The sequence below is a fragment of the Caproiciproducens galactitolivorans genome (genome assembly GCF_004768785.1).
Lineage (GTDB): Bacteria > Bacillota > Clostridia > Oscillospirales > Acutalibacteraceae > Caproiciproducens > Caproiciproducens galactitolivorans.
In genome coordinates this window covers 114068-344753 of record NZ_SRMQ01000002.1, presented here as the reverse complement: position 1 = coordinate 344753, position 230686 = coordinate 114068, and the positions used below count along the sequence as shown (strand labels likewise).

227 protein-coding genes, 1 tRNA gene, 1 other RNA gene, 3 pseudogenes, 3 riboswitches and 2 other annotated features (2 of these 237 cut by a window edge) are annotated in these 230686 nt (G+C 49.0%); of the genes and pseudogenes, 65 read left to right on the top strand and 167 right to left on the bottom strand.

What is annotated here, in order from left to right; all coding sequences use genetic code 11:
- Positions 1 to 614, top strand: partial view of a 2,3-bisphosphoglycerate-independent phosphoglycerate mutase gene (gene gpmI, locus CAGA_RS04235; protein ID WP_135658066.1) — the end only. It extends 898 nt beyond the left edge of the window; the window shows 614 of its 1512 coding nt (coding positions 899-1512); the start codon falls outside the window, past its left edge; the stop codon is at positions 612 to 614.
- Between the two features lie 312 nt (positions 615 to 926).
- Here gpmI and CAGA_RS04230 read toward each other — a convergent pair whose 3' ends face one another.
- From CAGA_RS04230 to CAGA_RS04215, 4 genes are all read right to left on the bottom strand, one after another.
- Positions 927 to 1700 (bottom strand): TatD family hydrolase, encoded by a 774-nt coding sequence (locus tag CAGA_RS04230; RefSeq protein ID WP_135658231.1) that lies wholly within the window; start codon positions 1698 to 1700, stop codon positions 927 to 929.
- 5 nt (positions 1701 to 1705) lie between these two features.
- The gene (gene metG, locus CAGA_RS04225) at positions 1706 to 3649 is read right to left on the bottom strand and encodes a methionine--tRNA ligase (protein WP_135658064.1); all 1944 of its coding nucleotides are present in this window, start codon (positions 3647 to 3649) and stop codon (positions 1706 to 1708) included.
- A 142-nt stretch (positions 3650 to 3791) separates the two neighbouring features.
- Complete coding sequence (locus CAGA_RS04220) at positions 3792 to 4937, bottom strand: LCP family protein (RefSeq protein WP_135658062.1); 1146 nt, start codon at positions 4935 to 4937, stop codon at positions 3792 to 3794.
- 139 nt (positions 4938 to 5076) lie between these two features.
- Positions 5077 to 5337 (bottom strand): hypothetical protein, encoded by a 261-nt coding sequence (locus CAGA_RS04215; protein WP_135658060.1) that lies wholly within the window; start codon positions 5335 to 5337, stop codon positions 5077 to 5079.
- Positions 5338 to 5621: 284 nt separating this feature from the next.
- Here CAGA_RS04215 and CAGA_RS12910 point away from each other — a divergent pair, with 284 nt between their 5' ends.
- The 5 genes from CAGA_RS12910 (at position 5622) to CAGA_RS04195 (ending at position 10106) form a co-directional block, all read left to right on the top strand.
- Positions 5622 to 5744 carry a hypothetical protein gene (locus tag CAGA_RS12910; protein WP_277668909.1) on the top strand — a complete coding sequence of 41 codons (123 nt, stop codon included), beginning with the start codon at positions 5622 to 5624 and terminating at the stop codon, positions 5742 to 5744.
- 246 nt (positions 5745 to 5990) lie between these two features.
- Complete coding sequence (iorA, locus tag CAGA_RS04210; protein ID WP_135658058.1) at positions 5991 to 7733, top strand: indolepyruvate ferredoxin oxidoreductase subunit alpha; 1743 nt, start codon at positions 5991 to 5993, stop codon at positions 7731 to 7733.
- A complete protein-coding gene (locus CAGA_RS04205) occupies positions 7730 to 8314 on the top strand; it encodes an indolepyruvate oxidoreductase subunit beta (RefSeq protein ID WP_135658056.1) in 585 nt (194 codons plus the stop codon). The genes iorA and CAGA_RS04205 overlap by 4 nt, the downstream gene beginning before the upstream one ends.
- Positions 8315 to 8329: 15 nt before the next feature.
- Positions 8330 to 9634 carry a phenylacetate--CoA ligase family protein gene (locus CAGA_RS04200; RefSeq protein ID WP_135658054.1) on the top strand — a complete coding sequence of 435 codons (1305 nt, stop codon included), beginning with the start codon at positions 8330 to 8332 and terminating at the stop codon, positions 9632 to 9634.
- Between the two features lie 40 nt (positions 9635 to 9674).
- Positions 9675 to 10106 (top strand): ACT domain-containing protein, encoded by a 432-nt coding sequence (locus CAGA_RS04195; RefSeq protein ID WP_135658052.1) that lies wholly within the window; start codon positions 9675 to 9677, stop codon positions 10104 to 10106.
- A gap of 60 nt (positions 10107 to 10166) precedes the next feature.
- Here CAGA_RS04195 and CAGA_RS04190 read toward each other — a convergent pair whose 3' ends face one another.
- Complete coding sequence (locus CAGA_RS04190) at positions 10167 to 11783, bottom strand: peptide ABC transporter substrate-binding protein (protein WP_135658050.1); 1617 nt, start codon at positions 11781 to 11783, stop codon at positions 10167 to 10169.
- 211 nt (positions 11784 to 11994) lie between these two features.
- On the opposite strand from CAGA_RS04190, the gene CAGA_RS04185 reads away from it, so the two are divergent.
- Entirely contained in the window at positions 11995 to 12375 is a 381-nt protein-coding gene (locus CAGA_RS04185) for a desulfoferrodoxin family protein (protein ID WP_135658048.1), read from the top strand.
- Positions 12376 to 12439: 64 nt separating this feature from the next.
- On the opposite strand, the gene CAGA_RS04180 is transcribed toward CAGA_RS04185, so the two are convergent.
- Together CAGA_RS04180 and CAGA_RS04175 are read right to left on the bottom strand one after the other, a co-directional pair.
- Positions 12440 to 13108: a YjgB family protein gene (locus tag CAGA_RS04180; RefSeq protein ID WP_135658045.1), complete on the bottom strand. Its 669-nt coding sequence runs from the start codon at positions 13106 to 13108 to the stop codon at positions 12440 to 12442.
- A gap of 176 nt (positions 13109 to 13284) precedes the next feature.
- On the bottom strand, positions 13285 to 15618 hold the full coding sequence (locus CAGA_RS04175; protein ID WP_135658043.1) for a SpoIIE family protein phosphatase: 2334 nt from the start codon (positions 15616 to 15618) through the stop codon (positions 13285 to 13287).
- 213 nt (positions 15619 to 15831) lie between these two features.
- Between CAGA_RS04175 and CAGA_RS04170 the strand changes: the two genes are divergently transcribed.
- The 3 genes from CAGA_RS04170 to CAGA_RS04160 all read left to right on the top strand — a co-directional run bounded on the left by CAGA_RS04170 (position 15832) and on the right by CAGA_RS04160 (position 19749).
- Entirely contained in the window at positions 15832 to 17025 is a 1194-nt protein-coding gene (locus CAGA_RS04170; protein WP_135658042.1) for an aminotransferase-like domain-containing protein, read from the top strand.
- A gap of 15 nt (positions 17026 to 17040) precedes the next feature.
- Positions 17041 to 18057 (top strand): tryptophan--tRNA ligase, encoded by a 1017-nt coding sequence (gene trpS / locus CAGA_RS04165; protein ID WP_135658040.1) that lies wholly within the window; start codon positions 17041 to 17043, stop codon positions 18055 to 18057.
- 171 nt (positions 18058 to 18228) lie between these two features.
- Positions 18229 to 19749 (top strand): lipopolysaccharide biosynthesis protein, encoded by a 1521-nt coding sequence (locus tag CAGA_RS04160; protein WP_135658037.1) that lies wholly within the window; start codon positions 18229 to 18231, stop codon positions 19747 to 19749.
- Between the two features lie 178 nt (positions 19750 to 19927).
- On the opposite strand, the gene alr is transcribed toward CAGA_RS04160, so the two are convergent.
- Entirely contained in the window at positions 19928 to 21115 is a 1188-nt protein-coding gene (gene alr / locus CAGA_RS04155) for an alanine racemase (protein WP_135658035.1), read from the bottom strand.
- 17 nt (positions 21116 to 21132) lie between these two features.
- Complete coding sequence (locus CAGA_RS04150; protein ID WP_135658033.1) at positions 21133 to 24900, bottom strand: phosphoribosylformylglycinamidine synthase; 3768 nt, start codon at positions 24898 to 24900, stop codon at positions 21133 to 21135.
- 379 nt (positions 24901 to 25279) lie between these two features.
- Here CAGA_RS04150 and CAGA_RS04145 point away from each other — a divergent pair, with 379 nt between their 5' ends.
- Together CAGA_RS04145 and CAGA_RS04140 are read left to right on the top strand one after the other, a co-directional pair.
- Positions 25280 to 26536, top strand: coding sequence for an amidase domain-containing protein (locus CAGA_RS04145; RefSeq protein ID WP_135658031.1), 1257 nt, complete (start codon positions 25280 to 25282; stop codon positions 26534 to 26536).
- A 27-nt stretch (positions 26537 to 26563) separates the two neighbouring features.
- On the top strand, positions 26564 to 27175 hold the full coding sequence (locus CAGA_RS04140; RefSeq protein ID WP_135658029.1) for a hypothetical protein: 612 nt from the start codon (positions 26564 to 26566) through the stop codon (positions 27173 to 27175).
- 114 nt (positions 27176 to 27289) lie between these two features.
- On the opposite strand, the gene CAGA_RS04135 is transcribed toward CAGA_RS04140, so the two are convergent.
- From CAGA_RS04135 to CAGA_RS04115, 5 genes are all read right to left on the bottom strand, one after another.
- Positions 27290 to 28513, bottom strand: a complete 1224-nt coding sequence (locus tag CAGA_RS04135; protein ID WP_135658027.1) for a DUF1015 domain-containing protein — start codon at positions 28511 to 28513, stop codon at positions 27290 to 27292.
- Between the two features lie 85 nt (positions 28514 to 28598).
- Positions 28599 to 29444: a metal ABC transporter permease gene (locus tag CAGA_RS04130; protein WP_135658025.1), complete on the bottom strand. Its 846-nt coding sequence runs from the start codon at positions 29442 to 29444 to the stop codon at positions 28599 to 28601.
- The gene (locus CAGA_RS04125) at positions 29441 to 30184 is read right to left on the bottom strand and encodes a metal ABC transporter ATP-binding protein (RefSeq protein WP_135658023.1); all 744 of its coding nucleotides are present in this window, start codon (positions 30182 to 30184) and stop codon (positions 29441 to 29443) included. The genes CAGA_RS04130 and CAGA_RS04125 overlap by 4 nt, the downstream gene beginning before the upstream one ends.
- A 10-nt stretch (positions 30185 to 30194) precedes the next feature.
- Complete coding sequence (locus CAGA_RS04120) at positions 30195 to 31073, bottom strand: metal ABC transporter substrate-binding protein (protein ID WP_135658021.1); 879 nt, start codon at positions 31071 to 31073, stop codon at positions 30195 to 30197.
- 86 nt (positions 31074 to 31159) lie between these two features.
- Positions 31160 to 32035 (bottom strand): patatin-like phospholipase family protein, encoded by an 876-nt coding sequence (locus tag CAGA_RS04115; protein ID WP_135658019.1) that lies wholly within the window; start codon positions 32033 to 32035, stop codon positions 31160 to 31162.
- A 158-nt stretch (positions 32036 to 32193) separates the two neighbouring features.
- Between CAGA_RS04115 and CAGA_RS04110 the strand changes: the two genes are divergently transcribed.
- Positions 32194 to 32269, top strand: a tRNA-Val gene (locus CAGA_RS04110).
- Between the two features lie 1066 nt (positions 32270 to 33335).
- Here CAGA_RS04110 and CAGA_RS04105 read toward each other — a convergent pair.
- The 14 genes from CAGA_RS04105 to ku form a co-directional block, all read right to left on the bottom strand.
- Complete coding sequence (locus tag CAGA_RS04105; RefSeq protein ID WP_135658017.1) at positions 33336 to 33995, bottom strand: hypothetical protein; 660 nt, start codon at positions 33993 to 33995, stop codon at positions 33336 to 33338.
- A complete protein-coding gene (locus CAGA_RS04100; RefSeq protein ID WP_135658015.1) occupies positions 33992 to 34324 on the bottom strand; it encodes an AbrB/MazE/SpoVT family DNA-binding domain-containing protein in 333 nt (110 codons plus the stop codon). Before CAGA_RS04100 ends, CAGA_RS04105 begins: the two co-directional genes overlap by 4 nt.
- Positions 34325 to 34396: 72 nt before the next feature.
- Positions 34397 to 35320 carry a helix-turn-helix domain-containing protein gene (locus tag CAGA_RS04095; RefSeq protein WP_135658013.1) on the bottom strand — a complete coding sequence of 308 codons (924 nt, stop codon included), beginning with the start codon at positions 35318 to 35320 and terminating at the stop codon, positions 34397 to 34399.
- A gap of 67 nt (positions 35321 to 35387) precedes the next feature.
- The gene (locus CAGA_RS12595) at positions 35388 to 35636 is read right to left on the bottom strand and encodes a hypothetical protein (protein ID WP_167875150.1); all 249 of its coding nucleotides are present in this window, start codon (positions 35634 to 35636) and stop codon (positions 35388 to 35390) included.
- On the bottom strand, positions 35623 to 36243 hold the full coding sequence (locus tag CAGA_RS12905) for a type IV secretory system conjugative DNA transfer family protein (protein ID WP_279221989.1): 621 nt from the start codon (positions 36241 to 36243) through the stop codon (positions 35623 to 35625). Before CAGA_RS12905 ends, CAGA_RS12595 begins: the two co-directional genes overlap by 14 nt.
- Positions 36244 to 36284: 41 nt before the next feature.
- Positions 36285 to 36794 (bottom strand): type IV secretory system conjugative DNA transfer family protein, encoded by a 510-nt coding sequence (locus CAGA_RS12900; protein ID WP_413814392.1) that lies wholly within the window; start codon positions 36792 to 36794, stop codon positions 36285 to 36287.
- A 59-nt stretch (positions 36795 to 36853) separates the two neighbouring features.
- A complete protein-coding gene (locus CAGA_RS04080; protein WP_135658007.1) occupies positions 36854 to 37042 on the bottom strand; it encodes a hypothetical protein in 189 nt (62 codons plus the stop codon).
- A gap of 29 nt (positions 37043 to 37071) precedes the next feature.
- Entirely contained in the window at positions 37072 to 37998 is a 927-nt protein-coding gene (locus tag CAGA_RS04075; protein ID WP_135658005.1) for a DUF3991 and TOPRIM domain-containing protein, read from the bottom strand.
- A gap of 12 nt (positions 37999 to 38010) precedes the next feature.
- Positions 38011 to 39747: a tetratricopeptide repeat protein gene (locus CAGA_RS04070; protein WP_135658003.1), complete on the bottom strand. Its 1737-nt coding sequence runs from the start codon at positions 39745 to 39747 to the stop codon at positions 38011 to 38013.
- A 33-nt stretch (positions 39748 to 39780) separates the two neighbouring features.
- Positions 39781 to 40725, bottom strand: a complete 945-nt coding sequence (gene mobP3, locus CAGA_RS04065; RefSeq protein ID WP_135658002.1) for a MobP3 family relaxase — start codon at positions 40723 to 40725, stop codon at positions 39781 to 39783.
- Positions 40726 to 40785: 60 nt separating this feature from the next.
- The gene (locus CAGA_RS04060; protein WP_135658000.1) at positions 40786 to 41322 is read right to left on the bottom strand and encodes a hypothetical protein; all 537 of its coding nucleotides are present in this window, start codon (positions 41320 to 41322) and stop codon (positions 40786 to 40788) included.
- Positions 41323 to 41449: 127 nt separating this feature from the next.
- Positions 41450 to 42247, bottom strand: a complete 798-nt coding sequence (locus CAGA_RS04055) for a hypothetical protein (protein WP_135657998.1) — start codon at positions 42245 to 42247, stop codon at positions 41450 to 41452.
- Between the two features lie 350 nt (positions 42248 to 42597).
- The gene (locus CAGA_RS04050) at positions 42598 to 42948 is read right to left on the bottom strand and encodes a hypothetical protein (RefSeq protein WP_135657996.1); all 351 of its coding nucleotides are present in this window, start codon (positions 42946 to 42948) and stop codon (positions 42598 to 42600) included.
- A 347-nt stretch (positions 42949 to 43295) separates the two neighbouring features.
- Complete coding sequence (gene ku, locus CAGA_RS04045; protein ID WP_135657994.1) at positions 43296 to 44105, bottom strand: non-homologous end joining protein Ku; 810 nt, start codon at positions 44103 to 44105, stop codon at positions 43296 to 43298.
- Between the two features lie 196 nt (positions 44106 to 44301).
- On the opposite strand from ku, the gene ligD reads away from it, so the two are divergent.
- The 7 genes from ligD to crcB all read left to right on the top strand — a co-directional run bounded on the left by ligD (position 44302) and on the right by crcB (position 53976).
- Positions 44302 to 46740, top strand: a complete 2439-nt coding sequence (ligD, locus tag CAGA_RS04040) for a DNA ligase D (protein ID WP_135657993.1) — start codon at positions 44302 to 44304, stop codon at positions 46738 to 46740.
- Between the two features lie 388 nt (positions 46741 to 47128).
- Positions 47129 to 47629: an RNA polymerase sigma factor gene (locus CAGA_RS04035; RefSeq protein WP_135657992.1), complete on the top strand. Its 501-nt coding sequence runs from the start codon at positions 47129 to 47131 to the stop codon at positions 47627 to 47629.
- A complete protein-coding gene (locus tag CAGA_RS04030; protein ID WP_135657991.1) occupies positions 47610 to 48668 on the top strand; it encodes an anti-sigma-I factor RsgI family protein in 1059 nt (352 codons plus the stop codon). The genes CAGA_RS04035 and CAGA_RS04030 overlap by 20 nt, the downstream gene beginning before the upstream one ends.
- Before the next feature lie 133 nt (positions 48669 to 48801).
- On the top strand, positions 48802 to 51786 hold the full coding sequence (locus tag CAGA_RS04025) for a hypothetical protein (protein ID WP_135657989.1): 2985 nt from the start codon (positions 48802 to 48804) through the stop codon (positions 51784 to 51786).
- A gap of 356 nt (positions 51787 to 52142) precedes the next feature.
- Complete coding sequence (locus CAGA_RS04020; protein ID WP_135658229.1) at positions 52143 to 52556, top strand: EamA family transporter; 414 nt, start codon at positions 52143 to 52145, stop codon at positions 52554 to 52556.
- A 128-nt stretch (positions 52557 to 52684) separates the two neighbouring features.
- Positions 52685 to 53263, top strand: coding sequence for a GNAT family N-acetyltransferase (locus CAGA_RS04015; RefSeq protein ID WP_135657987.1), 579 nt, complete (start codon positions 52685 to 52687; stop codon positions 53261 to 53263).
- A 238-nt stretch (positions 53264 to 53501) separates the two neighbouring features.
- Positions 53502 to 53562: riboswitch (Fluoride riboswitch) on the top strand.
- A gap of 42 nt (positions 53563 to 53604) precedes the next feature.
- Positions 53605 to 53976, top strand: a complete 372-nt coding sequence (gene crcB / locus CAGA_RS04010) for a fluoride efflux transporter CrcB (RefSeq protein WP_135657985.1) — start codon at positions 53605 to 53607, stop codon at positions 53974 to 53976.
- Positions 53977 to 54156: 180 nt separating this feature from the next.
- On the opposite strand, the gene CAGA_RS04005 is transcribed toward crcB, so the two are convergent.
- The gene (locus CAGA_RS04005; RefSeq protein WP_135657983.1) at positions 54157 to 55284 is read right to left on the bottom strand and encodes a DUF4317 domain-containing protein; all 1128 of its coding nucleotides are present in this window, start codon (positions 55282 to 55284) and stop codon (positions 54157 to 54159) included.
- Positions 55285 to 55576: 292 nt separating this feature from the next.
- Between CAGA_RS04005 and CAGA_RS04000 the strand changes: the two genes are divergently transcribed.
- The 6 genes from CAGA_RS04000 (at position 55577) to tlp (ending at position 64570) form a co-directional block, all read left to right on the top strand.
- The gene (locus CAGA_RS04000; RefSeq protein ID WP_413814391.1) at positions 55577 to 56869 is read left to right on the top strand and encodes an MATE family efflux transporter; all 1293 of its coding nucleotides are present in this window, start codon (positions 55577 to 55579) and stop codon (positions 56867 to 56869) included.
- Positions 56870 to 57051: 182 nt separating this feature from the next.
- Positions 57052 to 57882, top strand: coding sequence for an undecaprenyl-diphosphate phosphatase (locus CAGA_RS03995; protein WP_135657979.1), 831 nt, complete (start codon positions 57052 to 57054; stop codon positions 57880 to 57882).
- 43 nt (positions 57883 to 57925) lie between these two features.
- Positions 57926 to 58945, top strand: coding sequence for a M42 family metallopeptidase (locus tag CAGA_RS03990; protein WP_135657977.1), 1020 nt, complete (start codon positions 57926 to 57928; stop codon positions 58943 to 58945).
- A gap of 269 nt (positions 58946 to 59214) precedes the next feature.
- The gene (locus CAGA_RS03985) at positions 59215 to 61854 is read left to right on the top strand and encodes a YhgE/Pip domain-containing protein (protein ID WP_135657974.1); all 2640 of its coding nucleotides are present in this window, start codon (positions 59215 to 59217) and stop codon (positions 61852 to 61854) included.
- A 2-nt stretch (positions 61855 to 61856) separates the two neighbouring features.
- Positions 61857 to 64079 (top strand): YhgE/Pip domain-containing protein, encoded by a 2223-nt coding sequence (locus CAGA_RS03980; protein WP_135657972.1) that lies wholly within the window; start codon positions 61857 to 61859, stop codon positions 64077 to 64079.
- Between the two features lie 260 nt (positions 64080 to 64339).
- Positions 64340 to 64570: a small acid-soluble spore protein Tlp gene (gene tlp, locus CAGA_RS03975; RefSeq protein ID WP_135657970.1), complete on the top strand. Its 231-nt coding sequence runs from the start codon at positions 64340 to 64342 to the stop codon at positions 64568 to 64570.
- Positions 64571 to 64650: 80 nt separating this feature from the next.
- Here tlp and CAGA_RS03970 read toward each other — a convergent pair whose 3' ends face one another.
- The 4 genes from CAGA_RS03970 to CAGA_RS03955 form a co-directional block, all read right to left on the bottom strand.
- Complete coding sequence (locus CAGA_RS03970; protein WP_135657968.1) at positions 64651 to 64944, bottom strand: hypothetical protein; 294 nt, start codon at positions 64942 to 64944, stop codon at positions 64651 to 64653.
- Between the two features lie 109 nt (positions 64945 to 65053).
- A complete protein-coding gene (locus CAGA_RS03965; RefSeq protein ID WP_135657966.1) occupies positions 65054 to 66580 on the bottom strand; it encodes an AAA family ATPase in 1527 nt (508 codons plus the stop codon).
- Positions 66570 to 67937, bottom strand: a complete 1368-nt coding sequence (locus tag CAGA_RS03960; protein WP_135657964.1) for a vWA domain-containing protein — start codon at positions 67935 to 67937, stop codon at positions 66570 to 66572. Before CAGA_RS03960 ends, CAGA_RS03965 begins: the two co-directional genes overlap by 11 nt.
- Positions 67938 to 67965: 28 nt before the next feature.
- Positions 67966 to 68928: a leucine-rich repeat protein gene (locus CAGA_RS03955; protein WP_167875149.1), complete on the bottom strand. Its 963-nt coding sequence runs from the start codon at positions 68926 to 68928 to the stop codon at positions 67966 to 67968.
- A 356-nt stretch (positions 68929 to 69284) separates the two neighbouring features.
- Here CAGA_RS03955 and CAGA_RS03950 point away from each other — a divergent pair, with 356 nt between their 5' ends.
- Positions 69285 to 70736 carry an MDR family MFS transporter gene (locus CAGA_RS03950; RefSeq protein WP_135657959.1) on the top strand — a complete coding sequence of 484 codons (1452 nt, stop codon included), beginning with the start codon at positions 69285 to 69287 and terminating at the stop codon, positions 70734 to 70736.
- 119 nt (positions 70737 to 70855) lie between these two features.
- Here CAGA_RS03950 and ade read toward each other — a convergent pair whose 3' ends face one another.
- From ade to CAGA_RS03935, 3 genes are all read right to left on the bottom strand, one after another.
- Positions 70856 to 72652 carry an adenine deaminase gene (ade, locus tag CAGA_RS03945; protein WP_135657957.1) on the bottom strand — a complete coding sequence of 599 codons (1797 nt, stop codon included), beginning with the start codon at positions 72650 to 72652 and terminating at the stop codon, positions 70856 to 70858.
- Positions 72653 to 72963: 311 nt separating this feature from the next.
- Positions 72964 to 74025 carry an NAD(P)-dependent alcohol dehydrogenase gene (locus CAGA_RS03940; RefSeq protein ID WP_135657955.1) on the bottom strand — a complete coding sequence of 354 codons (1062 nt, stop codon included), beginning with the start codon at positions 74023 to 74025 and terminating at the stop codon, positions 72964 to 72966.
- 199 nt (positions 74026 to 74224) lie between these two features.
- Positions 74225 to 75700: a glycosyltransferase family protein gene (locus CAGA_RS03935; RefSeq protein WP_135657952.1), complete on the bottom strand. Its 1476-nt coding sequence runs from the start codon at positions 75698 to 75700 to the stop codon at positions 74225 to 74227.
- A 288-nt stretch (positions 75701 to 75988) separates the two neighbouring features.
- Here CAGA_RS03935 and CAGA_RS03930 point away from each other — a divergent pair, with 288 nt between their 5' ends.
- From CAGA_RS03930 to cphA, 8 genes are all read left to right on the top strand, one after another.
- Positions 75989 to 76357 carry a 6-carboxytetrahydropterin synthase gene (locus CAGA_RS03930; protein WP_135657950.1) on the top strand — a complete coding sequence of 123 codons (369 nt, stop codon included), beginning with the start codon at positions 75989 to 75991 and terminating at the stop codon, positions 76355 to 76357.
- 40 nt (positions 76358 to 76397) lie between these two features.
- On the top strand, positions 76398 to 77180 hold the full coding sequence (locus CAGA_RS03925; protein ID WP_135657948.1) for a Firmicu-CTERM sorting domain-containing protein: 783 nt from the start codon (positions 76398 to 76400) through the stop codon (positions 77178 to 77180).
- A complete protein-coding gene (gene xrtG, locus CAGA_RS03920; protein WP_135657946.1) occupies positions 77177 to 77773 on the top strand; it encodes an exosortase family protein XrtG in 597 nt (198 codons plus the stop codon). The genes CAGA_RS03925 and xrtG overlap by 4 nt, the downstream gene beginning before the upstream one ends.
- Positions 77757 to 79154, top strand: a complete 1398-nt coding sequence (locus CAGA_RS03915; protein WP_135657944.1) for a TIGR03111 family XrtG-associated glycosyltransferase — start codon at positions 77757 to 77759, stop codon at positions 79152 to 79154. Before xrtG ends, CAGA_RS03915 begins: the two co-directional genes overlap by 17 nt.
- Positions 79144 to 79623 (top strand): 6-carboxytetrahydropterin synthase, encoded by a 480-nt coding sequence (locus tag CAGA_RS03910; RefSeq protein ID WP_135657942.1) that lies wholly within the window; start codon positions 79144 to 79146, stop codon positions 79621 to 79623. The genes CAGA_RS03915 and CAGA_RS03910 overlap by 11 nt, the downstream gene beginning before the upstream one ends.
- 144 nt (positions 79624 to 79767) lie before the next feature.
- Positions 79768 to 80922, top strand: a complete 1155-nt coding sequence (gene iadA / locus CAGA_RS03905) for a beta-aspartyl-peptidase (protein ID WP_135657940.1) — start codon at positions 79768 to 79770, stop codon at positions 80920 to 80922.
- Positions 80876 to 81685, top strand: a complete 810-nt coding sequence (locus CAGA_RS03900; protein WP_135657938.1) for a cyanophycinase — start codon at positions 80876 to 80878, stop codon at positions 81683 to 81685. Before iadA ends, CAGA_RS03900 begins: the two co-directional genes overlap by 47 nt.
- A complete protein-coding gene (gene cphA / locus CAGA_RS03895) occupies positions 81675 to 84278 on the top strand; it encodes a cyanophycin synthetase (protein WP_135657935.1) in 2604 nt (867 codons plus the stop codon). The genes CAGA_RS03900 and cphA overlap by 11 nt, the downstream gene beginning before the upstream one ends.
- Positions 84279 to 84757: 479 nt before the next feature.
- Here the strand turns inward: cphA and CAGA_RS03890 are convergent, their stop codons facing one another.
- Positions 84758 to 84937: a hypothetical protein gene (locus CAGA_RS03890; protein ID WP_135657933.1), complete on the bottom strand. Its 180-nt coding sequence runs from the start codon at positions 84935 to 84937 to the stop codon at positions 84758 to 84760.
- 74 nt (positions 84938 to 85011) lie between these two features.
- Here CAGA_RS03890 and CAGA_RS03885 point away from each other — a divergent pair, with 74 nt between their 5' ends.
- Both CAGA_RS03885 and CAGA_RS03880 read left to right on the top strand, forming a co-directional pair.
- Entirely contained in the window at positions 85012 to 86592 is a 1581-nt protein-coding gene (locus tag CAGA_RS03885; RefSeq protein WP_167875148.1) for a recombinase family protein, read from the top strand.
- Between the two features lie 18 nt (positions 86593 to 86610).
- Positions 86611 to 87018 (top strand): manganese catalase family protein, encoded by a 408-nt coding sequence (locus CAGA_RS03880; RefSeq protein ID WP_407932260.1) that lies wholly within the window; start codon positions 86611 to 86613, stop codon positions 87016 to 87018.
- Positions 87019 to 87203: 185 nt separating this feature from the next.
- Here CAGA_RS03880 and CAGA_RS03875 read toward each other — a convergent pair whose 3' ends face one another.
- The 16 genes and pseudogenes from CAGA_RS03875 to CAGA_RS03800 all read right to left on the bottom strand — a co-directional run bounded on the left by CAGA_RS03875 (position 87204) and on the right by CAGA_RS03800 (position 100589).
- Positions 87204 to 87410: a helix-turn-helix domain-containing protein gene (locus CAGA_RS03875; protein ID WP_135657928.1), complete on the bottom strand. Its 207-nt coding sequence runs from the start codon at positions 87408 to 87410 to the stop codon at positions 87204 to 87206.
- 258 nt (positions 87411 to 87668) lie between these two features.
- On the bottom strand, positions 87669 to 88205 hold the full coding sequence (locus tag CAGA_RS03870; protein WP_135657926.1) for a hypothetical protein: 537 nt from the start codon (positions 88203 to 88205) through the stop codon (positions 87669 to 87671).
- Between the two features lie 59 nt (positions 88206 to 88264).
- Positions 88265 to 89815, bottom strand: coding sequence for a coiled-coil domain-containing protein (locus tag CAGA_RS03865; protein WP_135657919.1), 1551 nt, complete (start codon positions 89813 to 89815; stop codon positions 88265 to 88267).
- Between the two features lie 45 nt (positions 89816 to 89860).
- Positions 89861 to 90193, bottom strand: a complete 333-nt coding sequence (locus tag CAGA_RS03860; protein ID WP_135657916.1) for a DUF192 domain-containing protein — start codon at positions 90191 to 90193, stop codon at positions 89861 to 89863.
- A 3-nt stretch (positions 90194 to 90196) separates the two neighbouring features.
- Positions 90197 to 91111, bottom strand: coding sequence for a type II secretion system F family protein (locus CAGA_RS03855; protein ID WP_135657914.1), 915 nt, complete (start codon positions 91109 to 91111; stop codon positions 90197 to 90199).
- Between the two features lie 10 nt (positions 91112 to 91121).
- Complete coding sequence (locus tag CAGA_RS03850; protein WP_135657911.1) at positions 91122 to 92051, bottom strand: type II secretion system F family protein; 930 nt, start codon at positions 92049 to 92051, stop codon at positions 91122 to 91124.
- 24 nt (positions 92052 to 92075) lie between these two features.
- Positions 92076 to 93425, bottom strand: a complete 1350-nt coding sequence (locus tag CAGA_RS03845) for a CpaF family protein (RefSeq protein WP_135657908.1) — start codon at positions 93423 to 93425, stop codon at positions 92076 to 92078.
- 6 nt (positions 93426 to 93431) lie between these two features.
- Entirely contained in the window at positions 93432 to 94622 is a 1191-nt protein-coding gene (locus tag CAGA_RS03840; RefSeq protein ID WP_135657905.1) for an AAA family ATPase, read from the bottom strand.
- A gap of 13 nt (positions 94623 to 94635) precedes the next feature.
- Positions 94636 to 95337 (bottom strand): Flp pilus assembly protein CpaB, encoded by a 702-nt coding sequence (gene cpaB, locus CAGA_RS03835; protein WP_135657903.1) that lies wholly within the window; start codon positions 95335 to 95337, stop codon positions 94636 to 94638.
- Between the two features lie 61 nt (positions 95338 to 95398).
- Positions 95399 to 95854, bottom strand: a complete 456-nt coding sequence (locus CAGA_RS03830; protein WP_135657900.1) for a TadE/TadG family type IV pilus assembly protein — start codon at positions 95852 to 95854, stop codon at positions 95399 to 95401.
- A 43-nt stretch (positions 95855 to 95897) separates the two neighbouring features.
- Positions 95898 to 96416 (bottom strand): TadE family protein, encoded by a 519-nt coding sequence (locus CAGA_RS03825; RefSeq protein WP_135657897.1) that lies wholly within the window; start codon positions 96414 to 96416, stop codon positions 95898 to 95900.
- Positions 96417 to 96431: 15 nt separating this feature from the next.
- Complete coding sequence (locus tag CAGA_RS03820; protein WP_167875147.1) at positions 96432 to 96920, bottom strand: TadE/TadG family type IV pilus assembly protein; 489 nt, start codon at positions 96918 to 96920, stop codon at positions 96432 to 96434.
- A 171-nt stretch (positions 96921 to 97091) separates the two neighbouring features.
- Complete coding sequence (locus CAGA_RS03815) at positions 97092 to 97274, bottom strand: Flp family type IVb pilin (RefSeq protein ID WP_207669542.1); 183 nt, start codon at positions 97272 to 97274, stop codon at positions 97092 to 97094.
- Positions 97275 to 97557: 283 nt separating this feature from the next.
- Positions 97558 to 98220, bottom strand: a complete 663-nt coding sequence (locus CAGA_RS03810; protein WP_167875146.1) for a prepilin peptidase — start codon at positions 98218 to 98220, stop codon at positions 97558 to 97560.
- A 94-nt stretch (positions 98221 to 98314) separates the two neighbouring features.
- Positions 98315 to 98400, bottom strand: a riboswitch (cyclic di-GMP riboswitch).
- Positions 98401 to 98455: 55 nt separating this feature from the next.
- Positions 98456 to 98542: riboswitch (cyclic di-GMP riboswitch) on the bottom strand.
- Between the two features lie 250 nt (positions 98543 to 98792).
- Positions 98793 to 99048, bottom strand: a pseudogene (locus CAGA_RS12795) (hypothetical protein); the annotation flags it as partial.
- Positions 99049 to 99194: 146 nt separating this feature from the next.
- Positions 99195 to 100589, bottom strand: a complete 1395-nt coding sequence (locus CAGA_RS03800) for an MATE family efflux transporter (protein ID WP_135657891.1) — start codon at positions 100587 to 100589, stop codon at positions 99195 to 99197.
- A gap of 880 nt (positions 100590 to 101469) precedes the next feature.
- Between CAGA_RS03800 and CAGA_RS03795 the strand changes: the two genes are divergently transcribed.
- The 3 genes from CAGA_RS03795 (at position 101470) to CAGA_RS03785 (ending at position 103132) form a co-directional block, all read left to right on the top strand.
- Positions 101470 to 101784 carry a DUF1292 domain-containing protein gene (locus CAGA_RS03795; protein WP_413814390.1) on the top strand — a complete coding sequence of 105 codons (315 nt, stop codon included), beginning with the start codon at positions 101470 to 101472 and terminating at the stop codon, positions 101782 to 101784.
- A gap of 11 nt (positions 101785 to 101795) precedes the next feature.
- Positions 101796 to 101986, top strand: a non-coding RNA gene (gene ssrS / locus CAGA_RS03790) — 6S RNA.
- A 270-nt stretch (positions 101987 to 102256) separates the two neighbouring features.
- Positions 102257 to 103132 carry a DegV family protein gene (locus tag CAGA_RS03785; RefSeq protein WP_135657885.1) on the top strand — a complete coding sequence of 292 codons (876 nt, stop codon included), beginning with the start codon at positions 102257 to 102259 and terminating at the stop codon, positions 103130 to 103132.
- 113 nt (positions 103133 to 103245) lie between these two features.
- On the opposite strand, the gene ruvX is transcribed toward CAGA_RS03785, so the two are convergent.
- The 17 genes from ruvX to CAGA_RS03700 all read right to left on the bottom strand — a co-directional run bounded on the left by ruvX (position 103246) and on the right by CAGA_RS03700 (position 117736).
- The gene (gene ruvX / locus CAGA_RS03780) at positions 103246 to 103671 is read right to left on the bottom strand and encodes a Holliday junction resolvase RuvX (RefSeq protein WP_135657883.1); all 426 of its coding nucleotides are present in this window, start codon (positions 103669 to 103671) and stop codon (positions 103246 to 103248) included.
- Positions 103668 to 104357 carry a histidine phosphatase family protein gene (locus tag CAGA_RS03775; RefSeq protein ID WP_135657881.1) on the bottom strand — a complete coding sequence of 230 codons (690 nt, stop codon included), beginning with the start codon at positions 104355 to 104357 and terminating at the stop codon, positions 103668 to 103670. Before CAGA_RS03775 ends, ruvX begins: the two co-directional genes overlap by 4 nt.
- Positions 104358 to 104409: 52 nt before the next feature.
- Complete coding sequence (locus tag CAGA_RS03770) at positions 104410 to 105321, bottom strand: dihydroorotate dehydrogenase (RefSeq protein ID WP_135657878.1); 912 nt, start codon at positions 105319 to 105321, stop codon at positions 104410 to 104412.
- 2 nt (positions 105322 to 105323) lie between these two features.
- Entirely contained in the window at positions 105324 to 106088 is a 765-nt protein-coding gene (locus tag CAGA_RS03765; protein WP_135657876.1) for a dihydroorotate dehydrogenase electron transfer subunit, read from the bottom strand.
- Between the two features lie 30 nt (positions 106089 to 106118).
- Positions 106119 to 107054 carry an orotidine-5'-phosphate decarboxylase gene (gene pyrF, locus CAGA_RS03760; protein WP_135657874.1) on the bottom strand — a complete coding sequence of 312 codons (936 nt, stop codon included), beginning with the start codon at positions 107052 to 107054 and terminating at the stop codon, positions 106119 to 106121.
- A gap of 69 nt (positions 107055 to 107123) precedes the next feature.
- Complete coding sequence (locus tag CAGA_RS03755; RefSeq protein WP_135657871.1) at positions 107124 to 108395, bottom strand: dihydroorotase; 1272 nt, start codon at positions 108393 to 108395, stop codon at positions 107124 to 107126.
- A gap of 164 nt (positions 108396 to 108559) precedes the next feature.
- Positions 108560 to 109327: a YdcF family protein gene (locus CAGA_RS03750; RefSeq protein ID WP_167875145.1), complete on the bottom strand. Its 768-nt coding sequence runs from the start codon at positions 109325 to 109327 to the stop codon at positions 108560 to 108562.
- A 91-nt stretch (positions 109328 to 109418) separates the two neighbouring features.
- Positions 109419 to 111167, bottom strand: coding sequence for an NADH-dependent [FeFe] hydrogenase, group A6 (locus tag CAGA_RS03745; protein ID WP_135657866.1), 1749 nt, complete (start codon positions 111165 to 111167; stop codon positions 109419 to 109421).
- 17 nt (positions 111168 to 111184) lie between these two features.
- Complete coding sequence (nuoF, locus tag CAGA_RS03740; protein ID WP_135657863.1) at positions 111185 to 112975, bottom strand: NADH-quinone oxidoreductase subunit NuoF; 1791 nt, start codon at positions 112973 to 112975, stop codon at positions 111185 to 111187.
- A 16-nt stretch (positions 112976 to 112991) separates the two neighbouring features.
- Positions 112992 to 113360, bottom strand: a complete 369-nt coding sequence (locus tag CAGA_RS03735) for a (2Fe-2S) ferredoxin domain-containing protein (protein ID WP_135657861.1) — start codon at positions 113358 to 113360, stop codon at positions 112992 to 112994.
- Complete coding sequence (locus CAGA_RS03730) at positions 113323 to 113913, bottom strand: ATP-binding protein (RefSeq protein ID WP_135657859.1); 591 nt, start codon at positions 113911 to 113913, stop codon at positions 113323 to 113325. The genes CAGA_RS03735 and CAGA_RS03730 overlap by 38 nt, the downstream gene beginning before the upstream one ends.
- A 1-nt stretch (position 113914) precedes the next feature.
- Positions 113915 to 114409, bottom strand: a complete 495-nt coding sequence (locus CAGA_RS03725; protein ID WP_135657856.1) for an NADH-quinone oxidoreductase subunit NuoE family protein — start codon at positions 114407 to 114409, stop codon at positions 113915 to 113917.
- Between the two features lie 176 nt (positions 114410 to 114585).
- On the bottom strand, positions 114586 to 115320 hold the full coding sequence (locus tag CAGA_RS03720) for a PHP domain-containing protein (protein ID WP_135657854.1): 735 nt from the start codon (positions 115318 to 115320) through the stop codon (positions 114586 to 114588).
- Positions 115320 to 115652 carry a DRTGG domain-containing protein gene (locus CAGA_RS03715; protein ID WP_135657851.1) on the bottom strand — a complete coding sequence of 111 codons (333 nt, stop codon included), beginning with the start codon at positions 115650 to 115652 and terminating at the stop codon, positions 115320 to 115322. Before CAGA_RS03715 ends, CAGA_RS03720 begins: the two co-directional genes overlap by 1 nt.
- On the bottom strand, positions 115649 to 116959 hold the full coding sequence (locus CAGA_RS03710; RefSeq protein ID WP_135657848.1) for a [Fe-Fe] hydrogenase large subunit C-terminal domain-containing protein: 1311 nt from the start codon (positions 116957 to 116959) through the stop codon (positions 115649 to 115651). The genes CAGA_RS03715 and CAGA_RS03710 overlap by 4 nt, the downstream gene beginning before the upstream one ends.
- 4 nt (positions 116960 to 116963) lie before the next feature.
- Positions 116964 to 117392, bottom strand: coding sequence for an ATP-binding protein (locus CAGA_RS03705; RefSeq protein ID WP_135657846.1), 429 nt, complete (start codon positions 117390 to 117392; stop codon positions 116964 to 116966).
- The gene (locus CAGA_RS03700; protein WP_135657844.1) at positions 117389 to 117736 is read right to left on the bottom strand and encodes a DRTGG domain-containing protein; all 348 of its coding nucleotides are present in this window, start codon (positions 117734 to 117736) and stop codon (positions 117389 to 117391) included. The genes CAGA_RS03705 and CAGA_RS03700 overlap by 4 nt, the downstream gene beginning before the upstream one ends.
- A gap of 240 nt (positions 117737 to 117976) precedes the next feature.
- On the opposite strand from CAGA_RS03700, the gene serC reads away from it, so the two are divergent.
- Together serC and CAGA_RS03690 are read left to right on the top strand one after the other, a co-directional pair.
- Positions 117977 to 119062: a 3-phosphoserine/phosphohydroxythreonine transaminase gene (gene serC, locus CAGA_RS03695; protein WP_135657841.1), complete on the top strand. Its 1086-nt coding sequence runs from the start codon at positions 117977 to 117979 to the stop codon at positions 119060 to 119062.
- Positions 119063 to 119099: 37 nt separating this feature from the next.
- Entirely contained in the window at positions 119100 to 120263 is a 1164-nt protein-coding gene (locus CAGA_RS03690) for a phosphoglycerate dehydrogenase (RefSeq protein WP_135657839.1), read from the top strand.
- A 74-nt stretch (positions 120264 to 120337) separates the two neighbouring features.
- Here the strand turns inward: CAGA_RS03690 and nagA are convergent, their stop codons facing one another.
- From nagA to acpP, 41 genes are all read right to left on the bottom strand, one after another.
- Positions 120338 to 121477, bottom strand: a complete 1140-nt coding sequence (gene nagA, locus CAGA_RS03685) for an N-acetylglucosamine-6-phosphate deacetylase (protein WP_135657837.1) — start codon at positions 121475 to 121477, stop codon at positions 120338 to 120340.
- Positions 121478 to 121772: 295 nt separating this feature from the next.
- Positions 121773 to 124016 carry a hypothetical protein gene (locus CAGA_RS03680; RefSeq protein WP_135657835.1) on the bottom strand — a complete coding sequence of 748 codons (2244 nt, stop codon included), beginning with the start codon at positions 124014 to 124016 and terminating at the stop codon, positions 121773 to 121775.
- A 303-nt stretch (positions 124017 to 124319) separates the two neighbouring features.
- Positions 124320 to 124769: a 2-thiouracil desulfurase family protein gene (locus tag CAGA_RS03675; RefSeq protein WP_135657833.1), complete on the bottom strand. Its 450-nt coding sequence runs from the start codon at positions 124767 to 124769 to the stop codon at positions 124320 to 124322.
- 77 nt (positions 124770 to 124846) lie between these two features.
- Positions 124847 to 125188 carry a 50S ribosomal protein L17 gene (gene rplQ / locus CAGA_RS03670; RefSeq protein WP_135657831.1) on the bottom strand — a complete coding sequence of 114 codons (342 nt, stop codon included), beginning with the start codon at positions 125186 to 125188 and terminating at the stop codon, positions 124847 to 124849.
- A gap of 38 nt (positions 125189 to 125226) precedes the next feature.
- Positions 125227 to 126180, bottom strand: a complete 954-nt coding sequence (locus tag CAGA_RS03665; RefSeq protein ID WP_135657829.1) for a DNA-directed RNA polymerase subunit alpha — start codon at positions 126178 to 126180, stop codon at positions 125227 to 125229.
- A 72-nt stretch (positions 126181 to 126252) separates the two neighbouring features.
- The gene (rpsD, locus tag CAGA_RS03660) at positions 126253 to 126879 is read right to left on the bottom strand and encodes a 30S ribosomal protein S4 (RefSeq protein ID WP_135657827.1); all 627 of its coding nucleotides are present in this window, start codon (positions 126877 to 126879) and stop codon (positions 126253 to 126255) included.
- 32 nt (positions 126880 to 126911) lie between these two features.
- Positions 126912 to 127322: a 30S ribosomal protein S11 gene (gene rpsK, locus CAGA_RS03655; RefSeq protein ID WP_135657825.1), complete on the bottom strand. Its 411-nt coding sequence runs from the start codon at positions 127320 to 127322 to the stop codon at positions 126912 to 126914.
- Between the two features lie 18 nt (positions 127323 to 127340).
- Positions 127341 to 127709 carry a 30S ribosomal protein S13 gene (rpsM, locus tag CAGA_RS03650; RefSeq protein ID WP_135657823.1) on the bottom strand — a complete coding sequence of 123 codons (369 nt, stop codon included), beginning with the start codon at positions 127707 to 127709 and terminating at the stop codon, positions 127341 to 127343.
- A 40-nt stretch (positions 127710 to 127749) separates the two neighbouring features.
- Complete coding sequence (rpmJ, locus tag CAGA_RS03645) at positions 127750 to 127863, bottom strand: 50S ribosomal protein L36 (RefSeq protein ID WP_022174947.1); 114 nt, start codon at positions 127861 to 127863, stop codon at positions 127750 to 127752.
- Between the two features lie 30 nt (positions 127864 to 127893).
- Positions 127894 to 128112, bottom strand: a complete 219-nt coding sequence (gene infA, locus CAGA_RS03640; protein WP_135657821.1) for a translation initiation factor IF-1 — start codon at positions 128110 to 128112, stop codon at positions 127894 to 127896.
- A 5-nt stretch (positions 128113 to 128117) separates the two neighbouring features.
- Entirely contained in the window at positions 128118 to 128384 is a 267-nt protein-coding gene (locus CAGA_RS03635) for a KOW domain-containing RNA-binding protein (RefSeq protein ID WP_243112929.1), read from the bottom strand.
- A 13-nt stretch (positions 128385 to 128397) separates the two neighbouring features.
- Complete coding sequence (gene map, locus CAGA_RS03630) at positions 128398 to 129150, bottom strand: type I methionyl aminopeptidase (RefSeq protein ID WP_135657819.1); 753 nt, start codon at positions 129148 to 129150, stop codon at positions 128398 to 128400.
- A 2-nt stretch (positions 129151 to 129152) separates the two neighbouring features.
- Positions 129153 to 129785, bottom strand: a complete 633-nt coding sequence (locus CAGA_RS03625) for an adenylate kinase (protein ID WP_135657817.1) — start codon at positions 129783 to 129785, stop codon at positions 129153 to 129155.
- 16 nt (positions 129786 to 129801) lie between these two features.
- A complete protein-coding gene (gene secY / locus CAGA_RS03620; RefSeq protein WP_135657816.1) occupies positions 129802 to 131136 on the bottom strand; it encodes a preprotein translocase subunit SecY in 1335 nt (444 codons plus the stop codon).
- Between the two features lies 1 nt (position 131137).
- Positions 131138 to 131578 carry a 50S ribosomal protein L15 gene (gene rplO / locus CAGA_RS03615; protein ID WP_135657814.1) on the bottom strand — a complete coding sequence of 147 codons (441 nt, stop codon included), beginning with the start codon at positions 131576 to 131578 and terminating at the stop codon, positions 131138 to 131140.
- 14 nt (positions 131579 to 131592) lie between these two features.
- Positions 131593 to 131772: a 50S ribosomal protein L30 gene (gene rpmD / locus CAGA_RS03610; protein WP_135657812.1), complete on the bottom strand. Its 180-nt coding sequence runs from the start codon at positions 131770 to 131772 to the stop codon at positions 131593 to 131595.
- 15 nt (positions 131773 to 131787) lie between these two features.
- The gene (rpsE, locus tag CAGA_RS03605) at positions 131788 to 132285 is read right to left on the bottom strand and encodes a 30S ribosomal protein S5 (protein WP_135657810.1); all 498 of its coding nucleotides are present in this window, start codon (positions 132283 to 132285) and stop codon (positions 131788 to 131790) included.
- A gap of 15 nt (positions 132286 to 132300) precedes the next feature.
- Positions 132301 to 132660, bottom strand: a complete 360-nt coding sequence (rplR, locus tag CAGA_RS03600) for a 50S ribosomal protein L18 (RefSeq protein ID WP_135657808.1) — start codon at positions 132658 to 132660, stop codon at positions 132301 to 132303.
- Positions 132661 to 132678: 18 nt separating this feature from the next.
- Positions 132679 to 133227, bottom strand: a complete 549-nt coding sequence (gene rplF, locus CAGA_RS03595) for a 50S ribosomal protein L6 (RefSeq protein WP_135657806.1) — start codon at positions 133225 to 133227, stop codon at positions 132679 to 132681.
- Between the two features lie 15 nt (positions 133228 to 133242).
- On the bottom strand, positions 133243 to 133641 hold the full coding sequence (gene rpsH / locus CAGA_RS03590; RefSeq protein WP_135657805.1) for a 30S ribosomal protein S8: 399 nt from the start codon (positions 133639 to 133641) through the stop codon (positions 133243 to 133245).
- A gap of 23 nt (positions 133642 to 133664) precedes the next feature.
- A complete protein-coding gene (locus CAGA_RS03585; RefSeq protein WP_135657803.1) occupies positions 133665 to 133850 on the bottom strand; it encodes a type Z 30S ribosomal protein S14 in 186 nt (61 codons plus the stop codon).
- 12 nt (positions 133851 to 133862) lie between these two features.
- Positions 133863 to 134402 (bottom strand): 50S ribosomal protein L5, encoded by a 540-nt coding sequence (rplE, locus tag CAGA_RS03580; protein ID WP_135657801.1) that lies wholly within the window; start codon positions 134400 to 134402, stop codon positions 133863 to 133865.
- 16 nt (positions 134403 to 134418) lie between these two features.
- On the bottom strand, positions 134419 to 134739 hold the full coding sequence (rplX, locus tag CAGA_RS03575; RefSeq protein ID WP_135657799.1) for a 50S ribosomal protein L24: 321 nt from the start codon (positions 134737 to 134739) through the stop codon (positions 134419 to 134421).
- A gap of 16 nt (positions 134740 to 134755) precedes the next feature.
- On the bottom strand, positions 134756 to 135124 hold the full coding sequence (gene rplN / locus CAGA_RS03570) for a 50S ribosomal protein L14 (RefSeq protein WP_135657797.1): 369 nt from the start codon (positions 135122 to 135124) through the stop codon (positions 134756 to 134758).
- 30 nt (positions 135125 to 135154) lie between these two features.
- On the bottom strand, positions 135155 to 135412 hold the full coding sequence (rpsQ, locus tag CAGA_RS03565) for a 30S ribosomal protein S17 (protein WP_135657795.1): 258 nt from the start codon (positions 135410 to 135412) through the stop codon (positions 135155 to 135157).
- A gap of 19 nt (positions 135413 to 135431) precedes the next feature.
- Positions 135432 to 135638 carry a 50S ribosomal protein L29 gene (rpmC, locus tag CAGA_RS03560; protein WP_135657793.1) on the bottom strand — a complete coding sequence of 69 codons (207 nt, stop codon included), beginning with the start codon at positions 135636 to 135638 and terminating at the stop codon, positions 135432 to 135434.
- Positions 135638 to 136063: a 50S ribosomal protein L16 gene (gene rplP / locus CAGA_RS03555; RefSeq protein WP_135657791.1), complete on the bottom strand. Its 426-nt coding sequence runs from the start codon at positions 136061 to 136063 to the stop codon at positions 135638 to 135640. Before rplP ends, rpmC begins: the two co-directional genes overlap by 1 nt.
- Complete coding sequence (gene rpsC / locus CAGA_RS03550; RefSeq protein WP_135657789.1) at positions 136063 to 136728, bottom strand: 30S ribosomal protein S3; 666 nt, start codon at positions 136726 to 136728, stop codon at positions 136063 to 136065. Before rpsC ends, rplP begins: the two co-directional genes overlap by 1 nt.
- 20 nt (positions 136729 to 136748) lie before the next feature.
- Complete coding sequence (rplV, locus tag CAGA_RS03545; protein ID WP_135657787.1) at positions 136749 to 137084, bottom strand: 50S ribosomal protein L22; 336 nt, start codon at positions 137082 to 137084, stop codon at positions 136749 to 136751.
- Between the two features lie 21 nt (positions 137085 to 137105).
- The gene (gene rpsS, locus CAGA_RS03540) at positions 137106 to 137387 is read right to left on the bottom strand and encodes a 30S ribosomal protein S19 (RefSeq protein ID WP_135657785.1); all 282 of its coding nucleotides are present in this window, start codon (positions 137385 to 137387) and stop codon (positions 137106 to 137108) included.
- A 26-nt stretch (positions 137388 to 137413) separates the two neighbouring features.
- The gene (gene rplB, locus CAGA_RS03535; protein ID WP_135657783.1) at positions 137414 to 138247 is read right to left on the bottom strand and encodes a 50S ribosomal protein L2; all 834 of its coding nucleotides are present in this window, start codon (positions 138245 to 138247) and stop codon (positions 137414 to 137416) included.
- A gap of 79 nt (positions 138248 to 138326) precedes the next feature.
- Complete coding sequence (rplW, locus tag CAGA_RS03530) at positions 138327 to 138617, bottom strand: 50S ribosomal protein L23 (RefSeq protein WP_135657781.1); 291 nt, start codon at positions 138615 to 138617, stop codon at positions 138327 to 138329.
- Complete coding sequence (gene rplD, locus CAGA_RS03525) at positions 138617 to 139240, bottom strand: 50S ribosomal protein L4 (RefSeq protein ID WP_135657779.1); 624 nt, start codon at positions 139238 to 139240, stop codon at positions 138617 to 138619. Before rplD ends, rplW begins: the two co-directional genes overlap by 1 nt.
- Positions 139241 to 139257: 17 nt before the next feature.
- On the bottom strand, positions 139258 to 139890 hold the full coding sequence (rplC, locus tag CAGA_RS03520) for a 50S ribosomal protein L3 (protein ID WP_135657777.1): 633 nt from the start codon (positions 139888 to 139890) through the stop codon (positions 139258 to 139260).
- Positions 139891 to 139958: 68 nt separating this feature from the next.
- The gene (gene rpsJ / locus CAGA_RS03515; protein WP_135657775.1) at positions 139959 to 140270 is read right to left on the bottom strand and encodes a 30S ribosomal protein S10; all 312 of its coding nucleotides are present in this window, start codon (positions 140268 to 140270) and stop codon (positions 139959 to 139961) included.
- A gap of 363 nt (positions 140271 to 140633) precedes the next feature.
- On the bottom strand, positions 140634 to 140918 hold the full coding sequence (locus tag CAGA_RS03510; protein WP_135657773.1) for a hypothetical protein: 285 nt from the start codon (positions 140916 to 140918) through the stop codon (positions 140634 to 140636).
- Positions 140919 to 141270: 352 nt separating this feature from the next.
- The gene (locus tag CAGA_RS03505; RefSeq protein ID WP_135657771.1) at positions 141271 to 142137 is read right to left on the bottom strand and encodes a polysaccharide deacetylase family protein; all 867 of its coding nucleotides are present in this window, start codon (positions 142135 to 142137) and stop codon (positions 141271 to 141273) included.
- Between the two features lie 462 nt (positions 142138 to 142599).
- Entirely contained in the window at positions 142600 to 144036 is a 1437-nt protein-coding gene (gene proS / locus CAGA_RS03500; protein ID WP_135657769.1) for a proline--tRNA ligase, read from the bottom strand.
- Between the two features lie 35 nt (positions 144037 to 144071).
- Positions 144072 to 144257, bottom strand: a complete 186-nt coding sequence (locus tag CAGA_RS03495) for a hypothetical protein (RefSeq protein WP_135657767.1) — start codon at positions 144255 to 144257, stop codon at positions 144072 to 144074.
- Entirely contained in the window at positions 144258 to 145340 is a 1083-nt protein-coding gene (locus tag CAGA_RS03490) for a sodium ion-translocating decarboxylase subunit beta (protein ID WP_135658220.1), read from the bottom strand.
- A 290-nt stretch (positions 145341 to 145630) separates the two neighbouring features.
- Complete coding sequence (gene acpP / locus CAGA_RS03485; RefSeq protein WP_135657765.1) at positions 145631 to 145858, bottom strand: acyl carrier protein; 228 nt, start codon at positions 145856 to 145858, stop codon at positions 145631 to 145633.
- Positions 145859 to 146080: 222 nt separating this feature from the next.
- Here acpP and aroE point away from each other — a divergent pair, with 222 nt between their 5' ends.
- Positions 146081 to 147439 carry a shikimate dehydrogenase gene (gene aroE, locus CAGA_RS03480; RefSeq protein ID WP_135657763.1) on the top strand — a complete coding sequence of 453 codons (1359 nt, stop codon included), beginning with the start codon at positions 146081 to 146083 and terminating at the stop codon, positions 147437 to 147439.
- 18 nt (positions 147440 to 147457) lie between these two features.
- Here the strand turns inward: aroE and CAGA_RS03475 are convergent, their stop codons facing one another.
- The gene (locus CAGA_RS03475; protein WP_135657761.1) at positions 147458 to 148792 is read right to left on the bottom strand and encodes a sensor domain-containing diguanylate cyclase; all 1335 of its coding nucleotides are present in this window, start codon (positions 148790 to 148792) and stop codon (positions 147458 to 147460) included.
- Positions 148793 to 149226: 434 nt separating this feature from the next.
- Here CAGA_RS03475 and aroF point away from each other — a divergent pair, with 434 nt between their 5' ends.
- Genes aroF through pheA form a run of 6 tightly spaced genes read left to right on the top strand, consistent with a single transcriptional unit; the run spans position 149227 to position 155633 of the window.
- Positions 149227 to 150252, top strand: coding sequence for a 3-deoxy-7-phosphoheptulonate synthase (gene aroF / locus CAGA_RS03470; RefSeq protein ID WP_135657759.1), 1026 nt, complete (start codon positions 149227 to 149229; stop codon positions 150250 to 150252).
- A 54-nt stretch (positions 150253 to 150306) separates the two neighbouring features.
- Entirely contained in the window at positions 150307 to 151143 is an 837-nt protein-coding gene (locus CAGA_RS03465) for a prephenate dehydrogenase (protein WP_135657757.1), read from the top strand.
- A complete protein-coding gene (gene aroB, locus CAGA_RS03460; RefSeq protein ID WP_135657755.1) occupies positions 151140 to 152198 on the top strand; it encodes a 3-dehydroquinate synthase in 1059 nt (352 codons plus the stop codon). Before CAGA_RS03465 ends, aroB begins: the two co-directional genes overlap by 4 nt.
- Complete coding sequence (aroA, locus tag CAGA_RS03455; RefSeq protein WP_135657753.1) at positions 152195 to 153436, top strand: 3-phosphoshikimate 1-carboxyvinyltransferase; 1242 nt, start codon at positions 152195 to 152197, stop codon at positions 153434 to 153436. The genes aroB and aroA overlap by 4 nt, the downstream gene beginning before the upstream one ends.
- Positions 153417 to 154493, top strand: a complete 1077-nt coding sequence (gene aroC, locus CAGA_RS03450) for a chorismate synthase (protein ID WP_135657751.1) — start codon at positions 153417 to 153419, stop codon at positions 154491 to 154493. The genes aroA and aroC overlap by 20 nt, the downstream gene beginning before the upstream one ends.
- Before the next feature lie 15 nt (positions 154494 to 154508).
- Positions 154509 to 155633: a prephenate dehydratase gene (gene pheA, locus CAGA_RS03445; protein ID WP_135657749.1), complete on the top strand. Its 1125-nt coding sequence runs from the start codon at positions 154509 to 154511 to the stop codon at positions 155631 to 155633.
- A gap of 20 nt (positions 155634 to 155653) precedes the next feature.
- On the opposite strand, the gene CAGA_RS03440 is transcribed toward pheA, so the two are convergent.
- Together CAGA_RS03440 and prmA are read right to left on the bottom strand one after the other, a co-directional pair.
- Entirely contained in the window at positions 155654 to 155851 is a 198-nt protein-coding gene (locus CAGA_RS03440; protein ID WP_135657747.1) for a hypothetical protein, read from the bottom strand.
- A 107-nt stretch (positions 155852 to 155958) separates the two neighbouring features.
- The gene (gene prmA / locus CAGA_RS03435; RefSeq protein WP_135657745.1) at positions 155959 to 156879 is read right to left on the bottom strand and encodes a 50S ribosomal protein L11 methyltransferase; all 921 of its coding nucleotides are present in this window, start codon (positions 156877 to 156879) and stop codon (positions 155959 to 155961) included.
- A gap of 188 nt (positions 156880 to 157067) precedes the next feature.
- Between prmA and CAGA_RS03430 the strand changes: the two genes are divergently transcribed.
- Together CAGA_RS03430 and CAGA_RS03425 are read left to right on the top strand one after the other, a co-directional pair.
- Positions 157068 to 158441, top strand: a complete 1374-nt coding sequence (locus CAGA_RS03430; protein WP_135657743.1) for an oligosaccharide flippase family protein — start codon at positions 157068 to 157070, stop codon at positions 158439 to 158441.
- A gap of 66 nt (positions 158442 to 158507) precedes the next feature.
- Complete coding sequence (locus CAGA_RS03425) at positions 158508 to 159326, top strand: putative ABC transporter permease (RefSeq protein WP_135657741.1); 819 nt, start codon at positions 158508 to 158510, stop codon at positions 159324 to 159326.
- Positions 159327 to 159380: 54 nt separating this feature from the next.
- Here CAGA_RS03425 and CAGA_RS03420 read toward each other — a convergent pair whose 3' ends face one another.
- The 36 genes from CAGA_RS03420 to CAGA_RS03245 form a co-directional block, all read right to left on the bottom strand.
- Positions 159381 to 159755, bottom strand: coding sequence for a RidA family protein (locus CAGA_RS03420; protein ID WP_135657739.1), 375 nt, complete (start codon positions 159753 to 159755; stop codon positions 159381 to 159383).
- Between the two features lie 49 nt (positions 159756 to 159804).
- Positions 159805 to 161007: a threonine ammonia-lyase gene (gene ilvA, locus CAGA_RS03415; RefSeq protein ID WP_135657737.1), complete on the bottom strand. Its 1203-nt coding sequence runs from the start codon at positions 161005 to 161007 to the stop codon at positions 159805 to 159807.
- 32 nt (positions 161008 to 161039) lie between these two features.
- Positions 161040 to 161528: an acetolactate synthase small subunit gene (gene ilvN / locus CAGA_RS03410; protein ID WP_135657735.1), complete on the bottom strand. Its 489-nt coding sequence runs from the start codon at positions 161526 to 161528 to the stop codon at positions 161040 to 161042.
- 12 nt (positions 161529 to 161540) lie between these two features.
- Entirely contained in the window at positions 161541 to 163211 is a 1671-nt protein-coding gene (ilvB, locus tag CAGA_RS03405) for a biosynthetic-type acetolactate synthase large subunit (RefSeq protein WP_135657733.1), read from the bottom strand.
- A gap of 59 nt (positions 163212 to 163270) precedes the next feature.
- Positions 163271 to 163504: a binding site (T-box leader), on the bottom strand.
- 77 nt (positions 163505 to 163581) lie between these two features.
- Positions 163582 to 163881 carry a DUF2087 domain-containing protein gene (locus CAGA_RS03400; protein WP_135657731.1) on the bottom strand — a complete coding sequence of 100 codons (300 nt, stop codon included), beginning with the start codon at positions 163879 to 163881 and terminating at the stop codon, positions 163582 to 163584.
- Positions 163882 to 164131: 250 nt separating this feature from the next.
- Positions 164132 to 164395: a hypothetical protein gene (locus CAGA_RS03395; RefSeq protein WP_135657729.1), complete on the bottom strand. Its 264-nt coding sequence runs from the start codon at positions 164393 to 164395 to the stop codon at positions 164132 to 164134.
- A 253-nt stretch (positions 164396 to 164648) separates the two neighbouring features.
- Positions 164649 to 165029: a dihydroxyacetone kinase phosphoryl donor subunit DhaM gene (gene dhaM, locus CAGA_RS03390; protein ID WP_135657727.1), complete on the bottom strand. Its 381-nt coding sequence runs from the start codon at positions 165027 to 165029 to the stop codon at positions 164649 to 164651.
- A gap of 19 nt (positions 165030 to 165048) precedes the next feature.
- Positions 165049 to 165672, bottom strand: coding sequence for a dihydroxyacetone kinase subunit DhaL (gene dhaL, locus CAGA_RS03385; protein WP_135657725.1), 624 nt, complete (start codon positions 165670 to 165672; stop codon positions 165049 to 165051).
- A 113-nt stretch (positions 165673 to 165785) separates the two neighbouring features.
- Positions 165786 to 166775 carry a dihydroxyacetone kinase subunit DhaK gene (gene dhaK / locus CAGA_RS03380; protein WP_135657723.1) on the bottom strand — a complete coding sequence of 330 codons (990 nt, stop codon included), beginning with the start codon at positions 166773 to 166775 and terminating at the stop codon, positions 165786 to 165788.
- 55 nt (positions 166776 to 166830) lie between these two features.
- The gene (locus tag CAGA_RS03375) at positions 166831 to 167184 is read right to left on the bottom strand and encodes a DUF1667 domain-containing protein (RefSeq protein WP_135657721.1); all 354 of its coding nucleotides are present in this window, start codon (positions 167182 to 167184) and stop codon (positions 166831 to 166833) included.
- On the bottom strand, positions 167181 to 168449 hold the full coding sequence (locus CAGA_RS03370) for an NAD(P)/FAD-dependent oxidoreductase (protein WP_135657719.1): 1269 nt from the start codon (positions 168447 to 168449) through the stop codon (positions 167181 to 167183). Before CAGA_RS03370 ends, CAGA_RS03375 begins: the two co-directional genes overlap by 4 nt.
- Positions 168442 to 169893 (bottom strand): NAD(P)/FAD-dependent oxidoreductase, encoded by a 1452-nt coding sequence (locus CAGA_RS03365; protein WP_135657717.1) that lies wholly within the window; start codon positions 169891 to 169893, stop codon positions 168442 to 168444. The genes CAGA_RS03370 and CAGA_RS03365 overlap by 8 nt, the downstream gene beginning before the upstream one ends.
- Positions 169894 to 170040: 147 nt before the next feature.
- Positions 170041 to 170757 carry an MIP/aquaporin family protein gene (locus CAGA_RS03360; protein ID WP_135657715.1) on the bottom strand — a complete coding sequence of 239 codons (717 nt, stop codon included), beginning with the start codon at positions 170755 to 170757 and terminating at the stop codon, positions 170041 to 170043.
- Between the two features lie 106 nt (positions 170758 to 170863).
- Positions 170864 to 172360 carry a glycerol kinase GlpK gene (gene glpK, locus CAGA_RS03355; RefSeq protein ID WP_135657713.1) on the bottom strand — a complete coding sequence of 499 codons (1497 nt, stop codon included), beginning with the start codon at positions 172358 to 172360 and terminating at the stop codon, positions 170864 to 170866.
- A gap of 339 nt (positions 172361 to 172699) precedes the next feature.
- Positions 172700 to 173263 carry a TetR/AcrR family transcriptional regulator C-terminal domain-containing protein gene (locus tag CAGA_RS03350; protein ID WP_135657712.1) on the bottom strand — a complete coding sequence of 188 codons (564 nt, stop codon included), beginning with the start codon at positions 173261 to 173263 and terminating at the stop codon, positions 172700 to 172702.
- 121 nt (positions 173264 to 173384) lie between these two features.
- On the bottom strand, positions 173385 to 173948 hold the full coding sequence (locus CAGA_RS03345; protein ID WP_135657710.1) for a DUF5317 domain-containing protein: 564 nt from the start codon (positions 173946 to 173948) through the stop codon (positions 173385 to 173387).
- Positions 173945 to 175255 carry an HD-GYP domain-containing protein gene (locus CAGA_RS03340; protein ID WP_135657708.1) on the bottom strand — a complete coding sequence of 437 codons (1311 nt, stop codon included), beginning with the start codon at positions 175253 to 175255 and terminating at the stop codon, positions 173945 to 173947. The genes CAGA_RS03345 and CAGA_RS03340 overlap by 4 nt, the downstream gene beginning before the upstream one ends.
- Before the next feature lie 240 nt (positions 175256 to 175495).
- Entirely contained in the window at positions 175496 to 176113 is a 618-nt protein-coding gene (locus tag CAGA_RS03335; protein ID WP_167875144.1) for a hypothetical protein, read from the bottom strand.
- 243 nt (positions 176114 to 176356) lie between these two features.
- A complete protein-coding gene (locus tag CAGA_RS03330; protein WP_135657704.1) occupies positions 176357 to 176749 on the bottom strand; it encodes a hypothetical protein in 393 nt (130 codons plus the stop codon).
- Between the two features lie 103 nt (positions 176750 to 176852).
- The gene (locus CAGA_RS03325) at positions 176853 to 177884 is read right to left on the bottom strand and encodes a hypothetical protein (RefSeq protein WP_135657702.1); all 1032 of its coding nucleotides are present in this window, start codon (positions 177882 to 177884) and stop codon (positions 176853 to 176855) included.
- A gap of 167 nt (positions 177885 to 178051) precedes the next feature.
- On the bottom strand, positions 178052 to 178531 hold the full coding sequence (ybaK, locus tag CAGA_RS03320) for a Cys-tRNA(Pro) deacylase (protein ID WP_135657700.1): 480 nt from the start codon (positions 178529 to 178531) through the stop codon (positions 178052 to 178054).
- A gap of 29 nt (positions 178532 to 178560) precedes the next feature.
- On the bottom strand, positions 178561 to 179967 hold the full coding sequence (gene cysS / locus CAGA_RS03315; protein WP_135657698.1) for a cysteine--tRNA ligase: 1407 nt from the start codon (positions 179965 to 179967) through the stop codon (positions 178561 to 178563).
- On the bottom strand, positions 179954 to 180616 hold the full coding sequence (gene cysE, locus CAGA_RS03310; RefSeq protein WP_135657696.1) for a serine O-acetyltransferase: 663 nt from the start codon (positions 180614 to 180616) through the stop codon (positions 179954 to 179956). Before cysE ends, cysS begins: the two co-directional genes overlap by 14 nt.
- A gap of 40 nt (positions 180617 to 180656) precedes the next feature.
- Positions 180657 to 180860: a binding site (T-box leader), on the bottom strand.
- Positions 180861 to 180967: 107 nt separating this feature from the next.
- Complete coding sequence (gene pgsA, locus CAGA_RS03305; RefSeq protein ID WP_135657694.1) at positions 180968 to 181567, bottom strand: CDP-diacylglycerol--glycerol-3-phosphate 3-phosphatidyltransferase; 600 nt, start codon at positions 181565 to 181567, stop codon at positions 180968 to 180970.
- Positions 181568 to 181578: 11 nt separating this feature from the next.
- Positions 181579 to 182910: a 30S ribosomal protein S12 methylthiotransferase RimO gene (gene rimO / locus CAGA_RS03300; protein ID WP_135657692.1), complete on the bottom strand. Its 1332-nt coding sequence runs from the start codon at positions 182908 to 182910 to the stop codon at positions 181579 to 181581.
- Complete coding sequence (locus CAGA_RS03295) at positions 182911 to 183525, bottom strand: regulatory protein RecX (protein WP_243112928.1); 615 nt, start codon at positions 183523 to 183525, stop codon at positions 182911 to 182913.
- Complete coding sequence (gene recA / locus CAGA_RS03290; RefSeq protein WP_135657690.1) at positions 183522 to 184634, bottom strand: recombinase RecA; 1113 nt, start codon at positions 184632 to 184634, stop codon at positions 183522 to 183524. The genes CAGA_RS03295 and recA overlap by 4 nt, the downstream gene beginning before the upstream one ends.
- Before the next feature lie 132 nt (positions 184635 to 184766).
- On the bottom strand, positions 184767 to 185612 hold the full coding sequence (prmC, locus tag CAGA_RS03285) for a peptide chain release factor N(5)-glutamine methyltransferase (RefSeq protein WP_243112927.1): 846 nt from the start codon (positions 185610 to 185612) through the stop codon (positions 184767 to 184769).
- A 20-nt stretch (positions 185613 to 185632) separates the two neighbouring features.
- Positions 185633 to 186589 carry a DUF1385 domain-containing protein gene (locus tag CAGA_RS03280; RefSeq protein ID WP_135657686.1) on the bottom strand — a complete coding sequence of 319 codons (957 nt, stop codon included), beginning with the start codon at positions 186587 to 186589 and terminating at the stop codon, positions 185633 to 185635.
- Positions 186582 to 188048, bottom strand: a complete 1467-nt coding sequence (locus tag CAGA_RS03275) for a sensor histidine kinase (protein ID WP_135657684.1) — start codon at positions 188046 to 188048, stop codon at positions 186582 to 186584. Before CAGA_RS03275 ends, CAGA_RS03280 begins: the two co-directional genes overlap by 8 nt.
- Positions 188049 to 188086: 38 nt before the next feature.
- The gene (locus CAGA_RS03270) at positions 188087 to 188791 is read right to left on the bottom strand and encodes a response regulator transcription factor (protein WP_135657682.1); all 705 of its coding nucleotides are present in this window, start codon (positions 188789 to 188791) and stop codon (positions 188087 to 188089) included.
- Between the two features lie 25 nt (positions 188792 to 188816).
- Positions 188817 to 190157 (bottom strand): FG-GAP repeat domain-containing protein, encoded by a 1341-nt coding sequence (locus CAGA_RS03265; RefSeq protein ID WP_135657680.1) that lies wholly within the window; start codon positions 190155 to 190157, stop codon positions 188817 to 188819.
- 230 nt (positions 190158 to 190387) lie between these two features.
- On the bottom strand, positions 190388 to 192421 hold the full coding sequence (locus CAGA_RS03260) for a DUF5107 domain-containing protein (protein ID WP_167875143.1): 2034 nt from the start codon (positions 192419 to 192421) through the stop codon (positions 190388 to 190390).
- A 31-nt stretch (positions 192422 to 192452) separates the two neighbouring features.
- A complete protein-coding gene (locus CAGA_RS03255) occupies positions 192453 to 193319 on the bottom strand; it encodes a carbohydrate ABC transporter permease (RefSeq protein ID WP_135657676.1) in 867 nt (288 codons plus the stop codon).
- Between the two features lie 14 nt (positions 193320 to 193333).
- The gene (locus tag CAGA_RS03250; RefSeq protein ID WP_135657674.1) at positions 193334 to 194245 is read right to left on the bottom strand and encodes a carbohydrate ABC transporter permease; all 912 of its coding nucleotides are present in this window, start codon (positions 194243 to 194245) and stop codon (positions 193334 to 193336) included.
- Between the two features lie 76 nt (positions 194246 to 194321).
- Entirely contained in the window at positions 194322 to 195611 is a 1290-nt protein-coding gene (locus tag CAGA_RS03245; RefSeq protein WP_135657672.1) for an ABC transporter substrate-binding protein, read from the bottom strand.
- A 514-nt stretch (positions 195612 to 196125) separates the two neighbouring features.
- On the opposite strand from CAGA_RS03245, the gene CAGA_RS03240 reads away from it, so the two are divergent.
- The 6 genes from CAGA_RS03240 (at position 196126) to CAGA_RS12895 (ending at position 200558) form a co-directional block, all read left to right on the top strand.
- The gene (locus CAGA_RS03240) at positions 196126 to 197040 is read left to right on the top strand and encodes an AraC family transcriptional regulator (protein WP_135657670.1); all 915 of its coding nucleotides are present in this window, start codon (positions 196126 to 196128) and stop codon (positions 197038 to 197040) included.
- A gap of 272 nt (positions 197041 to 197312) precedes the next feature.
- Positions 197313 to 198242 carry a sugar phosphate nucleotidyltransferase gene (locus tag CAGA_RS03235; protein ID WP_135657668.1) on the top strand — a complete coding sequence of 310 codons (930 nt, stop codon included), beginning with the start codon at positions 197313 to 197315 and terminating at the stop codon, positions 198240 to 198242.
- Positions 198239 to 199354 carry a phosphotransferase enzyme family protein gene (locus tag CAGA_RS03230; protein WP_135657666.1) on the top strand — a complete coding sequence of 372 codons (1116 nt, stop codon included), beginning with the start codon at positions 198239 to 198241 and terminating at the stop codon, positions 199352 to 199354. Before CAGA_RS03235 ends, CAGA_RS03230 begins: the two co-directional genes overlap by 4 nt.
- A gap of 38 nt (positions 199355 to 199392) precedes the next feature.
- Entirely contained in the window at positions 199393 to 200022 is a 630-nt protein-coding gene (locus tag CAGA_RS03225) for an SGNH/GDSL hydrolase family protein (protein WP_243112937.1), read from the top strand.
- Between the two features lie 134 nt (positions 200023 to 200156).
- Positions 200157 to 200411, top strand: coding sequence for a helix-turn-helix domain-containing protein (locus CAGA_RS03220; RefSeq protein WP_243112926.1), 255 nt, complete (start codon positions 200157 to 200159; stop codon positions 200409 to 200411).
- A gap of 18 nt (positions 200412 to 200429) precedes the next feature.
- The gene (locus tag CAGA_RS12895) at positions 200430 to 200558 is read left to right on the top strand and encodes a hypothetical protein (RefSeq protein ID WP_279221988.1); all 129 of its coding nucleotides are present in this window, start codon (positions 200430 to 200432) and stop codon (positions 200556 to 200558) included.
- Here the strand turns inward: CAGA_RS12895 and CAGA_RS03215 are convergent.
- The 10 genes and pseudogenes from CAGA_RS03215 to CAGA_RS03170 form a co-directional block, all read right to left on the bottom strand.
- Positions 200553 to 201722 (bottom strand): ROK family protein, encoded by a 1170-nt coding sequence (locus CAGA_RS03215; RefSeq protein WP_243112925.1) that lies wholly within the window; start codon positions 201720 to 201722, stop codon positions 200553 to 200555. The two genes, CAGA_RS12895 and CAGA_RS03215, sit on opposite strands and share 6 nt — an antisense overlap.
- Before the next feature lie 26 nt (positions 201723 to 201748).
- Positions 201749 to 203161, bottom strand: a complete 1413-nt coding sequence (locus tag CAGA_RS03210) for a leucyl aminopeptidase (protein ID WP_167875142.1) — start codon at positions 203159 to 203161, stop codon at positions 201749 to 201751.
- 31 nt (positions 203162 to 203192) lie between these two features.
- Positions 203193 to 204155, bottom strand: a complete 963-nt coding sequence (locus tag CAGA_RS03205; RefSeq protein WP_135657659.1) for an ABC transporter ATP-binding protein — start codon at positions 204153 to 204155, stop codon at positions 203193 to 203195.
- The gene (locus tag CAGA_RS03200) at positions 204152 to 205150 is read right to left on the bottom strand and encodes an ABC transporter ATP-binding protein (RefSeq protein WP_135657657.1); all 999 of its coding nucleotides are present in this window, start codon (positions 205148 to 205150) and stop codon (positions 204152 to 204154) included. Before CAGA_RS03200 ends, CAGA_RS03205 begins: the two co-directional genes overlap by 4 nt.
- Before the next feature lie 12 nt (positions 205151 to 205162).
- The gene (locus CAGA_RS03195) at positions 205163 to 206059 is read right to left on the bottom strand and encodes an ABC transporter permease subunit (RefSeq protein WP_135657655.1); all 897 of its coding nucleotides are present in this window, start codon (positions 206057 to 206059) and stop codon (positions 205163 to 205165) included.
- A gap of 13 nt (positions 206060 to 206072) precedes the next feature.
- Positions 206073 to 206996 (bottom strand): ABC transporter permease, encoded by a 924-nt coding sequence (locus tag CAGA_RS03190; protein ID WP_135657653.1) that lies wholly within the window; start codon positions 206994 to 206996, stop codon positions 206073 to 206075.
- Positions 206997 to 207349: 353 nt separating this feature from the next.
- Positions 207350 to 208402: pseudogene (locus tag CAGA_RS03185) on the bottom strand (ABC transporter substrate-binding protein); the annotation flags it as partial.
- Positions 208403 to 209019: 617 nt separating this feature from the next.
- Complete coding sequence (locus CAGA_RS03180) at positions 209020 to 210288, bottom strand: alpha-L-fucosidase (RefSeq protein WP_135657649.1); 1269 nt, start codon at positions 210286 to 210288, stop codon at positions 209020 to 209022.
- A 165-nt stretch (positions 210289 to 210453) separates the two neighbouring features.
- Positions 210454 to 211377 carry a ribokinase gene (locus CAGA_RS03175; RefSeq protein ID WP_135657647.1) on the bottom strand — a complete coding sequence of 308 codons (924 nt, stop codon included), beginning with the start codon at positions 211375 to 211377 and terminating at the stop codon, positions 210454 to 210456.
- A 13-nt stretch (positions 211378 to 211390) separates the two neighbouring features.
- Positions 211391 to 212434 carry a LacI family DNA-binding transcriptional regulator gene (locus CAGA_RS03170; RefSeq protein WP_135657645.1) on the bottom strand — a complete coding sequence of 348 codons (1044 nt, stop codon included), beginning with the start codon at positions 212432 to 212434 and terminating at the stop codon, positions 211391 to 211393.
- Between the two features lie 298 nt (positions 212435 to 212732).
- Between CAGA_RS03170 and CAGA_RS03165 the strand changes: the two genes are divergently transcribed.
- The 7 genes from CAGA_RS03165 (at position 212733) to CAGA_RS03135 (ending at position 220940) form a co-directional block, all read left to right on the top strand.
- Positions 212733 to 214301 carry an ABC transporter ATP-binding protein gene (locus tag CAGA_RS03165; RefSeq protein ID WP_135657643.1) on the top strand — a complete coding sequence of 523 codons (1569 nt, stop codon included), beginning with the start codon at positions 212733 to 212735 and terminating at the stop codon, positions 214299 to 214301.
- Entirely contained in the window at positions 214291 to 215379 is a 1089-nt protein-coding gene (locus CAGA_RS03160; RefSeq protein WP_135657641.1) for an ABC transporter permease, read from the top strand. Before CAGA_RS03165 ends, CAGA_RS03160 begins: the two co-directional genes overlap by 11 nt.
- A 1-nt stretch (position 215380) precedes the next feature.
- The gene (locus tag CAGA_RS03155) at positions 215381 to 216310 is read left to right on the top strand and encodes an ABC transporter permease (protein ID WP_135657639.1); all 930 of its coding nucleotides are present in this window, start codon (positions 215381 to 215383) and stop codon (positions 216308 to 216310) included.
- A 110-nt stretch (positions 216311 to 216420) separates the two neighbouring features.
- Positions 216421 to 217545, top strand: a complete 1125-nt coding sequence (locus tag CAGA_RS03150) for a BMP family lipoprotein (RefSeq protein ID WP_207669540.1) — start codon at positions 216421 to 216423, stop codon at positions 217543 to 217545.
- A gap of 76 nt (positions 217546 to 217621) precedes the next feature.
- Complete coding sequence (locus tag CAGA_RS03145; RefSeq protein WP_135657637.1) at positions 217622 to 218551, top strand: nucleoside hydrolase; 930 nt, start codon at positions 217622 to 217624, stop codon at positions 218549 to 218551.
- A 15-nt stretch (positions 218552 to 218566) separates the two neighbouring features.
- Entirely contained in the window at positions 218567 to 219505 is a 939-nt protein-coding gene (locus CAGA_RS03140; protein ID WP_135657635.1) for a nucleoside hydrolase, read from the top strand.
- Between the two features lie 31 nt (positions 219506 to 219536).
- On the top strand, positions 219537 to 220940 hold the full coding sequence (locus CAGA_RS03135; protein ID WP_135657634.1) for an ADP-ribosylglycohydrolase family protein: 1404 nt from the start codon (positions 219537 to 219539) through the stop codon (positions 220938 to 220940).
- Positions 220941 to 221086: 146 nt separating this feature from the next.
- Here the strand turns inward: CAGA_RS03135 and CAGA_RS03130 are convergent, their stop codons facing one another.
- The 7 genes and pseudogenes from CAGA_RS03130 to CAGA_RS03100 form a co-directional block, all read right to left on the bottom strand.
- Positions 221087 to 221509 carry a histidine biosynthesis protein HisIE gene (locus CAGA_RS03130; protein WP_135657632.1) on the bottom strand — a complete coding sequence of 141 codons (423 nt, stop codon included), beginning with the start codon at positions 221507 to 221509 and terminating at the stop codon, positions 221087 to 221089.
- 374 nt (positions 221510 to 221883) lie between these two features.
- The gene (locus CAGA_RS03125) at positions 221884 to 222225 is read right to left on the bottom strand and encodes a P-II family nitrogen regulator (protein WP_135657630.1); all 342 of its coding nucleotides are present in this window, start codon (positions 222223 to 222225) and stop codon (positions 221884 to 221886) included.
- A gap of 19 nt (positions 222226 to 222244) precedes the next feature.
- Positions 222245 to 223504 carry an ammonium transporter gene (locus CAGA_RS03120; protein ID WP_135657628.1) on the bottom strand — a complete coding sequence of 420 codons (1260 nt, stop codon included), beginning with the start codon at positions 223502 to 223504 and terminating at the stop codon, positions 222245 to 222247.
- A gap of 445 nt (positions 223505 to 223949) precedes the next feature.
- Positions 223950 to 225162, bottom strand: a pseudogene (locus CAGA_RS03115) (FprA family A-type flavoprotein).
- A gap of 38 nt (positions 225163 to 225200) precedes the next feature.
- Positions 225201 to 227102 (bottom strand): acyl-CoA dehydrogenase family protein, encoded by a 1902-nt coding sequence (locus CAGA_RS03110; RefSeq protein ID WP_135657626.1) that lies wholly within the window; start codon positions 227100 to 227102, stop codon positions 225201 to 225203.
- Positions 227103 to 227252: 150 nt separating this feature from the next.
- Positions 227253 to 227732 carry an RrF2 family transcriptional regulator gene (locus tag CAGA_RS03105; RefSeq protein WP_243112924.1) on the bottom strand — a complete coding sequence of 160 codons (480 nt, stop codon included), beginning with the start codon at positions 227730 to 227732 and terminating at the stop codon, positions 227253 to 227255.
- Between the two features lie 213 nt (positions 227733 to 227945).
- A complete protein-coding gene (locus tag CAGA_RS03100) occupies positions 227946 to 229340 on the bottom strand; it encodes an undecaprenyl-phosphate glucose phosphotransferase (RefSeq protein ID WP_135657624.1) in 1395 nt (464 codons plus the stop codon).
- Between the two features lie 176 nt (positions 229341 to 229516).
- Here CAGA_RS03100 and CAGA_RS03095 point away from each other — a divergent pair, with 176 nt between their 5' ends.
- Positions 229517 to 230686: the 5' portion of an EpsG family protein gene (locus tag CAGA_RS03095; protein WP_135657622.1), read on the top strand. 27 nt of this gene lie beyond the right edge of the window; the window shows 1170 of its 1197 coding nt (coding positions 1-1170); the start codon lies at positions 229517 to 229519; its stop codon lies beyond the right edge, outside the window.

The following is a 230686-nucleotide window of genomic DNA, read 5'->3' as shown; positions in this document are numbered from 1 at the left end:
CGTTTAAACCCCAGTCGCTGAAAAACACGTTCGGCGAATATATTTCGGAGAAGGGCCTTACCCAGCTTCGGATTGCCGAAACGGAAAAATACGCCCATGTTACATTTTTCTTCAACGGCGGTGTTGAAACACAATATCCCGGCGAGGATCGCGTATTGATCCACTCCCCGAAGGTAGCGACCTATGACCTTCAGCCCGAAATGAGCGCCTATGAAGTTACGGACGCTTTAATGGAACGCATTAAGAGCGGGAAATACGACGTGATTATTTTGAACTTTGCAAACTGCGATATGGTTGGCCACACAGGCGTTTTCAGCGCCGCGAAAGCCGCTGTGGAGGCAGTTGACAAGTGCGTCGGAAGAATTGTTCACGCCATTACGGAAATGGGCGGCGTTGCTTTGATTACAGCAGACCACGGCAACGCGGACAAGATGTACGAGGAGGACGGTTCTCCGTTCACCGCGCATACGACGAATCTGGTTCCGTTCTGCGTTGTCGGTTATCCCTGCAAACTCCGCTCCGGCGGGCGCCTTGCAGACATCGCGCCAACCATGCTTAAAATTATGGGGCTTCCCCAGCCGCCTGAAATGACCGGTGTAAGCATAATTGAATAACAATAATACTGAGACTGCCTTGTTCGAAGGCAGTCTCTTTGTATTTCCCACCGTTTGTTTATTATAGAAAAAGTTCGGGGAAATTTCCCGGACTCCGACTGTGAAGCGAGTATAATCATCCTCGCCCCCGGCGGGCTTCCTTCAACCCGTCCTGGGGATTGGTTCCGTGCCTCCGTGAGAAAAAGCAAAGGAAACTGGGACTCTAACTGCAAAACTCCGCAGGTTTTTAAAATGCCCGGTGAAAGCTCTCACCCAGCTTTACGTCATATGATTCGAAAAATGAAAGGCCGGGAGATACCTCCCGGCCTTTCATTAGCCATTAATAGAAAACAATGTCTCCGCATTGCGGCGCGAAAACTTTAGAATTTCCTCGGCGGTTGTGCCGCGGATTTCTGCAATCCTGGCGGCCGTATACACGATCAGCGTGGAATCGTTCCGTCTCCCGCGGAACGGAACCGGTGCCATATAGGGGCAGTCCGTTTCCATCAGCATACGATCCAAAGGAATGGCCTCCGCAACCTCAACCGGCACACGCGCGTTCTTGAACGTTACCGCGCCGCCAAGACCGATATACATACCGAGCCGGATACATTCCTCCGCCATTTCCACGCTACCGGAAAAACAATGCACCACACCCTTCGGCTTCCATTTGCGCAAAAGCTCCATGGTATCGCCATGTGCATCGCGGTCATGCACAATAATCGGGAGCCCAACCTTATGCGCCAATGAAACCTGTTCTTCAAAGACGGCTTTCTGAACCTCTTTTGGCGCGTTCTCCTTGAAATGGTAATCAAGGCCGATCTCTCCAACAGCAACAACCTTTTCCTTGGTAACCAATTCCTCCAACTGCTTTATATAGTCCGGGGGAGCATCCTTCACGCATTCCGGATGAATCCCCACCGCGGCGTAGATATACGGATACTTCACCGCCAGCTCAACGGAAGCGCGCGAGGAGTTTAAATCCGACCCGCAGTTAATTACGTTACAGATGCCCCGGTTCGGCAGCTCTGCCAAAAGTGTGTCGCGGTCGGAGTCAAACGACTCATCATCGAAATGTGCATGTGAATCAAAAATAGAACCTGTCATTTCCATCAGCAAACCTTGCTCCCGGACGGGATCCCGTCAACAAAAATAACCTTGACGTCTTCCCCCGAATCGGCGGAAAGAACCATGCCCTGGCTCTCCACGCCGCAAAGGGTCGCGGGTTTCAAATTGGCAACGAAAATAATGCTGTGCCCTGTTAAATCTTCCGGCTTGTACCATTTCGCAATACCGGACACAATCGTCCTTTCCCCCACTCCGTCCTCAATGGTCAGCTTTAAAAGCTTCTTGGCGCGCTTAACCGGTTCGCACGCCTTGACTTTTCCAACGCGAAGCTCCACTTTATTAAAATCGTCGATGCCGATCTGCGCAAGGCCTTCGATCTTCGCAGCGGCTGTTTTTTCCTCGCTCGATTCCGCGGGATTCGGAATCAGCTTATTAAGCTCCTCAATCTCCTTATCCACATCAATGCGCGGATACAGGGTTTCTCCCTTGGTAATGACCGCGTCATTGGAGAGGACACCCCATTTTGCAGCGGAATCGTAGGTCAGTTCCTCCGGCTTCGCGCCGATCTGCGCCTGAATCTTCGGAGCGGTCTCCGGCAGGAACGACGTAAGCAGAACGGAGACGATCCGCAGGCTTTCGCAGAGATTATAAATAACCGTCGCCAGGCGGGCGCGCTTGGACTCGTCCTTGCCCAGCACCCAAGGCATAGTTTCATCAATATATTTATTCGTGCGGGCAATCAGCTTCCAGATTTCCGCCAGCGCGTTGCTGAACTGATACCCTTCGATGGCATCGTCGCATTTCTGGCGAAGCTCCAAGGCCATTTGAATCAGCTCGTCGTCGACAGGCGCGCTTTCCCGCTCCGCCGGAATCTTCCCGCCGAAGTATTTCTGCGCCATTGCAGTGCTGCGGGAGAGAAGGTTGCCTAAATCATTCGCAAGGTCGGAATTAATGCGGTTAATCAGCGCTTCATTTGTAAACACGCCGTCCGCGCCGAAGGGAATTTCACGGAGAAGGAAGTAGCGGATCGCGTCCACGCCGTAGCGGCTGCACAGGATGACCGGATCCACCACGTTTCCCTTTGATTTACTCATCTTGGTTCCGTCGCCGAACAGGAGCCAGCCGTGACCGTAAACCTGCTTTGGAAGCGGAAGATCCAGCGCCATCAGCATGGCGGGCCAGATGATGGTGTGGAAGCGTACAATCTCTTTGCCGACAAAATGCACGTCCGCCGGCCAGTATTTTTTATAATCGGAATCATCGTCAGAACCGTAGCCCATTGCGGTAATATAGTTCGTAAGCGCATCAAGCCAGACGTAGACAACATGCTTCGGGTCAAAGTCGACCGGAATGCCCCAAGTAAAGCTTGTCCGCGAAACGCAGAGGTCGTTCAGCCCCTGCTTGATAAAATTGATCATCTCGTTTTTCCGGCTGTCCGGCTGGATGAAATCGGGCTGATCCTCATAGAGCTTCAGGAGCCTGTCTGCATATTTGGAAAGGCGGAAAAAATAGGCTTCTTCGTTCGCCATTTTCACCTCGCGCCCACAGTCCGGGCATTTCCCGTCTTTGAGCTGTGTCTCCGTCCAGAAGGCTTCACAGGGGGTACAGTACCAGCCTTCATATTTGCCCTTGTAGATTTCCCCTTTGTCATATAAGGTTTTAAATATTTTCTGTACGGCCTTTACATGGTAATCATCCGTCGTCCGGATAAAGCGGTCGTTGGAAATGTTTAAAAGCTTCCACAGATCCTGGAACCCTGCAACGATTTTATCGACATATTCCTTGGGGGTTACCCCTTCTTTTTCGGCGTTGATCTCGATCTTCTGACCGTGCTCATCCGTACCGGTGAGGAACATGACGTCGTAGCCCTGCATTCGTTTATAGCGGGCGATGGCGTCGCTGGCGACGGTGCAGTAGCTGTGGCCGATATGCGCCTTGCCGGAAGGGTAATAAATTGGCGTGGTAATGTAGAAAGTTTTTTTGTCCATTGTTCAACCTCCAAGAGAATGAAATCTCTAATAAAGTGTTTAATTAAAATATTATACCATTTTTTTCACGAATAGTGAACAGAGAACGCGAAGTTACAGAAAAACCGCCCCGAATTACTTCGGGACGGGAGATTTTAAGAATTTATTCGAAATCCAAAGAAGAAACGCCGGCGCTTTCATGATAAAGGAGTTCTCTCAACAAGCGGCAGTTTTCCGGCAAATCCGGGTCTAACACCGCGCCGATCCTCTTGATGTTTACATCCCTGTAGGTGTTCGGGTTTGGCACATGCATGGTTTTAATCGGGTAATGCGAAACCGAATTTGCAATAGAAGCAAGGTAAATCAATTCCGAATCGCTAAGATTCGTTTTTACAAGAGGAAGAAAATCATTCATCATCGCATTGATCTGCAGAGGGTTCATGCTTTTCATCTTTTCGATCATCAGCTCCAGAACCTCGCGCTGGCGGCCGGTCCGGCCAAAGTCGCTATCCGTTTCACGAATACGCGCGTAATAAACGGCAAGACGCCCGTCCAGATGATTGACGCCGGGCTTTAAATGGCTCCCCATGTTGCGGTTTTCCGCATCGCACAGCTTTTTATCCATCTTGATATCCAATCCACCCATTTTGTCGATGATGGTGGCGAAATTTTCAAAGTCAACCGATATATAATGATCAATATTGATACGGAAATTATTTTCCAGTGCCTGCATGGTAAGCGCCGCGCCGCCCTTCGCATAGGCCGCGTTCAGCTTCTGCTTCTTCATTGTTGGGATTTCAACATATAAATCGCGCAAGAAAGACACCAAATGAAGCTCTTTTCGATCGTTATCAATGGAAACCAGCATCGTGGTATCGCTTCGGCTGCTGTTTCCGTCATCCCCTTTGTCCGTCCCAATCAGCAAAATATTCATTACCTTTTGATCGGACATAACATCCCACGCCGGCGCAGCGCTGGGCTGTTCAATATATTTCGAAGTATCGATTTTCTCCGAGCGATCCAGGCGGTTAAACATATATTTCCCGTATGCGAAAACACCCGCAAATAGAGCAAGAAGAATAAAAAACACAGTAAGAAAAAACTTTTTCAAACCTCCGCCCCGCTTTTTTCTTCTTCCGTTGCGTGAGCTTCTTCTGGAGGCTGAACGGCTGCTGCTGTAAATATCCCGGTCAACATAATTGTAGCGGTCAAATTCCTCAGTATCGTAGTTCATCCTCCGAACCGCGCCCTGCGGCCTAGAGCCTGTACTTCTTCTCTGAGGCCGGAAGCCACGGCTTTGTTTATTCATATTTCACCTCAATATTTTAATACAGAAAACAGTCTTATTTTATTGCAATTTCCAGTTGATGTCAATAGTTATGTAAACCTAATTTGCGCTTTTGCGCTGTTTGAGGGAAATACCGAGAATCCTCGGGAAGCCTCCAGCATTATTCCTCGTTTTCCGCTTCTGCGTCGGCAAACTTCATTAACCTTTCAATATAATAATTTTTGGCATCCTCCGGTGTATCAAAATGCAGGGACTTCATAAAAATATAGGACAGGCTAGTACTCCAATCTTCTGAAGAAAACAGGTTGGGGTTTAAACGGCTGACAACAGGTAAAATAGTGGCGCTGCTTTTGGACAGGCGAATATCGGAAATATACAAATTGCATGCTTTCGCAAGATATTCCACCATCTTTTCGCTCATACTAATCCACCTTTCTTAATGACTGGTTAATATGCCTATTCCAATTTTCCTAATAATTAATTATAGTTACATTATCCGACATAGTCAACAGAATATTGAGTATTTTGTCTAATTCTGTTACTGTGCGTAAAAAGAGGATGGAAAAATTTTCTAATTTGTATATGTTCTATACAGGGACCAAATTGTTCGTTTAACTCGACAAGAAAACTGGTAAAATTCATAATGTATTCACGGTTTTCTTTATAAATATTTGATATAATAGAATGGTTACAGGAGGAATGAAAATGAAAGAACAGAAGATGGTAAGCCATGGAGTGAATTATCGCAAACTGATTATCCGCATTGTTGCATTGCTCTGCGCTGTGCTGATTCTCGGTTCTGCATTTGCAGCCGCGTTTTTTAGCTGAGGTAAACCAATTTTAATATGGTACAAAACCAGGCGGAGATGGCTTCTGCCTGATTTTTTATACGGATTCTGCATTTTTTATTTCAGCCGGTTGCATATGGGATAAAAATGAGTTAAAATGGAGATGAACTTAATCGATTTAAACTGATAAAATAATACAGTATGGTATGAACCGCATCAGGATCTTCCTCTGATGCGGTGCGTTTTAATTTCATGGTTTCAAAAATAATCTTAGGAGGAAACACATATGAAAGAACTTCTGCTGGGCAACGAAGCGGTCGCTCAGGGGCTTTACGAAGCCGGCGTGAAGGTGGTTTCAAGCTACCCGGGCACGCCGAGCACAGAAATCACCGAGGCTGCCTCAAAATTTGATGAAATATTCTGCGAATGGGCGCCAAACGAAAAAGTGGCGGCCGAGGTCGCCGCGGGCGCTTCCTTCGGCGGTGCGCGCTCTTTCTGCGGCATGAAGCATGTCGGGCTGAATGTCGCGGCCGACCCCCTCTTTACAATGTCTTACATAGGGGTAAACGGCGGCATGGTTTTCGGCGTTGCCGACGATCCGGGGCTTCATTCCTCGCAGAACGAACAGGATTCCCGCAACTATGCCATCGCCGCAAAGCTGCCGATGCTGGAACCCTCCGACTCCGGCGAATGCCGTGATTTCACCAAGCTGGCCTATTCCCTTTCCGAGGAATTCGACACACCGGTCATCCTTCGCCTTACCACCCGCGTTGCGCATTCCCGCAGCGTTGTGGAACTTGGGAGCAGGCAGGAATTGGAGTTAAAGCCTTACATAAAAAATCCGGCCAAAAACGTAATGCTCCCCGCTTTTGCAAAGCCAAAGCATGTAAGCGTTGAAGAGCGCACCAAAAAACTCGCCGCCTGGGCGGAAACCTGCGCGATCAACCGGATCGAAGACAACCACTCCAAAACCGGCGTTATCTGTGCCGGAATTGTTTACCAATACGCGAAGGAAGCGTTGGGGGACACCGTTTCCTACCTGAAATTGGGTATGGTCCATCCCCTTCCGGCGGAGCTGATTAAAAAATTTGCGGCAACCGTGGACAAGTTATACGTCATCGAAGAGCTCGACGATGTAATTGAAAGCTTCTGCCGCAAAAACGGCATTGCGGTAACGGGAAAGGACGTATTCCCCCGCTGCGGTGAATTTTCGCAGAACCTTATCCGCAAGTGCATCCTGGGCAAGGAGCCGGCGGTGCTGTCCGTGAAAGAAGACATCCCCGTCCGCCCTCCCGTTATGTGCTGCGGCTGCCCGCACCGCGGACTGTTCTATGCTCTAAAAAGAGCCAAAGTCTTTGTCAGCGGCGATATCGGTTGTTACACGCTGGGTGCTTCCGCTCCGCTGAGCGCGATCGACACATGCGTCTGCATGGGCGCTTCCGTTTCGGGGCTGCACGGCTTTAACAAAGCGCGCGGCGCGGAATCGGAAAAGAAGAGCGTGGCCGTCATCGGCGATTCCACCTTTATCCATTCCGGCATAACCGGACTGATTGACATTGCCTACAACCGGAGCAATTCCGTTGTGATTATTCTGGACAACTCCATCACCGGAATGACCGGGCACCAGCAGAATCCGTCTACCGGCTATACCATTAAGGGCGACCCGACCAGCGCCGTTGACTTGGAGGCGCTGTGCAAATCCGTCGGGATTCCGCGCGTTCGTGTCTGCGATCCCTATAATCTTCAGGATGTACAGAGCGCATTGAAGGAAGAACTGGAAGCGGACGGCCCGTCGGTTATTATCAGCCGCAGGCCCTGCGCCCTTTTGAAATATGTCAAGCATAAGCCACCACTCGCCATTAGAGAGGAAAAATGTATCGGATGCCGCGCATGCCTGTCCATCGGCTGTCCCGCGATCAGCATGAAAAACGGCAAGGCAGCCATTGACCGCACACAGTGCGTCGGCTGCGGCGTCTGCACAAGCCTTTGTGCCAAGAGTGCGATAACATCAGAGGAGGCGAAAGCATGAGTCAGGTAAAAAGCGTAATGATTGTCGGCGTGGGCGGCCAGGGCACCCTGCTCGCCAGCCGCGTTCTCGGAAGCGCCATGCTGCACTGCGGAGCAGATGTAAAGGTTTCGGAAGTACACGGAATGAGCCAGCGCGGCGGTTCGGTTGTTACCTATGTCCGCTATGGGGATAAAGTCTATTCCCCGGTGATTGATAAAGGGGAAGCAGACGTCCTGATGGCGTTTGAAGCGCTTGAAGCGGCACGTTTTCTGCCGTGGCTGAAAACAGACGGCACCATTGTTGTAAATACGCAGCAGATCGACCCCATGCCCGTTGTCACCGGATCGGCCGCCTACCCCGAAAACATCATCGGTTCCGTAAAAGCGGAAGGGGCAAAGGTCGTGGCATTTGACGCGCTGAAGCTTGCCGAACAGGCGGGTTCCGTCAGGGCAGTCAACATTGTTCTGATCGGCGCCGTTGCCAAACGGCTCTCGATTGACAAGCAGGTCTGGATCGACACGATCAAGGAAACTGTACCCGCGAAATTTATGGACATGAATCTGAAAGCGTTCGAACTGGGCTATAACGCACAGGAAATCTAATGGGGGATTGAAAAAATGCAAGGAAACTATTTTGAGCCGGAGCTGGAATGCGCTTCACGCGAAGTGCTGCATTATATTCAGTCAAAAAAGCTGGTAAAGATGGTGGAGCGCTGCTACAAGCACGTTCCAACCTATAAAAAGCGCTTCGATGAAATGGGGCTTTTGCCGGGGGATATCCGTTCGATTGACGACATCCGCAAGCTCCCGTTTACTTATAAAACCGACCTGCGCGACACCTATCCCTTCGGTATGTTTGCCGTACCAAAGGAAGAGCTCGTGCGCGTACACGCTTCTTCCGGCACCACCGGAAAGCAGACGGTCGTCGGCTACACAAAAGGCGATATCGACGTCTGGGCGCGCTGTGCCGCCCGCTGTATCACCGCAGCAGGCGGTACGAAGTCCGACTACATCCATATTTCCTATGGATACGGGCTTTTCACCGGCGGAATGGGCATTCATTACGGCGCGGAAAAGCTCGGCGCGACCGCTATTCCGGTATCCACCGGCAATACGAAGCGCCAGATCATGATTATGCAAGATTTCGGCTCCGACATTCTTTGCTGCACCCCCTCTTACGCCATGTATATCGGTGAAACCATGCGCGATATGGGAGTGGACCCCAAAAGCTTGAAGCTTCGCGCGGGCATTTTCGGCGCGGAGCCGTGGACGGAAAATATGCGCAAGGAAATCGAGCGCCTTCTCTCCATTAAGGCATACGATATTTACGGACTTTCGGAAATTGCCGGTCCGGGCGTTGCAAGCGAATGTGTAATGCAGCATGGAATGCATATTAACGAGGATATGTTCTACCCCGAAGTGATCGACCCCGAAACAGGCAAACCGCTTCCGGACGGCGAATACGGCGAACTGGTATTCACCTGCATCGGCAAGGAAGCGCTGCCGCTCCTGCGCTACCGCACAAAAGACATCTGCTGCCTGAATCACACCGCCTGCGAGTGCGGGCGCACCTTTGTGCGTATGGAAAAACCGCGCGGAAGAACGGACGACATGCTGATTATCCGCGGCATAAACGTATTCCCCTCCCAGATTGAAAGCGTTCTCCTAAGCCTCGGCATGGCCCCGAATTACCAGCTTGTCATTGACCGCGTCAATAATCTTGACACATTGGAAGTACAGGTTGAAATAAACGAGGATATGTTCTCCGATACGGTTCGAGACCTTGAGGATATGAGCCGCAAGATTTCGAACGCATTGCAATCCACGCTCAACGTGGTCGCAAAAGTGCGGCTGCTGGAGCCTAAGTCCATCCCCCGCACCGACGGCAAGGCGAAAAGGGTCATTGATAACCGGAAAGTTTGAGGCTTATAATAGAATAAAGAAACAATAGGGAGGAATTGCCATGCAAATTCAGCAGCTTTCCATATTTGTCGAGAATAAATCGGGCCGCCTTGCAGAAATCACCGAGGTTCTTGCGGCGGCACGCATTGATATCCGCGCGATATCGGTTGCGGACACCAGTGATTTTGGGATTCTGCGCCTGATTGTAAATAAACCCGACGAAGCGGTTGCCGCGCTGAAAAAGGCGGGGCTTACCGTTTCCCTCACCAATGTGATTGCGATGGGCATAGACGATGTTCCGGGCGCATTTTCCAAAGCCATGCGGATTCTCGCGGACATCGGGATTGACGTGGAATATATGTATGCCTTTATCAGCCGCAAAAGCGGCAAAGCGTATGTTATCCTTCGCGTAAAAGACAGTAAAAAAGCGGTGAATGCCCTTTCTTCAAACGGAATCCAAATTTTAACCGCCGAAGAGTTTTACGGCATGTAATCTCAAACAGATAAAAGGAAGCTCCAGCCCACGGACTGAAGCTTCTTTTTTATTTGTTTTTTATTTTTTCCCCGCACGGATAAAATCCACACCGGTGTTATACGGATGGAAAACAATACCGGAAACGCCCTTTGCAGATGCATAGTAGTGTTTCTGATAATATAAAGGATAAAAGACGCCGAGCTCGTTCAAGTACTTCTCAGCGGCTGCAAAAGCGGCGGCGGAAGCGCTTCCCCCGCTTTTTTCCGCATCCGCAAGCATCGCATCGTAAGTCGAATCGCTTAAGCCAGCCGGGTTCTCTTTGGCGCCGCTCTTAAATATGGACAGTACCGCCAGCGGACCCTCGCTGCTCGGGCAGATCGGGCACAACGCAATCTGATAGTTGCCGGACGCGATCCGCGCCGCAAGCTGCGCTTCGTCAAGCGGTTCCATATTAAAATAGTTGTTGAATTTTGCGTTCCACGCAGCGATCATATCATTCAGCATTAATTTGACATTCGGATCATTCGGACAAAGAATGCTGATACTCTTTACATCCGGTTTGGAAAGCTGGCTGATGCCTGTGTTCCACAACGACGCAGCGTTGCTGCTTTGCTTCAGATAGAAAGAACCACTCCCGGCCAGACTGCGGTAATTTTTTCCCAGCAAGGTGGTAGACGGGGCAATGATATCTTCGGCGGGATTTGTGTTCTGCGGAAGATGCTTTAAAATCTTGCTCCGGTCAAACGCTTGCAAAAACGCGTAGCGGATATTCTTATTTTTCATAATATCCGATTGCATATTAAAGCATAGACCCCAAGTTGTGTCCTCAAAGGATGTAATGGTACAGCCGGCCGCCTTGGCCGCCTCCACCTGAGAGGAAGTAATGGCAATCGCATCCACCGTGCCGTCTTTTAATGCGGCAACCGGGTCGGAAATGGTATTCTCTTTATTGGAAATTGTAAACTTTATGTTGGATGGCAGCGGTTTTATACTCCCCGTATAACTGCTGGAGCGAATCAAATTCAGATAATTCCCGTGATCCCAGCCGTATTTCCCATCGATTTCAAACGGCCCGTTCCCGAGCAGATACCGGTTCTCCAACCCATAGCGGCCGGATGTGCTTTGAAAAAACTTCTGATTACAGGGCATAAAAACGGCGAAGGCGGTAAGCGCCGGAAAATTCGGATAAGAATAGTTCAGCCGCACAACCAGTGTGTGGTCGTCCGCCGCCGTCACGCCAAGGCGGTCCGGCGAAAGCGTTCCGTCATTGACTTCCTTAGCATTTTGAATACAAAACATCCGGGAACAGGTAGTGGAACCTGTCTGCGGTGAAAGCGCGCGCTGAAACGCATATACAAAATCATGGGCGGTCACAGGCGTTTTTCCGTCCGACCATTTTGCGTTGCTGCGCAAAGTGAACGTAAAAACGGTGTCATTGTTACTGCTCACCCATTTTTGGGCAACGCCGGGATAGGGCTGGTTGTTCTCATCAAGGCGCACAAGCCCCTCGAACAGCGCTTCCACCGCAATGATGGACGAGTTGTCCGCGGCAATCTGCGGGTCGAGCGTTCTTGGCTCCGCCGACAGGAAATAGTTAATCTTTTTATTCGCGTTTTTGGGCGATTTCCCGCCGCACGCGGAAAAAGAAAACAGTATAAAAAGGCAGAGAAACCCTGCTGTTAATCGTTTTAGCATTTCATATTCACCCTCTAGGTTTTTCGGGATAGAATTATCTTATCATTTTTCCGCACCCAATGCAATGAGGTTAACATAATTGTTATTTATTCCTTTTTTAATATTAAAACACTAAATTCCACAATTATTGTAAAAAATGTTTAAAATCTGTATTCAAAATTATAAAGTTGTGTTATAATGTAGGAAAAATCAGGATAAAGGAGATTGTATTATGGCTATGAAATTTTATCTCTGCAAACACTGCGGGAATTTCGTCAGCATGATTCGCAGCAGCGGCGTCAAAATGATCTGCTGCGGGGATCCGATGACGGAAGTTGTTCCGAACACAGTAGAAGCCGCGCACGAGAAGCACATTCCCGTCGTAAGTGTCTCTGGCAATACCGTAACCGTTAAAGTTGGTAGTGTTGAGCACCCGATGGTGAACGAGCACTACATTGAATGGATTTATCTTGAGACCAAAAACGGCGGCCAGCGCAAAGTCCTTCATCCGGGGGACAAGCCGGAAGCAACCTTTATTCTGGAACAAGATGAACCCGTTACAGCGTATTCGTATTGCAATCTCCACGGACTTTGGGCAGCGGACATTTCTTAACCGGCAGCAGAAAAGCCCTTTCCCGTTTGGGAAAGGGCTTTTCTCTTTTATATCCCTGTTATTTTTACCATTGCCTGCCCGGGTCGCCCGCCATGGAATTGATCGTGCCCTGCGGATACAGAACCGAATAATGGTCTAGCTTCGGGTCATCCCCGTCTTTCGGGAATACCATTAAAATTTTATAATCCTTGCTGGCAACATAACCAATAATGTGATCCTTTCCGGACGTTACATCGTAGTCCGGTTTGCCAAGGACTGCTTTGACCTTAGACAGCGTAAGTTCCTTCCATTTTCCGTCAAGCGTGCGAACCTCAAAAATCTGTTCGCCTTTGTTGAAGGCAAAAACCGCGTTGTGTTTGGAATAGGTATTGTAGATTCCCTTCGCGGACGCAATATATTCGGATTTGTCTTCTTTTCCCCATTTCTCCTGAACATCTTCAATAACGTTCGTATTTACGGAAAATGGGATATCGATTACCTTTCCCTCTTTGGCCGCTTTCTGTATGTCCTGCAGTAAGGCGGTCTGCTCATCCACCTGTGAAGAATCCTGCGGGGCCGACGAAACGTCTGACGTAACGGTGGAATCAGCCGAAACAGAAGAAGCTGGCGTGGAACCCGTTGAAACCGGATTCTGGCTTCCGGTTGCCTGCGAGTGCGTGCAGCCGGCGAAAGAAGCGGACAACAACGCCAAGGCTGTCAAGGATGCAAGCATTTTTTTGAATTGAGTAGTCATATAGCACCTCCCGTAGTTTAAAAGGGATAAACCTTTCCCCCTTCTCCCGGTTACCAGGAAAAGGGTTTGAAAGTAGCACTATCTTACACTAGTATGGTAGAATAATCAAGTATTCTATCAATTTTTTAATTTATTTCAGTTTCGATCCGCCCTGCGTCCTACTGTATTTTTGGGGCTCAAAACGAGCTGTCACTTTCCTTCACCTTCATAACTAGAACAGTAATATCGTCGTCATGGCCGTCGGCGCGGCGAGCGATTGCCTGTGTTACGATTTCTTCGGCAAGCTCCTGCGGAACCTGTCCTTTCCATTTTTCCACCGTATCACAAATCCAATCGTCGCCGGCTGCAAGTGCACCATCAGAAAGGAGCACCAGCAGGTCGCCGTCGCCAAGGCTATCGGAGGACTTGGTAAAGTTAATATCATTCAAAATGCCGATCGGCAGACTGGGGGCATCAATCACAACCGCACGACCGGATTTTCGCAAAATACTGATCGGCGCTCCCGCTTTCATAAACTCAAGATTGCCGTTGAAAAGGTCGAGCGCGGCCAAATCAATCGTGGCAAGCGACTCGTCGCCCGATTTCACCATCAATGCGGAATTTACAATTTTCAGCGCGGCATCAAACCCAATTCCCGCTTTGATAAGGCGGGATAAAATGCCGGTGGCCATCGCGCCGTCCACCGCCGCGCGTCCGCCCGTTCCCATACCGTCGCTGATCAACAAAATTTGGCGGCCGTTCCCGTCGGGAAAGCAATCCCAGCTGTCGCCGCAGACCTGTTTATTGGCACACGTATGCTGCGCGCAGCCCGTCTGCACGCGGAAGAACGGACGCTCCGCCATCTGCAGGCGGCATTTCCCCTTCACCACGCTGACGCAGGGGTGTTGGAACACACGTCCGCAGACACGGGAAATTTCATCGGTCAGTTCCGCCTTGTTCATGCGCACGCTCTCCGCCTGCGCGGCGATAATTTCAATCGACATGCGGTCAAAACGATCTACGCGGCAGCTAATATCAATCGGCAGGATGCCTGCCCCGCGCAAAACTTCACCAACCTTCTGCGCGGCGTTAAAATCAAACTGCTCGTAAAGCTCCAACTCAGCGGCCATATCCTCCAGCAGGTTGCTGGTCGTTGCAAACTGGTCGGCAACCATACTTCGCACCTGCTGCGCGCGGCTTTCTGCCGCATCCTTAATGGAAAACTCGCGGTAATGGCTGTTTACGGAATCGGCTATGGCAGCAAGCCGGCTGCAATGGGACGCAAATTGCGCGTTAAAATCGTTCCGGTCCACTTCCCCCTTGCTGCGCAGCTTTTCCGTAAGATCATTAAAGGAATTCATGCTGTCATTATAATTCCGTTCCCAGCAATAGACCTTCAGCCCGCAGTTGCTGCATACGTCGTCAATGGTACGCTTGTACACGCCATTGATGTCGGGCGCACAGGTGGAATACAGCTTTTTCGAAACTTCTTCCACCGAATCCGAAACGCTACCCAGCGCCTTTGCTGCGTAGTCCAGCTTCATAATCACGGACCGGCGCAACCCGTCCATCCGAGAGGTATCGTCCGGGCAGGAGAAAAGGCCAATCATCGGGGCGCCGGCCTTCTGCGGAATCAGCATATAAAGGACGGTCGCCACCATAACCTCGTACAGCCCCCCGATCACCTTCTCCTGATTGCCGACCTGCAGGGAAGCCACCGCATTGGAGATGATGAATGCGACAACCGAAGCGAGCCGCCCAACCGGTGAAAACACGCCAGCCATCAGTCCGCCCAGCGCATAGGCGCCGGAAAGATAATTCAGCCCGGAGGTGGAAAGGCTGAAAACAATGCCTGCGGCAATCCCTGTCACGCTTCCGCCGGAAACCCCGCCGTAATACGCGGCAAACAGGACGGCAATCACCGCCAGAACCCTGCCGAGGGAAACCGGGCCGATGGCAAGATTGGAAAGCGGCAGCAGCAGGGCGCCCACCGACAGCGCCGCGCAGGTAATTTCCTGCGCATTCATTTCGTCCGCGCTCCTGCCGGCAATGATCACTTCCGACGTTCGGGTAAAAAAATAGGCTACGCCGCCCGCAAGAAAAGCTTCCGCAATATACATGGCAACGGCTTCCGAACCGGAACCGTTTACAAAGATAATCGCCATTGCCGTTGCAAGCATGGGCAGAAAGGCGACCATCGGCGCGAAAATCGCGTGCATTTTCAGCTTCATCATGTCATTGAGCGTCCAGCGAATCGCCGCGGCGGCCAATACCGCGGCCAAATAATGTACCGGTACGTTTACCGAGGAAGGCAAAAGGTACCCCGCCGCGCTTCCCAGCACAGCGCTCCACAGCCCTGCATAAGGAAACGCCGCAACCGCCGCTACCCCAAACGGCGCATAATGGCCGAACACAAGCCCGCGGGAACAGAGCAGTGCCGCCGTAAAATAAACAAGCTGCCTGGCAACTGCTTTTGTAGGATCCGCAGCAACCGCCGGGAAGCTGATCCGCTCCGTCTTTGCTTTTATCATTTTTATCACCGCCATACAATATTTGGAAGCATGTCCATTTTTTGCTAAAAATCATTATACTATATGTATTTAGATGCTATTGTCATAACTTGCCGTAATATTTTGACGTATAAAATCAGATTATAAGTATTTTTATAAATTAGAAGGGTTTTTATAGTCATTGCCGCACTTCTGTGATAAAATAATAAAGAATATATACTAGAGGGTGATATAATGGAATTCCAATTTTCCAACCGCGTTTTAAAGCTGAAACCGTCCGCCATACGGGAAATCTTTAAATACGCTAGTGATCCGAGCGTCATCTCGCTCTCCGCAGGGAACCCCGCTCCGGAAGCTTTCCCGTCAAAGGAAATTGCTGAGATATCCGAAAGGATTCTGGCGCAGCGCCCGATCGACGCGCTCCAGTACAGCATTACGGAAGGCTACGAGCCTCTGCGCGAATACCTGACAGATTACATGAAAAAAATGCACGGCATCGGCCGTGATTTCGATAATATTCTGATTACAAGCGGCGCGCAGCAAGTCATGGATCTAGCGGCGAAATCGCTGTGCAACGAGGGCGACGTGGTTATCTGCGAAGCTCCGAGCTTTATCGGTTCGCTGAATACCTTCCGCTCCTACAACACGCGCCTGCGCGGGATCCCGATGGACAGCGACGGCATGAACATGGAGGAGCTGGAAAAGGCTCTGAAAGAAGAATCGAATGTAAAATTCATCTACACCATACCCAATTTTCAGAATCCGTCCGGAATAACGATGAGCTGGGCAAAGCGCAAGCAATTGTATGCGCTCGCCAAGAAATACCATGTTCTGATTTTGGAGGACAACCCCTACGGCGACCTGCGCTTCCACGGCGAACATATTGAAGCGGTCAAATCGCTGGACGACGCGGGCCTTGTCCTTTACGCCGGCACCTTCTCCAAGATCATCTCCCCCGGCATGCGCGTAGGGTACGCGATCGGCCCGAAGGAGCTGCTGCAAAAAATGATTGTTTGCAAGCAGGGGCAGGATGTTCACACGAATATCTGGTCGCAAATGGTCTGCCACGAATTCATGACCCGCTATAATTTTGACGAGCACCTGAAAAAGCTGCAGGAAATCTATTTAAAAAAGTCCGCAATTGCAACCGGCGCTCTTGACAAATATCTGATTCCGAAGGTTACTTACAATCCGATCGAGGGTGGGCTGTTCCTCTGGTGCACCCTGCCAGACGGCGTGGATATGCTGGATTTCTGCAAGCAGGCCGTACTACGCAAAGTATGCGTGGTTCCCGGCAATGCCTTTCTGACGGACGACAGCGCCCCCAGCCAGTCCTTCCGCATCAACTTCTCCACGCCAACCGACGGCCAGCTTCTGAAGGGCATTCAAATTCTGGGCACGCTCGCAAATGAAATGATCACAAATTAACTGGAGGAAAACAATATGGAAACAGCGAATACCGAGCGCAAAAAGGTAATTTTCAGCGCCATTCAGCCAAGCGGGACGATTACCCTCGGCAATTATCTGGGAGCGCTCAAGAACTGGATCAGTTTACAAGACGAATACAACTGCATTTATGCCCTGGCGGATCTGCACACCATTACCGTGCGCCAGGATCCGGCAAAGTTCCGTCATAATACGCTCGAGGCCTACGCGCTTCTTTTGGCCTGCGGCCTAGACCCCGAAAAAAGCCCGTTCTTTATTCAGAGCCAGGTTTGCACGCACGCCCAGCTTGCCTGGATTTTAAACTGCTACACCCAGTTTGGCGAATTACAGCGCATGACGCAGTTTAAAGATAAAGCCGCAAAGCATGCCGACAACGTCAACGCGGGCCTGTTCACTTACCCGAGCCTGATGGCGGCGGACATCCTGCTGTACCAGGCGGACCTCGTTCCCGTGGGCGCTGACCAGAAGCAGCATCTGGAGCTTGCCCGCAACATTGCGGAACGTTTTAACGGTATTTACAGCCCCACCTTTACTGTGCCAGACGGCTATATCCCGAAGAAGGGTGCACGCATCATGTCCCTGCAGGATCCGTCCAAGAAGATGAGCAAATCCGATGAAAACGTAAACGGCTACGTTGCCGTGCTGGATAAACCCGAGGTTATCCTGCGGAAATTCAAGCGCGCCGTCACCGACAGCGACGCCTGCGTCCGTTACGCCGAGGGCAAGGACGGCATAAACAATCTGATGGGCATTTACTCCGTCGTGACCGGCCTTTCCTATGAGCAGATTGAGAAGGACTTTGAAGGCAAGGGCTACGGCGATTTCAAGGCCGCCGTCGGTGAAGCCGTCGTGGAGCACCTGCGCCCGATTCAGGAGCGTTATGCCGACTACATTAAAAATAAGGATTACCTTGAGAAATGCTATACGGAAGGTGCGCAGAAAGCGCTTGCCATTTCAAGCCGCACCCTCAATAAAGTAATGAAAAAAGTCGGATTTGTCTCAAAAGCATTTTAATTAAAAACAGAACACGGGGAGGCTCTAAAGATGCAGGAGCCTCCCCTTTCCTGTTTACCAAACCAATTTATGGCTCCAATTTTTCGGGGCCGTTTTTGTTTTTAATCCAATAGACGAAGCCTGTGAAATATGCTATGATTGCATATATTGTTCTTGAAAGGCAGTAGATACATGCGCAGTAAAAATTCAATCCGAAATGTAATTGTAAATATCGGCAGCCAGCTTCTGTATATTTTCCTCTCCTTCCTTTGCCGGCTTGTCTTTATTCGTTTTCTAAACGAAGCCTATCTGGGTGTAAGCGGTTTATTCAGCAATATCTTTACGATTTTCTCCCTCGCCGAACTGGGAGTCGGTACCGCCATTACGTTCAGTATGTATAAGCCGCTAGCCGAAAACAATTATAAAAAGCTTGGCGCACTAATGGGGCTTTATAAGCGGGCATACCACACTATCGGAATTGTCATTGCCGTTGTGGGCTTGGCTTTTGTTCCGTTCTATCAATATTTTATTAAAGAGGTTCCAGATATCCCGAACCTAACCTTAATTTATTTATTATTCCTTTTCAATTCGGTTGTCACATATTTTTACTCCTACAAGCAGCAGATTATTATCGCCGACCAAAAAGTGTATATCTGTTCGCTGTTCCAATACGGATTCGCAATTGCTCAGAATGTCGTCCAAGTCTTTATTCTCATCCTGACGCAAAACTTCATCTGCTATTTATGCACACAGATTTTATTCAGCTTTTTCACAAATTATTTTCTCGCACGGAAAGCGGTGAAAATGTACCCCTTCCTGAAAAAATATGAAAAGGAAAGGCTGAGTGAGGAAGACAGGGCCGCCATTGTAAAAAATATAAAAGCAATGTTCATGCACCGGATCGGGAGTGTTGTGGTAAACGGCACCGATACCCTGGTTCTTTCCAAGTTTGTCGGCATTGTCAGCGTGGGAATTTACTCGAACTATTACCTGATTACGAATACCCTTATGAATGTAACGAAACAGATTTTCAGCGGAATTACGGCGAGCGTCGGAAACCTTGGCGCGGTGGAGGAGCAGAAAAAATCCTACGAGGTCTATCTGGCAATCAATTTCGCCTGTTTCTGGATTTTCAGCTTCTGCGCCATCTCCCTGTTCAGCCTGTTTAACCCTTTCATGCTGCTTTTTACAGGCAAGCAAAACCTTTTGTTTTCCCTGCCCATTGTTTTTGTCATTGTCTTGAATTTTTACACCTCCGGAATGCGGCAGGCAACCCTGACGTTCCGGGACGCGTTCGGGCTGTTCTGGTACGACCGGTACAAGGCGGTTTTCGAGGCTGCTGTAAATCTGATCGCTTCCGTTCTGCTTGTGCAGCATTTAGGCGTTGCCGGCGTTTTTATCGGCACCTTGATCAGCACCATGACCATCGACTTCTGGGTCGAACCACTAGTTCTGTTCCGGCATGGCTTCCAACGTTCCGTAAGCGCTTATTTTCGCCGGTATGCACTTTATGCCGCAATGACCTTTGCCGTTGGTTTTCTGACCTATTCCTGCTGCACCTTTGTTCCGGGCAAGGGCTTTTTCAGCTTTATAGCCAAATGTTTTATTTGCCTACTGCTGCCAAACACAGCTTACCTTCTTGTGTTTTGGAACACAAAGGAATTCCAGTATCTGAAAGGATTTGTAAAGATCCCGGCGCTTCACAGGACTTAATCGTTTCCTATTTGTACAATTAACTGCTAACATATCGGATTGTATAAAATTTGCTTCCTGAATAGAAAAACTCCCGGTTTTCCGGGAGTTTCTGTTTTATTCATAAAAATATATTTAATTTTGCCGCACGTGGAATTCCCTGCAAAAACAGTCCGCCGAACGGTTTCGCGCGCGAAAATTATTTACAGATATAATTCAGTTCGCCGACTTCTTTGCCGCCCTTATAGTAAATACGCGGCACGCGCTTTGAAATCATGCAGGCGAGCTCATAATTGATGGTCTGGTTATAGCTGGCCAGCTCGTCAAGCGTAATACAAGCATCCCCGTCGCGGCCGAACACCGTAACAACGTCGCCCTCCTTCACATCCGGAACAGAGGTTACGTCCAGCATGAGCTGATCCATGCAGACGCGGCCGATAATCTTTGCCTTCCGGCCGCGCACAAGCATACTCCCCTGCACATACAAATGCCGGACATAGCCGTCGGCATATCCGATCGGCACCGTAGCGATCTTTGTAGGCGCGGTCGTGGTAAATTCCCTTCCGTAGCTGACACTAGTCTTGGCCTCAACGGTTTTGACAAGCGACACAATGCTCTTCAGCTCCATGGCGGGAATAAGGTTCATTACATGTTGTATTTTCCCGGACGGCTTCAGCCCGTAAAGGACTACGCCGGGGCGCACCATGTCCAACTGCGTCTCCGGGTAATCGAAGATTGCCGCAGAATTCGCGCAGTGGCGGATACGGAATGTAATGCCGCGTTTCCGAAGCAGTTCCACCGCCTTCATCAGGTTTCCATACTGCGTCATCGTGAAATCGCGTCCGTCTTCGCCTTCGTCCGCAACAGCAAAATGGGTAAAGATCCCCTCGGCGTCAAGCGCAGGGAGCCTGCAAACCCGTTCCATGTCATCGATTTCCCCGGCGTCGCGCACCGGATCCTGATACATAAACCCAATACGGCTCATACCGGTATCGACCTTGATATGCACCTTCACCGTAACGCCTGCTTTTTGCGCTTCCTGCGAAAGGGATTCGCCATAGCCCGCAGAAAGCACCGTCTGCGAGATATTCAGCTCACTTAGCTGGGCGGCCATGCAGGGCGGCGTGTAGCCCAAAATCAAAATGGGTAGCTTCACGCCCGCATTGCGGATCTGCATAGCCTCTTCCAAGTTGGAAACGGCAACCCAGTCCGCGCCCAGCTTTTCATATTCCCGCGCTAGGGTCTCCGCACCATGGCCGTAAGCGTCCGCTTTGATTACACAGCAGATCATCGTCCCCGTCTTCACCTGATCCCGGATCACTTTAAAATTATAGTCGATTGCATCCAAGCTGACCTCGGCCCAAGTCCGTCTGAAAAATTCACTCATTCTATTTTTCACCTGAATTATTTGAAGTATTTTACTCCCGATTCAAAAATCTTCTGGTCCTTTTCGCCAGGAACGTTCTTGTACAGATTTACACCCATGCGTTCTGAGTGCGCCATTTTTCCAAGGATACGCCCGTCCGGACTGGTAATGCCCTCAATTGCGCAGACGGAACCGTTCGGGTTCCACTCGATTCTGCCGCTCGGCTTGCCGTCCGGAGTGGTGTACTGGGTTGCGACCTGACCGTTTGCAATCAGCTTCTCCAGAACCGCATTGCTTGCCACAAAGCGGCCTTCTCCGTGGGAGACAGGCACCGCGAATACATCTCCCACGTCCACCCCGGCAAACCACGGGGATTTCACAGAGGTTACCCGGGTGTATACCATGCGGGAAACATGGCGTCCCAGCGTATTGAAGGTCAGCGTCGGCGCCTTTTCATCCGGGTGCATAATTTCGCCGTAGGGCACAAGCCCCAGCTTAATCAGGGCCTGGAACCCGTTGCAGATTCCAAGCATCAGCCCGTCGCGGTTTTTCAGAAGATCATTTACCGCCTCTGCAATTTTGGGATTGCGGAAGGTGGTCGCAATAAACTTGCCGGAGCCGTCCGGTTCGTCACCGCCGGAGAATCCGCCCGGAAGCATAATTATCTGCGACGCGCGGATTGCTTTTTCCATACGCTCAATCGTCACTTCAATATCGGAAGGGGTCAGATTGCGTACAACAAGGACTTCCGGCTGCGCACCCGCCCTCTCAAAGGCGCGCGCGCTGTCGTATTCACAGTTTGTACCTGGGAACACCGGAATAAAGACGCGCGGTTTCGCGGCCTTTACCGCCGGAGCCTTTTCAAAACGCTGGCTATAGAACGGAATATCTCGCGCAACCGGTTGTTCTTCCGCCTGATTCGGGAAGATTTTTTCCAACGTACCGTTCCATGCGGAAATCAGCGCATCGAGGTCCAGTCTTTCCCTGCCAAGAACAACCTGCGGCATGACGGACACCTTGCCCAGTTCAACCGCGGGGAACCCGTCCGGAACTTCCACGCCATACGCAAGTTCGGCAAGAATGGAACCGGAAGCCGGCGCAAAGAGGGTCTTTTCATCCAGAACCGATGGCTCAAAAATGAAGCCGAGCCGATTGCCGAAACACATCTTCGCAACCGCGGCCGCCGCGCCGCCTTCTTTTACAACAGAAGCAGAGAGAATGGTGCCGCTCTGTATCATATTATGAATGCTGCTGTAATATTCTTCCAGCTTTTCCCAGTCGGGCAGCAGGGTCTCCGGATTCTCTGGCAGCGGGAACAAAACCACTTTTGCCCCGGGCTTTTTAAACGCCGCGGAAATCGTCGTGCTTGCTTTCGTCATTGCGACAGCAAAGCTGACCAATGTCGGCGGAACGTCAAGCTCTTCAAAGCTTCCACTCATACTGTCCTTGCCGCCGATCGCCGGCAGGCCTAAGCCAAGCTGTGCGCTCAGCGCGCCCAAAAGCGCGGCAGTCGGTTTTCCCCAACGCTTCGGGTCTTTTTTCAGCCTTCCAAAATACTCCTGAAACGTCAGCCTTGCTTTCATCGGGTTCGCGCCGACGGCGGCAAGCTTGGAAAGGCTTTCCACAACGGCGTAAGCAGCCCCGTGGAACGGGCTGAAACGGGCAATTCCCGGAATATAACCGTAGGACATTGCGGTCGCGTCGTCGGTTTCACCGCGAACAGCCGGGATTTTGGCCACCATTGCCTCTTCCGGCGTAAGCTGATAGGTACCAGCAAACGGCATCAGCACCGTCGCGGCGCCGATGCTGGAGTCAAAGCGCTCGGAAAGCCCTTTCTGCCCGCAGACCTCCAGCCGGGACAGGTTTTCCTGGAACGCTTTTTCCACCGGTTTCCCCTTCAAACAATCCGGAACGAGTTTCCGGTAGTCGCGTTCGGAATCTACTGCTTCGATGACAACATTGTTTTTCTGTATGACGCCGTTCGTATCCAAAAATGCACGGCTGATGTCGACAATAATGTCCTTGCGCCATTTCATGCGCAGGCGCGGTTCGCCCGTGACCACAGCGACAACCTGCGCGTTGAGGTTTTCCTGGTTCGCCGCCGCGATAAAGGAATCTACATCCTGCGGGGAAAGCACAACCGCCATTCGTTCCTGCGACTCTGAAATCGCAAGCTCCGTTCCGTCAAGCCCCTCGTATTTTTTCGGCACCTTATTCAAATCAATTTTCAGCCCGTCGGCAAGCTCGCCGATGGCTACGCACACGCCGCCCGCGCCGAAGTCGTTGCAACGTTTAATAAGCTTTGCAACCTCCGGTTTGCGGAACAACCGCTGTATCTTCCGCTCGGTAGGCGGATTTCCCTTCTGTACCTCCGCGCCGCAGACTTCGATGGACTGCTCGGTATGCGCCTTGCTCGAGCCAGTCGCCCCGCCGCAGCCGTCGCGCCCGGTGCTGCCGCCGAGAAGCACGATCAAGTCGCCCTCCTCCGGCGTTAAACGGGCAACATTCTCCTTCGGGGACGCGCCGATAACCGCGCCGATCTCCATACGCTTCGCAACATAACCGGGATCGTAAAGCTCGGTAACCTGCCCGGTGGCAAGGCCGATCTGGTTGCCGTAGGAACTGTAGCCCTGTGCCGCACCGGTGGTAATTTTACGGGTCGGCAGCTTGCCCGGAAGGGTTTCCTCGAACGGAACGCGCGGGTCGCCTGAACCGGTTACACGCATAGCTTGATAGACATACGCCCTGCCGGAAAGCGGGTCGCGGATTGCGCCGCCGAGGCAGGTTGCCGCGCCGCCGAACGGCTCGATTTCCGTTGGGTGGTTGTGGGTTTCATTCTTAAACTGCACCAGCCATCTTTCTTCTTTTCCGTCCACAGTAACGGGTACTTCAATGGAGCAGGCGTTAATCTCCTCGCTTAAATCCAAATCCGGGATTTTCCCTCTTTTGCGCAGAAGCTTCATACCGATCACCGCCATGTCCATTAAGGAAACCGGGCGGTCGGTTTCGCCGTACACTTCGGCGCGCGCGTCGTAATATGCTTTGAGAGCGTCTTCGATCACACCGCTGAGAGCGGATTTTTCAATCTCAATCTTTTCCAGACGGGTTGAGAACGTGGTGTGGCGGCAGTGGTCGCTCCAGTAGGTGTCGATCACGCGTAGCTCCGTCACGCTCGGGTCGCGCTTTTCCGATTTCCGGAAATAGTCGCGGCAGAATACCAGATCTTCAAAGCTCATGGCAAAGCCCATGGATTCATAATACCCCCGAAGCTCCTGTTCGCTCCAATCGATAAAGCCCGACACACGAGCGACATCGGGAGGCGTCTCCGCCGCCGTGTCGAGAGTTTCGGGCTTTTCCATAGAAGCAAGGCGGCTCTCCACAGGGTTCACCATATAATTCTTGATTTTATTCAGTTCTTCTTCCGTTACATTGCCCTTAACGGCAATTACGCGGGCGGTCGCTACCTGCGGGCGCTCCCCCTGCGTCAAAAGCTGGACGCACTGCGCGGCGGAATCGGCGCGCTGGTCATACTGACCGGGCAGATACTCCATGGCAAATGCGGTGTAACCTTCCGGAAAAGGGTACACTTCGTCATATACGTTGTCCACATTCGGTTCTGAAAAAATGGTGTCCCGTGCCGCGGCAAACTGTTCTTTTGTCAGCCCGGAAACATCGTAGCGGTTGATCAGCCGGATTTCCTCAACGGAGGTCAACCCTAGATTTTCGACAAGGTCCGACCGGATGTGCTGTGCTTCCACATCAAAGCCGGGTTTCTTTTCTACAAATACTCTGATTACGTCAGACATATTTCCCCCGTTCCGCCGCCTAAAGCAGCCGTTTGAACATGATTTCTTTAATAGTATCACAATTCCGCCCCATTATAAAGCGCTTCGTAAAACATTGACACTTTCGATAAAAAATTATTCAATATAGTAAAATAAACCGTCGGAGTCATCCGGCGGTCGTTATAAACTTGAAGTCTATTCTTATTTTTAAATATTGGTAATTCTTGAAATTTTTCCCATTATTTTTGTTGACATTTTAATAATTCGAAAATATAATTTTAAATAAGAAAAGTTTTGAGAAGATGATACCGTTGCACATTTATAATTGTTTCTAAAAATGTAAAACAATGCTTATTAATTTAGGAGGAATAAAAATGAAACTCATACATCAAAAATTGATTTGCTCATTTTAGCTCTATCTTTTTTCGTATCTGTGCCTTTAGCTGCGTCAGCTAATCAAGATCCAAACTTCAACGATAAAAAAGACTCAGCCGTTCATGATTCTTCAATGAATGATGAGAATGAAGATCAAAATTCGATTGCTCTATTAAAAGAAGGAAAATACTGCACCACCCAGCCTATTCAGGTAATTGAAGCCCATAAGAAAGCTGATGCAAATTACAATCTATTAAGTGGCTTCGGAGATATATTATATCAAAAATCCATTGTAATCAACGGTGTTGAAAATTCACTGTTATTTGCTTTTGAAAATCCGAATGAATCTTTAAAACTCGCAAAAACAAAGTGCGATACCATTCTAAAGATTTTAGCAAAAAAGTATAGTCTTGATGAGCTCAATAACGATAATTGGAAAGAGTATCGAACTGCAATTGATTATTATATGAGTGACCCCGATTCAAATAAAATGTATGATGAACAGGGTAGCTTATTAAAACAGTTTCAAAGTTTAGAAGCCTTTTTAGATACTTATGAAAACAGTATTTTAAATAATGAGGTAATAGACTTTGTGTCTCTTGCAAACACAAAACTACGGAATCATACTATCTCAAAAATCGTGTTGGATGATATGATAGGACATTTACCCGACACGGATTCACTTGTTAAAAAAAAGCAAAATTCTTTAACTTCCACCCGGACAAATGAACCAGGAAAAATTTCTCCTAACCAGATCTCAGGATTGACGAATATTACAGCCGCAAACGAATACGCCCTACAGTATGCGGAATCGCCCAACTCCGAGTACATTTATTACAACCGTGGAGATTGTACAAATTTTGTCTCACAAATTTGTAAAGAAGGCGGCGTGCCCCAGGATGGTTATTGGCATAGTAATTACTTTTATACCGGAGCCATACCGACAAAAGCATGGACTGTCGCTTCTGAATTTGCAAAATATTGGAAGCCAAGATGGTATACTGGTTTAACAAAAGAGCATTTTTTAGATTTTTCAAAGCAACTTTATACAAAAGGTGGGAGTGTTATCGGTATGGATACATCTGGTAATAAAGTATATCATCACCTTGCTTATGTAACTCAACGGGCAAATAACCAAAAAACCAGATATGGAAGAACTTTTTATGATTTTTTCATAACACAACACTCCGATGATTATGCATGTTGGGCCTCAGATAACAGCGGACGAGCAAAAGGTTGGTTAAGCCAACCGGATGGTACCATATATGCAATCTTTTCATGACAATTTTATAAAAAAGAAGGGTAGTATATGAAAAAAACACAAAAACTATTAATTGCAGTCGCAATCATCGCAGTCGTTGCTCTGGTCCCTGTCGTCTGTTTTCCGGTGGTAAGCTTGCAAGGAAAAATCACCACTTCCGAACCCATCGAAGTGCTGTCCGTAAATTTGAAAACTTCTGTTAGCTCCAATATGCAAAATCTGAATCCGGTGGTAGTCAAAAATGTTCTGGTGATAAACGGTAAGAAAAACCCATTAGTCTGCACCTTTCAGGATGAGGAAAAAGCCATGCAATCGCTAAAAAAACGAGACGCTGAATTCTTGAAGTTAATGAAGAAAAAGTGGAGTTTGGATGACTTAAATGCTACTAACTGGAAAATTTACAAACAACATTTGGTGCAATACACTATGGGCAAATTACCGGATGACTTGGGCGGGGATAAATATGAAGGACAACGACAGGAAGTTGAGGAATTTTTAGAATTCTGTGAATGTGAGGAGGGAAATCAGGAGACATTAAAGTATATAAATTCTGCAAATCATCTGCTTAAAGCAAAACTTGTCCAGCGTGTTTCACTGGATCCAATTATTGGTAATTTACCCTTTGATGACCCTCTGGTGCAGGAAGCTTCTCCATCATAGTCTGAATAAAATTTTTAAGTTATTAAGGGAGCTTTCACGCGAGTGAGAACTCCCTTTCTTGTTTATGCGGATTTATTTCTCAATAAAGCCGCCACAATGAGCGGCTTTTAAGATTTATTTAATTTTTCTGCACTCCATATAAAACCGCTTATCACAGGCGTGACCCATGGAGAAAGTCTTGCGCGGCAGCGCGCCATCAAGGGCTACGGTTTCAAATAAACTGCTTTTTTCCATATTGGGAAGAAGAAAGCCAACCGCGTCCGCGTTTTCAGCGCAGAGCTTTTCAACAACATCTTCCCCGTGTATGTAATCGACTTTTCCACCTACCGATGAAAGGCGCGTGTCAAGGAATTTCTGCAATGTACCCACCTCAAGATTGGACGGCGGATTTTTCACCCAGATATCCTTTTTCTCTTTTCCGGTAATACAAGTAATTCGGTGTCCTTTGCAGGGAACTTCGGAAATTTCATAATACTCTGAAAGCTCGCGCAGAAGCTCCTCGGGCTTTGTCAGGAAAACTACGCGGTGAATCGGCTCAAACCGAAGGGAATCGTCGTAAAGGTTCACGACCTCCACAAGCGCCCAGCGCGCGGGATGACACGCGGCCTCTTCTGGTGCCAGCGTCTTTTTCAGTTCTTCAAAGCAGGCCTTCGCGGTCGCCAGGGAATGGTTCCCATCCCCGACGGCGAAAAGCAGATTATCCCTGACCGGAAGGTTATCCAGCGCATTTTCCAGCCGCTCGGCCGCCCTTTTGTTTAGGCGGAAACCGCGGATGCTTCCGCTGTTCTGCATCAGCTTTCCTTCGTATTCCAGCGCTAAATCCTGCGGCTCGATCGACTCGATCACGCTGCGCTGTTTGTCGTCAATCAAAATCATGATATGGGGAAGCTCCAGCGGAGCGCCGCGCCGGATTTCCATACGGGGAGGGATCCGTTCCAGAACCGTTCCCTCGGTTGCGCGAATCGGCGTTTTGCTCCCCGCTTCATAGCGGTACTGTTCCAGATCCAGAGCCATTATGACCCCGCGGCGCACCCTGCCGTCCGCCAGGGTGCGTTCGACAAGAAGGTAGCTGTCCTTCAGCTCCCGGAACACGCCCTCCTTCAAATAGCGCTTCATTGTGGAATTGATTCCGGCGGCATATGCTTCGGTGTCGGTCGTTTCAAGATAACATTCCGGATAGATCAGATAATATGTGGATGTATCCCCCGCCGCTTTTTTCACTTCCTGCCAGTACTCGGGCTGGGAAGTGTACTGGTCGCAGGCCACCACGCACCATTTTTCGGTCGGCACGTTCTTCGGCAGCAGGATATCCGCTGGCTTAAAATACGGATGCTTCATATTCAATCTCCTGTTCCGTTTATCCAGTTTACGGATTTACTTTGTTAAAATAGTACCACAAATCCTTATCCCCATGCAACCCGAATCAGGACTTTGCGCGCGCCTGGTTCAAAAAATACGTAATAAAGAAGATGACGGCGGCTACCAGAACAATAGTCCCACCCGCCGCAGTTCCGGCGTAATAGGAGATGATCAGCCCGCTCACGCCGGAAAACAGGGAAATCCCGATGGCGGTAAAATGATAGGAACGCATGCTTTTCGCAAGGTTGCGGGCCGAGGCCGCAGGAAGCACCAGCAGGGAATTGATAATCAGCACGCCGACCCACTTAATGGAAACGGTAACAATCACCGCAACCAGAATCACAAAGAATTTTTCCACCAGCCGGACGCGGATTCCCTTGCTCGCGGCAAGATCGGTATTCATGCTGACCAGCATCAGCTTGTTGAAAAAGAAGCCCCAAAGAAGGACAACGGCTGCCAGAATCAATGCAAGCATGCGGATTTCTTCCGGCTGCACCGTTAAAATATCCCCGATTAAATAGCCGGAATATTTTGCGAACCCCCCGGACGCCGACAGCAGCACAATGCCCAGGGCAAGCCCGGTGGAAGAAAACACCCCGATAATCGTGTCCGCAGAGGAGGTTTCGGACTTCATAACCGCCGAAATGCAAAGCGCAAAAAGCAGCGAAAAGCCCATCATCGAAACAAGATAGTTGTCAACGCCCATCAAAACGCCGATTGCAATGCCCGTCAGCGCCGAATGGCCAAGCGCGTCGGAGAAAAATGACATTTTGTTGTTCACGATCATCACGCCGACCAGCCCGAACAGCGGCGTAATGAGCAGAACCGCCAGCAGCGCGTTTTTCATATAGGAAAATTCTGTCCATTCAAATGGCAGAAGCAGACCGATTAAGGAATAAATCACACTCATTTCCTCACCCCTCCGGTCAATTTCAGTCCGAAGGCTTCCCTGACTTCCGGAGTTTTCATAACCTCATTCACAGTTCCGCTTACAACAATGGTACCGTCCAGCAAGGCGGCCCGGGTTGCGTATTTTTCCACATGGTTTAAGTCATGGGAAACGAGAATGATCGGCATTTGATGCTCCGCACGCATCGAGGTGACAAGATCGTAAAAGGCCCCGATTCCCTTTCGATCCACCGCAGAAACCGGTTCATCCAAAAGGAGCAGATCCGGCTTCGGTTCCAGCGCAAAAACGAGCAGCACGCGCTGCAGCTCACCGCCGGACAAACTGCCGATGCGCTTTTTCAACAGGGAAGGGCTTCCGCCAACCTGTGCGAGCAGGCGTTCCGCCCGTGCTATTTGTTCCTTGTTATGCCCCAGCCAAACAGGGAAACCGCCCATATTCGCGCAAAGCAGATCGCCCACCGTAACCGGCGTGGAACGGTCAAAAACCAAGTTTTGCGGCACATACCCGATGCGCGGTTTCTCAATCTTCTCCCCCCGCGCGTTCGAAAAAACCACGCTGCCCGTGTAGGGGATGCGCCCCAGAAGCGCCTTCAAAAGCGTTGTCTTGCCCGCGCCGTTCCGACCGATTAGTGCCAGGATTTCTCCGTGGTGAACATCGAGCGATACGTTATGCAGAATCACTCCATCGTGTTTTTTTACCGTTAAATTGCGTATTTGCGTACTGCACCTGCAAGTTTCCATGTGTGCCCCCCTACTTTAAAGCCTTTTTTAGAACCGTAAGATTGTTTTCCATTGCGGTTAGATAAGCGTCTTTCTTGTTTTCACCCGTTACCGCCGGGTCAAGCGAATAAACTGCCGCACCGCTTTCCTTTGCGATAATATTCGCCGCTGACTCCGGATACTGCGGCTCCGCAAAAATCGTTTTGATGCCGCTTGCACGGACAAGGCGGATCGTCTCGGCAAGTTCGCGTGCGCTCGGCTGGCTGTCGGGTTCCCGGTTGACCACCCTCACAATATTCAATCCGAACTCTTCGGCGAAATACGGGAACGCCTCGTGAAAAGTGATAATATCCCGGTTCGAAATACTGCTCAGTTCCTCATGCATCTTTTTACGCAGGAGGCTCAGCTTTGCTTCATATTCCTCCGCATTTTTCCGGTAAACAGCGGTGTTTGCGGGGTCGGCTTCCGCAAGGCCTTCCGCAATATTGGACACCTGCCGGATGGCATTCGTAATGGAAACCCAGGTGTGCGGATTTTCCTCCCCGCTTTCGTCTTTTACCAGCGTTATCCCCTTGCTGGAATCGATTACGCGCAGCTTGGGAAGCTGGGCCGTTACCTTATCCATGAAATTTTCCATTCCCGCGCCGTTAATAACAAACACGTCGGCCTGTTCGATATTTTTCATATCCTGCGACCGCAGCTGATAATCATGCAGGCAGCCGGCTTGCTGCCCCGCCATATTGTCAACCTGTACATCGGAAACGCCGTCGGTAATATTGAGCGCCATAATATACAGGGGATAAAACGAGGTCACCACCCGAAAACGAATCGGTTTCTCCGTTCGGTGTGCGCACCCTGCCGTACAGAAAAAAATAACAGCCGCCAAAACTACGGCAGTAAGTTTTTTCATTTGCGTGCCTCCTCAAATGCAAATCATTTGCATATAAAATATAATAAGCCGCTCTTTTCACATTGTCAAGAAAAAAAGGACGGATTTTAACCGTCCTTTTTTTCTCCGATATCAGCGTCCATAAATGCATGCAATTCTTTCAACTTGTTTCGACAGTCGTTCATGCCCATCTCATAAATCGCTTTGAGAACCTCGGGATTTTTTTCATAACGTCCGGCCTCAATCGGCCTGCTGGGCCGTATGATAACGGCTTTTCCCGCTGCCTCCTGTCGGCGGCAGATTTCCAGTTCGTCATTGTAAACCTCCGCTCGAATAAGCATGGCATTCACAAAATTCGGATAATCGCCGTATTTTACCCGAAGCACCGCGCGGGGGAATTCCGGGCGCAAACTTTTACGATATGTGCGGTCACGTGTCAAGACAATCACATTTCGCTCATTCCCGTCAAAAATCGAACGCTCAATCGGGATCGGCGCAACACAGCCGCCGTCCAGCAGTTCATACCCGCGGTAAGAAACTATATTGGAAATAAACGGCAGTGAGCTTGACGCCTTAACGGCGGTAAAATCCTCATCCAGATCCGCTTTGTCAAAATAGACTGCCTCACCTGTTTTCAGATCCGTCGCGCCTACCTTCAATCCAACCGGGGAATCGAAGAAGGTTTGGTAATCAAATGGAAGGAGCTTGTGAAAAAGCTCACCGAAAATAAAATCAAACCCGAACAGCGATCCAGTTTGATTTAAATTTTCCACACTAATGTATCGCTTATCCGCAATATAGTTATAAAAAATATCGAAGTTCCGTTTTTTCTGCTTGGATATATAGCTTAGTGCATTGCAGGCACCGGCAGAGATGCCGTATACTGTTGGAAACTCGATATTCTCTTCCAATAAAACCTCCAACACGCCGCTTGTATATGCCCCGCGCATACCGCCGCCTTCCAAAACCAAACCGATCGACATAGCTAGCACCTCACATTCTATTCAGCTTCTTATTCTAAATTATTATAGCCGAAGAGAACTTTGAATACAAGCAAATTGATAAGGATACGGAATTTTTTAAAATTAAGGCTTGATTTTTCCACGAATATGCGCTATAATAGTCGAGCGTTAAAAAATATGGACGTTTAGCTCAGCTGGTAGAGCATTCGCTTGACGTGCGAAAGGTCATAGATTCGAGTTCTATAACGTCCACCACATTATGATCAAGGGTAAAAGCGAAAGCTTTTGCCCTTGTTGTTTTTTGCCCTTGTTATCAAATAGATTTTTATGTATCACAAAGGATTGTTGGCATAATCGCATAGGAATAAAGATTCCTCTTCCGGGTTCTCTGGAAGCTGCCCCCAATACAGTAACGTTGGCCGGACAGAAGTATCATTATAACTTTGCCGGGATTATCGCACATCCAATTGCCAGTTGGATATCAGCATGCAGTTGATCGCAAACGCGGTTATGCCGGCTTCGCGGTATCCAAGTTTCCGGCTCCGACAAAGAAAGTCTTTGTGTTACACTATGATTTCATCAATCGCTGGTGCCGATTGATTGAAATATTTCTCAAAGGGCGCCAACCTCACGCCGCGAATGTTACATTCGGATTATGAGGTACACAATGCAAACCGCATTGTGGAGTGTTGTGGAAAAACAAAAGTCTGCACCCTCACTAGCCAATAAGGGTACAGACCTTGACATGTAACCGAAATGCGTGCTTTTAATTCGACTTCCAAAAGGTTAGAAAGAAGTGGTTGCTGCATTTGCGAAAAATGTAAGAGAAAAAAGTCTTAACGCATATGTGGTTGATCTGATTAATTCTGACATGAACAAAGAAAATAACCCGTAGGTAACGTGGAGCAGAGCAAAACTGCTTCACGTTTTTTGTTGTTTCCTATTTTGTAAGAACCAGTATTCCCTCTGTTGTTCCCAGCAAGAACAGGATATCCCCATGTTTCAGCCGGTGTTCTCTAACCCACGAAATAGGTAAAGTAACCAGTCCCCCAATAATGGAGCAAGACTTGTATGGATTGCTTCTTTTCTGCAAAGATAAGATGGCTGATAAAACAGTTGTCGATCTGATGTTTTAAAGAACAACTCATCATTGATTTCCGATATTCCATAAAAGTGTAAATATTCTTTAGGAATGTAGATGCGGTTGTTAACGAACAACTTTGTTGGGTAGCTAATAATTTTGCCAATGTATTTCATGATTATCAAACCTCTCTATAAAAAGGCGGAGCAGGAAATTCTGCTCCGCTTCGTTCTGTTATTTTTATTCGATCTTCTGTGTAAAATTCTCAGTTTCCTCCTGCTCGAAGCCTTGTAAAAGATACTCATATTTCTTTTGCAACTCATCGCGTTCCATTTGGAGAATGAGGTAGTTATGCTCTAGATCTTTATGTTCTTTTAGAAGAGCTTCGTATTTTTCGGTAATCTGCTGCTTTTCAAGTTGCAGGATAGGTAATTGCTCATTTAATGCATAAATAGCGTTAATTTGATCATGCAGATTACGCTGGTTGGAAGTCATGGAATTTATTAGTTCCTCTCTTCTGGCTTCTTCTACAGCTAATTGTTTATCAATTGACGAAACTGCCGCATGTATTTCAGATGTTGTCTGCGAAATGCGTCCTTGTCCCTCTCTGATGAGAGTTTGGCTCGCGTCGATTTTATCACTTAGTCGCTCATGGTCCTTAATAAGCAGATTCCTATTCTTGTCGTCATTATCCTGAATCCTTGTGTGTTCTGACTGAGAATCATTTCTATCCTTAAAGGTTCTCCAGATCTCGAAACCCAATTCTAACGCTACAATAATTAGGGAGCCTAGTACTGCATAATCCAAAGAATTACCCCATTTTATGCCCTTGTTTTCATATTCTATTTTAGCAAAATAGAGTAGTAAAATCAACATGGTAATTATCCCACTATAATTCATAATTGGCCCTCCTGAGAAAAAGTTGAAAATTTGATGGATGGACAGACGAGAATACAATCCTCCGCTGCAATCAAAAAGACGTAGTCACCAACCTCTACGCCGTTTGCCCGAACCCACTCCATCGGCAGATTAAACCTGCCTGCACTAATATCTTTTCGGACTCCTCCCTTTAGTTCAACGACGTCTGGAAATACCTGCAAACGGTTCCGGTTAATGATAACCTGTACGGACCCGGTTTCCGGAATATTCAGCAAATCCCGAAAGCTCCGGTTGATCACAATCCGGTGCCGCTCCGAAACAAGAACCGGAAGTCCAATAATTTCGTTCATGTTGTCCTCTCCAATCTCATTTTTCGCAAAGATGTTCTAAAGCAGGGAAAAAAGAATTGCCCAGCTGTGATATTATCCGGAGTCACTGAATTTTCGTTGCCTTCCGGTTAACTGGTTTTTCCATGACGATTTCGGATAAATATTCGCTGTATAGCACTTAGCTAATAGAGAGATAAAATACTCTTTTCTCTGCTTTAACGTAACCTTTGTTCTGGATATAGTTCTATGGGGTGTCACCGGTGACATGGGGGAGGGTGTCAAACGGATGAAAAAAAGATAAAACAGCACTTTCCAAAGGCTTGGGAAATGCTTTCTGGAATGTTTTTTCCGATCCGTTGAAGCATTCAGTATGTACAGATTTACACTGGTTCCATTGTTTCCATAACGTTCCATCCGCGTCTGCGGGACAATGGATATTAAGCCTGCGCTTTTCAGTTTCCGAATAGCCCTGGTAACCGTGTCCACACTCATACTGCAGTCGGAGGCGATCCGTTTCTTCGATGGTTTGCATTGACCGGACCGGCCGGCATGAAAAAACAGACAGGAATACACTTTCATTTCAGATGGCGATAGCTTTACCTGAAATCCGGCAGGGCTACATTTGAATAGGCAAAGTTTTGTCTGAACGCCGTTCTGAGCCTTTTTTGTGTAATTATCGCAGTTAAATTTAGGCTGCGTTTGATTGGCCTGAGAAGCCACAATATCGTTTGTTGTGAGCTGGGGATTGTCGATCAGAATATAGTCATTGGAAGTCTGCTGACCTTTTTCTAAAAATCTGCGTTTCACTTCCAACAATCCTTTCCCACACAGTTCCCGAACCGCACGGTTCACCGTTGATACGCTCATATGGCAATGCATCGCGATGCTGCTCCGTTTGTAGAAGCTGGAACGGGTGCGATTGTGTGCACTCATGGCAAGAAAAGAGTAAACCTTAAACGCTGATTTTGAGAGGTTGGCCTGCAGGGCGGCACTGTTGCACAGGTAAAAGTTTTCCACGGCATATTCTCCTTATATAAAATTAGAGGGAACCGGTTCAGTCGGTTCCCTCTTTTATCAATTCAGGTTATATCAATTCATCCGAAATGTGCGTCTTCCGCACAACGGGAGGTTCCTCTGGAAGTGGAATTTCTTCCGGTTCCGGTTCTCGTTTCTGCGGATATTGGGCAAGTACTGCGGCCCATAGTTCATCTTTGCTGGCGTAGCGCACAGGGCGTGCCGCGAATTCCGGCATTTCATAGGGACAGTTTAGTTCAATTCCCCATTCGTTATAGCGCTTTAGAGTCGTTATAAACGGGTGGTTATGTGTTTTCAAATATCCATTGATTTTTAGGCAGTGTTTTAAGTTTGTTTGCGCTAATCAATGGTTTTGATACCATATGATAATTTTGGGATGAACTTGTCTGAAGCAGCCCGTTTCCGTTGTAGGAAACGCCTCCCGCCTGAACCGTCATCTTTCCCAGCATATCGGAAAAATCGCTTGCACTTTTTGATAGTGGAGCCTGTCCGCCAACTAAGGCATTCTGGCAGGCTTCCAAAATGATGTTTGTTCCATCGCGGCCGTATTTTTTATCAAACTGCGCGACCGATTGCAGCATAGGAAAGAAAAGGATGTTTCTGGACCGCCCGGCCATAAACATCTGATCCAGATTATCAAATTTCGGCATGGTCCCAATTTCGTCCAGATAAAAAAGGATACGCCGGTCCAATTTATTTTTTCCATTCTGGTTCGCGATGGTCAGACATTCGTTGTAAAGTTCAGAAACAAACAAATTGACGAGAAAAAACTTCGTGGGGTCTTCTTCCGGAAATACAATGAAAACAGCCACTTTATCGTTGCAGAACTGCTCTGCATCCACATAGGAATCAAAGCAAAGGATTTGCTCTAATTCGCTGTCAATGAAGGAAAGCAACCGACTCATTGCCGTACTCATGACACTATGCATACTGGATTCCGCGGTGTTCAGAGCAGCTCCATGAGTTTTTGATACTCATTCTTGGGCTTAACACTTTTATCTGCCTTTGACTTTACTGCCTTCGTCTGCAGCAACTCCTGAATGATTTTGAATACGCTGACAATATGGCGCTCGCCTTTTGCACAAAATTCGGAAACGAGCAGTATGGTGGACGCAATCAGCCCTTCGGCGGCTTCGTAGAAAAAGGCATTCTGTCCGCCGCCGTCGAACCCGTCCATATGTACAATGGTGTGCGCGGTAATCTTCGCATAGCGCTCCGCGCGCGCCTTGTCTTTTAAAGAGCCAGATGCTTTGTATTTGTCCATGTACTTGTTGACTAAATGCAGCAGATTAAAGCCGTTGCTGCGGGTTGGATTTCGCAGATCAATGACATAGGGGCGATAGTGATAATATTTCTGAGCGATTCCGGCGTAATCGCGAAAAGCGTCCCCTTTCGTATCCGTTACCAAAAAACTCATCCCGGAAGCACAAGCCAACTCCAAATTTGGATAAAGGATGCAGGTTGTTTTTCCTGCGCCCGGCGGACTGATAAGAATGGTGTTGCTGTCCGATGTATCTATTCTTGCACTGGTATGTTTTCTGGTTCCAATTCTTTCTGTGTCGCTAGACGCGCGTCACCATACTGGCCGTCGCCAACGGTCTTAGATTTGATATTTAGTGAACCTTGTTTCGCTTGCAAAATCATAATAATAACGATAAAAATTACCGCCACCATGGAAATAATGAAAGCGATGTTTCTTGGCATATCGATTCCTCCTCGATTTGATTCATATCTCACTGTTGACTCCTGCTTTTCTGGACTTCATTCCAATCTTTCAGATCTGGAACCATTACGCAGGTGTCATATCTTTTTTGTCCATAATCATGACAAAATTGCCTTGCAGCCACCTGTCCGTGATTTGGGGCAGGAGAACCGTCCTTGTTTTTCGCGTTTGCGTCGTTGTCCAAACAGAATACAATCTTTCGGATATTAGAATATTCAGACAAAAAGCGGGCCAGAGCACGGTCGCTCAGCCCGCCTAAAGCTAGGTAGTTGTGTTTTTTCCAGTTCTTATCCTTATGCAGACAGATAAAAGACATCAGATCAATCGGCGCTTCAAAAACGAACAGCCATTCCGAACCGCCGGAATAGTTGAAAAAATAGTCATTCGATGAACCTGGTACGTCACGCCGATACGGTCGGTCAGAAAGTGTCCCCTTTTCGTGTGCCGACCGGGCCTTTCCCATCCTGTCATACCCGACGAATACGGCATTGTGAGTATTACTGCTTTCATACAGGCTTCGCTGGTGGACAAAGAAGGAAATGATATCTGGGTCGATTTTTCGTTCCTGCATCAGATACGCATAGAGCCGTTTCATATTCCGGCTTTCCTGCGGCAGTTTGAACGGTTTCCGCTCCGGTGGCGGAGCCGTGTTTCGGCGTAACCTTACTCCGTTATAATCTTCCCCCAGCAGGGTTAGGACCGCGTCCGGAAACCGGCAGTTGTAGAAGGCACAGAGAAAATCAATGGCGGTTCCGCCTTCACCGGTGGCGTGTTCACAAAAAACATGGCCGCGAATCTTCACACTTGGATTTGCGGCCCACATCCACTCACTTCCGCTCCGCAGAACCTTTTCGCCCTTTGCTTCCAGAAATGACTTGATATCCGTGTGGGCAGCGCGGTCAATTTCCTCCTGGGTAAACTCCACATACTTTGACATTTCAATCCTCCTCTACATAGCCTGCTCCTGGTCATCGTATTTGTGTCCATGTTCTATCTTCCGCTCACGCTGTTTTTGCAGCAGCTTGCGGTCCTGCCGATACTTGTGTGTTGTGCTGTCTTTAATGCTGTCACCCATGCTTTGGCTGAGTGCCCGAAACAGACTCAGCACAGAGTTGACCGCCATGCCGGTTTCCATGGCATGGATCTGATTCAACCGCTCCGCTGCGGATTCATTTCCTGAATCCGCAGCCATTCGATACCACTCTTTGGCTGCGGTAACGTCGCGTTTTACACCCAGCCCGAATTCCAGCATGATTCCGATTTTATACTGTAACGCGTCATCCGGTTCTTCGTGATTAAGTTTTACAAAGGCTTGAAAAGCCTTCGTGTAAAATTCACCGGCTCGGTTTTCATTCTTCATGACGCCATCGCCGGTTTGCAACATCCGCGCAAGCTGATACTGTGCGTGCGGGTCTTCCTTTTCCGCGCACAGCTCCAGCCATTTCGCCGCTTCCTTGGGATTAACATCTACACCTAACCCATGCAGATACATCCCAGCAATTCGTAATTCATCAGCGGCATTCGGCTGCCGCTTCTCCTGCTCTAAAAATTCTTCCAGTGCTTTGCGGTAGAGAATACCGGATAACTCCGTATCTCGTTCCATGCCCTGTCCGGCTGCACACATCTGCGCCAAACGGTAATCGGCATAGGAAACATTTTCTTTTGACGCCAATGTAAACCAGCTTGCAGCTGCAGAGCGGTTCTGTTCCACGCCGGTGCCGGTGTCAAACATTCTTCCGAGCGCATAATAGGCGTACCGGTCTTTACCTTCTGCGGCTGCTTTGTAGCAGTGCAGCGCTTCAGAGTAATCCTGTGGAACGCCCTCACCACCGTAATACATTTGTGCCATACAGTAATTGGAATGGATATGACTACCCTGTGCTGCCAACCGGTACCACCGGAATGCCTTCTCGTAATTCTGGTCGATACCCTCCCCGGAGTGTTCCATCCGACCCAAACAATACAGAAGGTAGGCTACGTCCTTACAACCGGAGTAACCTTCCTCAAACACTGTTCCATCTTCCACGTATTGTCCAATATCCAGCCCGTATGCCTTTTCCACGGAGCGCCGAAAATCCCAGTATGCTTCCAGGCAGTATTCCTTTCCCAGTTCTGGGTCTTTTTCAATACCGATTCCGTAAAGATACATTTTCCCAAGCTCATATTTAGCAAAGGAATGACCGCTTTCGGCAGCAAGGCCGTACCACATCATGGCCTGTCCATAGTCCTGTTCTACGCCTTTTCCATAAAAATACATCCGGGCCAGCTCATACCGGGCTTTCGCCAGTTCATATCCGGATTTTGCTGCACCATTCACTACTTTGTTCCAACAATCGCGGAATCGTTGCTCGGCAGAGCTGCATTGTTCTACCGGTTCAAAGTCGTCCTGGACATCCCAGTTTGCTGACTGTTCATAATCCGCCGGCAAACAATCCAGTTTTTCAGATGGCAGGGGGGCACAGAGAGATTCGTAAGAAAGCGGGGAAGAAAGGGACGATTCGTGCGCTCGGGCCAAGTTCACAGCTTCACGAATAATCTTGTTTCGAATAACCTGAAATTCGGATTGTCTTTCAAGAGGACCAATATCCTTTGGATTATTTCGATACATTCCCTGCAGCTCTTTGTGGTCCTCGCAGTAAAGACGGTAAAGTTCTTGAATCGCCGGTGTCTTTCCTAAATCAGCCATGATGTCATTAATCTGGCGGCGGAGCTGAAAATCTTAGATCCAGCCGTATTGTAGTTTCCCAGGGCGGTTCTTCAGAACATTCCCCAACTGCAACAGCTTATTACAGAGCGTGTCCATTTCTTTGTCACTAAACTGCCTTTCGGCATTTCGCGTAATCTCGGAAAGAATTTCATCCACTTGTTTTTTAATTCCCTCGCGCATTTCATCTTTATGTTCATAGATGTGATGGCGCTCATCCGCGAAGATCACTTCGGAAAATTCGGATTTCATTTGATTGATTCCCTCCCGGGTAAGTTTCCCGGATTTGGGATTGTCTGAAAATACAAGCAGATGAATGTGGGGATGGTGTGTAGTGTTGTGCATCCCGGCGTACCAGTACAGTTCCGATACCGGAATGTTGGAAGCCTTTGCGATGATGTCAATCTTTTGCATTATGAGATCGCGCCACGGCTTCTGAGTATCATACCCAAGTGCATCTGCATCCTCCCGACGTAGCGAAATGACATGCGTCCAAATGTTACCCTTACAGTTCGCAATTTCTTCTTGAGCCTTTTTAATATCCACTTCCGGAGCAGAAGAAAAAAGACCATGTTCTCCAACACGGTCAACTCCTGGACACTTTCCAACATACTCTACTAAGTTTTTTGCCTTACCTAAGTCAACTGCAAACCCCAGTCCAAACTCTGCAGCGTGGGAGATTAGTTCCGTCGCGTTGCCGATGGTTGGGTTTGCTTCAGCACCACGCTTTCCCGCGTGCCAACATAATTGACCAGGCCCATCGCTGCGTCCTTTGTCATGACATGTTTTCCGTCTGCCTTTTCTCCCACTTTGGCAATATGGAAATACCGGGAATTTAGTACAATTCTTGCGCCAGGCAATTTGATTCCTCCTAACTATAAAATAGAGCACAAATGGAATCCATTTGTGCTCGGAATCATATTTACTCTTTTGCTTATTTTCAACAAGTTTCTTGCTCATTCTGTCTTAACTTCAAGTGAACCAATTGAAAAAGTTCGTACAAGAGACAACTTCTACTATTTATGATGCATCAATTGTTCTTTCCCAGGTTGAATTACCCTCAAGCTGATGAAACAAATCGGTGATTTTACTATAAAACGCTTTCGTCTTTTCGGTTCCAAATCGTCCGATTCCACTAGGGTGAAGATGTTCTCCAGAATCTGATGTTTGCATGTATCCATACTCATATATAAGATAGTTATATATTCCGGGCTTGCCGTTCCCGTTTTTATACCCCAATGAAATCCATATCATATGTGTGTCTGAATAATGGGAAGAATTTGATGGCGAAGTAGCGAAAAGTCTTCTGCTGTATGGATATTGATTCATTAAATTAATCACTTTTTTTATTTCGGTTACATTCTGTGTTTGAATAGTCGTTGCAGCAATTCCATCTTTTGTAATAGTTTTGTATGAAATTACGGCATTTGTTACTTTCCTGTCCTGCATTGCTCTGTCCACTGTTACTGGTTCTGTAAACCACGCCCATGCTGCTGTGACTATAGCCAAAATCAATGAAATACATAATATAATTATTTTTTTTCGTTTTATTCTCAATTGGTGATCATCCCCTCTTAAGTTGGCCATCAGCATTGAAAAGCTAAGAGAGCGCCATATTACTATAACGGCGCTCATGTATAACTTAGGAAGCCACTGAGTTAATTAAAATTGTCGCTTGGTGATATCAGGAGGAATATGCAGAGTTAAAAGTCGCTTGACCATACTGGTAAGATTCAATTCTTTCAACCCAACCACCGCTTACATAGCCATAATAGGCTCTTTTATCGGCAGATGAATAGTTTTGGGTTTGAATATTTGAAATTTTAGAGTCCGATCCTCGTTTGTTTCCACCGGACACACCCGGGATTGAAATAAAGTTTTCGAACTTTCCCGAAGCTTTTTCTGTCAATGACCCAAAAAGGTATTGACCATCCTCCACAACATAAGTGTGTTTTGTAGTCTTTGATTCAAACAGTTGAGCATAATGAGTTACTTCAGTAGTGCCTGGTACTGAACTAGGTACAGCTGAAGCAAAAATACTCGCTATAGAATATGAATTATACGTCACTTTATCAACTGCTTCACCTATAAGATATTCTACGATTCCTTTAATGACACTATTCTTATAAGTACCCCAAGGGGATTGATTAACATCTGCTGGTTCGCTATGATAATTGGTTGCAACTGTTTCTTCAAAATACGTTTTATTTCCATATCCCTTATAAGTCCTCCTGGAATTTGTTGCTTGTGGCAAATATACTTGAATACTGTCTATATGATTATGATTTTTCTTAGCATTAGCTATAACATCAAGAATATAATTAGCAGTTTCCTTTTGAATGTTTTGTTCCTTAATCACACCATTAGTGGCTTGGATATTTTCCAGCGGAATAGCTACCTTTTTCACAGGAATAAATAAATCATCTTTCACTTTAGAGAACAGATTTCCATTCTCATCTTGATAAATGCCATCCTTGCTCATTGTTACCTTGACTCCTGCCGAAGTCCCAAGGTTATTTACCTTATAATTACCGTCACTCTGTTTAATGATAATGCTTTCAGGATTATGTGTAGTCGCGGCAAGCCCGGGCATAGAAATGGTAGTGGACATTGCAAGCACAAGAACTAAACTGATAGCCTTTTTAATAGTAATTCTTCATTTTACACACTCCTTTAGTTTTTTAATAATTATATGTAGACGACCGAAACGGAACAAACCTGATTTTGCAATTAGTTCAATGGACTCACCCTTTAATTATAATATAGAATTAATTTCACCTTAATTATAATTCCATTTTTTCCCAATGTCAATATGCTAATTATCTAAAGACCCTATATTTCACTTTCTGATTCATTAACCGCTTCCAGAATATCAATGGATCCGTTTGTCGTTTTTACATCATGAATAGATTTTACACGCAGTTTTTCGTATCCGCACTTGTCGATATGAAAAGTAGCAGCCAGCATACGAGTATGCATATTCATTTCAACGGCTGTGCGAAAGTTACCTTTTGAAATTCGCGTAGCTAGGTTATTAACCAGTCCTTCCATCTTTGAACCAAAAGCGCCGCATAAATAATCTTGATTTAGTTGAGAAGTAATGTATCCAAAATAAAAATCAACAGCTTTTTCGATTGCATCATTTCTCGAAGTGCAGCCAGCAAGATTAATAAGGCTATCCACTTTGCGTAGCATCCTCTTTTTAGATAGACTGTGCATTTAAACTTCTTATCTGAATCAATTGAACTGTCTTTTACAATCTCTGTATTTATAAAGTCAGGCATGATTTTCCTCCCAAATGTTGGTGGCAAAACTGGTGGTAATAAAACAGTAAGTGCTTTAGCGCCTTTATAAACACAATTTCAATATTTTTATTCCTGTTTTGCCACCAAATAAAAAATTTTGCCACCAATGATTCGTAGCGCTATCCTATAATAAAAGGGCAGAAGCGAAAGCTTTTGCCCTTATTTTGGTCCTTCAGCAAAGAAAAGGTATGAATCTAATGAGCACAATAAAACGGCAATTTCATCCTACGCTCCCTGCTTTTTATTCTTCTTTTTCGCCGGAGGCGTTTTTCCCTCGTTCTGCTTTTCTATGCTGGCCTTCAGCGCATCCATAAGGTCTATCACTTTCCCGTCCGTTTTTTCCGGACTGGCGGCGACAACTTCCTTCCCAGCAATTTTTGTTTCAATAAGCTCCCTGAGCCTTTCCTGATACTCATCCTTATACTGGGACGGATCGAACGGCGTATCCATCGAGTTAATCAACAGCTGGGCCATTTTCAGCTCCTGCTCGGTCGGCTTCGGAATATCATAAGATTTTTGCAACTCCTTAATGTCATCCTGATAAAACATGGTTGATATCAGCACCCCGTTTTCACGCGGGATAATCGCCATCAGCGTATCTTTTGTCCCCAGGACGGTCTTCCCGATAGCTATCTTCTGCTCCCGCATCAGCGCGGACCGCAGAAGCTCGAAAGCCTTTTCCCCTCCCTTTTCCGGGACCGCCTGATATGTTTTATCGTAATAAACCGGGGATATCTGATTCAATTGCGCGAAGTGCAGGATCTGAATCGATTTTTCCTTTTCCGTCTTAATTTTTTCGATTTCCTCGTCTGAAACGACCACATAGCGATCCTTATCATATTCATAGCCTTTAATGATGTCCTCGCTTTTCAGCTCCTTCCCGCAATGGGCACACGTTTTTTTATACCGCACACGGCTCTGATCCTCCTTGTGCAGTTGATTAAAATGGATATCGTTATCCTGGGTAGCTGTGTACATCGACACAGGGATGGATACAAGCCCGAATGAAATTACCGTATGATGTGCTGCCGGCATAAACGCCACCTCCATGGTTTAGTTTAACCAACGCACCGCCAAATACAAATAAATTTGGAGACGTTCCGCATTTCATCAAATAAGAATAAACCGCAAGGAAGCAGCGGATAATAAAGCTTACAATTTCCCGCAAAAAGCCCTCAATTTTCAGGTTTAGTCTAATAGAAGTGGTATGTTATCAAAAAGGTGAGTATGAATGGCCAAGCTTGAAGAATACAACCGAAAGAGGAATTTTGAAAAGACCCGTGAACCGGAGAGCATATCGGAAACGCCGGAAGAACAGTTGAAGTTTGTTGTTCAACATCATATAGCCCGCCGGGACCATTTCGATTTCCGCCTGGAATGGGACGGCGTACTTTTAAGCTGGGCGGTACCGAAGGGGCCTTCCTATAATATCCGTGACAAGAGGCTTGCCGTACAAGTGGAGGACCACCCCTTGGAATACCGGAACTTTGAAGGGCTGATTCCCAAGGGCGAATACGGCGGCGGCGCTGTCATGCTTTGGGATGAAGGAATCTGGGAACCCCTGTCGGACGTGGCCGAAGGGCTGCGTACAGGTTCGCTTAAATTCGTTCTGAAAGGAAGAAGGCTTAAGGGAAAATGGGCATTGATCCGAATGAAAGCAAAAGCGGGGGAAGCGGAAAAGAACTGGCTCCTGCTAAAGGAAAAGGACGAGTATGCCAGGGTCTCCGACGGGATTTCCGAATTCACCACCAGCGTCAGAACCGGACGTACCATGAAAGAAATTGAAGCGGGAACGGAGCAGAAATTTACGCGGAACCCGTTCACCCAAACCGATGTACAGCTTGCCCAACTGGTGGACACAGCCCCCGAAGGCGACGAATGGCTCTATGAGGTGAAATATGACGGTTACCGGATTTTGGCGTTTCTGGAGGGCAACCGCGTCCGGCTTATGACCAGAAACGGCCAAAATTATACGGATCGGTTTCCGGGCATTGCTTCTTCCCTCCTTGATTGGGCTGCGGGAAGGGCGATGGTCCTTGATGGAGAGATGGCCATCACAGACACCCAAGGAAAGACGGATTTCCAGGCTCTTCAAAATTATATGCGGCAGCCGATGGGCAAAAACCTCACCTATATCATCTTCGACCTTCTGGCTCTGGACGGAGAAGACCTTCGAGGATGCCGCCTGATCGACCGGAAAGAAACGCTGGAAGTCCTTATGGAAAATAGCCCAAAAGAACTCCATTACAGCCAGCATATCCGGGGAAACGGAAAGGAGAATTTCCTTGCGGCCTGCCGGGCGGATCTGGAAGGGATTGTCGGCAAAAAAGCCGACTCCGTGTACAGCGGGACAAGAAACGGGGATTGGATCAAACTGAAGTGTGATAAAAGGCAGGAATTTGTCATTGGGGGATATACGCTATCCGATAAAAAAACAAGCGGGATCAGTTCGCTCCTGCTTGGCGTGTACGAGGGGGAAGAACTTGTCTATGCCGGGCGTGCCGGAACCGGCCTGAGCGCCCGCAGCGTAACCGAGCTTGAAAAGCATTTTAAAGATCTGAAAAGGGATGCTTCCCCTTTCAAACACGCGCCGCAGGCGAAAAACAACGAAAGAATCACATGGCTCGATCCCCAATTGGTGGCGGAAATCAAGTTTGCGCAATGGACGCAAGAGAATCTGCTGCGGCAAGCAAGTTTTAAAGGTCTGCGAACGGATAAGGATCCGAAGAAGGTGAGAAAGGAAAAAGCGGATGAGGAAGTACAGCGTCAGGCATCCGCTGTGGACAATAAAAAAACAATGCAAGAAAGCGGCAATGAACTAATCATACAGGGGATTAAAATTACCCATCCGGATAAAGTCATGTTCGACGACCCTGAAATAACCAAGGCGGACGTAATCCGATATTACGAAAAGGTTGCGGCGCATATGCTGCCCTATGTATCCCACCGGATTTTAAGCATCGTGCGCTGTCCGAAAGGAATATCCCAGACCTGCTTCTTTAAAAAACACCCGGGTACGGACAATCAAGGAATCGTCTCCGTTTCGATCCCCGCGAACGACGGGGAAATGGAAAATTACTTTTATATTGAGGACGCGGCCGGGTTGATAGCGGAAGCGCAGATGGGCACGCTGGAATTTCACACATGGGGCAGCCGTGTGGAAAAGCTTGAAACCCCTGACATAATGGTCTTTGACCTTGACCCGGACGAGGGGATGGAGCTTGATAAGGTGCGCCAAGGCGTAATGGATCTGAAAAGCATTCTTGCCGAGCTTTCGATCAACGCGTATCTTAAGACCAGCGGCGGCAAAGGGTACCACGTTGTCGTCCCTTTTAAACCCACCGTTTCGTGGGACGTGTTCCATGATTTTGCAAAACGCGTTGCCGAAGTAATGGAACAGAAATGGCCCGGCCGTTATACCAGCAATATCCGAAAAGACAAGCGAAAAAACAAGATTTTTATTGACTGGATCCGAAACGGAAGGGGCGCTACCAGTATTGCTCCCTATTCCATAAGGGCGCGGAAGGGAGCCAAAGTATCCATGCCAATCGCCTGGGATGAACTTGAAACCGTCGCCCCGGACGGCATTACAATGGCGGACGCACTCCAGCGGATCGGCAGGAGTGACCCGTGGAAGGATTTCTTCCAAAATAAGCAGGCGTTAAAATAGCGGTTTGCTCCAGACAAGACGCGACCGCTCGCCGGACGGCGGGCCTGTTTGAAAAAGGCCTGTATTCCAGTATTATTTTATAAAAATATTGAAATTTGACCTATACTGGAATTTACGTTAGAATAGTATTGAGCCGCCGCGGGTGATGAGCAGCAGGCGCATTTCCGAAAAATATAATACCGATTGAGGAAGATGTGTTGCAAACACCTCTTCCTCTTTTTTCAGTTCATCCGGCTGCCGGGGCCTTCGTCCCAGCTTCAAACAAGCGAGCCTCAAAGCGGTTTTATTATGCGCTCTCTATACCTGGAAAAAAATTTTATAAAATTTTGCCGAATTTTGAAAGTATTTACCGTTTTCAATCGTATCTATATTGAAGGGAGGAAAGAAAATGGAAAAAACATCGTCCGGTACCAACGATGTTGTAACCGAAGCTCTCGACAAATATTCCGATATGGTTCGAAGAATATGCTTTATGTATCTTAAAAGTGAAGCGGATGTGGAAGATATCTTTCAAAACGTCTTCTTAAAGCTATTACAGCATAAAGAGCCGTTTGAAAGCGACGCGCACGAAAAGGCATGGCTCTGCAGAGTTACCATAAATGAATGCAAGGATTTCCACAAAAGCTTCTTTCGAAAAAATACCTGTTCCATCGATAACTTAGAAATTCCCATAGAGGATAAAGCCGAAGAGGGTGTATTGCGCGAGGTGTTATCCCTTCCACAGAAATACAGAAATGTTATATATCTCTTCTATTTTGAGGACTATACGGTCCCTGAAATTGCAACGATTCTCGGAAGGAATCAAAATACCATTCACACACATCTGAGAAGGGCAAAAGCAATTTTAAAGAAGAAATTGAGAGGTTTTGATGATGGGAACTATTTTTAAGGCTGCTATGAACCATATCCGTGCCGAAGATGACCTAAAGAGGAAAACAAAGGATTTCCTAATTGCTAATTTAAACACGGCGCCCGCTGCGACGCAGACCCGGTCCGGACGTTTCGTAAGGCACAGGGCCGCTATAGCGGTCTGCACCGTTGTCCTTGTGTGTGCAATATCCGCTGCCGCAGCCATATACTATCAAACTCCATCTTCCTATATAAGCCTTGACATCAACCCCAGCGTTGAGCTGGGCGTGAACGGGTTTGGAAAGGTTGTGTCCGCAACGGCTTATGACAGCGGCGGCGCAACGCTCCTGAACGGGCAAAACATCATGGACGCGGATGTCAAAAGCGCCGTCCATACCTTGGTTCGGGCAGCCGCAAAGAAGGGCTTTGTTGCACAGGACGGTTCAACGGTCATTTCCGTAACATCTGAAACCGACAATACCAAGGCCGCGATCGAACTGGAAAACTCCGCGGCGCAGGGCGCGGAAGCGGCAATAAAATCAGAAGGTAAAACCGCAAGAATCAGCAAGGATCACATTTCCATGGATAAGCGGGACGAAGCCAAAAGGCTGGCCATCACCCCGGGGAAGCTGCGCCTGATCCAAGAGCTGCAGGAGCTCGATCCTTCCGCTACCATCAGCGAATACAAGGACGCTCAAATAAAGGATATTATAAAAAGGATTGATGAGTTGAAAGAATCCGCGAACCCGGACGGCGACGATACCAAGGATATTTCCGTTCCGGCGGACAACAATGCCCCGGACGAAACGGCGGGCAAAGACACTCCGGATTCATCCAGCGCAACCAGCGACACAATGCCGCAGGAAACGGACAACGAGGATTCCCCGGTTTCCTCCGATGAATCCGGCAAAGGCAACACTTCCGTTTCATCCAGCACCCCTGGAAAGGAAATTTCGAGCACAGCTTCCAGCAAAAAAGGAACAACATCCTCTCAGGCGCAAAGCCTCTCCGGCAGCACAAGCAGCACAAAGACCGGAAGCCGTTCCCCTTCCTCCCTTTTAAATCAGCAAAACCGATAAGGGATCCCATATGGACGAATCCATAAGCTGACGCATGGAATACGGCTGCGGCAGCAAGCCTGCTGTTAGAAAAAACATCACCGCACTTTCATCACAAATTTGCAAAACACCATTCGGTCAGGAGGATTGCAGAATGAAAAAATTTGCAGCAAAAGTTCTTTCTTTCGTACTTTCGTCTGCCTTGATTCTGAGCAGCTTTCCCGTCGTTGGTGCTTCGGCGGCTGTAAAATCATTAACCGGCGTAATCAGCAGCACCAATCAGGACAGCATTTATCTTGTCAACGGCGGTGCTTCAAACACCGCCGACCTTACGGATTTCCTGCTTAACAGCGGCAGCGACTTCCTGTTTGAAACCAAGGACCACCAGATGGTCAGCGACGAAAAAATAAAGGAAATCGCCCATGTTTCCGGCGACAGGCTTGTTTCGTTAAAGGTGAACAAATCCAACGATACGGCGTCGCTGAAGCTGAAAAGCAGCTCGGCTTCCGGTAAAGAAGTGATTTCGGTTCTTTACGAAGGCAGCTACACCGACGACGACGGACAGGATTACACCGTAACGGCAAGAGAGAACCTTACCGTATATGTTTACGACAAGGATCAGATCGTCTTCGGCGAATACGAGGCAGACTTTGCTTCCAAAAAGCCCGGTACCGGCTTTTCTGATTTTGAAACCTTTGCCCAAACCGCCAACTATACAAAGACTTTGGGTATTTACAAGGCAAAACCGAGCGCCGATTCCGCGCTGGCGGTTTATGAACCCGCCGACCTAACCGCGGCGACCTCCGGTATTACGGATAAAAACGCCTACAGCTTCAGCGTGACGGGCAATGACGTACATATTCCGGTCGCGGACACGGCTTCGGCGTTCACCCGCTTCCCGACCGCCACCGTCGGCAGGGCTTTCTCTTCCGAAACCAACCGGTACACACAGGACGCGTCCACCATGAACGTGTCCATCACAGTAAAAAAGCTGGTTGCAGACGGTTCCACCTATAAGGCGTCGACCAGCTCAAGCGACGCTTACACCTTGAAAACAAAAATTGAAAAAAAGACGGACGCAGCGACCTTATTCCCGGACAGCAAAGTTTTTACGATTAAGAAGACGGACGGAAAAACCATGCTGACCGGCAACGCAAATTCCGGAACAAGCAATGTTACGGATAGTGAAGTGATATTCCCCAAGGGCACCACAAGCGTGTATGTCGAAGAGAAAACCAATGTGAAGAAAATTTCCGGCCATGTCGGGAACCTCCAGATCAACGGCGGGAAGGTCGGTTCCATCGATATAGAAAGCGGCACCGTTGAAGTTACGGACGGCACCGTCGGCGACATTAAAACGAGCGGAGCCACGGCCACGTCCGGCGGAGAATCAGTTCTTGTAAGCGGCGGCAAGACCGGAAATATCGATGTTACGGATGTAACCTTAGATTCGGACAGCAACGTAACCGTAAACGCGGGCACAACCGGAGCAATCGACGCGGGCGGTACGGTTACCGTCCGCGCGAATGAATCGGACACCCCTGTTGTAATGGGTAAAATTACCGCGCAGGAGATCTTTCTGTCCTCTAAGGAATCCAAAATCACCTGCGCCGGCCTGAAATCGGACGCGGACGGTTCCATCACCTTATCCGGCGACAGCATCGGCATAAACGCCATCGACCTCGATTTCCGCGAAACAAGTGTGTATCTCGGCGATGACAGCGATGCCTTCATCGGAAAAATCCCCGCTCCCGCCAACGCGAAAAACGGGACGATTTACACCCAGCATGAAGACACAAGCGCAACCGTCGGCGGTTCCGTTACGGTTGACACTATTTCCTTAGATACCGATACCACGCTTGCATTTGACGGCATGGTTACGGCAGATACAATCAGCGGCGACGGCACAATGAAGATTGCAGCCGGAAACCTTTATGTAACCGGCAGCGCCTCCGGTGTCACGCTGAAGCTGACCGACAAAACCTTTGCGGCCGGCACCACCGTCTTCAAGGCTGCTGCAAATGCGGTTGACGCGGACGATTTCAACACCTTCGGTTATACGCTTGCAAAAACAGCCGGCGCGGCAACCGATACGTTTAAAATTGCCTCCCTTTCTTTTGCAGGCCTTGCGATTAATAAAGACACTTCAAGCATTGCGAAGGGCTGTTCAGAGACATTCACCGCTGCCGCTTACCCGGCCGGGACCTCTCTCCCCGACGGGGGCAGGATTGTCTGGGACATCGACGGCAGCAACGACATATTTGAGCTCACCTCCTCCGGCGCTTCCGCAACCGTAAAGGTAACCGGTTTTGACCCGGTTTTCGCGTCGGAAAACAAGGCGACTCTGACCGCAACGCTCTATGACGCGGACGGCTACGAAATGGATGACTACGGTACGGCGCAATGCACGATTACCGCTCTTGCTGAACCGACCGCTGTTTCCGACACAAACGCCGACCTCTCGGTCGAAAAGGGCTCCAGCTACATTATGAAAGTGACCTCATCGTCCGTACCTTCCGTTGTAGCCGGCACAGGCGGCGTATTCACCGTAGCGCTGTATGCCAAAAACGGCAACGAATACTTCTACAAGCTTACCGCAGTCGGCCCCATTGGCGCCGCAACGGGCATATACCTGAATGGCAACAAGCTCTTTGTCGCTACGGTAAAAGGCTATTCCTTCACAAGCGACACCACCATGGATTTAGAAGTAAACGGATCCTATATGTTCAAGATTACCTCGGCGGCGGCTCCAACCGTTACCGTCGGTACTCCGTGCTTCAAGCTCGCTTTTGTTTCCAAATCCGGCAATGATTATTTCTACAGAATCACTTCCGCCGGTGCGTCGGGCTCCGCAGCCGGAATCTATGTGAACGGCACAAGAATTTTTGTTGCCACCGTAAAAGGCAACACTTTCACAAGTGATACGACAATGGATTTGACGGTGCATGGCGCCTATACCTTCAAGATTACCTCCGCCACAGCCCCATCCGTTACCGTTGGAACTCCGTGCTTCAAGCTCGCTTTTGTTTCCAAATCCGGCAATGATTATTACTACAAAATTACTTCCGCCGGCGCGGCGGACTCTGCAGCCGGAATTTATGTAAACGGCACAAGAATTTTTGTTGCCACAGTAGGATAAAAGTTTCCATGCTATATTCTTCATAATAATTCTATTTGCGAGGCATCGGTTTATCTTCCCCACGAACCGATGCCTCTCTTTTTATGTACCGTCCCGGGATCGCGCAGGATACCCGTATGTTTATGACAATCTCCTACGGTTCAGCTCGGCCGAAGCGCTGAAATTTCTGATGCGCCGCCGATTCGGCAGGATTGATTTTCGGTCCCCTGTGCGGTATAACATGAGTATAATTACAGATACTATTGCAAAATGGCTTTCTATAATGAAAAAGTGGCAACAGATAAATGTCACAAGCACTTATTAAAAAAAGAACGGGAGTGAATGGCACGATCGAAAAGTTAAAAAACGGAAATTCCATGTGGATTATTTATGCGTTATTGTCCGCAGTATTTGCAGCGTCTACGTCCATACTGGCCAAGATTGGAATTGAGGATATAAACTCTAACTTAGCTACTGCAATACGCACCGCAGTCGTTTTAATCATGGCGTGGGGAATCGTTTTTATCACCGGAACACAGTTCCAAATTGCGAATATTACTCAAAAAAGCTGGATATTCCTTATTCTGTCCGGGATTGCAACCGGCCTTTCATGGCTATTCTATTATAAGGCACTTCAAATCGGCGAAGCCTCAAAAGTAATCCCAATCGATAAATTCAGCGTGGTCATTGCCATGGTTCTTGCTTTTGTGGCGCTGAAGGAAACGGTAACAGTGAAAAGCATCCTCGGCGGCATACTAATTACCCTTGGTACGTTTGTCATGATTTTGTGACATAAGGCTGCTATTGTTTTTTATGGTTTCGGTTATCCGCATAGGGGACAAGCCGGTCATATGAAAGAATATGATTCCCATCACCTCTACAATGGGAATTACATTTATGAAAGAAAGAAGGTCGTAAAATGGAGCAGGGAACCCTGATCCGGATGGCAACAAAAAAGGACGCAGAAGAACTTTTGGATATTTATTCCCCCTATGTTCGGAATACGTCCATTACTTTTGAGTATGACGTACCGTCCGTAGCTGAGTTTTCAAGGCGAATCAAAGACACTTTACAAATGTATCCCTACATTGTCGCTGTGGATGAGGGACGCATTGTCGGCTATGCATATGCATCGGCATTTAAAAAGCGTGCGGCTTACAATTGGGCGGTTGAAACCAGCATATACATAAAACAGGATTGCCGAAGGAAAGGCTTGGGAAAAAAACTGTATCTTGCTCTGGAGGAGCTTCTGAAACGCCAGAACATTATTAACCTGAACGCCTGCATTGCCTATACACCGGTTGAGGATGCGCACCTTAACAATGCCAGTATGGCTTTCCACGAGCATTTGGGGTATGCAAAAGCGGCTCACTTTACAAAATGCGGCTATAAGTTCGGCACATGGTACGATATGATCTGGATGGAAAAGATGATCGGAGAGCATCCGGAAGTACCAAAAAAAGTCATTCCCATAACGGAAATCAGCTATGACTTTTAGTTTATAATCTGGAAATTGTACAATTTGTTTATTACATACTGGCTGGTCCGAACACTCTTATTCTTGAAACTGAAAAATTTTCTTTTCGGGAATAAGAGTGTATTTTATTCTGGCTATGCGGGCGGCATCGCTGCAATAAGGGATTGTACAAAAAACACGAAATCGAGCAAGGAGAATCCGATTCTTTATGTTTTCTATGTATTTACAAACCAACGGATATCCTTTATCCTGTTATATAGTTCAATATGGTGATGAGGCTCACCAAAATGCATCTTTATGCTGATGGCTTCTACTTTACACTTAAAGTAGAAGCTTTTATTTTTTGTAAGGTGGTATAGGGAATGATTAAAGTATTAATTGTTGGTTTCGGCGGATTTTTGGGTACCATGTTAAGATACATAATTTCGTGCTCTACCTCAAAGTTTTTCGGCAACTTCCCCCTGGGGACTTTCCTTGTGAATGTACTTGGCGGGTTTATCATGGGCTTTATCATGGAATCCAGTACAAGCCTATTCCCTATGTCCCCAAACCTTCGGATATTCCTGACAACCGGATTTTTGGGAGGGCTTACAACATTTTCTACTTTCAGCTTTGAAACGGTTTCCTTTATCTCCGAAGGCGCATATTTAATGGGCGGGCTAAACGCCTGTCTGAATCTGTTTCTTGCCCTTTCCGCATGCTGGACGGGCAAATTCGTTGCGCAGCTATTGTAGGAAACCGCCTTCACCCTAGCATAAAAAAGCGCTCCGATTTTTTCGGAGCGCTTTTTTCAAGACATCTTTTTATAGCCGCGAATTTTATCGCGCAACATCTTTGCCAGTCTGCTGATATATGGTAAAATTATTCACATAACCGTTCTGCGGGGAAATCTTTTTTTAGGTTCCTAAGAACTGTTACGAAATATGAATGTTCACACCGTTTACCTCCACGCCTTCATCAGCACGGATTAAAATATACTTCACCCCATTGATGACCCGCGTGTCGACCAGGTCGCTGCATTCCGGGTTCACACGGATTGTCACATCGGGGGTACGCAGCTCAAATTGCTTGGTATCAATGATATTACGCGGACTGATTTCCATATCGGCGCCAAAAGCGTCGTCATATTTTTCTTCAAACGCTGTGACTCGGGTTTCCGGAACACCACAGGATTTCAAAACACCTTTCACCGTTTCCTTTGAAATCACCAACGGCTCTTTCTCTTTATTGGTTTTGTGTTCTTCAATCAGCCCGGACAATTCGCTGTGAACCGTTTGCACAACATCCAGATTGCAGTCATCTGCAATGGTTTCGCTCAAAATGGATTGGAATGTTTCTTTTTGTTCGGCGGCCGGCATTGGGATTTCGGTTTTGAATATGGCGTCCACGAATTCCGCGTGGTTCTCCGCAAGATTGCGGGAATAGTACAGGGCGTTATAAATGTTGGCGCTCCGGTCGTCAAAAGCCGGGAAAAGGAAGCCAAGCTCCGGCGCCGACACAATCCAGTCGGACGCAATATTCCGGAACGTGTTTTCACTGGCATAATAACCGAGCGCCGGCTTTGTCAGTTTCACAGGACAGATACTGCACAAAAAGTACGAAAACACTTCCGAGGAATCTTCCTGCTTTTCTCCGTCCTCTGCGTAGTAAGGAACATCATATTTGTCGCAGGCCAAAAGAATAAGGTATTTCCCCTCCAAGTTAAGCGCCTGAATCACGCGCCCATAGAATTCCCGAACGGCATCATCGTCCTCCAGCGAGGAATCTCGAAGTGCCATCAGCAACTTATGTTCCTCCCCTTCGAGGACCTGTCGAGTGGCAAACTCAATGTCGATCAGGTTTTTCCCAATTGTGCCAGACAGCGTCTTTTTTAGGATTGCCAGAAGCTCTTCGGCTTCTTCCTGCTGCATCAGCCCCAGCGACTGGCTGAATTGCGTAACAATTTCTCTCTGCTCGTTCACGTAGCAGCCGCGAATCCGGGTAATATTGCTCTTATCCGGACGAAAGCGGCGGCGAATTTCTGAAATTTCTTTTTCGTTCATAATATCCTTCATTCTGTATGTAATTTCATTTTGAATCCCGTATTCCCTATTATATTATGAAAAAAAATTTTTGTCATCCCGGCAAACGCCTTTTCGGCTGATCATTTTCTATTGCCGGCTTTGGAAACACCGGATGTTCCGGTCCGCAAAATTAGATTTACCAATATACTGATCATAAAAATCAAAACTGGTTTTGGAAAACCGGAAAGGAATGCTTGTGAAACACAATACGATCATTGACAGAAACGAAGCAAAAGCCTTTTACAAAACGGCCTTCTCTTTGATACTGCCCATGGCGCTTCAAAATTTAATCAACGTCGGGATTTCTTCCATCGACGTCCTTCTGCTCGGAAGGGTGAGCGAAACGGTGCTTTCCGCCGCCTCGCTTGCCAACCAAGTGCAATTCATCCTGACGTTAATTTTCTTCGGATTAACCTCCGGCGCCGCCGTTTTAACAGCCCAGTACTGGGGAAAGAAAGACACCGACAGCATCCTCAAAATCACGGCAATCAGTATGCGGTTCTCGTTGAGCGTTGCCGCCTTATTTACCCTAACCGTGCTGGTCTTCCCAGAGCAAATCATGAATATATTTACGAATGAGCGGCCGGTTATAGCGGAAGGGGTAAAATATCTTCGAATCATTTCCTTCTCATATATACTCATGTCGATCACGGTAATTTATCTGAATATCATGCGGAGCGTGGAGCGCGTCGTAATCTCCAGCGTGGTGTACCTGATTTCCCTGCTGTCGAACGTTACAATTGCTTCCCTGCTAATCTTCGGCTTGTTTGGCTGCCCAAAGCTTGGCATCCGGGGTTCCGCCATCGCAACACTTACTTCCAGAGGCATCGAGCTGCTGGTTGTCATAATCTATGCGGCAAAGTTCAACCATGTCCTGCGATTTAAGCCTTCGTCCCTGCTTTTGCGGGACAAATACCTGTTCCGGGACTTTCTGTACTATTCCGTCCCGGTTACAATAAACGAACTGATGTGGGGCTGCGGCGTGGCGATGAACGCCGTTGTGATCGGCCACCTTGGAAGCTCTGTTGTGTCGGCGAATTCCGTTGCGCAGATCACCCGGCAGCTTGCCCTGGTAATCGCCTTTGGGCTTGCAAACGCAACCGCAATCACCATCGGCAAGGCCATCGGGGAAAACCATCTGCAAAACGCCAAAATCTACGCCAGGCGTTTCATTAAGCTGAGCATTATCGCGGGCGGAGCCGGCGCGATCCTGATTCTGGCTGCAAGGCCGATGATCATATCCGCGTTAAATCTGGCGCCGACTACGCAGAATCATTTATCATTCATGCTGTTTGTGATGTCGTATTTTTCCTTTGCACAGGCAATCAACACAACGCTCATCGTCGGCGTTTTCCGGGGCGGCGGCGATACCCGGTTCGGGTTGGTCCTTGACACAACCACCATGTGGGGCGGCTCCATTCTAATGGGCGCCCTGGCGGCTTTCTTATTTAAATGGAGCGTTCCGGTCATCTATATGATCCTGATGAGCGATGAAATTATCAAAATCCCATTTTCGGTGCTGCGATACAAAAGCTTCAAATGGCTGAATAATGTGACCCGATAAGGAAATGTTTCAGATGGAAGGCGGCGGACAACAGTATCTTCGATTTTCAATATTCCGTTGCAGTTATCTCTGTTTTGGAATATAATCAATATTGTCTGAATAAACGCACGGAAATCTTCCAGACTTCCTATGGCTGAAAACAAGCTAAATCCAAGCTATGCAAACACGAAATGGAGAGAAATATGGGAATCGTAGAAATTTTAAAAGCAATCCTGTTTGGAATCGTTGAAGGAATTACGGAATGGCTGCCGATCAGCAGTACGGGGCATATGATCCTGCTTGACGACTTTGTAAAGCTGAATACCAGCGCCACTTTTAAGGCGATGTTCCTCGTTGTGATTCAATTCGGCGCTATTTTAGCGGTTATCGTGATTTATTGGAAGAATCTGATGCCCTTTGGTTTTCAAAAAAGATTGACGGTAAAGACCGACATTCTGAGTATGTGGGGAAAAATTATTGTGGCCTGTATTCCGGCCGCTATTGTCGGTTTACTGTGGGATGAGGAAATCGAGGCTTTCTTTTATAATTATCGAACGGTTTCAATCATGTTGATTTTATTCGGTATTTTGTTTATTATAATTGAAAACTACAATCGGAATAAACAGCCGAAGATCTCCGCAATTTCCCAAATAAGCTATAAAACAGCTTTGATCATCGGGCTTTTCCAGCTGATCGCCGCAATATTCCCCGGTACCTCCCGTTCCGGCGCAACCATCGTCGGCGCTCTTCTGATCGGGGTTGCAAGAACAACGGCGGCTGAATTTACATTTTATCTCGCTGTCCCGGTAATGTTTGGGGCAAGCGTACTGAAACTGGCGAAATTCGGTTTCCACTATACGGGTGTGGAGGTTTCCATTTTGCTCACCGGTATGGTCGTTGCCTTTGTTGTCTCCGTCCTCATCATAAAATTCCTGATGAACTATATTAAAAAGCACGACTTTAAAGTATTCGGATGGTACCGGATTGCCCTGGGTTCCATCATTTTACTCTATTTTGCCGTGAAATCCTTTTAAATACCGTTAGAGTAAACACGATAAATTTGTGGGAGTGTATAAAATGAATTATATAATCGACCAGTTAAAAGCGCTGACTGCGATCGACAGCCCAAGCGGGTTTACCGAAGATGTTACGCGCTATACAATGGAGCAGTTTGAAAGCCTTGGTTATCATCCGTATCGGACAAAGAAGGGTTGCGTGGTGTGTGATCTTGGCGGGGAAGGCAGCCCGCTGATCCTCTCCGCCCATATTGACACATTGGGCGGCATGGTAGCTGAAATCAAGAAAAACGGCAGGTTGCGCATTACGAACATCGGCGGCTTAAACGCCAACAACTGTGAAACCGAAAATTGCAGAATCCGCACCCGCTCCGGCAAAGTATTTGAAGGTACGCTCCAGATGAACGACCCCTCTGTCCACGTCAACGACGAATACTCCAAGCAGAACAGAACCTTTGCGGACATGGAAATTGTCATCGATGAAGATGTAAAAGAAAAGAAGGATACCGAGACGCTGGGCATCTGTAACGGGGACTTCGTCTGCTTCGACCCGCGCACAACCATCACGAAAAGCGGGTATATCAAGAGCCGCTTTCTGGATGATAAGCTTTCCGTTGCGATCCTTCTGGGACTTGCAAGGGATCTTCAGAAGAAAAAGCTGAAGCTCAAACGAAAGGTCTATGTCTTTATTACGGTGTATGAGGAGGTCGGCCACGGGGCCTGCGGTGCCCTTCCGGCGGACGCGGAGGAAATCATCAGCGTAGACATGGGCTGCATCGGCGAGGGGCTGGCCTGCACCGAGCGGATGGTCAGCATTTGTGCCAAGGATTCCCACGGCCCCTATGATTATGAAGTGACCACGAACTTGATCCGCTGTGCGCAGGAGGGCAAACTTGATTTTGCCGTGGACGTGTACCCCTACTATGGGTCGGACGCAGACGCCGCGCTTGCCGCCGGTTATGATTTGAAGCACGGCCTGATCGGCGCCGGCGTATATGCTTCGCACGGGTACGAACGGTCCCATATCGACGGCGTAAAAAATACGTTAAAGCTCCTGGAATTGTACATAAAAAAGAAATAAGCGTTTCCCGAAAGCCTCCATGCTTTCACCCGCACTACTGTGTTTCTTCGTTTTATCCATTATTGCCTGTTCTGGGTATAACCCAATTTACACAAAACATAAAATACGGCAGAAAAGTTTCTGTAAATAGAAACCTCTCTGCCGCTACTTTTTATTCTTGTGTTGTTCTGTGATATGCAAGGTATATTAATCTATTTTAATATTATACACGCCTAAAAATCCTATATAATTCTAAATGTAAGATTATTTTTAATTAATGGGGAATCAAAATGAACTTTCGAAATATTAAAAAAGTATATCGGCAGGATTGGAAACGAATCTCAAAAAATCCTGTTGCAATCGTTATTTTGGCCGGGCTTTGTGTTTTGCCGTCTTTATATGCGTGGGTAAACATAAAGGCTTGCTGGAACGTGTATGAAAACACAGAGGAAATTTCCGTCGCCGTCGTGAACAACGACAAAGGCGACATCTATAAAGATGAGGAAATAAACGTGGGCGATGAAATTGTAGAGGAGTTAAAGCAAAACAATAAAATCAAATGGATTTTTACTAATTCCAATGACGCGAATTTGGGTCTGATCGACAGCACCTATTACGCCATGATCGAGATTCCGCCCGATTTTTCATCCAAGTTTCTTACCGTACTGACGGATACCCCACAGAAGCCCCAAATCATCTATAAAGTAGATACAAAAGCCAACCCTGTCGCGGGGAAAATTACGGCAACTGCAAGCAACACGCTGGTTGAGAAAGTATCAGCGGAATTCATATCCAGTGTAAACGAATCCGCCTTCACTACATTGAACAGGATCGGCGAAAGCGCAGATGACAACAAAGAAACGGTTCTTAAGGTGAAAGATTATATAATCCAATTAAACCGTTATATGGACGTGATAACAAACTCGCTAGACAACATCGGGACCAACTCGGATAACTTGAACGTGTTCCTCAAAAGCATCGGCGATACAATGCCGGCCATACAGAGCAGCCTGGATGCCATCGGCACCAACAATTCCGACAAGCAGAAAATCATTCAGTCCATGCAGACAGCAGTAAACACCGCGATTGAAAACGTGGATTTGAACCTGAAGCATACGCAGACCTCAAATACAAAAGTAAAGGAGCTGTTTGCCAGCCTGAACGAGTCGGTTTCCAGCGCAAACGCGTCGAAAATCAATACGACTTTGCCGATGATCAGCGCGCAGCTTGACTCCATGGACGACTCCATCGACGCAACCATCCGCTATTTAAACCAATGCAGCTCCTACGATTACGACACCGGCATAGATAGTGCCATCACTTCCTTAACGAAGCTGCAAGCCTCTTTGAAAAACCTGCGGAAATCGCTGGCGGATCTGCAAGACCAATTAAAAAAGGCTTCCGGCTCTGTGGATATGATCCTTAAGATTTTGGACGCGAAAATCTTGCAACTTGAAAAGGACCTGGACGCCGTTGATGCGGCGCTGCGCGTTGTAATTATCCAATTGGAAAATCTGAACCAGACGCTCCAGAACCCGTACCTTGCTCAAGCAATCAACGCGATGAAAGCGATTCAGCAATCCGGTTTAAAGGAAGCGCTTAAAGCCATTTTGGAAGATCTAAGAACCTCGGAGAAAACCGTCCAGGTCGCGCTGAAGGAATTAAATGAAGTCCTTACACGCGCGCAGCAGCAAATTGACTACGCAAACACTAAAATCGGCACCGCCGTTACATACTTAAACTCTGTGATATCCTCAAACGAAAAGAAAAAAGATCAGATGGAGAGAATGGTAAAACATTTACGGGCGGTCAAGTCGTACATAACAGATCAGCAAAATCAAATTTCCAATGTTCAAAGCCAATTAAATTCGGCAAACAGTATTGCGAAAAAAACGGCGGACCTTCTGAACGACGATTGCAACCGGATTTCTTCGCAGCTAAACAGCGCGCTCAGCCTGTATAATTCCGGCATAAAAAACGACTTAAAGAGCATCGGCGACAATGCAATTGTCGCGTTAAAGGACTCTTCCGCACTAATTGAAAACGCACAGGATTTAAGCCGGCTGATCACCAGTATGGTAAAAACGGCCGAGGAAGGCAGCAGCCTCTCCTCCGAATTTTCTTCCAAAATCAACGACAAGCTTGACGAATTCAAGGATATCATCAGCACGCTCGGTAGCAAATTCGAGCAGGTAAACAATGACGATATTATAGAAATCATCAGCATTCTTCAAAACGATCCGCAGCTTATGGGCAATTATATTTCCGAGCCTTTTGAGATTAAGGAAGAACAGATCTATTCGATTCCGAACTATGGCACCGGCATGGCGCCCATCTACACCACCCTAGCGCTTTGGGTGGGATGCCTGGTGCTGAACTCAATCCTGAGAACAGAGGTGGCCCCCTTTGACGGAATCGAACGGCTTTCTCTTCGTGAAAAGCACTTTGGAAAAATGCTGCTTTTTGTAAATTTAGCCGCGGTGCAGGGCTTGATTATTTCTCTGGGGGATATTTTCCTTCTGAAAATCCAAGTTGTGAATCCCACGCTTTTTGTAACCTTCTGTGTCTTCTCTTCCATCGTTTTTGCGATTATTACTTTCACGCTGGCTTCCACCCTTGGCAACGTTGGGAAGGCGCTGTCCATCATCTATTTGATTTTACAGGTAGCCGGCAGCGGCGGCTCGTATCCCATTCAGGTTGACCCACTTATCTTCCGCATACTGCAGCCCCTTTTCCCCTTCACTTATACATTAGGGGGGATTCGGGAAGCGATCGCCGGCCCTCTGCCCAGCAGCGTGATTACGAACTTTGCGCTGCTGACCATATTTGCTGCCGTTTTCTTGATTGGCGGATACCTTACTGTCGAGCCGCTGAACAATACGTTCCATCAGTTTGAATGCGATTTTAAAAAATCCGGTCTTGGAGAGTAGATATGAAGAAACGATTGCATATATTTGAAAAAATCCAAAATACCGTCTGCCGATTTCTTATGTTTGGCATAAGGCCGGTATTTCTGGTTTTTATCCGTGATTTGAAAACCATTGCCAGAAGCATTTCCGTAATCATTATCATGGTCGGTTTGTGCTTGCTGCCATCCCTTTACGCCTGGATCAACATTTACGCATGCTGGGACCCATACTCAAATACCGGCAACCTGCCCGTAGCGGTTGTGAACAAAGACCAGGGCACCGTATACAACGGCAAGGTAATCAATGTGGGCAAAAGCGTGATTGAAGAGTTGGAAAAAAACGAATCCATCGGCTGGGATTTTGTCAGCGAATGGCAGGGAAATTACGGGCTGAACGAGGGCAAATACTATGCTCTTATTGAAATCCCGGATGATTTTTCATCCAAGCTGGTTACTTTGGCCACCTCCACCCCGCAGAAGCCCGCGATTTCTTATCGCGTCAATATGAAATTAAACTCCATTGCCACGAAAATAACGGATGCAGCCAAAAACAAACTGATCAGCACCATCAAAACCAGTTTTGTAAAAACCGTAACGGAAGAAGCCCTCAACGAGCTGAAATCCGAAATAAACAGTTCCAATCTAAAAACTTCACGGATTCGGGAACTGAAAAATACACTCACACAGACAAACAGCGACATTGCAAGATTAAAGAAACACATATCGGCCGCAAATGAGGACTCCGAAAAACTCCAGCAGTATTTAAACCAGTGCATAACCACGCTTCCAAAAGTTACGGAACAGCTAAACAGCCTGCAAAATATAACGGATGCGAACAAATCGCTGACCCAGCAGACAAAGCAGACGATCCAGACGATTTCCTCCGATTTAAATGCGGACATCCAGAATCTGACCGAGCTGAATAACCGAAACCAGCAAATGATTTCCACGCTGCAGCAGATCAACAGCAACAGCATCAACAAGGATGTAATCGGCGTTATGGAACAATGCAGCAGCCTTTGCAATTCTGTGCACATCATGTTAAAAGCCGACGCCGAGCAAATTCGCACCCTGAACGCAAACTATAAATTAACCACGCTCAGCCTTTTGGAAAGCAGCCTGAAGTATGCGGACCGCCTGGTCGTGAGCGAAAGGGACGCGCTCGACAAACAAATTCCCCTCCTGCGCGCCGACACGTCGAAGGCTTCCATCAACGCGGCTCTGAACAGCCTGTCCGAAATCAGCAATGAGATTACAAAGCAGACGCAGGATGTTTCGAATAATATCCAAGTAAACGGCAGGCCGCTTCTGAACAGTCTTGTGGATAGCCTGAACGCGAAGCTGGACGACGCCAACAACCTTGCCGAACTGGGGAAAGCCATACAGCCCCAGTTAAACGCACTAGCTGTTTTCGGCGGAGCCAGCAGCAGGCTTTCCGTAAGCCAAGCAAATAGGCTGAACGACAACCTTACCACCCTGCAGAATGATCTAGATCGGTTAAACTCCAAAATTGACGATGTGACAATCGAAGACATTGACCAATTAATTGATCTCACCGAAAATAACCCTTCGGAAATTTCCGACTTTCTGTCCTCCCCCATTGAGGTGAAAGAAGAAACGGTTTACAATACGGATACGTTCGGGGCGGGCCTTACTCCGTTTTATACCGTTTTGGCAATTTGGGTCGGCGCGCTTTTAAGCTGCGCGCTGCTTACGGTGGAATGTGAGAATACCGTTGGGGGAATAAAATTAAATCTAAAGCAAAAGCATTTCGGAAAAATGCTGCTGTTCCTGTCTTTATCGCTGATTCAGTCAACCATCGTCACTTTGGGCGATGTCTTTCTTCTGGGCGTAAATCCCGCGGATTTTGGCCTGCTTATGGGCATAAGCGTTTTAACTTCCATTACGTTCACCGTAATGATCTTTACGCTGGTTTCCCTTTTCGGGAACGTTGGCAAGGCAATTGCCATGGTTATGATGGTATTCCAAATTGCGGGCGCCGGCGGAATTTATCCAATCCAGACAAATCCGGAAATTTTCGGAAAACTGCAACCGCTGTGGCCGTTCACCTATGCGATCAACTGTTACCGCGAAGCGATCGCCGGGCCGGTCTGGAGCAGCGTGCAATACAATATCCGCGCCCTGCTGATCTTTTTGGGAACATTTTTAATCCTTGCCGTCTTGAAGAAGCCGTTCCATAAGCTGAATACAAGGATGGAGGAAATCTATCAAAGAGCCCAAATTTAACGGGCTCTTTTTTATAAAGTATTTCGGAACTTGATAATAAATTTTTCTATTCTTCCGGCTTGGACAAAAGCTTCAAAGACACCAGCCGCCCCTTTTGCTTATTTTTTTAAATTAATTTATTTAAAGATCCCGCATGCAAACCTGTAGCAATCCTGTACCCGCAATGGAATCGTACGAATAACTGGAATCAATTTCTACTTATAATTAAAGCGTGGCTCAAAATAATAAAATCAGTAGTGACTGTGAAAGGAGAGAAGAAAATGAAACCAAAACCGGATGACCGCAGCGACAATGTGGAACGCATTCAGGAAAATATTAACCATACCATTGAAAATATGCGCAAGGCGGAGGAAATGATTGAAGAAACTTCCGACGAAACCATGCGGAGAAACCTCATAGCGAAAAATGAGAACCGTGAGGAAGCGCTTAAGGGAATGCGCAAGGAAATCCGCGAGGAAGCCATCGCCCGTAAAAACGGATATAAAGCATAACAATCGGTTCTTAATAAACGTATAAAAAGGAGCGCAGCCGTTTCGCTGCGCTCCTTTTTTCTGTACGATTCAAAAGGCTCTTACGCGGATTCCCTGCCCTGCTTGGATTCTGTTAACTTCCTGATCACTTCTTCCGGCGACAGCTTCGATTTTTCCAGCAAGCCGGCAAGCTCAGCGAGTTGGGATTGTTTTTTCTCATTCAATAACGATTGTTTTTTCGCCTCTAAATCTTTTATTTTCAATTGAATATTTTTTTGGCGTCTACTCAGTTCTTCCATTTCTTTATCAATACCAGCGATTCTTTCCTCTATGGATTTTTGAACTCCACGCGGCATAAAAACAACTCCTTTATGTTTAATACTGTTTACCCACATTATAGTCGGTCCCAAAAGCAATTATGCATTTGTGTATTAAAAACAAAAGGAAAATCCAGAAAACCATCGTAAAATGGGACGGCAGTATGAATCGCAGGAAAACAAAAATTTAGAGTTCGTCGCTGTTCTGGGCGGCACGCAGGTTGTCGATTTCTTTTAAAATGCCCTGCTGCCGCTCACTAAACAGAAGCCCTTTATTATAAACATAATAGGAGTCGCAACCGTTTTCCAGAATGAACCGCGAGCTGTAAAAGTTTACCGTAAGCTCCGTAACAAAGATCACTATTTCTTGGCTTTCGCCGAACGCCGCCTCCATAAAACGGAACGCATGTTCCAGCGCGTCGGAAACCGAAGCGATTTCTTCCTTGCGCTTCGCGATTTCTTCCCCGAAGCGCTCCTTTACGAACGCAAACGCGGCGTCCGCATCGCGCAGGCCTGCCATTTTCAGCGCTTCAGCATAGCCTTCCAGCGTCCGGACGCAGCGGCGGGTAACTGTTTCTTCCTCACCACCCGCCTGCCCATTTTCCTTGCGCCGGGCAAGCGCATCCTCGGCGCCCTGCGCCAGCTGCCGCAGCGAAGCGTCCGGCGTGCCGCCGGCCAGAAGGGCTTTCCATTCCTTCAGCTGCGCAAACAAATCTTCCGTATACCGGTCGGTCAGGTAAGCCTGCCGGCAGAATTCGTTCAGCTTGCTTAACAACAGCCCGATGACGCTCAGCTTTTCATCGAACGGCGCTAAACGCAGTTTTGTAACCGCTTCATCCGAAAAATGGCCGTTGAGGATTTCGGCCACACGGTAATCGTCGCGGTATTTATTGTAAAGCTCATAATAATTGGCGAAGTCCTTCGCAATGGTGGGGTTTTGGATATACTGGAGCACCAATTCCTGCCCGATCGGAAGCGAAAGCGTTTCGTATACGCCGATGATTTCAGAGAGATCCTCCCAGCCGCGCGCCGTTGCAAACAGGATCCCGTCGGGCGTGGTTTCCATCCGGTAAAAGTTTTCTTTCCGGATTTCCAGGTACGTGAGGATCGCACCATGGATGGACTGCCGGTAGGCGTATTCCTTCCAGACGGCGAAATCCGGCTCAATCTCTATCTTCCGCACCCTGTCCAGCGTGACAATGTCAAATTCCCGCACCGAACGGTTGTATTCAGGCGGGTTTCCCGCCGCCACGATCACCCAGCCCTCCGGCACTTTCTGGTTCCCGAAGGTTTTGCCCTGAAGGAACTGGAGCATGGTCGGGGCCAGCGTTTCGGAAACGCAGTTGATCTCATCGATAAACAAGATGCCTTCCTTTAAGCCTGTGCTCTCCATTTTATCGTAAACCGAAGCGATGATTTCGCTCATGGTATACTCCGTTACCGAACGCTCCTGCGCGCCGTATGTTTTCTGGACAATGAACGGCAGGCCCACGGCGCTTTGCCTTGTGTGGTGGGTAATGGTATAGGCCACCAGCGCAACCCCACATTCCCTGGCAACCTGCTCGATAATCTGCGTTTTGCCCACACCGGGAGGACCCATCAAAAGCAGCGGGCGCTGGCGGATGGGCGGGATGCGGTAATTCCCGTTTTCATCCCTTTGCAGATAGGCTCGCACCGTATTTTTAATTTCCTCTTTTGCATATTTAATATTCATAATGAGGCAGTTCCTCCCAATCATCAATTTGGCTGTCCGCCGTGGGTCCCGGAAGCTCCCCGAAATCCCCCGGCTCCAGAATCAGCTTCATGGCCCACGGCGGAACGTCGGCGTCGGTGTAGTCCTCCCGCATGAATACAAACGCAACGTCGTAGGGCGGGCGGCGCTGCGGAAAAACGCCCCGGCCGTCCGTAAAATAAATCAAGCCTTTCAGGCGGCGGAATGCTTTTTTCGCAAGCAATTCGTCCACATAGCGGAATACCGGGCGGAAATCGGTGCCGCCGTTCCCGATCAGTTCAAAATGCTCCATGTAATCCCGCAGTTCCGCTTCATTGGTGATTTTCCGGTCAGAACGCACGGCTTCGTCGCACTGGATAATATAAATATTGACCTTCCGGAAAAAGCTCTCCGTATCCCTTAACACCGAATAGGTCTGCTTCAAAAAGGCTTTGACCAGCCGGCCCGAACAGGACATGGAGGTGTCAACCGCGATAACAAAGTCTTCGATTTTCCGGGATTCCCGCGTCTCCTGCGGCTCAATCAGCGGCATATTCCCGTACAGGCGCATCCCATAGGAATAAAACCCCGGGTCAAACGAATCCAAGTCCAAATGGGGCTCCTCACGAAGGACGGCAAACTTCTGCAGGAAACGTCGGTAGTCGTACCGCTCCCGGTTTTCCACCCGCACCTGCTGCAGCAAAGCCTCGGACTGCTGCGCCGGGTCGCGCGAAAGGGTTTCCATATCCGTCTGCATTTTCCGGCTGATATCGTCCCAATTCTGCCGGGGAGAGGGCGCGCCGGCGGGCGGTTTTTCGTCCGGGTCCGGCCAGAAGGAATGGTCGTCGATGCGGAATTCGCGTTCCAATTGTTCGCGCTGCCGCGCCGGCAGGCGCATTTCCTCCAACATGATGTAAATTCCTTCCGCTGTGGGCACTTTGAGCCTTGCGCGAAGGGTATCGTAAAAATTCTGCCGGAAGCTTGTGGAGGGAAGCCGGACACTGCGGTACGGAAGGCCGTCCAGCACAAATTCCATCGCAATGTCACAGGCAAGATCCCAGAGCGCCCGATCTTCCCGCCGGGGTTTCCAAAGGTGCCGGAACACGCAGTGAAGCACCAAGTGAAGATACCCGCGATTTACAAGAGCGCGGTTCCTGCGATAACGGTCGATCAGCTTGTCCGGATCGTAATAAAGAGCGGTTCCGTCCGTACCCATAAACGCGATGGAAGGCCGCATCTCGTAAGTAAAGACGCTAAGCGCAATATCCAGAAAGCGCATATGAAGGTAGAGTTCCGCGCGCGACGACGTGAGAATCTCATTTCCGATTTTTCGAACCCTCTCTTTCATTTCTGCCTGCATGGCTTTGCCTCCCTTCTTTTCCTGTTTGCTACAGGTCAAACACTTTTTCCTTCGGGGCAAAACGGGCGTGCTGTTCGTTGAGTAAAACGCTCAGGCATTCCGCGCGCTCCTTGCGCGCCGCTTCTTCCGCCGCCGCGCCGATGCTCTCCCGCGTCAATATCCCGTTTTCGGCCAAAAATACAAGCCCCTCCGGGTCGTCGTCCGTAATCAAAAGACCCGCCGCGGCAACGGCGTTTTCTGTTAAATGGGACCGGTACTGTTTTTCGGCAGCCTCGGATAGATGAAAAGGATGCCGCAGGCGTTCCAGCGCGATGCGTAGCGCCGCCGCGGGCTCGGCCTCAATCTTTGCCATGGGAAACTGCTGATCGTAATTAACCGCGTCCACCCGGTTTCCTTGAAAGCACTGCCGGTAACGGTAACCCGCGCCATGGATGAAATGCTCAAAGATATGCGCGGGAGCGTTTTCCACGGACTCCTCAAAATATTCGGGAAAAATCCAAACAGCGGTTTCTCCGCCGCCATGGAACTCAACACGCACCTCCTGCTGTGTTTCCGTTAAAAGGCCGGGCAGGCAGGTCTGCTCGTCCGGGGAAGCGAAAAAGCGGATTTCCTTCAGCGCGCCACAGTTCATAAAGGCGCCGTTGCCGATGCGTGCCGCGCCCGCGCTAAGGCAGAGGCGTTCCAGCGCGGTGCAGTTATAAAACGCGTACTCCCCGATAACCTGTACCCCGGGAGGCAGTTGCACTTCCCGCAGAGAAGCGCCGCCTAGGAACGTTTCTCCGATTCCCGGCACGGGGGCGCTTACCCGTGCAGAGCGGATTTCCGCCTTGGGAGGCAAGCGTCTGGCGGCGGCCGGAGCGGAAAAAGCGTACGCGCAGATTTCCCGAACCGGCAGGCCGTCAACGCATTCCGGAATGGAAACTACGGAGCCGGCGCCCTCGCATGAAAGAACCGCCGCTCCGTTTGGAACGGATATATATTGTATCTTCAAACCGAAGCATCCCTTCTGTTGCACAAATTCGTATTTCACGACCCATACAAAAAGGGGGCGCAAACCCGGTGGGTTCGGCTCCCAAATGCTTAAAAATTTTGGAACTCGCTGCGCCGCTTTCTTTTTGATTATTATACTACAAACCTACGTAAAATTTAAGCTTTTTCAAAGAAACTTCTACTGTTTTATTCTTATAACCGCAAATTCTCTGAAACATAGCAGTTTTCCTTGCTAATAACCCATAAATCATGTAAGATAAAAAGTACTTTGCTTTTCGTGAATAATTAAGAATCGGTAGGTCAAACCGACCGCATTTGCTTTACTCGCAAACAGATAACGGATAAGGATGATAAGGTATGAATACGAAAAAGAGAAGTTTAATGATCGCGCTTATGACGGCGATGTTTCTAGGCGCTGTGGAAGGAACAGTCGTAACGACCGCGATTCCGACAATTGTGAAGGATTTGCAGGGATTCCAGATGATCAGCTTCGTCTTTTCGGTTTACTTACTGGCATCCGCAATTACCACGCCGATTTACGGGAAGCTCTCCGACCTTTACGGCAGAAAAAACACTCTCTCCATTGGAATATTCATCTTTATAACCGGAAGCTTCCTGTGCGGATTATCCCAGAACATGTATATGCTGATCGGGTTCCGCGTCCTTCAAGGGCTGGGTGCCGGTTCGATTTTTACGGTTACATACACCATCGTGGGGGACGTTTTTACGCTGGAAGAGAGGCCAAAGGTACAGGGAATGCTCGGAACGGTCTGGGGAATTGCCAGCCTGGCGGGACCGTTTCTCGGCGGTATCATCATTGAAACGCTGACCTGGCACTGGATTTTCTTCATCAATATTCCTTTTGGCATTCTTTCGGTAATTCTTCTCCAAAGGAATATCAAGGAAAGCTTCGAAAAGAAAAAGCAGCCCTTTGATTTTGCCGGAATTATTACTTTGTCCGCGGCAATGCTGATCTTTTTAAATATGTTTTTATCAATGAATACGGGAAATACAAACCAGAAACCATATTTCATCGCGTCGATAACATTGACGCTTTTTCTGCTGCTCCTGTTTTACAAAATTGAGAAAAAAGCTAAGGAGCCGATTTTCCCCTTTGATATATTTACAAAAGAAAGCACGCTTGCGAATATCATTTGCTTTCTGGCCTCCACGATTATGATTGGCATGGATTGCTATATGCCGATCTACCTGCAAAACGTACTCGGCCTCAGCGCGAAAATTTCCGGATTAAGCATGGCACCGATGTCGATTTCGTGGCTCATCGCATCGGTCGTCCTAGGAAGGTGCATGGTGCGGCGTGGCGGAAAGGCAGCGAACCTGATTTCCAACGGCATTCTTCTGGTCAGCACCCTGTGCCTTCCGACTTTAGGAACAAAATCCCCCTTGATCCTCGTTTTGCTCTACGTATTTATAATGGGGTTTGGCCTTGGGGGCACTTTTACGATTTTGACAATCATGATACAGCAATCCGTAGAATACAATAAAAGAGGCGCCGCAACCGCCGCGAATTCCCTGGTAAAGACATTGGGGGAAACCATCGGGATCAGCATTTTCGGAAGCGTTTTCAATTTATTTCTTACAAAATTCTTTGTGGAACGGGGCATTCATGGGGTGAATCCCGGGAATTTATACAAGTCCTCTACAACCCATCCCGCCGTCACCGGCGAGCTGACAAAGGAAGCCTTAAACAGTTCCCTCCATATCCTGCTTATCCTGTTTCTCATTATATCCATCCTGTGCATGATTTTATCTGTCTGCATACCGGATAAAAACAAGGCTTCGGATTAACGTATTTATAGAGAATATAATCACCCGGTGAAACCCGCATGCTGCGGATATTCCGGGTGATTTTTGGGCATATTGCCAGCAGGGAATACTGATACGGCTCCCCCCTGCCTAAAAACCGATCAATCGGGAAGAAAAAGCGGGACGAACTGGAAGGTGGTGCAGTCCACCAACCCGCGGTTCGTTAAGCGAAGCTCCGGAAGGCAGGCAAGCGGAATCAATGCCATCGTCATAAACGGCGAAACGATACTGCACCCGATCTGTTTCCATGCGGCGCTCAAATTCTCCACAATCCTGCTCATTTCTTCCAGAGGCTTGTCGTTCATCAGGCCCGCGATTGGGAGCGGAACTGTCCCCAGCACCTTGCCGTTCTGCACGGCGGTCATGCCGCCTCCGCAAGCAATCAGCGTGTTTGCCGCCAGCGCCATATCTTCGTCGTTGGTTCCGATCACCAGCAGGTTATGCGCGTCATGCGCAACGGTGGAGGCCATCGCGCCGCACCGGATACCAAAGCCCTTTACAAAGCCGAACCCGACTTTCCCGGTTTCATGGTGGCGTTCGAAAACCGCGGTTTTCAGAACATCCTGCGTTGTGTCGGACGAAACCTGACCGTCCTGTACCCTCAATTTTATATGGCGCTCAAAGGTGCCGACCCGCTCCGGTATAATTTCAATCACGCGCGCGGTTACCTCCTGCCCTTCGGCAGGAATCCGGAAGGACTCCGGCGTGATCGTGCCGCGGACACGCATGGATTTTGTCGCCCATTCCGGATAGCGGTATTCCCCAAGCTCCTCCGTCAGCTTTCCGTTTTTCGCCGCGGTTTTGCCGTCGATCAGAACCCTTGTAATTTCCAGCTTCTCCAGATCGTTAATAAATACGATATCCGCGCATTTTCCGGGCGCGATGGAGCCGAGATCGTGGTCCATCTGGTAGCACTGGGCGCAGTTGATTGTTACCATCTGTATTGCCGTAACAACGTCGATGCCCTCCTGCACCGCGCGGCGCACAATGTGGTCAAGGTGCCCCTGGCTTAAGAGCGTGTACGGGTGCGTGTCATCGGATATGAGCACCGCGAAGCGGGTGTCAATCTTATGCTGGGTAATACTTTTCGCCACTTCATGCAAGTCGTGCCATGCGGATCCTTCACGGAACATAGCATACATACCGAGGCGCATTTTTTGAAGCGCGTCTTCCTCGCGGGTGGACTCGTGGCAACAGCGCACGCCGGAAGCAATATAGGCGTTCAGGCCCTGTCCGGTTTCCGCCATGGAATAATGGCCGGTTATGATTTTATTCGCTTTCAGGGTTTCCGCTAGTTCTCCGTGCGCATGTTCGCTGGAAGACAGGACGCCTGGGAAATTCATCATTTCGCCAAGACCGACCACGCTGTCCCATTTCATCGTCTCCGCCACTTCCTTCGGACCGATAAAACAGCCGGTGTCCTCAAAGCCCGGAACCGCCGGGACACAGGACGGCGTAGTCACCATGGTTTTCAGCGGCGTCCGCTTGGCGTCTTCAATCATGCATTGAACCCCGTCAAGCCCCAGCACATTGCAGATTTCATGGGGATCCATATAAATGCCGGTTGTTCCGTGCGGCACAACCGCGCGCGCGTATTCCCCCACGCTCATCATGGAGGATTCCACATGAATATGCCCGTCCAGGAAGCCAGGGGCGATGTACTGCCCCTGCGCGTCGATTACCGCTGTGCTTTCGCCGATACAATGCTCCGCATTGCCCACCAGCGCAATTCTTCCGCTGGCAATCGCAACATCCGTATCCGGAAGGATTTCGCCCGTACAAACATTTATTAGCTTTGCGTTGCGAATGACTGTTTCGGCGGGTTTTCTTCCCTGTGCAACTGCGGCAAGGGTTTGGCTGCATTCCCAGAGCGGGGAAGCGCAAAATTTGTTTATCATCTGTAGACCTCCAGTACTTTTTGACGTATTTATGTATGCTGCTTTTGCCGATGGAATCGGCCGCCCTTTTGACCGTACAATGGGGTTTCGCCTTCAAGTTATACGCTATCTTCCGGTTCACACGAAGCAAAAGGGCCGACAAAGGATATTGCTATTATAAATCAGAAAACAGTACTTGTAAAATCTTAACAGAAACCTTTCTGAAATTGCAGCGATAATACAGCCGGAAAATCAGCCGCCCCGGCGCAATTGGATAGGATATAAGAAAAGCCGCCCGTTGAAAAGACGGACGGCTTTAAAAGTATATTTTCTTACCACTTGATGGTTACAACCGGCTTGATCAAATCCTTCGGTTTATCTTTCATCAACATGAGTGCCTCTTCAACCTTATCAAGGCCTTCAAAGCGATGGGTAACCAGTTTGCTGGTATCGAGCCTGCCGGATACCATAAGGGAAGCCAGTTTTTCCATGCGGAGCCTGCCGCCCGGCATTAAGCCGCCGGCAATCGCCTTGTGACCCATGCCGCAGCCCCATTCAACACGCGGGATCTTAATATAATCGCCTTCGCCAAGATAGTTGACGTTGCCAATTTTTCCGCCCGGCTTCAGCATTTTAATCGCCTGTGCAAACGTGTCAACATCGCCGCCCGCAATGATAACGCGGTCAACGCCCTTACCGTTCGTCTTTTCCATAACCTGCTCTACAATATCGCCTTCGCGGTAATTAATAATATCCGTAGCACCGTAGGCTTTCGCCGCATTGATGCAATTGGTGCGGGAACCAACAGCAAACAGACGGGAAGCACCGCGGAGAGCCGCACCGGCTACAGACATCAAGCCTACCGGTCCGATACCGACAACGACCACACTATCGCCAAACTGAATATCGGCAAGCTCCACGCCGTGAAAGCCGGTAGGCACCATATCGGCCAGCATACAGGCGGCCGCAGGGTCCATTCCTTCCGGAAGATGCGCCAAATTGCCGTCGGCATCGTTTACATGGAAAAATTCCGCAAACACGCCGTCTTTAAAGTTCGAAAATTTCCATCCTGAAAGCATCCCGCCGGAATGCATCTGGTAACCGGCCTGTGCTTCAAGGGAATTCCAATCAGGAGTAATCGCGGGGACAATAACTTTATCGCCCGGCTTAAAGTCTTTTACAAGGCTGCCTACTTCAACAACCTCACCGATCGCTTCATGGCCGAGGATCATGTCTTTGCGCTCTCCAAGCGCACCTTCCCAAACCGTATGAATATCCGATGTGCAGGGTGCCAAGGCAATTGGGCGGCAAATTGCGTCCATGGGGCCGCAGGCGGGACGGTCTTTTTCAATCCAACCTGTTTTTCCGATTCCTAACATTGCAAATCCTTTCATTTTCTTACTCCTTCCTCTTATTTGTTAACTGTTAATCAAAAGATTAACAAACTATTATTATTTATTATAATCTCCAATTTTTTAACAGTCAATCGTTTTCCAGTTTAATAAATTTTATTAAATATGCCGATATTGCACCTCTGTAAAAAACAAGGGGCCGGATTAAGAAAAGAAGCCCGCGAACCGCAGCGGGCTTCTTTTATTCGGGAATCTTAAAATCCGACTCCTCGTAGCTGGACAAATTTTTATGAAAGTAGGAAAATCCGCAGACTGCGAGAAGGACAAAAACCGGAAGGGCCGAAATAATATAACGCGGCCGGGCCTCAAACAAAAGCTGGTACAGTAGAAATCCAAGGCCCGCGATTCGCAGGATATTCATCAGGGGCATTTTATAATCGTCGCTGTTGTTCAGCAAAGGGCAGATCAGCAAAAAGAGAAGCACAATCCAGACAGCCTGCACCAGATTTGCAAACCGAGGGTAATTCGCCCCGTAAAAACGCAAATAACTTTGCATCCATTTGCTGAAGGGCGCGGTCGATACGCTCGGCTGGTCCACATCGTAGCCTTCCCCCTCCACCCAGAAGGTTCCGTCGCTAAACACCCAGTTCGCCTTATTATATAAAAACCGGGCGTATCCCTTGGGGGTGTACGCCGCTATGCGCCTTTTTGCCTCTGCGAGTGTTCCGGCTTTCTTTTCTTCCGGCGTTTTCAGCGTGTATGCAAACAAATTGTCCTCGCCGCTGTACGCGCCATACAGCGGCTTTCCCGTACTCCCCGACACCTTTGTATTTAACCCCATCATAAAAAAATAGGACATCGGCAGGGCTTGGGAATAGTCCAGAACCTCTGCATACGGTTCCTTCACAGTTACGTTATAAGCCGCACCGCAACTTGCCGCGCCGGCGAAAATTAGAACGAAAGAAAGAAGGCATAACCCAAGCTGTTTCAAGCGGTTCAGGTTTTGGATAAACAAATAAATAACGATTGAAAACAAGGCGATCAATGTATAGGGTTTGATATAATACCCGACCATCGACAAAAAACCGATTAGGAACAGAAGCGCGCCTTTCCATACAATCCGTTTCTCCTCCCGCCATTTCAGAAACAGCAGAAAAATAAGCGGGAAGAACAGCATGGAAAACGTATCGGAGTACGGCACTACCAGCCACGGCGAAAAACCGAAAAGCATGACAAACAGAAGAAGGGACACAAACCCGCAGGTGGTTCCAAACTGCTTCCTGCAAATCAGAAACACCAGAAAAATTGCTATGTCCACAACAAGGACATTCACGACCGCCAAAAACAGCCAGTAATCTGTGCCGCCGAAGGCAAAAAAGGCTTTCAGCAGATATTTCAGCAGGCAGAACATTAGTAGGTTGTTCGGGTAGGTCGAGAAATAAAAACGCTGGGAGGACAAATCCCCCTTTGCAGCGGATTCCACAATGGTGCTGCAATCCCAACCGATCGGGCGGTAAATCGCCTGTACCATTACCATCTGAAGGGCAAACAGCACCAACAGGCCGGCGGCGGCCCACGGAACAGGATGCCTGCGGATAAAGGAAAAGAACGCAGAACAACTTTTGGAAATCCCCCTCGCTTTATAGAGCAATAAAAAAAGAACAACCAGAAGGACACCCGCCATAGTAATGGAAAACGGCATATCAAACTGAAACATACTGCTGGCATTCAAAAAGCAAACATTCAAGAAAATACAGGTAAAAGTAACCAAAAAAACACACCGCAGCAGGAAAAATAGCCACTCCGGAAAAGAGGAGGGCTTTTCATAAAACAAATGAAAAATCCGATTTTTTCTGGAACTTGCAAGGTATCCGCGCAAAGATCCGCACTCCTTTTTTTCAATAATCTATGGTATTCTAGCATTTATTTTTATTTTCTTGATTACAGATTAAAGAAACTGTGATAAAATAGAAAAAAAGAGAAATTTGTCGATTTGAGGAAACACATGTGGAACAAAGCCTACAAATACACATTCAAACTGCATATTTCGCATAACCCGGTTTCTGTATCAAAGCAGTCGGCTCATTTTCACACAATAAAAATCATTCTATATTTACAAAATTTTAACAATAAATTCAGTAAATATGATGTAATCGAAAAAATTATACAGAATTATTTTAAAATTTATGAAGGGGCATATCTGAACGAAACCGCTTCCTTCTATGAGCTGGATCCCACCATTGAAAATATCGGAAGAGTTTTTTACAGCCATTTGAAATCCATCGTCCGGGAAAACGGATTCGAATTATTAACGCTGGAAATCAGCGAAACCCCTACCCGGATTTTTAGTATATCAGAAAAAGAAATTTTTTAATTCTGCCTACTATAATAACCAAGAAAGGATGCGTGTACAAATGAAGCAACATCGTTTTTTTATACTGCTGGTTCTTTCCGCGCTTATGGCGATTTGCTCCCCGGCATATGCTTTTGCAAGCGGAATCCCATCGAGCTCCGGCAATTCCGTTATTCAGATTGACGGGAATTTCGACGACTGGAAAGACGTTCCGTATTCCTATGAATATAACTGGAACAACCCCTATATCCTGTATAACCAATGGAACCCTGCCACGCAAAAAAACGAAACAGTTACCTACACCGATGAAAATGGAAAGCCCTACAACACAACAATCCGGCATAAGATGTCGCTTTACAGGGACGACCAATACGTTTACTTACATATTATTATGGCAAAAAACTACTACCACAGCATCATCGGCGACGATTATGAATTCTGGTGCGACGGGAAACGGGTTATGTTTCAGGTCGTAATGCCCGGAGGACGCACGATTACAAGTTCTTCGTTCGGTCCCGGAATCCACCCGGTAGAGGTAAGGCACGGGGATTCCGGCATTGCTTGGAGCATTGCAAAAGGTTCAAAGGCCATACTGAAAAGGAATCCGGGCGGCGTGAACGACGAACTGGAAATGAAAATCCCGTTTTCGGAATTGAAACGCCAGAGACCCAGCATTGACCCGGACGATATCCGCGTTCTGGAATTCTTTACCCCCAACCTCATGTACCGGCATATCGCGTGCGCCGGTACGGATACTGCTCCCTATATCGGCATTGCGGTCTGTGCCGCTTTCGCCGTTGCTGGATATTTACTTTACAGAAAGAAAGGTAAACAGTTGGTATGACGGCAGTTTCCATCCTGTGTTTTATCATATGGCTTTATATTCTTAGGGTCGGATACCGTTCCAAACTGGATTTCTTTACCTTTGTCTGGGGTAGTGTGGGCGTTTTTGTCTTTATGATGATATGGGTCAGCCCTTCCCTGTCCGTTCCTTTCTCCAAACTAATATCCTACGTTTCGGGGCTGGTGGGACAGGCAACGCATATGTACGAAGCCTCCACGCAACTGGGAATCTTATTTGTTCCCAACGCGAAATCCTCCGTCATTTCCCTGTATATTGACCTGGAATGTTCCGGGATTATTGAAATTATGGCGTTTCTCTGCATGCTTTGCTTTTTCCCCGTTTTCAGCGTCAAGGAAAAGCTGATGATCGGAGTGGGGGCGGTTGTCTGGATATTTGCCGCAAACATCCTGCGCGTATTCCTAATCTGTATGATGGTTTACTACCGCGGTTTGAGCGCTTTCTATCTGGCGCATTCCATAGTGGGGCGCATGGTGTTCTACATCCTTTCCATCGCCCTCTATTTCCTTGTGTTTACAAAAGCCCAGATCAGAAGGCAGAAAGTCGGAGGCTTCCGTTATGCTGGAAATCATTAAATTTTTATCCAGCCAGTTCATTTTCTGGCTGGCATGGATCTTTATCCCGCTTGTAATGGAAGGCGTGCCTTCCGTAATCAGCTTTTTCCTGCTTCTGAAAAAGGGGGTTCGCCAAAAAAAGGAAAAGAACCCGATCCTTTTGCCCGAAATCTCCCTGATTATCCCGGTTTACAATTCCAGCGACACGCTGGAAGCGTGCCTTGAATCCGTTTATCATTCCAATTACCCTTTGGATTTAATCGATATCCTGTTGGTGAATAACAAAAGCACCGATGACAGTTTCCTTGTCTATCAAATGGCACAAGCGAAATTCCCGAAACTGTCCATGCAGTGGCTGAACGCAAAGCAGGGTAAATCCAAGGCGCTGAATATGGCGCTGTATAACAGCGAAGGAAAATACATAATCCATATCGACAGCGACGGAAAGCTGCACCCCGACGCGCTGAAGAACATCGTCGTGCGGTTTGAAAACAACCTGAACATCCATTGTATGACGGGAAGCATTTTGACCGACCCGGATTTAATTAATCAGACGAAGGGTCCCTTAAAGCGCCTGTTCCGCAAACTGGAATTCATGGAATACTGCCAGGCGTTTCTGGTCGGCAGGAATTTCGAAGCGGAGCTGAACAGTATTTTTACCCTGTCTGGCGCGTTTTCCGCCTTCCGGAAATCCACTATTTTGAAAACGCAGCTCTACAACACCGACACCGTCAGCGAAGACACCCACGTAACCTTTCAGGTGCGCAAGCTGCTGAAGCAAAAGGTGTATATCTGTGAAAACGCGTTTTTTCTGGTGGACCCGATCGAAGACTTCAACAAGCTGTATGTGCAGCGCCAGCGTTGGCAGCGCGGCGAGCTGGAAGTCGCCCACATGTTCCATATGGAAAAATTCTCACTGCTGCCCGGCTTCTTTTCGAACTTTATGGTGCGTCTCCTGCTGTTTGACCATACGTTTGTCTTTCCCCGGATGATCTGGTACTTTGCGCTTATCTTCCTTGCGTTCTGGGGTTCCCAGGTACAGCATATTGTCACATCCGTTCTGATTTTATACTGTATGTATGTTTTAACAACATTTTTATTCTATCTGAACGTCAATATCTACTTTTCGAATTTCCCGGAATACAAAAGCTTCTACCGGTCTAAGTTCTATCTGATATTTCTGCTGCCGCTCTACAATTTTATTGTTTTCTGGATCCGTGTTGCGGGGATCATCAACAGCATAAAAGGGCACAATAGTTGGCGTACCAGCAATATTACGGAGGAATTTTCGAAATTCCGCAAGGTTGTCCGGTCCGATCTTTTTGTTTTTTCCTGCTTCTTCATACATAAACAAAAACGCGTGCGGACAATGCGTAAAGGGGAAATGAAAATTGGGATTTGAACAGTACAAGTTTAAATTTTATCTGAACGCAAACCATGCGATTCAAATTAACGGCCGAACCGGCGAAGTACATCCGCACACCTGGGAAATCAGCATTATAGCCGTTAAGAGGAACGATCGCTTTGTGCGTTTCAACGATATGGAAGCGGTTATTGACGCGATGTTCGACAAGTATCAGGACAAGCTGATCAACGAAGTGGAACCTTTTAACGAAATAAATCCCACTCTGGAAAATATATGTGAAGTCTTTCGGGACAAAATTGACCGGATACTCAAAAACGAGGGCTGGGAGCTGAAAAGGATTGAAGTCAGCGAAACGCCCGCGCGGTCCTATGTTATGACTTACGCGGATGATACGTCCAGTCTGGAAAAACCGGCTTTATCCGGATTGGATAAGGACGCGCAGGAACAGTACATTACCAATATCATCAACGAATATCTTCACCCGGAAAACGGCGCTCTGTCGTAAACACGGGGCATGAAAAAGGACGGCTCTGCATGGGCCGTTCTTTTTTTATCGAAATTCGAACAAATCATCATGGGAAGAAAGCATAAAAAACAAAATAGTATCCCATAATAAAACTTAAAACCGGAATGTTAGGAATCTGGCAAAATGATTGTTCTTTTAAAGGGCCTTGAATGTTACACCCCAAAACACATCGGAAAAAATGATATTTTGATAAGCGGGGGAAAAATTGAAAAGATACGGCCCGAAATCCACCTAAACAGCGAATATGTACACATTTACGATTGCGGCGGCCTAATCGCCTTGCCGGGCCTGATTGACCAGCACGTCCATATTCTGGGCGGCGGCGGCGAAGGAGGCTTTATAAGCCGCATTGGGGAAATCGAGGCCAACGAAATTCTGGAAACCGGCGTTACCACCCTTGTGGGATTGCTGGGCGCGGACAGCTGTACCCGAAGCCTAGACGCCCTTTACGCAAAAGCAAAAGCATTGGAGGAGGCGGGAATCACAACCTATCTTTATTCCGGTGCATATTCCATGCCGCCCGTCACCTTTACCGGAAGCATCGTGCGCGATTTGGCATTTATTGATAAGGTAATCGGAATCGGCGAAATTGCCGTTTCAGACCACCGTTCCTCCCACTGCGGGCTGCATGAGATGCTGAAAATGGCGTCGGACACCCACTTAGGAGGACTCCTTGGAAAAAAAGCCGGCGTTCTGCACCTGCATATGGGCAGCGGGAAACAGGGGCTGGCTCCTGTTCTGCAGATGCTGGAGCACAGCGAACTGCCTATGGAAGAATTTGTCCCCACCCATGTGAACCGCGACAGGGAATTATTTGGACAGGCGGTGGAATACTGCAAGTCTGGGGGTTGCATTGACCTTACAACCGGCGAAACCGACGGGATTTCCGTCCCGGACGCAGTAGAACGGCTGATCCGATCCGGATGCAGTTTGAAAAACGTTACAGTCAGTTCTGATGCAAACGGAAGTAATCCAAACGGTACTGTCAGCCGCATTCATACTTTGTGGGAGGACATTCTCCGCTGTATTACTTATAAAAAAATCGACCCGGAAACCGCATTTAGCCTGGTGACGCAGAATGTGGCAAAAGTATTGAAGCTATACCCCCGAAAAGGAGCGCTTCTGGAAGGAAGCGATGCGGACATTCTGGTCATCAGCCGAAATTACGAAATAAAAAAACTTTTCAGCGCAGGGAAACTGTTGAAAGAATATGAAAACACAGGTGAAAAGAATGCAAAAAAGAGGTTACCTTATCATTATCGGAGGCGCAGAAGATAAGAACGGCGAAAGCGTAATCCTGAAGCAAGCGCCCGAAATGCTCTCCGATAATGATATTCTTACGGTCTTAACTACGGCGACGGAAAACCCGGAAAAGGTCGGGGCAAATTATCACGAGGTATTCGAACGGCTTGGCGTAACCAATATCGAAATCTTAAATATCAACACGCGCGAGAACGCGGAAAATGAGCATTACTGCGAAATGATCCGAAAATCCAAATGCATTTTTATGACGGGCGGCGACCAGCTCCGCATCACAAGCATTTTGGGCGGAACAAAGGCATACAGCGAAATAAAAAATCTTTACGACGAGGGTGGAATCATTATGGGAACCAGCGCCGGCGCGTCCGTAATGACTTCCACCATGGTGGTTCAGGGGAAAGACAATGAGCCCGCCCGGAAATGCACCCTGAAAATGGCGCCGGGGCTGGGCCTTTTGAACGGCGTGATTATCGACCAGCATTTCGATCAGCGCGGGCGGTTCGGGCGGCTGCTTTGCGGGGTGGCGGAGAACCCGGATGTTTTGGGAATCGGTATTGACGAGGATACCGCCATCAAAGTTTACCCCGACCTGCACTTCGAAATTATCGGCTCGAACGCGGTAACGATCATTGATGGGAAAACCATTCAGAGTTCGAATGTTTCCGAACTAAACCCGGATGAGATCCTTGCCATTATGGGCGTAACGGTTCACGCGCTTCCCCAGGGGTATGGATTTGATCTGACTGAAAGAAAGGTCTTACGTTTAAAAGATGGGAACTGATAAAATACGAATTCTGGACTTTATTACCTATCCGGGCCGGAATATTTACTGCCACAGGCCCATTATGAAACTGATCGTGGACATCGGTGAATATTGGGATATCCCCACAAAGGATATCGAGGGGTTCCATGACCGCCTGCTGAAAGCCTTTCCGGGGCTTAGAAAAAACTGCTGCAGTCTTGGGTACGAGGGCGGTTTCCTGAAACGGCTGAAAGAAGGGACCTACCTTGCGCATGTGCTTGAGCATGTTATTCTGGAAATGCAGTACATGCTCGGCTACAAAGTAAAATTCGGGAAAACCCGTGTGCTGGAGGAGCCTTCGGTTTACTACCTTGTTTATGAGTTTCAGAACGAGGTCTGCGGGCTGGAATGCGGGAAAACCGCTGTTTTTATTTTGAATTGTTTTCTCAACGGCACAGAACCCGACACGCAGTTCTTTATGGATTATCTAAAAAAAATCTCCATCGATGCGGAGCTTGGCCCAAGCACCACGGCGATTGTGCAGGAAGCGAAGCGCCGGAACATTCCGGTAACGAGGATCGGCCACGAAAGCCTTGTGCAGCTCGGCTACGGAAAGTACAGCCGGATTGTGGAATCCACCCTGACGGACGCAACATCCTGCATCGCCGCCGACATCTCCTGCAACAAACAGCTTACGAAAACCATTCTTGCCGAAAACCACATTCCCGTGCCGTACGGAAAGGTGGTCTATTCCGAAATCTCCGCCGTCATCGCGGCAAAGCAGATCGGCCTTCCCGTCGTGCTGAAGCCCTGTGACGGCAATCAGGGAAAGGGCGTCGTTTTAAATTTAGACCGGGAAGAAGATATTAAAAACGCGTTCCGCGAGGGATGCAAATACGGCAGCGGGGTGATCGTTGAAAAATTTGTAAGGGGAAACGATTACCGTGTGCTTGTGGTCGGCAATAAAGTGAGCGCGGTTGCCAAGCGCCTGCCCGCCATGGTTGTCGGCGACGGAAAGCATACGGTCAGGGAACTGGTCGATCTGGTAAATCTGGATGAAAACCGCGGGGAACAGCACGAAAAGCCCCTGACAAAAATCAAGATCGATGAAATTTCCATCCGTATCCTGGAAAATGAAAATTTGACGGTGGATTCCATTCCGGAGCAAGGCCGGGTGGTAAAGCTTCGCGCAAACGGGAACCTGAGCACCGGCGGCACGGCAATCGACTGCACCGACCAGATTCATCCGGAAAACGCGGAGCTTGCCGTCCGGGCCGCGAAATCCATCGGGATTGACATTGCGGGAATCGACATCGTCACGGAGGATATCTCAAAATCCATTTTGGATACCGGAGGCGTGATTGTGGAAGTAAATTCCGCGCCCGGCATTCGCATGCACATTTACCCAAGCCAGGGCACGCCGCGGAATGTTGCGGCAGACATTGTGGATCTTCTGTTCCCTACGGACGAATCCATCCGCTTCCCCATTGTTTCCGTTACCGGAACCAATGGAAAAACCACAACGGCGCGCCTGATAGCCCACACGCTGTCTTTATGCGACAGAAAGGTTGGTTTGACCAGCACCAGCGGAACGTTTGTGAACGGAAAATGCCTTTTTAAAGGCGATCATTCCGGGCCGCGCAGCGCCAAAACCCTTTTATCGAATAAGGATATCGATTGTGCGGTTCTGGAAACTGCACGCGGCGGCATTATCCGGGAAGGTCTGGGGTATGATCTGGCCGACGTCGGAATTGTGATGAATATTGGCGAAGACCATTTGGGAATGGACGGAACCGAAACGCTGGAGGACCTCGCTTACGTCAAATCTCTGGTAACGGAAGCGGTTAAGGAAAACGGCTACGCTGTTTTGAACGCGGAAGACGGTATGACCCCCTATCTGGCGGAACGGACAAGGGCAAATATCGTCCTCTTTTCAAAAAACAACCGTTTCGAAAAAATCGGCAAAGAGGAGCAGATCCGGGTGTTTGCACAGGACGGATGGATTCGCATACAGGAAAAAGAAACCCTGATTTCCCTTCTTCCTGCAGCGGATGTCCCGATCACCTGCGGCGGAAAGATTGCATGCAATATTGAAAATTCGCTGGCCGCAACCGCAGCCCTCTATGCGCTGGGGATTCCCGCCGATAGAATCGCACAGGGCCTGCGGTCGTATAAACAAAACAGCGGACGCTTCAGCTTATATGATGTGAATAATTTTCACATTATGCTTGATTACGGGCATAACCTTCCGGGATATCAAGAGGTCATTCGGGCCTGCAAACACTTTCAGCCGAAAAGGCTGGTCGGTGTAATCGGGATGCCCGGCGACCGCAGCGATAAAGCCATCCGCTCGGTAGGCGCTTTATGCGCCGAATCCTTCGACCGGATTTATATTAAGGAGGATGAGGACAAGCGCGGCAGGGAACCGCTGGAAGTAGCCAATCTGTTTAAAAGCGCAATCCTCGAAAAAAATTACGATGAAGAAAAAGTAACGGTCATCGAAAACGAGCTGGAAGCTCTAAAAGCAGCCGTTGAAAGTGCAGATGCCGGCGATCTGATTGTTATCCTCTACGAAAAACTGGAACCCCTTCAGGAATATTTAAACGCAATCGGCGCGAAGCCCGCGCAATAACGAAAAGAGGACATGGAAAAATCCATGTCTTCTTTTCTATAATTTCGAAACCCGTTTGCTGCAAATTGCTAATTTAAAAATATTTGAAAAAATATGTTGCAATATCCCTCCTATGTTGTCTTTATAAAATTGAAAAAAATGATTTTATATTTATAAGGAGATAGTTCTGGAATATCAGCCATCGAGTCGGTTCAATTCGTTACCTGCCTTGGCGTTTTCAATGTTGATGACATTCTTTAAATACGATCGGCTGTATATTTGGATACTTTCTTTGCCGAATTGTAAGCGGTGGGAAGTATGCAGCAAAATTCGAACTTAAGCTGGCTTGTAAGCCTGTGGGAGAAAATGAAGCTTTTTTAAAGAAACAATCCTATCTATTAGCAAGACTCGAGTCATGGCTATGTAGTTCGACTGAACGCCTATTGATACATTCGGCAGGCGCTTTTTCCATATACATAAAACGGCTTGCAAAGATTCCCCTATTTTCTGTTTTGTCCTTTCAAAAGGATGTTTATCGAAGCCTGCGCCGCCTGACTCAGAATCCTGCGTTCATCGTCCGGAGCATTGTCCGCGAAGGCGGCGTCGCAGAAAAGAATCCGCGTCCCCCCAATGGAATATTCTTCTACGATTTCCCCTTCAGCCGGAATTTTCGCAAGCATGATTATCACCACGCTACATGTGTATTCCTATTGAGAATTGTCCTATGACACCACTCTCTACGGAGGCGAAAAAAATGCCCTACTGCCTTTATTTACGCAAATCCCGCGCGGATGCGGAAGCGGAAGCCCGCGGCGAGGGCGAAACGCTTGCCCGCCATGAAAAAACGCTGCTGGAGCTTTCCAGGCGGCTACATTTGGAAATATCCGAAATCTACCGCGAAATCGTATCCGGCGAAACCATCGCAGCCAGGCCGGTCATGCAGCGGCTTCTGGCCGAGGTGGGACGAGGCGTCTGGGACGGCGTACTCGTAATGGAAGTGGAGCGTCTCGCCCGCGGCGACACAATCGACCAGGGCATTGTTGCCCAGACTTTCAAATTGAGCGGGACCAAGATCATTACGCCAATGAAAACCTATGACCCGAATAACGAATACGATGAGGAATATTTCGAATTCGGATTATTTATGAGCCGGCGTGAGTACAAAACCATCAACCGGCGTTTACAGCGGGGCCGCATCGCATCGGTAATGGAAGGTAAATATAACGGAAGCAAACCACCATACGGCTACCGCCGCGTGAAAATTGAAAACGGCCGCGGTTATACCCTTCAACCCGACGAGGAACAGGCCCCCGTTGTAAAGCTGATTTTCAGCCTGTATGCATACGGCGAAAAAAGGGCAGACGGCGGCATGGACGAAACCGGTATTTCCAAAATCGCCAGCAAGCTCAACAGCCTGGGAATTCCAACCGCAAAGGGCTGCGTCTGGACTGCCTCTTCCATCCAGACGATGCTGCGCAATCCGGTCTACATCGGAAAAGTCCGATGGAACGCGCGGCCCGTCCGGAAGAAAATAGAGAACGGCGAAATGGTAAAAACCCGCCCCCGCGCAAAACCGGAGGACTGGATTCTAAAGGACGGGCTGCATCCGGCGCTGATTGATAATAAAACGTGGGAAACGGTACAGCGCCGACTGAAAGAAAACCCTTCCCGCCCATGCCCACGAGAATACGAAACGCAAAACCCGCTTGCCGGGCTGGTGGTCTGCGGGATCTGCGGACGGAAAATGGTACGCCGCCCTCAAAAAGGGGCGGCCGCCACGCTGATGTGCCCTGCACCCGCCTGCCGGAACATCAGCTGTAGGCTGGACTGCGCCGAGGATCGAATCCTGCTTGCGCTGCGCGGCTGGCTATCCGGTTATCAGCTTCCATACGAAGCCGCATCCCGCCAGACGCCGCAATCAGAGTGGAAAAAGCAGGCCCTCGCGAAAATGATTCGCAAGCAGAGAGAGCTGATAAAACAGCAAGAACGGATTTATGAATTTTTCGAAAAGGGCGTTTATACCACCCCTATATTCCAAGAACGCCTGAAAAGGAATCTGGAACAATTGGAATATACAGAAAAAACGATTACACAAATCCAGGCGGAAATACAGGCGCTTAAACCTGAGCGCAATAAGGAAATCCTGCCAAAAACAGATCCCGTATTCGCACGGTATGAATACGGGACTCCGGCGGAAAAAAACGCGCTTCTCAAGTCTGTTTTAAAAAAGGTGATTTATACGAAAGCCGTCCGGACGCATCGGAACGGCGCGCCGGACGGCTTTGAACTGATCCTTTTCCCACGCCTGCAAAAAGGACATACGGATAACGGATAACCTTATGGAGCAGAAGAACTGGCACATTTGGAAATGATTGGCACAATTGTCCATCAGTTAACACGGAACCTTACCGAAGAAGAGATCAAAGCCGGCGGATTTGACGCTTACTTTGTTAACCATACGAACGGAGTTTATCCCGCCGACTCATCCGGTATGCCGTTCACCGCCGCATATCTGCAGGTGAAGGGCGACCCGATAACGGATATCCACGAAGATTTGGCGGCCGAACAAAAAGCGCGCAGCACCTACGACAACATCCTGCGTTTTACCGACGACCCGGATGTGCGCGACCCAATCAAATTTCTTCGTGAACGCGAAATCGTGCACTACCAGCGCTTTGGCGAAGGGCTGCGCATTATTACCGACCAACTGGATTCGAAGAACTTCTATGCGTTTAATCCTGCGTTTGATAACCGAAAATAAAAAAGGCGCGGCCGAATGGCTGCGTTTTTTTTTTGCCCAGTTACAGCCAAATAGCGGCGCATACCGCTTTTTGCCCGGAACAAGGAAGAAAACCGGGAACCTCCATATGAAAATTGCCATTTGGAGGTTCCCGGTAAATCGTATTCGTTTTTCCTCGGAACGTTTTGAAAACTCACCCGCCAATTTTACATCTTGTCCGTCCTGCCTAAAAGATAATCCGTACTCACTCCAAAAAATTCAGCAAGACAGCATAAAGTAAGAACCGAGGGGTACCGATTCCCTCGTTCGTAATTTCCGATAGACATTGGATGGGCGCCTATATCTCTCGCAAGCTGCGCCTGTGAAAGCCCTCTTTGATTACGCAAATTGTGTAAACGTTCAGGAAATTTCATGATTCATTCACCGCCTAATAAACAAAGGTTATATTATGTCAACCCCATCGATACGCCGATGGGTATTTCCGCAGCGCCAAAGGCGTGTTCCCTACGGTCCGAAGGAGGCCGTAATCCATTGTGCCAAGGGAATTCGTCTGTCTTGGGGCTGCTTTTTTTTCTGCATTGCCTTTTCGTTTCTTCCAGCATGTATTTATTCGCACTGTGATTCCATTTGAACAAAAAACATCCCGCTGCTGCACACAAAGCAGCAGTTTATTACTGAACCACCAAATACCGGCTTTGCCTTTTCGGATAAATGGGTAACATCCATTCCTCCGAGCCAAAGCAAAGGCCTGCAAAGGTTGTGGAATTCGTGGAAAATACAACTTCCTTAAACTGACTGGCAAGCACGGCAAACAAATAGGTGACTACCAATTCCTGCGACTTGCAGTCCTCATAGATTTGCGCATATTCCTCCAGCATAGGCATTTTTATTTTCCGCAATATGTTCTGATTCCACTTCGGATCAATTTCGGAACACAACGCAAGATACCCTGTAAAATGGTCTTCAGGATTTACAATGTAAACACAGAATTTTGCGGAACAACGCAAGGCTACTTTCTGGCACACAATCCACTGCTTACGCATTTTCTCCCGATAGGTCCGGGAAGGGATATTTCTAAACAGTTCAAATAAATCTTTTTCACAGTGATTATTAAAAAAATCGCGTTGATAGTGCTGAAGAAACATCTGCTTATCCATCGTTTGAAATAAATATTTCATTTTTGAAAACTGAGCTGCATCCATTGTCATTTTGACTTCACCATCCCGTCAGGGCCCGAATTTAAAGGTCCCGCTTTTAAGAACGACTTTTAATTTTCTTGCCCGCTTTCCATATACGTCCATTCTGCTAATTTTTTTGCCTTTTGCTGAGCCTCTTCAAATGGAAAAAGAATATTTTTTTGACCAGACGAAACTGTTTCCCCTTGGTCATCCCCGGAATCCTCGAACTTGTGGCTGGAAACAGCACCGCTGAAATCCTTGTTAAGCTTTTCAGGGACATTTATTTCCTCCTGATATGCTTTTAACTGCTGAGAGAGCTGAGCATTCTCCTCTTCGAGCCTCTGAATTCGGTCGTTTCCGGCACTTAGCTGAGCCAACAGCTTTACATTTTTTACCTGAAGATCGGTTTTTTCGCGCATTAAGATATTCAACTGCTCTTTTTCGCCTTTCGACCGTTCCAAAAGTGATTTTGCGGCCTTTGCCTGCCGATCCATTTGATCGAGAATATACTGCACAGAGTGATGGACATTTCGAATCTCTTGACACAAGCAGGCATTTCTTCTTTTTAAAGAAATATTCTCCTGCTCTTGATGTTGATATTTCGACAGCACAACCTGCATGTCCTCTTTCTGATTTTCTAGGACGCTGACAAGATCTTTCAGCCGCAGATAATCATTGTGCAAATCGCTGTACTCTTTTTGCAACTGTTCAAGTGTCGCCCTCGCGGTTATGCCGTTATCAACCTCTTTCTGCAAAGAAAGGATTTGCTGCCGCTGTTTCTGCATTTTATGAACCCAAAGCCGGAAGTGCCTTTTTGTGCGCTCCACTTCTTTGGCATATCTGTCCTCCATCTGGCGCAATTGCTCCTCTTTCTGGGTAACCTCATTCTCCAGCCGGGAGAATTCCTTCTGTGCGCTTTCCAACGCCAAGGATTTTTCCTGAAAACTTTTTTCAAGGCTAGCATACTTAGACTGCAGGGACTGGAAGCTGCTTTGCAAACTGCTTAATTCCGAATTATCCCCGCCCCTCTGCGCCAGTTCCTCATTTAGCCGCTGCACTTCATCCTGAAGGCTCTTTTTCTCTTTCTTTGTGCCGGCAACATGTTGTTCCAAGCCGGCGCAATAGGTTTTTAATTCCTCCAGACGCTTCTTAAGGGTGCGGATTTCGTCCGACTCAACATTTTGCATCTGTTCGCAGCTGCGGTTGTATTTTTCCGTGATCTCTTCCATGGATCTTTGCAGTACCTGATAATCCTGCTGCGTTTTATCAAGAATCGCCTGCAAATCCGTTTTTTCTTTCATATACTGCTGCAGGCGCTCCTGAACTTTTTCAAAATCCGCCCCGATTTTCTCTGTTTCGCTCAACTGCGATTTCAACAAGCGGCACTCATGGTTCAGGTTTGACCGTTCGATCAAAAGGTCTTTGACCTGCTGCTCCAGATTGGCCTTCATGCGCCTTTCCCGTTCTTTCATTTCCTCAATGAAGTGATCCACGTCCTTTTTTGCATACCCGCCCAACAGCGAAGGCTTCAGTTTGTCTTTTAAATCTTCCTGTTCGCTACGATTCCTTATTGCATAGAGATCTGAATCATCATAGAAATCTTCCGGTTCTGTTGTCATCTGATAAACCTTTTTTTCCATTACCGAACCATATCCTTTCACCGCTTATGGAGTAATAACGCTTGTCTATGCGCCTTCTATGGTGCAGGCCTCGCCGACAGCAAGGCCTGCGGCGCTATGCGCGGGAAGCTCCAGAATGTTTTTAGTCCCTTTCACAATTCTGCCTACCCGCCATGGAGGAAGCGTTTCGACATATAATACTTTGTATTCCTTGCTGAAATAAACAACATCTATTGCAAATCTCATAAAACAGGTATGGATACAAGAACAATTTTCCAGTAAGAGACCTTCTCCCTTTCGTAAGGTTTTCTTCCCCATAAGGCCCTTCAGCCTTTTTAGAAAACCGTCCGCAATAGAAACGCGATCTGCAATAACAGCCCCATTTTGCATTACTTTCATCTTTCAAATCTCCGTAAACATTTTCATAATTGATAGAACAGATGGTCCGAGAAGGACAATAAACAAAGCCGGGAAAATGAAAAGAACCAACGGGAATAAAATCTTGATTGGAATTTTCATGCTTTTTTCCTTAACCTCCTGCTTATGCGCCATGCGGACTGTATCCGCCTGCGCGCGCAAGATGTCTTTTAGGGAAAAGCCGTATTCGTCCGCCTGAACCACTACCCCGACAAAAGTTTTAACTTCTTCAACCTCGCACCGTTGGGCTAAGGACCGCAGGGCGTCTTTGCGAGATTTTCCAAGCGTCATTTCGCGCAGGGCAACCGCCAACTCCTCTGCAAGCGGCCCTTCGTTGTTCTTTGTGACGTACTGAACCGCCTGATCAAACCCCAAGCCGGCCTCCATACTGACGCTTAAAAGGTCTAAAAGCTCGGGAAGCTGGCTTGCCATGGCTTCTTTCCGGCGCGTAATGGCGCTTTCGAGCTTAAATCGATTCAGAATATAACCTGCTAAAATTCCATATAGAACAAATAGAATGATCTGCTTCGGCGGCTGACCCATCCAAAGCCCGTAGAAACCGCCCAACGCCCCACAGGAAAGGGTGACAAGGATGACCATAGCCTGATACTCGCTGTCCTTCATATGGATACCGGCGAGCCTGAGCCGGGCATTTATTTTTTGAAGGTTTTTGGGCGTTTTCGGAATCAGTTTGGAAATTCCAACAATAATGCGATTTACAAACGGTTTTAAAATGCGGTCAAAAAAAGAAACATCTGTACTTTCTTCATTTAGGGAGTCCGATCCGCCTGAATTAATTGCGGCCATTCTTTTCTGAAGACGTTCCGCTTTCATTTCTTTTCTGCCAAAAAACAGCAGAACCAGAAGATAGGCCAAAACTCCGCTGCATATTGCCTGCATATTCTCTACCTCAAAAACGGATATTTACGATCTTGCGAATAACGAGAAAACCTATGATTTCCATAAATACTCCCACTACAAGCATCATGATTCCCATCGGGTTCTGATAAAGTTGCGCTGAATAGCCAGGTGAAATAATATTCATCACCAGGAAAAGGAACACGGGCAGGATACTGATAATTGCTCCCGACATTCGCCCCTGCGCGGTCAGCGCTTTAATTTCTTTTTGAATCTGAATACGATCATGGATTGTCTCGGAAATTTTACTTAAGATTTCCGAGAGATTTCCTCCAACCTGACGCTGAATCAGGACCGCCGAATTCATAAGCCGCAAATCCCGGCTCTGCATTCTTTCCGCCAAAGAATTGAGCGCCATATCGACGGGAACTCCCAGGCGCACTTCCCGGATTGCTTTTAAAAATTCTTCCCCGATCGGCGGCGGCATATCGTTTGCAACACTTTCCAGTGACTGCTCAAAAGTAAAACCGGCACGGAGACTGTTCGAGATAACCAGAAGCGCATCTTCCAGTTGGCGGTTGAATAAAGACAACCGTCTTTTCTGCATTCTGCTCACATAAAGCGGAGGTGCTGCCACCCCAAGGACGACAAGAAGCAGCGATACCCATAATCCCAAGAAGAAAGAAGCGATAACCGGTGGAACGATAGAAACACAGGCCCATAACAGGATAAATTCATCTGGCGTGAGGGGAATGCCGGCCGACGCCAATCCGGAGGCGATTTTTTGCGGGATATTTAAAAACCTGAGATTTATTTTCCTATGAATGCTTTTTCGGGAAGAATCCCCTGCAGCACCTTCTTTTGCGGCAAAGAAAGCAATACGGCGTTTTACGCGAAAATTCTTCTTTGAAGCGTGCATAAGGAGCAGGCTGACGAAACAATACACCGCAACCGCAGAACTTATGGAAAGAATATATTTCATGGAATTCCCCCATTTCTGTCAAAATTACGACACTTCACGGAACCATTCATCCCGGACGGGAATTCCCTGCTCCAAAAGCCGTGCGGCAAGATGGGGCCGTATGCCTGTGGGGGAAAACCTGCCTTTAATCTTTCCGTTTCCGTCGTAGCCCTCTTCGCGGAAAGTAAATACATCCTGAAGGGTAATCACATCGCCTTCCATGCCCACAATTTCAGAAATATTGACGATTTTCCTACTGCCATCCCGGAATCTTGCCTGATGGACAATAAGATCAAGCGCAGATGAAATCTGTTCCCGGATCGCACGGACAGGTAATTCCATTCCCGACATCAGCACCATTGTTTCAAGCCTTCCAATCAAATCCCGGGGAGAATTCGCGTGTGCAGTAGTAAGCGACCCATCATGCCCCGTATTCATCGCCTGAAGCATATCCAGCGTTTCTCCGGAGCGGACCTCACCCACGATAATCCGATCCGGCCGCATACGCAGGGAATTTCGTACAAGGTCGCGAATGGTAATGCGTCCTTTCCCTTCAACGTTCGCGGGCCTGCTTTCCAGCGTAACAACATGGCGCTGCATCAGCTGAAGTTCGGCGGAATCTTCAATGGTAATAATGCGCTCATTTTCCGGGATAAAATCAGACAGGACATTCAGCAGGGTCGTTTTTCCGCTGCCTGTTCCGCCGGAGACAATGATATTTGCCCGACCTTTTACACATGCCTCCAAAAAAGAGGCCATCGGGTAAGAAAGGGAATTTACATTGATAAGGTCGCTGATCTTGAGCGATCTTTTTGGGAATTTTCGAATTGTGATGGTCGGGCCGCTCAAGGCAAGCGGAGGAATAATCGCGTTGACACGCGAACCGTCGCGAAGCCTGGCGTCAACCATCGGGCTGGATTCATCGCATCGTCTGCCAACGGATGAAACAATTCGATTGATCACGTTTATGACCTGGGCGTTATCGCGGAAAACGCTTCCAAGCGGCTCGATTCTGCCGCCCCGCTCAACATACACATTGCGGGCCCCGTTAACCATGATTTCCGACACGGTATCATCCCGTAAAAGGGACTCAAGCGGTCCCAGCCCCGCTACGTCGTCGAAAATCTCCTGAACGACCTGATTCTGTTCCGACCTCGTCAACGGTACATTTTGCCTTGAAACAATATTTTGTATGGATTCTAAAAGATCAGCCGAAGAAATCGTTTCATCCCCGTCATTTCCGAATTCGCCGGAATTAACCAGCTCAATGACCTCCTGATGAACTTTTTCCCTCAGCTCCGCATACTTGTCAAAATCAACTTTACTTTGATTTCCCCGATAAGCATTATCCGGCTCAATCTGTTGCTTTTTCTCCAACCTTTCCAATAAACCCATGCATTCTTACCTCCAAAACACACGCCTTTGCTTTTTCTTCTGCTTTACGGTTTTGCTGCCGTCCGCACTTAATTCTTCGTCAATGTGCGCTGCAATTTCTTCAATATCGCGGCTGATTTTATTTTTGGGAAATCCGGTAATAAGAGGTATTCCTTCATTTATAGCAGACACAGCAGCTTTCTCGTCATTTTCCACGCTGTGCCAGATTGGACAGCCTAAAATCCTCTCAACATCTGTCTTTGTGATATCCGTCTGTGAATCACGGTTAAGAATCAGCCTGATTTTCTCTTTCTGCTTGAGGGAACCGATAAGATCAATCCCTTTTTGAGAATTCCGCAGAACAGCGATATCCAACCCCGTAACAAACATAATCAATGTCGAGGAATCAATACAGGACAGGTTGATGTCGCTGAACAGGGTTGCTGTATCGATTACAATGTAGTCGAAATAAGCGCGAAGCGCCGTGATGATTTTCTCAATCTGCCATGCAGATATATTCTCTGCGTATTCCGGACTTTTGGGGGCGCACAAAACATTTACGCCGGACGAATGGATGGCAAGGTGCCTGCGGATTGTGTCGGCCGTGGGGTTATTCTGTTCTTCCAGAAGATCGGATAATGTCTCATAGGAATGCAAGTTCAGGAAAATCCCAATATCCCCGAACTGCATATCCAGATCCAGCAATGCAACGCGCATTCCCCGGCTGGCGAGACTAACGGCAAGGTTGACCGCCAAAGTTGTTTTCCCAATACCGCCTTTCGCCCCGAAAACCATGATGATCCGTGATCGGACATTGGCTTCCGCCCCTTTTTGCAAAACCGATAACCGTGCGGTTTCATTGGCGAAAATGTTCTTTAAATGGTTTGCCAATTCGGACCCTTCCATAGAAGCAGGAAACACATAATGAACTCCCACGTGCATTGCCCGCTGCAGGACTTTCATATCGGGATTTTCCGCCAGCAGAACGGGAATACAGCGGGGGCGCAGCAAATAAATCTGTTCGCAGATTCGGAAAACCACATTTCCCTGATCCACGTGCAAAACGACAACGTCCGGGTTGGAAGAACTGATCTCATCCAATACGCGCGCTTCTGCCTGCACGGTTCCGACTATGGAAATATCACTATCATGTTGAATCATCCGCTGCATATTCGCCAAATTTTCCACCCGGCCAACCAGCAATACCTTGATCTTCATGGCTCTTCTTCCTTTATCCCATAATATCCTGAATGGTTACACTCTTAACAGCCGCCGTATTCTTGTCCTCCTGAGGGCGCAAAACAAGCCTGAGGCTGTTGTTGCCTTTCACTCGGCCATACGTTGACACCGCCAGCGACAGCTTCTCCGCATCCAGGGGTGTAACGGACAGCGTCACATCCTCGTAGCCGGATGAACCTTTCGAATCCGTTCCACCGCCGAGCGCAATCACTTCTATATTCTGCAAAAAAGTAACCGCCTTGCTGTTCTTTTTATTCTTCTCATCGGAAGACACTACGATAATATCGACCCGGTTCCCTACTTTTACCATATCGGCAATTCCCGTTTCGGAATCCACCGTAAGCGTAATTGCCCGCATTCCATTCTTGAGAGTATAGGCAAGTCCGCTTTCCGAAGGTTTTGTAAATCTTCCTTTCAATAGCGGCTCCTGTGCAACTATACTGGCATTGGAGTACTTCCCCACCACATCGCTTTTTGTCAGAACAGTATCCGGCAGCACGAGACTGCTCGGAATCTGCTTTTCGGCAACCATGTCGTCTGTAATCTGCGTCTGGGCGGGAATATTTTTCGCCGCCACCAGCACCGTCATCATAGCTTCCTGCTTTGCCGCCTCATTGTTCCCGCTGAAAAAGGAATAAACCAAAAAACAAGTCAGCAAAGCTGCTATACCCGCAATGATACGGACTTTTTTCATATACCTTCCTCCTGCCGGTTTTCCTGTTCTTGATTATGCATTTCCCATCTTGTTTTGACTTCTATGGTTTCCATACTCCTGCCGAGTTTTCGACATCTCCGTAACCATGGATTGTAACCCGGATCTTCTGTTCACGAAAACCAAGAATACTTAATGCCTTATATTGATACGTATCCGTCAGATAGATGTTCATCTCATAATATCGGTGTGTATATGTCGATTCATTTTCCAAATCGGCAAAGTCAACCGTGACCTGATCCGCGCGCAGCCCGTTTTTCACCGCATAATCCTTTGCAAGCCTCTCCAAAGTTTCGGCTGGATGCGTCGAATTTTGGAGAACCGTTTCATTGTTAAGCCTTGCTTCGCGAATCACATTTCCGACTTCCTTCAAGCGCAGCTGTTGATAGTACAGCATTCCGGCGTCGGTAGCAAAACTTGTAAAAAGCATGAGAGCCACAAATAAAAATGCAAAAAGAACGCTGATGCTTCCCTTTTCATTTGTCTTCTTTTCCAACATGAATCAAACCTCAAAACAATTTCAAGAATTGACGGAATCACTTTTATGTATTGCGGTCTTTGAACGTTAATACTCTTTCTTTGTTGATGCTTTTATGCAAAGTCAGATTTCCGTTAAACAATGTTTTGGCGACCGGGGTAAGTAACGGAACTTCATAATTCACATCAGCCTTTACTGTAATGAGCCGCCATTTTCGTAGGCTTCGCCTTGTCCCTCCATTCGCAGCCGGAAGATAATACTGCTGGTACTGGGTTCGTATATCAACAGAAGGATTGGAAATTGTCAGGTTGCTTTTCTTTAAAGTGGAATCCTCCAACATTTTCCCGACAATCAGCGATGCTGCCTCCCTCCCGTACACAGACACAGGGTAATCTTCGGAGCGGTCGGTGATAGTAACGCCCCATTCCGCCTGCCGAGCCGCATGATTAAACGTGATAGATTGGTGCATAATCCATGAAAAATCGATAATTCCAAAACATATAAGCAGAAAAAATGGTAGAACAAGTGCAAATTCCACCAAGCTCTGCCCTTTTTCATCTTTTCTTCCAAGAAAACCGCCCATGTGTTCACTTCCCATTTATCCGTTATACCCGTTTATATAAACCTGACCGGTAAACGTCGAAGAAAGCGTAACCGCTTCCCCCGCAATCATTGCCATAACGGGCGTTGCCATCTTCATGCGATAATTTACGGATATGGTTGCGTCAAAATAATCGTAATAGCTCGTTCTGTCAACAAACCCATACCAGCTGTTCGCATGGTATGTATAATATTTTCGCTGAACATCCCCGCCGGAAGAACGGACTTGAAACTGACTGAAATCGAGCTGGTCCCCGTACTTTTCATACAGCTTGCTTTTTATGACATCCGGATTCAGGTCGGACTCCTGTTTCATACTTCTTACGCTGTCGGAAGCAGCATTCTGCAGGATGATTTTGTAATTAATCATTCTACCAAGATCAACAGCCGCTCCCAATATGATCAGAAGAACCGGCAGTACCAGAGCAAATTCCACCAAACCCTGCCCGCGTTCTCCATACATTTTTAAAAATCCATTTCTGCTCATAATACAATTCCTATGTCTTGCTTGTTCAATACTCATGAATATGACTTACTATTCTTTAACTCCCCGCCATTTTTCAACAAATGCTTCATACCTTAATCAATTGAGAAAGAGAGAGAATCCCTTTTGTATGAAAGGGGTTCCCCCTCTTGCTCCGCATCTTTTGTTTGAAAATTACTTGGTAGAAGTATTTCCGGCAATTTTACCTGCCATATCATTGAACATACCTTGAAGCTTAGTACCAATGCCTGACATTGCGCCCATAACTACAACAGCAATCAAGGCAAGGATCAGGCCATACTCCACCATTCCCTGGCCGCTTTCCTCGTTTGCAAGCCAGTTGAGCATGTTTTTCATGTCTATTCCCCCCCCTTCCCTAAAATAAATTTATTTCAAAAATTCACCCTCCGGTGATTTTTGACGAAAGAAATTATTGTCTTAATGGGGTAAAGCTTGCCCCACCGTGTTACAAGTTCTCTCCAGCATTTTTCTCGCTTCACTCGAATAGGCTGAAAAACCTGCCATTGCCGCAAGAATTACCAGACTAAGTATAAGGCCGTATTCCACCATACTCTGTCCATCTTCCTGTTCCAAAAAGGCTCCCAACAAATGAACCACCCACTTTCTTTCAGAAATTATTTCAAGCGGCAAATACGCCGAATAGAAAACCGATCATGATAAATCCACACATCGGGAAAAGGCTGGTGAGCGTTAGCTTTTTCAGCAGCAATCCGCCGACGCAATAAATAATCAGCGCGGCAGACATATATAGTAACGAGGTCATGACTGCCGGAAATCCCACGACAACAGCTGTCGATAACGCCAGTTTGATATCTCCTGCCCCAATGCCATTATAAAATCCCTTTCTTCTGCAGAAGATTACATAATAAATCAAGAAAATACCTATAACTAGTGCACACGCTTCCACAGACTCTAAAAGTCCATATATTCCATTCACCAGAAAGCGGTAGGCAAGCCCGAAAACAACCAGCGCCAAACAAATCTCATTCGGGATAATGCGGATTTTATGGTCAATTACGGTGGCAACGGCCGTAATGGCAACAAAGGCACAAAGAAAGAGAGACCTTGCAGAGAATATCTGGTAAGATATCCCGCTAAAAACGAAGAAAAAGCCAACAGAAACCGCAAGTTTGACAGTATTGCCAAATTCCAGTTTGCCCGGTAGCTCTCTGCCTTTCTGTCCGCACTTTCTCACTATCAGGGAATTTACTATATCGGGAAAATACAAACCGAACAGAAACCCGACAACCCCCGCTGCGCATGCAAAAAGTATTTTTAACATCTTTATACCCCAACCCCTGCAAACAAAAATAAAAGCCCACAACTTAACCAGTTGTGGGCTAAAGAGATACATTCAAAAATGCTCTCTATGCACAAAAGGAAACCGGCTGTCATGGGACGTCATCCTTTAGACCCTATGGCTTAGCGTCCTTATCTTTCGATAAGTTTGCATAAAAAAAATCCGCAATGGTATAAAGCCAATTGCGGATAGAAAAATTCGTCCAAAAATCCTTGCAAAAGGGAACTGGCTGCCATAGATTATAAAATCCTTAGGCCCTATAGTTTAGCGTCTTTGCCTTTCGACAAATTTGCACCTTAATATGTAATTTTCTTTTTGATTCGTCCTAATTATATATCAAGAAATTCGTCCTGTCAATAGTTCCACTAAATAATTTTTAAAAATCATTAATACAAAAGTATAGAAAGGTTCATTTATTTTAAAACCGCGGCGCCGATGATTCCCGCATCGTTTCCAAGCTTGGCCTACAACCGAATCCCTCCCCGTCCCCTGCGCGGAAGCGATCACATCCAAGCGTTCTTTAGTCAGAGCTTCCGATTTCTTCTGTATTTCCGCATATTCCGTTCTGGTCACATCATAAACATCTTTTATGGCGGAACCCGGAAGAATGTCATGGAATTGGTTCAGAAGAACCGTCCGCCACATAGTGCTGATTTCTTCCTCCGGATATGCGACGCCGTATTCTTCCGCCCAAACGGAAATCAGTTCCAGATTCATTAGTGCAAATTTGCTTTTGCGGTTGCCGCGTTTGTTCCTCGCCATGGAGGTATAAGTACCCCTATGGTATTCCAGATATAATTCACCGACCCATCAGCATCCCATTATAAGTCGTAAAAAAGCTGTCTTTTTCCTGATCAACGCCTTTTGTCGTGACAGGTGTGTAAAAATCGGCGTGCCGTCAATCCCGAACTACCAGAAAGTCACGGCAGCGCGCCGCACCAGTTTTCCATACAGAATTAATTATCGATCAGATGGTGCTGGTACCACTTATCCCCATGGAACCGCAGTAGGAATATGAGTCCGCGCACGCCCCATTCGCAAATCATGGCAACCCAAACGCCGACAATCCCGAACGAAAGCACGATCCCCAAAACATACCCAAGCACCACGCGGAGCAACCACATGGTGAGCATGGAAGAAATGGACGTAAATTTGGAATCCCCCGCGGCACGAAGCGCAGCTGGGGTTAAAAAGCTGATGGACCATACCGGTATATTTGCCAGCGTAGTTATCCACATGATCTGGATAATCGTGGGGACAACCGCCTCCGGCGGATGGAACAGGGTCAAGAGCGGGCGTATAAACGGCATGATCAGCAGCATGGTCACCGCAAAGGACAGCGACGACAGCCAGAGGAAGGAGCGGATGAATTTCCGCGCATCCTGAATATCCCGCCGTCCCATGCACTGGCCGACCACGGTAACCGTCGTCAGGATCAAGGCGTTTGCCGGAATCTGAAAAAGCCCGGCAAGGGAGTTGCAGATCGCGTTGATATCCATGGCATAAACGCCAAGCTGAACAATAAAGGTTTGCGTCAGAATTTTCCCACCGTTAAAGAACATCTGCTCGGCGGCAAACGGAATCCCGACAAAGAAAATCCGTTTCAGCATGGATGTACTAATCTGCAGGGCGTCCTTCACTTTAAAATGGACGGTGGTATCGCCCTTCAGCAGGTAATAAATCGAATAGCCAGCACCTACATAGCGGGCGATATTCAGGGAAATGACCATCCCGAAAACACCCATATGTAAAATCGTAATAAATACAAAGTTCAGAACAACATAGCAAAGGTTCATCGCAAGAGAAAGCCGGAGGGAGGATTTTGTTTCGCCCACGCCGCGAAGAGCGCCGCAGACCGCTTCTACTGTCCCTATGCCGCAATAGGACAGGCAACTTCCCAGTAGATATACTTTTGCATTTTCGAAAACTTCGGCATCCGCTTTTCCGAACAACAGGTTCAGCGTCGGGGTATGGAAAACGCCGACCGCCGCACTAATTACAAAAGCCAGAAGAAATACGGAAGTCAGCGAATTGGCCGCGGCTTTCGACACCATGGCGTCGTTCCCGCTTCCCTTATACTGCGCAACAACCACGGTGCCACCTGTCGCAACGGCAATAAGAACATTGACTAAGAATATGTTTAGAGAATCCACCATGTTTACGGCGGCGACCGCCGCCACACCGGAAGAGCTGATCATCGCGGTATTCAGCAGGCTCAGACAAATGATAAACGCCTGATCAACTAAAATCGGTAAAATAATAGAAATTACTTGGCGATAATGGATGGATTCTCCAGAAAAGTGTTTGTTAAGAAATTGGTCGGTTTTTGTTAAAAATTCGGTCTTTGTCACACAATCACATCTTTATATTGTATTTCTTCTATCTTAACATAATTATCTGCCTATTAACAGTTTATACCGCAAAATTAGTCAACAAATTCCGACCCGTTTTTTCATTAGAAATTGGCTATCCGGGGAAAACTAAAAAGCTTTCATTTGAACAAATTTTTGTATTTTACATATAATAAGGGTAAGAAAGCCGCTTTCCAATAAAAATCCCGTTTGATAAAACCACATTAGTTGTATGCCGATTTAGAATAAAAAAGCTCCGGCAATCCTGCCGGAGCCCGAATAAGAATCCAATCCATTAAATAAACATCGGAACCACCAATTTCTTGTTTCTGTTAGAGCTGCGTACTTAACTGTATTTTGGACTCACCCCTTAAAATGTCCTAAACGAACCGCTTTTTAAGAAAGCTTAAAAACGGGTTGCAAAATCGTGTCGCTAAGACCCTAACCAATGTATGGAATTCTGAATGCTCAATGATTTTCCCCTTTCAATTGTGAAAAGGATTCCAAAACATTCCTCTTTAAATTTACACTATTCAGGAATTAACGCTGTGCCCAACGAACTGGATACTGCGTTTCTGAGGATATTTTACTGCCCATTGGACCCACCCCTTTCAAGAAGATCGATTTTTCCGGCGCTACCTTCCCCTGCTTTTTCATGGCGCCATTCTTGTGGTGCCACCTTAATTAGCAGTTTTTCGAACGCCGTCCTTAATCATCCCTCTCTCTTTCTTGATTATATTATAACTGATTTCTAGTAAATGTCAATATAATTTTTAATAAATTCTTGAAATTTTTATTTATTCTTTTGTATCTGAATTTTCCTGTTGACTTCGACAGGTCGGCAAGGTAGAATAACTATAGACAAATTAAACAAGAGGAGATGACCCCTGTGAACGACGAGTATGGTGCGGATTTAATTACCCTAGTCGACGACGAGGGCGAAGAGCACGAATTTGAAGTCTTGGACGTAATTGATAACGATGACGGCTGTTTCTACGCGTTACTGCCGACATTTGAGGATCCGCAGGACAAAGTCGACGCGGAGGGTACCTACTATATCTTTGAAGCGATCGATGAGAATGGCGAGCAGCAACTTGCCGAAGTCGAAGACGAAGAACTTCTTGATAAGCTGGCGGAGCTTTTTGAAAGCCGTTTCGAGGAGCTTTACGATTCCGAAGAGATCGACGACGAATAATGATGGACGCTTTCACCCTGCCTGGTGCGCGGACCGTTGCAAAATAACCCTACAAAATGATAATAGGGAGCATGCGCTCCGGTGGCGGACTTCAGACCTCCCGGCTTTTGCCGGACGAAGGGAGTATGAAACCATTGGGCCAGCACCCACCTGCTTGACGGTAGCAGGTTATTTAAGCACATTACGGCCAGGCGGGATTAATTTAAAAAGCAGTAAAGCTTCTGAGTTTTCAGAAGCTTTTTCTTTTCTGGGAAGTACGGTTGAGCGGCGATGTGCAGGCGGCAAAGGTGTTTCTTCGTTTCAGCAAGGAAGTATTCGAGGCATTTCGCGACGCTGTCCGGGCAAAAAAACGCCGGTCAGATATATATTTTAAAGAAATCCCATGGTTCCATAAGACAGTCCGTGAATTCTGTCTCTACACACAGCCGAGCGGATACGATATAATTTGTTCTGTCAGAAGGGAGAAAACAAGATGAGCGAATATGAAATTATAACGGATTCTACAACGGATCTTTCCCCTAAACTCATAGAAGAACTGGATATTCAGGTAATTCCGATGACCTTTACGATAGGAGATGTATCTTACAGCAATTACCCGGACGAACGCGAACTGTCCTCCCGCGACTTTTATGAGCGCCTTCGCAATGGGGAAACTTCCACCACAAATCAAATCAGCCCTGTAACCTTTACCGAATATTTCGAACCGGTTTTGCAATCCGGCAAGGATGTCATATACATCGCCTTTTCCTCGGGGCTGAGCGGTACTTATAATAACGCGCGGCTAACCGCAGAAGAGCTTTCCCAAAAGTACCCAAACCGGAAAATCTTCACCGTCGACACGCTGGCCGCGTCCATGGGTGAGGGACTTTTGGCATATTACGCAGCGAAAATGCGTAAAAACGGCGCTTCCATTGACGAAGTACGCGACTGGCTGATCGAAAACAGGGGCCGCCTTGCCCACTGGTTCACGGTGGATGACCTAAACCATTTGAAGCGCGGCGGGCGGGTATCCGGTGCGGCGGCGTTGGTCGGCACGATGCTTGGGATTAAGCCCGTGCTGCACGTTGACAGCGAGGGGCACCTGATTCCGGTTGAAAAGGTACGGGGCCGCCGGCAATCGCTGGATGCGCTGATACACCATATGAAGCTTACTGTGGAAGATCCGGATAAACAGATGATCTTTATCAGCCATGGCGATTCCCTGGAGGACGCGGAATACATAGCAGAGCAGGTTCGAAAAAACTTCCATGTAAAATCCATTGAAATCAATTCCATCGGTCCCGTCATCGGGGCCCATTCCGGCCCGGGCACCATTGCCCTCTTCTTTCTTGGGAAAAACCGCGATTAAACACGAAAGAAAAAAAGCGAATTCAGAGGATAGAATAAAACAGTAAAAAGGGGCAATTAGTCCAATTGGACTAATTGCCCCTTTTTTGTATAAACGGTTTTGCAGAAAGCACTTTAACCGCGTTTCTGATTTTTACGGAAGTTCAGATAGTCTTGTAAAATGATCGTTGCGGCAACTGAATCCACTACCGCCTTGCGCTTCTTCCCGCGTGTGTCGGTATCGTTCAGAAAGCTATGGGCCGTAATGGTAGTGCCGCGCTCGTCACGCATTTCAACTGGAACGGAAACCTGTGTTTTCAGCAGTTCGGCAAAGGCGCGGGCATTTTTGGCGCTCTCCCCTTCGCTGCCGTCCATATTCCGGGGCAGGCCCACCACAATACACTTCACATTTTCTTCTTTTACGCGTGCGGCAATCGCCTGCGCAAGGCGTTCCCTGCTGCGCTCGCTGATCACGCCCGCGGGGGACGCCAGTATTTCGTTTTCATCGCAAATGGCAAGCCCCGTACGGGCAAGTCCCAAATCAACAGCCAGTATCTTCATGAATCCCTCCGCGCCGCGCATTTTTCAGGATTTCTTTTCTTCCACCATGCGCCCTTTCCGTTTTCATACATTTCTGGCGGCAGATGGGACACGTCGTTCATCAGCACCACATTGCAGTGCATCTCGTCATCAAAATCAACGATGCTGACCGCCGTATTATACAAACCGGGGACTTCCCGCATTTCTTCAAGAGGCTTATTCAAGGCGTGGCACAAAAAGTTGCGGATTGCACAGCCGTGCGAAACACAGCAAACGGTTTTGCCCTTATTTTTCTGCACGATGCCGGTAACGGCTTTCCACATCCGGTCATACACCATGCTGGCGGGTTCACCGTTTGCCGGGCAAAAAGCGCCCGGATCCGCGTACCATTTTTCGATTTCCTCTGGGTAAAGCTCCGCAAGCTCGCTCCAGGACTTTCCTTCAAAGTCGCCGCCGTCCATTTCGCGGAGCATAGGCTCGATTTGAAGCGGCAAGTTATGGTAACGGTTAATCGCTTCCGCCGTTTTGCGGGCACGCTTCAGATTGCTTGCGTAGATCGCGTCAATCGGCGTATTGCGAAAACGAAGCGCCAAAAGCTCCAACTGCTCTTTGCCGTGCCCGCTGATGTCACAGTCCGTGCTTCCCTGAAACACGCCCAAGGTGTTCCCTACTGCCTCACAGTGACGTACCAAAATAATTCGCGTCATGAATAAACCTCCCATTCGTTTTAAGTCATTCGTCTATGTATCCGATTCGAATTTACCATAATTGAACCTGTCCGGTCAAGTCCGAAACCGTGCTTATCCGGCTGCGGTCAAGGTAATCGTTCAGCCCGTCAAGAATCTTTACCGGGGCGTACGGATCCGAAAAAAACACCGTGCCAATCTGCAGCGCCGAAGCGCCCGCCAGAAGCATTTCCACAGCGTCCTGCCATTTTGAAATGCCGCCCATGCCAACAATCGGGATTTTCACCCTTCGGTACGCCTGATTCACCATACGGACCGCCACCGGGAAAAGCGCCGGGCCGGACAGCCCGCCGGTATTGTTCCGGATAATCGGGCGGCGCGTCTGAATATCGATGCGCATTCCTGTCAGGGTATTGATCATGGAAATCGCGTCCGCACCCGCGCTTTCGGCGGCCGCCGCAATTTCAGAAATATCGCTTACATTCGGCGAAAGTTTCACCATCAGTGGCTTTTTGCAATGCTTCCGTACTGCTTTGGTAATGCCTTCCACCCCGGCGCAGCTTGTGCCGAACTGCACGCCCCCTTGTTTCACATTCGGGCAGGATATGTTCATTTCAATCATATCTACTGCGGTACCCGACAGCTTTTCTGCCATCTCGCAATATTCTTCGGGCGTATTTCCCGCAATATTCGCAATAACCGCTGTGCCCTGCTCTTTCAGCCAGGGCAGGTCGTTTTCAATAAAATGATCCACGCCGGGGTTTTGCAGCCCCACGGCGTTCAGCATTCCGCCCGGCGTTTCCGCGATGCGCGGAGGCGGATTGCCGGGACGTTCTTTTAAGGTGATTCCCTTGCAGGAGATTCCCCCAAGGGTTCGAAGAGGATAAAACTCAGCAAATTCCCGCCCGAAGCCAAAGGTTCCGGACGCGGCAATCAGCGGGTTTTGAAATTCCACACCGGCAACGGTTACTTTCAAATCTGCCATGCTTATCCCTCCCACACTACGTTTTCAGCGTTAAAAACCGGGCCGTCCTTACAGACATGGCCGTAATATTCCCGCCCGTCTTTCTTGAGCCTGCACGCGCACCCAAGGCAGGCGCCGATTCCGCAAGCCATGCGCTCTTCCAGGGAAATCTGGCAGGGAACCTTCCGTTCGGCGGCTAACTTGCATACTGCTTTCAGCATCGGCGCAGGGCCGCACGCGTAGAGAACGTCGAAATCCAAATCCTCCAGCAAATCGGTCATAAAGCCGTGATGCCCGCAGGAGCCGTCGTCGGTAGCAACCCACACACGGTTCCCGTTTTTCTCGAAGTCCTCTTTTAAAATAATGCTTGCCTTATCCCGGAAGCCAAGCACCGCTGTGGCGTTTTCGCCAAAGGGCTTCGCCGCTTCCAACAGAGGGGGCACGCCGATGCCGCCGCCGACAAAAACCGCTTTGCGGCAGGTGTCGCCGAGCTCGTAACCGGTGCCGAGCGGAGCAAGGATATTCAAAAAATCCCCTGCCTTTGTTTCCGCCAGCCAAGCCGTGCCTTCCCCGCGAACCTGAAAGACAAAGCGCAGGGTTTTTGAGGAGCGGTCAATGCCGCAGATGGAAATTGGGCGGCGCAGGGTCTTTCCGGGCACGTAAATCTGTGCGAACTGCCCCGGGCGCGCCGCCTCGGCGAGCGGCCCCGCCTCGACGGTCAGATCAAACACATCGTGTGAAAGCTGCTTTTTTTCCGCAATCCTGCAAAGCATTACATCGTATTTCATCGGTTCACTCCTGTTCCTTCTTTTCCTCGGTTAAGGGCGGGACAGCCCGCCGATTTCCCCGACGATTTCATCGCGCATCCGGACGGCTTCCTTCGCGGCTTCCTTGGCGTAATCCTGTTCCGGCACGCCATTTTTCTTCCATGCGGTCATAATGGAACGGGAAGCGTTGATAACCGCGCCAAGGCCGTTCTGATCAAACGCGGGCGCGACATCCTTCGCGCCGCCGCCCTGTGCGCCGTAGCCCGGAACCAGAAAAAAGGTATGGGGCAGGCTGCGGCGAAGCTCCCGAAGCTGTTCGGGGTAAGTCGCGCCGACAACCGCGCCGACACCGCTGTAGCCGTATTTTCCCGGAAGGGCTTCACCCCATTTTTCACAGAGGCCGCCAACGGTGCTGTAAAGCGTTTCGCCGCTCTCGAAAACCTGATCCTGGAGCTCGCCGGAAGAAGGGTTCGAGGTTTTCACCAGTATAAAAATTCCTTTATCCTGCGCTTTGCATACGTCTAACAGCGGGGTTACCCCGTCGGATCCGAGGTACGGGTTGACGGTCAGCGCATCGCCGCCAAACGGCTCCGGCGTTTGGGAGCCGACCGCAACGGAACCGAGATGCGCCTGGGCGTACGCCTGCATCGTTGTGCCGATATCATTGCGCTTTCCGTCGGTAATGACGAACATACCCTTTTCCTTCGCATAAACGATCGTTTCATGCAGGGTTTTTACCCCCTGCCATCCGTATAATTCGTAATACGCGCATTGCGGTTTAATAGCCGGAACAATCCCACACAGCGCGTCGATCAGGCCCTTGTTAAATTCAAGAATTGCGGCGGCCGCACCCTCCAGCGTTTCGCCGTACTGCGCAAACGCCTTCTCTTTAAGGAAAGCCGGGATATAGTCCAGCTTGGGGTCAAGCCCTGCTACCGTTGGGTTTTTGCACTCCAGAATACCTTCGATTAATCTGTCTAATGCCATTGCGTTTCCTCCATTTTTTCACGTCTTGTTTAAAACAACGAATGTTTATGTAAACATGGCCTCCATTCTTTATTCCCTGTAAACAATCTTTCCCCGGCAGACGGTCATCTTGACCCTCCCGATCAGTTCCCTTCCCTTAAAAACAGCGTTCCGGCTCTTGCCGTGCAGGCGGCTTACATCAACCGTCCAGCGTTCTTCCGGATCAAACAGAACTAGATCAGCGGGCGCCATTTCTTGTAATGTCCCGGCATTTAAGCCTAGCAGTTTTGCCGGAGCGGTACTCATCAGGCTTATAAGCTCCGCCATTGTGATTATACCGATATGAACCAGATAGGTGATGCCTGCGGCAAGGCTGGTTTCCATGCCGATACTCCCGTTCGGCGCGGCAAGGAAATCCTCCTTTTCCTGCGGCGTATGCGGCGCGTGGTCGGTGGCGATTGTATCGATTGTCCCGTCCCGAAGCCCCTCGATCACAGCGAGACGGTCCTTCTCCGTACGCAGCGGGGGGCTCATGCGGTAATCCGCGTCCCGCCGCAGCAGTTCTTCTTCCGTAAGTGCAAAATAATGCGGAGCGGTTTCCGCCGTTACCGGAACGCCGCGCCGCTTTGCGTCGCGGATCAGCGCAACGGATGCTGCGGTGCTGACATGGCAGATATGGACCGGAACGCCGTAAGCCGCCGCCAGCGCAATCTCCCGCGCGGTGCCACAGTCCTCCGCCGCGGCTGGAACTCCAGGAACCCCGAGCTTTTCGGACACCGCGCCCTCGTTCATCTTCCCTCCAGCGGAAAGGAATAAGTCTTCACAGTGGGATGCGACCTTCAGATGAAGGGAGGGCGCAAGGCGCATGGCCTGTCCCATCAGGCGGGAATCCACAACCGGGCGGCCGTCGTCGCTCAGCGCGATAGCGCCCGCTTCCCGCAGCGCCCTGAGGTCATTGATTTCCTCGCTTTTCAGCCCCTTTGTGATCGCCGCGGCAACATAAACGCGCGCGTCGGCTTTCTCCGCTTTTTCCCAGATATACCGCACCGTTTCCGGCGTATCCACCGGCGGATTGGTATTCGGCATACACAAAAGGCTGGTCACACCGCCCGCCGCCGCCGCGCGGCAGCCGGTGAGAATATCTTCCTTCTCCGTAAAGCCGGGATCGCGCAGATGGACATGCATATCGACAAGCCCCGGTGCGGCGGTCAGCCCGGCAGCGTCGATGACCTGCGCATCTTCACAGCAGATTTGTCCGCCCACCGCCGAAAACACACCGTCGGCAATCAGGATATCGCCGGGTTCGTTCCTTCCGCTTTCCGGGTCGAGAATAACTGCATTTTTGATTAAAATCCGGTTCATTTTCCACCAACTTTTCAATATTATCTGTTATTATACTATACTTTTCCCTGTTCGTAAATTAGGCCGAATCTTTGAAAAATCTCGGGTTTTCAAAATAAAATTGTACCATTTCCGCATCCCGCACCTTTGCACGGCAGCGGAGGGCGCCGCGATTTCCTAACGGGCTACGGGAGCAGAAGGAATTTCGTCAGCGCGAGAAGCTCGCGCATATAGCAGGCGGATAAAATATACCAAGGCGTTGCGGCATTGACTGCGCCGTGGGAAACGCCCAGGCTTTCCGCAATCCGGCCCGCGCGGTACTGGTGGTAATCGTCGGTTACAATGGCCAGATCGCGGCTCAAGCCGTTTTTGTCAATAACCGCAAGGGAATTTTGAAGATTCTCTCTTGTCGTCCTCGATGCATCCTCCGCAAAAATCCGCGAAGGCTCAATACCGCGCACGATCAGCTCCGCCCGCATAACGGAAGCCTCCGTTGCGAGTTCCCCCGCGCCTTTTCCCCCGCTGACAACACACTTTGCCTTTGGATTTGCTTTCAGATACGACGCGGCCGTTTCAATGCGAACCCGCAAATCTGCGCTGGGCTGTTTCCCGTTTACCTTACTGCCCAAAACCACCACCGTCGCACCGGCGCGCGGCTTCATTCCTACCGAGCCGTACACCATCAGCCCCGTAAGAAAAACAGTCCAACAGACACCAATGAGGAAGACAACAAGGACGATACGGCAGGAAACGCGGAAAGGCCTGCTTTTCCTGCAAGCCGCACCGATTTTTCCGAAAAAAAACGAAGTCAGAAATACAACCGTACAAAGGAGAATCCCCGTTCCATTTCCGATGTTAAGCACCCCACAGTAAAAAGGAATCAAAAAACAAATCAAGCCGCATGCCGATAAAATAAGGAAGAAAATTCTTACGATCCGCTTCAGGACTATCACCTGCTTTCCTGCTGTTTTAATAATTCCATTTCTGATTATACCATCTTTTGCAGAAAAATGCTCCCGGAGGAAAAGTCCGGGAGCATTTGTTTTAAAATTTCTTTCTAGCCACGTAGGTAGTGTGTAAAATCTTGTGCGCCTTATGGCTGCCCGGGTTTTCAAGATACTCCTCGTAAAGAGTCTTGACAATCGGACTTTCATGGCTCTTGCGGAGAGGCAGGTTTTTATCCTCTTCATAAAGCGCCTTCGCCCGTTCGGCTTTCAAGTCGGTAAAGCTGCGAACGGCTGCGGGCTGAAGCGGTTGGCCGCCGCCGTTGACACAGCCGCCCGGGCAGCACATGATTTCAATAAAGTGATAGCCGCCCTCGCCGTTTTTCACCTTGCTGAGGATTTCGTTAGCGTTACTGAGTCCGCTGACCGCGGCAACCTTCACATCCATGCCGCCGATATGATAGACGGCTTCCTTGATTCCTTCGGTACCGCGGACTTCCTTATACTCAATGGAATCCAAGCTCTTGCCCTCCAGCGTATCGGCCGCTGTTCTGAGCGCGGCTTCCATTACGCCGCCCGTCGCGCCAAAGATAGCGGCAGCACCGGTGGTAATACCCAAAGCGGGGTCAAATTCCTCATCCGGCAGGCGTTCGAAATTGATGTTTGCCATCTTGATCAGGCGGGCAAGCTCGCGGGTGGTAATCGCGATATCGGTGTCCGGGATTCCGGCACCGGCCGCGTCCTGATTATCGCGCCTTGCTTCGAATTTCTTCGCTGTGCAGGGCATCACGCTGACAACCACAATCTTCTTCGGGTCGATGTTGTTCTTTTCCGCATAGTATGTTTTAATAATCGCGCCGGTCATCTGCTGCGGCGATTTGCAGGAAGACACGTTTTGCAGCAGCTCCGGATAATAGTATTCGCAGAATTTAATCCATCCCGGCGAGCAGGAGGTAATCAGCGGCAGCGGGCCGCCGTTCTTTACACGCTCGAGCAGCTCGTTGGCTTCTTCCATAATGGTGAGGTCCGCACCGAAATCGGTGTCGAATACCTTATCGAAGCCAAGGCGGCGCAGCGCGGCAACCATCTTGCCCTTCACATTCGTTCCGACCGGCAGGCCAAAGCATTCGCCAAGCGTTGCGCGGATTGCCGGGGCGGTCTGAACCACTACAAACTTTTCGGGGTCGTTGATGGCAGCCATGACCTCGTCGCACTGGTCGCGTTCCGTCAAAGCGCCGGTCGGGCAGCTTACGATGCACTGTCCGCAGGATACGCAGGGAACCTCGTTAAGCGGCTTTTCAAACGCGCAGGCGATGTGCGTGTCAAAACCGCGGCAGTTGGGACCGAGAACGCCGACGTGCTGGTCCGAACACGCCGCGACGCAGCGGCGGCAAAGGATGCACTTGGAGTTGTCGCGGATCAGATGCAGCGAGGATTCATCCTTCGACACGTCTGGCTTTGCGCCATCAAAGCGATCCGACTGCTCCACGCCCAGCTCGTTGCACAGGGTCTGCAGTTCGCAGCTTCCGTTGCGTTTGCAGGCAAGGCAGTCGCGGTTGTGCACCGACAGGAGCATTTCCAGCGTCATCTTCCTGGACTTCTGAATCGCAGGGGTATTGGTCAGAACCTCCATGCCCTCATTCACCGGATAAACGCAGGAGGCAACGAAGGAACGCGCTCCCTTTACCTCGACCACGCACATGCGGCAAGCGCCGATTTCATTGATTCCTTTCAGATAGCACAGGGTGGGGATGTCTATCCCGGCTTCCCTTGCCGCCTCTAAGATTGTGTAGCTGCTCGGCACTGAGAGGGGCATGCCGTTTATCTTTATATTCACCATATTTTCCATTAATGGCACACTCCTTTTTATCTCTTAATAATTGCGTTGAACTTGCACTTTTCCATGCAGGCGCCGCACTTAATGCATTTCTTTGTGTCAATCACATGCGGTACCTTTACGCTACCGGTGATCGCACCGACCGGACAGTTGCGCGCGCAGAGCGTACAGCCGCGGCACTTGTCCTCCAGGATATGATAGTTCGTGAGAGCCTTGCAAACGCCGGCCGGGCAGCGATGCTCGGTAACGTGCGCAATATACTCGTCGCGGAAATATTTCAAGGTGGAAAGCACCGGGTTCGGCGCCGTCTGGCCAAGGGCGCACAGGGAGTTTTCTTTCAGGTAGTAGCAAAGCTCCTCGAGACGGTCAATGTCCTCCAGCGTACCGTTGCCGCTTGTAATCTTGTCAAGCATCTCCAGCAGGCGCCTTGTGCCGATGCGGCACGGCGTGCATTTTCCACAGGATTCGTCAACAGTAAATTCCAGGAAGAATTTCGCAATATCGACCATGCAGGTCGTATCGTCCATAACGATCAGGCCGCCGGAGCCCATCATGGCGCCGATGGCAATCAGGTTGTCGTAATCAATCGGGACGTCCAACTCGGAAGCCGGGATACAGCCGCCGGAAGGACCGCCGGTCTGCGCCGCCTTAAATTTATGGCCGTTCGGAACGCCGCCGCCGATTTCCTCTACGATTTCGCGCAGAGTGGTGCCCATCGGCACTTCCACAAGGCCGGTGTGCTCAATTTTTCCGCCCAGAGCGAACACCTTGGTACCCTTGGACTTTTCGGTGCCCATGGAGGCAAACCAATCCGCGCCGTTCAAAATAATGCGGGGGATATTCGCGTAGGTTTCAACATTGTTTAAAATGGTAGGCTTCTGAAACAGGCCCTTCAAAGCCGGGAACGGCGGACGCGGACGCGGCTCGCCGCGCTTGCCCTCGATGGAGGTCATCAATGCGGTTTCCTCGCCGCAGACAAACGCGCCGGCGCCAAGGCGCAGGTCGATGTCAAAGTCAAATCCCGTATTGAAGATGTTTTTGCCCAAAAGGCCGTATTCTCTCGCCTGCTGAATGGCAATCTGCAAACGCTTAACCGCGATCGGATATTCCGCACGGACATAAATATAGCCCTGTGTAGAGCCGATTGCATAACCGGCGATCGCCATAGCTTCCAGCACACAGTGCGGATCGCCCTCCAGCACGGAGCGATCCATAAACGCACCCGGGTCGCCTTCGTCGGCATTGCAGCAGACGTACTTCTGATCAGCCTGATTCTTTGCGGCAAAGCTCCATTTCAGTCCGGTCGGGAAGCCCGCGCCGCCGCGGCCGCGAAGTCCGGAAGCTTTTATTGTCTCAATAACCTGCTCTGGGGTCATTTCGGTAAGTACCTTGCCGAGAGCTGAATATCCGTCCACCGCAATGTATTCCTCAATACTTTCCGGGTTAATAACGCCGCAGTTGCGAAGCGCAACGCGGTGCTGCTTTGCGTAAAACGGCGTCTGGTTCAAGGATTTAATCGTATTGTCGTCTACAACGGTTTCCTTATACAGCAGGCGCTTGACAATTCTTCCCTTTAAGAGATGCTCCTCCACAATTTCTGGGATATCCTCCGGAGTCACCCTGCTGTAAAAAGAACCCTCCGGATAAACAATCATAATGGGACCGAGCGCGCAAAGGCCGAAGCATCCGGTGCGGATGACATTAACCTCTTTATCGAGTCCCTTTATTGTAATTTCTTCTTTGAGCTTTGAGATAATCAGCTCGCTGTTTGAGGAGGTACAACCGGTACCGCCGCAAACCAGTACATTGGAACGATACATGAATTCTGCCTCCTTATTATGAATTGGCGCCTATGGTAAACTCCGTTACCACGTTGCCGTTTACCAGGTGGTCGTTCACCACGCGTACCGCCTTTTCAGGCGTCATTTTTACATAAGTAACCTTATCCTGCCCGGGGGCCACAACCTCCACCACGGGTTCAAACTGGCAGATGCCGATGCACCCTGTTTGCGTTACGATTACATTTTGAAGGCCGCGCTTTGCAACCTCCTCGACTATTGCGTTTAAAACGGGACGCGCTCCGGCTGCAATCCCACAGGTAGCCATGCCGACCAGGACGCGGATCGCGTTGTCATTATTTTCACGAAGGATAACCTGGCTGCGTGCTTTATCCCTTATCGCCCGAAGTTCCTCTAAAGACTTCATCTGATGATTCCTCCTTTAATCTTTGGGTTTGTTCCGTAAGGTAGCCTTTGATCCACTCAGTTACTTCCGGGGAACTCAGCTTCACCTCATTTCCCAGCACAGCGCGCAACTCGCGTGTGTCCAGGGTGAATTCGCGCAAATCCACACGGCGATGGTAAACAAAATCCCTGTCTTCGTTGCAGGTGATCAAAAGCAACACAGTAGAATTGATATCCCCGAGCGGAATCATATCCACGTGCGAAGGGACAAATTTTGCTGTTACCGTTGTTCCCACGCCTTTTTCAGACGTTATCTCAAGACTGCCGCCCGTCATTTCGGCCTCCATCTTGAAAAGCGGTACGCCCAGTCCCACCCGGCGCGTTTCCCGCGTTGTGAAAAAAGGGTCCGCCGCGCAGGCCGCCTGCTCGGCTGTCATGCCGGCACCATTGTCCGCGACGGTAATCGTCAGGCTGTCGGCATGTGTATTTTCACATATATCGATCACAATAAGCTTTGCACCCGCAGAAATTGAATTTTGTGCAATATCCATCACATTTAATGAAAGTTCGCGCATCTTATTCGTATTTCGCCAATACTTGTTCTACTTCTTCCGGGGTCATACGTCCGTAAACATCCCCGTTCACGGTCAGTACCGGAGCCAGACCGCACGCACCCACACAACGGCACGCGGTCAGCGAAAATTTTCCATCCGGAGTGCATTCCTCCGGTTGAATGCCCAATATAGAAGTCAATTTGTCAAGTACAGCCGCAGCCCCCTTTACATAGCAGGCCGTTCCCAAACAGATCGATACATTGTATTTTCCTTTCGGCGTAAGCGAAAATTGGGAATAAAATGTAGAAACACCATAGACCTCTTCCAGTGACACGCCAAGCCCCTCGGCGATTATGCTCTGGACTTCGAGCGGAAGATAGCCGTAAATTTCCTGTGCTTCCTGCAGGACGGGTAAAATCGCACCCCGTTCCTGTTTATGTCTTTCGATGACTTCATCCAGTTTTTGTTTTTGCTCGGGGGTTCCCTTAAAGGGCAGATTGCTGATTCGTTTTTGCATCCTCGTTCCTCCTTCGGTAAATCCATGCAGAAAAAATCGCCCGACGGTAAACGATCCTCTTTCCGCTGGGTTCATTGCGATAATTATAACATAGCTAAGGCTCATAAATCCATAACAATTTTTGAAAACGGTACAAAATTTTGGATAAAATTTTATTGTTTTTGGCTAATTATAATTTAATCAATTGGAAAGACCCCATTTTTCCCCTCCAAAATAGAAATCAGGCATTCGGATGTTTTCTCCGGAAGAATAACCGAAGCACTCCGATCCGGCATGTCTTCCAAGGTGTGCGAATCAGAGTTTGAAAGCAGGTGCATTTTCTCAAGATCCCCGTATTGCTTCAATAGCGCCCGCACATTTCCCTTCAAACTGATTTCCGCTGCGGTAAAGCCCGCTTCCGGGGGAATTCCGCCCAGATTGGCAAGCACGCTGTAAGCGTTCCGGTCAATATGGGCTGGGAAAGCGGTGCCGCCGAAACGGCGGGCCGTTTCACGCACGCTGTTCAATCCTATAGCTGATGCGTTAAGCAAAAGTATGTCTTCCTCTCCGGTAACGGCGTCGTTTTCATCCATAACTGTCTGTCGGCCAAAAATTTCCGGCCTGTTTTTTATCCGGGGCATCCGTTCTGAAACGAAGCGGTCGAAGCTAATTGCCGCTTCCACCGTTGGAAACAGGCAGATTACATGCACATCCTCCGCCGTGCACAGTTCCATTCCGGGTACAACGGTCAGCCCGTTCGCCTCGCCTGCCCGTACAACCGCAGGTACATTTTGGCAGGAATTGTGATCCGTCACCGCAATGATGTCGTACCCCAGCAGAAGCGCCATATTGACAATATTGTTGGGCGTCATATCGTCATCAGCGCAGGGGGAAAGGCAGGAATGCAAGTGCAGATCGTAGTAGGCGCGCATCAGTACAAAAGCCCTTCGATTCGGGCACCAAGGGTAAAGCTGTCCTGCTCCGACAGAAGAACCGGAAAGGACAATTCCCGCGCTTTCTCAAGCGCGGGAATATCAAGCGGGGCGGAATCGGTCAGAATGATACAGGCTGCATCCTTCAGGGATGCAACCGCGATTGCATTTATATTTCCCATTACGGTCAGCCACGCCGCGTCGGCGGGAAGCCGTGCTACCGCCCAGCTGAGCAGGTCGCAGGTATATCCACCCGAAACCGGGCGGTCAAGGCTGTTTTCCCCGGCAAGGATTTTCAGGCCAAAATGTTCGGCCAGCTCTTTTACTGTCATCGTTTTTTCTCCTCCTCGTCAGCCTGTGCCGGAAACGTCCCCATTGAGGAAAGGGCGTCGGCTACATGTTTGATTTCCTCACGCAGGATAAAGATACATTGATTTTTCTTGGCAAAACCGCGCACAATATCTTCCGCAAGCGCCCGGCAGGTCGGCGCGCCGCAGGAACCGCAGTCAAGTCCGGGAAGCTCCTCCTGAATCCGGTCAATCTCCGCCATCATGCGCAGCGCCTCGTTCATATCGTCGGAAAGCTTCAAGACCGGCGCGAATAGAAGGTTTTTCTGCCACTGCATACCAACAGGGAGCTTTCCGTCGATATGGTTCTGGGAAACCGGCAGGTAACGGCGCAGCCGCTGGAGCCTAGCCTTTGCGACATACGCATTTTCCACGCAGAGCACGCCGCCCACGCAGCCGCCGGAACAGGCGTTCAATTCAATAAAGTCCATCTCACGGATCTTTTCATCCTCCAGCTCCTCTAGAACGCGGATTACATTTTCAATCCCGTCCGCCGCAAGGTATTTATCGTTCAGAAGCGCGCTGGCCTCCCCGCCGCTCGAAGCCCAGCCGACGCCGATGATCCCCGAATGCAAAAGGGGTTCAACGGGCTTCCCGCTTTCCATGGCCGCAGTAAGCTTTGGGTAAATTTCACTAATGGCAATCGCGCCGTCCACCTCGGATTTTTTGCAGCTTATCGGCATCTTGATTGCCGTTACCTTGGCGGGGCAGGGCGTTATAAAAAAAGCGCCGATCTGCCCGCGTGGCAAACCAGTTTTTCTCGCGGCTTCGCGCTTTGCAAGGCGCGCCGCTGTTTCCATCGGGGAATTCAATTGAAGGACATGGGAACAAAGGTCGGGAAAACGCACCCGGATAAGCCGGACTACGGCGGGGCAGGCCGAGCTGATGACCGGCTTTTTCAGCTTACCCTGCTGCATCAGCTTCCGTGTTGCTTCGGAAACCAGCTCTGCGCTGCTAGAAACCTCGAACACCTCGTCGAAGCCGATATTCTTGAGCCCAGTCAGCACGATGTCGATATCATCCAAATTATTGAACTGCCCGTAAAGGGTCGGCGCAGGCAGGGCGATTTTATAAGCAAAGTCCCGAATCATGTCCAGACTGTCGGATTTTGCTTTTTTCGCGTGATGCGGACAGACGCGGATGCATTCGCCGCAATCGATGCACCGTTCCGATATGATTTTCGCCTTGCCCGCGCGAACGCGGATCGCCTCCGTCGGACAGCGCTTAATGCAGTTCGTGCAACCCATACATTTCTCTTTGTCCAAAGTTACAGAGTGAAAAAACTGGTTCACGTCGTCACCTCTTTGCGTACACCGTCATATGAAGGGTGGTCCCCACCCCCACTTTGGTGGAAATTTCCATAACGTCGGTGGATTTTTTCATATTCGGCAGGCCCATGCCCGCGCCAAAACCCAGCGCGCGCACTTTATCGGGCGCGGTAGAGTATCCTTCCCGCATGGCAAGTGCAACGTCCTCGATTCCCGGGCCGTTGTCGGAAAGAACCATTTCTATTTTTTCCGGGCTGATTTCCACGTGCACTTTCCCACCGCCCGCGTGAATGACCATGTTGATTTCCCCCTCATACATGGCAATCGCAACACGGCGGATCGCATCCGAGTCGTAACCGATTTTCTTAAGCTTATGCTTTACGTCGCTGGAGGCTTCCCCCGCACGGGTAAAGTCGTCGCCCGGCACTATGTAGTCGAAAGATAAGGTATTGCTCAACTCCTGTCGCCCCCGCTCAAGCCATGGCTGTACAGAAGCCCGCAGGCCGTGAACAGCCGGTGCTGCGTTTTCAGAATTGTAATCTCCTTTTGCTTTGCAAGCGCAACCACCTCTTCGGTCGGCTCTTTGCCGCGCACAAAAATGATACAGCGCATATCCATCATTTCCGCCGTGCGCACAACCTGCGGATTGTTCAGCCCGGTAAGAAGCACGGACTGGTCCTTTACAAAGGCAAGCACGTCGCTCATCATATCGCTGCCACAGGCGGTTTTTACCTCGGCGTTCAGATCCCCAGCCGTGACAATTTCCGCGTCCAAGACGGAAGCCACCTCATTGACCGTCATTCATATCGCCCCCTTAAAAATATACAATTTTATTTATATTTTACGCGAAATTCTATCAATATTATAGCATAAAACCGATCCTTGGCAATAAGGGAATATTTAGTCCGGAAAATGCCGCCGCGATGCGGATTATTTTATGAAAAATGCCGCATTGACTTTAATTAACTAAAGCAATATAATAATTAATTATATTCAGTAAATTATGGGAAGGCCATAAAATAATTTTGGAGGTAGCGCTTAATGAAACGTGTTTACAACTTTTCCGCAGGACCCTCAATGATGCCTGAACCGGTGCTGAAACGTGCAGCGGCTGAAATGCTTGATTACCAGGGCAGCGGCCAGTCTGTAATGGAGATGTCCCACCGATCTAAAATCTTCGAGGGAATCATCAGTTCAGCGGAGAGTTTACTTCGCGAAGTGATGAATATTCCGGATAATTATAAAGTATTATTTTTACAGGGCGGCGCTTCCTCTCAATTCGCAATGGTGCCGCTGAATCTGATGACAAAAAACAAAAAAGCCGATTTCGTTTTGACCGGTCAGTGGGCAACGAAGGCTTATAAGGAAGCCGCCCGGTACGGGACAGCAAACGTGGTTGCCTCTTCCAAGGACAAAACGTTCAGCTATATTCCCGACCTTGACCCTCAAACCTTTTCGAAGTACGCGGATTATTTTCATATCTGCTTGAACAATACCATTTACGGCACAAAATTCCATACCCTGCCGGAAACGGGTGACGTTCCGTTGGTTGCGGATGTTTCTTCCTGCATTCTGAGCGAGCCGATTGACGTCAGCAAATTTGGACTGCTCTACGCCGGTGCGCAGAAAAATATGGCACCAGCTGGCCTGACTGTGGTCATCATCCGAGAGGATCTGATCGGCCATGCAATGGAAGTCACTCCCACCATGTTCAATTACCAGACACATGCGGACAATAACTCCATGTTCAACACCCCTCCCTGTTATTCCATTTATATGTGCATGCTGGTGCTGGATTGGCTGAAAAACACCATCGGCGGGCTTGAGGAAATGAAGAAAATCAACGAGAAAAAGGCCGGCATCCTTTACAATTTCCTTGACAATTCCAAGCTTTTCAAAGGGACGGTCGTGCCGAAGGACCGTTCGCTGATGAACATTCCGTTTGTCACCGGCAGCGAAGAGCTTGACGCGAAATTTGTCAAAGAAGCGGAAGAACACGGCTTTGTAAATATCAAAGGACACCGTTCCGTCGGCGGCATGCGTGCTTCCATTTACAATGCAATGCCCGTCGAGGGTGTTGAAAAGCTCGTGGACTTCATGGCTGCGTTCGAAAAGAAGAACGGTTAGGCATATCCATAGATTTCAAGTATGAAGGTGAATTGATTTGTTCCGTATAAAATATCTGAATAAAATTTCGCCGGTTGGAACCAGCCGTTTCGACACGAACTACGAATGCGGCGAAGCGGTGGAAAATCCGGATGCAATCATGGTTCGCTCGGCTTCCATGCATGAAATGGAATTTCCTAAAAATCTTCTTGCGATTGCAAGGGCGGGCGCGGGCGTCAACAATATCCCGCTTGAAAAATGCAGCGAGCAGGGTATCGTTGTTTTCAACACCCCCGGCGCAAACGCAAACGCCGTCAAAGAGCTGGTCATTGCCGCATTGCTGCTTTCTTCCCGCAAAATCGTCCCCGCCATTGAGTGGACAAAAACCTTAAAGGGCAAAGGCAATGAAGTCGGAAAGCTTGTCGAAAAGGGCAAGGGCGCGTTCGTTGGCCCCGAAATCAGCGGCAAAAAGCTTGGTGTCATCGGCCTTGGCGCAATCGGCATCCTGGTTGCCAACGCGGCAAAGAGCCTTGGCATGGATGTTTACGGCTACGATCCCTACCTTTCCGTCGACGCGGCTTGGGGACTTTCCCGCTCCACAAAACACGCGCGTACGCTCGATGAAATTTACACCGCCTGTGACTATATTACGGTTCATGTCCCGCTCACGCCCGACACAAAGGGTATGATTAACGAACAGACCATTACAAAAATGAAGGACGGCGTGCGCATCCTGAACTTTGCGCGCGGCGATCTGGTCAACTCCAAGGACATTATTGCCGCATTACAGTCCGGCAAAGTATCCTCCTATGCGACGGACTTCCCAAGCGACGACCTGATCGGGCTGGACGGCGTTATTGCGATTCCCCACCTTGGCGCTTCGACGCCGGAATCCGAGGATAACTGCGCGCGCATGGCAGCGAATGAACTCATTGATTACCTGCAGAACGGCAATATCCGAAACTCGGTCAATATGCCCTCGATTTGCATGCCGCGCGACAGTTCCATTCGTATCTGCATTCTGCACCGGAATATCCCCAACACCATCAGCCTGCTTTCCGGCGCGCTGGCGGAAAGCGGTATCAACATTGAAAACATGCAGAGCAAATCCAAAAAGGACTATGCTTACACAATTCTTGACGTTACGGGCGATGTCAAGGATACAACAGCGGAGCATATCGCAAAGCTTCCGGAAATCATCCGGGTACGCATTATCCGGTAAAAGAGAAAAATACAGCAGGAGCCGCCGGGATTCTATCCCTACGGCTCCTGCTGTTTCTGCTTGCTGTGGAACTTTTAAGCATTGTTATTGACTGCAATTTTTCCGCGCGCGACCACCATGCGGATGTTCAAGTCGGAATCAAGCGCAACCATGTCGGCATACTTCCCGACCTTAATGCTGCCGATCCGTTCGTCCTCATGAATTGCCCTTGCCGGATTCAGAGTTGCGGCCTGTATGGCGGTCAGGAAGGGAACGCCCCAGCCAACCAGATTTTTTATCTCCTGATGAAGGTTTGTGGTGGAGCCGGCAATCGTGCCGTCTTTCAGCCTTGCCTGCCCGTCTTTCACGTACACCGTCTGCCCGCCAAGCTCTGAAACGCCATCCGGCGCCCCTGCCGCACGCATGGAGTCGCTGACGATCACCACGCGGTCCTTTCCCAATGCCTCAAAGGTAATGCGAAGCACAGCGGGGTGAATGTGAAACCCGTCGCAAATCAGTTCCGCACGGACGCGCGGGTCATCAAGCACCGCGCCGATTACGCCGGGCTCACGGTGCTTCATGCCCGGCATCGCGTTATATAAATGGGTTGCATGCGTAATGCCCAGCTCAAACGCATGTTTCGCGCATGCGTAATCCGCTTCGGTGTGTGCGATCGAAACGGTGCAGAGACGGGAAGCCTGCGGGATAAATTCCTCCGCGCCGGGACATTCGGGCGCAATATCCACCAATTTTATAATCCCGCCGCAGGTGTCGTAAAATTCCTGAAACTCCTTGAAATCCGAGTTTTTTACAAATTCGCCCTTCTGCGCGCCTTTCTTATGAATAGATATGTACGGTCCCTCCATATTGACCCCAGCGATGGCCGCACCCTTCGGAGGATGGTCCATACAGGATTTTACCGTTTCCAGCGCACGAAGAATCCCCTTATGGGATACCGTCATCGTCGTGGGGCAAAACGAGGTAACCCCTTTGGTAACGAGGTGCGCGCACATCTTCGCAAGGCCGTCCGCGTCTGCGTCACAGGTATCCGCCCCTACACAAGCATGGATGTGGATATCCACAAACCCCGGAACAAGAACGCACCCGGATAAATCGATTTCTTCCCCGCCCGCCAGCCCCGGGGCGATTTCCGATATTTTATCCTCTTCCACGGCAACGTCCGCATCGGCAAAACGGAAACTGTCGTCTACGATTTTCGCATTTTTCAGTATCAACGATTACACCCCTATCCACCTTTTATTCGAATGAATATTTTATCCTTTTTTTCATTATAAACCGAAAAATTATTTTATTCAAGCTGTAATTGAGAAATCGGGTTTTTCCTTCCGCATTTTTCCGCAATTACAAACCCGAATGCAGTCATCGCCGAAAAATCAACCCTTACGGCTTTTTATGAAAACGCCGCCCAACTCCCCTTGAAAAACGGAGCCAGACGGCGTTATTTTACGATTAGCTATTGCGCTGTTTTCGTTGAACCAGTTTCAGCGGCCTTTGTGGATTGGAAAAATCTTATTTAATGGTAACTACGCAAAGCTTTTTTGCTACCTGCCCCGAAGCGGAAGCATAAATTCCGGCTTGCTGGCCCGATTTGCCGATCGCCGTAATTTTATAGAAGAAATCATTGCCTGTGCGACGAAGGAAGGTTACCTGGAATACACCGGCAGTACCGGGATTGAATGTAATCGAAGAAGCCCCGGGCGCGGTAATTTTAAACTGGTAGGAAGCGCCCTTTGCCAAGCTAAAATCTAAGTTGGTATCGGATTGAATGGAAACGGAATCCGGAGCTCCCACAGTGATTACGCAGACTTTCTGCGACGCATAGCCCGGCGCGCTCATATAAAAGCCCGCGGATTGCCCCGGATTTCCGATCGCCGTAATTTTATAGTACGCATCGCTGCCGGAGGTACTAACCTTTGCTACCTGGAAGATATTGCTGGAACCGGGGTAGAAGCTCGTGGCATTGCTGATCTTAAACGTATAGCTTGCGCCCTTCTTGAGCGTAAAGTCGGAGTTGGTATCCGATTTCGGTGCAGCAGCCTGTCCAACGGTGACAACGCAGACCTTCTGTGCCGCATAACCCGGGGCGCTCATATAGAAGCCCGCGGACTGCCCCGGATTTCCGATCGCCGTAATTTTATAGTACGCGTCGCTGCCGGAGGTGCTGACTTTCACCACCTGGAAGACGTTGCTGGAACCGGCGTAAAAGCTCGAGGCATTGCTGATTTTAAACGTATAGCTTTCGCCTTTCTTAAGCGTAAAGTCGGAATTGGTATCCGATTGAGGCGCAGCCTGCCCAACGGTGACGACGCAGACCTTCTGCGGCGCATAGCCCGGCGCGCTCATATAAAAGCCCGCGGATTGCCCCGGATTTCCGATCGCCGTAATTTTATAGTACGCATCACTACCGGAGGTGCTAACTTTCACCACCTGGAAGACGTTGCTGGAACCGGCATAAAAGCTCGAGGCATTGCTGATTTTAAACGTATAGCTTTCGCCTTTCTTAAGCGTAAAGTCGGAATTGGTATCCGATTGCGGTGCCGGTGCGCCTTCTTTTATGGTTATGCTGCCAAGATCCACACTATAATCATCATAGGTGCTGTCTGGGAACATAACACTCAAATTGGTTTGGCTGTCGACTTCGCCAATCGCAGTAACCTGGAAGTAATAATCGATTCCTTCCTTTTTCTCAAACTGTACGGACACTACGCCGTCCGTACCCGGCACAATGATGGGAACCCCGCCGCCCATAGCGGTGATTTTATAGGTGTGCGACTCCCCCTGCGAAAGGGTGATTTCAGCCGGTGCATCCGACACGACACTCGGAAAATCGTCTTCCTCATTCACGGTAACCGGGAAAGAAGCTGTTTCCCCATTCAAAGTCGCTGTAATCAGGGCGGTTCCTGGTTCTAAAGCTTCCATTTCATATTCATAGCCGCCGTATACCGTTGTTACAAAGGTAACGGAAATGTTCTCGTTGTCAACCATGATTTGGGGATTGATTCCCGAATTGGTATAGGCAATAAAATGATATTTATCGCCGGTATTGCAGATATATTCGGTTGTGGTATCCAACCGAAGGTCTTTATTTTGAATGATGGAGACCGTACACAGCTTATTCGGGATGAATCCGTAAGCCCCTAAGTACAGGTCGTCGCTCTGCCCGATAGTGCCGACCGCATCCACGCGGAAATAATAGTCGCCGTTGTCCTCATCCGTATTGACCAATGTCGTTTTGAGTACTTTTCCATTCTGTGCACTTAACGTGGGGTAGGAATATGTATCAACGTCATTGTTCTCAAAATGGACTTTTACAATCCGGCTGCTCCCTTTATTGAGAGAAAAATTGCCGGTGACATCGGAGGAAAGCGTATAAGTCGGCTCCCCGGTTCCTTCCACCGTCAGCGTTTTGGTTGCGGACACACCGTCCGATGTGGTAAAGGTTAACGTGACTACTCCGTTTAAACGGGCCTCCAGGTCATAATAATATGCGCCCGAACCGCTGGTGTCTGTTTCCTCTTCAATCTTTACAATAGAGGGGTCACTTGAAACAGCGCTCAACGTTACATCCGGATTGCTGACATTCACCTCGAGGCCATAGTAAATAGAATTTAGCTGCAGGGACTGAAGCGCATCCGTTTCTTCGGGGAATGTGATTTGCGTCGCGTCGGCAGCAAAAGCCGCCGTATTCCCGAATACCGCAATAACGAGTGACAGCGCCAGAACCATGCTTAATGCCCGAATTCGTTTTTTCATTGCTCATTTCCTTTCTTTGCTGATTAATTTTCCCATTGCTGGAACAGACTTCATTTTATAGGAAAATAAGCTGGAAATAATCGAATTCGAGAATAATTCTTTATTGTAATTATTGGCAATCTTTTTGCCGATTTACGTCTACATTTTATCCTAATGGATACCTCCAATTTTTTCTATATTTTACAAATTTGGATAAAAATTCAAAAATAAAAAAGCCAGGCTTGGGCGTTGCCCCAAGCCTGGCAAACGAATGGAAAAATTTGATAAAGCCGAAAATTTACTTCGGCAAACCGGAATCACCGCTTATCCGAAGACCTTTAGCATATCCGCTTCGTTTTCCGTCAGCACTTCTATTCCATTTTCAAGTAAAAGCTGCGCTGCTTTTCCGTTTCCGGGAATCACTCTGCCCGAAAAGGTTCCATCATAAATACAGCCGCACCCGCAGGAAGGGCTTTTTGACTTCAAGACTGCCTTCTTGATCCCGTTTTCGCTCGCGATCCTGAGGGCCTCTCGCGCACCGTTGTCAAATTCCTTTGTCAGGTCTTCCCCATTTGCGCTCATCACTTTTTTCTTCCCGCTCTTATCCACGACAATCTCGCAGCAAGGCCTTGGAACAGGCAGGCCCGCCAATAGCTCCGGGCAGACTGGGATTGCTTTCCCCTGCTTTACCAATTCGGCTATCTTCGGGTTCGTGCAGCTTTTTCCATCATATCTACAAGGAATTCCTGCCAAGCAGGAGCTGACTAAATACATAGATCTCCTCTTCCTATTCATTAATAGAAAAGGCAGCAAAAAAGGCTGCCGTAACCGGTAGCCTTTCAATACCTTATTTAAACCAGTTCGATAATTCCCATCTCTGCGGCGTCACCGCGGCGAGGGCCAAGCTTGCTAATTCGTGTATAACCGCCGTTGCGGTCGGCATACTTCGGAGCAATCTCGTTAAACAGCTTATTCGCTACATCTTCTTTAGTAATGAATGCCATCACAAGGCGCTTGTTGTGAAGGTTGTTTTCCTTCGCAATCGTTATCATTTTCTCGGTCATGGAGCGGACCTCCTTGGCGCGAGTAACTGTGGTTTCGATTTTGCCATTCTCTAAAAGAAAGGTAACCATCGCCCTCAGCATGGCTGTTCTGTGGTCAGTGTCTCTTCCGAGCTTTCTGGTTCCGGGCATCGAAATATCACTCCTTTACCTTAGGTTTGCACAAGGGATTATTCATCATCCTTGCGTAGTTGGAAACCGAGGGAGGCCATCTTCCAGACAACCTCCTCAAGGGATTTACGTCCGAGGTTGCGAACCTTCATCATATCCTCTTCTGATTTATTGATCAGGTCTTCAACCGTATTAATACCGGCGCGCTTGAGGCAGTTGAAGGAACGGACCGAAAGATCAAGCTCTTCAATTGTCATTTCAAGCACTTTCTCCTTGCCCTTATCGTCCTTTTCAACCATAATCTCGGTGCTGCTGCCCTTGTCGGACAAATCAACAAAGAGGTTCAAGTGTTCGGTAAGGACTTTCGCGGCTAAAGAAACCGCTTCCTGCGCTCCGATAACGCCGTTGGTCCAAACCTCCAGCGTAAGCTTGTCAAAGTCTATGCTCTGGCCTACACGGGTTGGCTCAACATTATAATTCACCTTATAAACAGGAGTGTAGATGGAATCCACCGGAATCTCGCCGATTACGTTTCCGTTCAGGTTCTGTTTGTTTCTTTCGGCGGGGACATATCCGCGGCCCTTATCCAAGGTCAATTCCATATACAGCTTTGCTCCCTCTCCCAAAGTTGCAATATGCATCTCGGGATTAAGGATTTCAACCTCGCTGTCGCACTTGATAGAGTCGGCCGTTACATCGCACGGGCCCTCCGCACAGATTTCAACTGTTTTTGGGCCGTCACAATGGAGCTTGGCGGTCAAACCCTTAATATTGAGCACAATCTCGGTGACGTCCTCTTTTACTCCGGGAATGGTAGAAAATTCATGAAGAACGCCGTCTATTTTGATTGATGTGACTGCAACCCCCGGCAGCGACGATAAAAGGACACGCCTCAGACTATTGCCCAAGGTTGTTCCAAAGCCTCGCTCAAGCGGTTCTACGACAAATTTGCCGTAGGTTCCGTCATTGCTTAACTCTTCTGTTTCAATTTTTGGCTTCTCAATCTCGATCATTAGCGACCCTCCTTGACATATAGCGGATTCGTATCAGCCATGATGTTTACTCTATGCTGTCAAAAGACGGCATTACTTGGAGTACAACTCAACGATGAGAGTCTCATCGACTGCCAGGTCAATATCCTCACGGGTCGGCGATGCGATAATCTTCCCTTCCAGGGTATCACGATTCACGTCAAGCCATTTAACAACCGGACGGGACGCGTTTTCCTCAATAACCGCTTTAATCTTTTCACTCTGGCGGCTCTTATCGCGGATGGAAATTACTTCACCCGGCTTTGTAAGGTAGGAAGGAATGTCTACTCTTTTTCCGTTCACGTTAAAGTGACCGTGAACAACAAGCTGACGGGCTTCTGCTCTGGAGCTTGCCCAGCCAAGGCGGTAAACGACGTTGTCGAGGCGGGACTCCAAAATTGAGAGCAGCTCGTCGCCGGTCTTTCCTTCTCTATGTGTTGCAAGGTCATAGTAGCTTCTGAACTGGGACTCCAATACGCCATAGTAGCGTTTTGTCATCTGCTTAGCACGAAGCTGCAGGCCGTATTCGGATGTTTTCTTGCGGCCCTGGCCATGCTGGCCCGGGGCGTATGATCTGCGGGTAACACCGCATTTATCTGTGTAGCATCTTGTGCCCTTCAAAAACAGCTTCTGTCCTTCACGGCGGCAAAGTTTGCACACAGCGTCTGTATATCTTGCCATATTATGGTTGCACCTCCTATTATCGGTTTATACTATACGCGTCTTCTCTTCGGAGGACGGCATCCGTTATGCGGAATCGGGGTAACGTCCTTAATCATACTGACTTCAAGGCCTGCGCCCTGAAGTGCGCGGATTGCCGCTTCACGGCCGGCTCCCGGTCCCTTTACATAAACCTCAACCGTTTTCATACCATGCTCCATCGCTGCTTTCGCGGCGGTTTCGGCTGCGGTCTGAGCGGCAAAAGGAGTGGACTTTCTGGAACCTCTGAATCCCAATTCACCGGAACTTGCCCACGATACGGCATTGCCCTGCGTATCGGTAATGGTAACAATCGTGTTGTTAAAGGTGGACTGGATATGAGCGGCTCCACGATCTATATTTTTACGCTCGCGGCGTCTGCGAACTGCGGTGCCCTTTTTTGCTGGGCCCTTCTGTGCTGCCATTTCTAGAATCCCTCCCTATTATTTTTTCTTGTTAGCCATTGTCTTTCTCGGACCCTTGCGTGTACGCGCGTTGGTCTTGGAACGCTGGCCTCTTACCGGCAAACCCTTGCGGTGACGAATTCCGCGGTAGCAGCCGATTTCAATCAATCTCTTAATGTCAAAAGCTACGTCGCGGCGAAGATCGCCTTCAACGCGGCAGTTATGGTCGATATATTCTCTGAGCTTCGCAGCATCATCTTCTGTTAAATCCCTTACGCGGGTATCCGGATTAACACCTGTTGCCGCGCAGATTTCTGTGGCGGTTTTGCGTCCGATTCCGAAAATATAGGTAAGAGCAATTTCGATGCGCTTATCTCTTGGCAAGTCAACACCTGATATACGCGCCATATTGGTTTTGCACCTCCATTGTTAATAGGTCCGCGCCAAATTATCCCTGGCGCTGCTTATGCTTCGGGTTTTCACAGATTACCATGACTTTACCCTTGCGCTTAATGATTTTGCATTTTTCACAAATTTTTTTGACAGAAGGTCTTACTTTCATTTGTGCGCCCTCCCTTAGCGAGTCTTTGTTTTACTTTGAACGCCATGTGATGCGCCCGCGCGTCAGATCGTAAGGCGACAACTCGATTGTGACCTTGTCGCCCGGCAGAATACGGATGAAATTCATCCGAAGCTTGCCGGAAATATGCGCGAGTACCGTATGGTGATTCGGAAGCTCTACCATAAACATTGCATTAGGTAGTGCTTCAGTTACGACGCCTTCAGTTTCTATTACGTCCTGCTTCGACATATATATTAACCCTCCTCATGTGGAAAACGGCTCCCGGCTTGAAAATTCCGAAGAGCATTTCGTATTTCACGGTTGGTCTGCATTGAACCTTCAGCCAGTACGGTTTTGGTCGCGGCCAAATGCTTCAGCTTTTTCTTTTTCGGATTGCTCAGGCTTCGGCGTTTCCCGTCACAAATAACGGCGTAAACATCATCCGCTTCCAGCACGGCGAAAAAACCGCCCTTGTCGCGCCCCGCGACCGACCGAACAACCAGCCCTCTGACAAAGTCCATCGTTACCCCTCCCTTAATCCGGCAATGTTAAAATTACTGGACCGTCCGGAGTAATGGCGACGGAATGCTCAAAGTGTGCGGAAAGCTTTCCGTCGGCGGTTACGGTCGTCCAACCGTCCGCAAGCGTTTTTACTTCCTTAACACCCTGGTTGATCATTGGTTCAATTGCGATAGTCATGCCTGATAACAGGCGCACGCCCCTGCCGGGTGTGCCGTAATTAGGAACGGTAGGGTCTTCATGCATCTTCGCACCTACTCCGTGGCCGACGAAATCCCGTACCACCGAGTAACCGCGAGCTTCGGTATACCTTTGGATCGCGCTGCCGATATCGCCGATGCGCGCACCGACTTTTGCGGCTTTAATGCCTTCATAAAGACTTTCGCGCGTTGCATCCATCAGGGCCTGCGCCTGTGCGCTTACATCTCCACAGGGAAACGTGTACGCATTGTCACCGACATATCCGTCAAAGGTGGCGCCAATGTCAATGCTCACAATGTCGCCCTGTTTGATAATGGTGTCTTTGCTTGGTATACCATGGATAACCACATTATTGACCGAGATACAGGCGCTTGCAGGAAACCCGCCGTAACCAAGGAACGTGGGCTTTGCACCTTGTTCCTCGATATAGCGGCGGACAATGCGGTCGATCTCCCAGGTAGATACCCCGGGTTCAACCGCTTCGCCGGCCAATTTCAACGCTCTTGCAGCTATCCTTCCGGCAGATCTCATTGCCGAAAGCTCCCTGCTGGTTTTAAGCACTATCATGATTACGCCTCGATTGCGGCAAGAACTCGTTTTGTTGTACTTGCAACATCTTCGTGCCCTTCTACAACATAAAGCTTGCCCTGCTTGGAATAGTAGCCTTTCAGAGGCTCGGTTTGGTCATGATATACCTTCAAGCGCTCTTTGACTGTATCCGGGTGATCATCCTTGCGCTGAACAAGGGTGCCGCCGCATTTGCTGCAAACGCCATCGACATCCGGCTTATTGTAAACCAGGTGGTAGCTGGCGCCGCAGCTCTCGCAGACACGGCGTCCGGACATGCGCTCTACGATGACCTCATCAGGAACCTCGATATCGATTACCTTGTCGATCGCAATGCCCATTTTGTCCAGAGCCTCGGCCTGGGGAATCGTGCGCGGAAAACCGTCCAGAACAAAACCGTTGCTGCAGTCATCCTTGGCTAAGCGTTCCTGAATGATACCGATAACGACCTCGTCCGGAACAAGTTTGCCCGCATCCACAAAGGATTTTGCGCGAATTCCCATTTCAGTGCCGCTTTTCAGCGCTTCACGGATAATGTTGCCCGTAGAAATTGTTGGAATATTGAAACGCTCGCAGATTACTTCTGCTTGCGTACCCTTACCGGCGCCGGGGGCGCCGAGAAGTATCAGCTTCATATTCTCTCACTCCTTATCAATCAAGGAAGCCTTTGTAATGGCGCATCATCATCTGAGACTCCATCTGCTTCACGGTTTCCAGCGCGACGCCAACCAGAATCAGGATGGACGTACCCCCGATCGACATGTTGTGCATGCCGGTAAAGGCACCGAAGCCAATTGGCAGAAGTGCGATCACCGCGAGGAACAGCGCACCGATCAGCGTGATTTTGGAAAGAATCCTCGAAATGTAATCAGATGTCGGCTTACCGGGACGGATACCCGGGATCGTACCGTTATTCTGACGAAGATTATTGGCCATCTCAATCGGATTATACTGAATTGCTACATAGAAATATGCAAACATTATAATCAACAGGAAATAAACTAACGAATACAGCAAACCGGTAGTGGAAAAAGCGTCGAAAAAGCTCTTCCAGAAGCCGGTCAATACCCTTTTTCCAAGGAACAACTGAATCGTGCTAGGAATTGAGAGAATTGAGCTTGCGAAAATAATCGGCATAACGCCGGACATCCCGACCTTGATCGGAATATGACTGCTCTGGCCGCCGTACATTTTTCTGCCCACCATGCGCTTCGCATACTGAACCGGGATACGACGCTCCGCATCGTTCATAAAAACGATGACCCAAATAACGACCAGGAAAAGAACAACAAACAGCGGTACAAAGAAGTAGTACTTGCCGTATGAAGTGGCATCCTGATTGGCAGCCTGCAGATACTGACCCAACAGATTAATCGTATGCGGCATTCTTGCCACGATACCGGAGAACAGGAGTATGGAAATACCGTTGCCAATACCATGCTGGTTGATTTGCTCGCCCAGCCACATCATCAATGCGGTACCGGCGGTAAACACCATGATAATGACAAATGCTGCAAAAACTTCCTCCCAGCCCTTTGTGTACTTCGTAATCGGCGTACCCTGGTAAGAGCTGTTGCGCAGATAGAAGAAATACGCGGTACCTTGAATCAAACCAAGCAGAACCGTTACATAGCGGGTATAGGTAGCGATTTTTTTTCGGCCCTCTTCGCCTTCCTTCGAAAGTCTTTCCAACGCTGGAATCGCGACTGTAAGGAGCTGCATAATAATGGAGCTGTTGATATAGGGCGTAACGCTCATTGCAAACAGCGTACCGTTTGCAAAAGCGCCGCCGGAAAGCATATCGAGATAGCTCAGTGCCGAACCGGTCTTATCCACCGTGTTCATCAATCCCTTCAATGCGGTTACATTGAGGAACGGGACCGGAATAACGGCACCGAAACGGAAAACCATAATAATAAAAAGCGTGAACAGAATCTTCTTGCGAAGATCGGGAATCCCCCAGGCATTCTTAAGTGTTTTAAACAACTTAGATCACCTCTGCCTTTCCACCCGCGGTCTCTATCTTTTGTTTTGCGGCCTCGGAGTAAGCAGTCACCTTCACTGTAAGTTTTTTCGTTAAATTCCCGTTTCCAAGAATTTTAATCCCATCGCAGCATGTTTTCACAATGCCAGAATCGATCAGCGCCTGTGTGTCGACCACAGCGCCGTCCTCGAATCGTTCGAGCGTGCCAACATTTACGGCTACAATATTTTTCGCGAAAATATTATTGAAACCTCTCTTCGGAATACGTCTCTGTAAAGGCATCTGTCCGCCTTCAAATCCAGGACGCATACCTCTGCCCGCTCTGGCCTTTTGACCTTTGTGGCCCTTGCCGGCAGTCTTTCCCTGACCTGAACCGTGTCCCCTGCCAATACGCTTCGGCTCCTTCTTAGAACCGGGTACTGCAGATAGTTCGTGCAACTTCATTTATTCGCACCTCCTTACGCTTTGCTTACCTCGATGAGGTGGATTATCTTTGCCACCTTGCCTTTGGTCTGCTCATTGTCGGGCTGTACCGAAGTGTCGCCTATCTTAAAAAGACCAAGAGCCTGGGCGGTTGCAATCTGGTCCTTTTTGCTGCCAATAAGACTTCTTACCAGCTTTACTTTAAGCTGTGCCATATTGCTCCCCCCTAATTATAAAATTTCTTTTACCGACTTGCCGCGTGTTGCAGCGACTTCCTCGGCTGTGCGCAGCTTGGACATACCGTCCAAAGTTGCTCTGACTACATTGCATGGATTATTGGAACGAAGGGCTTTTGTTCTGATATCCCTGATTCCGGCCGCTTCAACAACGGCACGAACCGGGCCGCCGGCAATAACGCCGGTACCGGGAGCGGCAGGCTTCATTAAAACTCTGCCTGCGCCGTAGGCGCCGATGATTTCGTGCGGGATTGTGGAGCCACGCATCGCAACCTTAATCAGATTCTTTTTCGCGTCTTCAATACCCTTGCGGATTGCGTCGGGAACTTCGCCCGCTTTACCGATTCCAAAGCCGACTGTACCGTTTCCATCGCCAACAACTACGAGCGCGGCAAACTTAAAGATACGGCCGCCTTTTACGGTCTTGGATACACGATTAATAGCAACTACATGTTCTTTCAGTTCCATAGTTGCTGCGTCAATTCTAGCCAAAAGTATTCCTCCTTCTTAGAACTTGAGGCCGCCCTCGCGGGCGCCTTCGGCCAGCTCTTTGACGCGGCCGTGGAAAATATAGCCGCCGCGGTCAAAAACGACCTCGGTGATGCCCTTTTCAGCGGCACGCTTCGCAATAAGCTTTCCAACTTTGCGTGCGGCTTCTTTGTTTCCGCCATTACCATTGAAATCCTTGTCCAGTGTGGAAGCTGCTGCTAAAGTAACTCCCTTAACATCGTCGATAATCTGGGCGTAGATATTGGTGGTAGAGCGAAATACATTCAGGCGCGGGCGTTCTGCTGTGCCCGAAATCTTTCCGCGCACCCTGCGGTGGCGGTTAAGCCTGGCCTTGTTTGTGTCAGCCTTATTCACCATTTGTTATTCACTCCTTACTTACTTCTTAGCGCCCTTACCGGCCTTGCCTTCCTTATGACGTACATATTCGCCGGTGTAGCGAATGCCCTTGCCCTTATACGGCTCCGGCGGACGTTTTTCACGTATCTCGGCAGCAAACTGACCGACCTGCTGTTTGTCAGGACCGCTGATTACGATTTTATTAGCAGACGGGCACTCAATGGTAATCCCATCGATTTCCGGAACAATCACCTGATGTGAATAACCAATATTCATCACAAGGTTCTTGCCCTGCTTCTGCACACGGTAGCCAACGCCCAAAACGTCGAGCTCCTTCTTGAAGCCTTCTGTTACGCCGATGACCATATTGTGGATCAGCGTGCGGGTAAGGCCGTGCAGGGATCTGTTTTCTTTTTCGTCGTTCGGGCGGGTCACGAGTATCTCGTTGCCCTCGACGGAAACATGCATATTCGGATGGACCTTCTGGGTCAGCGTGCCCTTCGGCCCTTTTACCGTTATGACGTTGTCGTCAACCTTAACGGTGACGCCAGCGGGAATATTTATGGGTTTTCTTCCAATTCGCGACATTACTGCACCCCCTTGTTACCAGATAAAAGCGAGGACTTCGCCCCCGATGTGCTCTTTACGGGCCTGACGGTCTGTCATAATGCCCTTTGAAGTAGAAATGATGGCGATGCCAAGCCCCTTCATAACCTTTGGCAGATCCTCTGCATTGGAATAAATGCGAAGGCCTGGCTTACTGACTCTGCGCAGGCCGTTAATGGCGGGAGCTTTATTCTCGCCATACTTGAGATTTACTTTAATAATGCCCTGCTTGCCGTCCTCTGTAACCGTATAACTCTTCACATAACCCTCGTCAACAAGAATCTGCACAATGGCTTTTTTCATGTTGGAAGCGGGAATGTCAACCGAATCGTGCTTTGCAGAATTTGCATTGCGAATACGGGTGAGCAAATCAGCAATCGTATCTGTAATCTGCATACCGTTACCTCCTTTGCTAAGCTTTACCAGCTGGCCTTTTTCACGCCAGGAATCTCACCCTTGTAGGCAAGCTCCCTGAAGCATATACGGCATATTCCGAACTTGCGAAGGTAGGCATGCGGCCTGCCGCAGATCTTGCATCTGTTATATTCGCGGGAAGGGTATTTCGCCGTCCTGCGCTGTTTGACCTTCATAGAAGTTTTGGCCACAATTTTCCCTCCTTATTTCGCAAACGGGGCGCCCATGAGCGTTAAGAGCTCTCTGGATTCCTCGTCGGTTTTCGCGGTTGTTACGAAACAAATATCCATTCCGCGGACCTTGTCGATTTTATCATAATCAATCTCAGGGAAAATCAGCTGTTCTTTAATGCCCATGTTGTAATTTCCACGGCCATCGAAGGAGTTCGCGTTGATTCCTCTGAAGTCTCTTACGCGCGGAAGCGCTACGTTAAAGAGACGGTCGATAAACTCGTACATTCTGTCGCCCCTGAGCGTTACCTTAACGCCGATATTCATGCCCTCGCGGAGCTTGAAGTTCGCAACCGATTTCTTTGCTTTGCAAACCATCGGCTTTTGGCCGGTAATGGCGGCGAGGTCATTGGAAATGGCGTCAATTACCTTTGCGTTATCTTTCGCTTCGCCGGCGCCTACGTTAATGACGACTTTCTCGAGCTTCGGAATCTGCATAACGCTCTTGTATGAAAACTTCTTCATCAAAGCAGGTGCGACTTCTTTTTGGTAATATTCCTTAAGTCTTGCCATGACGTTTTATCCTCCCTTACAGCGCTTCGCCGCATTTTTTGCAAATGCGTTCCTTGGTGCCGTCTTCATAAATCTTATGGGCGACACGCGTGGGTTTGCCGCAGCGAGGGCAAACGATCTGAACCTTGCAGGCGTACATAGCGCCTTCCGCCTTAACAATGCCGCCCTGTTCACCCATCTTGCGGGGCTTTACATGTTTTGAAACCATGTTGCGGCCCTCAATGATGACCTTACCCTCTTTCGGGCTGACGGCGATAATCTTACCTTGCTTGCCGCGGTCCTTGCCGTTTAATATGACGACGGTGTCTCCCGTTTTTACATGAACTTTATTATTCATTAGTGAGCACCTCCCATCACAGAACTTCCGGGGCAAGACTCAAAATTTTAAGATAGTCTTTGTCACGCAGTTCTCTGGCTACAGGCCCGAAAATACGTGTTCCCCTCGGATTCTTATCGTCTTTGATGAGGACAGCCGCATTTTCGTCAAAGCGGATATATGTTCCATCATCACGGCGTACGCCGAAAGCAGTGCGGACAATGACTGCCTTAACAACTTCGCCTTTTTTAACTGTGCCGCCCGGAGTCGCTTTTTTAACAGAAGCGACAACTACGTCACCTATATTGGCATACCTTCTGCCGGTGCCGCCAAGAACGCGGATGCACATAAGCTGCTTCGCGCCGGTGTTGTCGGCAACGTTAAGGTAAGTCTGCTGTTGTATCACAGTGCGTTCCTCCTTTGCATAAAGCCAAAATTATTTGGCTTTCTCTATAATCTCGACGAGACGCCATCTTTTTTCCTTGCTTAACGGACGGGTCTCCATCACACGCACGCGGTCACCGATATTGCATTCATTATTTTCATCATGTGCTTTCAGCTTCACGGTACGCTTGATAATCTTTTTATAAAGCGGATGCTTAACGCTGTCTTCGATCGCAACAACGATCGTTTTATCCATCTTGTTGCTGGAGACCTTGCCAACCGCTGTTTTTCTAATATTCCTATCGCTCACAGATTAATCCTCCCTTCCGTTACGCATTCGCGCTGTCCTTGATCTCGATCTCACGCAAAACGGTTTTGACGCGGGCGATATCCTTTTTCACAGCGGAGATACGCATCGGGTTATCGAGCTGATTAATGGCAAGTTGGAAACGCAGGTTGAAAAGCTCGGCCTTGAGGTCCTTCAGCTTGCTTTCAAGCTCTGCGATTGTTAATTCTCTGACTTCTGAGGCCTTCATTACTGCTCACCACCCGTTTCTTCCTTCTTAACAAACTTGCACTTAATCGGCAGTTTGTTGGACGCCAGACGTAAAGCTTCTCTTGCAGTTTCTTCCGAAACACCGCCAACTTCAAACATGACTCTGCCCGGCTTAACAACTGCTACCCAGTATTCCGGGGATCCTTTACCGGAACCCATTCGAGTTTCTGCCGGCTTCTGGGTAATCGGCTTGTCTGGGAATATCTTGATCCAAACCTGACCAAATCTCTTGCAGTAACGTGTCATAGCAACACGAGCTGCTTCTATCTGATTCGAGGTAATCCATGCCGGCTCCAAAGCCTGAAGGCCATAATCGCCGTAGGTTACCTTGTTCCCGCGGTAGCATTTGCCGGTCATACGGCCACGATGCACTCTGCGGTATTTTACACGCTTAGGCAACAGCATTATTTACTGCCTCCTTCCTTGCGAGGCTTACGGTTGTCTTGAAGAACCTCTCCTTTGTAAATCCAAACCTTAACACCAATACGGCCGTAGGTTGTCGCAGCCTCTGCAAAGCCATAGTCAATGTCTGCACGGATGGTCTGAAGCGGAATCGTACCGTCATGGTACTGTTCGCGTCTTGCGATTTCCGCACCGCCCAAACGGCCGGACACCTGGGTTTTTATACCCTTTGCGCCAAGCTTCATGGCGCGGCCGATGCACTGCTTCATAGCGCGGCGGAAAGAAATTCTTTTTTCCAGCTGCTGTGCAATATTCTCAGCAACGAGCTGAGCGTTCAAATCAGGGGACTTAACCTCTACGATATTGATCGTAACCGGCTTCTTGAGGAAGCTCTCGCACTGAACACGAAGCTTCTCGATCTCTGAACCGCCCCTGCCAATAACCATACCTGGTTTTGCGCAATGGATATGAACGCGAACCTTGGAAGCGTCACGTTCAATTTCAATTTTCGGAACGCCCGCGGCATACAGCTGCTTCTTCAGCATTTTGCGAAGATTGTAGTCTTCAACGAGGGTATCGCCGAACACGTTTTCCTTCGCGAACCAACGGGAATCCCAATCCTTAATTACGCCCACACGAAACCCGTGGGGATTTATTTTCTGGCCCATAGTTTACCTCCTCTTCTGCCTTATTCTTTTTCCTTGAGCACGAGGGTTACGTGCGAAGATTTTTTCTCAATTCTATACGCGCGACCCTGCGCTCTTGGACGAATGCGCTTGAGGATCGGGCCCGGACTTACGAAGCATTCCGCAACGTAAAGTCTGGAAACATCCATATTGTGGTTATTCTCAGCATTTGCGATGGCCGACTTCAATAACTTTATCAGGTATTCGCTGGCGGCCTTCGGTGTATTCCTGAGGATAGCCATAGCAACGTCCGCCGGCTTGTTACGGATTAAATCAAGCACAATCTGGACTTTGCGGGGTGAAATACGGGCGTACTTTAAATAAGCCCTTGCTTCCATGCTATACACTCCTTTCGGCCGTTATTTGCTCGGCGATGTCGTTTTTGAACCGGAATGTCCCTTAAAGGTTCTGGTCGGGGCAAACTCACCGAGTTTGTGTCCAACCATATCCTCTGTGATGTAAACCGGAACATGCTTGCGGCCGTCGTGAACCGCAATTGTATGGCCAACGAAATCCGGGAAAATCATGGAAGCTCTGCTCCATGTCTTAATGATCTTCTTTTCGCCGGCCGCGTTCATTTCTTGAATCCTTTTAAGCAGCACAGGCTGAACATAAGGACCCTTTTTTATGCTTCTGCCCATAGTTCATAAGCTCCTTTCTGTACGCCTTATTTGCCGTTTCTACGCTTGACGATAAATTTATCGGAGCGATGGTGGTGAGCGCGCGTCTTATAGCCGAGTGCCGGTTTGCCCCAGGGAGTAACAGGTCCCGGCCGACCGATCGGTGCTTTGCCCTCGCCGCCGCCGTGCGGGTGGTCGTTCGGGTTCATAACAGAACCGCGGACCGTCGGTCTCCATCCCATGTGGCGTTTACGTCCTGCTTTACCGATCTTTACGTTCTCGTGGTCAACATTGCTGACCTGGCCGATTGTCGCCATGCAGCTGGCCTGCACGTTGCGAAGCTCGCCGGAAGGAAGCCTTAACAGCGCCATTCCGTTTTCTTTCGCCATCAGCTGGGCCATGTTGCCGGCCGCGCGGGCAAGCTGTGCGCCCTTACCCGGGTAAAGCTCTACATTGTGGATAAAGGTACCGACCGGGATATTTTCAAGCGGAAGCGCGTTGCCCGGCTTGATATCCGCTCCGGCACCGGATACGACCACATCGCCGACCTTCAGGCCGTTCGGAGCGATGATGTATCTTTTCTCGCCGTCCTCATACTGCACAAGTGCAATGAAGGCGGAACGGTTCGGGTCGTACTCAATGGTTTGAACAGTACCCGGCGCGTCAAACTTCTGACGCTTAAAGTCAATAATACGATATTTTCTGCGGTTTCCGCCACCGCGGTGACGAACCGTGATCCTACCGTAGCTGTTGCGCCCGGATTTGTTATTCAGCGGAGCCAGCAGGCTCTTTTCCGGCTTAACCTTTGAAAGCTGGGAATAATCCGTAACGGACATATTGCGCCTTGAAGCCGTGGTAGGTTTAAAGTTAATAATAGGCATTCGATTTCACACTCCTCATGATGGCTTTGCGGGGAAATGCCAGTTCCCCATCCTTGCCTCTGCGTTCCTTCGGCAGAGTTTACATCATGCCTTCAAAAAACTCGATTGTCTTGCTGTCTTCGGTAAGGGTAACGACTGCTTTTTTCCATGAAGGAGTATAGCCTTCGTTTCTGCCTTGGCGGCGCAGATGACCGCGCACATGCAGGGTGTTTACTTTTCTTACCTTTACGCCGAAAAGCGATTCAACCGCTCTTGCGATATCGATTTTTGTGGCATCCTTTGCTACTTCAAAGGTGTACTTCTTCATGCCAATACCGGCCATGCTTTTTTCCGTAATAATCGGGCGAATTACGATGTCCTGTGCTGTCATTATGCATACACCTCCTCAATTTGGGCTACGGCATCTTTGAGCACAATGAACTTGTCTGCATTTAAGATGTCGTAGACATTCAAGGTGTTGGCCATAGCCGTCTTTACTCCGGGAATATTGGCTGCCGAAGCGATAACCTTTTCGTTCACCTCAGGGAGAACGATGAGCGCTTTTTTCTCGGAGCCGATCGCCTTGAGCATTGTTGCGATTGTCTTTGTCTTATATTCGTCAAGCGTGATCTTGTCGAGCACGATCAGATCGTTGTCGATTACCTTGCTTGAAAGAGCCGACTTCATTGCAAGACGCTTTACCTTTTTATTTAAAGAATAGCTGTAGTCACGCGGCTTCGGAGCAAAAACGATACCGCCGTGCGTCCACTGCGGTGCACGAGTGGAACCCTGTCTTGCGTGACCGGTGCCTTTTTGCCTCCACGGCTTTCTGCCGCCGCCCGATACCTCGGCGCGGGTCAGCGCCGACTGCGTGCCCTGACGCTGGTTTGCAAGATAGTTTACAACCATATCGTGCAAAACCTTTGTGTTAGGTTCAATTCCGAATACAGCCTCGGAAAGATCGATCTTTTCGACTTCCTTACCGGCCATATCAAGTACTGCTACTTTAGGCATTCCAATTCCTCCTTCCCTTACGCCTTAACGCTGTCATGGATTACTACGATTCCGCCCTTGGGGCCGGGAACTGCGCCCTTGATAGCAATCAGGTTGTTTTCCGCATCTACTTTTACAACGGTCAGATTCTGAACCGTAACTCTTTCCGCGCCCAGATGACCGGCCATCTTCTGCCCCGGAAATACTCTTGAGGGATCCGAGCAGCAACCGTTGGAACCGCCGTGGCGGGCAACAGGACCAGAACCGTGGCTCTCTTTCAGTCTTTGGAAATTCCAGCGCTTAATAACGCCGGCGTATCCCTTACCCTTGCTGGTAGCGGTAACGTCAACCTTGTCGCCTACCGCAAAGGTGTCCGCTTTAATGAGGTCGCCCACGTTGAAAGCGTCCGTGTTTTCCACTCTGAATTCTCTTAGTGTTTTCTTGGGAGCGACATCCGCTTTTTCAAAATGCCCTTTCATGGGCTTTTTGACTTTGTGCGGCTTTAAATCGCCGTAGCCCATCTGAATGGCCGCGTAACCGTCATTTTCAACCGTTTTCTTCTGTGCAACAACACAGGGACCGGCTTCCACAACTGTTACGGGGATGACATTTCCCTGTTCGTCGAAAATCTGCGTCATGCCGATTTTCTTGCCGATAATACCTTTTTGCATTATTTTACCTCCTATGCAGGTTATTGGTTGGCATCTGCCAACATGACCCCGGCCGCAGGTTGGTTAAATTAGAGCTTAATCTCTATTTCAACGCCAGCGGGGAGTTCCAGACCCATCAAAGCCTCTACGGTTTTGTTGGAAGGTCTGAGAATGTCGATAAGCCTTTTGTGTGTTCTCATCTCGAATTGCTCACGGCTGTCCTTGTACTTGTGAACAGCACGCAGGATCGTGATGATCTGCTTTTCCGTCGGGAGCGGGACCGGACCGGAAACCCGTGCGCCCGTGCGCTTCGCTGTCTGTACAATCTTGTCAGCCGACTGATCAACCAACTGATGATCGTAACCCTTGATTCTTATCCTGATTTTCTCTTTGACTGCCACTATGAATCGCCTCCTTATTGTAGTTGGCGGGCGGCGTTTTTTAAAACCTAACACCGTGCCGGGTGTTCCCTCTTAGCACATTGAAAAACCGGATTGACTTTTTCAAGTTAATCCGGGTGCTGGCATAAAAAACGTCTGAGCACAACAGGAAACAGGCATAAAACACCTCGTCCCATCGCACGCTCAAAGTTATCTGTCGCCCGGTTTAAAATCGGACATACTCCACGGAAAAACCGGCATGTTTCAGCCGCAACCTCCCGCTTCATCGCATATCTGTCGCAGTCGTGCTTAATTATAATACCATATCAGAGCCTTATATGCAAGACTTTTTTCTGCTTTCTGAAAAGAAATTTCAAATAAATTTTATGGTCTGCCACGGGGCTTTCCCCTTTGCCGCGAACGCAGGAGCAAAACGCTGCTAAGCTTTGCAATCGTGCTGAAAAAACGGATTTTGCAATCCCGCGCGACCAATGGGAAATGCCACTTTACGGCAAAACAAGCGAATGGACGGTCATCTTTTTCCACCGCACCGACAATGCCGGTTTCGCTGGGCTTTATGGAAGACAGGCATCCCCTTTTCCGCATTACCCTGCCTGCGGTTGCCAGTATTCCGGAAAGAAGTAGGATTCCTGTGAGAAGCTTTCTCATAATTTCCCTCCGCTTTCCATTGTTTCCAGTATTTACTGGAATATTCCCTGTCGATTATCTTAACTAAAAAAAGAACTGCAGCGGGAAGGAGAGCCGCGACAGCACCCACTCCACTAAAAGCTTCCCTCTTATACATAATATAGAGTGAGGCAGGACTGCCGGCAACTCCAATCGCGCCGCAGGAAACAAAGGATCGTAAACCCACGGGGCTTTTTGCCAAGCCCCATTTGAATGGTTCCTATACAGATTGCAAGAACAAAAGCCTCTCCTTTGTCCATTGCATTGCTCCGCATCCAGCTATTTTCTACTTAAAAGTATGGCATGGGGAGCGGCAAGACAGAGAAGTTATTCTTTATTTAAAATTTTTCCAAATTTCATTGTTCGTCATATACGGTTTCATCTGCTCATACGTCAGAACCAGTTTGATTAACCGCTGGTCCGGTTTGTTAACCTGCAGGCCGAATCCAACACCGTACTTTGAGAAATAGACAGCACCGGAATCCAATGCAGACTTAATCACATCGGCGGTAATGTATGGCGCAACATCCCCGCTGAGCTGGCCTCTTACGCTCTCCAGCGTCTTGCAGAGCGCGTCGTTTTTCACAATTAAATCGTTGGTGCTTAGAACGGTTCCCGTGTTCAGGTTAATATTGACTACGCGGAGGGTGCGGGTCGGCTTTGCTTTCGGGGTCGAAACCTTAACATATTCATTGAAACCGATGCTGATAAAATTCTTGCCTTCGTAAGCAACCTCGCCGCTAACCCTGACCGTTGTCTTGTTTTTCTTCTTGCTGGTTCCCATGGAATTGATCGTCTTCATCGCAGTACTTTTTATTGTTGCATTGATTTTATCCACGTTTGGAATTTTGCCGGACAGTACCGGGTAGGTAGCGGTAAAAGCATTATTGTCATTCTTATAGCTATAGCTTTCCTCTTTTACGGTATAGGTTCCTTTATTCAGATTTGCTACCGCTTTGGAATTCGCTGTTTTCGGCTGGTCAATCTTTGCAATTTCCTCGGACGCCACCTTTTTCTGATCCGAATTGGATGACGCTGCGGGTACGGACGCCAAAGACGACGCAGGATTGGAAGCCTCCTTACCGGATACCACAGCACCGGAAGCCGTTTCATTCTGCGTAGGCGATACCTGTCCTCCTTTACATGCGGACATGGAAACAACCATTGTAAGTGCTAAAATAAGCGCATATAATTTTTTCATTTCTCTCACTCCTTAATGAAGAATTTCCAGTTTTTTGATAATACTTCTGCCAACGTTTTTTTATGGTAACACATCCGATTTGAAAATGCAATTTACAAAACCGTTATGGTTATGACAAGGAAGAAAGAAAAATGTTACTATTCCGCTAAATTCTTTTACATTATTTTCCAAATTGCACAAAGATATTCAACAAGCTATGCTTAATCCGTTGAAATAACGAATGGTTCGCGCATATTATAAATAAATTGTAAAATTTCAGAACGGCATTTCTTAAAATCCGGCACCACTACCTGAGCTATATGCCCATTGATGTTTTCGCCCTGCAGAGTGAATTCATTCTCTTTCGGACAGCTAAGCTGACTGATCAGATACTGAAGATAAGAGAGGGAAAAAAGGTTACATACCATTTATAAACTTAGAAAAAAGGCCGGATGACGTCCGGCCTTTTGATCTATCTGAAATTTAATATGCTTTGCCCCAGTAAACCATGGTCTTTGCGGGTTTTCCGCAGCAAACGCAGGTATCGCCGATATGCTCCTGTTCAAACGGCATGCAGCGAGAAGAAACGCCCGCAACTTCCTTCAGCTTTTCTTCACAGGCTAAATCGCCGCACCACATCGCTTTGACAAAGCCCGGTTTGCTGTCCGCAATTTTCTTGAACTCTTCAAGCGTTTTCGCGGAATAGGTCATGCTCTCGCGGCGGGCGAGCGCCTTTTCATACATTCCCTTGCGCACTTGCTCAAGCTGTTCGGCCACAGCCTGCTCCAGCTGGTCAAGCGGCACAAAAATCTTCTGCCGGTCATGGCGGCGAACCAGAACGCACTGGTTCTTTTCAATATCCTTCGGTCCGATTTCTAAGCGAAGCGGAACGCCCTTCATTTCATACTGGGCAAATTTCCAGCCCGGCGACTGATCGGAATCGTCCACGCGCACGCGGAACGCCTTTTTCAACCGCTTGCGCAGTTCCTGTGCCTTGTCAAGCACACCCGGCTTATGCTGGGCGACCGGCACGATGATGACCTGTATCGGCGCGACAGCAGGCGGAAGCACCAGCCCATCGTTGTCCCCGTGCGTCATAATGATCCCGCCGATAATGCGGGTGCTCATGCCCCAGGAGGTCTGGAACGGATGGCAGATGGAATTGTCCCTGCCCTGGAAGGTAACGTTGAATGCCTTTGCAAAGCCGTCGCCGAAATAATGGCTGGTTCCGGACTGTAAGGCCTTGCCGTCGTGCATCATCGCTTCGATTGTATATGTCGCAACGGCGCCGGAAAATTTCTCCTTATCGGTCTTGCGGCCCTTGATTACCGGTATGCCCAGCTCGTTTTCGCAAAAATCGGCATATACCCCGAGCATCCGCTGGGTTTCCTCCTCCGCCTCTTGGGCGGTTTCGTGCATCGTGTGGCCTTCCTGCCAGTGGAACTCCACCGAACGCAGGAACGGGCGCGTTGTTTTTTCCCAGCGTACAACCGAGCACCACTGATTGTAGAGCTTCGGCAAATCGCGCCAGGAGTGGATGACCTTCGCGTAATGGTCACAGAACAGGGTTTCGGAGGTGGGGCGCACGCACAGTCTTTCCTGCAGCTTTTCATTGCCACCCATTGTAATCCACGCAACCTCCGGCGCAAAACCTTCCACATGCTCCTTTTCCTTGTTCAGAAGGCTTTCCGGAATAAACATCGGCATGGAGACATTCTCATGACCCAGTTCCTTGAAACGTTGATCCAGAATATGCTGGATATTTTCCCAAATTGCCCAGCCGTACGGCTCGATGACCATGCAGCCGCGCACGCTGGTGTAATCCATCAGCTCGGCTTTTTTTACAATATCCGTATACCATTTGGCGAAGTCCTCCTCCATGGGAGTAATCGCCTCTACCATTTTTTTCTGTTCGGCCATAACAAAACTACCTCTCTATATCTCACACGCCGTTATCATTCGTCGTTCTTTTCTTTTGTCGTATTATTCAAAATAATGGTTACCAGATAGATGAGAAGCATAACGATAAAAATGCCAAGCATTCCCAAACCCATCAGGCGAAAGGATTTCCCTATATCCTCATTTGTAACATTTCCCAGCAAGCTGGTAAACGCAACCGTAAGCAAATTGAAATTCAGCATTTACATCATCCCCCACTTTCTTGCAAGAGAAAGGATAATTCCTCCCGCAACAACGGAGCCGATCTGTCCCGCAACATTCGCGCCGACCGCATGCATCAGAAGGTGATTCTGGTTATCCTCTTTCAGAGCCATTTTCTGGATCACCCTTGCGGACATGGGGAAAGCAGAAATTCCGGCGCCGCCGATCATCGGGTTGATTTTCTTATCCGCAGGGAGGAACAGGTTCAGGATTTTCGCAAAGACAACGCCGCCGATGGTATCGAACACGAATGCAAAAAGACCCAGCGCCATTACCATCAGGGTTCCAACCGTGAGGAACTTGTCCGCCTGCATCTGAAACGCAATGGTGATTCCCAAAAAGATGGTGATCAGGTTTGCAAGCGGGCCCTGCGCCGTCTGGGACAGGCTTTCCAGCTTGCCACACTCGCGGATAAGATTTCCGAACATTAAAAAGCCGACCAAGGAAACCGAATCCGGTGCGATCATCCCCGCAACCAGCGTAACAATGATGGGGAACAGGATTTTCGTTGTTTTGGAAACCGCTTTTGGATTGTACGGCATGCGGATCATGCGTTCACGCTTGGTTGTGACAAGCCGGATTGCAGCCGGCTGGATAATCGGAACCAAGGCCATATAGGAATAGGCGGCAACCGCTATCGCGCCCATGTATCCGCTTTTCAGCACCTGGGAAACAAGGATGGACGTCGGGCCGTCCGCCGCACCGATCACGCCGGCGCTCATTGCGTCCTTCAGCGGGAATCCCAGCAGGACGGCAAGCACAACCGTCAAAAAAATACCGAACTGCGCCGCGCCGCCGAACAGGAGCATCCGGGGGTTGGAAAGCAGCGGGCCGAAATCGATCATCGCGCCGATGCCGACAAAAAGGATCAGCGGAAACGCTTCGGAGGAGGCAATCCCCTTCTGGAAAAGCCACTGTACAATTCCGTTTTCCCCGACCACGCCGGGAAGCGGCAGATTGACCAGTATCGCGCCGAATCCCATCGGCAGGAGCAGAGCCGGCTCAAAGTCCTTTTTAATGGCAAGCCAGATCAAAAGGCCGCCGATCAGCCACATTGCCAGCATTTTGGGGTTTGCCAGCATGTACATCACGCCGTCGGTTAAAAAGCTGAATTCACTCAACGATTTTACGCCCCTTTTATAATCATCTTTTTTCTTAACAAACTATTCATATATTATAAAGGAAAGAAAGTCCTTTTTCAAGTAAAAATGCCAGAAAACGCAGAAAAGCAGTCGCAAGATTCCCCCTGGCTATTCCGCGGGTACTTCCCATGCGGGCAAGCTCCGTTTTACCGAACGCAGAACAATAAAAAATCCGCCATGCTTAGGCACAGCGGATTTGAAAAAAATGCAAATCAAACATTGTCTTCAATGTACTTTACGAGTTCGCCGACAGTTTTAATGTTATCGATCTCTTCATCAGGAACTTCAATTTCGAACTCGTCTTCAATTGACATTAAAAGGTCAACGACATCCAAGGAATCGGCGCCTAAATCGTCAGCAATGCTCGTATCGGGAGTAATTGTATCCTCCTCCACGTCGAATTGTTCGCTGAGAATCGCCTTTACCTTCTCGAATACCATGTTTCACCCTCCTTTTCTGGCATTTTGAATTATCGGCTCGCGGATAACGTATCATTTATTGTGGCATTGTGGACAACACTCTTTCATATGTGCTACAATTTCCACAGAAAAAGCCATGAAATCGCTCCGGTCACGAATTCTCTAACCACATATTATTAGCAAACTATGACTTTGTCAATATATTTCCAGATTTTTTATTTTGAAAATGAGGGGAACTAGAAAATGCTTGAAAACACCTATGCTGTCATCGGCCATCCAATTGCCCACACAATGTCGCCATTTATTCACGCCCGCCTTTTTTCTCTAAACTCAATACAGGCCGAATACGGCATTCTGGATATTCCGCCGGAGAACCTTGCTAAACGGATGGATACGTTGCGCAGCCTTCGCGGCTTCAACATAACCATTCCCCACAAGCAAGCAATTATTCCGCTGCTGGACGGACTGGATTCGAAATCCGTATTTTACCATTCGGTAAATACCGTGCAAAACCGGAACGGCCACCTTACCGGCTTTACAACCGACGGAACGGGATTTTGCAAAGCGCTTGAAGCCGGAGGCGCAAAGCTGGACGGGCGTACCGTAATTCTCGGCGCAGGCGGTGCCGGGCGCGTAATGGCGTTTGAAGCAGCAATGTGCGGCGGAACCGTAACGATCGCCGTGCGCCCGCACGGAATCGAATCCGCACGGCAGCTTTGTGCCGATATCCAAAGCAAGGTAAAAAACGCAAAGGCCGATTTCTGCCTGTTGGACGAAATTCGCGGAGAAATGGATTTGCTTGCGAACGCCACACCAGTCGGTATGTATCCCAACACGGAAGCGCGCCCGGTTTCGGAAGAAATCATTCGAAATGCAGCCTGCGTTTTTGACGCGGTTTACAACCCAAATGAAACCCTGCTTTTAAGAACCGCGCGCAAAAACGGCGTGCGCGCCATCGGCGGAATCAGCATGCTGGTCTGGCAAGCCGCCGCCGCGCAGGAAATCTGGTATGGCGCAAAGTTTCGGAATGAAGATATCGAAACGCTGTGTGCGGACGCTGTCTTTGAAATGAAAAAGACATTCGGCAACCTTGTCCTCTGTGGCTTTATGGGCAGCGGCAAGACCACAGTTGGAAATCTCCTTGCGCGGAAATCCGGGCGAACCTTTGTCGATATGGATCAATATATCGAACAGGAACAGGGCGTTTGCATTTCGGAGTTATTCGCTTCGAAAGGCGAAGCGGAGTTTCGAAAGCTTGAACGGGAAGCCGCAAAGGGGCTTGGGCAGAAAAGCGGGCTGGTCATCGCAACCGGCGGCGGCGCGCTGTTGGACCCGGAAAACACAGAAGAATTAAAGCGGAACGGCGTCGTCCTTTTTCTGGACGCTTCCCTGGAACGCATTCGGGAGCGGCTTGCGGGCGACCTAACGCGCCCGCTGCTTTCCGGACCGGAGCCTGAAGAAAAAATGTGCCGGCTTTACCGGGAACGTTTCGAGCGGTACCGTGCGGCCGCAGACATAAAAATTCCGGCGGACGCGCCCGCCGATGAAGTTGCGGAACAAATCCTCCGGTTATTAAAAAACCCGCTTACTCCTTCCGAATAAGCGGGAATCCATTTTGGCTTACTGCTCAATATCCGAATAGGTGCAACAGGAATTTTTCCCGTTGTGCTTTACCGCATACATAGCAGCGTCGGCCTTTTGAAACAGTTCGTGGTAATCCCTTCCATCCTTCGGATAAATCGAAACGCCGATGCTCCCGGAAATCTGGAATTTCGCATTCCGTTCCGAACGGATACTGCGGAATACCCTCTGCAAAAGCTCTGCTTTCCGTTTGATATCCATGGTCGATATGTTTTTAAGGAATACAACGAATTCATCGCCGCCAATCCGGCCGATAATATCGTCCCCGCGGAACTGGCTTTTCAGTTTGGCGGACACCTCTTCAATCACTTCGTCGCCAAGCAGATGCCCCAGATGGTCGTTTATATCCTTAAAATTATCAATATCAATCAGGAACAGCGCATGCTGGTCTTCCCCACCGCTTCCACAAATTGCTTCGTCAATCAGCCGGGACGTGGTCACATGGTTGTACAGCCCGCTGAGCAAATCACGCTCCGCCCTTTCCTTCAGGCGTAGATTTTCCCTTTTCTGGCTGTCAATATCGATAAAGAACACAATCATTCTGGAAAGCTCGCCCTTTTCGTCGCGAATGATTGTACTTCGAACCCGGTACCACCGGTAATTCCCGTGCACATCCATAAACCGGTAATCGGGGTTTTTCTGCTTCTCCCCATGCATAAAGCGGTACATATCGTCTACCAGCCTTTGCCTGTCCTCCTCGAAAACGATATTGGAATGGCACAGGCTGTCCAGCAAGCCATCCGTGCTAAATCCGGTACCGAACCTGTCCCGAAAAGGGTGGGAATAATAAATCTCCTGCGTCTTAAAATTGTAGTCCATAATCGGATCCGCCGCCTGCTCCATAATAATGCGGTAGCGTTCCTCGCTCGCGGCAAGCTCCCGTTTCGCTTTACGGATAATTTCGAATTGCTCGCGCTCTTTATTGAGCAGCCTTCTTTTGACCGTTATATCTTGTATAACGCCGCACAACAATTCCGAACCATCTTCTTCAACTAAAAGGCGCAAACTGCAGTTTACCCAGATGTGATGCCCATTCTTTTTAATAAGTTTCAGCTCGACTAGCGCATTGCCATCCCTTGAAAGGTTCCGCACAAAATCTTGACGGTCGTAGTGCTGATCCGCGCTTAACACGCGGTTCGGTTCCTGTCCGTTTAACGCCGTTATTTCACCTTCTCGATATCCAAGCATTTCATAAAAGGGGCTGCTTGCATAAACGATTGTAAGTGCATCGTCATTCTTACAACATAGAATTCCCGCGCCCAGAGAATTAATAATTTTTCTTAGGTCGAATTCTCCTGCTGATTTTTTCGGCATTGGCACCCCCTCTTTCGTCTACAAATAGTTATGACACATCCGCCTTAGTGTCTAATATTGTATCAAAAATGCACCATAAAATCAATCATGTAAATCTATTTTTCGTACAACTTTGAACAATATTCACTTTTCGAGAAAAATCGATATTTTCTATTTTCCCTTGACAGCCCATGCAATCTGTATTATGATACATAGCAAGAATTACAAAGGAGCTTCACAATGCGTTCTGCGACAAGCACAAAACGATTTATAGCTTACGGTTATCCCCGCTATTTTATGGCGTGGGATTTTTGTGCATGCCTAAAAACGGACTGTGAGCTTTTGTGCGAAGGTATATAGCCTTACCCCGACAGGCTTATATTTTAGCGGAGCTGACAGCAGCTCCGCTCTTTTTTTATCATTTTCCACTATATAATTGCAAGGAGGAATAAAATATGATTATTGTATTAAAGCCAGGATGCACGCCGGAGCAGGTAAAAGATTTTACAAATACGCTTACCAATGAGTATAGCATAAAGGTCAATACCTGGGTAGGTACGCAAAGTACGGTTCTTGGGCTGATCGGCGATACATCGGCAATCGATATCGACTATATTTCGGCACAGGATTTTGTAGAAAGCGTTAAGCGGGTACAGGAGCCCTACAAAAAATCCAACCGCAAATTCCACCCGGACGACACCGTCATCACCCTGCCCGACGGGCAAAAGATCGGCGGGGGCGGGCTGGCGCTGATTGCCGGCCCCTGTTCCGTTGAAAGCAAGGAGCAGATCTGTGACATTGCCCGGCGGGTCAAGGCTGCGGGCGCGCAGTTCCTGCGCGGCGGCGCGTTCAAGCCAAGAACCTCCCCCTATGCCTTCCAGGGGCTGAAGGCCGAAGGGCTGGAACTTTTAAAAGAAGCCAAAAAGGAAACCGGCCTTCCGATCGTTACGGAAATCATGAGCGCCAACCATATCGACATGTTTTTGGAAAACGGCGTGGATATTATTCAGGTCGGCGCGCGGAATATGCAGAATTTTGATCTGCTGAAGGAACTGGGGAAAGTCAAAACGCCCATTCTCTTAAAGCGGGGGCTGTCCAGCACGATTGAAGAGCTTTTAATGAGTGCGGAATACATTTTGGCCGGGGGCAACGAACAGGTCATCCTCTGCGAACGCGGCATCCGTACCTATGAAACCTACACAAGGAACACGCTGGATATTTCCGCCATCCCGATCCTGAAAAAGCTTTCCCATCTTCCTGTTGTGGTCGACCCAAGCCACGCGGGCGGAATTGCATGGCTGGTGGAGCCACTCGCGCTTGCGGCGGTTGCAGCCGGAGCGGACGGTCTGATTATCGAGGTGCACAACAATCCGGCAAAGGCACTTTCCGACGGCGCGCAGTCGCTGACCCCGGACCAGTTCGACAAGGCAGCGGAACATCTCCGCGCCGCGGCAAAAGCCTTTGGAAGAAATGTAGAATAGCCTGTAAATATTTGCTATAATATAGAAAATATCTGCGACGAAAGGTATCCCATCATGAACCGAAAAATTGTAATTGTCGGGCTGGGCCTGATCGGGGGTTCCCTTGCAAAGGCTTTTCAAAAGTACACACAATGCCAAATTGCCGGAATTGACCGCAATCCGGACGTCTTAAAAGCTGCACTGGAATGCGGCGCAATTGACAAAATTGCCAGCGAAGCGGATATCCAGGAAGCGGATGTCCTCTACCTTTGCCTGTATCCCCAGGCGGACATCGATTTCGCCGCCGCGCACGCCCATCTGATTCCACCGCACTGCGTCGTAACCGACACCTGCGGAATCAAAGCGGAAATCTGTGCGCATCTGCCCCGCATCGCGCGGGAACATGGCTTTGCCTTCGTAGGCGGACACCCGATGGCAGGCAAGGAACAAAGCGGATTCACGTCAAGCGACGCGGATCTGTTTCTGGACGCCAGCTACATTCTCGTTCCCTGCGACGCGCCGCAGCAGGCGGTCGGCCTGCTGAAAGAAATCGCCAAGGCGCTCCGCTTCGGCGGAACCGTAGAAGCCACCCCCGAAAAGCACGACCGGATGATCGCGTTTACCAGCCAGCTTCCCCATGTGCTCGCCTGCGCTTATGTGATGAGCCCCAGCTGCCCGGAGCACAACGGCTTTTCCGCGGGGAGCTATCGCGACGTTTCGCGTGTGGCGAATATTAACGAAGCGTTATGGGCGGAGCTGTTCATCGACAACCGGGAAGCACTTATGGAAGAATTGGATATTTTGATTGCCAATATAACCATGCTGAAAGATGCTGTTTCGAAAAAGGATGCCGAAGCGCTTCGCGCCCTTCTGTGCAAAAGCAGACAGATAAAGGAGATGCTTGGAGAATGAAGGAACTGACCGTTAATACTTCCAAAAGCTACAAAATCCAAATCGAACGCGGTTGCCTCGGCAAAACCGGAAAGCTTGCGGAACGGCTTTTCAAGCCGGGCGCAAAAGCTGTTCTGGTAAGCGACAGCAATGTACTTCCGCTTTATGGCGAACGCGTGAAGCAGTCGCTGGAAGCCGCCGGCTTCTCCGTGCACACGTTTGCTTTTCCGGCAGGGGAAGAAAGCAAACAGCTTTCCTGCATCGCGCAAATCTACTCGGAGTGCGCCAAACACAGGCTGACCCGCAGTGATTTCCTCGTCGCGCTGGGCGGCGGCGTAACCGGCGACATGACGGGCTTTGCCGCCGCGACCTATCTGCGCGGCATCCCCTTTATCCAGATACCAACCTCCCTTCTGGCGCAGATTGACTCATCGGTCGGCGGCAAAACGGCGGTCGACCTCCCGCAGGGAAAAAATCTGGTCGGAGCGTTTCATCAGCCCTGTCTGGTTTTAATTGACCCAGACACGCTTGAAACCCTTCCGCAGCGTTTCCTTTCCGACGGAATGGCGGAAGCGATTAAGTACGGCTGCATAAAAAGCCGCGAACTGTTCGATATGATCTATAAAGAGGATATCCGTCAAAACATGGAAGAACTGATTTACCGCTGTGTGGATATCAAACGCGAAATCGTGCAGCGGGACGAATTCGACACCGGCGAACGTATGCTTTTGAACTTCGGCCACACCTTCGGCCACGCGCTGGAAAAGCTGTATGGATTTTCCAAGCTGTCCCACGGGGAAGCGGTCGGAATCGGCATGGTCATGATGGCAAAATGCGGCGAAAGCATGGGCATCACAAAGCCCGGAACGACGAATGAAATCATCGCGGCGTTACGGAAATTCCAGCTTCCCACAAGCGATCCCATGCCGATTGACCAGATTCTTTCCGCAACGGCGTTTGACAAGAAAAACAGCGGCGGCATGATCGGGCTGATTCTATTGAAACAAATCGGCGAGGGGTTTGTGGACCAGATTTACCGCGACCGCCTGGCGGAACTGACAGAGGTGCTGCAATGAGCGACGTGAGAATTGAGCCTTCGGTTTTAAGCGGGAGCATCCTCGTGCCGCCCTCTAAAAGCGCGGCGCACCGGGCGGTTATCTGTTCGGCGCTGGCAGGCGGCGGCAATCTCTTTGAGGACGGGGTAGAATATCTGAGCAACGATATCCGGGCCACCATCCGCGCAATGAAAACCCTTCTCAGCGGAACTGACGGAACCCCCGTGCAAGTTTACTGCGGGGAATCCGGTTCCACCCTGCGCTTTCTGATTCCGGTCGCGGCGGCGCTCGGAATTCCGGCTATGTTTACGGGCGAAGGCCGTCTTCCGCAGCGTCCGATCGGCGTCTATCTTGACTGCCTGCCCCAGCATGGCGTAAAATGTGAAACGGCAGGGGGGCTGCCGCTGGCAATTCACGGAAAGCTCACCCCGGGGAAATTCATCCTGCCGGGCAACGTGAGTTCCCAGTTTATTACGGGCTTGCTGCTCGCGCTCCCGGTTTTGGACGGCGGCAGCGAAATCAGACTTTCCACGCCGTTGGAAAGCGCCGGCTACGTTGATATGACGATTGATATTTTAAAGGATTTCGGAATAAAAATCGAAGCCGAGGAAAACGGGTGGATAGTTCCGGGGAACCAGTCCTACAGCGTACCCCCTTATAAACCTTATAAAGTAGAACGGGACTGGTCCCAGGCAGCCTTTTTCCTGGCGGCGGGAACGCTCGGCGGAAAAATCCGGCTGGAAGGGCTGAATCCGGATTCCCGGCAGGGCGACCGCGCGGCAGAAATGCTTTTCCGCTCTTTCGGCGCGGATATTGCATGGGAGGGAAAGCAACTAACCGTTACGCCCAAGAAACGAAACGGCATAGAAATCGACGCAGCCCAGATTCCCGACCTTGTCCCGGTTCTGGCGGCGACCGCCGCGCTGTGCCGGGGGCAAACAAGAATCTATAACGCGCAGCGCCTGCGAATCAAGGAAAGCGACCGTCTGGCGGCCATGGCCGACGGGCTGACCCGCCTTGGCGGGAAGGTGAAGGAAACAGAGGACGGCCTTCTGATTGACGGCGTGAAGACGCTTCACGGCGGCGAGGTCAACGGCTGCAACGACCACCGCATTGTCATGGCTTTTGCAATCGCCGCTTTGAAAGCGGACGGGTGCGTGACGATCCACGACGCGCAAAGCGTCCGCAAAAGCTACCCGGACTTTTTCGAGGACTATAACCGGCTGGGAGGGAAAGCGTATGTCGTCCGCATGGGGTGAAAAAATAAAGGTATCCATTTTCGGCGAAAGCCACGGCGCCGCTATCGGTGCGGTGCTCGACGGGCTGCCGGCGGGCGAAGAGCTTGATTTTGAAGCCGTCGCCCTGCAAATGAGCCGCCGCGCGCCGGGAAAGGATCCGGCAGCAACGCCGCGCAGGGAAAGCGACCTGCCTAAAATTGTAAGCGGCGTTTTAAACGGCAGAACCACCGGCGCGCCGCTGTGTGCACTAATTGAAAACACGAATACAAAATCCGGCGATTATGAGAATTTACAGCGCGTCCCGCGCCCGGGGCACGCGGATTACCCTGCGTTCCTACGTTACGGCGGTTTTAACGACATGCGCGGCGGCGGGCATTTCTCCGGCCGTCTGACAGCTCCGCTTGTTTTCGCGGGCGCCGTATGCCGCCAGATTCTACAGCGCCGGGGCATCGCAATCGGCTCACACGTCCTTTTTGTGGCGGATTGCAGGGATACCCCCTTTTCCCCGACGGACATCCCTGAGGATTTGCTCCAACGGCTTGCTTCCGTCCCGTTCCCCGTCATTGACCGGGAGGCGGAACAAAAAATGCGGAACACAATTGAAAAAGCCCGGATGGCACAGGACAGCGTGGGCGGCGTGGTCGAATGCGCGCTGACCGGCGTTCCCGCGGGGATCGGCGGCCCGCTGTTCGGTGGAATTGAACCGGTCTTTTCATCCATCCTGTTCGGCATTCCCGCTGTTAAGGGCGTGGAGTTCGGCGCGGGCTTCGGCGCGGCGGAGCTGTACGGTAGCCAAAACAACGACGCATACTACTTCGACGGCGGCACGGTAAAAGCCCGGACCAACAACGCGGGCGGAATCCTTGGCGGAATTACAACCGGTATGCCGATTGTGTTCCGCGCGGCGTTCAAGCCTACGCCGTCCATTGCACGGGAGCAGGACAGCGTCGATCTGAAAACGAAAGAAAACGCAAAACTCCGTGTTCACGGAAGGCATGATCCCTGCATCGTTTCGCGGGCCGCGCCCGTTGTGGAGGCCGCGGCGGCGATTGCGCTCATAAACCTGATGACTTTATAAATCGAGGTAATAAGGATGACACTAGAAGAAATTCGCAAAGAAATCGATCAAATAGACGAAGCCCTTCTGCCTCTTTTTTTGAAACGGATGGAATGCGCCAAAGCGGTGGCGGTCATCAAAAAGGAAACCGGCCAGCCGGTACTGAACGCAGAACGGGAACAGGCTATTCTGAACCGCATTGGGAGCAGGGCGGGCGAGTTTGGCGGCGAAGCCCGTATGCTGTATGCGAATATGATGGACATGAGCCGCTCGCTGCAACACAGCCTGCTCGGCAGCGGGCAGGAGCTGCGCGCCGCCATCCGGGACGCGGGCGTAAAGCCGGAAAAAGCTGAGAAAATCGCCTGCCTTGGTGAAATCGGCTCCTATTCCCACGAAGCACTTCTGCAGCTTTACCCGCATACGTTCCCTCTGTTTTACCAGGATTTCGGCGGCATTTTCGCCGCTGTGGAAAGCGGCGAAGCGGATTTGGGGCTGCTGCCGGTCGAAAATTCCTCTGCCGGCTCCGTCGGCGAGGTCTACGACCTGATTTTGCAGTACCGGTACAGCATTATCGCCGCAACGACCCTGCTTGTGCGGCATTGCATGGCATCCGCTAAGAAAGTGGACCCCCGCAGCATCCGTACGGTATATTCCCACCCGCAGGCACTTTCCCAGTGCTCCGTATATATTGAAAAGAACGATCTGCATGCCTTGCCGTGTTCCAGCACAGCCGCGGCGGCACAGATGATCGCCCAGCGGCAGGAGGCCGGAATTGCCGCGATTTGTTCCGAGCATGCGGCGAAGCAGTATAAGCTCCATATCGTTCAAAACGATATTCAGAATACTTCCAACAACCGCACGCGGTTCATCGTGATCAGCCGCCGCCTGTACATTCCCGACGGCGCGCAGAAAATCAGCCTTTGCTTTTCCCTTCCGCACAAGACCGGTTCGCTTTACAGCGTATTGGCACGTTTTGCGGCGGCGGGGCTGAATCTGACAAAAATCGAAAGCCGCCCGATTGCGGAAAGGAATTTCGAGTACGATTTTTACCTTGATTTCACCGGAAATGTACATGAAGAGCGCACGTTGAACCTTCTCTGCGCGCTGAATGACGAGCTTCCGCGCTTCTCTTTCTTAGGGAACTATACGGAAAACGAATAAATAAAAGGACCGGGCTATTTTCAAGCCGGGTCCTTTTCTGTTTGCCCGCCAGACACCGCCAGCCGGACCTTTTTCTGTTTTACGCGCGATTCCCGCTTGCAGTAAGGCGGATACCGCTTGTGCTTTTCGTGGTGGGCCATACACTCGGGACATTTTCCATGGCGTTCGCAGTATATTTTTACGCAATTACAGGTTCCCCTTCCATTTTCCAAAACCATAATGATTTTCTCCGCTTTCTCCCTCCGGATTCGAACTATCAGAAGAGGGAATAGGTCGTAATTCCTTTTTATGAATCGTATCCCAAAACGGCGTATATAGGGTCATATCAGTTCTTTAGTTTTGCCGCGAGGGCGATCCAGCCCTTCTCCGTTTTGCGGCGGATAACCTCAAATTTCGACGAAAGGGCGGCAAGAACATCTTTCTCGCGGGTATCGATAATCCCGCTCATCAAGTACACCGAATCCGGATACAGGAACTGCTCGATATCCTTTGTTAAAAGGAGGATGACATCCGCAACAATATTGGCGACGACGATATGGTACTGCCCGCTGACCTGTTCGGTCAAATCGCCGCACACGCCGGTAAAACGTTCATGAACATGGTTAATTTCCGCATTCTGCACAGCGGTCTTTACGGCAATCGGGTCAATATCCACCCCGACGGCGCTTTTTGCCCCAAGAAGCAGCGCGGCGACCGAAAGGATTCCGCTGCCGCAGCCGACATCCAGCACGTCACAGCCCGGTTTTACCGTTTCCTCCAGCAGTTCCATACACAGGCGGGTCGTTTCGTGGGTCCCGGTGCCAAACGCGAGCCCCGGTTCCAGGTGCAGCACCGTGCGATCCCCTGCCTCGTATTCCTCCTCCCAAGTCGGGCGGATCAAAAGCTTTTCGCCAACCTTAATGGGCTTGAAATATTTCTTCCAGTTGTTAATCCAATCCTCCTCCGCACAGGCGGATGTATCGATTGTATGCCGAATGCCTTCGGCGTTGTAGCGTTCGCTTAAGAACGCAATGGCTTCCGCCGGATTTTCCTCCGGGCTGATGTACACATGCACCAGCGCCTTGGAGCGGTCCTTTTTCAAAAGCTCCTCGTCAATCAGGTCAATGTGGGCGATCTCCCGCACTTCTTCGTCCAGGTGGGAGTAATCCTCAATATAAATGCCATAGGGAACGACCATCTGGGCAATGTCCCCCGCTGTATCGATATTTTCCGCATCCACGGTAATCCGAATTTCCGTCCAATCCATATGTTTCCTCCAAAAATCACTCTTAATGCAATTTCGTCCTAACCCTCTGCGGGCAGTGGGAACAACTTACTTTCCGATTTTAAAATTGCTGTATTTAATTATACACTGTATCAAATAAAAGTTATAGACTTATTTTGCCCTTCGCGCGAATACATTTGATTAACAAAGAAAATAAAGGTGTTAATCAAATGAGAAAGCGTGTATTTTACATAAACGCCGCTATTCTGACCTCCAGCTCCGTACTGCTCCGCCTGAGCAATATCTGGTTCCGGATGTTTATCTGCTCGAAAATCGGTGCGGCGGGCATGGGGCTGTACCAGCTTGTCCTGTCCGTTTTCTTTCTCGGCATCACCCTGTGTACCTCGGGAATCGGGCTGGCTGTTACCCGCTTGGTTTCCGAAGGGCGCGGAACAAAGAGTTCCGTGCGGCAATGCACACTCTGTGCGCTGGCACTGAGTTTACTGGGAGCGTCGGCGCTGTTCTTCGGCGCGGATTTTATCGCGCACTGGTTCATCGGGAACGCATCGGCGGCCATGCCGCTGAAGCTTTTGGCGCCTGGCCTGCCCTTTATCGCCATCTGCTCCTGCCTGAAAGGCTATTTCCTTGCGATACGGAATACGCTGGTTCCCGTATGTAGTGATTTTCTGGAACAGTTTGTGACAATCGGCGCCTCCCTGCTGCTGCTTTTTTCCATGAGCAACGCGCTGGACGCGCTGATGCTCGGTTCCACTATTGGCGAAGTGTTCGACTGCACCTTTATGATCGTGCTTTATCATCTGTTTGCTAACCGGAACAAGCTTTCCAAAGCAAAAAGCAGCGGTGTGTTCCAGAGCATCCTCCATATCGCCGGGCCGATCCTATTCGGTTCCTTTTTCCGAAATCTATTAAGCAGCACCGAAAACATGCTGATCCCGAAGGGGCTGAAAAAATACGGTGCCGGCGACAGCGGCGCGCTAGCGCAGTACGGCGTGATACAGGGGATGGTTATGCCTATTCTTTACTTTCCCTACTCCTTTTTAACGTCCCTATCCATGCTGCTCATTCCGGAAATGGCGGAAGCCAACGCCGAAGGAAAGCAGAAGGCCATCCAAAGGGTCGTGGAAAAGGCGTTCCGCTGTACGCTCATGTTTTCGTTTTTCATTTGCTCGCTGTTCATCTTTTTTGCGGACGATCTTGGCATGCTGTTTTACAAGAGCCGCGAGGTCGGGAATATCCTGCGGATTATGGCCCCGATTGTACCGCTGATGTACCTCGACAGCGTTGTGGACGGCTTGCTAAAGGGTCTTGACCAGCAGATGTATTCTTTGAAATACAATTTCAGCGATTCCATCATGCGCGTTATCCTGATTGCCGTATTTGTGCCTATGTTCGGGCTGCGCGCCTATATCACGGTGCTTTTCCTGAGCGAAATCTACAATGCCTCGCTCAGCATCAACCGCCTGCTGAATGTGACCACATTGGAAGTAGATATTTGGGAATGGATTGTTACCCCTGCGGTCGGCGCGGCTCTTTTGTACTATATTCTCCTTCTTATCCAAAAAGTATCCTTTATTTCCATTTGACAAACCTCCACAGAAAAGATACACTATTAACGATTCAACATAGTCTATTCAGGACGGAGATAGGAAATGGAGAATTTCTGGATCTTGTTTTTATCGTTTACCGTATACAGCTTTTTGGGCTGGCTGACTGAAAGCATCTTTTGTTCCATCCCTGTCGGAAAATTTATCAACCGGGGCTTCCTCAACGGCCCATTCTGCCCAATATACGGTGTGGGCGGTATTGCAGTAATCTATATTCTGACTCCGGTAAAAGATAATATCCTATTGCTTTACATAGCAGGGGTATTCCTTACATCCACGCTGGAATACCTGACCGGGTTCGCGCTGGAGGGGATTTTCCACACGAAGTACTGGGATTATTCCGAGCACCGGTATAATATCCAGGGAAGGGTCTGCCTGCAAAATTCGCTTCTGTTCGGCGTAATGTGCGTGGTTGGAATGCTTTACGTGCACCCCCTGCTTATGCGGATGCTGCAGAAAATCCCTTCAGACATCCTTCCCTGCATTGCTTGCTTGTTTATCCTGTATTTCTTCTGTGATACTACGCTGACTGTGTTCACAATTCTGCGGTTCAACGGAAAGCTCGATGAAATCCAGCAGGCCATTGACGAATTCCGGGAAAAAGCCTCCGACCTTAAAACGGAGAAATTCGAGAACATTCAGACGGCAATCGGTTCGCTGATTGACGAGGACCGGAAAGCTTTCTATTTGAAAACCCTGAACGAGCTTTACGAAAAAATGGATAAATTGGAAACGGAAATCAAATTTTTTCAGCGCCGCTTCATTCAGGCTTTCCCAACTATGAAATCGCTTCGGAACAACGAATCCCTTCAGCGTGTAAAAGAGGCGATTCAAAATAAAACCCGAATTATAAAGCGAAAATAGACAAAAGCATGCGCCCTACGGTTATCCGGAGGGCGCATGCCTTTAAAGGAAGACTTAATCCAAAACGGCAGTCACTTCAACCTCTACCAGAGCGCTTTTGGGAAGCTGTTTTACAGCAACGCAGGAACGCGCAGGTTTTCCGGTGAAGTATTTCTCATAAACCCCGTTAAATGCAGCGAAGTCGGACATATCCGCAAGAAAGCAGGTTGTCTTTACGGCATTTGTGAAATCCGCACCGGCTTCTTTCAAAACCGCACCGATATTCTTCATGACCTGCTCGGTCTGTACGGTGATATCCCCCTGTGCAATCTCGCCCGTGGCAGGAATAATCGGAATCTGTCCGCTCAGAAAGAGCATTTTCCCGGCGACAATCGCCTGGGAGTAGGGTCCGATTGCGGCTGGAGCATCCTTTGTGGAAATGACTTTCATTTTGTTTTTCCCTCTTTCTTTATTTTAATATATTTATATAAGCGAATACTCAGTTGGACTGTACGATATGGTATCCGGCTTTGACAATCGCTTTTCGGATTTGCGCCAGATGTTCATGGTTCCTCGTTTCCATGCGAATATGCAAATAGCAGTCGTTAATTCCCGTATTTTCACCGCTGCGGTCATGGTGAACGCTTACCACATTCGCGCCGAGGTCGGCAATAATGGAGGAAACCTCCTTGAGCTGGCCCGGTTTGTCAACCATCGAGAGAATAAGGTCGCCGGAGCGCCCGGCCTTGAGAAGCCCGCGGCTGATAACCCTGGAAAGGATGGTCACATCAATATTCCCGCCTGAGAGCAAGCATACCGCCTTTTTCCCTTTTACGTCAACCTTGTTGAACATGGCCGCCGCAACGGAAACCGCGCCGGCTCCTTCGGCAATCAGCTTATGCTGCTCAATTAGCGTTAGAATCGCCGTGGCAATTTCGTCCTCCGTAACGGTAACAACCTCATCGACATATTTGCTGCAAAGGGCATAGGTCAAATCACCCGGGCATTTTACCGCAATACCGTCCGCAAAGGTAGACACACTAGAAAGGGCTTCTACCTTCTTGTCGACCAAAGCCTGCACCATGCTTGGAGCGCCGCAGGCCTGCACGCCATAAACCTTGCATTTGGGATTCAGGGATTTTATAGCAAAGGCTACGCCCGAAATCAGCCCGCCACCGCCCACGGGTACGATCACCGCGTCCACGTCTGCAAGCTGGTTCAGGATTTCCAGCCCGATCGTCCCCTGTCCGGCAATAACCTGCTGGTCGTTGAACGGGTGGATGAAGGTGGCGCCGCTTTCCTTTTGCAGGTCGCACGCCTTCTGATAGGCGTCATCGTACACGCCCTTTACAAGGCAGACCTGCGCGCCGTAGCTTTTCGTTGCCTCCACCTTGGAAATCGGGGCGCTGTCGGGGATGCAGATGAGCGACCGGATGCCGCTTTTCGCCGCGGCAAGAGCCACACCCTGCGCATGGTTTCCGGCGGAACAGGCGATTACGCCCTTGGTTTTTTCCTCCTCCGACAGTTGGGAGATTTTATAATAAGCACCGCGCACCTTGAAGGAGCCGGTAATTTGAAGATTTTCGGTTTTTAAGTAAATCTGGCTTTCGGGGTTGATAAGCGGTGCATGAATCAGCGCCGTTTCTCGAATCACATCTTTTAAAACATAGGCCGCATGATAAACTTGATCTAACGTAAGCAAGCTGACATCCCCAATCTTTTTATTTTGTCTTATTACTTCATCATAGCCATTGCGCCTGTGCGAAGAATTTGCAGCACATGATACGGATTGTACAGTTCAATAAAGGAATTTAATGTTGTCGCGTCCCCTGTCAGTTCCATAATCATAGAATCCTCCTGGACATTTAAAATATTGGCATGGAACACATTGGCAATGCTAACCAGCTTTTCGCTGTTTTGCTGATTGCGCGCCACCTTGATCAACAGATGCTCGCGCACAACGGCTTGCTCCCTGTCCAGAACCGTTACCTCTTCTATATCGACCAGTTTGCACAGTTGTTTATCGACCTGGCGCACAATCCTGTCGTCCCCCGATACGACAATCAGAATGCGGGAGTATTCCGTGTTTTCGGTTTGCGCCGCAACGATACTTAAAATATTGTAGCAGCGGCGGCTGAACAATCCGGAAATCCGAAGCAGTACGCCCGGCGTATTTTTTGCAAGCACGGATAAAACATACTCTTTCTCATTGCTGTAGCTCATCTTGCACACTCCTTACATTTCCAGAATCGGCTCTTCTACGGAACTGCCCGCCGGAACCATGGGCAACACATTGATATCCGGGCTGATATGGCAGTTGATCAGCGACGGCCCCTGATAAGCCAGCGCTTCCTTCAGTACCGGCTCGATTTCCTCTCTGCGGCTGATGGCAAACGCCTTTATGCCGAACGCTTGGGCCAGCATTTCAAAATTCGTGGCGCTGTCCAGCGTGGTCTGGGAAAAACGGTTTTGGTAAAACAGCTTCTGCCACTGGCGGACCATACCGAGCACGCGATTATTGAACACCAGTTCAATGACCGGGATGTTATACTGCGCCAACGTTGCCAGCTCATTGCAGTTCATGTGGAAGCTGCCGTCCCCCGCAAGATTGATTACGCGCTGATCCGGGTTCGCCACCTGCGCGCCGATTGCCGCGCCAAGCCCGTACCCCATGGTTCCCAGCCCGCCCGAGCTGATAAAATGCCGGGGCGTGCGGAAGCGGTAAAACTGCGCCGCCCACATCTGATGCTGCCCGACCTCGGTCACGATAATCGCCTTGGAATCCGTTAGCCGGTCGAGCGTTTCGATGACTTCCTGCGGCAGTACCTCCCCTTCGGATTCGGCCATCTGTTCAAGCGGATACAGATCCTTCCATTCCGCGATCTGTTCCAGCCATCCCTTGTGCTGGCACTGGGGAAGAAGCTGATTCAGCCTTGCAAGAATTTCCTTGGCATCGCCCTTCATTTTTAAATCGACTTCAATATTTTTATTAAATTCCGCCGTATCAATATCAATCTGAATAATCGGGCAATGCTGTGCAAACAGGTCCGCGTTGCAAAGCACGCGGTCAGAAAAACGGGTGCCAATAGCGATCAATAAGTCACAATTTTTGATGGCAAGTGCCGAGGTGTTCGTCCCATGCATTCCCAGCATCCCGATATAGCGCGGATCCGTCTGGTCAAAACCACCCTGACACATCAGCGATGAGGCAACCGGAGCGTCCAGAAGATCGGCAAACTTTTTCAACTCTCCCGAAGCCTCCGAAGCGATCACCCCACCGCCCGAATAGATAAACGGCCTTTCGCTTTTTTTAAGCATTGTAAGCGCCTGCTCGAAGCGCTCATCATAGGGGAAGTCGCCTTTCGGGGCCGGTAGCGGCGCATGCGGAATATATTCATACTTCTGCGCGGTAACATCCTTTGGAATATCCACCAGCACCGGTCCCTTGCGGCCTGTTCCCGCGATTAAAAACGCCTTTCGGATGGTATCCGCCAAGTCCTCAATATGTTTAACAAGGAAATTATGTTTCGTCACCGGCATGGTAATGCCCGTGATATCCACCTCCTGAAAGCTGTCCAGCCCCAAAAGCGCGCAGCTTACATTTCCGGTAATTGCCACCATCGGTATGGAGTCCATATAGGCAGTAGCGATGCCGGTTACCAGATTCGTTGCACCCGGACCGGAGGTCGCGATGCAAACGCCGGTTTTCCCCGTTGAACGGGCGTATCCGTCCGCCGCGTGCGCCGCACCCTGTTCATGAGCGGTACGAATATGGCAGATTTTATCCCTATACTCGTAAAGTGCATCGTAAATGTTGAGTACGGCTCCCCCCGGATACCCGAATACGGTATCCACGCCCTGCTCAAGCAGACATTCCATCAGGATTTGTGCTCCCGTTAACTGCATTTCTGATTCCTCCTTAAAACATTCTTCCGTTCTGAATTAAAAAAGCCTTCGCCTCTAATCCTAGAGGCGAAGGCTTTCTCCGCGGTACCACTCTAATTCGCCGCCAAAGCGGCATCTCATATGCATCCAACAATGCACTCTCGCTTAACGGTGAGAAACCGGGCGTGCTTACTAATTTCTGTTCAGCTGCCTGCTCCGGGGTGATATCCTGCAAATACCTGCACCGCTTTCCACCAACCAGCGGCTCTCTGTGAGCGGGTTAAGATGCATTCCGTCCCCATCTGCGCATTTCATGAGCTATATTATATTTATTATAGAATATGGTATTCAAGCTGAATTGTCAATAGTTTTCTTGAAACCAATTTAAAAATCAATCGTTTTCTTTAAGCCAATAAACGCTTCCGTCACTCATCCGAGCCAAGTACCCCAGGTCGATCAGACCGCGGCGCAAGGTGGAATGATCTTCCGGATAAATCTGCTTTAAAATACCGTTGACTTCCAATTCGGTATATTTTTTTCCTTTTTCAAACTGGCCGGCTATTTTTTTATAGATAACCGCTCTTTTCTTTGCCTTTGACGACAGGACTTTCAATTTTAACGGTTCAAGCGAACTGAAAACATTCTTTAAAATTTTCTCTTCCTCTTCCGGAGCAATCGTAAAATCTTCCATTTTTATCCTCCCGGCCTGTTTTTATATACGATTTTACACCCGTTTTTCAAAAAGTCAAGCGCCAGGAGGTGCTATAAAGCCCGTCTGTTTCGCGGAAGATGCTTATTTTTGCTTTGAAAACGAAACGGGAGGATTGTTGAAAAGATTTAGCCCGCATTTTGGTCACCGCTAAAGCTTTTTGAACTCCCGGATATGCCGGAAGTTTTCGTTATACAAAAAGAGAAAAGCCCTCGAAAAGGAGGGCTTTTCTTTAGCGATTTTTATCAGAACCGGTTTTCGGATCAATCGGGGTATCGGCTTCCAGAGGGCTTGTTTTCCAACTATCGTTTTCATTCCGTTTATTCTCGACACGATTCGGTTGGTACGAGCTTGTATCCGTATTCGCATCTTTCTTGTAATCGGGATTTTTTTCCGCTTGTCCAATGCAGTTCGCGTCTGTAATAAAATTGCATTTTTTTGTATCGTCATCGGATATTCCATTCACATTTGTTGGAAAAGTATATTTTTTACTCATAATAATGCTCCTTTACATTATAGTTTAATAGGATTCAATGTAAATCCCAATTCTGTAATATTCCCTGCTTCATGCCGTTTATCCGTCCCATTTTCCTGTAGCAAGATCTTGCCGCAAGCAGTAAGCTTTAAATGAAATGAAAAGAAAAAATTGCGCTTAAATAGCAGCAGGCGCACCGTTCAAAGAACTGGCGCGCCTACTGCTATGGTGTGTGTCGAAACATGGAATAAGTAAAGGAGTAATCAAATTTAAATCAGAGCTTTTTCTCTGAAGTGGATTCCTGTGCAGCCTGAATAATATCCTCCATACTCTCATTGGAACTGGAAGCGATCGCGGCCACAACAGCGCCCTCAACCAGAGGGCAGTCAATCATTTTAATTTTTCGATCGGGCATACTTTCAATAACCATTTCCGCCGTCATTACGGCGCTGCCCATATCCATAAGAATTACAACGCCGTCATCGGAATAAACCGAATCGACAGCCTTAACAATCTTTTCAAAGCTGGTTCCCAGCGAACCATCATCCAAACCGCCGGCAGCCGCTACCGGAGCCTCGCTGGCCATCATACCAGCCAACTCCGCGACGCCCTGCGCAAGCTTTTCACTATGCGATACAATTACAATTCCTACCATATATTTTCCTTCCTGCTTCTCAAAGCGAACTTTGAATAACCTTTAGCATCAAGCAGGCAGAGGTTGCGCCCGGATCCTGATGACCGATACTTCTTTCACCAAGATAGCTGGCTCTTCCTTTGGTTGCAATGATGGTTTTTGTATATTCTACGCCTTTTTCAGCTGCTTCTACACCTTTTGAAATAGCAGCTTTAAAATCGTTGTTTTCCTCGTAACTTTTTTTCATTGCATTATAAGCGGGAATTAACGCGTCGAGCATCGTTTTTTCGCCCTCATGCGACTTTCCACGCATTTTGATTCCTTCAATCGCTGCTTCCATTGCATTCAGGAAATCATTGCCGTCCATTTCGTTTTTCGCTCCGATTGCCGCGCCCGCTCTCATAAACGCTGTACCGTAAAGCGGCCCGGAAGCTCCGCCAACCGTTGAAACCAATGCCATTCCAACCGCTTTCAAAATAGAACCGATGTCTTTATTAGAGAAATCAGACAGTTTTTTCTCTACCTCTTTAAATCCACGCGCCATGTTAATCCCGTGGTCACCGTCTCCAATCACATTATCCAATTCTGTCAAGTAGTCTTTATCCATTTGAATTTGTGTACTGATCTTTTGAATGATGTCAATTAATTTTTTACTGTCCGTCATAATTACATTTCCTTTCAAAAGCAACATGATTCCCTATTCTTAACAAACTATATATATGCAGACAGATAAAGAATATGCGGCGGAACGGAAAGCTCCGCCGCTTTCCAAATTTTTTATTCTTTAAAGGCCGGCGTGTCGGCTTTCGCGTCGAGCAGTTCTTTTAACTCATCGTCTAAGCGCAGCAACGAAATGGAGAAGCCCGCCATTTCGAGGGAGGTCATGTAGTTGCCTACAAAGGTCTTATAAATCTTAATTCCTTTTTCGGTAAGATAATCATGAACCTTATTATTGACAATAAAGAGTTCCATTAGGGGGGTTGCGCCGGATCCATTAATCATAACAGCCACTTCTTTATCGTTATAATCAATGTCCGCCAATATCTTATCAAGAAGCGTTACGGCGATTTCATCGGCGCTTTTGATTTTTTCTTTGTGCGTACCTGGTTCCCCGTGGATGCCAATGCCAATTTCCATTTCATCCTCGTTGAGTTCGAAACCAGGTTTTCCAGCCGCGGGAACAGTACAGGGAGTAAGCGCCATTCCCATGCTCCGCACATTGTCAACAACCTTTTGCGCTACGCGGTGGACTTCATTCAGATCTGCGCCCGTTTCCGCCTTCGCACCGGCAATTTTGTGAACAAACACCGTACCGGCAACGCCGCGGCGCCCGGTCGTGTAAAGGCTGTTTTCCACGGCAACATCGTCGTTTGTTACGACGTATTGCACGTCAATACCGTCAGCCTGTGCCATTTCAGCCGCCATTTCAAAGTTCATAACATCGCCCGTGTAGTTTTTCACTACCATCAGGACGCCCTTATCCGTGGCGATCGCTTTAATTCCTTCGTAAATCTGATCAGGAGTGGGTGAAGTAAATACTGCCCCAGCCACAGCGCAGTCAAGCATACCTTCGCCTACATAACCGCCGTGGGCCGGTTCATGGCCACTGCCGCCGCCGCTGATTAGCGCAACTTTGCCTTCTTTCTTATGCGCCCTAACCACAACATTTCCGCAATCCAGCTTTCGCACATGATTCGGATAGGCTTTTACCAAGCCTTCAATCATTTCGCGCTCAACATTTTCGACGCAGTTAATTAGCTTCTTCACAAAAATACCTCCTGTCAAATATTTTAATTCCTAAATACGGCTTTATACCGTATTCTTATTCAACGTCCCTCGTCGCAACAATATCAACCGACGTACCGCACACATTTTTAATGACGACCTCGCCAATGTGAACCGGACGCATTACGTAGTGATTTGAAATCTCTTTCAGACAATCAAATATCTTACTTTTCTCAATCGGTTTCGACGTTTTTACGGAAAGGGGTTGATCGGTTCCACAAATATGCATCAAAGCGGTTACCATTCTTGTAGGAACGGTCAGTTCCTCCTGAGCATATTTTTTACCGATATTGCAAGTAAATCCTTCGATGGAAAGAATTTTATCTCCATCCAGTTCGGCTGTGATCCTGCAGCCCATCGGGCAGCCGATGCAAGTAATTTCTTTTATCATGACTGCTGCGCCTCCACTCTAACAGTGATTTTGTCAGCATTTGTATTTTTCCGGAGATATTCCGGGCTGAACTTTAATGTAACCATTTCGCCGGGGGTAAGGATACGGCTCTTCTTTGTAGCCACCTGAACATCCCCTACATCAATGCAAACCTGCGCATCCTTGAAAACGCCTCTCGGACGGAACATAATGGTGATCGGCTCATTGAGATCCTTTGAAATATGCTGCGGTACAGCACCGGAAACACCGAATCCGTTCTCCACTTCAAGGGTATCTTCTTCTCTGCTAAGCTGACCTTGTACATATTTATATGCGTTGGCACCTGCTTTTGCAGATTCTTCGGAAACGTAGTCAACCAGATCGTGAACATGCAGAACGTTGCCGCAAGAGAAGATGCCTTCTACCGACGTTTCCAGATTCTCGTTCACTTCGGCACCATTCGTCGCCGGAGAAATTTTAACGCCAGCCATCGTGCTCAACTCATTTTCAGGAATCAAGCCAACCGAAAGCAGCAGGGTATCGCATTCGAAATACTGCTCCGTACCCGGAATCGGCTTCAGGGTCTTCGGATCAACCTCTGCAACCGTAACTCCTTCCAGACGCTCTCTTCCCGCAATATCAACAACCGTATGGCTGAGAAGAAGCGGAATGCCATAGTCATCGAGGCATTGAACAATATTTCTCTTCAGTCCGGCAGAGTAAGGCATCAATTCGACGCAAGCCAAAACTTTGGCGCCCAAAAATGTCATTCTGCGGGCCATGATAAGGCCGATGTCACCGGAACCAAGAATAACAACGCGTTTGCCCGGCATTAATCCTTTTAAGTTTGTAAATTTCTGTGCCGTACCGGCGGTATAAATACCGGAGCATCTCCAGCCCGGGGTACCAAGCGACCCTCTCGGACGCTCGCGGCAGCCCATGGCAAGAATAATGGATTTAGCCTTAAAGTGTTCCAGACCGGCGCCACGGCTGACCGCTGTAACAACCTTGTCCGGAGTGATGTTAATAACCATGGTGTCGCACTGGGCGGGAATGCCGTATTCGAGCACCTTATCAATATATCTCTGTGCATATTCCGGACCAGTAAGTTCTTCTTTAAAAGTATGCAACCCAAAGCCGTTATGTATGCACTGCTTGAGTATGCCGCCAAGATTTTCTTCTCTTTCAAGAATCAGAATATCTCTGCAACCCGCTTCGTAGGCTGAAATTGCAGCCGCTAAACCAGCGGGACCGCCGCCAATAATCAAAATGTCAACATTACGCATTTTCATTATCCCCTTTCTCAAAAAGGTAGCTTTCAATATACTTGGAGTTTCCTCCGAACTTTGTCACCTCAAGCGGGGATATATGAAGCTCTTCACATAATATTTCCACGGTTCTTGGTGTGCAGAACCCGGCCTGACATCTGCCCATTCCGGCTCTGGTTCTTCTCTTAACTCCATCTACCGATCTTGCACCGACCGGTCTACGGATTGCTTCTCTGATTTCCGCTTCGGTTACTGTTTCACATCTGCAGACAACCTTGGCGTAATCCGGGTTAATGGAAATTGCTCTTGCTCTCTGCTCGTCGTTCATTTCTCTGAACTTCGGAATCCCCTTGCGAATCGGATTGAAGTTTTCGTTCTTGTTCGCGCTAAGCTTGTCAGCAATCATTTCAGCAAGGTACTGGGCGATTGCCGGTGCGGAAGTCAAACCCGGGGACTCGACGCCTGCCGCGTTGAAGAACATCGGGGCATCCGGAGCTTCGCCAAGCACGAAATCGTTTCTGTCACAGTGGGCACGCAGACCGGAGTAAGTCGTAATGAAGTTTCTCATCGGAATGTGTTCCCATGTAAGGCTCGCAAATTTCAAAACCTTTGCAAGGCCTTCTGCTGTGGTTCTTGTATCAGTCTTATCGTCAATATCTTCCGCAGTCGGCCCAAGGAGCACAGTCCCGTCAACGGTCGGCGTAACCAAGATACCTTTGCCCATCTTCGTTGGAAGCTGGAAGATGGAAGCATGGAATGCGTCCGCATATTTTTTGTCTACAATATAATATTCGCCTCTGCGGGGGACAATTGAAATCTTGTCCTCGGATACCATGTTGTTAATGACATCTGAGTAAAGCCCGGCGCAATTCACAACTGCCTTTGCTGTAAAAGTACCGGCTTTGCTTATAACTTTCCAACCGCCTTCTACTTTTTCAATCCCTGTAACCTCTGCTTGGCGGTAGAAAGTAACACCGTTCATTGCCGCGTTCTCTGCGTATGCCTGTGTCATTTCGTACGGGCAGACAATCCCGCCGGTCTCAACCAGCAATGCTTCATACGCTGTAGAGCCAATGTTCGGTTCTCTTCTTCTAAGTTCATCCTGTCCAATAATGCTTAGACCCGGAACTCCGTTTTCAATTCCCTGTTGCAGTAATTTTTCAAGTTCAGCGTGGCCATCAGGGCCAAAAGAAACAACTAAAGATGTATTGCGCTTATGGGGAACGTCCAGTTCCTCGCAAACTTTGTCGTACATTTTATTGCCTAAGACATTGAACTTTGCTTTCAGCGTGCCCGGTTTGGCATCATATCCGCCGTGGATAATGGCGGTATTGGCTTTACTTTGGCCATTGCTGATATCATCGGTCTTTTCAAGCAGCGCTATGTTCAGCTTGTAACGGGACAATTCGCGTGCTACACCGCAACCAACAACGCCTCCGCCAATGATAATTACATCCATCATTTTGTGTACACCACTCTTTTAATTATTTAGGATTTTTAAAATAATGCAGGGGCAGACACGATTGTTGCCCCTGCAAATATTCTGTGAATTTATCGCTATGTATTTACAAGGTATGCCAAATAATATAACCTAATAAATAGCGTTATCCTACCACGGAATGGCCGTGAACAAGAACGCAGCGACAAGGCCGCCAATGATCGGCCCAAAGACAGGAACTACGAGGCCATAGCTGAAATCAGAATCTGCCTTATCTTTAATCGGGAGGATCGCATGAGCAATGCGGGGACCAAGGTCACGAGCAGGATTCATTGCATAACCTGTGAGACCGCCTAAGCACATGCCGCAAGCAGCGATAATGCCCCATACGAAGAAGTAGTTAACACCTGCATCAGCAGCACCCTTTACATTGCCGAAGCCGAGGAGTGCAAAAACAAGTACAAATGTTGCAACTGCTTCTTGGAAGATATTGCGTCCGATGTTGCGGATGGACGGACCAGTACAGAAAACGCCGCGCTTTGTCGGGCCATCTTCTGTAGCGTCAAAGTGATCTTTAAAGGTGATATAAACGAGAATAGCACCTACAAAGCCACCTAACATTTGAGCAACAACATAGCCGGGAACCATAGCCCAATCGAACTTGCCGATTGCTGCCAAGCTGATGGTCAGCGCAGGGTTAAAGCTGGCACCGGAAGCCGCACCAAAAATGCAAGCAGGAACCATAACTGCGAGACCCCATCCAATGCCAGTCTGAACGGTACCGGCACCTTTTTGTCCAGATTTTGTCAAACTTACGTTGCAGCAGCAGCCATCGCCCAGGAGAACCAATAGAGCCGTACCTAAAAATTCAGCTAAATAAGGTAACATATCCATACACCTCAATCTTTTTTATATCGGTCCCGTAGATAGGTCGCCCTCCCGCGGGACCGATTAGTAACTGTTTTAGTCGCTTTTCTATACTCGAACGAATGAATTAGTCTTCTTTCGCCCAACCGAAAGAGCATTTAACAGCCTTGTTCCACCCTTTGATAATTTCCTCACGATGAGCGCTGTCCATGGAAGGCTCAAAGATCTTGGAAATCTGCCAGTTCTTGATAACGTCTTCTTTGCTTGCCCAATAGCCAACCGCAAGGCCTGCCAGATAAGCAGCACCCATCGCCGTTGTTTCAATGCATACCGGTCTGTGGACAGGAGCATTGATGATATCGGCCTGGAACTGCATTAAGAAGTTGTTCGCGCAAGCACCGCCGTCAACCTTCAGAGCGTTCAGCGTAATGCCGGAGTCATCCTGCATTGCTTTCAGTACATCATAGGTCTGATAAGCGAGGGATTCCAAAGTAGCTCTGATGAAATGATACTTGTTCACGCCTCTGGTAATACCAACGACTGTACCTCTGGCGTACTGATCCCAGTGCGGAGCACCCAGACCGGTAAACGCAGGAACCACATAACAGCCGTTTGTATCCTTAACTTTCGTTGCCATGTACTCGGAATCTGGTGAAGAATCTACCAAACGCATTTCATCACGCAGCCACTGAATCGCAGCGCCGGCTACAAAAATAGAACCTTCAAGTGCATAATTAACTTTGCCGTCTAGGCCCCATGCAATTGTGGTAACCAAGCCGTTCTTGGAGTAAACCGGCTTCTCACCTGTATTCATCAGCATGAAGCAGCCTGTACCGTATGTATTTTTCGCCTCGCCGGGAGTATAGCAAGTTTGACCAAACAACGCAGCCTGCTGGTCGCCTGCGGCACCTGCAATTGGAATCGGGCCGCCGAAGAAGGACGAATCCGCTTCGCCGTAAACGCAACTTGACGGTTTCGGAGTCGGGAGCATGCATTCCGGAATATTCAGCTCGGCAAGGATTTCCTTATCCCATTTCAGCTCCGTAATATTAAACAGCATGGTTCTGGAAGCATTGGAATAATCAGTAACATGGGCCTTGCCCTTTGTCAGTTTCCAGATTAGCCATGTTTCAATGGTACCGAACAGTAAATCTCCGGCTTCTGCTCTTTGCCTTACGCCCGGAACATTATCAAGAATCCATTTTAATTTCGTGCCCGAGAAGTAGGCATCAATCATTAAGCCTGTCTTTTTCCGGTAAGTTTCTGTTAAGCCTTTTGCCTTTAAAGAGTCACAGTACTCTGATGTACGTCTGCACTGCCAAACAATGGCGTGGTAAACAGGCTCGCCTGTTTTCTTGTCCCACACAACCGTGGTTTCACGCTGATTGGTAATACCGATCGCCGCGATATCGGAAGCTACGGCTCCAATCTTCAGCATTGCTTCCTGAGCAACACCAATCTGGGTGGACCAAATCTCCATTGCATCATGCTCTACCCAGCCTGGCTTTGGGAAATACTGTGTGAACTCCTTTTGCGCCACGCTGCACATTTCACCCTTCTCATTGAAAAGAATACAACGTGAACTTGTTGTGCCGGCATCCAACGCCATTACATACTTGGCCATAAAAAAACCTCCCCTAAAATGTTTTTCCGATACAGTAATTGTATCTTTCGTTTGCCCCAAAGGGCACCTTCCCATAACTTTGGTTTTCCGGTTTTCACCGCATCACCATCTATGCGTATATCATAACACCCCGCCCCGAATTTGTATTTAGACAATTCTTTCGCTTTGTTTAGATATGATAAATATTATATAAATCATGCAATATTTTTAGTTATATTTGTAAACCATGTCTTTTTTTTTAGGTAATTTTTCTATGTTTGATTCATTTTGCTTAGTGAGCATTAACAATTTTTTTCGATATAGCATAAAAAGCCCCGTACAAAATGTACAGGGCTTCGTTTAAATAGCAATCCGTTTTTCTTTTTCCGCGCCGTGATAAATAATTCGAAGCAGCGCTTTTATTTTCCCAATAATAAAATCTTCATCCTCCTGCATTCCTCGGCTGATCCACTGGATGCCATAATTTACAAAGGCCGATGTGAAAAAGTCCACGAGAAATTTTGCATCTTCTTTGCTTATGTATTTGCTGTTTGCAATGTCGATTCCCAGCTTTTCCACCCAATTGCGGACAACCGGCTGTAAATAGCCCTCCATCGACTCTTTTTTCATGGAACGTATGGTATTTCTGCAAAAGGCCCGGTTTGCTTTACAATACCGAATAACCTTCACGACCGCCGCTTCCCACGGCTCATCCCGTTCCTCAACCACCTGGTTAAAGATTTCAGTACTGTAAATCCATGTCAAGAGTTCATACATATCCTTAAAATGATAATAAAAAGTCTGGCGATTTAAACCGCAGTTACTTGTTACATTATGAACAGTAATTTTATTGAACGGTGTATGGCCCATCAGTTCTTTTAGTGAATTCGCCAACTGTTGTTTTGTCTGCGACGGATACTCCATACTCTCTCCTCCATTTTCACATTCAACTTTTTAAACAAATTTTAAAGGCATACCCTGAACAATAATATATATTATACTATAAATCAGCAATATGTTTCAAGGAAATTTTTATTATGCGAAATCAGATAAATAATTCAGGGTATTTATTATCAGTCAATGTTTGGACAATAAAAAAAGCTGTACCAAGACCGAGCAAAATATCCCCTATACTGATAAATCCACCGATTCGCGGAATCGGCACATAAATCACATCGCTTAAAAAAGAGAAATTCGCACCGTGCAGCGCAACGAAATAATTCGCCTTTTTTGCATATACCGCCTCCGCGGTTATATCCGGATAAACAGCTAGCGCACGCACCGACACCGGCATGCGCCACCCGTTGCAGGCAATCACGAAAAAATTGCAGAAAGTTCCCAGCCCAGTCAGCCAAACCGGAGCCCTTTTCTGCCGATTTAGAAAGAGAAAAGCGAAAATACACAAATAGCTTGCAATTGTAAACATCCAGCCCGCTTTTTCAGCATAGGCCGGGAAAAGGGTAAACGGCAATTCAAGGGCAAGCCCCAGGACGGGCAGCCACAGGCCGCGGATCTCCCCCAGATTTCGATACTGGTTTTTCCTGCCGTGAAAAAAATTCAACAAAGCGGCAATCAGGATACCAGCAAGCGCAAAAAACAGTAAAATCATTCCTGTCCTCCCGTTTGAAGATAGCCCCTTTCGCGCAGTACTTCCAAAAAGGCAGAAACCGCCTTCGGATGGAACTGCTTCCCGCTTTCCTCCTGCAAAATCCGAGCTACCCGTTCAATCGGCATACTGGCGCAGTAAGCCCGGTCGCTCGTCATTGCATCGAACGCGTCCGCAACGCCGATAATATAGGCTTCCATGCCGATTTCATCCCTTTTTGTGCCGTCCGGATAGCCGCCTCCATCATAGCGTTCATGGTGATGGCGGATGGCGGAACGCACTTTTTTATTCAGCTTCACATTCTCCAGAATTGCTTCGCTGATCAGCGGGTGTGTCATAATAACCTTCCGCTCTTCGGGCGTAAGCGGGCCGGGCTTGTTCAGAATTTCGTCGTCAATGCCGATTTTCCCCACATCATGCAACAGGGCGGCCACTTTGATATTATCCTGCTCCGACAAGGAACAGTGCAATTTGCGTGAAATCATCTCGGCGTAGTCTTCCACACGGTGTGAATGGCCCTCGGTATATTTATCCTTTGCCTCAAGCGCCGCTGTGAGCGTCTTGAGCATGTTGTAAAAATTCTGCTTTACATCGAGGTATAACACAAAACTGTACCGTGCCAGCAGCAAAGGGAGCGTGATCAGGATTACCAGAAACTCCCCGTTTTTTATTTCCATGCTTTTCGCAAGAAAATATGCGATCGGGGCAGAAGCCAAGATATTCGGGAAAAACTGGTACAGATTTTTAAAGAGCGCGGAAAAAAACGGAACCTGCTTGTCCAAATGAAACAGGAACATTAGAATGGCACAATTTAAAAGAAAAAATGTGACTATGGAAACAATCGCCGGAATAAAATTCTGCGGCTGGCTGATGTTTTTAATGTCTCCGCCGCATTTTTGGTATGCAACGGCGGCCAGAAATACAGCAATAGTAAAATTTCCCGCATTGAAAGCCGTCTTAATGGGCGGCTTATTAAAAAAATGGTCGTAGGCCCTGTCTTTCGAATTGGTCGGAACAATTACAAACGGCGTAGCAATAATAACCATCGCCGCCGATGCAAAGGGGCCTTTGCATAAAATAGACGCAAGATTGCAAATAAACGACATGTCAATCGCATAATCTTTTCTTATGTAAATGGGCAGACACCGGCAAATCAAGTACAAAAGCAGGAGAACGCCAAACTGCCTAAGTTCCGCCTTCGGATCCGAATAGGAAAAAACCGTATGAAAATATTGATAAACACAGTATGAGCCTAGCGTAATTCCGATTACTGAAATGAAACAGGCGTATATTTTTGAAGTACGGCTCATATGTTACCTCCTTCTTATATAAAAAATCAGGTTCGCAGCTATGTTAAATTAAGTTTATTGCCATGTAAAGCCTGCGCCTGCAGCCGCAATCACAGAAAGAATGGACATCAACGCAAAAAGAATTTTTTTCATAAAATATAGCCTCCGTAAAACAGACTCTGTTCTCCGCTAGTAAACAGGCTATATCCTCTACGCTAGAAAAAAATTACTGCAAACCTGATTTTTAGCAAATAAAACCGGCTATGTATTCGCCAGCTTTCGGTTCAGAGCATCCAGCGTGGCCTTCACAACTGCCGAACCTGCGTCGTCGCCAATAAAGGAGCTGCCCAGAAAATGCTCCACCTTGCTCTGAATCTTCACCGCAATGCAAACGGCAACCACCTTTTCACCGGCCAAATCAAACGCCTTAATTTCAACCGGTGAAAGCACGACACAGGGATTTACAAAATTCAAAACCGCATTCAAAGTCGCCTGACAGATTATTTTATTGCCCTCCATTAGGTCATTCAGGCCGGTGGCCTCTCCGCTGAAGGTGGAATTCCCGTCGCAAAGGGTAACGCGGGCGGTGAAACGCTCTTTGTTTTTGGAAATACTGATTTCCTCGAAAACAAGGCGGTCTGTGAGCTTCATGGTATTCTTGGACGGAATCTGCGCGATACTGATCAGCTTGTGGTCAACATTCACACCGAAGCGCACCATCAATGCGGACTGAATATCCCGCGCGAGTTGCTTTGGGGAACGGCTGGTATCCGAAAGCACGTGGATTTCGGTAATCTCTTCGTCATTAATCACAATGTGAGACTTGATAATTCCAGCCAATTTGTCGATCAAATCCATGTACTTCTTTACCGAACTCATTTGGCGTATTTCCTCCATTTGAGAGCCCCCTATATACTTAGAATGAAAATTTCAAAAAAATTTTATTATTTAGATTATATTAAATTGCGAATTGCTTCGCAATGCTTTTGGAAAATATTATAATAATTTCTCCTTTATCTGTATAAAATCAAACCTGTCTGCCTCTCCTAATAATCAAACTTTTCCGGGCTTAAAGGCAACAAAAACCGCATGGTTGTAGCGCTTACAATCCATGCGGTAATTTTACGTTTTTTTAATAAATTCCGTTCTGCAAACCGGACAGGTAATACAAATTTTTCCTCTCCCCCTTGGTACGCGAAGCGTACTGGAACAATGCGGGCATTTAAAATAGCGGTGTGTCTGCCGGTCCTGGAAACGGCTATAGGACTTCTGCATCCGTGTCTTTACGGGGTACCACCATTTCAGAAAGCGGGCATTTTCCGCATAACGTCGGTTGATGTTCCTGGAAAAAATCCTGTAGAAACAAATCGCCAGCGGAATCAAGGCAAGCAGGGACAAAAACGGCACACGGAAAAATTGCAAAATCAGGGAAAGCACCATATAAAGAATTAGCAGAGCAATGGATAACTGGTCAGTACCATACCTGCCCATCATCATTCTTCGAAACCAATACATAAAAAGGATCTCCTCCTGTATAAAATACGGACAGCCCATCGACCCCCATATTCTTTATCATAACATACGGAACACATAAATATTTGAATGAACCGTGAAAGTTTTATGAAACGAACTGAACGCCCGGCGCCTTTACCATGTCGGACAGCAAAACACGATGCATATCCGCCAAGTGCCCGCCAGCAAGCCGCGCCTTGCCGTCGGGGCCAACGCAAAAGTCTGTTCCGCACAGGATCGTATCCGAAATATATTTTTCATCCCGGTTAAAATCAAACACGAAGAGCGGTTCCCCTTTTTTTCCTCTGCGGGAACAGACATAGCGGTACACCTGCTCCTCAAGCTCCTGATTTTCAAAATCCGAGTTGACATAGCAGCCAAAAATGCAGTTCATTCTGATCATGCGGCGGGTAAAGCGGTCCGATGTCAAATCGTTCACATTATCGGTATTGTAATACGCATGGAAGCCGTAAAAGCATTTCCATTCATGCAAATCACAAAGAATTTGGGGCTGCACTTCCCTGCTTTCCGTCATATCCACGGAAAAGATCAGATTCGGCGTTTTCATGATCGGTTCTCTGAACCCTTTCAGGGAAGTCGTCGGGTCCATCGCAACGAAAACACAGCACTCCCTGTGATTTTTGCAAAGCTCCAAAATCCGCCCTATTTTTTCTCCGCATTCCCCGAGCTTAAAGACACAGGTGTAGATCCCCAGGGAAACGGAATCCGTAAGGATTTTATCTATTTCCCGGAAGTTCAAAGCGTTTTCCCCATCCTCACTGCAATCAAAGCGCAGGAGCCACGGAATGCTCTTACCCGCGGCCGCTTCTTTTCCCCGCAGGATTTCCGCCCCGTAGTTCAGCCCCGTATAGCCGAAATTCAAACCCACGGTCTTGACGGTATCCGGCCATACATTCCGGGTCATATTGAGGAGCAGTTCATAATAGGGATTATCGGGGTCTTTCAGAATCTCATGCGCGATTTTGAAGAACCGTTTCTGTGCCGGTGTTTTGGAAAAGTTGTCCCCCATATCCGCCAAATTGCGAATGCTTCTCCCGGGGTCGGACTGTATATCCCGAATAGCCTTATCGATAAGAATGCCAACGGCTGTCCGTATAAGCTTATGTCTGTACTCCATTTTTTCCGCTCCGTTATCCTTAATGATTCAAGTATAAAAAGAATCCCTCTGAAAAGGAATAGACAGTTTCCCTTTTTGTCCTGTTTTTGTACAGTTCTATGGATATGTCAAACACGGAAAAGCACCCGGCGGAAAACCGGATGCTTTCACAATTGCCAAATCAGCATTTACTGAGCGATTTCCGCGGTTTTTCCGCCGATAAAGTTTAGCAGGGCGTGGGGTTCCACCTCTATCTGCGCGCCGATTTTCCCGGCGCTTACAATGATGGACGGAAACTGTTCACAGCTGCTGTCAATAACGGTCTGAAACTGCTTTTTCATACCGATTGGGGAACAACCGCCGCGGATATAGCCGGTCACTTTGTTGATTTCATCCACATGAATCATCTCAACCGATTTCTCCCCCACGCTTTTCGCAGCAGCCTTCAGGTTCAGCTCCTTTGCAACCGGAACCACAAACACGTAAAAGTTCCGGCTGGCGCCCCGCGTGACAAGGGTTTTGAAAACCTGCTCGACGTTCTGTCCCAACTTGTGGGCTACGGAAACGCCGTCGATCTTTCCATCCTCATGATCGTAAAAATAATATTTATACGGTATTTTCGCCCGATCCAAAATGCGCATTACATTCGTTTTATTATCCTTTGCCATTCCTATTTCACCTTTCGTATTCGCGGCGGTTACTGCTCAATCCTCCACTTAACTCCCTGCGGCGTATCTTCCAGCACAACATGACGCGCCTTCAGCTCGTCGCGGATTTTATCCGCGGTCGCCCAGTCTTTATTTGCCCGCGCCTTGGCACGTTCGGCAATCAGCTTTTCAATTTCCGCGTCAAGCGTGGTTTCTTTCTTCGTATAAAGCAGGCCCAGCACATCCGCAAGCTCGTTAAACAGGTCGAGCGCAAAGCGGCAAAGTTCCTTCGATGGGGCGGTGGAAGCGTTGAGGTTGGAGTTGATGTCGCGCGCCAGATCAAACAGCGCGGAAACCGCGTCCGCCGTATTCAGGTCATCCTCCATCGCCTCGATAAAGTGATCCTGATGCGCTTCCAGCTTGCGGCGTACGGCATGCTCGTCCGGCTTTTCGCCCGAAACGGACTTTTCCATCAGAAACTGCAGATTGTCGCGGCAGTTGTAGAGCCTTTCCAAAGCGGCTTTGCATTGTTCGATGACCTCTGTGCTGTAATTGATGGGCGTACGGTAATGCGACGCGACCATCAGGTAACGGATTGGCTCGTAGCCATACTGCTCGGCAACATCGCGGACAGTAAAGAAATTATTGAGGCTCTTGCTCATTTTACGGTTGTCCACATTAATGTAGCCATTATGCATCCAATAATTTGCGAAAGGAACGCCGTTGCAGCATTCGCTCTGCGCAATCTCGTTTTCATGATGGGGGAAAATCAGATCCTGCCCGCCGCAGTGGATATCAATCGTTTTACCAAGGTAGCGGCGCGCCATAGCGGAGCACTCGATGTGCCATCCCGGGCGGCCTTCGCCCCAGGGAGAAATCCAGCTCGGTTCGCCGGGCTTCGCACCCTTCCAGAGTGCGAAGTCCATGGCGTCCTCTTTAATTTCACCTGTCGCGATGCGCGCGCCGGCCTGTAAATCCTCCAAAGGCTGGTGCGAAAGCTTTCCGTATCCTGCATCCTTTTTGGTGCGGAAGTAAACGTCCCCGTTGTCCGTGGCATAGGCATAGCCCTTCTCGATCAGATCGGAAACCATTTTGATGATTTCATCAATATTCTCGGTCGCGAGCGGGTGAATTGTTGCCGGGCGGACATTCAGCCCTTTTGCGTCAGTTTTGTATTCCTCGATATAGCGCTCGGATACCATCAGGTAATCGGTTCCCTCTTCCATTGCCCTGCGAATAATTTTGTCGTCGATATCGGTAAAATTCTGGACATAGGTCACCTTCATCCCGCGGTACTCGAAATAGCGGCGCAGCACGTCAAACACACAAATTGGGCGCGCGTTTCCAATATGGATGTAATTGTACACCGTCGGGCCGCACGCATAAATTTTAACCTCTCCCGGCGTCAGCGGAACAAATTCTTCTTTCTGGCGTGTTAACGTGTTATAAATTTTCATCACGGTTTCCCTCTCTTTGTCTGATGATTTCATCAAGCTGTTTTTGCAAGCCTTGTAATTTTAATGCCATATGGCAAAGCTCCTGGGATACGGGGTCCGCCACGTGGATTTGATCCATATTGTACGGGCGCACGCCGTTCAAACGGACCACTCTTGCCGGAACGCCGACCGCCGTCGCGTTGTCCGGAACCTCGTCTAGAACCACCGCGCCCGCCGCAACGCGGGCATTGTCGCCAACGCGGAACGGCCCGAGCACCTTCGCCCCCGCGCCGACCATCACGTTGTTGCCAAGGGTCGGGTGGCGCTTTCCGTGGTCCTTCCCGGTGCCGCCCAGCGTAACCCCTTGGTAAAGCGTACAATTGTCGCCAATAATGGTAGTTTCCCCAATAACGACGCCCATACCATGGTCGATAAACAATCCTTTCCCAATGGTCGCCCCGGGATGGATTTCAATTCCTGTTTTATGCCTTGCCCGCTGTGATAAATAACGGGCAATGAACTTCATGTTATGTTTATAAAACCAATGCGCTTTACGGTAAGCGCGTACCGCCTTGAACCCGGAATACAGAAAATAGACTTCCAGCCTCGATCTGGCCGCCGGGTCACGTTCCATAATGGAATCAAGCTCTTCTTTCAGTCGCTTAAACATTGTATTCCTCCATATAAAAAGCCGCCTCCGTCCCTTTGGGGACGGAGGCGGCGTCTTACCGCGGTTCCACTCCGTTTTCTCACTCGAAAAGCCTGTAACAGGGCCAACCGTGCGGGGATACTGGTTTTCCCCCCGCCTGCTCACGGATGCATTTCGCCGCACGCCTTGCAAAGGACGTTTTCAGCCTCGGCGTCCCCTCTCTGATACACACAGTACGGTTACTTCTTCCGCTCATTGCATTTTTAATATCATACTGATAATATAGTAAGATTTCCGTAAAAGGTGACAATAGTATATACCAAAAAGCAAAGGAAGTAAACCCCCGCCGGTTTTCACGCGCGGGAAACCTTTTTATTTCGTCGTATTGATCACATCGAGGTTCTGCACAATATAAATAATACCCGAAAGCAAGGCAAAAAATGTCGCAATCAGAATCAGAACATAGCCGGCCGCCGCAAACACATCCGCACTAGGCATGCCGCCGATTGTAAAGGAGGACAGCTTTCCAAGAGAAATCAGTTCCTGCACGTACTGGAAAAGCAGTATGGCAATAATGGCGATAATCTGGCTGACGGTTTTTGTTTTGCCCCATTTATTGGCGGCGATCACTACGCCGCTGTCCACCGCAACAAGGCGGATCGACGTCACCATGAATTCGCGCGCGATGATCACCAGCACGCACCAGGTTGCCGCAAGCCGGAGATCCACAAAGCAGACCAGCGCCGAAATCACAAGGATTTTGTCGGCCAAGGGATCCAGGAATTTCCCGAAATTGGTAACCTGATTGTTTTTACGCGCAAGCTTGCCGTCGTAATGGTCTGTTAGCGCCGCTGCGCCGAACAAAATGGCCGCCCAGAGATAATGGTGCGGAATACCTGGAATTAAAAGGACAGCAACAAAAAAAGGAACCAGGATAATGCGCATCACCGTTAATTTATTCGGAAGATTCATACACGCGCCTCCTACTCAGCAATGATTCCATACAGTTCACAGTCGACACATTCCAGTATTTTCACATCTACAAAACTTCCGGGCTCGAAATTTGCATTCTCTGCGGTAAAATAGATGCGGCCGTCAATATCGGGCGAATCCGCCCAGGAACGACCCGCCCAGCAGCCGGACTCCTCATCGTAACCTTCCACCAGAACCCGGAAGGTTTTTCCGGTCTGCTGTTCGCCCCACTCCTGCATGATACGCATCTGGTCTTCCATAATCCGCTCCATGCGGTTCTGTTTAACATCCTCGTCAATCTGATCAGGCATTTCCGCCGCCGCAGTTCCCTCTTCCTGCGAATACGGAAAGCACCCAAGGCGTTCGAAGCGGATTTCGTTCACAAATTCCGCAAGCTCCGTAAAATCCTCGTCGGTTTCACCGGGGAAACCGGTAATGAGCGTGGTGCGAAGGATCAGATTCGGAATCTTTTCCCGCATCTTCCGAATTAGCGCGGTCAATTCTTCGCGGTTCCCTGTGCGGCGCATCAATTTTAGGAGCCTGCCGCTGCAATGCTGAAGCGGCAAGTCCATATACTTTACAATCTTTTCTTCACCGGCGATCGTTTCCAGCAATTCGTCAGTAATATAATCGGGATAACAATATAAAACGCGAATCCAGGCAACGCCTCCAATTTCACACAAATTCTTTAGAAGCTGCGGAAGCATCAGCTTTCCGTAAAGGTCCCAGCCGTACTTTGTTGTGTCTTGCGCAATTAAAATGAGTTCTTTTGCGCCATTTTGCACCAATGTTTTCGCTTCTTCAACAATATCCTCCATCTTGCGCGAGCGGTAACGCCCGCGGATAAACGGAATCGCGCAGTAGGCGCAGCGGTTGTCGCAACCTTCCGCAATTTTCAGGTACGCAAAATAGCCGGGGGTGGAAAGACGGCGTTCGCCGTTGAGCGGGAGGAGCGTTTTCTCCGGAAAGCTTTCCAGCTTTACCCCTTCGAGCGCTTTTCCGACTACGGAGGCAATGTCGCTGTCCGCGCCGATTCCAGCCACGGCATCCACTTCCGGCAGTTCTTTCAGGATTTCCTCCCTGTACCGTTCCGCCAGGCAGCCGGTAACGATAATCGCTTTGATCCTGCCAGCCGCCTTTAAGCCGGCAAGTTTCAAAATCTCGTCAATGGATTCTTTTTTCGCGGCGTCAATAAAGCCGCAGGTATTAACGATGACGGCGTCCGCCTGCGCGGCGTCGTCCTCTATTTCATAGCCCGCTTTTTGCAACGCGGCCATCATGATTTCAGCATCCACCTGATTTTTCGCACAACCAAGGCTTACCAGGCCCACACTATATGCCATTCATTCGTCCTCGTTTTCCATTTCATTTATCGCTGTGCGGATATCGTCCCAAAAATAACCGAGCCTTTGCAGCGCGGCAATGCTCCTGCGCCGCCCCTTTTCATCCTGGGGCATACCGCCGTATTTTTTCCGCAGTATCTCTTTGATTTTTTCAACCGGGTCCGGTACGGCTTCCTCAATAATCTGTTCCGCAAGCTCCCGGTCGATTCCCTTCTGCTGCAGTTCCCTGCGCGTGCGGGAAGCGGAATACCCTTTGCGGCAAAGCAGATCCGCCGCAAGCCGCTTTGCGTAGTCCTCGTCGTTTACAAGGCCGATGTCCGCCATATGCTGCGCCGCCGCTTCCGCCGCCTCGCGGGAAGCAACGCGGCTGATTTTATCCGCAAGCTCTTTCTGCGAATAGCTCCGGCGCTCCAGAAGATAAAGCGCCTTTTCGCTTGCGCGCCGGCTGTCGCTCGCCTGAATCAACTCATGGAGCTGCTCGTCGCTGATTTCCTGCCCCGCGCGAAAACCGGATTTTAAAAGCGTTTCGGTGTCGATATTCACCGCGAATTCCCCGTCGATGAACAGCGCCGAAAGGCTTTTCCTGCGCGGTTCGACCGCCGTAATCAGCATCATTCGTCATCTGCGGAAATGTCGATATTGGCAGTCTTTCCGCGGGAAGCGTTGTTCGTCGGCGCGGGCGTTTCCCCTTCGACCGGCTTCGCTGCAGAACCGGAAGAAGAAGCGGCTTTGGTGAACAGCTTGCCGACATTCTCCTTGACCTGCGCTTCGATTTCGCCGGCGATATCGGCATTTTCCGTTAAAAAGTTCTTTGCGTTGTCGCGTCCCTGCCCAAGGCGCGTTTCCTTGTATGAGAACCACGAACCGCTTTTTTGAATAATCTCCAGTTTAACGGCAAGATCAAGCAGCTCCCCTACGCGGGAGATCCCCTTGCCGTACATCACGTCAAACTCCGCCTCGCGGAACGGCGGGGCGATTTTATTTTTTACCACCTTCGCACGGGTACGCGAGCCGATCAGCTCGGTTCCGTTTTTCAGCGTTTCGATTTTTCGGATATCAATGCGCACGGAAGCGTAAAATTTCAGCGCGCGGCCGCCGGGAGTAACTTCCGGGCTGCCGTACGTGATCCCAACCTTTTCACGGAGCTGGTTGATAAAGATGGCGACACAGTTCGATTTCGAAATCGCACCCGCCAACTTGCGCAGCGCCTGGCTCATCAAACGGGCCTGAAGGCCGACGTGGGCTTCGCCCATTTCGCCTTCGATTTCCGCGCGCGGCACCAATGCGGCAACGGAGTCTACGACAATCACGTCGATCGCACCGGAACGCACAAGCGCTTCCGTAATTTCCAGCGCCTGCTCGCCGGTATCCGGCTGGGAAACCAGAAGCGAATCCACATCCACGCCCAGCGCGCGGGCGTAAACCGGGTCGAGCGCATGCTCAACGTCGATAAATGCGGCGTTCCCGCCGTTTTTCTGCCCCTGTGCGATGCAATGCAGGGCAAGCGTGGTCTTACCGGAGCTTTCCGGCCCGTAAATCTCCACGATTCTTCCACGGGGAAGTCCCCCGATTCCCAGCGCCAAATCAAGCGACAGTGAACCGGTCGGAATCGCTTCCACATGCATTGCCTCATTCTGGCCCAAGCGCATCACCGCGCCTTTGCCGAACTGCTTTTCAATCTGTGCAAGCGCCGTTTCCAACGCTTTGGTCTTATCTGTCGCCATGCTTTCCTCCAATTTATGACAGACCTTCCACCGTAAGGCTTTCGGTCCCAAATTTGCAGTTTCTACCTTTAAAATTATACCGTATCTTTCTACGAAAAGCAATATACAAAAGAACGGATCACGAACGTATGTTTAATCTTTGCCCCATATGCCGCCCACCACGCGGGCGATGCCGTTAAAGTCCTTTTCGACCCGTATTTCGCCCAATCCAGCGTCCTGAAAAAGAGCCGCCACCTCCTCAGCCTGCCCGTCGCCGACTTCAACCGCCGCAATGCCACCGGGCTTTAATTTCGGTAGCCAAAGCTTTGCAATTGCGCGGTAAAACAGAAGGCCGTCCGCGCCGCCGTCCAACGCCGTATGCGGCTCGTGCTTCACTTCTTCCTGCAGGGTTTCCATTTCAGCGGTTGTAACGTAGGGTGGGTTGGAAACGATACCATCCCACTCTGGGAATTCCTCTGCTCCCGGATGCAGAACGTCCATACGGAGCGGCGTTACATTGTGAAGTCCCGTATTCCGGATATTTTTTTGCAGATAGGAAAATGCGCCGTCGTAAAGCTCCACGGCGCATATCCGCGCTTTTGGATAAAAATAAGCCAGTCCGAGCGCAACTGCGCCCGTGCCAGAGCAGAGATCCAATATAGACGGATTGTTCTTTCTTTTTAAAAGCTCTGCCGCGGTGCGCACCAGAAGCTCCGTTTCCTCGCGCGGGATTAAAACACCCTCTCCGACCAGCAATTCCAGTTCCATAAACGGCCATTTGCCAAGGATATACTGGAGCGGCCTGCCCTGCGCCCGTTCTCCCACAAGCGCGGCATATTCCCCGGCCTTTGCGTCCTGCGCCGGTTCCCTTTCGTGGACGGCGAGCTGCTGCCGGTTATAACCGAATACTTTCTGGAACAGGCACGCCGCGTCAAACGCGGGGCTTTCGTTCCCCGCGGCAGCCAGCCTGCTTTTCCCTTTCCGGTAGGTTTCTCCCAAAGTCAACGTCCACACCGCTTTCAACCAACTTTTATTTTATCCTCGCCGTTTTCAGGTATAACCTGCTGCATGGCGGCGATGGCAACCTCGATCATACTGTCGTCGGGCTCCTGCGTAGTGATGTGCTGCATCCAAAGCCCCGGTGCGGAAATGATGCGGGTCGCGGTGTTTTCACACCGGCCACAGAGACGGATAAATTCATACCCGATCCCCATAATCAGCGGGATACACAGGATTTTTACAATCGTCCGGACAAAGGGATTGCCGAACGGGATAAAGAAGCCCACGATGATGCCCAGCAGCAGCATAATGACCAGAAAGCTTGTCCCGCAGCGCGGATGGAACCGGCTGTGGCGGCGCACGTTTTCCACCGTAAGCTCCTCATTGTTTTCATAGCAGAAAATCGTCTTATGTTCCGCCCCGTGATACTGGAAAAGCCGTTTAATTTCCGGCATGCGTGCGCAAAAATAAATGTAAATAATAAAAATCGCAATGCGCATAATGCCTTCCACAACTGACCGCCAGGGCGCAAAGCCGGGGCCGGCAACGTAGTCGCGGATCAGGTTAAAGAGGAATGTCGGAAGCATAAAGAACAAGACAACTGCCAGCAAGAGACCCAGAACCGTACTTGCAACCATGATTGCGTTCATCATTTTATCGCCAAAGGTTTTCTGCACCCATTTGTCAAATTTAGACGGCTCCTCATCCTCTTCCAGCCCCGCCTTTTCGACGGAGACGGAAAGCGCCTTGTAGCCCATCGTAAGTGAATCGATCATTGCCGCAACGCCGCGGAGCAGCGGCAGGCGGAAAACAGGGTACTTATCCTTTATAAATCCGGTGTTCATTTCCTCAAGGGAGATACTGCCGTCGCTTAACCGCACGGCGATTTCGGTTTTCTTGGGACCGCGCATCAGAATCCCTTCGATCAGCGCCTGGCCGCCGATGGACGTGATGCATTTTGTTTTTTCTCTAGCCATTCTGTTCGGAGTTCCTTTCTTCGTTCTCTGCTTCCGTTTCCGGGGCGTCTTCCATCTGTTTTAAAGTAGGGATAAAAATTGTCACAGCCGTCCCGACGTTTTCGCGGCTTTCGATTTCCAAGCTGCCGGAATGAAGCTTCATGATTTCATCGGCAAGCGCAAGCCCGATTCCCGAACCGCGCACCGTTTGGTTGGCCTTGTAGAATTTCCGCTTAACCTTCGGCAGGTGCTCTGCCGGGATTCCGCAGCCGTTGTCGCTGATTACCACGCGGATAAACCCGCCCGCCTCCGAGGCGGTAATGCTGATGGTTCCGCCCTCGTCGGTATATTTCAAGGCATTGTCAATAATATTCACAAACACCTGCCGCAGCCGGTTGATGTCGCCCAGAACCGGCGAGAGCATGGCGGGTTCCTCATAAAGCAGGAATTTATGTTCCGTCTTGGCGCGCTCGCTGAACATATACACAGCCTCGCCCAGCTCGGCAAGTATATCGATTTTGTCCATTGTCAGCGTTATGCGGCCGCTCTGCATGCGGGAAAAGTCGAGCAGTTCTTCCACAATGCCGGAAAGTCGCTCGGATTCGCGGATAATAATCCCCATGCCGCGTTCAAAGGTTTCCTTGTCGTTTTCACTAGCCTGCATGGTTTCCGCCCAGCCCTTGATTGCGGTAAGCGGCGTGCGCAACTCATGTGAAACGGAAGAAATAAAGTCGTTTTTCATTTTTTCGGCGGCTCCCAATTCGTCCGCCATATCGTTGATGGTATCGCAAAGCTGCCCAATTTCGTCGTCATTCACCTTTTGGATGCGCGCCTTAAAATCCCCCTGCGCAATGCGCTTGGCGGTAGCGCCGATTTCCTTGATCGGGGTGATAATGGAATTCATAAAATAAAAATTCGAAATAATGACAAAAAGGATGATCAGAAGCCCCGCCAAAATCAGCGTGCCGCTGATGAGGAAAACCTGCTTGTCGGCTTCCTGAAGGGAAGACACGTAACGGATTGCGCCAACGAAATTCCCGCGGTTATTGCGCATAACGCGCGTAACGGCGATCACCTTTTCCCCGCTGGTCAACTGGCCCGTCCAGGTGCCGTATCCGCTGATGCTGGTAAGCGCCTGATGGTAATCCGGCATGGGCTGGTTTTCATCCGGCGCAAAGCCGATGGAGGTGATGATGATTTTCCCGTTGGAATTGAACACCATCAGTTCCATGCTTTCCTTGTTCGGAAAGTTTTCCACATAATTGCGGGCGGCTGTGCTGAATTCACTAGGCGATTTCCGCCCGTAATCGGCAAATACGTTTGTCAGCTCGTCGGAACGGCTGCTCAGCGCCGTCTGTATCCCATTGTAAACATAATCGCGTATTACATAGGAAAGAGTTAAAATCAGCGTAACCAAAATAAGCAGGATTACGCCGAAGCTGTTTAAAAGCCAGCGCCGAGTAATGCCGGTTACTTTCATTCCTCTTTCCCCTTCCTTTAGTCTGAAAATTCTGCTGCTCAGGCTTCCCACTTATAGCCAAGTCCCCAAACCGTAACAATATGCTTCGGGTTCGACGGCTCATCTTCCACCTTCATGCGGAGCCGGCGGATGTTAACGTCCACGATTTTCTCCTCGCCGAAATAGGATTCGCCCCAGACATGCTTTAAAATATCGGTGCGATCCAGCGCGGTGCCCGGGTTGGAAAAGAAATACTCCATGATCTGGAATTCCACCTGCGTCAGTTCTATCGGCACGCCCTTTTTCAAGAGCGTCCTGCTCCGAAGGTTCAGGGCAAATTCGCCGGAACGGATTTCCTCCTTAAAATTATTTTCATTGCGCATCTGTTCCAGCGCGACGCGGCGGTACACCGCGTCCACACGGGCAACCAGCTCGCTTGGGCTGAACGGCTTTGTAACGTAGTCGTCGGCGCCCATCATCAGCCCGCTGACCTTATCCATTTCCTGGGTGCGCGCGGTAAGAAGGATAATGCCGATCGAACCGCTTTTCTGCCGGAATTCCTTGCACACGGCAAGGCCGTCGTACTTGCCCGGCATCATAATATCCAGTACGGCAACGTCAATATTGCCGCCCTCGCGCTCGTACAGTTCCAACGCTTCTTCCCCGTTGGCCGCTTCCAGCGTGTTGTAACCCGCGCGTTTCAAATTAATAACCACAAATTCTCGAATTGCCTGTTCGTCTTCGGCAACAAGGATGTTTTTCATACCTGTTCCTCCGTTTATCCAATAATTATTCCTGATTCATCAGTTTAAAGCTGTTCTTCACATCGCCGCTGCTTAATGACAGCGGATTGTCCGGCGAAGGAGAACATGCTGCAAAAATCATATTATTCGATTCCATAAGCTCATAAAAGCCCGGGGCCGCTTCACCGCCGTCCCATTCCTTTTCGGAGAACACCTGTATTTTCAGAAGCGGATCGCCCAACAGGCCCCCGGCCTGCTTTTTGTCCGCCTTCCACTCATAGAAGGTGACCGTACGCGTTACCGTATCCGCCTTGGTCGTTATCCGGCCGCGCCACATATCCGGGATTAAGAACCAGTACCCGTCGGAATAATCAAGCACCATGCTCATGACGCGCACCATCTCGCCGGTCTGGGTATCATAACGGTTCCAATCCGTAATATAGGCGGCCTCGTCCTTTGTCTGCCCGTCGTAACCCGGCATCAGGCTAACAATCGGCACCTCGATGATTCTATCATTGTTAATATCTTTTGACACCACGGAGGTATCCCGCAAGGTATAATTTGCAATGTTGGATCTGGGGTCAAAGAAGGGCGATTTTAGAATCTTGGTTGTTTTATCCCAGTAAAGCATTTCCGTCACAAGGGTATTCGCGCTTTCCATCCCGTCCAGCACAATGCCGTTCTGCTTTTCGTTGATCAGCCCGGTCTGGACGGACACATATTTGGTAACCGCGCTGTCCATTTGGCAGGAGCCCATGATTTCCACGTTCCCGTCCTTGATCCGGATCAGGCGGGCAAGTGCCGGCTGGTCGCCCACGCTGACGCTCGCGGTAAAGATTTCATCCCTGCCGTCGCCGTCAAAATCCATAACCGCCATTTCAGTATATGTCTGGTCAACCTTCAGTTCGTTCATTTTCCCGTTTTTATAATAATAGACACAGATGGTGCTCGTATTGTTCAGGCTGTTCCCCCAGCCGACGATCACATCGTCCTTGCCGTCTCCGGTCACATCCCCGAAGCAGACCTTATCCACCTGCGCCGCCGGGTTGTTGAAAAAGCCCATGTCGACCCATTTGCCGCCGTCCTTCTTCATAAACATAAGATCGGTTCCGGTCGCCTCGTCCCCTTTTTGAAAAATGGCCATGGCCTCGTCATTTTTATCTCCGCAGACGTCATGAGTAATGATTGCCGAACGGTAATCCCCGGTGCGCGGGTATTTCAGCGTCATTTTCCCGTCGGTTTTGCTTTCCAGCAACGCGTGAATATCCGCTTTTTCGCCGGTCGGCTTCGGCGGACGCATCAGCGTCTGCGCGTCCAGGCCAACAAACGAGCAGCCCGACAGCGTCAGGGCCAGCATAAGCGCCATTGCTACAGCTTTCAGCTTCATTTCACCACGCCTTTTCCTTTTCTCGTCGATTATTCATTATAACATTTTCTCACCGAAATGAACAGTATCAATTATGTAATCGGAACCCGCCAAAAACACAAGCGCCGCCCGCGGAACCGCAAGTAATGCCCTTCCTAAACGGAAGCCTCCATTCGGCACCGGCAGCCTTTTGCAAGCAGAAAGCCGCCGCACGGTTTTCACCATGCGGCGGCCTAGATGTATTTATGGATTCATTGGGAGGAAATCGTCATACGGAAATCCAGATTATACGGCGGATGGCAAACCGCCTTTACCTCGTCCAGAAGCACGTGCCAGTCCGGCACGCCCCTCTCCTTCGCAAGGCGTACCGCCTGCACGTTGAACCATGTGTCCAACAGCATGGTTTCCCCCTCGCGCATGACGGCAAAATTGCTTGCAAACTGCTCTTCCAAAAATTCCCATTGCCTCAGTTCAAACGCGGCCTGCACAGTGTTCAGTCGAACACGCTCAACGTTTTTCAGCGCTTGGGGAAGATCCTTGTAACAATTCCACGCCCGCTCAAAACGGCCGGCCTTTGTAAAAATATCGATCGCGTCCTGCGCGAAAACGGCGGATTGCTCCACACCGCCCAGCGAAAGCGCCTGTTCCATGTAATTGCAGGCGGTTTCCCAATCTTCCTCCTGCGCCGCGGCGCTGGCAAGGTTTCGGCAGCAAATCGCGGTGGGGCGCAGCTTCAGGGACTGTTCCATTGCCGCTACGCCCTCCTGCCATTTTCCCTCCTCGTAGAGCATCAGGCCAAGGTGCAGCAACGCGGCTGCGTTCCGGTTTTCCGTCTTTTCAAGGGAGTGCGCCAAAAGCGCCGCCCAACGGGAATCGGTCATCCACGAAACGGGCAGGGTATCCGGCTGAAGATCAGGCAGTTTTTCCGTCCGCAGTAGGGTAAGCCACGGCGCTTGCAGATCCCCCATGGTCTTGTGGGGGAAAACCAGCCCTTTCGGAACAATTTCCGGATCGCGCTCCGCTTCCAAAGCGCCCCAGCCGCTGCCGTAATGCAAGATTTCATCCGGCGTGGTGTCCTCCAAGCTCTCGAAACGGCGATCGGCCCGTTTCAGCTCTTCTGCGCCCAAGCGGACTTCCACAAGATCATAAACATAGGCTTTAGATTGCTGCCAGCTTGAAAAGGTACGGCTTGTGTCCACATTCATACCGCCAAATGCCTGTGTAAAGCGCACACAGCCGTTCGGCGCCAGATCGCGCCCATGCACCTGCGTTGGCGAAAGCCCCGCCTGAATTTCAAAGTAATCGCCCTGCCCATCCAATGACAGGAAATCCTTCCAGTGCCGGCCGCCGCGCTGGACACCCCAGCAAAACATTTTGCGGTAGCGCAACGTCGGCGTAGAGCGCTCCCAAAAGGCGGTTCCGTCATTGTACGCGGCAACCTCCCACGCATCAGAAAAAAGCGGCCGGTTTTGGAAAAAGTATTCGTTGGAATACGGAAGATTTTGGGGATAGCTTCCATCCCTGCCGTTCAGCGTCCTTAAAAACGGCATAGTATCGTGCGCAAAGCCGTGGACGCTTTGGGAAGCCATTGTTTCCGGCTGAATACAGATCACCCCGTCGCTCCCCGAAAACACGCGTACATTCTGCTCCTCACGCACAGCGATATTCGTCCACCAGTAAAGCGGCACGCTTTCCGGCTTTGTGTTTACAATTTTCACGTGTGCGAAAAGGCAGGCTGAATCTTCCGGAAGATGAAAGTCCACCTGGAGGAAAAAGCATTTCTGGCGCTCATATTCGTACATCCTCAGAAACGGTGTCCCGTCTGGATCCGTACAACGCGCAAAAAACATCGGCTCGCAGGTAAGGCAGGTATGCCCAAACTGCCCCAAGTTCCACTCAATACCGCCCGAAAACCACGCGTTGCGGATCGCAAGATTCGCAACGCGCAGCACCGGGTTGGTAAACAGAAGCTCCCGCCCGGCCTTCTTATCGAAAAGCGACCAGAGCCGCCCGCCGTAATCGGCAAGGAATTCCGCGCGGAGAAAATCATTTTCCATAACGACGGTGGCAAGCTCCTGCTCCTGCAAATCCCTGCGGTACCTCTCCTGCACCAAATACGGCAGTTCCCGAAAACCGGTCTGGTAGCCGAACCCCTCGCGTTCGTTTTCCAAAAGCCCGGCGTCGATGAGCGTTTTGTTCTGCTCGCGATCGCGAAAGCGCGGCAAAGGATTTCCGTTTTCCAGAACGGCGCCCTGTATCTTCAATGCGGTACGGTATATTTTCAATTGAAACGTCTCCCCATTTGTTATTCGGTAATCATCCCTTGATCGCTCCACCCGTCACACCGGCGATAATCTTCTCAGAGAGGAAAATATAAAGGAGGAACGTAGGCAGGAACACGATCACGACGGCGGCGAACATCCCGCCCCAGTCTCCCGTGTAGCGCATGGACTGGATCATGGCATACAGTCCGACTGCAACCGGCCGCGTCTTGGCGGTATTGGCGAAAATCAGGGAGATGAAATATTCATTCCAGATCGTAATAAAGTTAAAAATGCTGACCGTAATAATTCCGGGCTGCGCCAGCGGCAGCATGATCGTCCAGAACGTTTTCATTGGGGAACAGCCGTCGATGGCGGCCGCCTCTTCGAACGTAACCGAAAGGTTCCGGAAGAACGTATTCAAAAAGAAAATCGTAAAGGGCAGGTTTACCGCAATATAAAGGAAAATAACAAGCCCCTTGGACTGATTCATATGAAGCTGGCTGAAAAGCGAGAACAGTGGCATGATAATCATGATCGCCGGAATTCCCAGCGCCGTTGCAAACAAATTCTGTATCAGGCCGTTCCCGCGGAATTTAAAGCGGCTGAGCACATAGGCGGCAGGTGCGCCGAGAATGATGACCGCTGTGCAGGAAACGGCTGTATAGAGAAGGGAATTCATAAAATAGCTGGAAACTTTCTGCGTTTTCCATGCCTTCACATAGTTTTCCGGATGCAATCCGGTTGCAAATTTGAAAATATTCCCGTCGAAAATCTCTCTTGTGGTAGAAAAGGAAGCCAAAATAATCCAGCCGATCAGAACAAAGGTAAAGATTACCCAGATTCCCACAATAATATAACCCGGGGCCAGGGCCATTTCCTTTTTCCAGTTGTTTTTTTCTCTTATCTTTTTTTCCTTCATTGCTCCGTCCCCCCTTAAAGCTCTACATCGTCGTTCTTGACAATCAACTGTGAAAGCATGAATACGACGACAACGACAATGGTAAGAATCACGCCGATGGCCGCACCCGCGCCGGAGTCGCGCACCGTAACCGCGGAGTTGCTCGCGCCAAATACCAATTCGTACATATAGGACATCGGCGTAACCGTACTTGCGCTCAGGTTGACCGGCGAAAACAACTGGCTCCATACAAAGAAAGCCATAGTGCTGACCGTCCACAGAACGATATTCGTGCGGCAGACCCCTTTCAGAAGGGGAAGCGTAATCTTCGAAAAGCGCTGAAACACATTTGCCCCCTCAATGGTTGCCGCTTCGTAATAATCCACCGGGATCCGCTCAATGCCGCTCATCCAGATCAGCATGTGATAGCCCACCATACCGAAGCAGTAAGCAACCAGCATGCTCCAGAACACCATTTCCGGCGACGTCCACTGCGTTGCCGCCAGCTTGCTTAAGCCGATGGATTTTAAAACGGAACTGAGCAGGCCGAAGTCCGGATTATATACGTAGTTAATCCACATGGTCCCCATGGCGACCGCCGAAATGACATTCGGCAGATAGATTACGGAACGAAAAAAACTCTTCCCGTGAACGCCGCTCGTCAGGATCACGCCGAACAGCAGGGACACCACCATTACGCCGATACCGCCGATCAGCCAGATCAGGGCGATATTTTTCAGGGAGCTTACAAATAATGGGGTGTTGAAAAGTGTCTTGAAATTGCCAAGGCCGTTAAACTTCCACAGGGAAACGGAATCCGTCACACCCTCCACCTTAAAAAAGCTCATGACGACGGTTCTGGCCGTAGGGTACAGGAACACCATCAGGTACAACAATACCGAGGGAGCGAGGAAAAGGATGATCATGGACTTGTTTTTTGTTTTCATAAGAACCTCCCGCGATTACCATAAACAAAGGGCAGCAGTGCGTAAACACGATGCCGCCCTTTCTCTGCTGAAATAATTATTTCTTCATTGCATCTGCGAAACCCTTTGCGTCCAGCTTGCCGCTGACAAGGAGGGCAAAGTTTGTCTTAATTTTTGCGTTAATGTCTGCTACGTCTTCCATACCGACCGCCCATGGATAACGGATTGTCGTTGCGTCAAGCACCGCTTTTGCTTCCGTAAGCTGCTTCGGCCAGGTGGCGTCGTTCGCCATCGGGACACCGATGGAGTTTTCCGCAAGCTTGTTGTCCCATTCGCCTGTGGTCATAAATACGATAAATTTGAAAGCCTCTTCTGCGTGCTTTGTATTCTTGTTGATACCAAAGCACTGCGCGCCGTATTGGTTGGCGTTGGTTCCGTCGCCGTCCTTACCGACAGCCGGATACGCAAAGCTGCCCCAATTGAAGTCCGCCGGCGCGGAATTCTTGATTTCGTTCGGAAGCCATGTCCCGTTCAAATACATCGCGACATTTCCGCTTGCAACTTCCTGCTGGCCGGCCGGATAAATGTTGCCCGCCGCATTCTTGGAAATATAGCCTTTTTCGTACATTTCCTGCCACTGCTGTCCAAAGGTAAGGACTGCCGGGTCGTCGATCTTCTTATTATTGACCATGGCAAGCGTCTTGTCTTTGCCGATCAGGCGGGCCATGTGGTAGCCGAACAGAGACGCCATGTAAGCGTCGTCCACCGTAATCGGGGTTTTGCCAGCGGCCTTGATCTTCGCGCAATCGGCAAGCCACTCGTCCCATGTCTTCGGGGGGGCGGTAATGCCGGCAGCCTTGAAGATGTCCTTATTATACATCACCAAAAAGCTGGAAGGCTGATAGGGAATCGTGGAAAGCTTTCCGTCCGGTCCTAGTGAACGGGCAAGCTCAACAAGCTTCTTGTTGATTACGTCGGTCAACGGTTTGCCGTTTGTTGTGTCATAGGACTTCTTTGCCAGGTCTTCCACATTCAGCAGGTATTTGCCCCATGTTTTATTGACGCGCTCGATATCTTCATCGAAAATATCGATTTCCTGTCCGCCGTCCAGCGCGGGCTGGAGCGTTTTGCGGATATCGCGGCCCTGCCAGTTCACTTCCACGGTTATGCCCGTTTTCTCCTTAAAAGCTTCAACCGCTTCGGCAATGGTCTGCCCCTGCGGCTCGGTTTCGTTCCACATCGAGTAATACGTCAATGTAACGTCGCTCTTTGCTTCGCCCTTGGATTCACCGCCGGAATTGGATTCCGTAGCGCCGCCGCTGCAGCCTCCAAGAACCATAGCACTAGTTAATAAAACTGCCATAAGAGAACTTAACTTCTTTTTCATTTTCAAACCTCCTAATTATAGATTTTCAGATTCAAGTGATTACATATTGACTAATAAAACGAATGCTACTCCTTGTTTTTTATCCAATTCGCCGTCCAATGCCTTTATTTTAAGGGCTTTAACACAATATTGATTTAGAATTTTTAGCATAAAATTTGCACAATCAATCAAACTTGCACAATTGATCGTTTATAACCGCAAATAAGAAAAAAAATCATACACGCAAACGTCCTGATACTCCCCTGCTGCTAAGCCGGGGCACAAGGCAAGAAGCCAAAAAATACCGGTTCATCCAAATTTACGTCCTTACTATTTCCGCGCTGGTTTTTCATTGTCAACCGATCGCAACGGATTGTATAAATTTCATACGTAAAATGGCAAATGTATTAAAATTCTCGATTTTTAATATGATTTCCCGAAAAAATAAGGTATAATAAAATTACATGAAATTAAATAGCAGGAGTATAAAAAATGGGGGTATATTGCCCCAACTGGCGCAGATAAGGAGCGAAAAATGACACAATTCGTTGGTACCAAGCTGAAACAGGAGATCGTCATCGATGAGTTGATGACCGTTCATTATTTTGAATACACCAGTAATTTTTATTTTCCGGGAGAAGCCCACGATTTCTGGGAATTCTTGTATGTGGACAAGGGGCTGGTGGACGTGACCGCCGGCGAAACCAACTATGTCTTGAAAAAAGGGGACATCATCTTTCACAAACCTTATGAATTCCACAGCCTGAGCGCAAACGGCATCGTCGCACCCAATCTGGTCGTGGTTTCCTTTAAATGCACTTCCCGTGCCATGCATTTTTTCGAAAATAAAATTTTACGAATGGGCGATACCGAACGCGTCCTGCTGGGCCGATTGATCGAGGAGGCATCTTCCGCTTTTTCCTCCCCGCTGGACGACCCCGACACGAAAATGCTGGAACGCAGCGAAACAGGCAATTTTGCTTCGGAGCAGGTGATCCGGGCCTGTCTGGAGCTGATTCTGATCAATCTCATCCGCACGGGCGGCACCGGCGAAGAACGGGTATCCTCCACCATACGCGAAAAAGCGGATCTGGATACCTTTACAAAAATTGTTGCGTATCTGAACAAGAATATCCACAACAAAATCACCCTAAATGACGTTTGCCGGGACAATATGTGCGGCTGTTCTTTTTTACAGAAGGTTTTCCGCGAGAAAACCGGCGGCGGCGTTATGGAATATTTCGGCCGCATGAAAGTGGATTTTGCAAAGCAGTACATCCGGGAAGGATCAAAGAATTTCACCGAAATCGCCAATGAGCTTGGCTATTCGTCCATCCATTATTTTTCACGCCATTTTAAAAAAGTAACCGGCATGACCCCTTCGGAATACTCCTCCTCCGTCAAGCTGGTGACGGACAATCAGAAGGGCCGTCTACCCCGTTTCGAATAAGAAGGCAGAAAGCGTATCCCGTCCGACAGGTTGCGGACGGGATTCTTTATTTTATCATTCAAAAAGGCGCAGCCCCCCTATTACGTTCCCCTTTTCGGCACAAAGATGGATTTCGATTTTCCGTTGTGCAGGAGGCGGGAAGCATGACTGTTTGTGCAAAAATCATTTTTTGTGCAAAAATTGTGAATAAAAAGACATTTATTTATAAATTGCGTTCGTCTACAATAAAGCATAGATACAAGAAAAAACCGATCAAAAAGGAGCAATGCAAAATGAAAGAACCTGTACTCGTTGTAATGGCCGCAGGAATGGGGAGCAGATACGGCGGCCCGAAGCAAATTGATCCTGTCGGCGACAACGGAGAAATCATCATTGATTTTTCCCTTTTTGACGCGGTGAAAGCCGGTTTTAAAAAAGCGGTCTTTATTATAAAGAAATCCATCGAAGCGGATTTTAAGGAAATTATCGGCGACCGGATGTCCAAAATCATGGACGTGAAATATGCATACCAAGAGGTTGACGTGCTGCCAGAAGGCTACCGCGTGCCGGAAGGGCGCATAAAGCCATGGGGCACCGCACACGCCATCCTTTGCTGCAAAGGGCTGATCGACGCCCCGTTCGCCGTAATCAACGCGGACGACTACTACGGGCGGGACGCCTTTTCGCTGATGTACAACTTTTTGCTTTACAGCAGGGATGACGAATATTACCGCTACGCCATGGTGGGTTATACGCTGGAAAACACCCTTACGGATTACGGCCATGTGGCGCGCGGTGTATGCGTTACTTCCCCGGACGGATTCCTAACGGATATACACGAACGCACCCATATTGAAAAGCGCGGCGGCCTTACGCAGTATACGGAAGACGACGGCAAAACTTGGGTTACAATTCCGGAGGGCAGCACCGTTTCCATGAACCTGTGGGGATTCTCCGAAAGCATCCTGGAGGAAATCGACGCACGCTTCCCCGTGTTTCTGGACCGGGCTTATAAGGAAGACCCCAAGAAAGCGGAATTCTTCCTCCCCTCCGTGGTAAATGAGCTGCTTGTCGGCAAAAAAGCAACCGTCAAGGTGCTAAACTCCCTGGACAAATGGTACGGCGTTACCTACCGGGAGGATAAGCCGGTGGTCGTGGAGGCCATACGCAAAATGAGAAGACAGGGAATTTATCCCGCAAAACTTTGGGAGGGCAGGGAATGAAACCAGTAAACAAAGCACTTTTTCCTTCAATTGTGGAAAAATTTCAATTTGATGGCCAGTTTGTCGGACTGCTTCCATACGGAAGCGGCCATATCAACGACACGTATTCCGTTATTTTTCAAATGGATGAACACATAAACCGTTACATCCTCCAAAGGATTAATACGGATGTATTTTGCAATCCTGTGGAATTAATGGAAAACGTGGTCGGGGTCACCCGTTACCTTCACAGCGCAATTACAAAAGCGGGCGGCGACCCGAAGCGCGAAACGCTAAATCTCATTCCCACCGTGGACGGCTCCTATTATTATGTGGATGAACAAGGCGGCTACTGGCGCGCATATCTGTTTATTGAGAACACGGTCACGCTTCAAAGGGCCAGGAACAAAGCGGACTTCTACGAATCCGCACGCTCTTTCGGGCGGTTCCAGCTTCTGCTGGCGGATTACCCGGCGGAAACGCTGCACGAAACCATACCACTATTCCACAATACACCCAACCGCATCCTTCAGTTTCAGGAAGCGCTTCAGGCGGACAAAAAAGGGCGCGCCGACAAAGTCCGGAAGGAAATCGATTTTGTCCTGGAACGCGAGGAATTCACGCATGTATTGGTGGATTTGCAGGCGCAGGGCAAGCTTCCCCTGCGCGTAACCCATAACGATACCAAGCTAAACAACGTGTTGATCGACGCCGGCACCGGTCTTGGGATCTGCGTAATTGACCTCGACACCGTTATGCCGGGGTTGTCCCTGAACGATTTCGGCGATTCCATCCGCTTCGGCGCAAGCACGGCGGCCGAGGATGAACCGGATTTATCGAAAGTGAATTTTGACCTGGACTTATTTGAAGCATACACACAGGGATACTTGGAAGTTGCCGGGAAAGTGCTGACCGACGCGGAAATTGACAACCTGCCCGTGGGCGCGAAGATGCTCACGCTGGAATGCGGTATCCGCTTCCTTACGGATTACCTTGCGGGAGATATTTACTTTAAAACGGCGCATCCCAACCAAAATCTGGATCGCGCCCGCACCCAGTTTAAACTGGTTCAGGACATGGAGGAAAAATGGGACGCCATGTTTGATATTGTTAAGAAACATCGGAACAAGTAGAAGGACAGATGGACGGGAGGGAAGCCGCATTGCGAAATGTGCTTTGCTACGGAGATTCCAATACTTACGGGATGATACCCGGCATGACCGGAAGATTCCCGCGGGATGTCCGCTGGACGGGCGTCCTGCAAAAGCTTCTCGGAAGCGAATGGTATGTGATTGAGGAGGGGCTGGGCGGCAGGACCACGGTTTGGGACGACCCGATCGAGGAATTCAAAAACGGAAAAACCTATCTTCTCCCCTGCCTTGACAGCCACAAGCCGCTGGATCTGGTCATCATCATGCTGGGGACAAACGATTTGAAAAAGCGGTTCTCCCTCTCCGTCTGCGACATTGCCTATGGAATGGAAAATCTGGTGAAAACCATTTTGAAATCAGACGCCGGTGCTGGCGGGGCCGCCCCGCAGGTGCTTTTGGCCGCACCGGTGCCCATTCTGGATATCGGAAGCCGCGAATGGCGGATGCTATTCGGCGACGGCATCGGAAACAGCCGGCTTCTGGCGGAAGAATATCGGCAGGTCGCAAGCAGGAATGGTATTTTCTTTCTGGACCCGGGGCAGGAAATTGAAATCGGGCGGGAAGACGGCCTGCATTATACCCAGAAAGGCCACCGCCGGATGGCGGAACGGATCGCCGAAAAAATCCACGAAATTTACCCCGACGGATAAAATAGAATGGAAAGCTAGCACGGCGGCCGCGTCTTAACGACGCAGCCACCGCAGGCTATCGAAGAACCGCAGTTTTCAGCTTGCGAAAACTGCGGTTCTTCGATAGCCTGTTTAATTATATATAATAATTAATAATGATGTTACAATTTAGAACAAAGGTGTGTGCAAGCAAACAAGATAACAAGATAGGGCAAAACATTAAAGAATTACGACATAAAGCAAATCTTACTCAAGAGCAGCTTGCCGCAAAAATGCAAATCAACGGATGTGATATTTCAAGGGGAACGCTTGCGAAAATCGAAACAGGTATTCGGCATTTATATATAGACGAGTTAAAATGCTTGAAAGAAATTCTGAATGTTGCTTATGAGGATATTTTAAAATCATAGATATAGAAGTTATCGCATATGGATTTTAACTACGACCAAAGGATGGGAAAGAATATCCGCGAAATAAGAAAAAAGAAAGGCTGGACGCAGGAAAGCGCCGACGCGATATGCGCCGGCGCTTTCTTCTACAAATTTACAAATTTATAAAATTTTATCCAACATATTGTAATACGCAAGCGTCCCCGCGCCCACAATCGTGCCGTCGGGGCCCAAATCCGAGACCAGCACCAGGGGATCCGGCCGGTAATCCTCAGCCGGATGTCGGTACCGCTCTTCGATCAAATTCCGAAACACTTCGTGCTCCTCAATCAGCCGCCCGCAAAGGATAATAATATCTGGCGAATAGGTGCTCGCAAGAATACTGATTGTAATCGACAGATATTCCATTACGCGGCCAATCAGTTCCTCCGCCCACGGCTTCTTCTCGCTGTAGGCCCGGAATACGCCTTCCAACGTAATATCTTCCTGTACCATACGGGCTTCCCGAAGGATAGCCCAGTCCGCCATATAGGTTTGCAGGCAGCCGCGTTTCCCGCATTCGCACATATTGCCGTACGGGTTAATACAAATATGCCCGATTTCCCCCGCCATGTTGCGTTTCCCACGGTACAGCTTATGGTTTATCAGAATGGAAGATCCGATTCCGGAGCCCATCGTGAGAACAACGCTGCTCCGATAGCTCTTGGCAAGACCGAACATGTCCTCGGCCATGCCATGCGCCTTGACTTCATTGTCAATAAAAACATCGTTTATTCCGGTATATTTCCGCAGGAGCTCCACCGCGGGGACGTCTTTCCATTTCATCTGGGAGGAAAACCGGATTACGCCGTCGTCGATCAATCCCGGACAGGCAACGCCAACCGCGGGAATAACAGGAAGCTCCGGATTTTCGGAAAGAATCTGCTTTATAAGCTTACTGACTTTTTTCAGCACGGTTTCAGCGGATTCTCCGCTGCAATTAAATTTATATTCCAGTTTCCGCAACACACTACCATACAGATTGATGACACCCGCATAAATTCCATCGCGGTCGATTTCCACGCCGACACTCAGAAAACGATCGGAAGCCACATGAAGAAGCTTAGGCCTTCTGCCGACGGTTGAGGTTGTATCGCCGCTTTCTTCTTCAACAACAATTCCAATACCAACCAGTTCATCAACAATACGTCCCACCGTCATCAGACTCATATGCGTCATGTTCGCGATCTGTACGCGCGATATGGAGCCTTTCTTATGAATCGCCGAAAAGACAAGTTTCCGGTTCGATTTTCTCATAAGAAATTTATCTAGCCGGGCTCCTGAATTGTCCACTTGCAGCAACTCCTTTAATCCGATTTTCAGCTGCGGCGGCCCGCCCCTTCAAGCATATCATACAGAGTGGTTACGCCCGCGCCGGTTGCGCCGACCGCCTGATGCTCAAAGACCGGTTTATCCACCCATGCCGTGCCGGCAATATCAATATGAATCCACGGCAGGCCTTCCGCGAAGGCTTTAATAAACAAGCCGGCGGTGATAGTGCCACAGTAATCCTCGCCCAAATTCTTAATATCCGCAATTGTGCTTTTAAGAAGGTCCTCATATTCCGGGAAAATCGGAAGCCTCCAGTACTGCTCCCCGGAAACTTTAGCGGCGGCGGAAAGCTCGTCCCACCATTCGTCGCTGTTCGTCAATACGCCCGCTGTAGAAAAGCCCAGGGCACCAACGACTGCGCCGGTTAGCGTCGCAATATCCAGAACCCTTGTCGCCCCTTCCTTGCGGATGGCATAGGTGACCGCGTCGGAAAGGATCAGCCTGCCTTCGCAGTCCGTATTGCGGATTTCAATCATTTTGGCAGACATTGAGCGGATCACGTCCCCAGGGACAAAGCTCCGGCTGGATATGCGGTTTTCGCAGGCGGGAATGACCGCCACCACATTCGTTTTCACTTTGTTTGCGGCAAGGGCAAAAACCGCACCCGCAACCGCCGCGCCGCCGGCCATGTCGCCCTTGATGCCCAGCATGGAGCCCGAGCTTTTCAGGCAGTAGCCGCCCGTGTCAACGGTAACGCCTTTCCCAACCAGCGCGGTTTTCTGTTTCGAATCCGGGTCCGCAAGGTAGCGCAGGACAATCAGCTTCGGCGGGTTTCCGCTGCTGTTGCCGACCGCCAAAAATGCACCCATACCAAGGGCTTCCGCCTGCTTTGCATCCAGGATTTCCGCCTGTACGCCATGCTTTTCCGCCTCGCGCGCCATGTTTTCCGCCATAAGCTCCGGTGTAAGCAGGTTTCCGGGCATGTTCACCAGTTCCCTGGCGTAAAGGACGCTGTCCGCAAGGTTTGTGGCTTTTTTCAGGGCTTGCTCCGCCTTTTCGGTTTTTTCCACTCCCTTCAGGACATAAAGCCCAGTTTCCTCCCTGCGGTTGGAACGGAACGGGTTGTATTCATATAATCCCAGCTTAATGCCCAAAACGGCGCAGCGCACGCTTTGCAGCCCGAATTTTTCCATTACGGGCGAAAGATCCACCTGCGCTTCGCGCTGATTGTACTTCTTCATCTCCCGCACGCCCTTGGAAACGGCGTCCATCAGCTTGCGGGGGGTAAGCTCTTCCTTCTTTCCCAGCCCAATATAAACCGTAAGACCCGCATTGCAGATCTGTGGGAAGCTGGACAGGAACTCACCCTTGAACACCTGTTTTATGTCGGGAAAATCCGAATCCTCATAAACAAAGGTAATCCGCGACTGGCAGGTACCTTCGTATTGTATATTCATCATGACAGCCTCACATTCGTTATAATGCCGACCCTCAGACATAGGGGCAGGCGACAAAATGGTCTTTCGATACCTCGCGCAGGGCGGGTTTTTCCACCTTGCACTGTTCGGTGCAGTTGGGGCACCGTGTATGGAACATGCAGCCGGATGGCGGGTATACCGGGCTTGGCAGGTCACCTTTCAATATAATCCGGTTGCGTTTATGCGTCGGGTCGGGAATCGGTACCGCAGAAAGGAGCGCCTTAGTGTAGGGGTGCAACGGATTGCTGTATAGCTCCTCTTTGGGCGCGGATTCCACCAGTTTTCCCAGGTACATAACGCCGATTTTATCCGCGATCATTTCCACAACGCTCAGATCATGGGAAATAAAAAGATAAGTAAGCTCATATTTTTGCTGCAATTCCTTCAGAAGGTTCAGAACCTGCGCCTGAATGGAAACATCCAGCGCGGAAACCGGTTCGTCAGCCACAATCAGCTTCGGGCGCACGGACAAAGCTCGCGCAATGCCGATGCGCTGGCGCTGCCCGCCGGAGAACTCGTGCGGATACCGATCCGCGTGCTCGGTGCGCAGCCCGACAACCTCCAGAAGCTCATAAACGACCTTGCGTCTTTCCTCGGCGCTGAGGTTTGTATGGATTTTCAGCGGCTCTGCCACCAGATCCTCAATTTTAATACGCGGATTCAGCGAGCCGTAAGGATCCTGGAACACCATCTGCATGTTGCTCCTTAAAGGACGCATCTGATTAACGGTATAATTGGTAATATCGGTGCCGTCAAAAATCACCTGACCCGCATCCGGGTGAAGCAGGCGCGTAACAAGGCGTCCCGTTGTAGACTTTCCGCAACCGGATTCCCCGACCAGCGCAAAGGTTTCTTTCGGATGGATGGTAAACGACACGTCCGTAACGGCGTGCACATATCTTTTGGGAGAAAGCAGGCCCTTTGAGGAAACAAAGGTTTTTACCAGATCTTTCACCACTACCAGAGGTTCGCTCATGCTTTTCCCTCCTCTTTCATTTGCTGCTCAACCAGCCAGCAGCGGCATTTGCAGCCTGGCTTTTCCATATCGACCAACTTCGGCTCTTCCTTCGTGCAGATATCCATTGCATATTTGCAGCGCGGCGCAAATTTGCAGCCGGCGGGCATATTGGCAAGGTCGGGGACGGTGCCGGGAATCGACGGCAGCATGTCGACATGCTGTCCAAGCCTTGGAAGGGAAGCCAGAAGCCCCTGTGTGTATGGGTTACGGGGATGGGCAAACAGCGTTTCCACATCCGCCTGTTCCACAATTCTTCCCGCGTACATTACAATGACGCGCGAACACATTTCGGCAACAACACCCAGATCATGGGTGATCAAAAGGATACTCATTCCATTTTTCTGATTCAATTCCCGCATCAAGTCGAGAATCTGCGCTTGAATGGTAACATCCAGCGCCGTGGTCGGTTCATCTGCAATCAGCAGTTCGGGGTAGCAGGACATCGCCATGGCGATCATAACGCGCTGGCTCATGCCGCCGGAAAGCTGGTGCGGATAGGAATTCATAACCTGCTGCACATCGGGGATTCCCACCTGGGTAAGCATTTTCTCCGTGTGCTTCAGCGCCTGTGCCTGATCCATATCCAGATGGAGGCGGATCGCTTCTACAATCTGCTCCTTCACGCGCATAACCGGGTTTAACGAGGTCATCGGCTCCTGGAAAATCATCGCCATCTGTTTGCCCTGGAACGCATGCATTTCCTTATCGGACAATTCCAGCAGATTTTTTCCGCCGAGCAAGACGGTTCCGTTGGTAATCTCGCCGGGGGTATCCCGCAGCAGACGCATGATAGAAAGGGAGGTAACCGATTTTCCGCAACCGGATTCCCCCACCAGTCCGACGATTTCCCCTTTGTCTATATGAAAGGATACATCGTCGATGGCGGTCACTTTCCCCTTGCGCTTTTTAAATTCCGTACGCAAATGATTTACTTCTAATAACACTTCTGCCATACTCACACCTACCTACTGGATTTTGGGATCAAGCGTATCCCGCAGGCCGTCTCCCAAAAGGTTAAAGGCCAGAACCGTCAAAAAGATGATTCCGCCGGAAAAATATACGATGTGCGGAGCAACGCCAAGATAATTCCGTCCCGTGGAGAGCATGGCGCCCCAGTCCGGCTCCGTCGGCTTTGCGCCGAAGCCCAGAAAGCTCAAGGATGCCGCAGCAAGAATCGCGGTGCCGATACGCATGGTAAAGTTCACAATAATACTTGCGACGGTTCCGGGGAAAATATGCTTCCACATAATGCTCCTGTTCGTGGCTCCGATGGAACGCGCCGCCTCCACATAAAGCGACTGCTTTACCGTAAGGGTTGAGCTTCGCATGATTCTTGCAAAGGATGGGATGCTGAATACTGCCACGGCAATGATTACGTTGGAAAGCCCCGGCCCGATCACCGCAACAATGGCGATTGCCAGAAGGATGTCCGGGAAGGCAAGAAGAACGTCCGCGGTACGCATGATCAGACTGTCGAGCCATCCGCCGTAATACCCGGCGAGGATGCCTAAAACAGCGCCCAGCCCCGCGCCGAGGGTTACCGAGCTAAGGGAAACCGAGAGGGAAAGCCGGCTACCTGCGAGCAGTCTGCTTAAAATGTCCCTACCGTATTCATCGGTGCCGAACAGATGCTTGGCATTGGGAGGGGAAAGAATTGCGTCGTAATCCGGCGTGGCCGGGTCAAAGGGCTGCAGTACCGGCGCAAGGAATGCGATGATAACCAGCAAAATGATAAAACAAGCGGCAACAACAGCCGTTTTTCTGCCCAGAAATTTTATAAAAAAAGCTTTTACGCGGCTTTGCCTTGGAGCGAGCGCCTGTTCCTCCTGAGGTACGGTTAAAGCTCCTTTTTCTTCAGACATTTGGGAATCCTCCTTAACTTTCATAACGTATCTTCGGATTTAAGACGCCATAAAGCAAGTCGACAATCAGATTGATGACGACAAACTGCAAAGAAAACAGCAGCAGCTCCGCCTCAATAACAGGATAGTCACGGAACTTAATGGAATCGACAAGCAGTCTGCCCATTCCTGGAATGGTGAATACCGTTTCCACCAGAATGGAACCGGCAAGCAGCCCGCCAATCTGCAGTCCGGCAACCGTGACAACCTCAATCAGGGAATTGCGAAAGGCATGCTTTAAAACCACCATGGATTCCTTTTGCCCTTTTGCGCGCGCGGTTCGCACGTAATCCTCCTTCATGTTTTCCAGCATGGAAGAACGCGAAAAGCGCGCCATGATCGCCATAACACCGATTCCAAGGCTGAAGGACGGCAGGATATAGCTTTGCATGTTGTCCAGCCCCCCTGTAGGCAGCCATCCCAGTTGTACGGAGAAAATCTGAATGAGAACCAAACCAAGCCAAAAAACCGGTATGGAAATGCCGGAAATGGCAATCAGCATTCCTATGTAGTCCTCCCACTTTCCCCGCATAACCGCCGAGAGCACGCCTAAAAGCACCCCGATAATCAGGGACCACACTAGTGCGCACCCCGCCAAGGTTAAGGTCGGCAGAAAGCGCGGACCGATCATTTCGGCCACAGTCTGTCCGGTTGTGGTGGAAGTTCCAAGGTCACCGTGAAACATCCGGTCAAGATACATAAGATATTGCTTCATCAGGGGCTGATCCAGTCCCAGAGCCTGACGCGTACGGTTAATTTCCTCCAAGGTAGCGTCCTTGCCCGCCATGATCCGGGCCGGATCGCCGGGAATCATGTGTACGAACATAAAGATAATGAAGGAAATCACCAGCATCAGGGGGATGGTCCCCAATACTCTTTTCAAAAAATAACGACCCAATTGACGACCTCCAGTCAATGATTCTTAAAAAGGGTTCGGTAACCCTTCAGTTACCAAACCCTTTCCAAATGCAAAAATTAGTGGGCGAGCGTTGCCTGTGCGCAGTTAATTGAACCGTCCGCCATCATGTAAACATTGCTTACATAATTTTTGATACCGTACTGTACGACCCGCTGGCCGAGGAACAGCCACGGAGCGTCATTCCAGATGGTCTTCTGCGCTTCCGCATAGATGGACGCCAGTTTTTCCGGTGAAGTTTCGGAAAGGCCCTGATCTAACAGTTTGTCAACGGTCGGATTGTTGTAATAAGCCGTATTGGCGTTTGCCGGAGGAATCATCTTGCTGTAGAACAGTCCGCGCATTGCGCCGTCCGCATCGCCGCTGGACGGGGACCAGTTTACAAACCACATGTCGATCTTGGATTCCGCCGCGTTTTGCGCTTCATTGATTTTCGCATTCAATGTGGCGCCCTCCATTGGTACAACCTCTGCAGTAATACCGATCTGTGCGAGCTGCTGGTTAATAAACTGCATACCCTTTACAGAGTCAGAGGTGTTATCCGCCCAAATGGTCGTTTTGAATCCGTCCGGATACCCCGCCTCTTTCAAAAGGTCCTTGGCTTTCTGGATATTGAACGCATATTCCTCCTGCTTGCTGTAATACTGGGTTGTGGAAGCAATCGGGGAAGTTGCGTGGTCGCCGTAGCCGCCGTAAACCGCTTTGATGAAAGCATCCTTGTCGATTGCGTAGTTCATGGCCTGGCGCACTTTGATATTGTCGAACGGCTTGTGACTCATGTTCAACGTTACATAGTCGACTATGTTGGAAGGCACGGATTCCACTTTAATATCCTTCGTGCCGTCGATCGATTTGATCTGCTCTGGAGGAATCGGGTAAATCATGTCGGCTTCGCCTGTCTGGAGCATGGCGATACGGGAACCCGCTTCCGGAACGACCTTAAAGGTAATAGAATCTACGCCGGGCTTTTCTCCCCAGTAATTTTCGTTGCGGGTTACGATCAGGTGGTCCGCCTGATCCCATTCCTTCAGCTTGAAGGGACCGGTGCCGACCGCTTTGGAATTCAGCGTTACGCCCTCTTTAATCGCCTTGGGGCTGATAATGCCAAAGTTTGTAAGCTTATTGACAAACACGCTGTAGGGCTCTTTCAAGGTAATTTCCACGGTATTGGCGTCCGGGCATTTTACCTCTTTTACCTTTGTAAAATAACGGAATGATTTCAGGTTGTTCTTTTTGTCCATGCAGCGTTCAATGTTTACCTTAACCGCCTCGGAATTGAAGTCCGTGCCGTCCGTAAATTTTACGCCTGTCTGAAGGTGGAAGGTATAAACCAGCCCGTCCTTCGAAACCTCATAGGATTTCGCGAGTTGCGGCACGATGTTCTTCATGTCCTTGTCAAAGGTCAGAAGATTTTCATACATGGTGCGGTTTGCGGAAATAGACATCGTCGATGTCAGATTGTGCGGATCAAGGGTCAGTACGGATTCGGACATAGCAATTACAAGATCGTTGTCCTTGGATTTTGCTTCTGTGCTTGTCCCGGTGCTCTGTACCTGGGGTCCGGAAGACGTTGAGCCCGATCCGCACGCCGAGAACAACATTGCAGCAACCAAAGCCAGCGAAACGATCGCAACTGCCTTTTTTCGAATTTTCATAATTCCACTCCTTTTGTTCGTATTTACATTATTATTTGTATTGCCTGGTTTTTGAGTAACCGGACAATGCTAACAAGAATAACTGCCAAAAAGGAAATAAGAAATTTATGCAGAAACCGGGCGCAGAGGCGGTCAATGCTAACATCATGTTATCATATAAAAACAAAAAGCAACATTACACCCACTATTTTTCGACATTTTCCGCAGTATTTTAAAAATCAAGACGGAAATCATTTTTTATTGCCCGCTGTTTATAAACTCAGTTTATTAACTCGAGTTTATAATATCAAAAGAAATGTCCGAAGTCAACAGAAAACGCAAAAAACGAGGCGTTTATTCATATATTTTTATCAAACAAGCGTCAGTTCAACTACTGTGTCCCGTTCATCTGGCAAACGGTTGGCGTGCAGATTCAAAAAAGCGTCCGTACGATTGTCCGGCTGGTTCCACGGAAGACGGATATCCGCTTCGGACAAGTCGTGCAAATACCGCGCGGAACGGATTTTCCCGGACATTCCTTCAAGAAAAACCGGCCCGATTCCCCTTTCGAAGATATGCGCATACAATTTTTTCCCGTTCTGGGTAAAGCGTCCCCACTCCGGCTTTTCAAAATCGGCGGCGCAGCAGCCGTAAATACTGTCTCCGTTTTTGCGCATCCACTGCCCCACCTCGCGCAGAATCCGCACGGATTCTTCCGGAATCTCCCCTCGCGCGTCGGGGCCGACGTTCACAATCAGGTTCCCGTTCTTGCTCACGCATTCCACCAGCGCGCGGATCACGTCTTTCGGCTGCTTGTAACCCCTATCGGCAAAACAGTAGCCCCAGTTATTATTTAAGGTAATACAGGCCTCCCACGGAAGCGCTTCGCCGTTTGCATCCAGCATCCCGTGTTTCGGGAGGTACTGCTCCGGGGAAACAAAGTCGCCGTACTGGAGGGTAGGGAAGATCGAGCCGGTGTGCCCGCCCAGACGGTCGTTCAAAACGATATCGGGCTGCAGCTCGCGAACCATCTTTACCAGCTTCCCCGCCTCCCACTTTTCGCCGGACATATCGTTTACAGAGTCCTGATATGAAAAATCAAACCACAGCAGATCAATCTTTCCGTAATTCGTCAGCAGCTCCCGCACCTGTTCATGAAAATAGCGGACGTAATTCTGAAAGTTCTGCGGCTTGTCCCGGTACGCTTCGTTGTCGCGCATGGGATGCTGCTTGTCGTGGTAAACAGGATAATCCGGATGGTGCCAGTCCAGAAGGGAGTAGTACAAACCGACCTTGATCCCCTCCGCGCGACACGCCTCGACAAATTCCCGAACCAGATCACGCCCGCCCTTCGTGTGTACCGAGCTGAAATCCGTCAGTTTGGAATCGAACAGGCAGAAGCCGTCGTGGTGCTTTGCGGTCAGCACCGCGTATTTCATGCCCGCTTCCTTCGCCAGCTTCGCCCATTCCCTGGGATTACAATCCGTGCTGTCAAACGCGTCATAATACTTCCGATAGGTTTCCGCATCCATGCGTTCATAGCTTTGCACCCATTCGCCGCGGGCGGGAATCGCGTATAGCCCCCAGTGGATGAACATACCGAACCGGTCGTTCAGAAACGCTTTTACTCTTTCTTCCATTTACAAATCCTCCTTTTCCTAAAGCATAGCAGAATACCCGGAAAAATCAATCGATTTCCAGCAGATCGCGGAGATGGCATTTTCCGCCGCAAAGCAAAAGCCGGGGAAGCCAACCCTTTCGGGCTGGCCGCTCCGGCTTTTTACGGAATGTTTTGCAGCATTCCTTTAAAAGAGCGGATTTTGAAACTCCACATATTTTAAATGGGATTTTGCCTCCTGGACTTCTTCCATCCGAGGGATGGAGGGTGCTGCACCGGGCTTTGAAACCGCGAGAGAAGATGCGACGGAAGCCTTACGCAGGCAATCCGGAACCGGCTCGCCCGCCGCGTAGCAGGCCAAAAAGTATCCGGTAAACGTATCGCCCGCCGCCGTTGTGTCGACTACCTTTATATCATAGATTCCATGCGTAAAGGTATTGTTTTTATCCCGATAGACAACGCCGTTATGCCCAAGGGTCAAAACAAAAGCGGAATCCGGATACTGTTCGAGCAGAGAATCCAGAATCTCATCCGTTTTTTCCTTCCCCGACAGCTCCCTGCCTTCTATTTCATTAATAAAAAAGAGGGATACCAACTCAAAAGGGAAGGTGTCCAACAGTTTTTCGCTGATCGGAGATGGATTGATCGCAATTTTAATCTTCTTCTGCGCACATTTCCGCGCTATGTAATCGATGCAACTGGTCTCATTCTGCATTAAAACCAGATCGCCTTCCCCGAAATGTTCCAGAACCCTGTCGGCGTATTCCTCTGTGATTTCATGGTTCGAACCGCCGTAAATAATAATATTGTTTTGCCCGGACGGGACAACCTGAATCAAAGCATGGCCGTTTACTCCGTCTGTCATTTCAATATAATCCGTATGCACGCCGTTGTCAGAAAGAATTTGTTTCAGGTTTTCGCCGTCGACGCCGATTTTCCCCGCGTGATAAACATTTGCACCGGCCTTTGCAAGGGCAATGGATTGGTTCAATCCCTTTCCGCCGCTGAAATAGTCCAGGCGCTCGGCGGAAATGGTTTCCCCCGGCCTGACGAAATGGTCGACATGATAAACGTGGTCTATATTTAAAGAACCAAAATTCAGTATACTCATGCTTACTCCTTCTTTATATTTGCTTCTTTTCCGTAAATTTTAGCGCGCTTCCGCGAACCTTCAGCGCCGGTTTGAAAATCTTCGTATCCCCAGCATCCGTGCAAGGATTCTTTTTCCCCTCCAAAACACTCATCATTTTCTTTACCGCGTATTTCCCTATTTCCTGAACGGGCTGCGCAATGGTTGAAAGCGGCGGCTCCAAGAACTCGTCGATAAAAATGTCGTCAAAGCCGACGATCGACAGATCCTGCGGAATAGACAGGTGATACCGGCGGCATTCCCGGTAAACGCCGATCGCCATCATATCGTTCAGTGAAAAAACCGCCGTCGCGTTTTGCCCAAGAATATACGGAAGCGCCCGGCTCCCGCTGTCAACGCTAAAATCCCCTTCGATCACTAGTGACCGGTCAAACGGGAGGCCCGCGTCCCCCAGAGCCGATTTATACCCTTCCAAACGTTCGATACTGATGCGAAGGTTTTTCGGCCCGGTAATACAGGCGATTTTCTTGTGCCCAAGGTTGATCAGATAACTTGTCGCAAGGAAACCGCCAAGCTTCTGGTCAAGCAGGACAGACATAAACCGCGGATCATCCAGCGTGCGGTCCACCATCATAATAGGGACATTGTTTGTTTCTCCAATTTCATACAGTCGTTTTACGTCTGTTTCACTATAATTCGATGAAACGGTCATTATAACCGCATCAACGCTGCGGTCAACAAACAAATTCAAGTATTCGAATTCATGCTCCAGCGTACCGTTCGTATTGCCGTAAAGCACATTATAACCATATTTATGGCACTGTTCTTCAATGACCTTTGCCAGCTCCGAAAAATACAGGTTACTGATATCCGGTAAAATCAACCCGATCGTATGCGTCTTTTTGGTTACCATACTAACGGCTATATGATTGGGCCTGTAATTTAATTCTTTTGCTGCTTTCAGTACAAGCTTTCGCGTTGCTTCCGGAATGCGGTTTGGCTTATTATTCAAAACTAAAGACACGGTTGTCGTAGATAAACCTACTGCTTTTGCAACATCTTTCACCGTAGTACGCAAAGCAGGCCCTCCTCTTTAGCATTTTGAAATTGATAAAACATTTTACTGAAATTCAGTATAACATAAATCAATCGAAAATCAAGCAAAATATTATATTCTATCCAATAATAGATTAAAATGTGCAAATAATTTTGATAAATATATTGACATTTCGACTGATTCAGCCTAATATATTGATATTCGAGTCATTGCTTTTGCTAGTTTAGTAAAACATTTTACCAACCCATAAAGTCCGTCCTGCATAACTATTTTGCGGGGAAATCATCGCTATTTCATTCAAGAATGGAGTGCTACGGAAATGGCAGAAAATGTTGCAGACAATGTTTTAGTCATGGAAAACATCACAAAGGTTTACCCAAACGGATTTGTTGCCAATAAAAACGTGAACTTTTCCGTTCGTAAAGGGGAAATCCACGCCCTGGTCGGCGAAAACGGAGCCGGAAAAAGCACGCTGATGAAAGTCCTTTTCGGCATTGAAACCCCCGATTCCGGCAGAATCCTTCTGAACGGAAAGGAAGTTCAGATTCACAATCCGTCCAGCGCGATCAAATATGGAATCGGAATGGTTCATCAGCATTTTATGCTGGCCCCCTCCCTCACCGTTGCTGAAAATATGGTAATGGGAATTGAACCGAAAAACATGTTCCTTTTCGATTTTGCCAAAGCCGTGCAAATGACAGAGGATGTTGCGAAAAAATACAACTTTGACATTGACCCCAAAGCGCACGTGAAAGACCTTCCTGTCGGGCAGAAACAAAAGGTTGAAATTTTAAAGGCACTTATGCGCGGAGCCCAAATCCTGATTTTAGACGAACCTACCGCCGTATTAACCCCACAGGAAACAACGGAACTGTTCGTACAGTTGAAAGAACTGAAAAAGCAGGGCCATACCATTATTTTCATCTCCCACAAATTAAGGGAAATAAAGGAAATCTGCGACAGAATCACCATTTTAAGGGACGGGCGCTCGGTTGGCGAGGCAGATGTGAAAGAACTGAGCGAACAGGACATCTCCAACAGCATGGTGGGGCGCAACGTCGTTCTTGATATCCAGAAAACAGAGGCCCATCCGGCAGAAAACATCCTTAGCGTCCGCGAACTGTCCGCCGTTAACAAGTTCGGTAAGACGATTCTGAACAATGTCAGCTTCGACGTGCGCAGAGGCGAGATCTTCGGCATTGCCGGCGTTGAAGGGAACGGGCAGAGCGAGCTTGCTGAAATTCTTACCGGCTTAAGGCCGTATTTTAATGGTAGTGTAAAAATCAAGGGCGTGGAAATTCAGAATCTTTCCATTCGCAAAATCCGGGAGCTGAAAACGTCCCATGTTCCGGAGGACCGTATGACCTTCGGCATCGCGGGCGACGTCAGTATAAAGGAAAATCTGATTTCCGACCGTTTCTATAAAAAGGAATATAACCATAGCGGACTGCAAAAGGCCAAAATGATCAACGAGGAAGCGGACAGGAATATAAAGGAATACCTTGTAAAGTGCGACGGAAGGGAACAGCCAATCCGGATGCTCTCCGGCGGTAACATTCAGAAAGTCGTTGTCGCAAGGGAATTTTCTTCCAATCCGGACTTTATTCTGGTTGATCAGCCGACCAGAGGCATCGACGTTGGCGCCACAGAATTTGTCCGTAAACAGATTGTAAAACTTCGCGACCAGGGTTCTGCCATTGTGCTTATTTCCGCGGACCTGAACGAAGTCATGGAGCTCTCCGACAGCTTGATCGTTATGTATGAAGGAGAGATCGTAGCATATTTCCCCGATACTAAAAACATTACCGAGAAGGAAATGGGAGAATATATGCTGGGCATCAAAAAAATGTCGCCCGAAGAAATAGGAGATGTCATTCATGAAAAATAAGCAATCGTACTCCAGCAAAACAATCGAGAATAGGTTCGAAATTTTCAGAGTCATTGTTGCAATCGGAATTTCGTTACTGGTCGCTTTGCTTTTGATTATGTTTGCAAGTAAACAGCCGCTGAACGCATTGAAATGGTTTTTGGCAGGCCCAATTATGACTATGCGGAATTTCGGCAACGTGCTGGAACTTTTCATCCCGCTTACATTCGGCGGCCTTTCCATCGCAGTAATGTTCCAATGCAACCAATTTAACATGGCGGCGGAAGGCTCCTTCTTTCTTGGCGGTCTGGGCGCCGCAATGATCGCCGTCGGCGTGAAGATGCCTTCGGTTATCCATGCCGTTGTGGCCCTTCTGGCAGGCGCGCTGTTCGGCGTTGTGCTTTGCCTCATCCCCGCCATATTAAAAGTAAAATGGAAAGCAAATGAAGTTGTTTCCTCCCTCATGCTGAACTACATCGCTTTGTTCTTCGGAAGCTATATCCTTCAATACATGCTCATGGACCCGGACGCAGGCTATATCGCCTCCCATTCTTTCCCGAAAAGTGCAAGACTGGCTGTCATCATCCCGAAAACCGGGGTGCACATGGGTATTTTCATAGCAATTGTGATGGTCGTTCTGACCTACCTGTTCCTGTACAGGACAAAATGGGGCTATGCGATCCGTATCACCGGGCAAAATGAAAATTTTGCAAAATACTCCGGCATCGGCGTCGGCAGCACCATCATCCTTTCCCAGATTGCGGGCGGCGCGCTTGCCGGAATGGGTGGCGCGACACAGGTTTTGGGAATGTACACCCGCTTTTCCTGGGTAAGCCTTCCGGGTTATGGATTTGATGGCATCATCATTTCCATTCTAGCGAAAAACAACCCGAAATTTATCCCCCTTGCGGCTTTCTTCCTCGCTTACCTGCGCGTCGGCGCGGACATTATGTCCAGAAGATCCGACGTTGCACCGGAAGTGGTCTCGATCATTCAAGCAATTATCGTTGTATTAATCGCGGGCAAGATGTTCCTGGATACTTACAAGCACAAGATGATTGTTAAGAATTCCCAGAGACAAGTAAAGGAGGAAGCTTAACATGAACGCTGTAATGGCTACAATCTTCTCAGCAAGTTTTCTTTTTTCAGTGATCCGGCTTACAACGCCGATCCTGCTGGCGGCTTTGGCCGCCCTGATTACCGACCGGGCCGGTGTTATGAACATCGGCCTGGAGGGAATCATGCTCTGTTCCGCGCTGGCTGGCGTCGTGGCAAGCGCCGCTTTTCACAGCGCATTTCTCGGCCTTATTTTTGCAATCATCACCGGCGTGGTTTTCGGCCTAATTATGGCTTACAGCGCCCTGAACCTGAAAGCCGACATCATTCTGGTTGGTATTGCAATCAACCTGATGGCATCGGGCGGAACCATCTTTGTGCTGTATTCCATCTGCGGGGACAAAGGAAATTCCACTTCTCTTAAAAGCCTGACCATGCCCTCCATCAATATCCCCGTAATTGGGAATATTCCGGTTTTGGGCAGCATCCTTTCCGGCCATAACCTTTTAACCTATATTGCCTTCCTTTCCGTATTCCTGATCTGGCTTTTGCTTTATAAAACACCTCTTGGGCTGCGCATCCGCGTTGTCGGCGAAAATCCGAACGCCGCGGAAAGCGTCGGCATCAACGTAAGGAAAATCCAGTATATCGTCCTGATCATCAGTGGCGTTCTCGCTTCCATCGGCGGCGCTTACATGTCGATGGGCTATATGGACAAGTTCTCGCGCGACATGGTCGCCGGCAGAGGCTTCATCGCACTAGCTGCGGAGGCGCTCGGAACGGGTACTCCGGTGGGTATCATGGGTTCCTCGCTGATCTTCGGCGCGGCCGACGCCCTTGCAACCAACCTGCAGGTTTTGAATATCCCGGTTCAGTTTGTCCAGATGATCCCTTACGCCTTAACCATTGTCGGATTGATCGTCTATTCCGTAATGAGAAACAGAAAAGAGAAGAAAATCGGTATCTCCAAATAATACACCAGTTGTTTCTTCGATGCTATGCCGTAATTCCCCGCCGCGGATAACAGCGGCCGGGGCGGGGATTCAATACATAATTAAACGCTGATTGAAAAGGAGAGAATAATATGAAGATTGGAAAAAGACTGTTATCCGCACTATTAATCGCAGCAATGTCCTTGACATTCGCCTTGACCGGCTGTTCTTCCCAAGAGGCCAAGAGCGAGGAACCTGCCGGAAGCACTTCACAAAGCGGTTCGGCAGCCTCCGGCAAAAAATTAAACGTCGCTATCCTGTTAAATGGCACTTTGGGCGACAAAGCGTTCTTTGATTCCGCAGCAAACGGCGCAAAAATGATGGAGTCCGAACTGGGCTGCACCACAAAGGTCATTGAAATGACCGCGGACGAAACAAAATGGGTGCCGGCTTTGACCGACGCTTCCGAAAACCCGGACTACGACATCATCATCGTCGGCACATGGCAGATGTCCGAAAAGCTTGCGCAGATTGCCGCGCAGTATCCGGACAAGAAGTACATCATCTTCGACTCCAGCGTTGACTACACGGACGGCAAATGCAGCAACGTTTACTCCATCGAATACAAACAGAACGAATGCTCTTTCCTGGCTGGCGTAGCAGGTGCCCTTACTTCAAAGACCGGTAAGCTCGGCTTTGTCGGCGGCATGGAGAACACCGTTATCAACGACTTTTTGATGGGTTACATCCAGGGCGCGAAAGCCGTAAACCCGAACATCAAGATTTTGATTTCCTATGTCGGTAACTTTACGGATACCGCACACGCAAAAGAGCTGACCTTAGCGCAGATCAACCAGGGTGCCGACGTTATCTTCCAAGTCGCAAGCAACGCAGGCTTGGGTGTTATTGACGGATGCGCGGCAAAGGGCAAATACGTCATCGGTGTTGACAGCGACCAGGCTTTGGCCTTCCAGTCCAGCGACCCGGCAAAAGCACAGTCCATTCTGACCTCCGCCCTGAAGAGAGTTGACATATCCATTACAAAAGCAGTAAAAGAAGCACAGGCCGGCACTCTGAAATACGGCCAAAGCGAAAGCCTCGGCCTTGCGGATGACTGCGTAGGACTTGGAACGTACAACAAGAATGTTACAAAGGACGTTCAGGACAAGGTAGCGGAATACGCAGAAAAAATCAAGAGCGGAAGCATTAAAGTTGACTCTGCATTCGGTAAATCCACCAGCGAAATCGAAGCCGCAAGAAAGTCTGTAAGACCGTAAGCGGAAACATACTTTAAAAGGCAAAGGCGAACAACCTTTGCCTTTTCATTAAAACGAAAAAAATGAAGGTGTTTTCATGAAGAAAAAAAGCATTATCATGGATTGCGACCCCGGACATGATGACGCGATTGCCCTGATTCTCGCTTGTTCCTGCGACAAGCTCGATGTCAAGGCTGTTACCACCGTGGGCGGCAACCAAACTGTTCAGAAAACAACGAACAACGCTTTACGCATTCTGCAATATATCGGCAAAGAGATTCCTGTCGCCGTTGGCGCCGACCAGCCGATGAGCCGGGATTTGATCATCGCGCCCAGTGTTCACGGCGATTCCGGGCTGGATGGCCCTGAACTTCCGCAGCCCACGCGAAAACCTCTTGCGATTCCCGCCGTACAGCTCATGGCGGAGGTTGTTGAAAAAAGCGAGGACAAGGTGACATTGGTCGCCACAGGACCGCTGACAAATATTGCGGTTTTCCTTCTCGCTTATCCGCGTTTAAAAAGCAGAATTGACCGGATCAGCCTAATGGGCGGCGCGGCAATCGGCGGCAACTGGGCTCCGGCAGCGGAATTCAATATTCTGGTTGACCCGGAGGCGGCGGACATCGTTTTCAAGTCCGGCATTCCGATCACCATGGCAGGCTTGGATGTTACGCACAAAGCCCGTTTTTATCCGGAGGACATTCAGGAAATCAAAAACCAGGGCGGCAAGGTCGCCCGCATGGTCGGCGAGCTTCTGGAGTTTTTTATTAAATTCCACAACAGCCTCGGCTGGGATTTCGCGCCCATGCACGACCCTTGCGCGGTAGCGTGGTTGGTTGCTCCGGAAATTTTTGAAAGCAAGCATTTGAATGTAACAATTGACACCTGCGGTGAATTCACGACCGGCTGCACCGTAACGGACTTTATCGGCGTCAGTGGGCGCAAGCCCAACACCGATGTTTTACTGGGTATCCACCGGAAAAAACTGGTGAATATGGTGATTGACGCAGTAAACAAATACGATTGAGAGAAGGTACGAAACGTGGAACAAATTCCGGTTATCATTGATACAGATCCGGGCATTGACGACTTTTTCGCGCTGATGCTTGCAAACAGCTCCGATAAGCTGGATATTAAGGCAATCACGAGCGTTGCCGGCAATCAGAAGGCGGAAATTGTCACAAAGAACGCCCTGGATATCGCCTCTTATTTTCACATGGATTGCGAAGTTGCTAAAGGAGCGGAACGGCCGCTCAATACCCCGCCGCAAACCGCCGGCCATATTCACGGCGAAAACGGGCTTGGAAACCTTGTTTTAAAAACGGAAATGAAAACTCTTTCCCCTGACTATGCATGGGATGTTATTTATAAACACGCCGTTAAGGAAAACGGCAGGCTCGAAATTATTGCCATCGGGCCGCTCACCAATATTGCGATCGCGCTTTTGAAATACCCCGACCTGCACAAATTAATCCACCGAATCGTAATTATGGGAGGCTCCAGCGACATTGGAAACACTTCTCCCTACGGCGAATTCAATGCGGTGGCCGACCCGCTTGCCGCCAAAATTGTATTCCGCTCGGGAACGCCGCTTGTAATGGTCGGCTGGAACGCAACAATGAAGTCCAAGCTAACCCCGGATAACCTTGAAGAGCTAAAGGCAATCGACACGCCGTACACCAAGGACTGCTCCTTCCTGTGGGACTTTGTGCTGAAGGCCTACCGAAGCTCCGACAAAGATTATATCGTCCTCAGCGACGCGCTTGCCGTAGCATACGTGCTCGACCCGTCCGTCATGGAGTGCAAAGACTATTATGTTGCCGTTGAAACCGCCAGCAGCCTGAACATGGGGCGTACTGTTGTTGATTTTGACCATGTCTGCAAAGATAAGCCGCTCAACTGCTCCGTTGGCTTGGAAGTAAACCATGCGGCCTATCTGAATCTGCTCAAGGAAATGATGAAGCATTACAGTACACAATAGAATTGGTTGATAATAAAAGGGAGGAAAAAAAATGAAACGCGCTTATGAATATAACCATGAATTAATTTCCAACGCAGTTCCCGTCGTTTTGAAGGAAGAGGAACAGACATGGGAAAATGCTTTTGATGTTGACGAAGGAAACTGGAACGCGCTCAAGCTCCTCTGGGGGAGCCATGTTCCGGGTTCCTACGCACCGGAAATTGTACTTCTCTCCGGTATCCAGTCCATGTACAACATGGGTTACGACGTAACGGAAGCCGAAAAATTGATTCCGCAGGCTCTGGAGGCAAGGGAAAAGGAGGATAAAGCAACGCTGTACCGCCTTACCTCGCGCGTTTTCCGCCTTTTAAATGAAGCAAAGCCGATCGACGGGCATCCTTACTGGAAAAAATACCGGATTTACGACAATTTCGATAAATATGCTTCCGCTGTAAAATTTTATTATTACCAACCGCACGATGTGAGATCGGACGAATTCGATAAGAAAATTTTTGCGGGCTGGGTTGCCCAGATCATCGGCGCCGCGGTCGGTACCGCGATTGAAGGCTACGACTCCGCTCATATAAAAGAAGCCTTCGGCGAAATTCATGACTATGTTCGCAAGCCGAGCACCTACAATGACGACATTACCTATGAAGTGGCGTTCCTGGAAGCCTTTTCGAAAAAGGGTTATCAAGTCTCCTCTGCCGATATTGCGGAGGAATGGGCGGCTCTGATTCCGTCCGGCTGGTCCGCCGAAGATATCGCGCTAAAAAATATTATGCTCGGGATATATCCGCCGGAAAGCGGATACCGTTCCAATCCGTTCCGCGAGTGGATCGGCGCACAGATGCGCGGCGCAATCTGCGGCATGTGCGCCCCGGCGGATCCGTGCCGCGCGGCGGAGCTGGCCTTCCGCGACGGTGTGGTTTCCCACCATAACAACGGCGTTCTGGGCGAAATTTTCAACGCCGTTATGTGCTCCATGGCCTTCTGCGAAAAAAGCATGAAGGAGATCGTGCGCAAAGCGATCGACATGATTCCAAATGACAGCGAGTACTACGAGGTTGTTCACTCCGCATGGGAGCTGTGCGAGCAGTCGAAGGATTATATGTCCGCATGGAAAGTCTGCGAGAAAAAATACATGGAATATAACTGGATTCACGCGTATCCGAACGCGGCGGCGGAGGTCATCGCCCTGTATTTCTGCAACGACGACTTTGAAACCTGCCTGAATATGATCAGCATGGTCGGACAGGACGTCGACTGCAACGCGGCTCAGATTCTGACGCTCTTCGGTATTTCCAAAGGGCTTGACTGTATTGATAAAAAATGGCTTGACCCGATTCAGGACGATTTGTATTCCTATATTCGCGGCTATGAAAAAACAAAGATAAGCACAATCGCGCGCAAAACGGCAGATAGTGTCCGGAAAGCCCACGGTATAGAAATTTAACACAACTTTACGGCTATAAGAAAAAGCAGAGCATGTTCACTATCGGACATGCTCTGCTTTTTTCGCTTATTATTATAAAAAAAGCTTGACGCCTGCTTACACAGACTCAAGCTCTTTATGATTGTTTAATATGTAAAAGAAATTTTTTAGGCAGCCTTTTTTACGGTTTTTTTCGCGGCCGGTTTTACAGTAGTTTTAACAGCGGCTTTTTTCGCAGCCGGTTTTACAGTAGTTTTAGCAGCAGTCTTTTTTAAGACTGTTTTTGCAGCGTTTTTCTTCACAGCCGCTTTCTTAACGGTCTTTTTCGCAACATTTTTCTTTACAGCAGCCTTTTTAGCAGTTTTTTTCGCGGCTTTCTTTACTGTAGCTTTTTTTGCTGATGGCTTTACGGCAGTTTTCTTTGCTACGTCTTTCTTCACAACTAATTTGTTCGCAGTATCCTTCTTAACTGTTGTGGTGACAGCATTTTTAGCTGTTACAGGTTTGCTATTTGTTGCAGCAAAAGCAGATACAGAACTGATTGACGCCATGATTGCCAGACTTAAAACAATTGATAAAAACTTTTTCATTTTCTAAAACCCCTTTTTTAAATATGAAATCTTTATATGGTTTATCTGGAAATATTCACCTCTTTTATTTTAGATTGATACTCATTATAAACACTCATCTTTGATTTTCAAGTATTATTAACCAGATTTAACCAATAATTAAAAATTGTATTTTTTTGTAAATTAAATTTAAACTAAACTTAACATTCCGACGGATATTTATTCACAAATAAAACATGTTTTCGATTATTCGGCTTTATTAGAAAATAGACAAATTATTATCTTGCGAATCGCTTTCAATCAAGTTCGATATTTGATTCGTTATAATAATAAAAGACAGCTACCTGTTCGGGTAACCGTCTTTTATTATTCTATTTTGCCTATTTTAAAGAAATTTATTTGAGCGCGGCAATACCTCTCTCCCCTGTTCGTATCCGGACTGCGTCTGCAACATCGGAGATAAATATTTTACCGTCGCCGACATCCCCCGTCTGTGCGTTTTCGGTTATTTTATCAACAACCTCTTCTAGTTGGTCGTCCTGTATGATCAGCTCAATCTTGATTTTCTGAATAAAATTGATATCCACTTCGGACCCCCGGACATACTCATTCCAGCCTTTCTGCTTTCCGCAGCCCATAATCTGGCTGACACTCAGCCCATTGAGCTTAAGCGCGTTCAGAACATCCTTAATATCCTCCAGCTTTTCCGGGCGGATAAATGCTTCTACTTTTTTCATCTGCTTCCCTCCCTGCTTCTTAATCCATGCCGTTAAAGGACGGATAGGCGGATTCGCCGTGTTCGACAACATCCATGCCAATGTCTTCGTCCCTTGGTGCTACCCTGAGTTCGCGGACACACAGCTTTGTAATTCCAAGGGAAACAAGGGTACCGGCAGCCGCAATGATAACCGTTACCAGAACGGCTGCTATTTGAACGGCGAAAAGCTTCCATTCGCCAAATAACAGCCCGTTCCAATGTACCGCATCCAGCTTAGGATCCGGATGAAATCCTTGAACCGCAAACAGGCCTGTCGCGATCGAGCCCCAAATCCCGCCGATTCCGTGGCACCCAAATGCGTCCAAGGAATCGTCGTAACCGAATTTAGGCTTTACAACGCTGATGAAAAAATAGCAGATCGGGCTGACCGCCGCCCCGATAAGGATCGAAGCCCAGAGCGGCACAAACCCGGCGCCCGGCGTAATGGACACCAAGCCGACCACCGCGCCGGTAGACGCGCCAAGCAGCGTGGGCTTTCCGTTCTTTCCCTTCTCAATAGCAATCCACGCCAGCATTGCCGCCGCGCTCGCCGTATTGGTTGTAAGAAACGCATGAATTGCAAGGGAGTTGGCCGCGCCGGCGCTTCCGGCATTGAATCCGAACCATCCAAACCACAAAATCGCCGCACCCAGAAAAACAAACGGGATATTGTGCGGATGATAAGACGTCCTTCCGTAATTTTTCCGTTTCCCTAGCACCAAAGACCCCACCAGCGCGCTTACGCCTGAGCTGATATGCACAACCGCTCCGCCCGCAAAATCAATCGCGCCAATTTTTTGCAGAAAGCCACCGCCCCATACCATATGCGCCAATGGGTAATAAACCAGAACGGACCATACCGCCACAAAGACGAACAAAGCGGAAAACCGAACCCTTTCCACAATTCCTCCGGTGATAATCGCAGGGGTAATAATCGCGAACATCATTTGAAAAATCGCGAAGCATACGGTGGTTGGGGCATAAGCTAAGGCAGCCGTACTCTCTGTCATACGCATACCGAACCAGTTCAGGTTCCCGATAAAGCCGCCGGCTCCTCCGCTGAATGAAAGGGAAAAGCCAATCAAGACCCACAGCAGGGAAGCCAGACCCATAATAAAGACGGACGACATCATTGTATTGATCGTATTTTTGCGTTTTACCATTCCACCATAAAAAAATGCCAGACCTGGGGTCATGAACAGTACCATTGCCGAGGAGATAAGCATCCAGGATATATCGCCTGAATTTATCGCAAACATAATATCCACTCCCATTATTTCATTTCTGCATTGGTGATTTTCCCGGATCGCCGGCCAATCGCAGAAAAACCAAAAGGAGCCATGCTCCGCTGCACAATGCAACGGGAACATGGCTCCTTTGCCAAACCGATGCTAAAATTTGAATTTATTATAGCATATATCCTGCATAAAATCAAGTTTTTATCGGTGCATAATGCAGTTTTATGAAATAATTCAATTAACAAGCTGCATTTTTCATGTCTTGTTGTGGAAAATAAACATTTAATTCTTATCTTTATCTCCTCCCGTACCAGATTACCTGCCGTGCGGAAGGGTAGTGGGAATTGCCGTTGCAAGCATAAAAAACGCCCCGTGTGCCTGCGGCGGCAAAAGTAGACTAGGCTTTGCACGCATAGAAAAGCCCCCGGCTGCGCCGGGGGCGGCTAATCAAAAAGATACGCGTACCTTATTGCTTCGCCTGAACGGATTCCACTATGCTGTCTGCAAGCGCTTCCAAATCCGAAATGTTTTCTTCCTTCAGCGAGGAATTCAACGTAACCTTTTCGTCGAGGACCGTCATTTTCTTGAGCTGGTTTTCCAGGAAGTCCCGCATCAGCGTGCCGGACTTGCAGGCCCAGGAACCGTTTTCTATAATTGCAAAGGTACGGTTCTGCATATTCAGCGCTTTCATATCCATCAGGTAATTGTGCATGGGGGGATAAATTCCGAGATTATACGTTACCGAAGCCAGAACCACATGGCTGTACCGGAAGGTTTCGGAAATCAGATAGGAGACATGGGTGTTGGAAACGTCGTATACCGCAACGTTCTTAATCCCCTTTTCCACCAGCATTGCGGCAAGAGCGTTCGCTGCGCTTTCGGTATTTCCGTACATCGAACCGTAAACGATCAGGACTCCCTTCTCCTCGGGCTCGTAACGGCTCCATTTATCGTATTTATCAAGGAAATACCCCAAATCGGTGCGCCAGACCGGCCCGTGTAGCGGGCATATCATCTTTATGTCAAGACCGGCCGCTTTTTTTAGCAAAGCCTGTACCTGGGGGCCGTATTTCCCAACGATATTGGTGTAGTACCGGCGCGCTTCGTCGAGCCAGTCGCGGTCAAAGTTCATTTCATCGTTGAACAGCTGGCCGCCCAGGGCACCGAATGCACCGAAGGCGTCCGCGGAAAACAGCACGCCGTTGGTTTTGTCATACGTTACGAGCACTTCCGGCCAATGTACCATGGGCGCTGCAATAAAGGTAACCTCGTGCTTTCCAAAGGCGAAGGTATCCCCCTTCCTTCACCTGCTCCGTTTTCCCATCGATCGTAAAACCGAACTGCCGCATGAACAGGATTGCTTTTTCGCTGCTGATAATCTTTACATTCGGGTAACGGAGCAGAATTTCCTCCAAGGACGCACCGTGATCCGGCTCCATATGGTTGACAACCACATAATCGAGAGGCCTGCCGTTTAACAGGAAGGTAACATTCTCTAAAAGCTGGCGGCAAGCCGACCAATCCACCGTATCAAACAATACGGTTTTTTCATCAAGAAGAAGGTAGGAATTATAAGACACACCGCGAGGAATCGGGTGAATATTCTCAAAAAGGGCAAGACGGCGGTCGTTCCCACCAACCCAATACAAATCTTCTGTTACTTTTCTGACACTATGCATAGATAAATCCCCCTTTACACTCTATCATATCCGATTTATCAGGCTTGTATAAACTGGTCCTTCTCTTCTCCGCACTCCGGGCAAATCCATTCGTCCGGAAGGTCTTCAAAGAGGGTACCGAGCTGGACATCATTTTCCGGGTCGCCTACGGCGGGGTTGTACTCATAACCGCAGCCATTGCAGATATAGTGCTTCCACGCAGGATCCTCCCACTTCGGGGCGCGGCGTTTCATCTTCTTCATCGGCGACGCCGGCTTCTTCGGTTCGCCGTTGTCCAGCGCCGCGGTAAGCAGAGGCAGTATCTCCAGAACATCGCCCACAATGCCGTAATCGCAATTTTTGAAGATCGGCGCGTTGGGGTTGTTGTTAATGGCGACGATGGTGGCTGCATCTTTAATGCCTTTCAGGTGCTGCCCCGCCCCGGAAATGCCGCATGCTATGTACAGATTCCCGTTGAATTTCTGGCCGGACATGCCCACATACCGGTTTAAGGGCACATAATGGAGGGTTTCCGCCACCGGACGGGACGAACCAACCGCCGCGCCCGCCTGAACGGCAAGCTTGCGGATCAGTTCCATGTTTTCAATTCCGCCGATTCCTTTTCCGGCGCTTACGACGCGCTCCGCTTTAGCAATTGGCGTATCGATATCAATTCCTGCGGTGAAATCATAGCCTTCCTCTTTTAAAGCCTGTACCAGGGAATCCACGCGTTCCGCCGCGGTTCCATCCTTATAAATAATCTTCTTGCGGACGCCCGTTACCGGCTCCGCATTTGCCCGGGGAACGTTGTCTTTCGGCATTTTCCCGATAATATGGGATCCGATTACCACCCGCTGAATCTCGTTCGTACCTTCATAGATGCTACATATCTTTGCGTCCCGATAGGCGCGTTCCACTTCCATGCCCTTCAGGTACCCGTTGCCGCCGAAAATCTGGAGCGCGTCGTTCACAATTTCCAAACAGCAATCGGACGCATACTGCTTCGCCATGGCGGCTTCCATGCTGTACGGCTGATGGTTTTCCTTCAGCTCGGCCGCGCTGTAAACAAGAAAGCGGGCGGCACGCAGCTTGGTTGCCATATCGGCCAACTTAAAGGAAATGACCTGCTGCCGGCAGATGGGTTTCCCAAACTGGATGCGTTCCTTGGAATATTCCAGCGCGTTTTCATAAGCCCCCTGCGCAATTCCAAGCGCCTGTGCGGCAATCCCGATTCTTCCGCCGTCCAGCGTGGACATGGCAATCTGGAAGCCTTGTCCTTCCTCTCCCAGAAGATTTTCCTTCGGAACTTTCACGTTATTAAAAATCAGCTCTGCTGTAGAAGAAGACCGTATGCCCATTTTATCGTAGTGATCACCAAATGTAAAGCCTTCCCAGCCCTTTTCAACAATAAAAGCGCTGATTCCGTGCGTGCCAATATTCGGAGTAGTTACTGCAAAAACAACATAAGTGTCCGCTACTGGGGCGTTCGTAATAAAAATCTTGCCACCATTTAAGATGTAATAATCCCCCTGCAGCTCGGCGATTGTTTCCGTGCCGCCCGCGTCGCTGCCCGCATTCGGCTCCGTCAGCCCGAAGGCGCCCAGCTTTCCGCCCTTGGCGAGCGGAATCAGATATTTCTGCTTCTGTTCCTCTGTACCATAAGCAAAAATCGGCCAAGATCCCAACGATACATGTGCGGAGAGAATAACGCCGGTACCGCCATCCACACGGGAAAGCTCTTCTACTGCAATGGCGTAGCTACCCATATCCAAGCCCATACCGCCGTACTGCTTGGGGTAAGGAATTCCCATAAGGCCCATTTGCCCCATCTTACGGACAATTTCCGTCGGAAAGGTGTTCCCCTGATCCATCTGAAACGCGAGGGGCTTTACCTCCGACTGCGCGAACTCGCGGACCTTCTTACGAAAAGCTTCCTGCTTCTCCGTTGTTTTATAAAGCATACTTTTTTCCTCCCTTGACGCAATTTATTTATCTGAATGAATACGAGCAAACGGAATTCAGAAGCACCGCATTTATACTTGATAATTTTTATCCAATTTTTATCGATAAAATAATATGAAGATATCAGAAGAAAAAATTCGAAATTCGCTTTATTCGCTGTCATATATCATTTGGTACAGGCTGCGTGCGCGGAATTCCCTGTCCAATACGCTTTGAATCTGAAGAAGCTGCTTGTTCACCTTGCAGCTGGGGCTGTGTTTCTGCCGCCATTCGCACTGGTATCCGGGCTGCATGCAAGCGCTGATATAATTATCGTCTTCCATAACCTGCGTCAAATCATACAGACTCACTTTCCGAAGATCCGCCGCCAGTCGGCAGCCGCCGTCCGCACCGCGGGTGATTTGAACGATTCCTGCGCGGGAAAGTTTTTTCAGTATTTTGTACACAAACTGCTGCGGGAGCAATTCCCGCCGGCAGATTTCTTTTGCTGTTGCCTGTTCCCCATCGGAAAGCGCGCGCAGAATGCGCAAGGCATAATCCGTTTCTCTTGTAATCAGCAGATTGCTCTCTCCTTCATCAATATTTCTTTCTTGTAATTTATTTATAGCATACTGGATAAATATTGTCAAGTATAAAATTAAATTTTTTTCAGTTATTTTGAGCCTAGGGATTTGGAAGACACAAACCAGCCGGGCTGAATTATCCGAGTTACGGTTTCGCGGAAAACGCAAAAAGGAAGCGGCGTTTCCTGCCGCTTCCCTGCTGGATTTTTGGTAAAATTTTTTACTGTTTTTTACAGAACCCTCCATAGCAGCCTACTTCCTAATTATTATCAAGCGAATTCAGATTTCCTCGCTTGGATTTATAAAGCCCTTAAAAACCGTAAGAAAAAGAATTTTGATATCAAGCAGAAAGGTCCAGTTTTCAATATAATAAATATCACATTTAATCCGTTCTTCGATTGAGGTATCTCCCCGCCAGCCATTCACCTGCGCCCAGCCGGTAATTCCGGGCCGGACAAGGTGCTTTAGCATATACAGAGGGATTTCCTCCCGAAACTTGTCCACAAAAAAAGGGCGCTCCGGGCGGGGGCCGACCAGGCTCATGTCCCCTTTCAGCACATTGACAAGCTGGGGCAATTCATCAATGCTGCACTTCCGGATAAAGGAGCCGAATTTAGTTCTGCGGTCGTCGTTTTTCGTGCCCCATGTCGTCATATCCGAATTCCCGTCGCCCACCTTCATGGAACGGAATTTGTACATATAAAACGGGCGCTTGTTCCTTCCGATGCGCTCCTGCTTATAAATTACCGGTCCTGGGGAGGAAAGTTTTACCCCTATGGCGGTAAGCAGCAGAACCGGCGAAAACACGATAAGCGCCACTAAGGAAGCGGTTATGTCCAAAAGCCGCTTGCAAAAGCTGTTCAGCATATTGTCCAGCGGGATTTTCCTGATGTTAATCAGCGGCATGCCTTCCACTTCGTCGATATACGGCTTTGTCGGAAGATATTTTGTATAGAACGGAAGCAGGTTGGATTTGACGCCCGCCTTTTCGCAAGCCTCGATGATATTCCCCAGCTCGGAAAATTCATGAAAATCCAGCGAAATAATGACTTCATCAATCCCCTTTTTTTCAAGAAGGGACGGCAGCGTTCCGAAGCCGCCGGCGTAAGCGATGTTCCGCCCTCCCGTGTTCACCTTGCTGTGACTTAAATACCCGACAAAATCATAGCCCAGATTGTGATTGGCCATGACCCTGTCGTAAAACTCCGCAGATACCTCATTCCAGCCGACCAGCAAAAGATGCTTCAGGTTAAATCCCTTCGCCCGCATTTTGCGCAATATTTTCCGCAGCGTCACGCGGCTGCAGGACGAAAGAAAAGAATTGATCAGCCCGTACAGAAGGATGACCATTCTGGAAACATGCACTTCTTTTAAGAAAAAGAGGAGTACAAAGATGAAGATAACGCCGATAAAATTCGACTGAACAATCTTGCCTATTTCAGAAATCATGGATTTGTACCGGAAAGAATCATGAAGATCAAAATAATTATAAATGATGAAATAGACCGGAATAATATAGAGCATTAACCGCAGGTAATAATTTAATCCGATATAAAAAGAACCCTGGTAATTCAGAAAGTGAAGCCAAAACGCAAGCACCATGGAAAGCAGGCAAATCCCGGCATCCAGCAATGCAAGAATGGCCTTCAAGATCTTTTGATTTTCCTTAATCATCGGAATTTCCTCTGTTTATGTAATGTTTTCCTATATTTTATAGGATTTGTTTCAATATGGCAAGTTTTCTCGCAAAATATCTCCATACTATTTACTTGTACATTCTCAGCTCGGATGATATAATAAACAATAAATTGGGAATTTTAAGAACGTTGGAAAGGTGAGAAAGCCGATTTATGTTAGCTTATAATTTGCTTCTATTATTGATAATCATTTTAGGATTCGGACTATGTGAAATAAAAAAAAGCAAGCGGAACAACGCGATTTTTCTATTGATCGTCTCCGTCGCGATGATCGTTATGTCTTATCTGCGCGCGGATACGGTCGGGATCGATTACATACAATACGCCGATTATTTTAAGCAGGTTCGCAACGGCGGCTGGTCGTTCCTGATCAGTAACGCAAATATGTATCGAGTCGAGCCCGGATACAGCCTGTTTAATTATTTTGTTTCCCTATTTACCGATGACGTACATATTTTCATGCTCTTTGTTTCGATCCTTACGGTCGGGTTGACCGCTGTACTTCTCTACAAATACTCCCCTGTCCCATGGGTGGGAATGTTTGTATTCGCTTCTTTCGGCTTTTTCGGCAACTCCCTTAGCTTTTTGCGCCAATCCATCGCCATTGCAATTTTCCTGTATGCAATCAATTTCTTAAAGAAAAAGAAACTGATCCCTTATATTTTGATTATCTTACTCGCAGCCAGTTTCCATAAAGCGATCATCATTATGATTCCGGTTTACTTCCTTGCGCACATAAAGGTCAATTGGAAATCACTAACCGCCTACGCTTCCCTTGCTGCGCTGATCCTGGTCCTGTCCTGGCCGCTTTTCAATTTCGTTACAAAATACGTATACCAATATTACGCCACGCAAGAAGGCCTGTATTATATGTTGGGGCGCGACTGGCAGACTGCGGCAATTCCTGCGATTACCACCGTTACCATCTTAATTGTAAAGAATACCATTCTAAAACGGGATGAAGCAAATATTGTGCTGATAAACTTCTCCGTATATTCCGGTCTGCTCTATATCATGACCTGCCAGCATTTCCTGTTCCAGCGGTTCGGTATGATGTTCTTCACCTCCGCAATTCTGCTGATTCCCGAACTGCTTGCAAGCGTCGGCGTAGAAAGCGTCCAAGCTGACGTCCCCGCCACAGAGTCCTTAAAAGCTTACAAGAATAAAGCACAGAAGAAAAAAGCGCTGCAAGAGCGCCGCCAAACCCAGATTAAGATTAACACGCATAAATATATTTATTATTACGCAACGGCAGCCGTCCTTTTCGTTGGCTTCCTATACAACACGTGGATTCTGATTCAAAACCGGATCAACCTAATCCCT

Excerpts from the sequence above, each read along its gene's own strand:
- CAGA_RS04230 (WP_135658231.1), bottom strand. The coding sequence starts at position 1,700 with ATGACAGGTTCTATTTTTGATTCACATGCACATTTCGATGATGAGTCG.
- metG (WP_135658064.1), bottom strand. The coding sequence starts at position 3,649 with ATGGACAAAAAAACTTTCTACATTACCACGCCAATTTATTACCCTTCC.
- CAGA_RS04220 (WP_135658062.1), bottom strand. The coding sequence starts at position 4,937 with ATGAATAAACAAAGCCGTGGCTTCCGGCCTCAGAGAAGAAGTACAGGC.
- CAGA_RS04215 (WP_135658060.1), bottom strand. The coding sequence starts at position 5,337 with ATGAGCGAAAAGATGGTGGAATATCTTGCGAAAGCATGCAATTTGTAT.
- CAGA_RS12910 (WP_277668909.1), top strand. The coding sequence starts at position 5,622 with ATGAAAGAACAGAAGATGGTAAGCCATGGAGTGAATTATCGCAAACTG.
- iorA (WP_135658058.1), top strand. The coding sequence starts at position 5,991 with ATGAAAGAACTTCTGCTGGGCAACGAAGCGGTCGCTCAGGGGCTTTAC.
- CAGA_RS04205 (WP_135658056.1), top strand. The coding sequence starts at position 7,730 with ATGAGTCAGGTAAAAAGCGTAATGATTGTCGGCGTGGGCGGCCAGGGC.
- CAGA_RS04200 (WP_135658054.1), top strand. The coding sequence starts at position 8,330 with ATGCAAGGAAACTATTTTGAGCCGGAGCTGGAATGCGCTTCACGCGAA.
- CAGA_RS04195 (WP_135658052.1), top strand. The coding sequence starts at position 9,675 with ATGCAAATTCAGCAGCTTTCCATATTTGTCGAGAATAAATCGGGCCGC.
- CAGA_RS04190 (WP_135658050.1), bottom strand. The coding sequence starts at position 11,783 with ATGCTAAAACGATTAACAGCAGGGTTTCTCTGCCTTTTTATACTGTTT.
- CAGA_RS04185 (WP_135658048.1), top strand. The coding sequence starts at position 11,995 with ATGGCTATGAAATTTTATCTCTGCAAACACTGCGGGAATTTCGTCAGC.
- CAGA_RS04180 (WP_135658045.1), bottom strand. The coding sequence starts at position 13,108 with ATGACTACTCAATTCAAAAAAATGCTTGCATCCTTGACAGCCTTGGCG.
- CAGA_RS04175 (WP_135658043.1), bottom strand. The coding sequence starts at position 15,618 with ATGATAAAAGCAAAGACGGAGCGGATCAGCTTCCCGGCGGTTGCTGCG.
- CAGA_RS04170 (WP_135658042.1), top strand. The coding sequence starts at position 15,832 with ATGGAATTCCAATTTTCCAACCGCGTTTTAAAGCTGAAACCGTCCGCC.
- trpS (WP_135658040.1), top strand. The coding sequence starts at position 17,041 with ATGGAAACAGCGAATACCGAGCGCAAAAAGGTAATTTTCAGCGCCATT.
- CAGA_RS04160 (WP_135658037.1), top strand. The coding sequence starts at position 18,229 with ATGCGCAGTAAAAATTCAATCCGAAATGTAATTGTAAATATCGGCAGC.
- alr (WP_135658035.1), bottom strand. The coding sequence starts at position 21,115 with ATGAGTGAATTTTTCAGACGGACTTGGGCCGAGGTCAGCTTGGATGCA.
- CAGA_RS04150 (WP_135658033.1), bottom strand. The coding sequence starts at position 24,900 with ATGTCTGACGTAATCAGAGTATTTGTAGAAAAGAAACCCGGCTTTGAT.
- CAGA_RS04140 (WP_135658029.1), top strand. The coding sequence starts at position 26,564 with ATGAAAAAAACACAAAAACTATTAATTGCAGTCGCAATCATCGCAGTC.
- CAGA_RS04135 (WP_135658027.1), bottom strand. The coding sequence starts at position 28,513 with ATGAAGCATCCGTATTTTAAGCCAGCGGATATCCTGCTGCCGAAGAAC.
- CAGA_RS04130 (WP_135658025.1), bottom strand. The coding sequence starts at position 29,444 with ATGAGTGTGATTTATTCCTTAATCGGTCTGCTTCTGCCATTTGAATGG.
- CAGA_RS04125 (WP_135658023.1), bottom strand. The coding sequence starts at position 30,184 with ATGGAAACTTGCAGGTGCAGTACGCAAATACGCAATTTAACGGTAAAA.
- CAGA_RS04120 (WP_135658021.1), bottom strand. The coding sequence starts at position 31,073 with ATGAAAAAACTTACTGCCGTAGTTTTGGCGGCTGTTATTTTTTTCTGT.
- CAGA_RS04115 (WP_135658019.1), bottom strand. The coding sequence starts at position 32,035 with ATGTCGATCGGTTTGGTTTTGGAAGGCGGCGGTATGCGCGGGGCATAT.
- CAGA_RS04105 (WP_135658017.1), bottom strand. The coding sequence starts at position 33,995 with ATGAATTATAGTGGGATAATTACCATGTTGATTTTACTACTCTATTTT.
- CAGA_RS04100 (WP_135658015.1), bottom strand. The coding sequence starts at position 34,324 with ATGAACGAAATTATTGGACTTCCGGTTCTTGTTTCGGAGCGGCACCGG.
- CAGA_RS12905 (WP_279221989.1), bottom strand. The coding sequence starts at position 36,243 with ATGAGTCGGTTGCTTTCCTTCATTGACAGCGAATTAGAGCAAATCCTT.
- CAGA_RS04080 (WP_135658007.1), bottom strand. The coding sequence starts at position 37,042 with ATGCCAAGAAACATCGCTTTCATTATTTCCATGGTGGCGGTAATTTTT.
- CAGA_RS04075 (WP_135658005.1), bottom strand. The coding sequence starts at position 37,998 with ATGTCAAAGTATGTGGAGTTTACCCAGGAGGAAATTGACCGCGCTGCC.
- CAGA_RS04070 (WP_135658003.1), bottom strand. The coding sequence starts at position 39,747 with ATGGCTGATTTAGGAAAGACACCGGCGATTCAAGAACTTTACCGTCTT.
- mobP3 (WP_135658002.1), bottom strand. The coding sequence starts at position 40,725 with ATGAGCAAGAAACTTGTTGAAAATAAGCAAAAGAGTAAATATGATTCC.
- CAGA_RS04055 (WP_135657998.1), bottom strand. The coding sequence starts at position 42,247 with ATGAGCAAGGATGGCATTTATCAAGATGAGAATGGAAATCTGTTCTCT.
- ku (WP_135657994.1), bottom strand. The coding sequence starts at position 44,105 with ATGCCGGCAGCACATCATACGGTAATTTCATTCGGGCTTGTATCCATC.
- ligD (WP_135657993.1), top strand. The coding sequence starts at position 44,302 with ATGGCCAAGCTTGAAGAATACAACCGAAAGAGGAATTTTGAAAAGACC.
- CAGA_RS04035 (WP_135657992.1), top strand. The coding sequence starts at position 47,129 with ATGGAAAAAACATCGTCCGGTACCAACGATGTTGTAACCGAAGCTCTC.
- CAGA_RS04030 (WP_135657991.1), top strand. The coding sequence starts at position 47,610 with ATGATGGGAACTATTTTTAAGGCTGCTATGAACCATATCCGTGCCGAA.
- CAGA_RS04025 (WP_135657989.1), top strand. The coding sequence starts at position 48,802 with ATGAAAAAATTTGCAGCAAAAGTTCTTTCTTTCGTACTTTCGTCTGCC.
- CAGA_RS04020 (WP_135658229.1), top strand. The coding sequence starts at position 52,143 with ATGTGGATTATTTATGCGTTATTGTCCGCAGTATTTGCAGCGTCTACG.
- CAGA_RS04015 (WP_135657987.1), top strand. The coding sequence starts at position 52,685 with ATGGAGCAGGGAACCCTGATCCGGATGGCAACAAAAAAGGACGCAGAA.
- crcB (WP_135657985.1), top strand. The coding sequence starts at position 53,605 with ATGATTAAAGTATTAATTGTTGGTTTCGGCGGATTTTTGGGTACCATG.
- CAGA_RS04005 (WP_135657983.1), bottom strand. The coding sequence starts at position 55,284 with ATGAACGAAAAAGAAATTTCAGAAATTCGCCGCCGCTTTCGTCCGGAT.
- CAGA_RS04000 (WP_413814391.1), top strand. The coding sequence starts at position 55,577 with ATGGCGCTTCAAAATTTAATCAACGTCGGGATTTCTTCCATCGACGTC.
- CAGA_RS03995 (WP_135657979.1), top strand. The coding sequence starts at position 57,052 with ATGGGAATCGTAGAAATTTTAAAAGCAATCCTGTTTGGAATCGTTGAA.
- CAGA_RS03990 (WP_135657977.1), top strand. The coding sequence starts at position 57,926 with ATGAATTATATAATCGACCAGTTAAAAGCGCTGACTGCGATCGACAGC.
- CAGA_RS03985 (WP_135657974.1), top strand. The coding sequence starts at position 59,215 with ATGAACTTTCGAAATATTAAAAAAGTATATCGGCAGGATTGGAAACGA.
- CAGA_RS03980 (WP_135657972.1), top strand. The coding sequence starts at position 61,857 with ATGAAGAAACGATTGCATATATTTGAAAAAATCCAAAATACCGTCTGC.
- tlp (WP_135657970.1), top strand. The coding sequence starts at position 64,340 with ATGAAACCAAAACCGGATGACCGCAGCGACAATGTGGAACGCATTCAG.
- CAGA_RS03970 (WP_135657968.1), bottom strand. The coding sequence starts at position 64,944 with ATGTGGGTAAACAGTATTAAACATAAAGGAGTTGTTTTTATGCCGCGT.
- CAGA_RS03965 (WP_135657966.1), bottom strand. The coding sequence starts at position 66,580 with ATGAATATTAAATATGCAAAAGAGGAAATTAAAAATACGGTGCGAGCC.
- CAGA_RS03960 (WP_135657964.1), bottom strand. The coding sequence starts at position 67,937 with ATGCAGGCAGAAATGAAAGAGAGGGTTCGAAAAATCGGAAATGAGATT.
- CAGA_RS03950 (WP_135657959.1), top strand. The coding sequence starts at position 69,285 with ATGAATACGAAAAAGAGAAGTTTAATGATCGCGCTTATGACGGCGATG.
- ade (WP_135657957.1), bottom strand. The coding sequence starts at position 72,652 with ATGATAAACAAATTTTGCGCTTCCCCGCTCTGGGAATGCAGCCAAACC.
- CAGA_RS03940 (WP_135657955.1), bottom strand. The coding sequence starts at position 74,025 with ATGAAAGGATTTGCAATGTTAGGAATCGGAAAAACAGGTTGGATTGAA.
- CAGA_RS03935 (WP_135657952.1), bottom strand. The coding sequence starts at position 75,700 with ATGTTTCAGTTTGATATGCCGTTTTCCATTACTATGGCGGGTGTCCTT.
- CAGA_RS03930 (WP_135657950.1), top strand. The coding sequence starts at position 75,989 with ATGTGGAACAAAGCCTACAAATACACATTCAAACTGCATATTTCGCAT.
- CAGA_RS03925 (WP_135657948.1), top strand. The coding sequence starts at position 76,398 with ATGAAGCAACATCGTTTTTTTATACTGCTGGTTCTTTCCGCGCTTATG.
- xrtG (WP_135657946.1), top strand. The coding sequence starts at position 77,177 with ATGACGGCAGTTTCCATCCTGTGTTTTATCATATGGCTTTATATTCTT.
- CAGA_RS03915 (WP_135657944.1), top strand. The coding sequence starts at position 77,757 with ATGCTGGAAATCATTAAATTTTTATCCAGCCAGTTCATTTTCTGGCTG.
- iadA (WP_135657940.1), top strand. The coding sequence starts at position 79,768 with ATGATTGTTCTTTTAAAGGGCCTTGAATGTTACACCCCAAAACACATC.
- CAGA_RS03900 (WP_135657938.1), top strand. The coding sequence starts at position 80,876 with ATGCAAAAAAGAGGTTACCTTATCATTATCGGAGGCGCAGAAGATAAG.
- cphA (WP_135657935.1), top strand. The coding sequence starts at position 81,675 with ATGGGAACTGATAAAATACGAATTCTGGACTTTATTACCTATCCGGGC.
- CAGA_RS03890 (WP_135657933.1), bottom strand. The coding sequence starts at position 84,937 with ATGCTTGCGAAAATTCCGGCTGAAGGGGAAATCGTAGAAGAATATTCC.
- CAGA_RS03885 (WP_167875148.1), top strand. The coding sequence starts at position 85,012 with ATGCCCTACTGCCTTTATTTACGCAAATCCCGCGCGGATGCGGAAGCG.
- CAGA_RS03875 (WP_135657928.1), bottom strand. The coding sequence starts at position 87,410 with ATGAAATTTCCTGAACGTTTACACAATTTGCGTAATCAAAGAGGGCTT.
- CAGA_RS03870 (WP_135657926.1), bottom strand. The coding sequence starts at position 88,205 with ATGACAATGGATGCAGCTCAGTTTTCAAAAATGAAATATTTATTTCAA.
- CAGA_RS03865 (WP_135657919.1), bottom strand. The coding sequence starts at position 89,815 with ATGGAAAAAAAGGTTTATCAGATGACAACAGAACCGGAAGATTTCTAT.
- CAGA_RS03860 (WP_135657916.1), bottom strand. The coding sequence starts at position 90,193 with ATGAAAGTAATGCAAAATGGGGCTGTTATTGCAGATCGCGTTTCTATT.
- CAGA_RS03855 (WP_135657914.1), bottom strand. The coding sequence starts at position 91,111 with ATGCAGGCAATATGCAGCGGAGTTTTGGCCTATCTTCTGGTTCTGCTG.
- CAGA_RS03850 (WP_135657911.1), bottom strand. The coding sequence starts at position 92,051 with ATGAAATATATTCTTTCCATAAGTTCTGCGGTTGCGGTGTATTGTTTC.
- CAGA_RS03845 (WP_135657908.1), bottom strand. The coding sequence starts at position 93,425 with ATGGGTTTATTGGAAAGGTTGGAGAAAAAGCAACAGATTGAGCCGGAT.
- CAGA_RS03840 (WP_135657905.1), bottom strand. The coding sequence starts at position 94,622 with ATGAAGATCAAGGTATTGCTGGTTGGCCGGGTGGAAAATTTGGCGAAT.
- cpaB (WP_135657903.1), bottom strand. The coding sequence starts at position 95,337 with ATGAAAAAAGTCCGTATCATTGCGGGTATAGCAGCTTTGCTGACTTGT.
- CAGA_RS03830 (WP_135657900.1), bottom strand. The coding sequence starts at position 95,854 with ATGTTGGAAAAGAAGACAAATGAAAAGGGAAGCATCAGCGTTCTTTTT.
- CAGA_RS03825 (WP_135657897.1), bottom strand. The coding sequence starts at position 96,416 with ATGGGCGGTTTTCTTGGAAGAAAAGATGAAAAAGGGCAGAGCTTGGTG.
- CAGA_RS03820 (WP_167875147.1), bottom strand. The coding sequence starts at position 96,920 with ATGAGCAGAAATGGATTTTTAAAAATGTATGGAGAACGCGGGCAGGGT.
- CAGA_RS03815 (WP_207669542.1), bottom strand. The coding sequence starts at position 97,274 with ATGAAAAACATGCTCAACTGGCTTGCAAACGAGGAAAGCGGCCAGGGA.
- CAGA_RS03810 (WP_167875146.1), bottom strand. The coding sequence starts at position 98,220 with ATGTTAAAAATACTTTTTGCATGCGCAGCGGGGGTTGTCGGGTTTCTG.
- CAGA_RS03795 (WP_413814390.1), top strand. The coding sequence starts at position 101,470 with ATGACCCCTGTGAACGACGAGTATGGTGCGGATTTAATTACCCTAGTC.
- CAGA_RS03785 (WP_135657885.1), top strand. The coding sequence starts at position 102,257 with ATGAGCGAATATGAAATTATAACGGATTCTACAACGGATCTTTCCCCT.
- ruvX (WP_135657883.1), bottom strand. The coding sequence starts at position 103,671 with ATGAAGATACTGGCTGTTGATTTGGGACTTGCCCGTACGGGGCTTGCC.
- CAGA_RS03775 (WP_135657881.1), bottom strand. The coding sequence starts at position 104,357 with ATGACGCGAATTATTTTGGTACGTCACTGTGAGGCAGTAGGGAACACC.
- CAGA_RS03770 (WP_135657878.1), bottom strand. The coding sequence starts at position 105,321 with ATGGCAGATTTGAAAGTAACCGTTGCCGGTGTGGAATTTCAAAACCCG.
- CAGA_RS03765 (WP_135657876.1), bottom strand. The coding sequence starts at position 106,088 with ATGAAATACGATGTAATGCTTTGCAGGATTGCGGAAAAAAAGCAGCTT.
- pyrF (WP_135657874.1), bottom strand. The coding sequence starts at position 107,054 with ATGGCATTAGACAGATTAATCGAAGGTATTCTGGAGTGCAAAAACCCA.
- CAGA_RS03755 (WP_135657871.1), bottom strand. The coding sequence starts at position 108,395 with ATGAACCGGATTTTAATCAAAAATGCAGTTATTCTCGACCCGGAAAGC.
- CAGA_RS03745 (WP_135657866.1), bottom strand. The coding sequence starts at position 111,167 with ATGGAAAATATGGTGAATATAAAGATAAACGGCATGCCCCTCTCAGTG.
- nuoF (WP_135657863.1), bottom strand. The coding sequence starts at position 112,975 with ATGTATCGTTCCAATGTACTGGTTTGCGGCGGTACCGGTTGTACCTCC.
- CAGA_RS03735 (WP_135657861.1), bottom strand. The coding sequence starts at position 113,360 with ATGAAGTCTTTAGAGGAACTTCGGGCGATAAGGGATAAAGCACGCAGC.
- CAGA_RS03730 (WP_135657859.1), bottom strand. The coding sequence starts at position 113,913 with ATGCGCGAACTTTCATTAAATGTGATGGATATTGCACAAAATTCAATT.
- CAGA_RS03725 (WP_135657856.1), bottom strand. The coding sequence starts at position 114,409 with ATGCAAAAACGAATCAGCAATCTGCCCTTTAAGGGAACCCCCGAGCAA.
- CAGA_RS03720 (WP_135657854.1), bottom strand. The coding sequence starts at position 115,320 with ATGCGCGCCTACTACGATCTGCACTTGCATTCCTGCCTTTCCCCCTGC.
- CAGA_RS03715 (WP_135657851.1), bottom strand. The coding sequence starts at position 115,652 with ATGACAGTAAAAGAGCTGGCCGAACATTTTGGCCTGAAAATCCTTGCC.
- CAGA_RS03700 (WP_135657844.1), bottom strand. The coding sequence starts at position 117,736 with ATGACGGTCAATGAGGTGGCTTCCGTCTTGGACGCGGAAATTGTCACG.
- serC (WP_135657841.1), top strand. The coding sequence starts at position 117,977 with ATGAAACGTGTTTACAACTTTTCCGCAGGACCCTCAATGATGCCTGAA.
- CAGA_RS03680 (WP_135657835.1), bottom strand. The coding sequence starts at position 124,016 with ATGAAAAAACGAATTCGGGCATTAAGCATGGTTCTGGCGCTGTCACTC.
- CAGA_RS03675 (WP_135657833.1), bottom strand. The coding sequence starts at position 124,769 with ATGTATTTAGTCAGCTCCTGCTTGGCAGGAATTCCTTGTAGATATGAT.
- rplQ (WP_135657831.1), bottom strand. The coding sequence starts at position 125,188 with ATGCCCGGAACCAGAAAGCTCGGAAGAGACACTGACCACAGAACAGCC.
- CAGA_RS03665 (WP_135657829.1), bottom strand. The coding sequence starts at position 126,180 with ATGATCGAGATTGAGAAGCCAAAAATTGAAACAGAAGAGTTAAGCAAT.
- rpsD (WP_135657827.1), bottom strand. The coding sequence starts at position 126,879 with ATGGCAAGATATACAGACGCTGTGTGCAAACTTTGCCGCCGTGAAGGA.
- rpsK (WP_135657825.1), bottom strand. The coding sequence starts at position 127,322 with ATGGCAGCACAGAAGGGCCCAGCAAAAAAGGGCACCGCAGTTCGCAGA.
- rpsM (WP_135657823.1), bottom strand. The coding sequence starts at position 127,709 with ATGGCGCGTATATCAGGTGTTGACTTGCCAAGAGATAAGCGCATCGAA.
- rpmJ (WP_022174947.1), bottom strand. The coding sequence starts at position 127,863 with ATGAAAGTAAGACCTTCTGTCAAAAAAATTTGTGAAAAATGCAAAATC.
- infA (WP_135657821.1), bottom strand. The coding sequence starts at position 128,112 with ATGTCGAAGCAGGACGTAATAGAAACTGAAGGCGTCGTAACTGAAGCA.
- CAGA_RS03635 (WP_243112929.1), bottom strand. The coding sequence starts at position 128,384 with ATGGACTTTGTCAGAGGGCTGGTTGTTCGGTCGGTCGCGGGGCGCGAC.
- map (WP_135657819.1), bottom strand. The coding sequence starts at position 129,150 with ATGATAGTGCTTAAAACCAGCAGGGAGCTTTCGGCAATGAGATCTGCC.
- CAGA_RS03625 (WP_135657817.1), bottom strand. The coding sequence starts at position 129,785 with ATGAAGCTGATACTTCTCGGCGCCCCCGGCGCCGGTAAGGGTACGCAA.
- rplO (WP_135657814.1), bottom strand. The coding sequence starts at position 131,578 with ATGAAGTTGCACGAACTATCTGCAGTACCCGGTTCTAAGAAGGAGCCG.
- rpmD (WP_135657812.1), bottom strand. The coding sequence starts at position 131,772 with ATGGCACAGCTTAAAGTAAAGCTGGTAAGAAGTCTTATTGGCAGCAAA.
- rplR (WP_135657808.1), bottom strand. The coding sequence starts at position 132,660 with ATGGTGAATAAGGCTGACACAAACAAGGCCAGGCTTAACCGCCACCGC.
- rplF (WP_135657806.1), bottom strand. The coding sequence starts at position 133,227 with ATGTCGCGAATTGGAAGAAAACCCATAAATATTCCCGCTGGCGTCACC.
- rpsH (WP_135657805.1), bottom strand. The coding sequence starts at position 133,641 with ATGCAGATTACAGATACGATTGCTGATTTGCTCACCCGTATTCGCAAT.
- rplE (WP_135657801.1), bottom strand. The coding sequence starts at position 134,402 with ATGGCAAGACTTAAGGAATATTACCAAAAAGAAGTCGCACCTGCTTTG.
- rplX (WP_135657799.1), bottom strand. The coding sequence starts at position 134,739 with ATGAATAATAAAGTTCATGTAAAAACGGGAGACACCGTCGTCATATTA.
- rpmC (WP_135657793.1), bottom strand. The coding sequence starts at position 135,638 with ATGAAGGCCTCAGAAGTCAGAGAATTAACAATCGCAGAGCTTGAAAGC.
- rplP (WP_135657791.1), bottom strand. The coding sequence starts at position 136,063 with ATGCTGTTGCCTAAGCGTGTAAAATACCGCAGAGTGCATCGTGGCCGT.
- rpsC (WP_135657789.1), bottom strand. The coding sequence starts at position 136,728 with ATGGGCCAGAAAATAAATCCCCACGGGTTTCGTGTGGGCGTAATTAAG.
- rplV (WP_135657787.1), bottom strand. The coding sequence starts at position 137,084 with ATGGAAGCAAGGGCTTATTTAAAGTACGCCCGTATTTCACCCCGCAAA.
- rpsS (WP_135657785.1), bottom strand. The coding sequence starts at position 137,387 with ATGGGCAGAAGCATAAAAAAGGGTCCTTATGTTCAGCCTGTGCTGCTT.
- rplB (WP_135657783.1), bottom strand. The coding sequence starts at position 138,247 with ATGCCTATTATTAACTTTAAACCTACCACGGCTTCAAGGCGCAATATG.
- rplW (WP_135657781.1), bottom strand. The coding sequence starts at position 138,617 with ATGACAGCACAGGACATCGTAATTCGCCCGATTATTACGGAAAAAAGC.
- rplD (WP_135657779.1), bottom strand. The coding sequence starts at position 139,240 with ATGCCTAAAGTAGCAGTACTTGATATGGCCGGTAAGGAAGTCGAAAAG.
- rplC (WP_135657777.1), bottom strand. The coding sequence starts at position 139,890 with ATGCAAAAAGGTATTATCGGCAAGAAAATCGGCATGACGCAGATTTTC.
- CAGA_RS03510 (WP_135657773.1), bottom strand. The coding sequence starts at position 140,918 with ATGAGAAAGCTTCTCACAGGAATCCTACTTCTTTCCGGAATACTGGCA.
- CAGA_RS03505 (WP_135657771.1), bottom strand. The coding sequence starts at position 142,137 with ATGAAAAAATTATATGCGCTTATTTTAGCACTTACAATGGTTGTTTCC.
- proS (WP_135657769.1), bottom strand. The coding sequence starts at position 144,036 with ATGGCCGAACAGAAAAAAATGGTAGAGGCGATTACTCCCATGGAGGAG.
- CAGA_RS03495 (WP_135657767.1), bottom strand. The coding sequence starts at position 144,257 with ATGCTGAATTTCAATTTGCTTACGGTTGCGTTTACCAGCTTGCTGGGA.
- CAGA_RS03490 (WP_135658220.1), bottom strand. The coding sequence starts at position 145,340 with ATGCTGGCAATGTGGCTGATCGGCGGCCTTTTGATCTGGCTTGCCATT.
- acpP (WP_135657765.1), bottom strand. The coding sequence starts at position 145,858 with ATGGTATTCGAGAAGGTAAAGGCGATTCTCAGCGAACAATTCGACGTG.
- aroE (WP_135657763.1), top strand. The coding sequence starts at position 146,081 with ATGCTTGAAAACACCTATGCTGTCATCGGCCATCCAATTGCCCACACA.
- CAGA_RS03475 (WP_135657761.1), bottom strand. The coding sequence starts at position 148,792 with ATGCCGAAAAAATCAGCAGGAGAATTCGACCTAAGAAAAATTATTAAT.
- aroF (WP_135657759.1), top strand. The coding sequence starts at position 149,227 with ATGATTATTGTATTAAAGCCAGGATGCACGCCGGAGCAGGTAAAAGAT.
- CAGA_RS03465 (WP_135657757.1), top strand. The coding sequence starts at position 150,307 with ATGAACCGAAAAATTGTAATTGTCGGGCTGGGCCTGATCGGGGGTTCC.
- aroB (WP_135657755.1), top strand. The coding sequence starts at position 151,140 with ATGAAGGAACTGACCGTTAATACTTCCAAAAGCTACAAAATCCAAATC.
- aroA (WP_135657753.1), top strand. The coding sequence starts at position 152,195 with ATGAGCGACGTGAGAATTGAGCCTTCGGTTTTAAGCGGGAGCATCCTC.
- aroC (WP_135657751.1), top strand. The coding sequence starts at position 153,417 with ATGTCGTCCGCATGGGGTGAAAAAATAAAGGTATCCATTTTCGGCGAA.
- pheA (WP_135657749.1), top strand. The coding sequence starts at position 154,509 with ATGACACTAGAAGAAATTCGCAAAGAAATCGATCAAATAGACGAAGCC.
- CAGA_RS03440 (WP_135657747.1), bottom strand. The coding sequence starts at position 155,851 with ATGGTTTTGGAAAATGGAAGGGGAACCTGTAATTGCGTAAAAATATAC.
- prmA (WP_135657745.1), bottom strand. The coding sequence starts at position 156,879 with ATGGATTGGACGGAAATTCGGATTACCGTGGATGCGGAAAATATCGAT.
- CAGA_RS03430 (WP_135657743.1), top strand. The coding sequence starts at position 157,068 with ATGAGAAAGCGTGTATTTTACATAAACGCCGCTATTCTGACCTCCAGC.
- CAGA_RS03425 (WP_135657741.1), top strand. The coding sequence starts at position 158,508 with ATGGAGAATTTCTGGATCTTGTTTTTATCGTTTACCGTATACAGCTTT.
- CAGA_RS03420 (WP_135657739.1), bottom strand. The coding sequence starts at position 159,755 with ATGAAAGTCATTTCCACAAAGGATGCTCCAGCCGCAATCGGACCCTAC.
- ilvN (WP_135657735.1), bottom strand. The coding sequence starts at position 161,528 with ATGAGCTACAGCAATGAGAAAGAGTATGTTTTATCCGTGCTTGCAAAA.
- ilvB (WP_135657733.1), bottom strand. The coding sequence starts at position 163,211 with ATGCAGTTAACGGGAGCACAAATCCTGATGGAATGTCTGCTTGAGCAG.
- CAGA_RS03400 (WP_135657731.1), bottom strand. The coding sequence starts at position 163,881 with ATGGAAGATTTTACGATTGCTCCGGAAGAGGAAGAGAAAATTTTAAAG.
- CAGA_RS03395 (WP_135657729.1), bottom strand. The coding sequence starts at position 164,395 with ATGAGTAAAAAATATACTTTTCCAACAAATGTGAATGGAATATCCGAT.
- dhaM (WP_135657727.1), bottom strand. The coding sequence starts at position 165,029 with ATGGTAGGAATTGTAATTGTATCGCATAGTGAAAAGCTTGCGCAGGGC.
- dhaL (WP_135657725.1), bottom strand. The coding sequence starts at position 165,672 with ATGACGGACAGTAAAAAATTAATTGACATCATTCAAAAGATCAGTACA.
- CAGA_RS03375 (WP_135657721.1), bottom strand. The coding sequence starts at position 167,184 with ATGATAAAAGAAATTACTTGCATCGGCTGCCCGATGGGCTGCAGGATC.
- CAGA_RS03370 (WP_135657719.1), bottom strand. The coding sequence starts at position 168,449 with ATGCGTAATGTTGACATTTTGATTATTGGCGGCGGTCCCGCTGGTTTA.
- CAGA_RS03365 (WP_135657717.1), bottom strand. The coding sequence starts at position 169,893 with ATGATGGATGTAATTATCATTGGCGGAGGCGTTGTTGGTTGCGGTGTA.
- CAGA_RS03360 (WP_135657715.1), bottom strand. The coding sequence starts at position 170,757 with ATGTTACCTTATTTAGCTGAATTTTTAGGTACGGCTCTATTGGTTCTC.
- glpK (WP_135657713.1), bottom strand. The coding sequence starts at position 172,360 with ATGGCCAAGTATGTAATGGCGTTGGATGCCGGCACAACAAGTTCACGT.
- CAGA_RS03350 (WP_135657712.1), bottom strand. The coding sequence starts at position 173,263 with ATGGAGTATCCGTCGCAGACAAAACAACAGTTGGCGAATTCACTAAAA.
- CAGA_RS03345 (WP_135657710.1), bottom strand. The coding sequence starts at position 173,948 with ATGATTTTACTGTTTTTTGCGCTTGCTGGTATCCTGATTGCCGCTTTG.
- CAGA_RS03340 (WP_135657708.1), bottom strand. The coding sequence starts at position 175,255 with ATGAGCCGTACTTCAAAAATATACGCCTGTTTCATTTCAGTAATCGGA.
- CAGA_RS03335 (WP_167875144.1), bottom strand. The coding sequence starts at position 176,113 with ATGAGTTCGGTAAAGAAGTACATGGATTTGATCGACAAATTGGCTGGA.
- CAGA_RS03330 (WP_135657704.1), bottom strand. The coding sequence starts at position 176,749 with ATGTATTGGTTTCGAAGAATGATGATGGGCAGGTATGGTACTGACCAG.
- CAGA_RS03325 (WP_135657702.1), bottom strand. The coding sequence starts at position 177,884 with ATGGAGTACAGACATAAGCTTATACGGACAGCCGTTGGCATTCTTATC.
- ybaK (WP_135657700.1), bottom strand. The coding sequence starts at position 178,531 with ATGGCAAAGGATAATAAAACGAATGTAATGCGCATTTTGGATCGGGCG.
- cysS (WP_135657698.1), bottom strand. The coding sequence starts at position 179,967 with ATGAAAATTTATAACACGTTAACACGCCAGAAAGAAGAATTTGTTCCG.
- cysE (WP_135657696.1), bottom strand. The coding sequence starts at position 180,616 with ATGTTTAAGCGACTGAAAGAAGAGCTTGATTCCATTATGGAACGTGAC.
- pgsA (WP_135657694.1), bottom strand. The coding sequence starts at position 181,567 with ATGAATCTTCCGAATAAATTAACGGTGATGCGCATTATCCTGGTTCCT.
- rimO (WP_135657692.1), bottom strand. The coding sequence starts at position 182,910 with ATGGCATATAGTGTGGGCCTGGTAAGCCTTGGTTGTGCGAAAAATCAG.
- CAGA_RS03295 (WP_243112928.1), bottom strand. The coding sequence starts at position 183,525 with ATGATGCTGATTACGGCGGTCGAACCGCGCAGGAAAAGCCTTTCGGCG.
- recA (WP_135657690.1), bottom strand. The coding sequence starts at position 184,634 with ATGGCGACAGATAAGACCAAAGCGTTGGAAACGGCGCTTGCACAGATT.
- CAGA_RS03280 (WP_135657686.1), bottom strand. The coding sequence starts at position 186,589 with ATGGCTAGAGAAAAAACAAAATGCATCACGTCCATCGGCGGCCAGGCG.
- CAGA_RS03275 (WP_135657684.1), bottom strand. The coding sequence starts at position 188,048 with ATGAAAGTAACCGGCATTACTCGGCGCTGGCTTTTAAACAGCTTCGGC.
- CAGA_RS03270 (WP_135657682.1), bottom strand. The coding sequence starts at position 188,791 with ATGAAAAACATCCTTGTTGCCGAAGACGAACAGGCAATTCGAGAATTT.
- CAGA_RS03265 (WP_135657680.1), bottom strand. The coding sequence starts at position 190,157 with ATGAAGCTGAAAGCTGTAGCAATGGCGCTTATGCTGGCCCTGACGCTG.
- CAGA_RS03255 (WP_135657676.1), bottom strand. The coding sequence starts at position 193,319 with ATGAAGGAAAAAAAGATAAGAGAAAAAAACAACTGGAAAAAGGAAATG.
- CAGA_RS03250 (WP_135657674.1), bottom strand. The coding sequence starts at position 194,245 with ATGAAAACAAAAAACAAGTCCATGATCATCCTTTTCCTCGCTCCCTCG.
- CAGA_RS03245 (WP_135657672.1), bottom strand. The coding sequence starts at position 195,611 with ATGAAAAAGAAGTTAAGTTCTCTTATGGCAGTTTTATTAACTAGTGCT.
- CAGA_RS03240 (WP_135657670.1), top strand. The coding sequence starts at position 196,126 with ATGACACAATTCGTTGGTACCAAGCTGAAACAGGAGATCGTCATCGAT.
- CAGA_RS03235 (WP_135657668.1), top strand. The coding sequence starts at position 197,313 with ATGAAAGAACCTGTACTCGTTGTAATGGCCGCAGGAATGGGGAGCAGA.
- CAGA_RS03230 (WP_135657666.1), top strand. The coding sequence starts at position 198,239 with ATGAAACCAGTAAACAAAGCACTTTTTCCTTCAATTGTGGAAAAATTT.
- CAGA_RS03220 (WP_243112926.1), top strand. The coding sequence starts at position 200,157 with ATGATGTTACAATTTAGAACAAAGGTGTGTGCAAGCAAACAAGATAAC.
- CAGA_RS12895 (WP_279221988.1), top strand. The coding sequence starts at position 200,430 with ATGGATTTTAACTACGACCAAAGGATGGGAAAGAATATCCGCGAAATA.
- CAGA_RS03210 (WP_167875142.1), bottom strand. The coding sequence starts at position 203,161 with ATGATGAATATACAATACGAAGGTACCTGCCAGTCGCGGATTACCTTT.
- CAGA_RS03205 (WP_135657659.1), bottom strand. The coding sequence starts at position 204,155 with ATGAGCGAACCTCTGGTAGTGGTGAAAGATCTGGTAAAAACCTTTGTT.
- CAGA_RS03200 (WP_135657657.1), bottom strand. The coding sequence starts at position 205,150 with ATGGCAGAAGTGTTATTAGAAGTAAATCATTTGCGTACGGAATTTAAA.
- CAGA_RS03195 (WP_135657655.1), bottom strand. The coding sequence starts at position 206,059 with ATGTCTGAAGAAAAAGGAGCTTTAACCGTACCTCAGGAGGAACAGGCG.
- CAGA_RS03180 (WP_135657649.1), bottom strand. The coding sequence starts at position 210,288 with ATGGAAGAAAGAGTAAAAGCGTTTCTGAACGACCGGTTCGGTATGTTC.
- CAGA_RS03175 (WP_135657647.1), bottom strand. The coding sequence starts at position 211,377 with ATGAGTATACTGAATTTTGGTTCTTTAAATATAGACCACGTTTATCAT.
- CAGA_RS03165 (WP_135657643.1), top strand. The coding sequence starts at position 212,733 with ATGGCAGAAAATGTTGCAGACAATGTTTTAGTCATGGAAAACATCACA.
- CAGA_RS03160 (WP_135657641.1), top strand. The coding sequence starts at position 214,291 with ATGAAAAATAAGCAATCGTACTCCAGCAAAACAATCGAGAATAGGTTC.
- CAGA_RS03155 (WP_135657639.1), top strand. The coding sequence starts at position 215,381 with ATGAACGCTGTAATGGCTACAATCTTCTCAGCAAGTTTTCTTTTTTCA.
- CAGA_RS03150 (WP_207669540.1), top strand. The coding sequence starts at position 216,421 with ATGAAGATTGGAAAAAGACTGTTATCCGCACTATTAATCGCAGCAATG.
- CAGA_RS03145 (WP_135657637.1), top strand. The coding sequence starts at position 217,622 with ATGAAGAAAAAAAGCATTATCATGGATTGCGACCCCGGACATGATGAC.
- CAGA_RS03135 (WP_135657634.1), top strand. The coding sequence starts at position 219,537 with ATGAAACGCGCTTATGAATATAACCATGAATTAATTTCCAACGCAGTT.
- CAGA_RS03130 (WP_135657632.1), bottom strand. The coding sequence starts at position 221,509 with ATGAAAAAGTTTTTATCAATTGTTTTAAGTCTGGCAATCATGGCGTCA.
- CAGA_RS03125 (WP_135657630.1), bottom strand. The coding sequence starts at position 222,225 with ATGAAAAAAGTAGAAGCATTTATCCGCCCGGAAAAGCTGGAGGATATT.
- CAGA_RS03120 (WP_135657628.1), bottom strand. The coding sequence starts at position 223,504 with ATGTTTGCGATAAATTCAGGCGATATATCCTGGATGCTTATCTCCTCG.
- CAGA_RS03110 (WP_135657626.1), bottom strand. The coding sequence starts at position 227,102 with ATGCTTTATAAAACAACGGAGAAGCAGGAAGCTTTTCGTAAGAAGGTC.
- CAGA_RS03100 (WP_135657624.1), bottom strand. The coding sequence starts at position 229,340 with ATGATTAAGGAAAATCAAAAGATCTTGAAGGCCATTCTTGCATTGCTG.